Source organism: Sphingomonas japonica (assembly GCF_006346325.1).
Classification (GTDB): domain Bacteria; phylum Pseudomonadota; class Alphaproteobacteria; order Sphingomonadales; family Sphingomonadaceae; genus Sphingomonas; species Sphingomonas japonica.
In genome coordinates, this window is the sequence record NZ_VDYR01000001.1 from 1,693,195 (window position 1) to 1,919,493 (window position 226,299).

217 protein-coding genes, 1 tRNA gene, 1 pseudogene and 1 riboswitch (2 of these 220 cut by a window edge) are annotated in these 226,299 nt (G+C 65.7%); of the genes and pseudogenes, 105 read left to right on the forward strand and 114 right to left on the reverse strand.

The annotated features are described in order from the left end of the window. The 3 genes from aroQ to accC form a co-directional block, all read left to right on the forward strand. On the forward strand, positions 1 to 129 hold the 3' end of the coding sequence (gene aroQ / locus FHY50_RS08410; protein WP_140048023.1) for a type II 3-dehydroquinate dehydratase. 306 nt of this gene lie to the left of the window's left edge; only the last 129 of its 435 coding nucleotides appear in the window; its start codon lies beyond the left edge, outside the window; the stop codon is at positions 127 to 129. Positions 130 to 195: 66 nt separating this feature from the next. Beyond that, positions 196 to 657 carry an acetyl-CoA carboxylase biotin carboxyl carrier protein gene (gene accB, locus FHY50_RS08415; RefSeq protein ID WP_140231103.1) on the forward strand — a complete coding sequence of 154 codons (462 nt, stop codon included), beginning with the start codon at positions 196 to 198 and terminating at the stop codon, positions 655 to 657. A gap of 1 nt (position 658) precedes the next feature. Continuing rightward, on the forward strand, positions 659 to 2,005 hold the full coding sequence (gene accC / locus FHY50_RS08420) for an acetyl-CoA carboxylase biotin carboxylase subunit (RefSeq protein WP_140048024.1): 1,347 nt from the start codon (positions 659 to 661) through the stop codon (positions 2,003 to 2,005). Positions 2,006 to 2,057: 52 nt separating this feature from the next. Here the strand turns inward: accC and FHY50_RS08425 are convergent, their stop codons facing one another. Next, positions 2,058 to 2,834 carry a hypothetical protein gene (locus FHY50_RS08425; RefSeq protein WP_140048025.1) on the reverse strand — a complete coding sequence of 259 codons (777 nt, stop codon included), beginning with the start codon at positions 2,832 to 2,834 and terminating at the stop codon, positions 2,058 to 2,060. Next, positions 2,827 to 3,363, reverse strand: coding sequence for a hypothetical protein (locus tag FHY50_RS08430; protein WP_140048026.1), 537 nt, complete (start codon positions 3,361 to 3,363; stop codon positions 2,827 to 2,829). The genes FHY50_RS08425 and FHY50_RS08430 overlap by 8 nt, the downstream gene beginning before the upstream one ends. Before the next feature lie 685 nt (positions 3,364 to 4,048). Between FHY50_RS08430 and purL the strand changes: the two genes are divergently transcribed. Together purL and FHY50_RS08440 are read left to right on the forward strand one after the other, a co-directional pair. Further along, on the forward strand, positions 4,049 to 6,265 hold the full coding sequence (purL, locus tag FHY50_RS08435) for a phosphoribosylformylglycinamidine synthase subunit PurL (RefSeq protein ID WP_140048027.1): 2,217 nt from the start codon (positions 4,049 to 4,051) through the stop codon (positions 6,263 to 6,265). A 120-nt stretch (positions 6,266 to 6,385) separates the two neighbouring features. After that, a complete protein-coding gene (locus tag FHY50_RS08440; RefSeq protein WP_140048028.1) occupies positions 6,386 to 7,630 on the forward strand; it encodes a DUF418 domain-containing protein in 1,245 nt (414 codons plus the stop codon). Here the strand turns inward: FHY50_RS08440 and FHY50_RS08445 are convergent. Then, positions 7,627 to 8,460, reverse strand: coding sequence for a class I SAM-dependent methyltransferase (locus tag FHY50_RS08445; RefSeq protein ID WP_140048029.1), 834 nt, complete (start codon positions 8,458 to 8,460; stop codon positions 7,627 to 7,629). The genes FHY50_RS08440 and FHY50_RS08445 overlap by 4 nt on opposite strands. Before the next feature lie 163 nt (positions 8,461 to 8,623). Between FHY50_RS08445 and FHY50_RS08450 the strand changes: the two genes are divergently transcribed. Continuing rightward, positions 8,624 to 8,794, forward strand: a complete 171-nt coding sequence (locus FHY50_RS08450; RefSeq protein ID WP_140231104.1) for a (2Fe-2S)-binding protein — start codon at positions 8,624 to 8,626, stop codon at positions 8,792 to 8,794. A gap of 103 nt (positions 8,795 to 8,897) precedes the next feature. Beyond that, positions 8,898 to 9,389: a bacterioferritin gene (bfr, locus tag FHY50_RS08455; protein WP_140048030.1), complete on the forward strand. Its 492-nt coding sequence runs from the start codon at positions 8,898 to 8,900 to the stop codon at positions 9,387 to 9,389. A gap of 30 nt (positions 9,390 to 9,419) precedes the next feature. Here the strand turns inward: bfr and FHY50_RS08460 are convergent, their stop codons facing one another. The 6 genes from FHY50_RS08460 to panB form a co-directional block, all read right to left on the reverse strand. Next, positions 9,420 to 9,836 carry an Hpt domain-containing protein gene (locus FHY50_RS08460; protein ID WP_140048031.1) on the reverse strand — a complete coding sequence of 139 codons (417 nt, stop codon included), beginning with the start codon at positions 9,834 to 9,836 and terminating at the stop codon, positions 9,420 to 9,422. 70 nt (positions 9,837 to 9,906) lie between these two features. Continuing rightward, positions 9,907 to 10,107, reverse strand: a complete 201-nt coding sequence (locus FHY50_RS08465; RefSeq protein ID WP_140048032.1) for a sulfurtransferase TusA family protein — start codon at positions 10,105 to 10,107, stop codon at positions 9,907 to 9,909. A gap of 4 nt (positions 10,108 to 10,111) precedes the next feature. Next, positions 10,112 to 11,476, reverse strand: coding sequence for a ribosome biogenesis GTPase Der (gene der, locus FHY50_RS08470; protein WP_140048033.1), 1,365 nt, complete (start codon positions 11,474 to 11,476; stop codon positions 10,112 to 10,114). Between the two features lie 69 nt (positions 11,477 to 11,545). Beyond that, positions 11,546 to 12,862, reverse strand: a complete 1,317-nt coding sequence (locus FHY50_RS08475) for an outer membrane protein assembly factor BamB family protein (RefSeq protein WP_140048034.1) — start codon at positions 12,860 to 12,862, stop codon at positions 11,546 to 11,548. After that, positions 12,859 to 13,602 (reverse strand): tetratricopeptide repeat protein, encoded by a 744-nt coding sequence (locus FHY50_RS08480; RefSeq protein WP_140048035.1) that lies wholly within the window; start codon positions 13,600 to 13,602, stop codon positions 12,859 to 12,861. Before FHY50_RS08480 ends, FHY50_RS08475 begins: the two co-directional genes overlap by 4 nt. Before the next feature lie 72 nt (positions 13,603 to 13,674). Further along, a complete protein-coding gene (gene panB / locus FHY50_RS08485) occupies positions 13,675 to 14,550 on the reverse strand; it encodes a 3-methyl-2-oxobutanoate hydroxymethyltransferase (RefSeq protein ID WP_140048036.1) in 876 nt (291 codons plus the stop codon). Positions 14,551 to 14,674: 124 nt separating this feature from the next. Between panB and FHY50_RS08490 the strand changes: the two genes are divergently transcribed. Genes FHY50_RS08490 through FHY50_RS08500 form a run of 3 tightly spaced genes read left to right on the forward strand, consistent with a single transcriptional unit; the run spans position 14,675 to position 15,772 of the window. Further along, positions 14,675 to 15,103, forward strand: a complete 429-nt coding sequence (locus tag FHY50_RS08490) for a DUF2178 domain-containing protein (protein WP_166745406.1) — start codon at positions 14,675 to 14,677, stop codon at positions 15,101 to 15,103. Then, a complete protein-coding gene (locus tag FHY50_RS08495; protein WP_140048038.1) occupies positions 15,103 to 15,555 on the forward strand; it encodes a hypothetical protein in 453 nt (150 codons plus the stop codon). Before FHY50_RS08490 ends, FHY50_RS08495 begins: the two co-directional genes overlap by 1 nt. Position 15,556: 1 nt before the next feature. Further along, positions 15,557 to 15,772 (forward strand): helix-turn-helix transcriptional regulator, encoded by a 216-nt coding sequence (locus FHY50_RS08500; protein WP_140048039.1) that lies wholly within the window; start codon positions 15,557 to 15,559, stop codon positions 15,770 to 15,772. A 119-nt stretch (positions 15,773 to 15,891) separates the two neighbouring features. Here the strand turns inward: FHY50_RS08500 and FHY50_RS08505 are convergent, their stop codons facing one another. Together FHY50_RS08505 and FHY50_RS08510 are read right to left on the reverse strand one after the other, a co-directional pair. After that, the gene (locus tag FHY50_RS08505; RefSeq protein WP_140048040.1) at positions 15,892 to 16,332 is read right to left on the reverse strand and encodes a hypothetical protein; all 441 of its coding nucleotides are present in this window, start codon (positions 16,330 to 16,332) and stop codon (positions 15,892 to 15,894) included. A gap of 13 nt (positions 16,333 to 16,345) precedes the next feature. Continuing rightward, positions 16,346 to 16,690 carry an arsenate reductase gene (locus tag FHY50_RS08510; RefSeq protein WP_140048041.1) on the reverse strand — a complete coding sequence of 115 codons (345 nt, stop codon included), beginning with the start codon at positions 16,688 to 16,690 and terminating at the stop codon, positions 16,346 to 16,348. Positions 16,691 to 16,978: 288 nt separating this feature from the next. Here FHY50_RS08510 and rpoB point away from each other — a divergent pair, with 288 nt between their 5' ends. The 3 genes from rpoB (at position 16,979) to FHY50_RS08525 (ending at position 26,994) form a co-directional block, all read left to right on the forward strand. Then, the gene (gene rpoB, locus FHY50_RS08515) at positions 16,979 to 21,157 is read left to right on the forward strand and encodes a DNA-directed RNA polymerase subunit beta (protein ID WP_140048042.1); all 4,179 of its coding nucleotides are present in this window, start codon (positions 16,979 to 16,981) and stop codon (positions 21,155 to 21,157) included. A 157-nt stretch (positions 21,158 to 21,314) separates the two neighbouring features. Continuing rightward, positions 21,315 to 25,583, forward strand: a complete 4,269-nt coding sequence (gene rpoC / locus FHY50_RS08520) for a DNA-directed RNA polymerase subunit beta' (RefSeq protein ID WP_140048043.1) — start codon at positions 21,315 to 21,317, stop codon at positions 25,581 to 25,583. Positions 25,584 to 25,692: 109 nt separating this feature from the next. After that, positions 25,693 to 26,994: a c-type cytochrome gene (locus FHY50_RS08525; protein ID WP_140048044.1), complete on the forward strand. Its 1,302-nt coding sequence runs from the start codon at positions 25,693 to 25,695 to the stop codon at positions 26,992 to 26,994. Here FHY50_RS08525 and FHY50_RS08530 read toward each other — a convergent pair. The 9 genes from FHY50_RS08530 to lepA all read right to left on the reverse strand — a co-directional run bounded on the left by FHY50_RS08530 (position 26,989) and on the right by lepA (position 35,895). Continuing rightward, complete coding sequence (locus tag FHY50_RS08530; protein ID WP_140048045.1) at positions 26,989 to 27,606, reverse strand: ATP-binding cassette domain-containing protein; 618 nt, start codon at positions 27,604 to 27,606, stop codon at positions 26,989 to 26,991. The genes FHY50_RS08525 and FHY50_RS08530 overlap by 6 nt on opposite strands. Then, positions 27,596 to 28,300 (reverse strand): molybdate ABC transporter permease subunit, encoded by a 705-nt coding sequence (modB, locus tag FHY50_RS08535; RefSeq protein WP_140048046.1) that lies wholly within the window; start codon positions 28,298 to 28,300, stop codon positions 27,596 to 27,598. The genes FHY50_RS08530 and modB overlap by 11 nt, the downstream gene beginning before the upstream one ends. Further along, positions 28,297 to 29,055 (reverse strand): molybdate ABC transporter substrate-binding protein, encoded by a 759-nt coding sequence (gene modA / locus FHY50_RS08540; RefSeq protein ID WP_140048047.1) that lies wholly within the window; start codon positions 29,053 to 29,055, stop codon positions 28,297 to 28,299. The genes modB and modA overlap by 4 nt, the downstream gene beginning before the upstream one ends. Positions 29,056 to 29,110: 55 nt before the next feature. Further along, positions 29,111 to 29,491: a phasin family protein gene (locus tag FHY50_RS08545; RefSeq protein ID WP_243846603.1), complete on the reverse strand. Its 381-nt coding sequence runs from the start codon at positions 29,489 to 29,491 to the stop codon at positions 29,111 to 29,113. A 139-nt stretch (positions 29,492 to 29,630) separates the two neighbouring features. Next, positions 29,631 to 31,130, reverse strand: a complete 1,500-nt coding sequence (locus FHY50_RS08550; protein WP_140231106.1) for a SulP family inorganic anion transporter — start codon at positions 31,128 to 31,130, stop codon at positions 29,631 to 29,633. A 67-nt stretch (positions 31,131 to 31,197) separates the two neighbouring features. After that, positions 31,198 to 31,887 carry a carbonic anhydrase gene (locus tag FHY50_RS08555; RefSeq protein ID WP_140048048.1) on the reverse strand — a complete coding sequence of 230 codons (690 nt, stop codon included), beginning with the start codon at positions 31,885 to 31,887 and terminating at the stop codon, positions 31,198 to 31,200. Between the two features lie 72 nt (positions 31,888 to 31,959). Further along, positions 31,960 to 33,315, reverse strand: coding sequence for an ATP-binding protein (locus tag FHY50_RS08560; RefSeq protein WP_140048049.1), 1,356 nt, complete (start codon positions 33,313 to 33,315; stop codon positions 31,960 to 31,962). Beyond that, entirely contained in the window at positions 33,312 to 34,025 is a 714-nt protein-coding gene (locus tag FHY50_RS08565; protein ID WP_140048050.1) for a response regulator, read from the reverse strand. Before FHY50_RS08565 ends, FHY50_RS08560 begins: the two co-directional genes overlap by 4 nt. Before the next feature lie 73 nt (positions 34,026 to 34,098). Further along, positions 34,099 to 35,895, reverse strand: a complete 1,797-nt coding sequence (gene lepA / locus FHY50_RS08570) for a translation elongation factor 4 (RefSeq protein WP_140048051.1) — start codon at positions 35,893 to 35,895, stop codon at positions 34,099 to 34,101. 127 nt (positions 35,896 to 36,022) lie between these two features. Here lepA and FHY50_RS08575 point away from each other — a divergent pair, with 127 nt between their 5' ends. The 5 genes from FHY50_RS08575 to FHY50_RS08595 all read left to right on the forward strand — a co-directional run bounded on the left by FHY50_RS08575 (position 36,023) and on the right by FHY50_RS08595 (position 39,745). Then, a complete protein-coding gene (locus FHY50_RS08575; RefSeq protein ID WP_140048052.1) occupies positions 36,023 to 36,331 on the forward strand; it encodes a hypothetical protein in 309 nt (102 codons plus the stop codon). After that, positions 36,328 to 37,863: a methyl-accepting chemotaxis protein gene (locus FHY50_RS08580; protein ID WP_140048053.1), complete on the forward strand. Its 1,536-nt coding sequence runs from the start codon at positions 36,328 to 36,330 to the stop codon at positions 37,861 to 37,863. The genes FHY50_RS08575 and FHY50_RS08580 overlap by 4 nt, the downstream gene beginning before the upstream one ends. Before the next feature lie 107 nt (positions 37,864 to 37,970). Next, positions 37,971 to 38,047, forward strand: a tRNA-Pro gene (locus FHY50_RS08585). A 415-nt stretch (positions 38,048 to 38,462) separates the two neighbouring features. Then, entirely contained in the window at positions 38,463 to 39,089 is a 627-nt protein-coding gene (locus FHY50_RS08590; protein WP_140048054.1) for a DNA-processing protein DprA, read from the forward strand. Beyond that, positions 39,089 to 39,745: a phosphoribosyltransferase gene (locus tag FHY50_RS08595; protein ID WP_140048055.1), complete on the forward strand. Its 657-nt coding sequence runs from the start codon at positions 39,089 to 39,091 to the stop codon at positions 39,743 to 39,745. The genes FHY50_RS08590 and FHY50_RS08595 overlap by 1 nt, the downstream gene beginning before the upstream one ends. 52 nt (positions 39,746 to 39,797) lie before the next feature. On the opposite strand, the pseudogene FHY50_RS08600 reads toward FHY50_RS08595, so the two are convergent. From FHY50_RS08600 to FHY50_RS08610, 3 genes and pseudogenes are all read right to left on the reverse strand, one after another. Continuing rightward, positions 39,798 to 40,120 (reverse strand): annotated as a pseudogene (locus FHY50_RS08600) (integrase core domain-containing protein); the annotation flags it as partial. 182 nt (positions 40,121 to 40,302) lie between these two features. Further along, a complete protein-coding gene (locus FHY50_RS08605) occupies positions 40,303 to 41,289 on the reverse strand; it encodes a phospholipase D-like domain-containing protein (RefSeq protein ID WP_140048056.1) in 987 nt (328 codons plus the stop codon). A 62-nt stretch (positions 41,290 to 41,351) separates the two neighbouring features. Continuing rightward, positions 41,352 to 42,941, reverse strand: a complete 1,590-nt coding sequence (locus FHY50_RS08610; RefSeq protein WP_140048057.1) for a DNA methyltransferase — start codon at positions 42,939 to 42,941, stop codon at positions 41,352 to 41,354. A gap of 194 nt (positions 42,942 to 43,135) precedes the next feature. Here FHY50_RS08610 and FHY50_RS08615 point away from each other — a divergent pair, with 194 nt between their 5' ends. Then, positions 43,136 to 43,714, forward strand: coding sequence for a recombinase family protein (locus FHY50_RS08615; RefSeq protein ID WP_140048058.1), 579 nt, complete (start codon positions 43,136 to 43,138; stop codon positions 43,712 to 43,714). A gap of 30 nt (positions 43,715 to 43,744) precedes the next feature. On the opposite strand, the gene FHY50_RS08620 is transcribed toward FHY50_RS08615, so the two are convergent. Then, the gene (locus FHY50_RS08620) at positions 43,745 to 43,933 is read right to left on the reverse strand and encodes a DUF6771 family protein (protein ID WP_140048059.1); all 189 of its coding nucleotides are present in this window, start codon (positions 43,931 to 43,933) and stop codon (positions 43,745 to 43,747) included. Positions 43,934 to 44,239: 306 nt separating this feature from the next. Here FHY50_RS08620 and FHY50_RS08625 point away from each other — a divergent pair, with 306 nt between their 5' ends. After that, the gene (locus tag FHY50_RS08625; RefSeq protein WP_140048060.1) at positions 44,240 to 44,602 is read left to right on the forward strand and encodes a hypothetical protein; all 363 of its coding nucleotides are present in this window, start codon (positions 44,240 to 44,242) and stop codon (positions 44,600 to 44,602) included. Positions 44,603 to 44,774: 172 nt separating this feature from the next. On the opposite strand, the gene FHY50_RS08630 is transcribed toward FHY50_RS08625, so the two are convergent. Beyond that, on the reverse strand, positions 44,775 to 46,106 hold the full coding sequence (locus tag FHY50_RS08630) for a hypothetical protein (protein WP_140048061.1): 1,332 nt from the start codon (positions 46,104 to 46,106) through the stop codon (positions 44,775 to 44,777). 45 nt (positions 46,107 to 46,151) lie between these two features. Between FHY50_RS08630 and FHY50_RS08635 the strand changes: the two genes are divergently transcribed. Then, entirely contained in the window at positions 46,152 to 46,361 is a 210-nt protein-coding gene (locus FHY50_RS08635) for a hypothetical protein (RefSeq protein WP_140048062.1), read from the forward strand. 191 nt (positions 46,362 to 46,552) lie between these two features. Here the strand turns inward: FHY50_RS08635 and FHY50_RS08640 are convergent, their stop codons facing one another. The 7 genes from FHY50_RS08640 to FHY50_RS08670 all read right to left on the reverse strand — a co-directional run bounded on the left by FHY50_RS08640 (position 46,553) and on the right by FHY50_RS08670 (position 53,259). Beyond that, on the reverse strand, positions 46,553 to 48,304 hold the full coding sequence (locus FHY50_RS08640) for a site-specific integrase (protein ID WP_140048063.1): 1,752 nt from the start codon (positions 48,302 to 48,304) through the stop codon (positions 46,553 to 46,555). Between the two features lie 158 nt (positions 48,305 to 48,462). Beyond that, positions 48,463 to 48,831, reverse strand: a complete 369-nt coding sequence (locus FHY50_RS08645) for a hypothetical protein (protein WP_140048064.1) — start codon at positions 48,829 to 48,831, stop codon at positions 48,463 to 48,465. Further along, positions 48,828 to 49,364: a hypothetical protein gene (locus FHY50_RS08650; RefSeq protein WP_140048065.1), complete on the reverse strand. Its 537-nt coding sequence runs from the start codon at positions 49,362 to 49,364 to the stop codon at positions 48,828 to 48,830. Before FHY50_RS08650 ends, FHY50_RS08645 begins: the two co-directional genes overlap by 4 nt. After that, entirely contained in the window at positions 49,361 to 49,984 is a 624-nt protein-coding gene (locus tag FHY50_RS08655) for a hypothetical protein (RefSeq protein WP_140048066.1), read from the reverse strand. The genes FHY50_RS08650 and FHY50_RS08655 overlap by 4 nt, the downstream gene beginning before the upstream one ends. A gap of 61 nt (positions 49,985 to 50,045) precedes the next feature. Continuing rightward, positions 50,046 to 51,395, reverse strand: coding sequence for a hypothetical protein (locus FHY50_RS08660; RefSeq protein WP_166745407.1), 1,350 nt, complete (start codon positions 51,393 to 51,395; stop codon positions 50,046 to 50,048). A 350-nt stretch (positions 51,396 to 51,745) separates the two neighbouring features. Beyond that, positions 51,746 to 52,846 (reverse strand): CsgG/HfaB family protein, encoded by a 1,101-nt coding sequence (locus FHY50_RS08665; protein WP_140048068.1) that lies wholly within the window; start codon positions 52,844 to 52,846, stop codon positions 51,746 to 51,748. A 2-nt stretch (positions 52,847 to 52,848) separates the two neighbouring features. Then, on the reverse strand, positions 52,849 to 53,259 hold the full coding sequence (locus FHY50_RS08670) for a curli assembly protein CsgF (protein WP_244935362.1): 411 nt from the start codon (positions 53,257 to 53,259) through the stop codon (positions 52,849 to 52,851). A 489-nt stretch (positions 53,260 to 53,748) separates the two neighbouring features. Here FHY50_RS08670 and FHY50_RS08675 point away from each other — a divergent pair, with 489 nt between their 5' ends. The 3 genes from FHY50_RS08675 (at position 53,749) to FHY50_RS08685 (ending at position 61,291) form a co-directional block, all read left to right on the forward strand. Continuing rightward, the gene (locus tag FHY50_RS08675; RefSeq protein WP_166745408.1) at positions 53,749 to 55,596 is read left to right on the forward strand and encodes a PAS domain S-box protein; all 1,848 of its coding nucleotides are present in this window, start codon (positions 53,749 to 53,751) and stop codon (positions 55,594 to 55,596) included. Position 55,597: 1 nt separating this feature from the next. After that, positions 55,598 to 56,266 (forward strand): response regulator transcription factor, encoded by a 669-nt coding sequence (locus FHY50_RS08680; RefSeq protein WP_140048071.1) that lies wholly within the window; start codon positions 55,598 to 55,600, stop codon positions 56,264 to 56,266. A gap of 210 nt (positions 56,267 to 56,476) precedes the next feature. Next, positions 56,477 to 61,291, forward strand: coding sequence for an Ig-like domain-containing protein (locus FHY50_RS08685; protein ID WP_140048072.1), 4,815 nt, complete (start codon positions 56,477 to 56,479; stop codon positions 61,289 to 61,291). 42 nt (positions 61,292 to 61,333) lie between these two features. Here FHY50_RS08685 and FHY50_RS08690 read toward each other — a convergent pair whose 3' ends face one another. The 4 genes from FHY50_RS08690 to FHY50_RS08705 form a co-directional block, all read right to left on the reverse strand. Next, entirely contained in the window at positions 61,334 to 62,470 is a 1,137-nt protein-coding gene (locus tag FHY50_RS08690) for a glycoside hydrolase family 53 protein (RefSeq protein ID WP_243846605.1), read from the reverse strand. 73 nt (positions 62,471 to 62,543) lie between these two features. Further along, the gene (locus FHY50_RS08695) at positions 62,544 to 63,257 is read right to left on the reverse strand and encodes a GDSL-type esterase/lipase family protein (RefSeq protein ID WP_140048073.1); all 714 of its coding nucleotides are present in this window, start codon (positions 63,255 to 63,257) and stop codon (positions 62,544 to 62,546) included. Continuing rightward, positions 63,254 to 64,717: a carboxylesterase/lipase family protein gene (locus FHY50_RS08700; RefSeq protein WP_208402822.1), complete on the reverse strand. Its 1,464-nt coding sequence runs from the start codon at positions 64,715 to 64,717 to the stop codon at positions 63,254 to 63,256. The genes FHY50_RS08695 and FHY50_RS08700 overlap by 4 nt, the downstream gene beginning before the upstream one ends. Positions 64,718 to 64,722: 5 nt before the next feature. Then, positions 64,723 to 68,154 carry a glycosyl hydrolase 2 galactose-binding domain-containing protein gene (locus tag FHY50_RS08705; protein ID WP_244935315.1) on the reverse strand — a complete coding sequence of 1,144 codons (3,432 nt, stop codon included), beginning with the start codon at positions 68,152 to 68,154 and terminating at the stop codon, positions 64,723 to 64,725. Between the two features lie 247 nt (positions 68,155 to 68,401). Between FHY50_RS08705 and FHY50_RS08710 the strand changes: the two genes are divergently transcribed. Together FHY50_RS08710 and FHY50_RS08715 are read left to right on the forward strand one after the other, a co-directional pair. Further along, positions 68,402 to 70,897 carry a glycoside hydrolase family 3 protein gene (locus tag FHY50_RS08710; RefSeq protein WP_140048075.1) on the forward strand — a complete coding sequence of 832 codons (2,496 nt, stop codon included), beginning with the start codon at positions 68,402 to 68,404 and terminating at the stop codon, positions 70,895 to 70,897. An 89-nt stretch (positions 70,898 to 70,986) separates the two neighbouring features. Continuing rightward, the gene (locus tag FHY50_RS08715) at positions 70,987 to 72,333 is read left to right on the forward strand and encodes an MFS transporter (RefSeq protein WP_243846607.1); all 1,347 of its coding nucleotides are present in this window, start codon (positions 70,987 to 70,989) and stop codon (positions 72,331 to 72,333) included. 39 nt (positions 72,334 to 72,372) lie between these two features. Here the strand turns inward: FHY50_RS08715 and FHY50_RS08720 are convergent, their stop codons facing one another. The 3 genes from FHY50_RS08720 to FHY50_RS08730 all read right to left on the reverse strand — a co-directional run bounded on the left by FHY50_RS08720 (position 72,373) and on the right by FHY50_RS08730 (position 78,092). Beyond that, positions 72,373 to 73,323 (reverse strand): ROK family protein, encoded by a 951-nt coding sequence (locus FHY50_RS08720; RefSeq protein WP_140048076.1) that lies wholly within the window; start codon positions 73,321 to 73,323, stop codon positions 72,373 to 72,375. A 77-nt stretch (positions 73,324 to 73,400) separates the two neighbouring features. After that, positions 73,401 to 74,555 carry a glycoside hydrolase family 26 protein gene (locus FHY50_RS08725; protein ID WP_140048077.1) on the reverse strand — a complete coding sequence of 385 codons (1,155 nt, stop codon included), beginning with the start codon at positions 74,553 to 74,555 and terminating at the stop codon, positions 73,401 to 73,403. Between the two features lie 123 nt (positions 74,556 to 74,678). Further along, positions 74,679 to 78,092, reverse strand: a complete 3,414-nt coding sequence (locus FHY50_RS08730; protein ID WP_166745410.1) for a TonB-dependent receptor — start codon at positions 78,090 to 78,092, stop codon at positions 74,679 to 74,681. A 184-nt stretch (positions 78,093 to 78,276) separates the two neighbouring features. Between FHY50_RS08730 and FHY50_RS08735 the strand changes: the two genes are divergently transcribed. From FHY50_RS08735 to FHY50_RS08745, 3 genes are read left to right on the forward strand one after another with little or no spacing between them, the layout of a single operon-like run. Continuing rightward, the gene (locus FHY50_RS08735; RefSeq protein ID WP_140048079.1) at positions 78,277 to 79,797 is read left to right on the forward strand and encodes a tryptophan halogenase family protein; all 1,521 of its coding nucleotides are present in this window, start codon (positions 78,277 to 78,279) and stop codon (positions 79,795 to 79,797) included. Further along, positions 79,787 to 81,208: a tryptophan 7-halogenase gene (locus FHY50_RS08740; RefSeq protein ID WP_140048080.1), complete on the forward strand. Its 1,422-nt coding sequence runs from the start codon at positions 79,787 to 79,789 to the stop codon at positions 81,206 to 81,208. The genes FHY50_RS08735 and FHY50_RS08740 overlap by 11 nt, the downstream gene beginning before the upstream one ends. Beyond that, positions 81,205 to 82,761: a tryptophan halogenase family protein gene (locus tag FHY50_RS08745; RefSeq protein WP_140048081.1), complete on the forward strand. Its 1,557-nt coding sequence runs from the start codon at positions 81,205 to 81,207 to the stop codon at positions 82,759 to 82,761. The genes FHY50_RS08740 and FHY50_RS08745 overlap by 4 nt, the downstream gene beginning before the upstream one ends. Here FHY50_RS08745 and FHY50_RS08750 read toward each other — a convergent pair. After that, positions 82,736 to 83,767: a cupin-like domain-containing protein gene (locus tag FHY50_RS08750; RefSeq protein ID WP_140048082.1), complete on the reverse strand. Its 1,032-nt coding sequence runs from the start codon at positions 83,765 to 83,767 to the stop codon at positions 82,736 to 82,738. The two genes, FHY50_RS08745 and FHY50_RS08750, sit on opposite strands and share 26 nt — an antisense overlap. Next, positions 83,764 to 84,987: an ROK family transcriptional regulator gene (locus tag FHY50_RS08755; RefSeq protein ID WP_140048083.1), complete on the reverse strand. Its 1,224-nt coding sequence runs from the start codon at positions 84,985 to 84,987 to the stop codon at positions 83,764 to 83,766. The genes FHY50_RS08750 and FHY50_RS08755 overlap by 4 nt, the downstream gene beginning before the upstream one ends. Before the next feature lie 152 nt (positions 84,988 to 85,139). Here FHY50_RS08755 and FHY50_RS08760 point away from each other — a divergent pair, with 152 nt between their 5' ends. Next, a complete protein-coding gene (locus tag FHY50_RS08760) occupies positions 85,140 to 86,303 on the forward strand; it encodes a saccharopine dehydrogenase family protein (protein ID WP_140048084.1) in 1,164 nt (387 codons plus the stop codon). 12 nt (positions 86,304 to 86,315) lie between these two features. Here FHY50_RS08760 and FHY50_RS08765 read toward each other — a convergent pair whose 3' ends face one another. Continuing rightward, the gene (locus FHY50_RS08765; RefSeq protein ID WP_140048085.1) at positions 86,316 to 86,657 is read right to left on the reverse strand and encodes a hypothetical protein; all 342 of its coding nucleotides are present in this window, start codon (positions 86,655 to 86,657) and stop codon (positions 86,316 to 86,318) included. Continuing rightward, the gene (locus FHY50_RS08770; RefSeq protein ID WP_140048086.1) at positions 86,654 to 88,873 is read right to left on the reverse strand and encodes a ribonuclease R family protein; all 2,220 of its coding nucleotides are present in this window, start codon (positions 88,871 to 88,873) and stop codon (positions 86,654 to 86,656) included. The genes FHY50_RS08765 and FHY50_RS08770 overlap by 4 nt, the downstream gene beginning before the upstream one ends. A gap of 81 nt (positions 88,874 to 88,954) precedes the next feature. Between FHY50_RS08770 and glpD the strand changes: the two genes are divergently transcribed. Continuing rightward, positions 88,955 to 90,439, forward strand: coding sequence for a glycerol-3-phosphate dehydrogenase (gene glpD, locus FHY50_RS08775; protein WP_140048087.1), 1,485 nt, complete (start codon positions 88,955 to 88,957; stop codon positions 90,437 to 90,439). Here the strand turns inward: glpD and FHY50_RS08780 are convergent. The 3 genes from FHY50_RS08780 to proS are packed head-to-tail and all read right to left on the reverse strand — an operon-like array spanning position 90,392 to position 92,801. After that, entirely contained in the window at positions 90,392 to 90,862 is a 471-nt protein-coding gene (locus FHY50_RS08780; protein WP_208402823.1) for a DUF6644 family protein, read from the reverse strand. The genes glpD and FHY50_RS08780 overlap by 48 nt on opposite strands. Positions 90,863 to 90,865: 3 nt before the next feature. Further along, positions 90,866 to 91,213: a DUF6152 family protein gene (locus FHY50_RS08785; RefSeq protein ID WP_140048088.1), complete on the reverse strand. Its 348-nt coding sequence runs from the start codon at positions 91,211 to 91,213 to the stop codon at positions 90,866 to 90,868. A 58-nt stretch (positions 91,214 to 91,271) separates the two neighbouring features. Continuing rightward, positions 91,272 to 92,801 carry a proline--tRNA ligase gene (gene proS / locus FHY50_RS08790; protein ID WP_140048089.1) on the reverse strand — a complete coding sequence of 510 codons (1,530 nt, stop codon included), beginning with the start codon at positions 92,799 to 92,801 and terminating at the stop codon, positions 91,272 to 91,274. A 46-nt stretch (positions 92,802 to 92,847) separates the two neighbouring features. On the opposite strand from proS, the gene FHY50_RS08795 reads away from it, so the two are divergent. Continuing rightward, complete coding sequence (locus FHY50_RS08795; RefSeq protein WP_140048090.1) at positions 92,848 to 93,750, forward strand: DMT family transporter; 903 nt, start codon at positions 92,848 to 92,850, stop codon at positions 93,748 to 93,750. Here the strand turns inward: FHY50_RS08795 and FHY50_RS08800 are convergent. From FHY50_RS08800 to FHY50_RS08830, 7 genes are all read right to left on the reverse strand, one after another. Then, a complete protein-coding gene (locus FHY50_RS08800) occupies positions 93,730 to 94,362 on the reverse strand; it encodes a DUF938 domain-containing protein (protein WP_140048091.1) in 633 nt (210 codons plus the stop codon). The two genes, FHY50_RS08795 and FHY50_RS08800, sit on opposite strands and share 21 nt — an antisense overlap. Continuing rightward, positions 94,355 to 95,224 (reverse strand): formate/nitrite transporter family protein, encoded by an 870-nt coding sequence (locus tag FHY50_RS08805; protein ID WP_140048092.1) that lies wholly within the window; start codon positions 95,222 to 95,224, stop codon positions 94,355 to 94,357. Before FHY50_RS08805 ends, FHY50_RS08800 begins: the two co-directional genes overlap by 8 nt. 37 nt (positions 95,225 to 95,261) lie before the next feature. Beyond that, on the reverse strand, positions 95,262 to 96,800 hold the full coding sequence (gcvPB, locus tag FHY50_RS08810) for an aminomethyl-transferring glycine dehydrogenase subunit GcvPB (protein WP_243846792.1): 1,539 nt from the start codon (positions 96,798 to 96,800) through the stop codon (positions 95,262 to 95,264). A 32-nt stretch (positions 96,801 to 96,832) separates the two neighbouring features. Further along, a complete protein-coding gene (gene gcvPA / locus FHY50_RS08815; RefSeq protein WP_140048094.1) occupies positions 96,833 to 98,191 on the reverse strand; it encodes an aminomethyl-transferring glycine dehydrogenase subunit GcvPA in 1,359 nt (452 codons plus the stop codon). Positions 98,192 to 98,232: 41 nt separating this feature from the next. Further along, positions 98,233 to 98,604: a glycine cleavage system protein GcvH gene (gene gcvH, locus FHY50_RS08820; RefSeq protein ID WP_140048095.1), complete on the reverse strand. Its 372-nt coding sequence runs from the start codon at positions 98,602 to 98,604 to the stop codon at positions 98,233 to 98,235. Next, positions 98,601 to 99,770, reverse strand: a complete 1,170-nt coding sequence (gene gcvT / locus FHY50_RS08825) for a glycine cleavage system aminomethyltransferase GcvT (RefSeq protein ID WP_140048096.1) — start codon at positions 99,768 to 99,770, stop codon at positions 98,601 to 98,603. The genes gcvH and gcvT overlap by 4 nt, the downstream gene beginning before the upstream one ends. A gap of 164 nt (positions 99,771 to 99,934) precedes the next feature. Further along, positions 99,935 to 100,035: riboswitch (glycine riboswitch) on the reverse strand. A 64-nt stretch (positions 100,036 to 100,099) separates the two neighbouring features. Further along, entirely contained in the window at positions 100,100 to 100,735 is a 636-nt protein-coding gene (locus FHY50_RS08830; RefSeq protein ID WP_140048097.1) for a hypothetical protein, read from the reverse strand. A gap of 107 nt (positions 100,736 to 100,842) precedes the next feature. Between FHY50_RS08830 and ispH the strand changes: the two genes are divergently transcribed. The 3 genes from ispH to rnhA are packed head-to-tail and all read left to right on the forward strand — an operon-like array spanning position 100,843 to position 103,250. Further along, positions 100,843 to 101,811, forward strand: coding sequence for a 4-hydroxy-3-methylbut-2-enyl diphosphate reductase (gene ispH / locus FHY50_RS08835; protein WP_140048098.1), 969 nt, complete (start codon positions 100,843 to 100,845; stop codon positions 101,809 to 101,811). Positions 101,812 to 101,844: 33 nt separating this feature from the next. Next, the gene (gene thrB / locus FHY50_RS08840) at positions 101,845 to 102,810 is read left to right on the forward strand and encodes a homoserine kinase (protein ID WP_140048099.1); all 966 of its coding nucleotides are present in this window, start codon (positions 101,845 to 101,847) and stop codon (positions 102,808 to 102,810) included. After that, positions 102,807 to 103,250: a ribonuclease HI gene (gene rnhA, locus FHY50_RS08845; RefSeq protein WP_140048100.1), complete on the forward strand. Its 444-nt coding sequence runs from the start codon at positions 102,807 to 102,809 to the stop codon at positions 103,248 to 103,250. Before thrB ends, rnhA begins: the two co-directional genes overlap by 4 nt. A gap of 4 nt (positions 103,251 to 103,254) precedes the next feature. Here the strand turns inward: rnhA and mgrA are convergent, their stop codons facing one another. From mgrA to FHY50_RS08880, 7 genes are read right to left on the reverse strand one after another with little or no spacing between them, the layout of a single operon-like run. Then, positions 103,255 to 104,301 carry an L-glyceraldehyde 3-phosphate reductase gene (mgrA, locus tag FHY50_RS08850; protein WP_140048101.1) on the reverse strand — a complete coding sequence of 349 codons (1,047 nt, stop codon included), beginning with the start codon at positions 104,299 to 104,301 and terminating at the stop codon, positions 103,255 to 103,257. Positions 104,302 to 104,311: 10 nt separating this feature from the next. Next, the gene (gene glmS, locus FHY50_RS08855) at positions 104,312 to 106,135 is read right to left on the reverse strand and encodes a glutamine--fructose-6-phosphate transaminase (isomerizing) (protein WP_140048102.1); all 1,824 of its coding nucleotides are present in this window, start codon (positions 106,133 to 106,135) and stop codon (positions 104,312 to 104,314) included. Then, positions 106,136 to 107,485 carry a bifunctional UDP-N-acetylglucosamine diphosphorylase/glucosamine-1-phosphate N-acetyltransferase GlmU gene (glmU, locus tag FHY50_RS08860; RefSeq protein ID WP_140048103.1) on the reverse strand — a complete coding sequence of 450 codons (1,350 nt, stop codon included), beginning with the start codon at positions 107,483 to 107,485 and terminating at the stop codon, positions 106,136 to 106,138. Positions 107,486 to 107,543: 58 nt separating this feature from the next. Continuing rightward, positions 107,544 to 108,545, reverse strand: a complete 1,002-nt coding sequence (locus FHY50_RS08865; RefSeq protein ID WP_140048104.1) for a nucleotidyltransferase domain-containing protein — start codon at positions 108,543 to 108,545, stop codon at positions 107,544 to 107,546. After that, a complete protein-coding gene (locus FHY50_RS08870; RefSeq protein WP_140048105.1) occupies positions 108,542 to 109,405 on the reverse strand; it encodes an HprK-related kinase A in 864 nt (287 codons plus the stop codon). Before FHY50_RS08870 ends, FHY50_RS08865 begins: the two co-directional genes overlap by 4 nt. Beyond that, positions 109,402 to 109,668, reverse strand: a complete 267-nt coding sequence (locus FHY50_RS08875; protein ID WP_140048106.1) for an HPr-rel-A system PqqD family peptide chaperone — start codon at positions 109,666 to 109,668, stop codon at positions 109,402 to 109,404. Before FHY50_RS08875 ends, FHY50_RS08870 begins: the two co-directional genes overlap by 4 nt. A 9-nt stretch (positions 109,669 to 109,677) precedes the next feature. Then, positions 109,678 to 110,079 (reverse strand): hypothetical protein, encoded by a 402-nt coding sequence (locus tag FHY50_RS08880; protein ID WP_140048107.1) that lies wholly within the window; start codon positions 110,077 to 110,079, stop codon positions 109,678 to 109,680. A gap of 105 nt (positions 110,080 to 110,184) precedes the next feature. Here FHY50_RS08880 and FHY50_RS08885 point away from each other — a divergent pair, with 105 nt between their 5' ends. From FHY50_RS08885 to FHY50_RS08930, 10 genes are all read left to right on the forward strand, one after another. Beyond that, positions 110,185 to 111,429 carry an ATP-binding protein gene (locus FHY50_RS08885; protein WP_140048108.1) on the forward strand — a complete coding sequence of 415 codons (1,245 nt, stop codon included), beginning with the start codon at positions 110,185 to 110,187 and terminating at the stop codon, positions 111,427 to 111,429. 59 nt (positions 111,430 to 111,488) lie between these two features. Beyond that, on the forward strand, positions 111,489 to 112,526 hold the full coding sequence (locus FHY50_RS08890; RefSeq protein WP_140048109.1) for a substrate-binding domain-containing protein: 1,038 nt from the start codon (positions 111,489 to 111,491) through the stop codon (positions 112,524 to 112,526). Between the two features lie 49 nt (positions 112,527 to 112,575). Further along, positions 112,576 to 113,952 (forward strand): phosphate ABC transporter permease subunit PstC, encoded by a 1,377-nt coding sequence (pstC, locus tag FHY50_RS08895; RefSeq protein ID WP_140048110.1) that lies wholly within the window; start codon positions 112,576 to 112,578, stop codon positions 113,950 to 113,952. 91 nt (positions 113,953 to 114,043) lie between these two features. Beyond that, positions 114,044 to 115,258: a phosphate ABC transporter permease PstA gene (gene pstA / locus FHY50_RS08900; protein WP_140231111.1), complete on the forward strand. Its 1,215-nt coding sequence runs from the start codon at positions 114,044 to 114,046 to the stop codon at positions 115,256 to 115,258. Positions 115,259 to 115,332: 74 nt separating this feature from the next. Next, entirely contained in the window at positions 115,333 to 116,079 is a 747-nt protein-coding gene (gene pstB, locus FHY50_RS08905) for a phosphate ABC transporter ATP-binding protein PstB (protein ID WP_243846798.1), read from the forward strand. Between the two features lie 10 nt (positions 116,080 to 116,089). Beyond that, on the forward strand, positions 116,090 to 116,794 hold the full coding sequence (gene phoU, locus FHY50_RS08910) for a phosphate signaling complex protein PhoU (RefSeq protein ID WP_140048112.1): 705 nt from the start codon (positions 116,090 to 116,092) through the stop codon (positions 116,792 to 116,794). Between the two features lie 12 nt (positions 116,795 to 116,806). After that, positions 116,807 to 117,499: a phosphate regulon transcriptional regulator PhoB gene (gene phoB / locus FHY50_RS08915; RefSeq protein WP_140048113.1), complete on the forward strand. Its 693-nt coding sequence runs from the start codon at positions 116,807 to 116,809 to the stop codon at positions 117,497 to 117,499. 96 nt (positions 117,500 to 117,595) lie between these two features. Continuing rightward, positions 117,596 to 118,069, forward strand: coding sequence for a hypothetical protein (locus FHY50_RS08920; RefSeq protein WP_140048114.1), 474 nt, complete (start codon positions 117,596 to 117,598; stop codon positions 118,067 to 118,069). A gap of 88 nt (positions 118,070 to 118,157) precedes the next feature. Beyond that, a complete protein-coding gene (locus FHY50_RS08925; protein ID WP_140048115.1) occupies positions 118,158 to 119,054 on the forward strand; it encodes an SDR family NAD(P)-dependent oxidoreductase in 897 nt (298 codons plus the stop codon). Between the two features lie 80 nt (positions 119,055 to 119,134). Beyond that, a complete protein-coding gene (locus tag FHY50_RS08930; protein ID WP_140048116.1) occupies positions 119,135 to 120,163 on the forward strand; it encodes a hypothetical protein in 1,029 nt (342 codons plus the stop codon). 66 nt (positions 120,164 to 120,229) lie between these two features. On the opposite strand, the gene FHY50_RS08935 is transcribed toward FHY50_RS08930, so the two are convergent. Together FHY50_RS08935 and epsC are read right to left on the reverse strand one after the other, a co-directional pair. Next, positions 120,230 to 120,574 carry a DUF2794 domain-containing protein gene (locus FHY50_RS08935; protein ID WP_140048117.1) on the reverse strand — a complete coding sequence of 115 codons (345 nt, stop codon included), beginning with the start codon at positions 120,572 to 120,574 and terminating at the stop codon, positions 120,230 to 120,232. Then, positions 120,574 to 121,254 carry a serine O-acetyltransferase EpsC gene (gene epsC / locus FHY50_RS08940; protein ID WP_140048118.1) on the reverse strand — a complete coding sequence of 227 codons (681 nt, stop codon included), beginning with the start codon at positions 121,252 to 121,254 and terminating at the stop codon, positions 120,574 to 120,576. Before epsC ends, FHY50_RS08935 begins: the two co-directional genes overlap by 1 nt. A gap of 162 nt (positions 121,255 to 121,416) precedes the next feature. Between epsC and FHY50_RS08945 the strand changes: the two genes are divergently transcribed. The 3 genes from FHY50_RS08945 to FHY50_RS08955 all read left to right on the forward strand — a co-directional run bounded on the left by FHY50_RS08945 (position 121,417) and on the right by FHY50_RS08955 (position 123,932). After that, positions 121,417 to 122,190: a sulfite exporter TauE/SafE family protein gene (locus FHY50_RS08945; protein ID WP_140048119.1), complete on the forward strand. Its 774-nt coding sequence runs from the start codon at positions 121,417 to 121,419 to the stop codon at positions 122,188 to 122,190. A gap of 70 nt (positions 122,191 to 122,260) precedes the next feature. Further along, entirely contained in the window at positions 122,261 to 123,163 is a 903-nt protein-coding gene (locus FHY50_RS08950; RefSeq protein ID WP_140048120.1) for a hydrogen peroxide-inducible genes activator, read from the forward strand. A 100-nt stretch (positions 123,164 to 123,263) separates the two neighbouring features. Beyond that, positions 123,264 to 123,932 carry a fasciclin domain-containing protein gene (locus FHY50_RS08955; RefSeq protein WP_243846608.1) on the forward strand — a complete coding sequence of 223 codons (669 nt, stop codon included), beginning with the start codon at positions 123,264 to 123,266 and terminating at the stop codon, positions 123,930 to 123,932. A 12-nt stretch (positions 123,933 to 123,944) separates the two neighbouring features. Here the strand turns inward: FHY50_RS08955 and FHY50_RS08960 are convergent, their stop codons facing one another. The 3 genes from FHY50_RS08960 to pgsA are packed head-to-tail and all read right to left on the reverse strand — an operon-like array spanning position 123,945 to position 125,211. Next, a complete protein-coding gene (locus tag FHY50_RS08960) occupies positions 123,945 to 124,388 on the reverse strand; it encodes a molybdenum cofactor biosynthesis protein MoaE (RefSeq protein WP_140048121.1) in 444 nt (147 codons plus the stop codon). Then, positions 124,385 to 124,657, reverse strand: a complete 273-nt coding sequence (moaD, locus tag FHY50_RS08965; protein WP_140048122.1) for a molybdopterin converting factor subunit 1 — start codon at positions 124,655 to 124,657, stop codon at positions 124,385 to 124,387. Before moaD ends, FHY50_RS08960 begins: the two co-directional genes overlap by 4 nt. After that, the gene (gene pgsA, locus FHY50_RS08970; RefSeq protein WP_140048123.1) at positions 124,657 to 125,211 is read right to left on the reverse strand and encodes a CDP-diacylglycerol--glycerol-3-phosphate 3-phosphatidyltransferase; all 555 of its coding nucleotides are present in this window, start codon (positions 125,209 to 125,211) and stop codon (positions 124,657 to 124,659) included. Before pgsA ends, moaD begins: the two co-directional genes overlap by 1 nt. A 137-nt stretch (positions 125,212 to 125,348) precedes the next feature. Here pgsA and FHY50_RS08975 point away from each other — a divergent pair, with 137 nt between their 5' ends. From FHY50_RS08975 to FHY50_RS09000, 6 genes are all read left to right on the forward strand, one after another. After that, entirely contained in the window at positions 125,349 to 126,644 is a 1,296-nt protein-coding gene (locus tag FHY50_RS08975; protein WP_140048124.1) for an MFS transporter, read from the forward strand. 43 nt (positions 126,645 to 126,687) lie between these two features. Further along, positions 126,688 to 127,569: a TraB/GumN family protein gene (locus FHY50_RS08980; RefSeq protein ID WP_140048125.1), complete on the forward strand. Its 882-nt coding sequence runs from the start codon at positions 126,688 to 126,690 to the stop codon at positions 127,567 to 127,569. A 113-nt stretch (positions 127,570 to 127,682) separates the two neighbouring features. Further along, positions 127,683 to 128,408 (forward strand): 50S ribosomal protein L25/general stress protein Ctc, encoded by a 726-nt coding sequence (locus tag FHY50_RS08985; RefSeq protein WP_140048126.1) that lies wholly within the window; start codon positions 127,683 to 127,685, stop codon positions 128,406 to 128,408. An 81-nt stretch (positions 128,409 to 128,489) separates the two neighbouring features. After that, positions 128,490 to 129,059, forward strand: coding sequence for an aminoacyl-tRNA hydrolase (gene pth / locus FHY50_RS08990; protein ID WP_140231113.1), 570 nt, complete (start codon positions 128,490 to 128,492; stop codon positions 129,057 to 129,059). 76 nt (positions 129,060 to 129,135) lie between these two features. Beyond that, the gene (locus FHY50_RS08995; protein ID WP_140048127.1) at positions 129,136 to 129,840 is read left to right on the forward strand and encodes a Crp/Fnr family transcriptional regulator; all 705 of its coding nucleotides are present in this window, start codon (positions 129,136 to 129,138) and stop codon (positions 129,838 to 129,840) included. Next, positions 129,840 to 130,424: a TIGR02466 family protein gene (locus FHY50_RS09000; protein ID WP_140048128.1), complete on the forward strand. Its 585-nt coding sequence runs from the start codon at positions 129,840 to 129,842 to the stop codon at positions 130,422 to 130,424. Before FHY50_RS08995 ends, FHY50_RS09000 begins: the two co-directional genes overlap by 1 nt. Here the strand turns inward: FHY50_RS09000 and FHY50_RS09005 are convergent. Then, positions 130,408 to 131,010: a phosphatase PAP2 family protein gene (locus tag FHY50_RS09005; protein ID WP_140048129.1), complete on the reverse strand. Its 603-nt coding sequence runs from the start codon at positions 131,008 to 131,010 to the stop codon at positions 130,408 to 130,410. The genes FHY50_RS09000 and FHY50_RS09005 overlap by 17 nt on opposite strands. A 127-nt stretch (positions 131,011 to 131,137) precedes the next feature. Between FHY50_RS09005 and ychF the strand changes: the two genes are divergently transcribed. The 3 genes from ychF (at position 131,138) to FHY50_RS09020 (ending at position 134,154) form a co-directional block, all read left to right on the forward strand. Continuing rightward, positions 131,138 to 132,238, forward strand: a complete 1,101-nt coding sequence (gene ychF, locus FHY50_RS09010) for a redox-regulated ATPase YchF (RefSeq protein WP_140048130.1) — start codon at positions 131,138 to 131,140, stop codon at positions 132,236 to 132,238. A 195-nt stretch (positions 132,239 to 132,433) separates the two neighbouring features. Next, entirely contained in the window at positions 132,434 to 133,669 is a 1,236-nt protein-coding gene (locus FHY50_RS09015; RefSeq protein WP_140048131.1) for an alkaline phosphatase family protein, read from the forward strand. Positions 133,670 to 133,707: 38 nt separating this feature from the next. Next, the gene (locus FHY50_RS09020) at positions 133,708 to 134,154 is read left to right on the forward strand and encodes a MaoC family dehydratase (RefSeq protein WP_140048132.1); all 447 of its coding nucleotides are present in this window, start codon (positions 133,708 to 133,710) and stop codon (positions 134,152 to 134,154) included. Positions 134,155 to 134,204: 50 nt separating this feature from the next. On the opposite strand, the gene FHY50_RS09025 is transcribed toward FHY50_RS09020, so the two are convergent. The 5 genes from FHY50_RS09025 to petA form a co-directional block, all read right to left on the reverse strand. Next, on the reverse strand, positions 134,205 to 134,765 hold the full coding sequence (locus tag FHY50_RS09025; RefSeq protein ID WP_140048133.1) for a peptidase: 561 nt from the start codon (positions 134,763 to 134,765) through the stop codon (positions 134,205 to 134,207). A gap of 120 nt (positions 134,766 to 134,885) precedes the next feature. Continuing rightward, complete coding sequence (locus FHY50_RS09030; RefSeq protein ID WP_140048134.1) at positions 134,886 to 135,422, reverse strand: adenine phosphoribosyltransferase; 537 nt, start codon at positions 135,420 to 135,422, stop codon at positions 134,886 to 134,888. Between the two features lie 77 nt (positions 135,423 to 135,499). Then, complete coding sequence (locus FHY50_RS09035; protein ID WP_140048135.1) at positions 135,500 to 136,339, reverse strand: cytochrome c1; 840 nt, start codon at positions 136,337 to 136,339, stop codon at positions 135,500 to 135,502. Between the two features lie 15 nt (positions 136,340 to 136,354). Then, the gene (locus FHY50_RS09040) at positions 136,355 to 137,659 is read right to left on the reverse strand and encodes a cytochrome b (RefSeq protein ID WP_140048136.1); all 1,305 of its coding nucleotides are present in this window, start codon (positions 137,657 to 137,659) and stop codon (positions 136,355 to 136,357) included. Between the two features lie 11 nt (positions 137,660 to 137,670). Continuing rightward, on the reverse strand, positions 137,671 to 138,252 hold the full coding sequence (gene petA, locus FHY50_RS09045; RefSeq protein WP_140048137.1) for a ubiquinol-cytochrome c reductase iron-sulfur subunit: 582 nt from the start codon (positions 138,250 to 138,252) through the stop codon (positions 137,671 to 137,673). 189 nt (positions 138,253 to 138,441) lie between these two features. Here petA and FHY50_RS09050 point away from each other — a divergent pair, with 189 nt between their 5' ends. Genes FHY50_RS09050 through FHY50_RS09060 form a run of 3 tightly spaced genes read left to right on the forward strand, consistent with a single transcriptional unit; the run spans position 138,442 to position 140,407 of the window. Further along, a complete protein-coding gene (locus FHY50_RS09050; protein WP_140048138.1) occupies positions 138,442 to 138,906 on the forward strand; it encodes a tRNA (cytidine(34)-2'-O)-methyltransferase in 465 nt (154 codons plus the stop codon). A gap of 9 nt (positions 138,907 to 138,915) precedes the next feature. Beyond that, positions 138,916 to 139,758: an oxygen-dependent coproporphyrinogen oxidase gene (gene hemF / locus FHY50_RS09055; RefSeq protein ID WP_140048139.1), complete on the forward strand. Its 843-nt coding sequence runs from the start codon at positions 138,916 to 138,918 to the stop codon at positions 139,756 to 139,758. 16 nt (positions 139,759 to 139,774) lie between these two features. Continuing rightward, entirely contained in the window at positions 139,775 to 140,407 is a 633-nt protein-coding gene (locus tag FHY50_RS09060; RefSeq protein WP_140048140.1) for a GNAT family N-acetyltransferase, read from the forward strand. Here the strand turns inward: FHY50_RS09060 and FHY50_RS09065 are convergent. Both FHY50_RS09065 and FHY50_RS09070 read right to left on the reverse strand, forming a co-directional pair. Beyond that, positions 140,380 to 141,138: a hypothetical protein gene (locus FHY50_RS09065; protein ID WP_140048141.1), complete on the reverse strand. Its 759-nt coding sequence runs from the start codon at positions 141,136 to 141,138 to the stop codon at positions 140,380 to 140,382. The two genes, FHY50_RS09060 and FHY50_RS09065, sit on opposite strands and share 28 nt — an antisense overlap. Then, entirely contained in the window at positions 141,135 to 142,004 is an 870-nt protein-coding gene (locus FHY50_RS09070) for a glycerophosphoryl diester phosphodiesterase membrane domain-containing protein (protein WP_166745412.1), read from the reverse strand. The genes FHY50_RS09065 and FHY50_RS09070 overlap by 4 nt, the downstream gene beginning before the upstream one ends. 57 nt (positions 142,005 to 142,061) lie before the next feature. On the opposite strand from FHY50_RS09070, the gene lipB reads away from it, so the two are divergent. From lipB to FHY50_RS09085, 3 genes are all read left to right on the forward strand, one after another. Beyond that, on the forward strand, positions 142,062 to 142,742 hold the full coding sequence (gene lipB / locus FHY50_RS09075) for a lipoyl(octanoyl) transferase LipB (protein ID WP_243846609.1): 681 nt from the start codon (positions 142,062 to 142,064) through the stop codon (positions 142,740 to 142,742). A 103-nt stretch (positions 142,743 to 142,845) separates the two neighbouring features. Next, complete coding sequence (locus FHY50_RS09080; protein WP_140048144.1) at positions 142,846 to 143,130, forward strand: hypothetical protein; 285 nt, start codon at positions 142,846 to 142,848, stop codon at positions 143,128 to 143,130. Between the two features lie 210 nt (positions 143,131 to 143,340). Continuing rightward, positions 143,341 to 144,021, forward strand: a complete 681-nt coding sequence (locus tag FHY50_RS09085; RefSeq protein WP_140048145.1) for a hypothetical protein — start codon at positions 143,341 to 143,343, stop codon at positions 144,019 to 144,021. Positions 144,022 to 144,043: 22 nt separating this feature from the next. Here FHY50_RS09085 and queE read toward each other — a convergent pair whose 3' ends face one another. From queE to FHY50_RS09120, 7 genes are all read right to left on the reverse strand, one after another. Then, the gene (gene queE / locus FHY50_RS09090; protein WP_140048146.1) at positions 144,044 to 144,676 is read right to left on the reverse strand and encodes a 7-carboxy-7-deazaguanine synthase; all 633 of its coding nucleotides are present in this window, start codon (positions 144,674 to 144,676) and stop codon (positions 144,044 to 144,046) included. 4 nt (positions 144,677 to 144,680) lie between these two features. Further along, positions 144,681 to 145,376 (reverse strand): 7-cyano-7-deazaguanine synthase QueC, encoded by a 696-nt coding sequence (gene queC / locus FHY50_RS09095; protein WP_140048147.1) that lies wholly within the window; start codon positions 145,374 to 145,376, stop codon positions 144,681 to 144,683. A gap of 191 nt (positions 145,377 to 145,567) precedes the next feature. Beyond that, positions 145,568 to 145,972 carry a hypothetical protein gene (locus tag FHY50_RS09100; RefSeq protein WP_140048148.1) on the reverse strand — a complete coding sequence of 135 codons (405 nt, stop codon included), beginning with the start codon at positions 145,970 to 145,972 and terminating at the stop codon, positions 145,568 to 145,570. Between the two features lie 89 nt (positions 145,973 to 146,061). Continuing rightward, the gene (gene hslO, locus FHY50_RS09105) at positions 146,062 to 147,003 is read right to left on the reverse strand and encodes an Hsp33 family molecular chaperone HslO (RefSeq protein WP_140048149.1); all 942 of its coding nucleotides are present in this window, start codon (positions 147,001 to 147,003) and stop codon (positions 146,062 to 146,064) included. 153 nt (positions 147,004 to 147,156) lie between these two features. Then, positions 147,157 to 148,080 (reverse strand): ornithine carbamoyltransferase, encoded by a 924-nt coding sequence (gene argF / locus FHY50_RS09110; protein WP_180345103.1) that lies wholly within the window; start codon positions 148,078 to 148,080, stop codon positions 147,157 to 147,159. Positions 148,081 to 148,211: 131 nt separating this feature from the next. Continuing rightward, complete coding sequence (locus FHY50_RS09115; protein WP_140048150.1) at positions 148,212 to 149,402, reverse strand: aspartate aminotransferase family protein; 1,191 nt, start codon at positions 149,400 to 149,402, stop codon at positions 148,212 to 148,214. 110 nt (positions 149,403 to 149,512) lie between these two features. Then, the gene (locus FHY50_RS09120) at positions 149,513 to 150,343 is read right to left on the reverse strand and encodes an ABC transporter permease (RefSeq protein WP_243846610.1); all 831 of its coding nucleotides are present in this window, start codon (positions 150,341 to 150,343) and stop codon (positions 149,513 to 149,515) included. 70 nt (positions 150,344 to 150,413) lie between these two features. Between FHY50_RS09120 and FHY50_RS09125 the strand changes: the two genes are divergently transcribed. The 7 genes from FHY50_RS09125 (at position 150,414) to FHY50_RS09155 (ending at position 157,392) form a co-directional block, all read left to right on the forward strand. After that, positions 150,414 to 151,160 carry a GcrA family cell cycle regulator gene (locus tag FHY50_RS09125; RefSeq protein WP_140048151.1) on the forward strand — a complete coding sequence of 249 codons (747 nt, stop codon included), beginning with the start codon at positions 150,414 to 150,416 and terminating at the stop codon, positions 151,158 to 151,160. A gap of 137 nt (positions 151,161 to 151,297) precedes the next feature. Continuing rightward, complete coding sequence (locus FHY50_RS09130; protein WP_140048152.1) at positions 151,298 to 151,723, forward strand: TadE/TadG family type IV pilus assembly protein; 426 nt, start codon at positions 151,298 to 151,300, stop codon at positions 151,721 to 151,723. Then, a complete protein-coding gene (locus FHY50_RS09135) occupies positions 151,723 to 153,357 on the forward strand; it encodes a pilus assembly protein TadG-related protein (RefSeq protein ID WP_140048153.1) in 1,635 nt (544 codons plus the stop codon). The genes FHY50_RS09130 and FHY50_RS09135 overlap by 1 nt, the downstream gene beginning before the upstream one ends. A 224-nt stretch (positions 153,358 to 153,581) precedes the next feature. Then, the gene (locus FHY50_RS09140) at positions 153,582 to 154,589 is read left to right on the forward strand and encodes a PhoH family protein (RefSeq protein ID WP_140048154.1); all 1,008 of its coding nucleotides are present in this window, start codon (positions 153,582 to 153,584) and stop codon (positions 154,587 to 154,589) included. Then, positions 154,586 to 155,098 (forward strand): rRNA maturation RNase YbeY, encoded by a 513-nt coding sequence (gene ybeY, locus FHY50_RS09145; protein WP_140048155.1) that lies wholly within the window; start codon positions 154,586 to 154,588, stop codon positions 155,096 to 155,098. Before FHY50_RS09140 ends, ybeY begins: the two co-directional genes overlap by 4 nt. A gap of 9 nt (positions 155,099 to 155,107) precedes the next feature. Beyond that, positions 155,108 to 156,019 carry a hemolysin family protein gene (locus FHY50_RS09150; protein WP_140048156.1) on the forward strand — a complete coding sequence of 304 codons (912 nt, stop codon included), beginning with the start codon at positions 155,108 to 155,110 and terminating at the stop codon, positions 156,017 to 156,019. A 47-nt stretch (positions 156,020 to 156,066) separates the two neighbouring features. Continuing rightward, positions 156,067 to 157,392 carry a PQQ-dependent sugar dehydrogenase gene (locus FHY50_RS09155; protein ID WP_140048157.1) on the forward strand — a complete coding sequence of 442 codons (1,326 nt, stop codon included), beginning with the start codon at positions 156,067 to 156,069 and terminating at the stop codon, positions 157,390 to 157,392. On the opposite strand, the gene FHY50_RS09160 is transcribed toward FHY50_RS09155, so the two are convergent. The 3 genes from FHY50_RS09160 to FHY50_RS09170 form a co-directional block, all read right to left on the reverse strand. Continuing rightward, positions 157,376 to 157,834, reverse strand: a complete 459-nt coding sequence (locus FHY50_RS09160) for a PRC-barrel domain-containing protein (protein WP_140048158.1) — start codon at positions 157,832 to 157,834, stop codon at positions 157,376 to 157,378. The two genes, FHY50_RS09155 and FHY50_RS09160, sit on opposite strands and share 17 nt — an antisense overlap. A gap of 65 nt (positions 157,835 to 157,899) precedes the next feature. Next, positions 157,900 to 158,202, reverse strand: coding sequence for a polyhydroxyalkanoic acid system family protein (locus tag FHY50_RS09165; protein WP_140048159.1), 303 nt, complete (start codon positions 158,200 to 158,202; stop codon positions 157,900 to 157,902). After that, positions 158,199 to 158,630 (reverse strand): VOC family protein, encoded by a 432-nt coding sequence (locus tag FHY50_RS09170; RefSeq protein ID WP_140048160.1) that lies wholly within the window; start codon positions 158,628 to 158,630, stop codon positions 158,199 to 158,201. Before FHY50_RS09170 ends, FHY50_RS09165 begins: the two co-directional genes overlap by 4 nt. 80 nt (positions 158,631 to 158,710) lie before the next feature. Between FHY50_RS09170 and lnt the strand changes: the two genes are divergently transcribed. Then, complete coding sequence (gene lnt / locus FHY50_RS09175; RefSeq protein ID WP_140048161.1) at positions 158,711 to 160,297, forward strand: apolipoprotein N-acyltransferase; 1,587 nt, start codon at positions 158,711 to 158,713, stop codon at positions 160,295 to 160,297. Between the two features lie 69 nt (positions 160,298 to 160,366). Beyond that, positions 160,367 to 161,578, forward strand: a complete 1,212-nt coding sequence (metK, locus tag FHY50_RS09180) for a methionine adenosyltransferase (protein WP_140048162.1) — start codon at positions 160,367 to 160,369, stop codon at positions 161,576 to 161,578. Positions 161,579 to 161,623: 45 nt separating this feature from the next. Here metK and FHY50_RS09185 read toward each other — a convergent pair whose 3' ends face one another. Next, positions 161,624 to 161,911, reverse strand: a complete 288-nt coding sequence (locus FHY50_RS09185) for a UvrB/UvrC motif-containing protein (RefSeq protein ID WP_337250270.1) — start codon at positions 161,909 to 161,911, stop codon at positions 161,624 to 161,626. Next, positions 161,904 to 163,976, reverse strand: a complete 2,073-nt coding sequence (locus FHY50_RS09190) for a catalase (RefSeq protein WP_140048163.1) — start codon at positions 163,974 to 163,976, stop codon at positions 161,904 to 161,906. The genes FHY50_RS09185 and FHY50_RS09190 overlap by 8 nt, the downstream gene beginning before the upstream one ends. A gap of 97 nt (positions 163,977 to 164,073) precedes the next feature. Here FHY50_RS09190 and trmB point away from each other — a divergent pair, with 97 nt between their 5' ends. Beyond that, complete coding sequence (gene trmB / locus FHY50_RS09195; protein ID WP_140048164.1) at positions 164,074 to 164,754, forward strand: tRNA (guanine(46)-N(7))-methyltransferase TrmB; 681 nt, start codon at positions 164,074 to 164,076, stop codon at positions 164,752 to 164,754. A gap of 233 nt (positions 164,755 to 164,987) precedes the next feature. Here the strand turns inward: trmB and FHY50_RS09200 are convergent, their stop codons facing one another. The 5 genes from FHY50_RS09200 to FHY50_RS09220 all read right to left on the reverse strand — a co-directional run bounded on the left by FHY50_RS09200 (position 164,988) and on the right by FHY50_RS09220 (position 170,887). Then, complete coding sequence (locus FHY50_RS09200; RefSeq protein ID WP_140048165.1) at positions 164,988 to 165,773, reverse strand: Crp/Fnr family transcriptional regulator; 786 nt, start codon at positions 165,771 to 165,773, stop codon at positions 164,988 to 164,990. A 28-nt stretch (positions 165,774 to 165,801) separates the two neighbouring features. Next, positions 165,802 to 166,998 (reverse strand): glutathione-independent formaldehyde dehydrogenase, encoded by a 1,197-nt coding sequence (locus FHY50_RS09205; protein ID WP_244935317.1) that lies wholly within the window; start codon positions 166,996 to 166,998, stop codon positions 165,802 to 165,804. A gap of 151 nt (positions 166,999 to 167,149) precedes the next feature. Next, positions 167,150 to 168,031, reverse strand: coding sequence for an aldo/keto reductase (locus FHY50_RS09210; RefSeq protein WP_140048167.1), 882 nt, complete (start codon positions 168,029 to 168,031; stop codon positions 167,150 to 167,152). 109 nt (positions 168,032 to 168,140) lie between these two features. Then, positions 168,141 to 169,553, reverse strand: a complete 1,413-nt coding sequence (locus FHY50_RS09215; protein ID WP_166745413.1) for a putative bifunctional diguanylate cyclase/phosphodiesterase — start codon at positions 169,551 to 169,553, stop codon at positions 168,141 to 168,143. A gap of 338 nt (positions 169,554 to 169,891) precedes the next feature. Then, positions 169,892 to 170,887 carry a GlxA family transcriptional regulator gene (locus FHY50_RS09220; RefSeq protein ID WP_140048169.1) on the reverse strand — a complete coding sequence of 332 codons (996 nt, stop codon included), beginning with the start codon at positions 170,885 to 170,887 and terminating at the stop codon, positions 169,892 to 169,894. A 215-nt stretch (positions 170,888 to 171,102) separates the two neighbouring features. On the opposite strand from FHY50_RS09220, the gene FHY50_RS09225 reads away from it, so the two are divergent. Continuing rightward, entirely contained in the window at positions 171,103 to 172,851 is a 1,749-nt protein-coding gene (locus tag FHY50_RS09225; RefSeq protein ID WP_140048170.1) for an FAD-dependent oxidoreductase, read from the forward strand. 73 nt (positions 172,852 to 172,924) lie between these two features. Beyond that, positions 172,925 to 173,485: a DsbA family protein gene (locus FHY50_RS09230; protein ID WP_140048171.1), complete on the forward strand. Its 561-nt coding sequence runs from the start codon at positions 172,925 to 172,927 to the stop codon at positions 173,483 to 173,485. Positions 173,486 to 173,530: 45 nt separating this feature from the next. Here the strand turns inward: FHY50_RS09230 and FHY50_RS09235 are convergent, their stop codons facing one another. Beyond that, on the reverse strand, positions 173,531 to 174,385 hold the full coding sequence (locus tag FHY50_RS09235; protein ID WP_243846802.1) for an MEDS domain-containing protein: 855 nt from the start codon (positions 174,383 to 174,385) through the stop codon (positions 173,531 to 173,533). Positions 174,386 to 174,659: 274 nt separating this feature from the next. Here FHY50_RS09235 and FHY50_RS09240 point away from each other — a divergent pair, with 274 nt between their 5' ends. From FHY50_RS09240 to FHY50_RS09260, 5 genes are read left to right on the forward strand one after another with little or no spacing between them, the layout of a single operon-like run. Further along, positions 174,660 to 175,337 (forward strand): helix-turn-helix domain-containing protein, encoded by a 678-nt coding sequence (locus FHY50_RS09240; protein WP_140048173.1) that lies wholly within the window; start codon positions 174,660 to 174,662, stop codon positions 175,335 to 175,337. 51 nt (positions 175,338 to 175,388) lie between these two features. Then, positions 175,389 to 175,685: a putative quinol monooxygenase gene (locus FHY50_RS09245; protein ID WP_244935318.1), complete on the forward strand. Its 297-nt coding sequence runs from the start codon at positions 175,389 to 175,391 to the stop codon at positions 175,683 to 175,685. A 24-nt stretch (positions 175,686 to 175,709) separates the two neighbouring features. Then, positions 175,710 to 176,285, forward strand: coding sequence for a type 1 glutamine amidotransferase domain-containing protein (locus FHY50_RS09250; RefSeq protein ID WP_140048175.1), 576 nt, complete (start codon positions 175,710 to 175,712; stop codon positions 176,283 to 176,285). Next, positions 176,282 to 178,864, forward strand: a complete 2,583-nt coding sequence (locus FHY50_RS09255) for an excinuclease ABC subunit UvrA (RefSeq protein WP_140048176.1) — start codon at positions 176,282 to 176,284, stop codon at positions 178,862 to 178,864. Before FHY50_RS09250 ends, FHY50_RS09255 begins: the two co-directional genes overlap by 4 nt. Next, positions 178,864 to 179,745 (forward strand): hypothetical protein, encoded by an 882-nt coding sequence (locus tag FHY50_RS09260; RefSeq protein WP_140048177.1) that lies wholly within the window; start codon positions 178,864 to 178,866, stop codon positions 179,743 to 179,745. The genes FHY50_RS09255 and FHY50_RS09260 overlap by 1 nt, the downstream gene beginning before the upstream one ends. A 48-nt stretch (positions 179,746 to 179,793) precedes the next feature. On the opposite strand, the gene FHY50_RS09265 is transcribed toward FHY50_RS09260, so the two are convergent. The 10 genes from FHY50_RS09265 to FHY50_RS09310 form a co-directional block, all read right to left on the reverse strand. After that, positions 179,794 to 181,332 (reverse strand): dienelactone hydrolase, encoded by a 1,539-nt coding sequence (locus FHY50_RS09265; RefSeq protein WP_140048178.1) that lies wholly within the window; start codon positions 181,330 to 181,332, stop codon positions 179,794 to 179,796. Between the two features lie 144 nt (positions 181,333 to 181,476). Next, complete coding sequence (locus FHY50_RS09270; RefSeq protein ID WP_140048179.1) at positions 181,477 to 183,153, reverse strand: GMC family oxidoreductase; 1,677 nt, start codon at positions 183,151 to 183,153, stop codon at positions 181,477 to 181,479. A gap of 17 nt (positions 183,154 to 183,170) precedes the next feature. Beyond that, the gene (locus FHY50_RS09275) at positions 183,171 to 184,013 is read right to left on the reverse strand and encodes a sugar phosphate isomerase/epimerase family protein (protein WP_140048180.1); all 843 of its coding nucleotides are present in this window, start codon (positions 184,011 to 184,013) and stop codon (positions 183,171 to 183,173) included. After that, positions 184,010 to 184,579: a gluconate 2-dehydrogenase subunit 3 family protein gene (locus tag FHY50_RS09280; RefSeq protein WP_140048181.1), complete on the reverse strand. Its 570-nt coding sequence runs from the start codon at positions 184,577 to 184,579 to the stop codon at positions 184,010 to 184,012. The genes FHY50_RS09275 and FHY50_RS09280 overlap by 4 nt, the downstream gene beginning before the upstream one ends. Further along, complete coding sequence (locus FHY50_RS09285) at positions 184,576 to 185,400, reverse strand: 3-keto-disaccharide hydrolase (protein WP_243846611.1); 825 nt, start codon at positions 185,398 to 185,400, stop codon at positions 184,576 to 184,578. The genes FHY50_RS09280 and FHY50_RS09285 overlap by 4 nt, the downstream gene beginning before the upstream one ends. An 11-nt stretch (positions 185,401 to 185,411) precedes the next feature. Then, positions 185,412 to 186,323: a hydroxypyruvate isomerase family protein gene (locus tag FHY50_RS09290; RefSeq protein ID WP_140048182.1), complete on the reverse strand. Its 912-nt coding sequence runs from the start codon at positions 186,321 to 186,323 to the stop codon at positions 185,412 to 185,414. A gap of 13 nt (positions 186,324 to 186,336) precedes the next feature. Beyond that, positions 186,337 to 186,705, reverse strand: coding sequence for a c-type cytochrome (locus FHY50_RS09295; RefSeq protein ID WP_140231118.1), 369 nt, complete (start codon positions 186,703 to 186,705; stop codon positions 186,337 to 186,339). An 8-nt stretch (positions 186,706 to 186,713) separates the two neighbouring features. Then, on the reverse strand, positions 186,714 to 187,862 hold the full coding sequence (locus FHY50_RS09300) for a Gfo/Idh/MocA family protein (protein WP_140048183.1): 1,149 nt from the start codon (positions 187,860 to 187,862) through the stop codon (positions 186,714 to 186,716). Beyond that, the gene (locus tag FHY50_RS09305) at positions 187,859 to 188,932 is read right to left on the reverse strand and encodes a sugar phosphate isomerase/epimerase family protein (RefSeq protein ID WP_140048184.1); all 1,074 of its coding nucleotides are present in this window, start codon (positions 188,930 to 188,932) and stop codon (positions 187,859 to 187,861) included. The genes FHY50_RS09300 and FHY50_RS09305 overlap by 4 nt, the downstream gene beginning before the upstream one ends. After that, a complete protein-coding gene (locus FHY50_RS09310; RefSeq protein ID WP_166745414.1) occupies positions 188,929 to 190,128 on the reverse strand; it encodes an MFS transporter in 1,200 nt (399 codons plus the stop codon). The genes FHY50_RS09305 and FHY50_RS09310 overlap by 4 nt, the downstream gene beginning before the upstream one ends. 178 nt (positions 190,129 to 190,306) lie before the next feature. Between FHY50_RS09310 and FHY50_RS09315 the strand changes: the two genes are divergently transcribed. The 9 genes from FHY50_RS09315 (at position 190,307) to ftsH (ending at position 201,185) form a co-directional block, all read left to right on the forward strand. Further along, positions 190,307 to 191,317, forward strand: a complete 1,011-nt coding sequence (locus FHY50_RS09315; RefSeq protein WP_140048186.1) for a LacI family DNA-binding transcriptional regulator — start codon at positions 190,307 to 190,309, stop codon at positions 191,315 to 191,317. Positions 191,318 to 191,319: 2 nt separating this feature from the next. Next, a complete protein-coding gene (locus tag FHY50_RS09320; RefSeq protein WP_140048187.1) occupies positions 191,320 to 192,015 on the forward strand; it encodes a hypothetical protein in 696 nt (231 codons plus the stop codon). 52 nt (positions 192,016 to 192,067) lie between these two features. Then, the gene (locus FHY50_RS09325) at positions 192,068 to 193,102 is read left to right on the forward strand and encodes an NAD(P)H-dependent flavin oxidoreductase (protein ID WP_180345104.1); all 1,035 of its coding nucleotides are present in this window, start codon (positions 192,068 to 192,070) and stop codon (positions 193,100 to 193,102) included. A gap of 90 nt (positions 193,103 to 193,192) precedes the next feature. Further along, positions 193,193 to 193,939, forward strand: a complete 747-nt coding sequence (locus FHY50_RS09330; RefSeq protein WP_140048188.1) for a hypothetical protein — start codon at positions 193,193 to 193,195, stop codon at positions 193,937 to 193,939. Between the two features lie 60 nt (positions 193,940 to 193,999). Continuing rightward, positions 194,000 to 196,279, forward strand: a complete 2,280-nt coding sequence (ptsP, locus tag FHY50_RS09335) for a phosphoenolpyruvate--protein phosphotransferase (protein WP_140048189.1) — start codon at positions 194,000 to 194,002, stop codon at positions 196,277 to 196,279. A gap of 107 nt (positions 196,280 to 196,386) precedes the next feature. Next, positions 196,387 to 197,199 (forward strand): helix-turn-helix domain-containing protein, encoded by an 813-nt coding sequence (locus tag FHY50_RS09340; protein ID WP_140048190.1) that lies wholly within the window; start codon positions 196,387 to 196,389, stop codon positions 197,197 to 197,199. Between the two features lie 61 nt (positions 197,200 to 197,260). Then, on the forward strand, positions 197,261 to 198,157 hold the full coding sequence (locus tag FHY50_RS09345) for a YbgF trimerization domain-containing protein (RefSeq protein WP_140048191.1): 897 nt from the start codon (positions 197,261 to 197,263) through the stop codon (positions 198,155 to 198,157). Then, on the forward strand, positions 198,135 to 199,133 hold the full coding sequence (gene tilS, locus FHY50_RS09350; RefSeq protein WP_244935319.1) for a tRNA lysidine(34) synthetase TilS: 999 nt from the start codon (positions 198,135 to 198,137) through the stop codon (positions 199,131 to 199,133). The genes FHY50_RS09345 and tilS overlap by 23 nt, the downstream gene beginning before the upstream one ends. A gap of 78 nt (positions 199,134 to 199,211) precedes the next feature. Beyond that, the gene (gene ftsH / locus FHY50_RS09355; protein ID WP_140048193.1) at positions 199,212 to 201,185 is read left to right on the forward strand and encodes an ATP-dependent zinc metalloprotease FtsH; all 1,974 of its coding nucleotides are present in this window, start codon (positions 199,212 to 199,214) and stop codon (positions 201,183 to 201,185) included. Between the two features lie 260 nt (positions 201,186 to 201,445). Here ftsH and FHY50_RS09360 read toward each other — a convergent pair whose 3' ends face one another. Then, a complete protein-coding gene (locus FHY50_RS09360) occupies positions 201,446 to 202,699 on the reverse strand; it encodes an aspartate kinase (RefSeq protein ID WP_140048194.1) in 1,254 nt (417 codons plus the stop codon). A gap of 57 nt (positions 202,700 to 202,756) precedes the next feature. On the opposite strand from FHY50_RS09360, the gene ubiG reads away from it, so the two are divergent. Next, positions 202,757 to 203,518 carry a bifunctional 2-polyprenyl-6-hydroxyphenol methylase/3-demethylubiquinol 3-O-methyltransferase UbiG gene (gene ubiG, locus FHY50_RS09365; protein WP_140048195.1) on the forward strand — a complete coding sequence of 254 codons (762 nt, stop codon included), beginning with the start codon at positions 202,757 to 202,759 and terminating at the stop codon, positions 203,516 to 203,518. On the opposite strand, the gene FHY50_RS09370 is transcribed toward ubiG, so the two are convergent. The 3 genes from FHY50_RS09370 to FHY50_RS09380 form a co-directional block, all read right to left on the reverse strand. Further along, positions 203,519 to 204,076 (reverse strand): hypothetical protein, encoded by a 558-nt coding sequence (locus tag FHY50_RS09370; RefSeq protein ID WP_140048196.1) that lies wholly within the window; start codon positions 204,074 to 204,076, stop codon positions 203,519 to 203,521. A 141-nt stretch (positions 204,077 to 204,217) separates the two neighbouring features. Next, positions 204,218 to 204,472 carry a hypothetical protein gene (locus FHY50_RS09375; protein ID WP_140048197.1) on the reverse strand — a complete coding sequence of 85 codons (255 nt, stop codon included), beginning with the start codon at positions 204,470 to 204,472 and terminating at the stop codon, positions 204,218 to 204,220. A gap of 377 nt (positions 204,473 to 204,849) precedes the next feature. Further along, positions 204,850 to 205,476 carry a hypothetical protein gene (locus FHY50_RS09380; protein ID WP_140048198.1) on the reverse strand — a complete coding sequence of 209 codons (627 nt, stop codon included), beginning with the start codon at positions 205,474 to 205,476 and terminating at the stop codon, positions 204,850 to 204,852. 116 nt (positions 205,477 to 205,592) lie between these two features. Between FHY50_RS09380 and FHY50_RS09385 the strand changes: the two genes are divergently transcribed. Together FHY50_RS09385 and tldD are read left to right on the forward strand one after the other, a co-directional pair. Further along, complete coding sequence (locus FHY50_RS09385; RefSeq protein WP_140048199.1) at positions 205,593 to 205,820, forward strand: zinc-finger domain-containing protein; 228 nt, start codon at positions 205,593 to 205,595, stop codon at positions 205,818 to 205,820. 18 nt (positions 205,821 to 205,838) lie between these two features. Continuing rightward, positions 205,839 to 207,269 (forward strand): metalloprotease TldD, encoded by a 1,431-nt coding sequence (tldD, locus tag FHY50_RS09390; protein ID WP_140048200.1) that lies wholly within the window; start codon positions 205,839 to 205,841, stop codon positions 207,267 to 207,269. A gap of 4 nt (positions 207,270 to 207,273) precedes the next feature. Here tldD and FHY50_RS09395 read toward each other — a convergent pair whose 3' ends face one another. Together FHY50_RS09395 and FHY50_RS09400 are read right to left on the reverse strand one after the other, a co-directional pair. Continuing rightward, positions 207,274 to 207,570 carry a CcdB family protein gene (locus FHY50_RS09395; protein WP_140048201.1) on the reverse strand — a complete coding sequence of 99 codons (297 nt, stop codon included), beginning with the start codon at positions 207,568 to 207,570 and terminating at the stop codon, positions 207,274 to 207,276. Next, positions 207,570 to 207,815 (reverse strand): type II toxin-antitoxin system CcdA family antitoxin, encoded by a 246-nt coding sequence (locus tag FHY50_RS09400; RefSeq protein WP_140048202.1) that lies wholly within the window; start codon positions 207,813 to 207,815, stop codon positions 207,570 to 207,572. Before FHY50_RS09400 ends, FHY50_RS09395 begins: the two co-directional genes overlap by 1 nt. 49 nt (positions 207,816 to 207,864) lie before the next feature. Between FHY50_RS09400 and FHY50_RS09405 the strand changes: the two genes are divergently transcribed. The 5 genes from FHY50_RS09405 to FHY50_RS09425 all read left to right on the forward strand — a co-directional run bounded on the left by FHY50_RS09405 (position 207,865) and on the right by FHY50_RS09425 (position 211,611). Next, positions 207,865 to 208,416, forward strand: a complete 552-nt coding sequence (locus tag FHY50_RS09405; protein ID WP_420030880.1) for a pyridoxamine 5'-phosphate oxidase family protein — start codon at positions 207,865 to 207,867, stop codon at positions 208,414 to 208,416. 13 nt (positions 208,417 to 208,429) lie between these two features. Continuing rightward, on the forward strand, positions 208,430 to 208,639 hold the full coding sequence (locus tag FHY50_RS09410) for a putative signal transducing protein (RefSeq protein ID WP_140048204.1): 210 nt from the start codon (positions 208,430 to 208,432) through the stop codon (positions 208,637 to 208,639). A gap of 134 nt (positions 208,640 to 208,773) precedes the next feature. After that, positions 208,774 to 209,112, forward strand: a complete 339-nt coding sequence (locus tag FHY50_RS09415) for a P-II family nitrogen regulator (protein ID WP_140048205.1) — start codon at positions 208,774 to 208,776, stop codon at positions 209,110 to 209,112. Between the two features lie 14 nt (positions 209,113 to 209,126). After that, positions 209,127 to 210,482, forward strand: coding sequence for an ammonium transporter (locus FHY50_RS09420; RefSeq protein WP_140048206.1), 1,356 nt, complete (start codon positions 209,127 to 209,129; stop codon positions 210,480 to 210,482). Between the two features lie 205 nt (positions 210,483 to 210,687). Continuing rightward, the gene (locus tag FHY50_RS09425; RefSeq protein ID WP_140048207.1) at positions 210,688 to 211,611 is read left to right on the forward strand and encodes an ABC transporter ATP-binding protein; all 924 of its coding nucleotides are present in this window, start codon (positions 210,688 to 210,690) and stop codon (positions 211,609 to 211,611) included. A 1-nt stretch (position 211,612) separates the two neighbouring features. On the opposite strand, the gene FHY50_RS09430 is transcribed toward FHY50_RS09425, so the two are convergent. Beyond that, on the reverse strand, positions 211,613 to 211,909 hold the full coding sequence (locus tag FHY50_RS09430; RefSeq protein WP_140048208.1) for an SEL1-like repeat protein: 297 nt from the start codon (positions 211,907 to 211,909) through the stop codon (positions 211,613 to 211,615). Positions 211,910 to 211,981: 72 nt separating this feature from the next. Next, entirely contained in the window at positions 211,982 to 212,830 is an 849-nt protein-coding gene (panC, locus tag FHY50_RS09435) for a pantoate--beta-alanine ligase (protein WP_140048209.1), read from the reverse strand. 81 nt (positions 212,831 to 212,911) lie between these two features. Between panC and FHY50_RS09440 the strand changes: the two genes are divergently transcribed. Continuing rightward, complete coding sequence (locus FHY50_RS09440; RefSeq protein ID WP_140048210.1) at positions 212,912 to 213,709, forward strand: division plane positioning ATPase MipZ; 798 nt, start codon at positions 212,912 to 212,914, stop codon at positions 213,707 to 213,709. Continuing rightward, positions 213,706 to 213,996 (forward strand): DnaJ domain-containing protein, encoded by a 291-nt coding sequence (locus tag FHY50_RS09445; protein ID WP_140048211.1) that lies wholly within the window; start codon positions 213,706 to 213,708, stop codon positions 213,994 to 213,996. The genes FHY50_RS09440 and FHY50_RS09445 overlap by 4 nt, the downstream gene beginning before the upstream one ends. A 5-nt stretch (positions 213,997 to 214,001) precedes the next feature. On the opposite strand, the gene FHY50_RS09450 is transcribed toward FHY50_RS09445, so the two are convergent. Further along, positions 214,002 to 215,102 carry a Gfo/Idh/MocA family protein gene (locus FHY50_RS09450; protein WP_140048212.1) on the reverse strand — a complete coding sequence of 367 codons (1,101 nt, stop codon included), beginning with the start codon at positions 215,100 to 215,102 and terminating at the stop codon, positions 214,002 to 214,004. 143 nt (positions 215,103 to 215,245) lie between these two features. Here FHY50_RS09450 and pgmG point away from each other — a divergent pair, with 143 nt between their 5' ends. From pgmG to FHY50_RS09480, 6 genes are all read left to right on the forward strand, one after another. Beyond that, positions 215,246 to 216,634 carry a phosphoglucomutase/phosphomannomutase PgmG gene (gene pgmG / locus FHY50_RS09455; RefSeq protein ID WP_140048213.1) on the forward strand — a complete coding sequence of 463 codons (1,389 nt, stop codon included), beginning with the start codon at positions 215,246 to 215,248 and terminating at the stop codon, positions 216,632 to 216,634. Positions 216,635 to 216,680: 46 nt separating this feature from the next. Further along, the gene (locus tag FHY50_RS09460) at positions 216,681 to 217,442 is read left to right on the forward strand and encodes an exonuclease domain-containing protein (protein WP_140048214.1); all 762 of its coding nucleotides are present in this window, start codon (positions 216,681 to 216,683) and stop codon (positions 217,440 to 217,442) included. Positions 217,443 to 217,548: 106 nt separating this feature from the next. Next, the gene (locus FHY50_RS09465) at positions 217,549 to 218,670 is read left to right on the forward strand and encodes a glycoside hydrolase family 43 protein (RefSeq protein WP_420030881.1); all 1,122 of its coding nucleotides are present in this window, start codon (positions 217,549 to 217,551) and stop codon (positions 218,668 to 218,670) included. A gap of 5 nt (positions 218,671 to 218,675) precedes the next feature. Next, positions 218,676 to 220,124: a xylulokinase gene (gene xylB / locus FHY50_RS09470; protein ID WP_140048216.1), complete on the forward strand. Its 1,449-nt coding sequence runs from the start codon at positions 218,676 to 218,678 to the stop codon at positions 220,122 to 220,124. Then, on the forward strand, positions 220,124 to 221,434 hold the full coding sequence (gene xylA / locus FHY50_RS09475; protein ID WP_140048217.1) for a xylose isomerase: 1,311 nt from the start codon (positions 220,124 to 220,126) through the stop codon (positions 221,432 to 221,434). The genes xylB (FHY50_RS09470) and xylA overlap by 1 nt, the downstream gene beginning before the upstream one ends. A gap of 47 nt (positions 221,435 to 221,481) precedes the next feature. Beyond that, complete coding sequence (locus FHY50_RS09480; protein WP_244935320.1) at positions 221,482 to 223,083, forward strand: glycoside hydrolase family 43 protein; 1,602 nt, start codon at positions 221,482 to 221,484, stop codon at positions 223,081 to 223,083. 15 nt (positions 223,084 to 223,098) lie between these two features. On the opposite strand, the gene xylB (FHY50_RS09485) is transcribed toward FHY50_RS09480, so the two are convergent. The 4 genes from xylB (FHY50_RS09485) to FHY50_RS09500 all read right to left on the reverse strand — a co-directional run. After that, on the reverse strand, positions 223,099 to 223,908 hold the full coding sequence (gene xylB, locus FHY50_RS09485) for a D-xylose 1-dehydrogenase (RefSeq protein ID WP_140048219.1): 810 nt from the start codon (positions 223,906 to 223,908) through the stop codon (positions 223,099 to 223,101). 63 nt (positions 223,909 to 223,971) lie between these two features. After that, complete coding sequence (locus tag FHY50_RS09490) at positions 223,972 to 225,114, reverse strand: fumarylacetoacetate hydrolase family protein (RefSeq protein WP_420030882.1); 1,143 nt, start codon at positions 225,112 to 225,114, stop codon at positions 223,972 to 223,974. A 101-nt stretch (positions 225,115 to 225,215) separates the two neighbouring features. Further along, positions 225,216 to 226,241 carry a cupin-like domain-containing protein gene (locus FHY50_RS09495; protein WP_243846614.1) on the reverse strand — a complete coding sequence of 342 codons (1,026 nt, stop codon included), beginning with the start codon at positions 226,239 to 226,241 and terminating at the stop codon, positions 225,216 to 225,218. 28 nt (positions 226,242 to 226,269) lie between these two features. After that, on the reverse strand, positions 226,270 to 226,299 hold the final stretch of the coding sequence (locus FHY50_RS09500) for an aldehyde dehydrogenase (NADP(+)) (protein WP_140048220.1). 1,545 nt of this gene lie beyond the right edge of the window; the window shows 30 of its 1,575 coding nt (coding positions 1,546–1,575); its start codon lies beyond the right edge, outside the window; its stop codon occupies positions 226,270 to 226,272.

Genomic DNA, 226,299 nt, shown 5'->3' on the forward strand with positions numbered 1-226,299 from the left:
CTGTCCAATCCGCACGCGCGCGAGCCCTTTCGCCATGTCAGCCTGGTCGGGCAGGCGGCGAAGGGAACCATTGCCGGATTCGGCGGCATGTCGTACCTGCTCGCGCTTGAAGCGGCCGCGCGTCTCTGACAAGGGGAGCGCTTTTTTCGCCAAGGGATCGCAACATTGAGCGAACAACAGGATGAACCCGGCGCCATGCGGATCGACATCGACGTGGTCCGCCAGCTTGCCGCGGTGCTCGACGACACGCAGCTGACCGAGATCGAGGTCGAGGATGGCGACCGCCGTGTGCGCGTCGCGCGGCAGGTGAGCGCCGCCCCGGCGACGCACTATGCCCCTGCGCCGATGCAGGCCGCTGCGCCCGCGCTGACCCACGCCGCGCCCGCCCCGGCCGAAACCGGCGCTTCGGCCCCGGCCGCCGCCGCGAACGCGGTCAAGTCGCCGATGGTGGGCACCGTCTATCTGGCGGGCGAGCCGGGCGCCAAGGCGTTCGTCTCGGTCGGGCAGAGCGTCGCGGCGGGCGACACGCTGGTGATCGTCGAGGCGATGAAGGTGATGAACCCGATCCTCGCGCCGTCCGCGGGCACGGTGAAGGCGATCCTGGTCGACAACGGCCAGCCGGTGGAATTCGATCAGCCACTCGTCGTCGTAGAATAACATGGCGAAGATTTCGAAGCTGCTGATCGCCAATCGCGGCGAGATCGCGCTGCGCATCCACCGCGCCTGCCACGAAATGGGGATCAAGACGGTCGCGGTGCATTCGACCGCCGATGCCGACGCGATGCACGTCCGGCTGGCCGACGAAGCGGTCTGCATCGGGCCGCCCGCCGCGTCGGAAAGCTATCTCAACATCCCCAACATCATCTCGGCGGCCGAGATCACCGGCGCCGACGCGATCCATCCGGGCTATGGCTTCCTGTCCGAAAACGCCAAGTTCGCCGAGATTGTCGAGCTCCACAATCTGATGTTCGTGGGGCCCAAGCCCGAGCATATCCGCACCATGGGCGACAAGGTCGAGGCGAAGCGCACCGCGGGAGCGCTCGGCCTGCCGCTCGTCCCCGGCTCCGACGGCGCGATCAGCGATATCGGCGAGGCGAAGCGGATCGCCGCCGAGATCGGCTATCCGGTCATCATCAAGGCGGCGTCGGGCGGCGGCGGGCGCGGCATGAAGGTGTGCGCGTCCGAGGACCAGCTCGAAACGCTGATGCAACAGGCGGGCAGCGAGGCCAAGGCGGCGTTCGGCGACGCGACCGTCTATATGGAAAAATATCTCGGCAACCCGCGCCATATCGAGTTCCAGGTATTCGGCGACGGCAACGGGGGCGCCATCCATCTTGGCGAGCGCGACTGCTCGCTCCAGCGCCGCCACCAGAAGGTGCTGGAGGAAGCCCCCTCCCCCGTGCTCGGCGCCGAGGACCGCGCGCGGATGGGCGCGACCTGTGCCAAGGCGATGGCCGACATGGGCTATCGCGGCGCGGGCACGATCGAGTTCCTGTGGGAAAACGGCGAGTTCTACTTCATCGAGATGAACACCCGGCTGCAGGTCGAGCATCCGGTGACCGAGGCGATCACCGGCGTCGACCTGGTCCGCGAACAGATCCGCATCGCCGAAGGCCAGCCGCTGTCGATCACGCAGGACGAGATCGAGTTCAAGGGCCACGCGATCGAATGCCGCATCAATGCCGAGGACGCGCGCACCTTTGCCCCCTCACCCGGCAAGGTGACCTATTACCACGCCCCGGGCGGCCTCCACGTCCGCGTCGATAGCGGGCTCTACGCCGGCTATCGCATCCCGCCCTATTACGACTCGATGATCGCCAAGCTGATCGTCTACGGCCGCACCCGCGAAGGCTGCATCCGCCGGTTGCGCAGGGCGCTGGAGGAGTTCGTGGTCGAAGGCGTGAAGACGACGATCCCGCTCCACCAGGCGCTGCTGGACGACCCGGAGTTCCAGGCGGGGGATTATACGATCAAGTGGCTGGAGGAGTGGTTGGCGCGGGAGTGAGGGGGACGTTTTGGCGCCGTCCGGTTAGACGACACTGGTGACGCTTTTTCTGTCAACCCTGCCGTTGCTCACCGCTGCCGGATGCTTGAAGTGCCGTCTGAATTTCAGCCACAGCCGCTTGATGCCCGACCTGAGTAAGCCGATATCCGACCTTCCCGTCGCCATGCAGCAGCTTGGCGGTTCTCAGCTCGTCCAAGCGGTTCCTCACCGATCCGGCGCTGCGTGCGCTCATGGTCGCTAGAATTGACGGCACGAGGACGCGCTCGGGGAAGTGGCTGTGCAGCAGTATCAGGATTTCGCCGCGCACTGACGTGTCGGCATGGACCAGGCGAACCCCGTCGATCTCTTCAACGAGGGTGCCGACCGGGGCCTGAACCAACTCAATCAGGGCTCCCGCCTCGTGCATGGTGATGCCAGTGGCATGGCGCAGCAGTTCTGCCATGATCCATGCCGCGCCGTGGTGGGCAAGGCCCAGGTCGAAGCGGTTGGGATCGACAGGGTTCTTGTGGGCAATGTTCCGCTTGTTGCGGAAGGTGTAGATGGAGCGCGCGAGACGAGCGCCGCAGATGCGGAGGCCCTCCGGAAGCTGCGCTTCATTTTCGGCCTTTTTGCTCAGGTAGCCATCTACGTCCGGTTTGGCATCGTAGGTGCCAGTAGCGAGCTGCTGCAGGCACTGAACGAAGGTCTCTACGAACTTGCCCGGAGAGGCCCTTTCGAGCGTGCCGGTGGAACAGTCATGCCGAAGCTTGACGAAGTCTTGCACGAGCTCAGCTGCTAAGGTCGCGCCGAGATAGCCCTCCAAGGCGGCCGAGAGGCGACCTTCATCCACCGATCATCGCCTCGACCGCGCGGATACCGGCGACGGTGATCTTGTAAACCTTCCGAGCCTGCCGCGACTTGCCGCTCTTCTTTAGCTGCAGTGCTAATGCGGGCTTCTGAGCCTTCAGAGTGTCGATTGCCGAAGTGACATTAGGGAGCCCCTCGCCTAGGTGCTTGAGCTCCTTGTTTGCAGAGAAGCCGTCGAAGCTCTCGCTACCCTGACAAACTTGCAGCCAATACCCCGCCACCAAGGCCTTATCAGACGTGCCCTTGGGCTGTGCAGCGTCGAACAGCTCCGCAAGTGATCCGAATTTGGGAGCGGCTTCTTGCTCCTCGTCCAGAGCGGGATCGTCTTCGTCCACCTGCGGGCCGTCCTGTTGCTGCTGGGCTGGGGCCTTCGCAACAGGAGCAATGCCCAAACGGGAAGTAACGTATTCAAGGACGCGCACACGCGCGGCTTCATCAAGGTTGCTAAGTGCAGTATAAACCGTTTGCATCGCGTCAAACTCGACGTCTGGACTTGTGGATTCCTCCGTCATCGAATCGCCTCCCTGTTGCTGGCGATCCTGCGCTATGCGATTCGGTTATTCATTGCAAGATCATGATACAACACGATGTGGACAAGCGTCTTCATGAGCAACCCGTTCGCCTTTCTTTGCCTTGTGGTATCCGGAATATAAGACGAACATAGTAGCTACATTGGCGGTTCATTCGGCTAGTACTAGCATGTGCGAATGCCGGTCTCTCAAGGTATGGAGCGGTTGCAGCATGTATCCTCCGTCTACCTCTTGTCCTGATAAGATTTTTTAGCGTTTAATAGCAGTGATTTAGGCGGTCTAAGCAGTTTGCGCGGAGTATAGACGATTCATCACTCTCTTTCGTTTTGTATCCATGAGGATGCTGCTCCAAGTCGGCTATCGCAAGTTAGCCCAGTTCGAACGGGCTAAAGCCTTACGGCCCTACGTTCGCCGTGCGCTCGCCAGCACGCGACACCGCGGCAGCCGCGCTCACCCACTCCTAGCTCTGTCCTACAGCCACATCTCTGTGCAAAGGTGGCACCACGCCTGCTGCCCGCCCTTGCCCGTTGTCCTCGAAATTCTGGCCCTTTCCGCCCCCTCCGCGACAGCAATCGCATGTCTCAACTTCGTCAACTTCACCCCCCCGACTCACCCTCCCCCACATCCCTCGTGACGAATCCCGCCCGCCTCGCTAGAGGCTTCGGCTATGCCCCAGATCACGCCCGAGATCGTCGCCGAGCACGGCCTTTCCCCCGACGAATATGACCGCGTCCTCGCGGCGATGGGGCGCGAGCCGAACCTGACCGAACTCGGCATCTTTTCGGTGATGTGGTCGGAGCATTGCAGCTATAAATCCAGCCGCATTCACCTCAAGAAGCTGCCGACCGAGGCCCCGTGGGTGATCTGCGGCCCCGGCGAGAATGCCGGCGTCATCGACATCGGGGATGGTCAGGCCGCGATCTTCAAGATGGAGAGCCACAACCACCCCTCCTACATCGAACCCTATCAGGGTGCGGCGACGGGCGTGGGCGGCATCCTGCGCGACGTGTTCACGATGGGCGCGCGGCCGGTCGCCAATCTCAACGCGCTGCGCTTCGGGCGGCCCGATCATCCGAAGATGCGCCACCTGATCGCGGGCGTCGTCCACGGCATCGGCGGATACGGCAACTGCGTCGGGGTGCCGACCGTTGGCGGCGAGGTCAATTTCCACCCCGCCTATGACGGCAACATCCTGGTCAACGCGATGACGGTCGGCGTCGCCGATCAGGACAAGATCTTCTACAGCGCGGCCAGCGGCGTCGGCAATCCGATCGTCTATGTCGGGTCCAAGACCGGCCGCGACGGCATCCACGGCGCGACGATGGCCTCGGCCGATTTCGGCGACGATGCCGATGCCAAGCGCCCGACGGTGCAGGTCGGCGATCCCTTCACCGAAAAGCTGCTGATCGAGGCGTGCCTCGAACTGATGGCGTCCGACGCGATCGTCGCGATCCAGGACATGGGCGCCGCCGGGCTCACCTCCTCCTCGGTCGAGATGGCGAGCAAGGGCAGGGTCGGCATCGAACTGGTGATGGACGACGTGCCGCAGCGCGAAACCGGCATGACCCCGTACGAGATGATGCTGTCCGAAAGCCAGGAACGCATGCTGATGGTGCTGAAACCCGGCCGCGAGGCCGAGGCGGAGGCGATCTTCCGCAAATGGGAACTCGATTTCGCGGTGATCGGGCGCGTCACGGATACCGGGCGGATGGTGCTCAAATGGCAGGGCGATACCGTGGCCGACATCCCGCTCGGCCCGCTCGCCGACGATGCGCCGCTCTATGACCGGCCGCACGTCCCCACCCCCGCCCCGGCCGCGCTGGGAGAGGTGCCGGAGACCAGCGACGTCGCCGCCGACCTGCTGGCGCTGATGGGATCGCCCGACATCGCCTCGCGCCGCTGGATCTGGGAGCAGTATGACCACATGGTCGGCGCCGATACGGTCCAGCGGCCCGGAGGCGACGCGGCGGTGGTGCGGGTGCACGGCACGCAGAAGGGGCTGGCGATCACCACCGACTGCACCCCGCGCTATTGCCTCGCCGATCCGGTCGAGGGCGGGAAGCAGGCAGTGGCCGAGGCGTGGCGCAACCTGACCAGCGTCGGGGCGACGCCGCTGGCGATCACCAACTGCCTCAACTTCGCCAACCCGCAGCGGCCCGAGATCATGGGCCAGATCGTCGGCTGCCTGGAGGGGATGGCCGACGCCTGCCGCGCGCTCGACTTCCCGATCGTCAGCGGCAACGTGTCGCTCTACAATGAGAGCAAGGCGACCGGCGGCGGCAGCGCGATCCTGCCCACCCCCGCGATCGGCGGCGTCGGCCTGCTGACCGACTGGTCGAAATCGGTGACGATCGGGTTCAAGGGGCATGGCGACGCGATCCTCGCGATCGGCGAGCGCGAAGGACATCTCGGCCAGTCGATCTGGCTGCGCGAGGTGCATGGCCGCGAGGAAGGCCTGCCGCCGCCCGTCGACCTCAAGGCCGAGCGCCGCACCGGCGACTTCATCCGCGAGTGCATCTCCAAGGGCTGGATCAAGGCGTGCCACGACGTGTCCGACGGCGGCATCGCCGTGACGGTCGCGGAAATGGCGCTGGCGTCGAACATCGGCGCGCTGATCGACGAGGTGCTGCCGTTCGGCGTCGCCGAGACGCTGTTCGGCGAGGATCAGGGCGTGTACGTGGTGACGGTGTGCGACACCTGCCTCGCCGACTTCATGGAAGCGGCGTACAAGGCCGACGTCCCGGTCGATCCGCTGGGCCGCACGATCCGCGACCGGCTGGTGTTCGAGACCGAGGTCGGCGACTGGACGGTGACGCTCGATGCCCTGCGCGCGGCGCATGAAGGCTTTTTCCCGCGGCTGATGCGCGATGAAGTGGTGGGGTAAAGAACCGACCTCTCCCCGTTCGTTTCGAGCGAAGTCGAGAAACGTGATTGGGCACTGCGTGGCGGTTTCTCGACTTCGCTCGAAACGAACGGGGGGTGGGAGGTGCTCGTGGGGCTGGACATGACCGCAACCGGACCGAGCCGCATCCTCACCCTCGACGCCGTGCGCGGGATCGCGGTAATGGGCATCCTGCTGATGAACATTGTGTCGTTCGCGATGCCCGATGCGGCCTATGTCCATCCGCTCGCGCTGCCGCCGGTCAGCGACGGCGACCTTGTCGCATGGGGCATCAACCAGCTGCTGTTCGAAGGGCGGATGCGCGGGCTGTTCGCCTTGCTGTTCGGGGCGAGCACATTGCTGGTGATGGCGCGCGCCGATGCCGCGGGCGGATCGCCGGTCGCGACGCATCTGCGGCGAATGGCGGTGCTGGCGCTGTTCGGTGCCGCCCATTTCCTGCTGCTGTGGGAAGGCGACATCCTGCTGCACTACGCGATCCTCGGCATGGTGCTGTGGTTGGCGCGCGACTGGCCGGTCGACAAGCTGGTGCGCGCGGCGGTGATCGCGCTGTCGCTCCACAGCTTGTACTGGAGCTTCCAGATCGGCGGCGCGCTGATGTTCCAGGCGATGGCCACCGGCCCCGACGCGACGCCGCAGATGGTGGCGGGATATCGCACGATGCTCGCCGGTTTCCCCGGACCCGGCAGCCCGGCGATCGTACGCGACCTTGCAATCTACACCGGCGATTACGCCGGCATCGTCGAGCACCGCCTCTCCGACAAGCTGTGGACGCCGTGGGAGTTGCTCAAGGTGCTCGGCGGCGAATCGCTCGGCTATATGCTGATCGGCATGGCGCTGATGAAGAGCGGGCTGTTCACCGGCGAATGGCCACGCGCAGCAGTGCGGCGGGTGATGGTGGTGGCCTATGCCGTTTCGCTGCCGCTGCTGGCGCTGCTCACCTGTTGGACGGTCGCGAGCGGCTTCGACCGGATCGTGATCATGGGCAATTTCATCGCCTGGGCGGTGCCGCTGCGGGTGCTGTGCGCGCTGGGCCATGTCGCGCTGGCGGTGCTGCTGGTGCAGCGCTTCGCCGCAAGTGCGCTCGTCGCCCGGATCGCCGCGGCCGGGCGGATGGCATTCACCAACTATCTCGCCACCAGCGCGGTGATGACGACGATCTTCTATGGCTATGGCCTCGGCCTCTACGGCAGCGTCGGGCGCGCCGAACTCTACTGGTTCGTGGCGGCGATGTGGGCGGCGATGCTGCTCTGGTCGCGGCCCTGGCTCGATCGCTTTCGTTATGGCCCATTGGAATGGCTGTGGCGCAGCCTGGCACGCGGCCGGATCGAGGCGTTGCGGCGATCCTAGACGAACGCCTCCAGCTTCATGCTGGGATGCGGATATTCGAACCGGTTCATCGCCATCGGCAGCACCAGCCCCTCTGGCGCGTCGGGCTTGAAATAATTGCCCTGATAGGAGTTCGGGTGGGTCAGGCCGTCGTCGGCGGAATAGACCGTACCGATCGGGACATAGTTGAGGTCGTTGCCGAACACCGCCGCGATGGCGAGATCGACAAAATTCATCTCCTGCGGGGTCCCGCGTAAATGCGTATCCTGCGCAATGATCGCATGGATCTTGTCCTGGACGAACGACAGGGATGCCATGTCTTTTACCACCTGGTCGAAGGCGTGCGCGCCGTCGTGATGGATCACCGCGCGCATCCGCTTCCGGGTCATCACCTCGCGGACATATTGCGGAAGCGTGCCGTGGAATAGCCGCACCCGTCCAACGCTTTCTGGGAAAAGGCGGCGGATGCGCTCGTGGGTGAAGCGCAGGAAGTCGGGCGAGATATCGACCAGATCGAGATCGAAATCGAATCGCTCGATACAGCCGGCGAAGACACTCGACGAACCGCCCATATATACGCCGACCTCGACCACGCGGTCATATTCGCCGGCCATGTCGCGCAAGGTGGTGGTAAGGTCGTAATAATAGCGGGCGCTGCACTGATCCTCATAGGGGATGTCGAGTGCTTTCACCTTCCGCACGATCGCGTCGAAAATACGGTTCTGACCGCGCAGTGCGCGCGCGTGCCTGATCGCCTGGTAGCCCGAATAGATTGGCACGCCGAGCGCTTCGTGCGGCGCGTCCAGATCGGCCAAGGTCGTGTCAGGATCGATGAAGGTTCCGGGCCACATAATCGTCTCCGCGTGCCCGGCGTCGGGCCTCGGGCGAGGTTGTGACGTAGTTTGGTAAACGCATCGCTAACCCTGCGATCCGCCGCACTGCAAACGCCTCGCATTACCGCTTGCGAGTTGTTCGCATTAGCCCTAGGATGCAAGCAACGGAGCGAGGGTGCTGATGGTCGTTTGCGTCTGCAATGCAATCCGCGAGAAGGATGTCCGCGAAGCTGCCCGCTGCGGTGCGCGCAGTGCGTGTCAGGCCTATGCGACACTGGGGCGGCAGGCGAAATGCGGGCAATGTGTCCCGTTCGCGCGAGCCATTATCGATGCGGAGCGTGCTGCTGCGTAGCGCTCGCAAGCGCCAGGACCCGCCGAAATCTGCCGTTTTTTCCTAGCCAAGCACGTCTACGCGGCGTAGGATGGATGCCTGACATCACAAAAGGCGACGCGGCATGAAGGGCGACCCCAAGGTCATCGATTTTCTCAACGAGGCGCTCAAGAACGAGCTGACCGCGATCAACCAATATTGGTTGCACTATCGCCTTCTCGACCATTGGGGCGTGTACAAGCTCGCCCAGTTCGAGCGCAAGGAATCGATCGAGGAAATGGAGCATGCCGACTGGCTGTCGGAGCGCATCCTGTTCCTCGACGGCCTGCCCAATTTCCAGCTGCTCGGCCGTCTGCGCATCGGCGAAAGCGTCGAGGAAGTGCTCAAGGGCGACCTGGCGCTGGAGGAAGAAGCGATCCCGCTGCTGCGCGACGCGATCGAACATTGCGAAAGCGTGCGCGATTACGTCAGCCGCGACCTGTTCCGCCGCATCCTCGATAACGAGGAAGAGCATGTCGACACACTCGAACGCCAGTTCGAGATGATCGAACGGATGGGTATGGCGAACTATATCCAGCTCAACGCCAAGTCCGAGAACGACGTCGAGCACAAGTAACCGCACCACCGGCACGGCGCTTCGGGCGGTTCAGGCGCTGCGGCGTCCGAACTGTGCGGGGCGTCGTACCGCCAGCGGGTTGGCTTCGCGCTCGAGCTGCGTCAGCGTCTCGAGGAACAGCGGGCGCAGGGCGACGACATGCTCGAGCGCTTCGTCGGGCTGGTCGTGATTCTCGACGCAGGTGCGGGCGATCGTTTCGATCGTCTCGGCGAGGTCGGCCAGAATCTCCGCGCCGAACTGGCGCGACTCGCCCTTGAGCGTATGCGCCGGGATCACCAGGCCGGCCGCGATCCCGCCGCGCATCGCGGTCTCGATCGCACTGACCGACTTGATGCCGTCTTCGCGAAAATAGCCGAGAATGCGGACGAAATTGGCGCCAAGCTCCGCCCTGGCCTGCGCATAGGCGCTCCAGTCGATCAACGCTTCGCCATCCTTCGTCACCGGCATTCGCACACCCCACCTGTGTTGCAGGCAGCGGTGTAGCAGCCAACGGGTAAATAGCATGTTGACGCCGCGGCTATCGCTCGACCCTGAATCGCCCCGGTTCGACCACGGCGAGCCGGGCCGAATGCGCTGCGGCAACCGCGGCGATCTCGCGCGCCGCATTGGGGTCGTCGGCGACGATCTCGATCGCCAATGCCTTGGATTCGCGCAATATCCTCGCCAATCGCAACGCAGGCCAGGGGCATTGCAGGCCGCGCGCGTCGATCAGCTCCACGCCGTCACGCCTTGTCGTACGGATTGCTCGACGGACGCAGCATCAACCGCACCGGCACGGCACCGAATTCGAACTGCTTGCGCAGCCCGTTGATGAGGTAGCGCTTGTAGCTTTCGGGAAGCAGATCGACGCGCGTACCGAACATCGCGAAGGTCGGCGGACGGCTGTTCATCTGGGTGATGTAGCGCGGCTTGATGCGCTTGCCGCCGGGCGCCGGCGGCGGATTGGCCTCCATCGCGCGTTCGAACCAGCGGTTGAGCGCGCCGGTCGAGACGCGACGACCCCAGGCTTCGCGGGTTTCAAAGCCGACCTGAATCAGCGTGTCGAGCCCTTTGCCCGTCGCCGCCGAAACGGTCAGCAGCGGCACGCCCTTCAGTTGCGACAGTCCTTCGTCGAGCGCGGCCTTGACGCCGTTGAACAGGCTCGAGGCATTCTCGGCGACGTCCCATTTGTTGAGCGCGACGATCAGGGCGCGGCCCTCCTGCAACGTACGGTCGGCGATCTTGAGGTCCTGAACCTCGACCCCGCGCGTCGCGTCGAGCAGCAGCACGACCACTTCGGCGAAATCGACCGCGTGCAGCGCATCGGCAACGGCGAGCTTCTCGAGCTTGTCCTGGACCTTCGCGCGCTTGCGCATGCCGGCGGTGTCGATCAGCCGCACCGCGCGGTCGCGCCCCTCACCGTCGGTCCAGGTCCAGTCGATCGCGATCGAATCGCGCGTGATGCCGGCCTCGGGGCCGGTGATGAGGCGATCCTGATCGAGCAGCTTGTTGATCAGCGTCGATTTGCCCGCGTTCGGACGACCGACGATCGCCAGCTTGAGCGGAGCGTCGGGAGAATCGGGATCGATCTCGGGCTCGGCATCCCCCTCGCGCTCGATCAGCGGGCGCAGCGCGTCGAACAAATCGGCCATGCCCTCGCCATGTTCGGCCGACAGGCCGATCGGATCGCCCAGCCCGAGCGCCATCGCCTGGTAGAAGCCGCTTTCGCCGCCGCGCCCTTCCGCCTTGTTCGCGACCAGCACGATCGGCACCTGCGTCACGCGCAGCCAGCGGGCGATCTCCTCGTCGAGCGGCACGATCCCCGCGCGTGCATCGATCATGAACAGGGCGACGTCGGCATCGCGCACCGCCGCTTCGGTCTGGACGCGCATCCGGCCGGGCAGCGTGGCGGCGTCCTCATCCTCGAACCCGGCGGTGTCGATGATCTTGAACTCGAGGCCGATCAGGCTGGCCTCGCCTTCTCGCCGGTCGCGCGTCACTCCCGGCTGGTCGTCGACCAGCGCAAGGCGCTTGCCGACCAGTCGGTTGAACAGCGTCGATTTGCCGACATTGGGTCGGCCGATAATGGCAACGGTGGGAAGCGGCATCGCCCGCCGCTACCCGATTCGCGCGGCCGCGAACAGGGGGGGCTCGCGCGGCACCGCGCGGCGGTGGGATCAGCGATAGGCGGTAAGCCGACCGTCATCGGCGAGCAGGAACAGCGTGCCATTGGCGACCACCGGAGCGAGGGTGAAGGATTGCCTGGTATCGACGGTACTGCCGATGGTGCCGTCGGTCGGCGAGACCGACTGGATTTCGCCCAGGCTGTTGACCAGCAACAACTGGTTGCCCGCCAGCACCGGGCCGGTCCAGCTGATCGGTCCCTTCTTGTCGTCCTCGTCGCGGAAACGGCGCAGCTGGCTGATCCAGCGCACCCGGCCGCTGCCGCGCGACAACGCCATCAGACGGGCGTCGTCCGACACCAGGAAAATCCATTCGCCGACCACCCAGGGAGTCGAGATGCCGGAGATATTCTGTTCCCACAGCCGCTGGCCGGTAGCGATGTCGAGCGCGACCATGCGCCCGCCCTGCCCGACCGCATAGGTCCGGCCTTGGTCGATCACCGGTTCGGCGTCGATGTCGGCGAGGCTCGACACCGACGTCGAGATGCTGGTGCGCGACAGGCTGTCCGCCCACAAAGTGCGCCCATTCTCGTAACGATAGGCGTTGAGCTCGCCCGACGAGAAGCCGGCGACGACGGTCCCCTGCGCGACCGCGGGCGCGGCGACGCCGAACACGCCTTGCGTCTCGATCGAGCCCGATTGGGTCCAGACCTGCTTGCCGTCGGCGGCATCGAGCGCGAACAGCTGGTTGTCCTGCGTGATGACATAGACCTGGCCGAGCGCGACGGTCGGCGATCCGCGCAGCGGCGCGCCGGGCTTGGCCCGCCAGATTTCGGCGCCGTCGGCGGCATTGAGCGCGACGACGTCGCCTAGACCGTTGGTCGCATAAACGCGGCCGCCGTCGTAGCTGACGCCACCGCCGAACCGCGCACTGGCATTGCCGTCGCCCTTGGCGGTATCGACCTTCCACAGCGTTGCGCCAGTGTCGGCCGACAAGGCGTGGACCGCGCCTTCGGTATCGGCGACGAACAGCTTGCCATCGGCGACGACCGGGGGGGCAGCAAGGCGTACGCGGGTGTTGCCGCCGGGGATGGTCACCGACCATGCCTGGCCCAGGCCTTCGAGCGCGAGATGCCCCATCGACTTGGCGGCGTTGCCGCCGGGCTGCGCCCAATCGGCGTTGGCGACCGGAGCAGGCAGCAGGATCGACTGGCCGGCGAGCGTCGGATCGACGCTAACGTCGGTTTCGGACAGCAGGATCGGCTTGCGATCGCCGACCGTCGGCGTCGCCTTGCGCCCACCGAATATGCCGCAGGCGGAAAGCGCGGTCAGTGCGACCACCGCCACGGACAGCTTGAGCGTTTTCATCATCCGGCGTTCTTTTCCTCAGTCTGTGCAGCGGGGCGCGCGGGCGTTTGCGCGGCAGGATCGTCCTGCGCCACGGCGTCGACGCCCAATACCCCCGCCATCTGAACCGCACGTTGCCGGATCGTCTCCGGCACCCCGTCGGTCCGCGCGATCGTGCCGAACAGCTTGCCCGCCTCGGCGCGCTTGCCGAGCGCGAGGTACGACACCGCGACCATCTCGCCCGCGCTGCCCAGCCAGGGGCTATCGGGCGCGGCAAGGCCGCTCAGCCGCGCGATCACCGCATTGGGCTGGAGCGTGTCAAACTCGGCCTGGGTCTGGCGGATCAGGGCGAGGTCGCGGAACGGCTGTGGCAGCGCACTGTCCTGCGCGACTTCGGCGAACTTGGCAGCGGCACCCTTTAGATTGTCGGCCTGAAGCAGGATGTCCGCCTGGGTGAACTTGGCCATAGCGCGATAGCCCTCGACATCCGATCCGGCGAGTTCGGCAAGCGGCGCGGCAGCGGCCTTGGGCTGGTTCTTGCCCAGGCTGTCGAGCGCGGCCGACAATTGCTCGCCCTGCTTGGCGGCGGCCTGCGCCTGCGCATGCTGCCACCACTGCCAGCCGCCGAACGCGACCAGCGCCAGCACGATGAGGCCAAGGATCAGCAAGCCATAGCGCTTGCCGATGCTCGCCACCTGGTCGCGGCGCAGTTCCTCATCGACCTCGCGCGCGAAGGCGTCGTTATTCTGGGGGGTCAGCGCCAAGACGAACTCCATGTAACCAAAGGCGCGGACCTTAGCCGCGCGCAAACCGAAACGAAAGCGATCCTGTCGGGGTCAGCGCCGGGCCGGCGACGACGGTACATAGACCTGATCGGCGCCCGGAAAGGCCCGCGACCGGACGTCCGCCGCATAGGTTTCAACCGCGGCGGAAATGCGGCCGGCGATATCGTCGAACTTCTTGACGAAGCGCGGTGTGCGCTCGAACAGGCCGAGCATGTCCTCGGCCACCAGCACCTGGCCGTCGCACTGCGCCGATGCGCCGATGCCGATCGTCGGACATCCGACAAGCCGGGTAATGTCGATTGCGATCGGCTCGACCACGCCTTCGATGACCAGCGCGAATGCGCCAGCCTCCGCCACCGCGCAGGCATCGCCGACGATCTTGGCGGCTTCCGCCTCGCTACGCCCGCGCGCGCCATAGCCGCCGAGCGTATTGACCGCCTGAGGGGTCAGCCCGACATGCGCCATCACCGGGATGCCGCGCTCGGTCAGGAAGCGCACCGTCGGCGCCATCGCCTTGCCCCCTTCCAGCTTGACCGCCGCCGCGCCGGTTTCCTTGAGCAGGCGCGCGGCGCTGGCGAAGGCAAGCTCGGGCGAGGCTTCGTAGCTGCCGAACGGCATGTCGATGACGACCAGCGCATGATAGCTGCCGCGCACCACCGCCGCGCCGTGCGCGCACATCATCTCGAGCGTCACCGGCACCGTCGAAGGCAGGCCGTAGATCACCTGGCCCAGGCTGTCGCCGACCAGCAGCATGTCGCAATGCGGATCGAGCAACTGCGCCATCCGAACGGTGTAGGCGGTCAGCATCACCAGCGGATCGCCCTCCCCCTTGCGCGCGCGGATCGCCGGCACGGTCACGCGCTTCATCGGCGCGGGCGTCGGGTTGGCGCGGCTGGTCGAAGTGTCGATCGTATAGGTCGTGGACATGGGCAGTGCCTGTAGGCGGTCGGCGGCTATGCGCCAAGCGGCGGTCGGATGCGAGTTCATCTCTATTGACGTGATGTTCGTTATTGTTTACATGATGTCGTTGAGTATGGACATGGAGTCGAAGATGGCATTCAGGGAGAAGCTGGCTTGGGCGCTGCTCGCGACGACGATCGGCGGCTATGTGGTATATTGGAGCGCGGTGCGCGCGATCACCGGCGATGCGGGCTGGGACGCCCCGATATGGATGCTGGTCCCGCCCCTGATCGGATTGTGCGTGCTGACGACGCTGCTGGCGATCGTCGGCGCGGGCGCGGCGGCGCTGTCGGCACCCAAAGAAAGCTATGCCCCCGCCGACGAACGCGATCGCGACATCGCGCGCGGTGCCTCGGCACGGGCGTACAGCGTGGTCACGATCGGGCTGGGCGCAGTCATCGTGCTGACCTTTGCCAATCTGAGCCTGTTGCAGCTGGTCCATGCGCTGGTCAGCCTGCTGATCCTGTCCGAAGGCGTGCGCTATGCCAGCGAGGCATGGTCATATCGGCGGGGGTCGTGATGGAGCGCGCAGCAGCAGAGGTGGCAATGATGGGCTTTCGCGAAAGGCGCGCCTGGGCGGAACTGGCGGCATGGGCAGTGCCGTTTGCGATCTATTTCGCCCTGGCGCCCGGCGGCGAGCCGACCGATATCACGGCAATGCTGCGTCGCCTCGCGGGGTTCGCTGCGGCGACGATCGGCTATGGCATTCTATTGGGTGCCGGAACGCTGTGGAGCATGCGGGGTGCGCCGCGACACGAACGCAGCAAGCCCGACGAGCGCGAGCGGGCGATCGAATGGCGCGCCACCAGCTATGGCTACGGTGTTATGATGGCGGGGATGATCTTGGTCGGAATCGTCCTGCCGTTCGAGCGCAGCGGCTGGGCAATCACCAATGCCGCATTGGCCGCGATCGTGGTGTCGGAAATGGTCCGCCTGACAGCGGTGGCCGTTCTCTACCGGCGGGGTGGATGACGTGGCGGGGGTTCCGATCGCCAACGACATCCGCACTTTGCGCTTCCTCGCGGGCGAGATGACGCAAGCCGATCTGGGCGAACGCGTCGGCGTGACACGCCAGACGATCGCAGCGATCGAGCAGGGCAAATACGCACCCTCGCTCGAAGCGGCGTTCAGGATAGCGCGGGTATTCGACAAGCCGCTGGAGGAGGTGTTCCGGTGGGAGGGGGGCTAGCGGTTTCCACTTGCGCGAAAGCGGCACCGGCCCGCTCCCCCACCCGGCCACCCACAGGATCATGCTGGATGGGTGGCCGGGTGGGGGAGCGGGCCGGTGCCGCTTAGATGAAACAGGCGCTAGGCGATCCAGCCGCGCTGTCGCGCTCGCCCGGCGAGCCACAGCTGGAATATCGCGATGGCGATGATCAGGATCGGGAACGGCAGCGTCTCGCCCGCCCCCTTGACCGCGATCAGGTCGGTCACGGCGAAGATATATCCGAACATCGCGACGCTCGCGATCAGTGAGACGATATAGAGCGGATATGCCCAGGCGCGGCGGGCGATCAGCGCGATCGATCCCAGCAGACCCGACCAGGTGGCGATGCCGTAGAGATAGATGAACCATGCCGGGCGCGACGCCAGCAATTGCCGGTCATAGTCGGACAGCGCGGCGCGGGCCGCGTCGCTCATGCTTATGTCGCTATAGAAGGCGAACACGCCCATCGCGCCCCACAGCACCAGCGCGGCAGCGACCGCGTAGAACCACCCCGCCGGGCGCTGTCGTCCATATCCTGCCATCCCAAGCCCCTAGTCAGCGTTGCAGATCGTCATAGTCGCCGGGTTTGAACCCGACGCGGATTGCTTCGCCCGTGTCGAGCACCGGGCGCTTGATCATCGATGGCTGCGCGACCATCAGCGCGATCGCGGTGTCGCGGTCGAGCTCCGCCTTTTCGGCATCGGGCAGCCTGCGAAAGGTCAGCCCACTCTTGTTCAGCAGCGTTTCCCAGCCAACCGCATCGGCCCACGCGTCAAGCCTGGCCGCGGTGATCCCCGATTTCTTGTAGTCGTGAAAGGCATAGGCGATCCCGCGGGCATCGAGCGCGGCGCGCGCCTTCTTCATCGTGTCGCAATTGGGAATGCCGTAAAGGGTGATCACGCGGGCATCCTACAAGGTCGTTTCGTCGGCAGTATGAACGCGATGGCCGGTCCGGTCCACACCCTTCCCGCCCCCCGATTGACACGGTGCATCCGGCTTCCTAGATAGCGCCTTCGCCTCACGATCGGGAAAGACCGCGCCGTCGCGCAGCGCGTTCACGAATAGGTCGCATTGAGGTTTAGCCAGACGCCCTGCAACGCTGCGGTTCCCGCCATGGGAGCACGCGGCTTTTGTCGTCTGACCACCCCAGCGCTGCGACATTTCTGAGCTGAGAGGCACACAGCACCCATGGCGACCAAAGCAATCGAACCGATCGCACCGAAGCGCGCGAGCGATAACGGCACCCTGAAGCGCCGGATTCGCAAGGTGTTCGGCGACAATCACGAAGTTGTGCAGATGCCGAACCTGATCGAGGTGCAGCGCGAATCGTACGAGCAGTTCCTGCGCTCCGACCCGTCGATCGGCTATGTCTCAGGCCTCGAAAAGACGCTGCGCTCGGTGTTTCCGATCCGCGACTTCGCCGGCACCGCCGAGCTCGATTTCGTCAATTACGAGCTCGAGCCGCCCAAGTTCGATACCGAGGAATGCCGCCAGCGCGGTATCACCTATGCCGCGCCGATGCGCGTGACGCTGCGCCTGATCGTGTTCGAGGTCGATGCCGACACCGAGGCGCGCAGCGTGCTCGATATCAAGGAGCAGGACGTCTACATGGGCGACATGCCCCTGATGACGGGCAACGGCACCTTCATCGTCAACGGCACCGAGCGCGTGATCGTCAGCCAGATGCACCGCTCGCCGGGCGTGCTGTTCGACCATGACCGCGGCAAGACGCATGCGTCGGGCAAGTATCTGTTCGCCGCGCGCGTCATCCCCTATCGCGGATCGTGGCTCGATTTCGAGTTCGACGCCAAGGATATCGTCAACGTCCGTATCGACCGCAAGCGCAAGCTGCCGGTGACGACGCTGCTCTATGCGCTGGGGCTGTCGAGCGAGGAGATCCTCAACCATTTCTACAACCGCGTGACCTATGTCCGCGGGCCGAACGGCTGGCAGATCCCGTTCGCCGCCGAAAATTGGCGCGGGCAGAAGCCGATGTTCGACATCGTCGATGCCAAGTCGGGCGAAGTGATGTTCCCGGCGGGCCAGAAGATCAGCCCGCGTGCCGCCAACAAGGCGGCCAAGGACGGGCTGGCGACGCTGCTCATCCCGACCGAGGAAATCTTTGGTCGCTATTCGGCATATGATCTGGTCAACGAGACCACCGGCGAGATCTATATCGAGGCGGGCGACGAGGTGTCGGCCGAGAATCTCGAGAAGCTCGACGCCGCCGGCATCGACCGGCTCGAACTGCTCGACATCGACCATGTCTCGACCGGGCCGTGGATCCGCAACACGCTCAAGGTCGACAAGGCCGAGGAGCGCGACCAGGCGCTGTCCGACATCTATCGCGTGATGCGCCCAGGCGAGCCGCCGACGCTGGAGACCGCCGAATCGCTGTTCGCCGGGCTGTTCTTCGATCCCGACCGCTACGATCTGTCGGCCGTGGGCCGCGTCAAGCTCAACATGCGCCTCGACCTCGATGTCGAGGACACGGTGACGACGCTGCGCACCGATGACATCCTTGCGGTGGTCAAGACGCTGGTCGATCTGAAGGACGGCAAGGGCGAAGTCGACGATATCGACAATCTCGGCAACCGCCGCGTGCGTTCGGTCGGCGAACTGCTCGAGAACCAGTATCGCGTCGGGCTGCTGCGCATGGAGCGCGCGGTCAAGGAGCGGATGTCGTCGGTCGATGTGTCGACGGTGATGCCCAACGACCTGATCAACGCCAAGCCCGCGGTCGCCGCGGTGCGCGAATTCTTCGGCTCGTCGCAGCTGTCGCAGTTCATGGATCAGACCAATCCGCTGTCGGAAGTCACCCACAAGCGCCGCGTGTCGGCGCTCGGGCCGGGCGGTCTGACGCGCGAGCGCGCGGGCTTCGAAGTCCGCGACGTTCACCCGACGCATTATGGCCGCATCTGTCCGATCGAGACGCCGGAAGGCCCGAACATCGGCCTGATCAACAGCCTCGCCACGTTCAGCCGGGTCAATAAATACGGCTTCATCGAGACGCCGTACCGCAAGATCATCGACGGCAAGGTGACCAACGACGTCGTCTATCTGTCGGCGATGGAAGAGCAGAAGCACACCGTCGCGCAGGCTTCGGCCGCGCTCAACGGCGACAACAGCTTCTCCGAAGACCTAGTGTCGGCGCGACAGGCGGGCGAGTTCCTGATGGCGATCCCCGATACGGTGACGCTGATGGACGTTTCGCCCAAGCAGCTGGTTTCGGTCGCGGCGTCGCTCATTCCGTTCCTCGAAAACGATGACGCCAACCGCGCGTTGATGGGTTCGAACATGCAGCGCCAGGCGGTGCCGCTGGTCCAGGCCGAGGCACCGTTCGTCGGTACCGGCATGGAAGAGACGGTGGCACGCGATTCGGGTGCGGCGATCTCTGCGCGGCGCGCGGGCATCGTCGATCAGGTCGACGCGGCACGTATCGTGATCCGCGCGACCGGCGAGGTCGAGGCGACCGAGAGCGGCGTCGACATCTACACGCTGATGAAGTTCCAGCGGTCGAACCAGAACACCTGCATCAACCAGCGCCCGCTGGTGAAGGTAGGCGACGTCATCAACGCCGGCGACGTGCTGGCCGACGGTCCGTCGACCGAGTTCGGCGAACTGGCGCTCGGCCGCAACGCGCTGGTCGCGTTCATGCCGTGGAACGGGTACAACTACGAGGATTCGATCCTCATCAGCGAGCGCATCGTCAAGGACGACGTCTTCACCTCGATCCATATCGAGGAATTCGAAGTCATGGCGCGCGATACCAAGCTCGGACCGGAGGACATCACCCGCGATATCCCGAACGTCGGCGAGGAGGCTCTGCGCAACCTCGACGAGGCGGGCATCGTGTACATCGGTGCCGAGGTCGAGCCGGGCGATATCCTCGCCGGCAAGATCACGCCGAAGGGCGAATCGCCGATGACGCCGGAGGAGAAGCTGCTCCGCGCTATCTTTGGCGAGAAGGCTTCGGACGTGCGCGATACGTCGCTGCGGCTGCCGCCGGGCGTTGCCGGCACGGTCGTCGAGGTCCGGGTGTTCAACCGCCACGGCATCGACAAGGACGAGCGCGCGATGGCGATCGAGCGCGAGGAGATCGAGCGGCTCAAGAAGGACAGCGATGACGAGCGCGGCATCCTCAACCGTGCGACCTGGTCGCGCTTGAAGGACATGCTGATCGGTCAGGTCGCGACCGCGGCGCCCAAGGGCGTCAAGAAGGGATCGACGATCGACGAGGACCTGCTGGCGCAGGCCGAACGCCACGAATGGTGGAAGTTCGCGGTCGCTGACGACGCGATGCAGTCGAACCTCGAAGCGGTGAAGGCGCAGTATGACGAGGCGGTGAAGAAGATCACCGACAAGTTCCACGATCGCCGCGACAAGCTGGAACGCGGCGACGAGCTGCCGCCGGGCGTGCTCAAGATGGTCAAGGTGTTCGTCGCGGTGAAGCGCAAGCTGCAGCCGGGCGACAAGATGGCCGGGCGTCACGGCAACAAGGGTGTGATCTCGCGTATCCTGCCGCAGGAGGACATGCCGTTCCTCGAGGACGGGACGCCGGTTGATCTGGTGCTCAACCCGCTGGGCGTGCCTTCGCGGATGAACGTCGGGCAAATCTTCGAGACGCATCTCGGCTGGGCGGCGCGCGGCCTGGGTCGGCAGGTGACGCAGGCGCTCGAGGAATGGCGGGAGGCCAACCCGAACCCGCAGCCGGGCGCGATGCCCGACGCGGTCAAGGAACGGCTCAAGACCATCTATGGCGAGAAGTATCACAGCGAGATCGACGCGCGGTCCTCGGACCAGATCATCGAGCTGGCGCAGAACCTGAAGAACGGCGTGCCGATGGCGACGCCGGTGTTCGACGGCGCGCGCGAGGCCGATGTGTCGGCGATGCTGGAGCTGGCCGGGCTCGACACGTCGGGTCAGGTGACGCTGTTCGACGGGCGGACGGGCGATTCGTTCGATCGCAAGGTGACGGTCGGGTATATCTACATGCTCAAGCTGCATCACCTCGTGGACGACAAGATCCACGCGCGCTCGATCGGGCCGTACTCGCTGGTCACGCAGCAGCCGCTGGGCGGCAAGGCGCAGTTCGGCGGCCAGCGTTTCGGCGAGATGGAAGTCTGGGCGCTGCAGGCGTACGGCGCTGCCTATACGCTGCAGGAGATGCTGACGGTGAAGTCCGACGACGTGGTCGGCCGCACCAAGGTCTATGAGGCGATCGTCAAGGGCGACGACACGTTCGAGGCCGGCATTCCCGAGAGCTTCAACGTGCTCGTCAAGGAGATGCGCTCGCTGGGCCTGAACGTCGAATTGAAGAGCCACGAGCTCGACGAGGACGGCGTTGCGGTGATCCCGGCGGAGTGATCCGATAGAACCGTTCGTCCTGAGTGGCCGCTGAGCGAAGTCGACGCGGCGTATCGAAGGACCGAGTGGCGAATGACCCATCGATACGGGCCTTCGCTTTGCTCAGTCCCTGCTCAGGACGAACGGATTAGGTTTCCCCTCCCAGTGAGGAACTGACATGAACGAACTGACCAATTTCGCGAACCCGGTGGCCAAGCCGGAGACCTTCGACCAGATCCAGATCGGCATCGCGTCCCCGGACCGCATCCGTTCTTGGTCGTTCGGCGAGATCAAGAAGCCCGAGACGATCAACTATCGCACGTTCAAGCCCGAGCGTGACGGCCTGTTCTGCGCGCGCATCTTCGGTCCGATCAAGGATTACGAGTGCCTGTGCGGCAAGTACAAGCGCATGAAATACAAGGGAATCGTCTGCGAGAAGTGCGGCGTCGAGGTCACCGTGTCCAAGGTCCGCCGCGAGCGGATGGGGCATATCGAGCTCGCCGCGCCGGTCGCGCACATCTGGTTCCTCAAGTCGCTGCCGAGCCGCATCGGCCTGCTGCTCGACATGCAGCTCAAGCAGCTCGAGCGCGTGCTGTATTTCGAGAGCTATATCGTCACTGAGCCTGGCCTGACGCCGCTGGAGAAGTTCCAGCTGATGACCGAGGACGAGCTGCTCGAAGCGCAGGACGAGTATGGCGAGGACGCGTTCTCGGCCGGGATCGGCGCTGAGGCGGTCAAGTTCATGCTGATGGAGCTCGACCTCGAGGGTGAACGCAAGGACCTGCTCGAAGAGCTGGCGGTCACCAAGTCGGAACTGAAGCCCAAGAAGATCATCAAGCGGCTCAAGGTCGTCGAGAGCTTCATCGATTCGGGCAACCGCCCGGAGTGGATGATCCTCGACGTCGTTCCGGTCATCCCGCCCGAACTGCGCCCGCTGGTGCCGCTGGACGGCGGCCGCTTCGCGACGTCGGACCTCAACGACCTGTATCGCCGCGTCATCAACCGCAACAATCGCCTAAAGCGGCTTATGGAGCTGCGCGCGCCGGACATCATCGTCCGCAACGAAAAGCGCATGCTGCAGGAAGCCGTCGACGCGCTGTTCGACAACGGCCGCCGCGGGCGGACGATCACGGGCGCTAACAAGCGTCCGCTCAAGTCGCTGTCCGACATGCTCAAGGGCAAGCAGGGCCGTTTCCGCCAGAACCTGCTCGGCAAGCGCGTCGATTATTCGGGGCGTTCGGTCATCGTCACGGGTCCCGAGCTCAAGCTGCACCAGTGCGGCCTGCCCAAGAAGATGGCGCTCGAGTTGTTCAAGCCGTTCATCTACGCGCGGCTCGACGCCAAGGGTCTGTCGATGACCCTGAAGCAGGCCAAGAAGTGGGTCGAAAAGGAACGCAAGGAAGTCTGGGACATCCTCGACGAGGTGATCCGCGAGCACCCGGTGATGCTCAACCGCGCGCCGACGCTTCACCGCCTGGGCATTCAGGCGTTCGAGCCGGTGCTGATCGAGGGCAAGGCGATCCAGCTGCATCCGCTGGTCTGCTCGGCGTTCAACGCCGACTTCGATGGCGACCAGATGGCCGTGCACGTTCCGCTGAGCCTCGAGGCGCAGCTGGAAGCGCGCGTCCTGATGATGTCGACCAACAACATCCTGTCGCCCGCCAACGGCAAGCCGATCATCGTTCCGTCGCAGGACATGGTGCTGGGGCTGTATTACCTGTCGATGGAGAAGCAGGGCGAGCCGGGCGAAGGCATGCTGCTCGGCGACATGACCGAGGTGCATCAGGCGCTGAACGCCGGAGCCGTCACGCTGCATTCCAAGATCGTCAGCCGCATCGCGCAGACCGACGAGAATGGCGACGTGTACATGAAGCGTTTCGAGACCACGCCGGGCCGCATGCTGCTGGGCGAATGCCTGCCGCAGAGCCACAAGGTGCCGTTCGACACCGTCAACCGCCTGCTGACTAAGAAGGATGTCGGCGACGTCATCGACGAGGTCTATCGCCACACCGGCCAGAAGGAGACCGTGCTGTTCGCCGACGCGATCATGTCGCTGGGCTTCCGCCACGCATTCCGCGCCGGCATCAGCTTCGGCAAGGACGACATGATCATTCCCGACGCCAAGGTCGGGCTGGTCGACGAGACCCGCACGCTGGTGAAGGATTACGAGCAGCAATATCAGGACGGCCTGATCACGCAGCAGGAGAAGTACAACAAGGTGATCGACGCCTGGAGCCGCTGCGGCGACCAGGTGGCATCGGCGATGATGGACGAGATCAAGGCGGTCAAGAAGCTGCCCAACGGTCGCGAGCAGGACATCAACTCGATCTACATGATGGCGCATTCGGGTGCGCGTGGTTCGCAGGCGCAGATCAAGCAGCTTGCGGGTATGCGTGGCCTGATGGCCAAGCCGTCGGGCGAGATCATCGAGACGCCGATCATCTCGAACTTCAAGGAAGGCCTGACCGTCCTTGAATATTTCAACTCGACCCATGGCGCGCGCAAGGGCCTTGCCGACACCGCGCTCAAGACCGCGAACTCGGGCTACCTCACCCGCCGCCTCGTCGACGTGTCGCAGGACTGCGTCATCATCGAGGAGGATTGCGGGACCGAGCGCGCGCTGGAGATGAAGGCGATCGTGCAAGGGGGCTCGACGATCGCATCGCTTGGCGAGCGCATCCTGGGCCGCACCACGGCCGAGGATGTGGTCGATGCCAAGACCAACGACGTTATGATCCCGGCGGGCACGTTGCTCGACGAGGCGCACATCACGCAGATCGAGGCGATCGGGCTGCAGGGCATGAAGATCCGCTCGCCACTGGTGTGCGAATCGAAGGTCGGCGTGTGCGGCAAATGCTATGGCCGTGATCTCGCGCGCGGTACCCCGGTCAACATCGGCGAAGCGGTCGGCGTGATCGCGGCGCAGTCGATCGGCGAGCCGGGCACGCAGCTGACGATGCGGACCTTCCACATCGGCGGTGCGGCACAGCTCAACGAGCAGTCGAACCTCGAAGCCACCACCGACGGCAAGGTCGAGTTCCGCGACGTCCGCATGATCATGGACCAGCGCGGCCGCCGCGTCGTGCTGTCGCGCTCGGCGGAGCTGGCGATCCTCGACATGGATGGCCGCGAAAAGGCGGTGCATCGCATTCCGTACGGGTCGTACGTGATGTTCGACGACGGGCACATCGTGTCGGCGGGCGACCGCATGGCCGAATGGGACCCGTTCACCATGCCGGTCATCACCGAGAATCCGGGTGTGGTGAAGTATGTCGACCTGATCGACGGCAAGACGCTGACCGAGGCGGCTGACGAAGCGACGGGCATCACCCAGCGCGTCGTCACCGAGTATCGCGGCAAGGCGAAGGAGGATCTCCGCCCACGCCTGACGCTGACCGGCGAAAGCGATGCCGAGGCCGGACGCTACATGCTCTCTCCGGGAGCGACGCTCTCGGTCGAGGACGGCGCCGAGGTCAAGGCGGGCGACGTGCTTGCCCGTGTCAGCCGCGAAGCTGCCAAGACGCGCGACATCACCGGCGGTCTGCCGCGCGTTGCCGAGCTGTTCGAAGCGCGCAAGCCCAAGGAGAATGCGATCATCGCCAAGGTTTCCGGCCGGGTCGTGTTCGGCAAGGACTACAAGGCGAAGCGCAAGATCGGCATCCAGCCCGAGGATGGCGGCGAAGTCGTTGAGTATCTGGTGCCGAAGTCGAAGGTGATCGACGTCCAGGAAGGCGATTACGTCAAGCGCGGCGACAATTTGATCGGTGGCGCGCCCGATCCGCACGATATTCTCGAAGTGCTCGGGATCGAGCCGCTTTCGGAATATATGGTCGCGGAGATCCAGGAGGTCTATCGCCTCCAGGGCGTGAAGATCAACGACAAGCACATCGAGGTGATCGTTCGCCAGATGCTGCAAAAGGTCGAGATCACCGACGGCGGCGACACCACGCTGCTGGCCGGCGAACAGGTCGATCGCGAGGAAATGGACGCGATCAACGCCAAGCTGGAGAAGAACCAGGCGCGGGCGTCGGGCAAGCCGATCCTGCTGGGCATCACCAAGGCCAGCCTGCAGACCCGCAGCTTCATCTCGGCGGCATCGTTCCAGGAGACGACCCGCGTGCTGACCGAAGCGTCGGTGCAGGGCAAGATTGACTCGCTGAACGGGCTCAAGGAGAATGTCATCGTCGGTCGCCTGATCCCGGCGGGTACCGGTGCGGGCATGAACCGCCTGCGCGTGGCGGCATCGTCGCGCGACGCGGCACTACGCGTCCAGCAGAAGAAGCTGCAGGAAGCGCTGATCGCGCCAAACAGCGCGGCCGAGGAGCATGACGCCGAACTCAAGCGCACCGCGCGCGATGCGGCGGGCACCGGTGACGACCCGCTGGCATCGGTGGTGCCGAGCGGCACCGGCACCGATGCGGATGCCGGCGAGTATCTGAACGACTGAGGCAATTCTCGGTCGCTTCCGTATAAAAATGCGCCGCCCGGGCAACCGGGCGGCGTTTTTTTGTGTTTAGGACGCAGGGGCAAGCCCGCCGCATCACGGAGAATTAACCTTGTCCGATCCGCGCTTCAGCCTTCGCCGCATGCTGTTTCCCGCCAAGCCGGCGCAGTGGCTGGGGGCGATCGGGGTTGCAGGCGCCATCGCGGCCGCGCTGGTCTTCGCGGCGGTGGTGATCGGCCTGCCCAATCTGGCCGCGGCGACGCCACATCCGCTGGGCTGGGCCAAGCTGCTTCATTTCACTTTCGAGCGGTCGACCGCCTATCGCGCGGCGAGTGTCACCCCACCCCCCGAACTCAACAGCAAAGCGTTGATCGAAAAGGCAGCGACGCATTATGATCGCGTTTGCGCCAATTGCCATGGTGCGCCGGAACTGGGGCAGAACCCGATCGCGCTGTCGATGCGGCCGCAGCCGCAATATCTGATGACGTCGCTCGACCAGTTCACCCCGTCCGAGCTGTTCGTGATCCTGAAAGGCGGCGTGAAGTACAGCGCCATGCCCGCCTGGCCCGCGGGCGACCGCGACGACGAGATCTGGGCGATGGTGTCGTTCCTGCGCGCCATGTCCAAGATGGATTACGCGCAATACCGCGCAGTGACGCAGGGGCCCGCACTTGCTGCCACGGGCCGTCCGCCCGCGCTGCCGCCCGGCCCGTTCCGGTCGCAGCCCTATGTCATCGGCGGAACGCAGACCGCCGAGCTCGAAGTCAATTTCGCGGTCCCGGCACTGGGCTTCGGCCATACCGCCAATATGGAGGACGTCGCACGCAGCTGTGTCGCGTGCCACGGCTCAGACGGCCGCGCGCGCGCCAGCGGCGGCATTCCCAACATCGCGCTGCTCAGCCGCGAGCAGATTGCCGAACAGCTGGAGCATTATCGGATCGGCACGCGCCAGAGCGGGATCATGCAGAATGTTGCGGTCCAGCTGACACCCCAGCAGATCGATTCGCTGGCCGCCTATTATGCGGCCAAGCCAAAGCGCCAGTCGCTGGTGATCCGCGCGACCCCGGCCGTGCTGGTGACGGGCGAGCGTATCGCCATCCGCGGCATCCCCGACCGCCGGGTCGCTGCCTGTGCCAGCTGTCATGACGTGACGCGCGCCGCCGCCAAGGCCTATCCAGGGCTCGACGGTCAATATCCCCGGTACCTGCGCGATCAGCTGCGCCTGTACCGGTCCGGAGTGCGCGGCGGGGATATGCCCGGCAATCCGATGCCCGCCGCGGTCGCCGGGATGAGCGATGCCGAGATCAATGCCGTCGCGCTCTATTACGCGGCGCGGTCGCCGTCCGCGCCGCCCGACCGCGCGGCGCCGTTTCAGCCGCAGCGCGAATCGCCGGTGCGGCGACCGTCGCTATAGCTCGACGATCCGGCTTCCCAGCCGTTCGGCCTCGGCGATGTCGTGGCTGACCATCAGCATCGGCAGCCGAACCGCGTCGCGCAGCCGCTCGAGCACCTGCATAATCTCCTCGCGCCGGGCACGGTCCAGCGACGACAGAGGCTCGTCGAGCAGCAGGAATGCCGGATCGGAAAGCAGCGCGCGGCCGATCGCGACGCGGCGCGCCTCGCCGCCGGACAGGGTACGCGGCCAGCGGGCGAGCAGGTGCCCCAGGCCGAGCAGCGCGATCGCGTCGGCGCGCTCGATGAGGCCGGTCCCGCGGCGCCGGCGCGCGCCATAGTCGAGATTGTCGGCGACGCGCAGATGCGGGAACAGCCGGGCGTCCTGGAACACATAGCCGCAGCGCCGCGCGGCCGGGGGAAGGTCGATCGCGGCATCGGTATCGAACAACAGCGCGTCGCCGACCCGGATGCGGCCGTGATCGGGACGCAAGAGACCGGCGATCATGTTGAGCACGCTGGTCTTGCCGACGCCCGACGGACCGACCAGCGCCGTCAGGCCGTCGGCCGCGACCAGATCGCATGCGATGCGCACGTCGCCGAGGCGGCGCGTGACCGATATGTCAATGTGCATGGACGACCAGACCGGTACCGCGCCCTGCCCGCCGCGCGATCCATTCAGACGCGATCAGCGCAGCGACTGCGAGCACGACCGAAATGCTCGCGAGACGCACGACGGTCGCCTCCCCATCCGGCAGCTGGAGGGCGGAGTAGATCGCGATCGGCAAGGTGCGCGTTTCCCCGGGTACGTTCGAGACGAAGGTGATCGTCGCGCCGAACTCGCCCAACGCGCGCGCGAAGCCGAGCACGCATCCCGCAAGGATGCCGGGCAGGCTGAGCGGCAGGGTGATCGTCGCGAATACCCGCGCCCTGCCCGCCCCCAGCGTCCGCGCCGCTTCCTCCATCCGGCGATCGACCGCCTCGATCGACAGGCGCATCGCGCGGACCATCAGCGGCAGCGCCATCACCCCGGACGCGATCGCCGCGCCGGTCCAACGGAACAGCACGGTGGCGCCGAACCACGCCTCCAGCCAACGCCCGAGCGGTCCGGCAGGCGCGAAGGCGAGCAGCAGCAGCCAGCCGGTCACGACCGGAGGCAGCACCAGCGGCAGATGAACGAGCGCGTCGAGGACGACCTTTCCCACAAACCGCCCGCGCGCGAGCAGCCACGCCAGCGCAAAGGCGACCGGCAGCGTCGCCGCCATCGCCACACCGCCGACGCGCAGCGACAACAGGACGATCTGCCACTCCTCCGCCGACAGCGTCATCGCGGCGTGGTGAACCCGTATCGGCGGAAAATGGCCAGTCCGCGATCGCTCAGCAGGAAACGGCGAAAGGCCTCGGCATCGGCGCTGCGTGATCGCTCGAGCCGGGCGATCGGATAGACGATCGCCGGGTGGCTTGCCGCGGGGAAGATCCCGACGATCTGCACCCTGTCGGATGCTCTGGCATCGGTCGCATAGACGATCCCGAACGGCGCCGCGCCGCGCTCGACCAGCGCCAGCGCCGCGCGGACATTCTCCGCCGCGACGATCCGCGGCGTGATCGCGTGCCAAAGCCCGAGCCGCTGCAGCGCGGCCTTGCCATAGCGGCCGGCCGGGACGCCGGCCGGGTCGGCCATCGCCAACCGCCCCCGCCCGAGCAATGCAGGAAGATCGCGCCACCGCGGGCTTGTCTCGAGCTGCGACGCGAGCGGAGCGATCAGCACCAGGCGATTTGCCAGCAGCGGTCGCCGCGTGCCGGCCGAGAGCAGACCGCGTCGTTCGAGCGCATCCATCCACGGTTCATCCGCCGACAGGAACAGATCGGCCGGTGCGCCCGCTGCAATCTGGCGCGCGAGCGCCGACGAGGCGGCAAAAGAGAGCGTCGGGCGCCGATGGCCGGCGGCCGCCCAGCGGTCTGCAGCAGCGCTCAACGATTCCTGCAGGCTGGCAGCGGCGAGCACGACGGGCGCGCGCCGCTGTTGCGGAGCGGCGGCGCCCAGCGTGATCGGCAGCAACAGCACAAGCAGGAATCTGAGCATGCGCCGTCCTAGCCGATCGGACCGGCGTTCCAAAGCCTGCGCAAGCGCAGAAGCGTCAGCGCCGTCCGGTCATCTGGCCGATCGTCATCCGGCCGAATTCGGCGATCATCTCGCCGATCTCGCGCGCCTGGGTGACCGAGCGGCTGCCCTGATCGCGAAGATATTCGCTCTGCACACGCATCACTTCGGCCAGGTCGTTTGCCTGCGCAGCGGCGCGCATCGCCTTGAACGCTTCGCTGGTGTTCATCTCGGCCTGTTCGAGCACCTTCATGCCCAGCTTCGATCCGGTGTCGGTCATCGCCCCGGTCGCCGCCTGCATCCGCTCGCCCGCGTCTCGCATCTGCTCGCTGGCGCGGGCCATGCCCTCGCTGGCGGCAGCGCTCGCCTTGCCGGTGGCGTCCTTCATCGCGTCGGTCGCGTCGTTCTTTCCTGCCATGTCGCTCTCCTTGCCAATCGGAATTCCGCGCGTGTCGCCGACGCGCAACCGCGACATCGGTTCCCAGTAAAAAGCCCGGCTCCGCGGCAGGAACGCGGAGCCGGGCGGCATTCCGGGGGGAGGAACCCGGAATGTTGCGTCAGGCGACGGCGGCGGCCAGCTTGGCATGCCGGTTGGGCCCGTCGCCTTCGAGGCGAACGTCGAGGCCCGAGCGCTTCTTGCGCTGCAACGCCTCGGTGATCAGCTCGCTGACGGTATGATCGACGAACTCCAGCTTCGACACGTCGAGCTTGAGACGGCCGCGCGCCGGCAGCCGGTCGAGCAACTGCGTGACACGATTGACCTGAAGCACGGTCGCCTTGCCCTGCAACGTGACGGCATGATCCGCCTCGCCATGCCCCTGCTCCTCGATCTTGAGGCGCATGCGGCGGAAATGCGGGATCAGCTCGATCATCGACAGCGCCAGCCCGACGATCACGCCGGTCAGCAGGTCGACCGTCACGACCAGAACGAAAGTGGCCGCCCAGATTAGCGCCGGAAGAATGCCGTAGTTGTTGAACAGGTGCCGGACATCCTTGAACTTGATGAGCTTCCAGCCGGTCACCACCAGAACGCCGGCCAGCGCGGCAGTCGGGACCAGCGCCAGCACCGCCGGCAGCAGTGCGACGAACGCCAGCAGCCACATGCCGTGCATGATGGTCGATGCACGCGTGTCGGCGCCCGCCTGGACATTGGCCGAAGAGCGCACGATCACCCCGGTCATCGGCAGCGCACCGAGTACGCCGCAGATGAAGTTGCCGACGCCCTGCGCGCCGAGCTCGCGGTTATACTGGGTCTGGACCTTGTCCTGCATACGATCGACCGCTGCCGCCGACAGCAGGGTTTCCGCACTGGCGATGAAGGCGATGGCGATGGCCAGGCCGATGATCGTGGGGTCGGCGATCGTGCCGAACGTGTCCATCCCGGGCAACGAGACGCCCGCGAAGATGTTCGAAGGCAGATCGATCCGCTTGACGCCCAGCCCGCCGGCAGTAGCGGTGAGGATGCCGAGAATGACGCCCACCAGCGCCCCGGGCACCAGCCGCAGCGACGCCGGCTTGAACTTCTCCCAGCCGACCATGCCGAGGATCGTGACGACACCGACGATGGCGGCCTGAAGCGCCGCGCCGTCGCTGGTCAGACCTAGGAACTGTCCGGGGATCGCGGCCATGTTCTGAAGCCCGGTGCCGAGCGGCGAGTCGTCGACCAGCACGTGGAATTGCTGCAGCACGATCAGCGCGCCGATGCCCGCCAGCATGCCGTGGACGACCGCGGGCGAAACGCCGCGGAACCAGCCGCCCCAGCGCAGCAGACCCGCGCCCAGCTGAAGGACGCCGGCCAGCATCAGCACTGGACCAAGCGTTTCGAGGCCATGCTTGGTGATGAGGTCGTACACGATCACGGCCAGCCCGGCGGCGGGACCGCTGACCTGCAGCGGCGATCCGGCGAGGAAGCCGACGACGATGCCGCCGACGATGCCAGTGATCAGGCCCAGTTCGGGCGGCGCACCCGATGCGATCGCGATGCCAAGGCACAGCGGCAGCGCGACGAGGAACACCACGAACGAAGCCGCGACGTCCTTGACCGACGGCAAGGACATGCGATGCCGTGCGGTGGTCGGCGGATCGGTTGGCGGTGCCGCCAGATCGGTTTCGATCGTGCTCATGTCACGCCACCTCGCGCATCGGTTCGGCGACGCGGCGCTTGCGCGCTGGCATAGCCACCGGGATCGGCTTGTCGGTCTCGATCGGCTTGAACGTGTTGCTCTCGCCATCGAGGGCGAGGATGCGGCCGGTCTCAATCTCGAAGAACCAGCCGTGCAGGCTGAGCTTCCCCGCCGCGAGTCCGGCGGCGACCGACGGATGGTTCTGGAGATGTGTCAGCTGCATCGAGACGTTCTCGAGGCTGAGCGCACGGACCTGACCGTTGGTGTCGAGCTCGTGATAGCAGGTCTTGACGACTTCCCATGCCGGCTCGGCATGCGCCAGCCAGGCCTTGACGTTCGGCATGGTATCGAGCGCGTCGGGATTGAAGAACGCCTTCATCGCGCCGCAGTCCGAATGACCGCAGACCACGATGTCGCTGACGCCCAGTGCCATCACGGCATATTCGACCGCTGACGAAACGCCGCCATTCTTCTGGCTGAACGGTGGGACGATGTTGCCGGCGTTGCGGCATACGAACAGCTCGCCGGGGTTCGCCTGGGTGATGAGTTCGGGGACCACGCGCGAATCGGCGCAGCTGATCATCAGCGTCTTGGGGCTTTGGCCATCACGCGCGAGCAGCTCGAACAGCGCCTGCTGCTGGGGAAACACGTCACCCTGGAACCGGGCTACTCCGCCAAGGATTTCCATCATCTGCGCATCTCCTGTTGAATTTTCACAGAGAGGCATATGGCGGCGTCAGGTTGCTGCAATGCAGCGGGGGCGTTACAAAGTGTGTCCGCTCGCCGCTGTCGGATCGATCGTCGCGGGAAAGCGGATTTCCGCGTTCAGGCCGTGGGGCTTGCGGTTGGAAAGCAGCAACATCCCGCCATGCATACGTGCCGCCTGGTCGGCGATCGCAAGCCCCAGCCCCAACCCCTTGGTGTCGCGCTGGCGGGCGTCGTCGCCGCGGAAAAACGCTTCCGCGGCATGGGACAGGCTCTCGGCCGGCATGCCCGGCCCCTCGTCGCGGACCGTGATGACAATCGTGTCGCCGTGCCGCGCGAGATCGATCTGGGCGCCGCCGGCATGCCGCCGGGCATTGTCGACGAGATTGGTGACAGCACGGCGCAGCGTCAGCGCGCGGATCATTCCGGGCATGTGGCCTGGCCCGACATAAACGATGTCGCCGCCAAGATCGGCGGCATCGTCGGCAATCGCCTGCAACAGGCTGGCGATATCGGTCCGCTTGGGCGCCTCGGCCTCGCCGCCGCGCATGAAGTCGAGCAGCGAATCGAGCATCGCTTCCATCTCCTCGACATCGCTGCGCATCGCGCCGACATCGGCCTGCTCCGGCGGGGCGGCGAGGCGCAGCCTCAATCGGGCGAGCGGCGTGCGCAGATCGTGGCTGACCGCGGTCAGCGCCTGGGTACGGCTGTCGAGCAGCTGGCGGATGCGCGCCTGCATCGCGTTGAGCGCGTCGGCGAGCGTGCGCAGCTCGCGCGGGCCACTGGCCCGAACCTCGACCTTGTGGCCAAAGCCGATCTCTCCCGCCGCGTCGGCCAGCGCGCGCAGGGGCGCGCCGAGCGTACGCACCAGCGCAGCCGCAAGCACCAGCACGACCAGCGCGAACACCGTCACCGACATCAGCGTCTCGAGCGCGGTCGCCCACGGCGTCAGCGGCTCGTTCGAACGGAAGCTGAGCCAGCTGGAATCGTCGAGCCGCAGCGCGCCGGCGAGATGCGTGTCGCCCTCGTCCCCGGCATGCTGCCGCGTCGTGCCGATGATCAGCTCGCGTTTGATCAGTTCGGGTTCCCACAGGAAGATCTCGCTCGCCACCCCGCTGGCCTTCGCATTGGCCTGTTCGACCTGCGGCGGTTCGCCCCCCCAGCCGAAGGTGACGTGGCGCGTCGACAGGTTGCCGGCGGTAGCAGGACGTTCGCCGGCCGGTACGCTGCGGATCACCCGCTCGGCGACAACGAGTTGCTCGGCAATACGCTGCGACTGCTCGTTGCGCAGCAGCAGCCGTTCGGATTCGCCGAACACGATCACGGTGCCGAGGAATTCGATCAGGATCGCTGCGAGCAGCACCAGCGTGACGCGCCCGGTCAACCCCGACGGCCACAGATGGACGCGTTTCATCGCCTCTCGACGGCCGACATGAACATATAGCCCGCACCCCGCACCGTCTTGATCAGCTCCTTGCCGCCGTCATAGCCGCCGAGCTTCGAGCGCAGGCGGCTTATCAGGACGTCGATGCTGCGGTCCGAAACCCCCGCCAGCCGCTCGCGCGACTGTTCGAGCAGATAGTCGCGGCTGACCACGCGCTGCGCGGTATCGACCAGCGTCATCAGCAGATCATATTCCGCGCCCGACAGGATGACCTGCGTCCCGTCGGGTGCGAACAGCTCGCGCCGCGCAGTATCGAGGCACCAGCCGTCGAAACGGATTTCCTTGGGCGCGGATCCCGGGGTGACGGTGCCGCTCGCACGGCGCAGCACCGCGCGGATGCGTGCGATCAGCTCGGCCGGGCCGAACGGCTTCGACAGATAGTCGTCCGCGCCGATCTCCAGCCCGACGATGCGGTCGCTTTCCTGCCCGCGCGCGGAGATGATGATGATCGGCACATCGGTGCGGGTCCGGATCCAGCGGGTGATGTCGAGCCCGTTGGTGCCGGGCAGCATGATGTCGAGTACGATCAGCTGGAACCCGCCATCGTCGAGCAATGGCCGCATCTCGGCCGCGGTCCCCACCCCGACCGGCGTATAACCGTAATCGCTGAGCGCCCGCGCGATCAGCAGCCTGAGCGGGGCGTCGTCCTCGACGATCAGGATCTTGCCGGGCGTATGCATGCGTTCGCCAAGCGGTTACGGGTTGCGGCGAGTTTCGTCCAGAGCGGGCAACTGCCGCACATGCAACTTCCGCTTACCCCTCATCCCCCATCCGCAGCGCGGCGATGAAGGCTTCCTGCGGGATGCTGACCGACCCGTATTCGCGCATCTTGGCCTTGCCCTTCTTCTGCTTGTCGAGCAGCTTGCGCTTGCGCGTGGCGTCGCCGCCATAGCATTTCGCGGTCACGTCCTTGCGCATCGCGCTGATCGTCTCGCGCGCGATCACCTTGCCGCCGATCGCCGCCTGGATCGGGATTTTGAACAGATGGCGTGGGATCAGTTCCTTGAGCCGCTCGACCATGCCGCGGCCGCGCACTTCGGCGGTGGAGCGGTGGACGATCATGCTCAAGGCATCGACCGGCTCCTCGTTGACCAGGATGCCCATCTTGACCAGATCGCCCTCGCGATAGCCGATCTGGTGATAGTCGAAGCTGGCATAGCCCTTCGAAAGCGACTTCAGCCGGTCGTAGAAATCGAACACGACCTCGTTGAGCGGCAGCTCATACGTCGCCTGCGCACGTCCGCCGACATAGGTCAGGTTCTTCTGAATGCCGCGACGGTCCTGGCACAGCTTGAGGATGCTCCCCAGATATTCGTCGGGAACATAGATCGTCGCATTGATCCACGGTTCGCTGATCGTCTCGATCTTGTTCGGCTCGGGCATGTCGGCGGGGTTGTGCAGGTCGATATGCCCGCCGCCATGCGTCAGCTCGATCTGGTACACCACCGACGGCGCGGTGGTGATGAGGTCGAGATCATATTCGCGCGTCAGCCGTTCCTGGATGATCTCCAGGTGCAGCAGCCCCAGGAATCCGCAGCGATAGCCGAAGCCCAATGCCGCCGACGTCTCCATCTCGAAGCTGAACGAGGCGTCGTTGAGGCGCAGCTTACTGATCGACTCGCGCAGCTTTTCGAAGTCGTTGGCATCGACCGGGAACAGCCCGCAAAACACCACCGGCTGAACCTCCTTGAACCCCGGCAGCGCTTCGGCCGCGGGGCGCTTGGCGTCGGTCAGCGTGTCCCCCACCCGCGCTTGCGCCACGTCCTTGATCTGCGCGGTGATGAAGCCGATCTCGCCGACGCCAAGGTCGTTCAGCTGCTCGATCTTGGGCCGGAAGCACCCCACCCGGTCGATCAGATGCGTCGTCCCGGCCTGCATGAACTTGATCTGCTGGCCCTTTTTCAGCGTGCCCGCCATGACGCGCACCAGGATCACGACGCCGAGATACGGGTCGTACCAGCTGTCGACCAGCATCGCCTTCAGCGGCGCGTCGGCATCGCCGGTGGGCGCCGGAATCCGCTCGACGATCGCGTCGAGGATCTCGTCGATGCCGATCCCGGATTTGGCGCTAGCGAGCACGGCCTGGCTAGCGTCGATGCCGATGACGTCCTCGATCTCGGCGCGGACCTTCTCGGGTTCGGCGGCGGGCAGGTCGATCTTGTTGATGACCGGCACGATCTCGTGATCATGCTCGATCGACTGGTAGACGTTGGCCAGCGTCTGCGCCTCGACCCCTTGCGCGGCATCGACCACCAGCAATGCGCCTTCGCACGCGGCCAGCGATCGCGACACCTCATAGGCAAAGTCGACATGGCCCGGCGTGTCCATCAGATTGAGGACATGGCCTTTCCAATCCAGGCGCACCGTCTGCGCCTTGATGGTGATGCCGCGTTCCTTCTCGATCTCCATATTGTCGAGCACCTGCGCCGACATCTCGCGCTCGGCGAGGCCGCCGGTGCGCTGGATCAGCCGGTCGGCCAGCGTCGATTTGCCGTGGTCGATATGCGCGATGATCGAGAAGTTGCGGATCTTGGAAAGTTCGGTTGCCATATGCCGCGCGCGTTAGCAGGCGGCGCGGGTCCGCGCTACTGGAACGCGCCGCGGCGTGCGATCCGCGAGGAAAGCTCCGCAACGGAGTTAATGCGATCGCAACCAGTTTTGTCGCAAAAGTCCGGGCATGACGTCGCTTTCGTATCGATCCCTGTCCGGCCTGATCGCGTTCGGCTGCGCAATTTGCGTAACGCCGGTCGCAATCGCCGCCATCCCGCCCCAACACGGCACGCTGCTGCTGGTGTCGCTGCGCGGTGAACCGGGCGCCGCAATGGCGAAATGGGCGACGGGTGAAGGGCTGGCGCTGGTCGCGCGCGGCCCGATTTCTGCTTCCTACATCGTCTACGGCGCCGCGTCGGTCGCGCGTCCGCTTGCTGCGGCGCATGGCGCGGTCGTGATCCGCGCTCCGCAGGCTGGATGCGGGTTCTGGGCATGAACGATTTCGACCGGAGCGTCGCAGCGCTGCGCGCGAATGGCACCAAAATTCTGGTTGGATTGCTGTGGGGCACGGTGCCCGCGCTGGCGATCCTGGGGCTAGTGGCGGGCTCGGCCGGACTGCTGGTAACCCTGATCGCCGCAAGTGCCGCGCTCGCGCTGCCGACCTGGTGGGTCCATCGCGGCAAGACCACGCAAGCTGCCCGCATCGCGCTGGGCATGGCGAGCACCGTCGCGCCGATGCTGGCGGTGCTGATGCTGCGCGGCCATCCGTGGCAGATGGACATGCACATGGCGTTCTTCGTGACGCTGGCGATGCTGGTCCTCCTATGCGATTGGCGCCCGATCGTGGCGGCAGCCGCGATCATCGTCGTCCATCATCTCGGCCTGCTCTACATCCTGCCCGAATGGGTGTTTCCCGGATCGGGCAGCCTTGGCCGCGTGCTGCTGCACGGGCTGCTGGTGATCGCCGAATGCGCCGTGCTGATCGCCACGGTCGGCGAAATCGGGCGATTGACCGTCGCCCTGATGGAAAGGCAGCAGGAGACCCTGGCTGCGCAGACCGATGCCGAAGCCGCGCGCGATGCGGCGGTAGCCGCGCTGGCGGAGCGCGAGGCCGCGCAGCGCGCCGCCGACGCCGCCCGCGGCGCGATCGCGGCGACGCGGCGCACCGCCGAAAGCGAAGCCCGCCAGCGCCGCCTCGCCACCGCCGACTCGATCGATGCCGCCCTCGGCGCGATCGCGCGCGACCTGCGCAGTGCGGCGATGACCTTGTCGGGACGCGGCGCCGAATTGTCCGGAGTCGCCGATACGCTGGTTCACGAAGCACGCGACCTGCGCCAGGTGGCGCAGACGGCGCTCCTTTCGGTGGGGATGGTCGCCGACCGTTCCGAGGAGCTTGCCGACACGATCGGCGCGGTCGGCACCAGCGCCGGCGAAGTCCACCGGGTTGCCGACGATACTTCCACCGCGATTGCCACGCTCGGCCCGCGCCTTGCCGCGCTGACGCAGGAAACCGGCGCCGCACGCGCCATCCTCGATCTGGTCGTGGCGATTTCCGAACAGAGCAACCTACTCGCGATCAACGCGACGATCGAAGCCGCGCGCAGCGGCGAATCGGGACGAGGGTTCGCCGTCGTCGCCAACGAGATGAAGGCGATGGCGCGCCAGACAAGCAGCGCCGCGACGGAAATCGCCTATAAGCTCGAAGCGATCGACGGCGCAGCGACGGCATTCGTCGATGCGATCGCCACCGCGACGGCAAGCGTCGATACCATCCATCATGCCACGTCGGGCATCGCCGCGGCGGTGCAGCAACAGGGCGCCACGACCCGGCTGATCGCCGACAGCGCCGATTCGGTCCGGCTGGAAATCATCAGCACCGACCGGCTGAGCGCGACGATCGGCGATGCCGCCGACACCAACCGCACCGTCGCCGACAACGCGCTGTCTCTGGCGCTGGCGCTCGATCACCATGCCGCACAGCTGGCCGACAGGGTCGAGACCCTGCTGGTCGACCTTCGCGCCGCGTAACTCAGGCCGCGCGTCAACCGCACCGACTTGCACCGCACCGAGCGGCCCGGTATAGGCGCGCTTCCAAGCATTCGGTACGCGCCGCTGGCGCCGTCGCCGCACTCCGTCGGGGAGTAGCTCAGCCTGGTAGAGCACTGCCTTCGGGAGGCAGGGGCCGGAGGTTCGAATCCTCTCTTCCCGACCATTTCCAAAAAATGGCGCATTCGCGGGGTTTGAGATCGTGAATGAGATGAACAGCGTAGCATAGCGACGTAGCATTTGAACAGACGCTTATCGGGGCTGGCGTAACCTTGCAGCGTCGTGCGAACCTGGGAACGGGTGCACCAGCACTACCGAACCAAACCTTGCGACCGTTCGTTCTTGTCCCAGTTTACCGACTGGCAACAAGGCAGTGATGATAGTTGATGATTGGGACACACTCTCTAGGATCGTCCGACCCGAATCGTCAGGTCGGAGGAGTCATGGGCGCTTGCGTAATGGGTAGGGAGACACCGGCTAGAACACGCGGCCCCCGCTATCACGCGCCCCACGAGGTTGCGCAGACTGATCTACGCTCGATCCTAGGACGCTCCGATCGGGGGCGGCTAGAACCGAAGCAAATGAGCTTCCTGGATCGTGGCAAGGGTGCAGACGCGACGCCCTTGCCCATATGGTATTCTGGCAATCTGGCCCTTGCTGACCGCCGCGCCATCGCGGTCATAGGCACGCGCGACGTGAGTGAAATCGGTCGAAAGCGCGCTAGCAAATTTGCACGCGAATTGGTGGAACAGGAAATTGTTGTCGTGTCCGGCTTGGCTGCAGGGGTGGACGCCATGGCGCTACAATCAGCGATTCAAAACGGTGGCCAAGTCATCGCAGTAATTGGAACACCGATTGACAAAGCGTACCCGGCGCAGAACGCGCCCCTGCAAGAAGAAATCTACCGCAATCACCTGCTAGTATCGCAATTTGCCATTGGTGAACGGACATTCCCGTCCAGCTTTCCCGCGCGAAATCGAACAATGGCTGCCTTGACTGACGCCAGTGTAATTATCGAAGCTTCTGAGACTTCCGGTACTTTGCACCAAGCGTCTGAGTGTGTGAGACTTGGTCGATGGCTAGGCATATCCAAAAGTGTTGCCGAAAACCCCCGCTTGGAATGGCCTTCTAAGTTTCGAAGCTATGAAAAGTGCATAATACTTGAAGATACTGGCGAGTTTGTAGATCGGGTATATAGAGGTTTGTAATGCACCTTCATGGTCTCTGCTACTACCGCAGCAAAAGCGACACCTGGACCGATAAGTGGCGCAGTGTAGACTTTGCCGCCCGCAATCTCGTCAAAGCAATTAAGCATGAAGACTTTAAAGGCTATGCGCAAATTACTGCCGGAAGCTCCAGCATTCGTATTGATAACACGGCACATGGTCGCAATAGAGCACTTGTCGCTGTAGCGGGCGCGTTAGCCGATAAGATTAATCAGGCTGGCTATCAGAATGCGGCGGTGGTGCCTATCCCATCATCATCGCATATCGATCCGAACGCCACGTTTACCGGCCGTCGGATAGCAGAAGCCATTCAGGCTAAGAACGCGGCCTTTGTTTCTACGCCAATCCTCTATTTCAACGAACCTTTGCCGAAAAGCGCGGGCGGCGGCGGCACCCGGAACGCTCATGTAATCCAAAAGCACCTTCGACTTTCTGATTGTCAGCTTCCCGGAAGCATTGTGCTTCTGGACGACGTTTGCACAACTGGCGGCCATTTGAAGGCTGCGGCTCGCTTCCTAGCGCAACACGGCATTCAAGTGAATGACGCATTCGTTATCGGTCGGACGGTGTGGGAACAGCCCGGTCATATGTTCAACGTTACGACTGAACATATCCCAACAAACGAACTTTTTGACTGAATAATCGTGTCTATATGTCAATTGAACATCGATTGTGGCGTGTTCCTCGTTTTTAGGCCGCTGATAACTTAGCTTCGGGGTCCGTATGCCCCTGGTGGGGGCGGTTCGTAAGCTGGGCGGGTGCCAACCCGCCAAAGCTGCTTTGCGGACGCATGGTTTTGTAGTCCGTCCGCCATGCCTCGATGATCCGTCTCGCAGCAGTCAGCGATGGGAACAGGTGTTCGTTCAGCACTCGTCGCGTAAGCGACCATTAAAGCTTTCCACGAAGCCGCTCTGCTGCGGCCTCCCCCGCGCGATGGAATGCCAATGGACCCCGGTGTCTTGGCGCCACGCGAGCACCGCGTGGCTGGTCAACTCGGTTCCGTTGTCGCTGATCCCGTACTTCCGGCACAGATCGGCCATCTTCACGCCTGCCCCATGCTGACGCAGCACGCCTATGATCCGATCTTCGGTAATCGCTTCACCGGATCGCTCGTCTTCATCTGGCGAGCTATCGTACCAATGGTATGATTTCTAGGGAGCAGGTCACCCGGCTACAATAGGTCGTAGTTTTTCGGTCAATACCAACCATAAAGCCGGGTTGGCGTTTTCCCCCATGTCCCCAGTAAAAAGGATTTGCCCGCAGTTTCTCTGACAAAATTCTGATCGGCCGATACACGTATGTGCATTGGCGAGTTTGCATCGCCAGTTCCTTCAATCAGTGCAATTCCATTGCGGTTTATTCGCGCTGCCGGAATGCCTGGGACGTCGTTAGGTATGTTGAGCCGAAACATGCCGTTGTGAGGGTAATATGCATATTTCATGGGCCTATCGATTCCATCGTCACACTTTACCGTCACCTTAGGCGTTTGACCGGTTGCAGTCACAATTCGACGCAAAACATCACCAGCATCGCGTGGAAATTCAAGTTGAAACGTGTAATCTCCGGTAAAAGACTGCAATCCTGCCCAAGCCGCTTTTGCGACTGAAGATTTCATACTCGGCTGTGCTGCAGGAGATTGACGCATGACGCCAACGTTTACTAATTTGGATTCGTCCGAGACGCCCAGCGCTACCAAGTCTATCGACGAACGATTTGCATTGCGATCGCGAAACCGGACCGCGTAATCGGCCAGCATATTGGCAGTAAGATCGGTACCAAAGCCCCAAAGGCGCGAAAAGATCTTTGGGGCGGCAGCAAATTCCGTCTGCTTTCGCAACGTGAGACCGCATTCGACATTGGATAAAAGGCCGCCTTTGGATAGGTTGCCTGAACCAACAATGATCGCGCGAGCATCAATCGGTATCCCGTTTTGTTGTCCTAGGCTACCGATCAAGATTTTTGGATGAAACGTCCCTTGCGGACGATTGACTACTCTTACCGACCAGCCTTTGTCTAAGCCAAATTGCAAAGCTTGTGGATGGGTAATGCAATCTCTGATATCACTTATTAGGCTTACGCCAAGGATGTTTCGCTGTTGTACTACATCATGCAAATGGTATACACCATAGATCGAGGAATATGCAAACGCCGCCGATATATACCTGCTTTCGGTCAATTTCAAAGACCGGTTTATTATCGATCGAAGGTCGCCGGTACTACCTCCCGTGGTATATAGATCGGTCTTCACAGTAGCCTATCCTGAGATGATACAGTCTCTCGCGTTGCCTTCTTGAACGTGGACATGTCCACGTAAGGGATATCGGGACGCTTACCTTCAAACAAATCTTTGATCTGTATAATTTGAAGCCGAGGATATGATTTGCCCGTTAACTCCGATTGGAAACGACCTACAGCTGCAGCCTCCCGCTCCATTACACTAGTGGGACTTGCAAGCGTAATGAACACGCCCATTGGCGCTCTTTCTCTTTCCATTGTCGAGTGCAAATCGCGAATCATTTGAACTCCGACGTTTGCGCCACCCTTGACTGAAATCAGCGCTTTCTCCGTGCGCTTCCCGTCAGGTTTGAAATATATGATCCCGTCGATACCGCCATCGGCCCCTTTCTTTTTACCACCGAATGGCATTGCCCCAACCATTGATACTGCCCACCACTGAAACTGATACTTGTCGCGCGCCGCCAGATCGCGCGCGCCTGCCAAATCTTTAGGGGTGCCTTCAACAGTGAACTTCGCCAAAGGAAAGGCGTCTCCAATGCGCTTTTCTATTAGAGCGATTGCTAGGTGGGTAATATCGATCCCAATCCATTTTCGACCGAGTTTCTGTGCGGCGTGCACTGCCGTCCCGCAGCCGCAAAATGGATCGAGAACCAAATCACCTTCGTTAGATGAAGCGGAGATGATTCTTTCTAACAGTGAGACCGGCTTCTGAGTGGGGTAGCCCAAGGCCTCATTGCCAGAAATAGGTGGTATGTCGTCCCAGTCGTTAGATATTGTGCGTCCGGCAGAATCATCGAGATACTTTTTGTACTGCGGAACTGCTCCCGGTTTTAGCTGCACGACCAGTCCGTCTTCGTATGATTGCTGCATTCGCTCCTTAGTCCAGCGCCAAACTCGGGTTACACCAAGAAACTCGTAAGTTAAATTAGGCCTGTTATCGTTGGGATTTAAGAGGGGCAACAAGCGGTAAGGCCGCCCAGAGTCGTCTCGATATTTATACGCAGATTTCACGTATTCGGGATTGTGCTCCCCAAATATTGGATTAAAAACAGACTCATTAGTTTTAGTATACCGAAAAATGGTATCACGACAGTTAGCGAAGTTGCGACTTGAAAGACTCTTTGGATTCGAACGCTTCCAGGATATTTCATTACCATATCGGTCTGGACCAAATACGGCATCAAGTAGAAGCTTAAGATAATGACTGGCCGTAGGGTCACAGTGTAAATATAGGGTGCCGGTCTTCTTCAAAACTCTGTGCAATTCTATTAGGCGGACTGCCATCATTGACAAATAAGCCATCATATCGTTTTCGCCGAGAAACGCGCGCATTGCGTTCAGGAGGTCAAACGTGCTGGTTCGGCCGCTGCGGGCGACCTGATCGAAAGCCTCCTCGGCATGATTGTTCCAATGCCACGTGTCGCCGAACGCCTCGATTTGAGCGTCCGACGATACCCCTGATGGCGAGCTAAAAAGGATATTATAGCTAGCGTTCGAATTGAAGGGCGGATCAAGGTAGACAAGGTCGACACTCTCGTCACTGACATGCTCGCGCAGCACGTCTAGATTGTCGCCATAAAAAAGCTGGTTGGTCATACGCGTGAGAATGCCCGCGCTGGGTCAGCAGGTCTACCCCGAGGTTCGCCATTGCGCGGATCGCCCTCGCTAGCTTTGCGTCACGAAACCGGTCGATTCCGATACATGCAGTAAGACTGTATCGTAAATGAGCTTGACCGAATTAAGATACACCGCCAGTATCGATACACTGATTCGATACAAGGAAGCGCTCGATGGCTCGTACATTCGCGTATTGCCGCGTTAGCACTGCTGACCAGACAACAGACAATCAGGTTCGGGAAATCGTCAGCGCCGGTTTCAATGTCGATTCAAAGCGGATTGTTGTCGAAACGGTATCGGGGTCCGTCGCGGCGATGGAGCGGACTGGTTTCGCCAAGCTGGTTGACCGGCTAGAGGCGGACGACGTCTTGATCGTTACGAAGCTGGACCGTCTGGGCCGAAACGCGATGGACGTTCGCGCGACGGTCGAGCGATTGGCAGCGGACGGCGTACGCGTCCATTGTCTGGCCCTTGGAGGGGTCGATCTGACAAGTGCGGCAGGAAAAATGACTATGGGCGTTATCGCCGCCGTCGCAGAGTTTGAGCGCGACCTTTTGATCGAGCGAACTCACGCTGGGTTGAGGCGAGCGAAGGCGTCTGGGAAGGCGCTAGGAAGGCCTCAAAGGCTTAAGACCAGCGAACAGCAGGAAATCATGGCAGCACGCGCGCGGGGCGCTTCCCTGGGCATACTAGCCAAACAGTACGGCGTTTCCCGCGCCGCTATTCAACGGGTTGAGAAGCGAGCGGCCTAGCGCGCGAGGGCGTTGCCTGCGTAATCGATATTATAGAGGCAGCACCATCTGGTTTGGATCGGCGGGCGCCGGGCTAGTCAGCGCCACATAAACATGACGCGCCAGTTCACGTTGCCCATCCTCACGTAGACGGGGTGACGGAACGGTGAGCGCCAGTTTCGCCCAAGCTGGGGCGTTGTCGATCGCTAAAGCAATCAATTCGCGGGTGTCTGTCATCATCGAATCTCCCGCATTGCGCGCTAGAACATATGGGGAACACTGGGCAAGGGGGAAGAAGGGCTTATTTGCCGAAAGCGAGTATCGCTAGACAGTATTGATGCTCAATCATAAGGAATGAGCGTCGCTCCAACTTTGAACGGAAGGGGCGGCCCGCATATGGCGGCGAACACAGGCACTCGATCACATCGGTCGGGCGGCCTGCGGAATATAAAACCTTCGGGAAATACGCGGGAGGCGTGTTCCTGTGTTCGCGTCGTTCAACCGTCCCGACTGGCGGGATGGAGCGGTCGAATACAAGGAACTTTAATGCGCACTCTGCTTGCGGCGGCGATGGCCGTAACCTTTCCAACCTGTGCACTCGCGCAAACGTCTCCGTTGGCCGTGGCAGAAAAGGCCATGGCCACCCGGGATGCCTGCTTCAATGAAGCAACGAAAAGGGCAACTTTGAAGCAGGTAAGTCCGGAAACATTCAAGCTGGTGATCGAGGGCGCCTGCCAAGAAGAAGTGGCTGCTGCACGAGTCGCTTTTTCCGCAGCCTTAGATGCGTCCGTACCGTCTGGCCTTAGTTTCGATGCGTTGCCCTCCAAGATTCCTTATATGCGTGATTTCGACGCCGCGCTGACTGAGTTGAAGGCGAAACTGATTAGCGATTTTGCTTTGAAGGACTAGACAGGCAACAATACTTTGTTGCGGCTCAGTCTCGCTTGCCCGGGTGGAGGGGCATATCTTAGACATTGTCGAAGACAATCTTACCCCTCCTTACTGAGCTATGTCATCCCATCAACGTAAGCTCACACTTGAAGAATCTGTATATATTCTTCGCACTGGCGCGGGGAGCAAGCTAAGCCGCTAAACGGCGTATTTCGCCATATTCCTTAAGTTTTAGCTTAGGTTTGACTCCAATATGTCGCTCGAATTCGGCGGATAGCACGCGCATCGCGAGGCCGGATTTAGATACCGGCACAAGGATCGCATCGTGAAGGGGAAGCGAGGGAATGGCGTGCTCGAAGGCGAGACTTTCTATCGTCGCGAGCACTACCTCGCTTTCAGCATAGTGCAGGTCGCCCCACGCGCAGCCGCTATCGCCCAAGTCCGCCAGGAGGGGAAACTTGTTCGTCACAGCCGTCCTTACCCGTCCTACCGGGTAGTTTTTCCGCACGTCAGGGATGGGTTGAACGTCCCGGCCCTGGGGGTTCTCCAGCTGGTCAACGACCTCTGACGGCCATCTGGAATGAACCTTCCCCAGTCCAAAAGCCGCATTGATATATGCTTTCGCGATAGCCCTAGGGGGCCATGCCATGGCGTACAGGTCAGCGACGCTGGTATCCAGCGGGCGGTGCATGAGGCTATGATAAATTGTAAGAAAGCTGGCGCCGATATCAACTTCAACGACCAGCTCGCCGTTGAAGCGGATATGCCGACGTCCCTTCTTTTTTCCGTTTTGGAACGGAGAGTAGATGCGTCCGCCAAAGCGCCCATACCTCTCTGGCTTGCCGTTGTCGCAATAGACGCGCTGGAGGGTCCAGCGTTTGATGCCAGTGACTGCCACGCCCGCCATGAAGGTGTTGAGTCGGTTGATCCTAGCTCCGCTTGAAACGATGTCGGGATGGCTGGTGTCGAGCTTCAACTTTGCGCCCCTATGCCGCCCCTTCGCATCCGTTCTCGAAGGAGCCCGCATGACTACAGGTTCCTTGATCGTGGCCGGGAGTGGAGCAGTGCCGAAATGCTCGCCCAGCCGGTCAAGTGCGATCCCGAACCGAAGTGCCAATGCGATCAACTTACCAGTAGCGCGCATTCGCGTTGCGGTTCCGAAGCCACCTTCGCCTCCTTTTTTGCCGGGAAAGCTCTCGATGAAACCGTTGGCAACAAGGGCATCAAATGCGTCCCTGAAAGCGCGATATCCGATGGGCTCATCAGCAAACGAGTTGCATCCTACAGAGCGATAACGAAAGGCTAAGGGGTTTTCTGCTGCGCATGCCAGAAGATCAGCGGTTAACGCTCCCGTAGCCCCCTTCAGTCGCTTCGAGGGAGATTTAATCCCTCCAACCTCCTTAACAACTAAATTAGACAATTCTTGAATTAAGTTAGAAGAAGATAAAGAATTACACATTCCTGTCAGGTCTAGATATTGCTCACTGTTAATATAAGGTTCTTTGAGTTTGTAGATTAGCATAATTGATTCCTATAGTTATATAGATATAGATATTGAAGGTATAGAATGGCTATCGCCATTCCATACTTGTTACGTTTGACAATTTGGTACGTTACTGAATTGCAGCTCAGCTGGACTTGGACGCTGAGTCTGCGCCTCAACGCCAAGAGCGGCAATTATGCAGCAGCTGGAAAGATGTTCAACCGTTCTTACTGGCTGTTAAGCCATGTTTATGTATGTTTAGGAATTGTGCCTAATTTCGATTTATTTGCCTAGGGAAGGCGTTAAAAAAGACTGCTCAATAAACATTGTTCAGAATACTATGACACAATGCTAGAGGAGTATGGTCCGTTGGGAGCGGTCTATAAGGCTCCTGACGAACAAGGTCGTCAAGAAAAGCGCAAAGCTCACGCTTCGACGTTCGAAGCGCAGCAAAGCCGGTTCAGTTTCCGCGCTAGGTCGTTTGATTATGTCGGCGCGGGCACAAGGTGCTCGAATGAGACACCCGCAAAAACAACGGCTTCAATCATGCTTGAAAGACGAGCGACGGTGCCTTGCCGCACCTGTCCATAACCGGCTGTTACTGACACTTGGTTGTGACCCAAGGCCACCTCGATCTCATCATCTAGGTATCCGGCAGTGCGAAGCTGGTCCGCAAGTCCATGCCGAAACGAGTGCGATCCATACCCGTCGCGCCCGCTCTTGATCCCCAGCCGGATCAAGTAGGTTCGCCAAAATCGCGATGGAGTCCAGCTTATCTGCCCCCGCATATTTGGTTCTAGCTCGGGGAAGAGTCTGCCGTCGCCATCCTTTTCAGCCCGGGCACGCTGCCTTGCGACGTAGCTAAGCCAGCCTAGCTTTCGAAGCATGCTGTGGATCGGAGCGGGTCGACAATGCCCCGATTTCGTCCGTTGTCCGGTCGCCTCGTCATCCTTGATCCACAGGTAAGTTACTCCATCCTGCTCACGTACGTCATCTGCCCTTAGCTGAGCAATTTCGCCGATCCGGGCACCCGTGAATAGGCATACTAGGGGTATCCAATAGCGCCAGTCGTCAGCGCGACATGTACCGGGCTCCCACTCCTTACCGTCGCGCAGAAAGCCGGTGAAGAGAGGTGACGCGAGGATCGTGTTTAACTGCTCGGTAGTAAACGGCGGACGACGGTTCTTCCCGCTCTTCTTACCCTTCTGCAGGTCGTAAAATAGGCCATCGCAGGGATTGCGTTCGACGTAGCCTTCCTGTCGCGCCCAATCGAAAAGGGGCGACAATGTGCTAAGATACCTATTCACCGTATTAGCAGCCATCGGACTTGCCCCGGTGCGCTGCGCCTTTTCAGAAGCCTCCTGCAACGTGAGGCCAGCGTTTTCCTTACGCTTACGGAAAGCAGGGGGTAATGTGGTGATAAGATTGCGCCATTCCCGAACCTCCGCTTGCGTGATCGATGCAAGGCTCCGATGGGCGCCGACGAAGCCCGTAAAGAGTGAGATGACCTTCCGGCCCTGATCTACTGTATCTTGGCGCTGACGGCCTTCTGAGAGCCGCTGAGAGGCATATCGTTCGAACAGCTCGGAAATGCTTTGTCCCTGCCGTGCGCGGCTTTCCCGGCGCTTGCGTGCAGACTGCACAAATTGCGACGGCGCGAAATTACTCTCTGATCCATCTGCCAGAGCTTTAGCGAAGGCGAGCGTGTCCGAACCAGCCGCCGCCAAGTAGTCTACTAGTGTCGCAAAAGCAGGGTCCGTCTCGGCAAGCGTCCAGCCGCGTTCAATAACGAGTTTCCGTGCTCGTTCGATCCAGTAGCTATGGTCACCGGCTCGACGCCTTCGAACCGCCTCTCGATATCGACGCTCGAATTCCGGCGATAGCATCGCAAAGGCGGCTGGTCCTAGCTTCGCCTTTCTTGCGACAAGGTCCGCTGCACGCACGCTCGCACGCTCAAAACCAACCTCCAACGCGATTTCTTCGAGTTCAAAGGCGTCTGGCACCGATGTCTCTTGCAGGGGCCCGACCGATGCAGATGCCAGCGCTACTGCAATTTGCGCTTTCCAGTCAGCAAGATGCGCGTGAGATAAGTCGACGGCGCGGCGGCGATCGGCAACGCCAAGCGACTTGGTAAACTCGTGCCGTCCTAGAATTGGGCGTGCAGCCTTTGGCACCATCAGCCGAAGCTGCCAGTGCTGCGAATTGTTGCGTTTGTGAAGGTGCGGGGCGGCGTTCATCGGGCGCCCCTTCCGGTTTGGTTACGTAGCATATGCGCGTAGCAATAGCCCAACACAGGGCCAACAAAAATGGCTTCTTTCCGTGCTATTAGCCACTTAGCGAGCATCTTACCGGACCTCCAAACTCATCCTCTCTTCCCGACCATTTCCAGCAACGGTCAGTCTTCGGTGCAGGCGCCGTCGTCGCTGGTGCAGCGAATCGTATAGGGCCGATCGTCGCCTTCGGTCGCGTCGAACCGCACTTGCCAGGGCGCCTGATCCGCGAAACGCACGACTGACAGCGTCTGGCTTTCTGGCCCGACCGCGCTGCGTCCGGCATGGCGGGTCGTCGACCGGCCCGACACGTCGATGGTGTAGTGGACGGCCAGACGCTGGGCGCTGCGGCCGGTCAGCGTGATGACGACCTGTCCCGCACGGCGCGAAACATCGAGCGAGAGGGCGTGCGGCGATTTGGGCATGGCAGTTCCAGACACGGCTAGCGTTGCGGCGATGCCGATGAGCCCGAGCTGAAGGCGGCGCGCGGTCATTTGTCGCTCGGCGGCGTCGATGGCGGCGGCGGCGGCACCGGGATCAGATCGGAATCGACGCCGAACATGTTTGCGGCGGCCGGAAAGTCCGACAGGAAGCGGGCCAGATTTTCTGGTCCGATCTCCCGCGCGATCAAATCCGGAGTCGGTTGCTGGCCGCGCTTGCGGATCATTTCCCAGACTGCGGCGACCTCTTCGTAAAGGTTCAGACGCGGCGATCGCGGCAGACCCTCCGCCAGCGCCTGTTCCGGGCTTTCCGCAGACGGTGCGACTTCGGCATCTGGCGGCAGTTGCAGTATCTCGGTCGATGCTCGATTGTTCGGACGGATCTGCTGGACGGTGCCTGGAGGAGGTTTTGGGGCCGCGGGAGCTGCCGTCGGCGCGATCTGTTCCGCAGTGGTCCGGTCACTGCCGGCGGAGGGCGTCCCGGACACGGTCTGCGCCGCTGCCGAAACCGCGCAGAAGCCGAGCGTCGCAAGCGCCACGCTTCGCAGTATCGCCGGAGCCGGTCGATATTCCATACCCGTCTTCATGGTCCCATCTGGGTGATGGCGACGCTGGCGCCGCCGAACTGGGTGATGGCGAGGACCAAGGCCGTGCCCGACTGGGTCAGGGCCGCGGTGTTGGCATCGCCATTCTGCACGAGATCGAGCAGGTTGCCCGAGCCATATTGCGCCAGCGACGCGACATTGTCGCTGCCGAACTGGCTTACCCGGATTTCATTGGCGGCGCCGCTTGCGGCAATCTGTTCGATCGCGGCCTGATTGGCGGACCCGTCCTGCGTCACCAGCGCGATATTCTCGCCCCCCGCCAAACCGCTCTGCATGCTGTCGAGGCTGTTTCCGAACCCTGTGATCGATCCCGTCAGCGTGGCGGTCGCGGCACCGGCCTGCCCCGCCGTGAGCGCGAGGTCTGAGCCGACGAGTTCCGCCTGCAGCATCTTGTCCGGCCCCGATTGTTCGACATGCGCCGTGGTGTTCGAACCGATCTGGCCGATCGTGGCGCGGCTGTCGGTGGCGCCCTGCTGATCCACCACCGCCACATTGCCACTGCCGTTCTGGGCGATTTCAGTGAGTGATTGCGCTGCGCTAGGAACTGCCAAGGTGATGCCGAATACGGCACAGCAGCATCGCTCGAATTTGGTGCGCACCATCGCAGCCTCCGCATCGCAAGAAGAAAGTCCGGGAACGCCGAAGCGCTCCCGGACCAAGGCGTTACTGGCTTACGGTAGCCGTGTTGAACGACCCCGACTGCGTCACGAACGACATGTTGCCGTCGGTGAACTGCTGGACCGTCGCGGTGTTGTTGTTGCCGCTCTGATCGACGTCGGACATGTTGCCGTCGCCATACTGACCGACGAACGCGTAGTTGAACGATCCGGTCTGCAGGATGTCCGACAGATTGCCGTCGCCCGACTGATCGTTGACGGCATAATGGTTGTCGCCATCCTGGTCGATCACCGATCCGTTGTTGTCACCGGTCTGATAGATCGCGGCGGACATGTTCTCGGTCGGCGGGCTGTCTTCCTGCTGAGTGATGCTGGCGGTATTGTTGCTGCCAGTCTGATAGGCGAACGCGTCGCTGTCCTCGGCGCGCTGGGTGATCGTGGCGCTGTTGTTGTCACCAGCCAGCTGCCAGACATAGGCGACCGAGCGGTTGCCGTAGTTCTGGACCAGCGCATCGCTGTTGGTGCCCCACTGGAGCACTTCGGCATAGCCCTGATTGGCGCGCTGGAACACCTGCGAGTCGTTGCTGTCGCCCGCCTGATCGACGTACACCTGCGAGTTGATCGGGCGCACACCGCCGGGCGAGGTCTGATCGACCAGGCTGGTATTCCCGTTCCCGGACTGGTTGACGTCCGCGGTGACGTCCTCGCCGTCCTGGATCACGTCGGACAGGTTGCCGTCGCCGCTTTGATCGACGAACGCGTCATCATTGGTGCCGGTCTGCGCGACGCTCGAGCTGTTGAATGCGCCGCTCTGGTTGACATAGGCTTCGCCGGCATCTCCGGTCTGATCGACCGAACTGTCGTTGAGCAAGCCCGGCTGATTGACCTGCGCGATATGGCCGCCCGAGCCTGCCTGATTGATCGTGCTGGAGTTGCCCCAGCTATCGTCCGACAGCGCGGCGGTAGCATCGCCTTGGTTGACTGTTGCCGAGTTGCCGTCGCTCGACTGGCTGACGCTCGAGGTCTGGCCGTCATCGAGTTGGGTGACACTGGCGGTGTTGCCGTTTCCGGACTGGTCGATCAGCGAGTTGCTCTGCAGCGCAAAGGTGCTCGTATCCTGATTGACCGTCGCCGAGTTGCTGTCGCCGGACTGGAGCACGTCCGACACGTTCTGCGGCGTCGCGCCGCTGCCATCGTCGGCCTGGGTGACGGTGGCAGTGTTGCTTGCGCCGCTCTGATCGACCAGCGAGTCGCCGCCCGACAGCGATCCGGTCTGGTCGACCGTCGCACCGTTGCCGGTATTGGTCTGATTGACCACGCTGATCGACTGCGCGAACGCAGGCGCTGCAAACGACAGGGCCAGCACCGAGGCTGCGCCAAGAAGTACGTTCTTCATTTCTATTCTCCCATTCGATGCGGGGACGGCAGGATCGCCGCCCCCGGGTCGGTCGCGGGAATGCCCCCGCTCTGTACCGCCGGACGATATTCGAACGGCGCGGCCGGCCCCGCGCCAATCGACGGGAAAAAGAGATCGGAGACAGGAACCCGGCGGTGGGCCTTGGGGGTGCGGCCACCGGATCCACTTGCGCAGGACGGCCCGGAAGCGCATCCTGTAGGGGTGAGCATGTCTCGCAATCCGGCTCGGGTCCCGTACCCTTGCCGATCGGGCCCATCAGCGGCATGACTCCAATCGTGGCCGCTGGTGGGTTCGCCTGCGTCCGGCCAGGCCGGGCGCGTATCGCTGCATCATCCTCCTTTCGCGGACGCCGGCGACGCCGTGCGCTGGGGCTGAACGGAAACCTGGGGCGCCGGACCGAGTAGCGGCGGCACGGTCAATGTCGGAGCGGCGGGCTGCGGCCGCGTCGCTTGGACCGGCGCAGCAGCAGGCGCACGGACTGCGACCCTGGGACGCGGCTGCGCAGCCATGCGCGGCGGGCATGCGCCGCTTACCAGGGTTCCATCGACCTGATGGGCCAGCGCCACGCTCGACTCGGCTATATTGTCGCGCTGCGCATAATAGCTGCGCAGCATCGCTTCGCTCGCGGCCGGGGTGCTCGACAAACACCACAGCCCCATCGATGCGCCTTCCAGCACCAGGCCATAGACGGCGGCTTCGATCGCCTGCTGCAGCGCCAGCGCGTCGGGCTCGTTGAAGGCGACGCCCGCCTCGAGTTCGAGCAGGTCCTTGAACGCGACATAGCGGAACGAATTGGCGTCCACCCCGATCGAGGCGATCGACTTGCGGACGCTGACATTGGTCAGCACCTCGCCGGTCTTGACGCTGACCGCGCGCAGATAGACCGTCACCGTATCCTCGCGATACTGCGTCGACGCGCCGATGCCGAGGAATCGTGCGCCCAGCCCGCCCGACTTGGTATTCGCGTCATAGCCGATGATTCCGCCCTCCAGCAGGATCCCGGCGAACAACAGGGGCGGCAGCGCCTGGGGATTGAGCGTCTTTTCGCCGAGATAGGAGGAGCGCATGTCGCGGATCACGGCGCGCTCGCGCAGCAGGTTGTCGAGTCGCTCGCGCTCGATCACCGTGAACCAGCGGCGATTGCCCGCCGCCTGCAGCGCCTTGACGAGGATCGAGGTCGCGCCTTGCGTCACCGCGCGAGACAGCGTCTGGACGCCGTCGGTCGGCTTGAACTGTCCGGTCTGGTCGGTGAAATTATAGACGGCGACGGCGATCAGGTCGCCCGCGGGGGGCAATTGCTGCAACGTCGAGGTCATCGGCGTCGGCCGCGTCGCCTGCGCCTGTGACCAGCTTGCCTCGTTATGCGCCGCGCAGGCACCTAGCGACAGCGCCGCCATCCCCGCCCCCGCGCGCCTCGCCCACGGCGTCATGGCTAGAGCCCGAGCCCGAGGGAGCTGCCGTCCTGCAGCAGCGGGACGACGATCTCCGTGACGGTCCCATCGGCATTGTTGGTGATCGTCAGCGTCACCGAATCGATCCCGCGGACGAACGAAATCTCCTGGTCGCCGAACTGGATCAGTCCGCTGTCCTGCGCATTCTCGCCAAAGATGATCTCGTTGATCTGAGTCGCCAGCGACGACAGCAGCCGGCTTTGCAGCGTGCGGAGGAACTGCGATCCGGGATCGGCCGAGCTGATCGCGGTCGGGTCCTTGTACTTGCTTTGCGCCGAAGCGATGCCGAGCAGGTGCGCTGAATTGAAGGGATTGCCGCCGAACGAGGGATTGATCGGCGTGTAGACGATGTCCGACGCAAGGCTCGGCGCAGGTACCGACAGTGTTCCCACCAACGATATCGCCGCAAGCGATTGTACCCAAGGTTTGAAAGTAAACATCCGGCCCTCCCCGAGTGCAGATCGATCAGCGCTCCACCAGGAATCGCGAGGGCGATCCCGAGCGAAAATGCCAATGCCCAAGTCTGTTTTCACAAACTCGATTCAGTCATGTCGATGCGACCAGGAAGTGGCTCAATGCGCTCAAGACATCTACACTTGTCTTGACGAAACCACTGTTGATACCGCCGAGCGCTGTCCTCTCTGTTGGAGGCGACTCGATCGCTACTGGAGATGTGCTACAATCGATCGGTGAGATCGACCATCCGTAACGATACGGATGGTATTTGACCGACCACCGGGTGTAGGACGGTCGCACAGAAGGCACCCGGCGAGGGGCCCGTTTGCGTCGCGCTCGATTCAGGGGGATGCCAAACGATGCCCAGCGACTATCTGTCCCGACCGATATCGCTCCACTGGCTCAGGATGCCGGCTGGAGATTCATTGGGCCATTGGCGTCAGTCCCTGCACGCCAAGCCCTATGTTGGCGCGATGTGCGCGGTAGCGGTTGCTACCGCGCTGCGCGGACTGGTCGAGCCCATCCTCGACCATCGCATGCCGTACACCCTTTATCTGCCGGCGATCATCGTCGCGGCGGCGTTCTGCGGCGCTGGTCCTGCAATATTCGCGGTACTGGCCAGCGCGACGATCGCCATCGTCACGTTCCAGCCGTTCGTGCCCGATGCGATTCATTTCACCGCGCTGGGCGTGTTTCTTGCGACGTCCGGCGGGATCATCGCGCTGACCGGGCGGCTGGTGCTGTGGCGAGACACCGCGCTACGCGAACACGCCCTAGCCGATCGCCGAACCGTCGAGGCGCGCATGCTCGCCGAAGAAATGTCGCTGCTGGTCGATGCCGCTGCCGACCATGCGATCTACTTTCTGGATACCGATGGGCACGTCAGCCTGTGGAGCCCGAACGCGATGCGGATCAGCGGCTGGACGCAGAGCGAAGCGATCGGAAGAGGCTTCGATCTGTTCTATTGCGCGGACGATCGCGCCGCGGGAGTGCCCCAACGCGCCCTCGCCGAAGCGCGTGCGCACGGAAAGCTGCGCAGCCGCGGCCGGCGCTGCCGCAAGGATGGCAGTAGCTTCATTGCCGACGTCACGCTGACCGCGCTGTATGATGACGACGGCCGGCTGCGCGGCTTCGGCAAGGTGATGCGCGACGTCACCGAAGAGGCGACGGCCGCGCACGAAATAGAGATCCGCGAACGCCAGTTGAGTTCGATTCTCGCGACCGCGCCCGAAGCGACCGTGGTGACCGATTGCGACGGCCGGATCACCGCGTTCAATCACGCGGCGCAGGCGCTGTTCGGCTATGACCGGGCCGACATCATCGGTTGCGAGGACAAGATCCTGTCGCTGGAACTCGCCGCCCTGCCGGACGAGCCCGCCCGGTTCGATCGGCTCGCCGTGGCGACACCGCATCGCGGGCGCGCACGCCGCGCGGACGGCACGCTGGTGCCTGTCGAAGTAACGGTCGGGCGCGCCGCGATCGGCGACAAGCCGCTGTTCACCGCCTTCATCCGCGACCTGTCCGACGAAATCGCGACGCGCAACCGGCTCGACAAGGTCCAGTCGCAATTGCTGCATCTGTCTCGCATCAACGCGATGGGCACGATGGCATCGACCCTGGCGCACGAACTGAACCAGCCGCTGACCGCGGCCGAAAGCTATGTCGGCGCCGCGCGCTCGATGCTGGCGACGGGGGGTGCCGAAAAGACCGATCAAGCGTCGCGCGCGCTGGAGGCAGCCTCGGCACAGGTGCTGCGCGCAGGCTCGATCATCCGGCGGACGCGCGAGATGCTGGCACAGCGCGACACCAGCTATGTCCACGAAGATCTGGAGGAACTGGTCCGCGACGCCGCGGCGCTGGCGTTACTTGGCATCCGGGACAGCGGCATCGCCACCGACATCCGCATTGCGCCGAATATCGGTACGGTGCTGGTCGATCGCGTCCAGATCCAGCAGGTCATCCACAATTTGCTGCGCAACGCGATCGACGCAGTCCAGCATTGCCCGGTGCGGACGATCCGTCTGGCAGTCACGGGCGGTGATCCCGATTTCGCGACCGTCACGGTGAGCGACACCGGCATCGGCCTGACCGAGGATGAGCATCTTCGCCTGTTCACCGCATTCTACAGCACCAAGAAGAGCGGAATGGGGGTCGGCCTGTCGATCTGTCGCACGATCGTCGAGGCGCATGGCGGGCGGATCTGGGCATCACGGCGGGAGGGCGGCGGGGCAGAGTTCCGCTTCACCCTCCGCCGCACCGATTGGGGGCAGTGACATGACAGTCAGCAGTCCCGCCACCGGCACCGTCCATATCGTCGACGACGATGCCGCCATTCGCGAGAGCCTGTCGCTGGTTCTGGCTACCGCAGGCCACCGTGTCCATTGCTGGGAAGATGGGTGCGGCTTCCTTGCCGCCGCAGCAGCGCTGGGTCCGGCCTGTGCGATCCTCGACGTGCGCATGCCGCTGATCGACGGCCTGGCGGTGCAGCGCGAAGTAGTGGCTTTGCGGCTGCCGATCGCGGTGATCATCCTGACCGGCCATGCCGATGTGCCGTCGGCCGTGCGGACCCTGCGCGCGGGCGCGGTCAATTTTCTGGAAAAGCCGGTCGAAACGTCGGCACTGCTCCAGGCGGTGACCGACGCGCTGGCCACGATCGATCCCGGCGGCGGCAGCGATCATGCCGAGGCGCAGGCGCGGCGCAAGCTGGCGCTGCTGTCGCCGCGCGAACTCGAGGTGCTGCGGGGGCTGGCAGCGGGCAAGCAGAACAAGTCGATCGCAATCGACCTCGGCATCAGCCACCGCACCGTCGAGGTGTACCGCGCGAACATCATGGAAAAGCTCGACGCCGCCAGCCTTTCCGAGGTGCTGTACGTCGCGTTCGCAGGCCATGTCCTGAGCACAGCGTCGCCCCTGCGAAGCGAGCACCGGCTGCTCTGCCATTGACCGTCCCGCGCGGGGACATTCGGGCCTAGGCACAGCCGCGTTAACGATTTCATCGAACTGTAACGCGATCCGCATCGAACCTTCACAAAGCCTCCCTAGCGACGCACCATCACGCCGGGCGATCGCCCGCCGAATCATCGCAGCAGCGCGCCAGCAGGCATCATCGCGATGTCGGTAGGCCGATCATCATCGACTTGGGGAAGTTGACACATGGCACAGCAATATTTCGCGCTCGCAGCGGGCGATCTCCTGCAGGATTGGTCGGATACCGGGCTGCTCTCGGCGGATGACTGGAGCCGGGTGCCCAGCATCGTCGGCTATCGCGGCGACGGGCTGACCAGCGGCACCGGCGTCGATCCCCGCACCGTGCTGGGGTCGAGCGACGTCGTCGATGTCAACGTCAACCTTGCCAATCCCGACAGCTACACCACGGGCGGCGTCGCCGAGTTCGACGGCATCGCCAATCCTGTCGTCGCGCTGCAGGGTTCGGGTACCGCCCGCGCGCCGTATCTGGTGATCCACCTCGACACCACCGGGCGCGAGGACGTGGTGTTCGGGGCGCTGCTGCGCGACATCGACGCGGGCACCAGCGCGGTCCAGCCGGTCGCGATCCAGTACCGCGTCGGCGAAACCGGCGACTGGATCAATATCGATGGCGGTTATGTCGCCAATGCCAATATCGGCAGCGATACGCCGGTCAGCGTGACGCTTCCCGCCGACGCCAACGACCAGGCGCAGGTGCAGGTCCGCGTCCTCACCACCGATGCGGTCGGATCGGACGCATTCATCGGTGTCGATGACATCACAGTCACCAGCGCGCCGATCGCGGCGGCCGAGCCGGTGTTGCCGTGGATCAACGAATTCCATTACGACAATGACGGCGCCGATGCCGGCGAGGCGGTCGAGATTGCCGGGACCGCGGGCACCGACCTGACCGGCTGGTCGCTGGTGCTCTACAATGGTTCGAACAACGCGCCCTATGGCACGATCGCCTTGTCGGGCGTCATCGCCGATCAGGCCGATGGATACGGCACGCTGTCGTTCGCGGCAGTCGGGCTGCAGAACGGATCGCCCGACGGCTTCGCGCTGGTCGATGCCGGCGGCGCGGTCGTCCAGTTCCTGTCGTATGAAGGCACGATCACCGCCGCGAGCGGCGCGGCGGCCGGTCTGACCAGCACCGATGTCGGCGTGGCCGAAGCAGCGTCCTCGCCGCTCGGCTTCTCGCTGCAGCTCAAGGGCAGCGGCGCGAGCTATGGCGATTTCACCTGGGCCGAGGCCAGCGACGACAGTTTCGGCGACGTCAATGACAGCCAGAGCTTTGGCGACGGCCCGCCTCCGCCAGTCGCCGGCGCGCTGTCGGTCGCCGATGCGTCGGTCGTCGAGGGCGACAGCGGCACCGCGGACCTGGTGTTCACGGTGACGCGCAGCGGTGGCAGCACCGGCGCGGTTTCGGCAACTTGGACCGTCACACTCGGCAGCGCGAGCGCAGGCGATCTTGCGACCTCAACGCTGACCGGCACGGTGAACTTCGCCGACGGCGCGACCAGCGCGACGATCGTCGTACCGGTACTGGGCGACACCGACGTCGAAGGTGACGAAGACCTCACGCTCACCCTGTCGAACGCCACCGGCGGCGCGACGATCGCCGATGGCGAGGCGACCGGAACCATCGTCAACGACGATGCCGGCACTCCACCGCCTGCGGGCAGCGTGTTCATCAACGAAATCCATTACGATGACGAATCGACTGACACCGGCGAGGGCATCGAGGTCGCCGGGCTTGCCGGTACCGACCTGACCGGCTGGTCGCTGGTGCTCTACAATGGCAATGGCGGTGCCAGCTATGGCACGATCGCGCTGTCGGGCGTGATCGCCGATCAGTCTAACGGCTATGGCACCGTGGCGGTCCCCGCGGTCGGCCTTCAGAACGGGTCGCCGGACGGCATCGCGCTGATCGATGCCAGCGGCAACGTCGTCCAGTTCCTGTCGTACGAAGGCACGATGGTTGCCAGCAACGGCCCCGCCGCCGGCCTGACCAGCACCGATATCGGCGTCGCGGAGGAACCCGCCCCGGGCGACGGCTTCTCGCTCCAGCTCAAGGGTGTCGGCGCCACCGCCGCAGACTTCGTGTGGACCGCACCGAGCGACGACAGCTTCGGCGACGTCAATGACGGCCAGAGCTTCATCGCCCCCGACGGCACCGGCCAGATATCGATCCGCGACGCGCAGTTCGACGAAGGTGATGCCGGTACCACCGATTTCAGCTTCGTCGTCCGCCGCGCCGGCGGCAGCGCCAGCGAGGCGTCGGTAGACTATACCGTCACGCTCGACGGCAGCGCCGACGCTGCCGACTTCGGACCGGACGCCGCGTTCACCGGGACGGTGACCTTTGGCGCGGGTCAGAGCGAAGCGACGATCACCCTGCCCGTCGCCGGCGACCTGGTCGGCGAGTCCAATGAGACGTTCAGCGTCACGTTGTTGAACCCGAAGGGCGACATCGTCATTGCCGATGCCGACGCAATCGGCACCATCCTCAACGACGATCTGGTGACGCTGGCGATCGGGACGATCCAGGGGCTCGGCCATGTTTCCGACTATGTCGGCCAGACGGTGCACACGAGCGGCATCGTCACGGCGGTCGATTCGAACGGCTATTATCTGCAGGATGCAGTCGGCGACGGTGACGCGGCGACATCGGACGGCATCTTCGTGTTCACCGGATCAGCCCCGACCGTTACGGTCGGCGATGCGCTAGAGGTAACCGGCAACGTCTCGGAGTTCCAGGGCGGACCGGCGGGCCTGTCGGTCACGCAGATCGACACCGCGACCGCCACCGTGGTCAGCAGCGGCAACGCGCTGCCGACCGCAGTCGTGATCGGCCAAGGCGGCGTCCTGCCGCCGAGCATGGTGATCGACGACGATGGCCTCACCAGCTACGATCCAAGCAGCGACGGCATCGATTTCTACGAATCGCTCGAAGGCATGCTGGTGACGATCGACGCGCCGATGGCGGTCGCCAGCACCAATAATTTCGGCGAGACGTTCGTGGTCGCGTCGGGCGGCGAGGGTGCGACCGGCGTCAACGATCGCGGCGGCATCACGCTGTCGCCGGGCGACTATAATCCGGAAAAGATCCAGATCGACGACGATGCCGCGATCTTTGCAGGCTTCACCCCCGGCTATTCGACCGGCGACGTGCTCAGCGACGTGACCGGTGTCGTCAACTATGCCTTCGACTCTTACGAAGTGCTGGTCACCGAAGCGGTCACGGTCACACAGGACGTCACGCTTCCGCGCGAGATCGCCGATTTCGCCAGCGATGCCGACAGCCTGTCGATCGCGACCTACAATGTCGAAAATCTCGACCCGACCGACACCAAGTTCGATCTGCTGGCCAACGACATCGTCTATAATCTGCGTGCTCCCGACATCATCGCGGTTCAGGAAATCCAGGACGCCGACGGCGCGGGCAATGGCGGCAATCTGTCGGGCACCGTCACGGCGCAATTGCTGATCGACGCGATCGCGGCGGAGGGCGGCCCGCGCTATGCCTATGTCGAGGTGGCGCCCGATGCGCCGAACAGCACCGGCGGTGAGCCCGGCGGCAACATCCGCAACGGCTATTTCTACAATATCGACCGCGTCGACTACGTCACCGGCAGCGCGCAGCTGATTGAAGGTCCGGCCTATGAGGGCACGCGCCGTCCGCTGGTCGCCGAGTTCATGTTCAATGGCGAAGCGGTGACGACGGTCAACGTCCACTTCACCTCGCGCGGCGGCAGCGATCCACTGTTCGGCAACACCCAGCCGCCGGTCGACGCCGGCGAGGCGGCGCGCGAAAACCAGGCCGCCGGCATCCGCGCCTATGTCAACGAAGCGCTGGCAGGCGATCCGGCCAAGAACATCGCGGTGCTCGGCGACTTCAACGGTTTCTACTTCGAGGACGCGCAGCAGATCCTGACCGGCGACGGCGTGCTGACCAACGTCGCCACACTGCTGCCGGAAGAGGAACGCTACAGCTATCTGTTCGACGGCAACAGCCAGCTGCTCGACAACATCCTCGTCACCGGCGGGCTGTTCGCCGGGGCCAGTTATGACGCGGTCCACATCAATGCGGAGTTCGGCGGCGAGCGCGCCACCGACCATGACCCGCAGGTGGCGCTGTTCGATTTCGCCACACCGAATGTCGCCCCCGTCGCCGTCGATGACGCGGTCACGGTCGCCGAGGATGCGACGACGGACGACCTGACGGCACTGCTGCTGGGCAATGATATCGATGACGGCGCGCTGCGGATCGACAGCGTCGATACCAGCGCGACCCAGGGTAGCGTGGTGTTCGATGCCGAAACCCAGACGCTGCGCTACGTCGCCGATGCCGACGCATTCGATGCGCTGGCTCCAGGCGAGACGGCCACCGACAGCTTCGATTACACGGTGGTCGATGCTCAAGGCCTGACCAGCACGGCGACCGTCACCGTGACGATCACGGGCGAGGCCGACGGCGTCGTGATTACGGGGACGGTGTTCGGCGACATGCTGGTCGGCACCGGCGGCGAGGATAGCATCGACGGTCGCAACGGCAACGACACGCTGCTCGGCCTCGGCGGCAACGACGTGCTCACCGGTGGCAACGGCAACGATCATCTCGAAGGTGGCATGGGCGCCGACATGCTGCTGGGCGATGCCGGCAATGACGACATGCTCGGCGGCGCGGGCGACGACATCCTGATCGGCGGGCGCGGCAACGACACGCTGACCGGGGATGCCGGTGCGGACCTGTTCGTGTTCGACCGGCAGAGCGGTGCGGATGTGATCGGCGATTACGAGATCGGCAGCGACGTGCTGCTGTTCGACAATCTCGACATCATCCGCACGCGCGTGACCGACACCGACCGCGACGGCACGCTCGACCTGACCATCGCCTTTCGCCAGGGCGGCGGCGTCACCCTGCTCGGCATCGACGATCTGGCGAGCGTGACGATCGAATATGGCGATGCGCCGATGCCCGGCGAAACGATACTCTGACGCTGGTTGGCCCCTCCCCTTGCGGGAGGGGCCAATCCGGCCCTAGCGGGCGCGCCGATAGTCGTGCCGGAGGAAGTCGAACACCGGCAGAGCCTCGGTCGTCTCATAATCGAACCAGGCGGCATTTTCCCAGTCGGAGCCCTTGCCCCAGCGCGTACCGCATCGCGTCGAGACCCAGTTGGGTTCCCAATAGACCACGCCGACCCCGCCGGCATCGACCGTCAGCTGGGTGACGGCGATCATGAAATCGCGCTGCCCTTGCGGCGTTGCTGCATAGCCCGGCACCAGCCCGTCCTCGCCGAGCAGGTTGGTGGCGGTGTCCTTCGCGGCCAGCGTGAAGGGATATCCCGTCTCGACGACGATCACGTCCTTTCCGTATCGCCCCCGTGACGCGGCGATGGTCTTCTCGAGCTGATCGAGCGAGTATTTCGACCATTTCTTGTAATAGCTGATTCCGATCAGGTCGTAGTCGGTGACGCCTGCCCGGGTCGCGGCGTCGAACCACGGCAGGACGTGCTCGGGCTGGGCGATGTGCAGCATCACTCGCGGGTTGGTCGACGCGGTCCGCCCGACCTCGCGAACCGCCGCGATGCCGGCGTTGAACAGCTTGGCATTGCGCGCCCAGTCGATCGCCACCGTCTCCTTGCCGCCGAGCAGCTCGGGATTGGTCTCGTTGCCGACCTGGACCAGTTCGGGCATCGCCCCGTCGCGGTCGAGCCGGGTGAGGATGTCGACGGTATAATCGTGCAGCGCCTGCGCCTGCTGGTCGGTGGTCAGCCCTTCCCACGCCTTGGGCGTCAGCTGTTTGCCGCCATCGGCCCAGTCGTCGGAGTAATGAAAGTCGAGCAGCACCTGCATTCCCGCCGCCTTGGCGCGCCGGATCGTCTTGAGCACGTCGTCATAGTCGCTGTACCGCGTCCAGGTCGCGTCGTTCCAGATGCGTACCCGCACGACGTTGCCACCCTGTGCCGCGAGCAGCGCGAAGGGATCGACCGGCTTGCCGTCCTTGCGATAGACCGCGCCGCAATCCTCCATTTCGTTGACGTAGGACAGGTCGCCGCCAAGATAGAGCCCGCCCGGCGGTGGCGGCGCGAACCGCGCTGTCGATGGTTGCGTGGTGGCGGCACAGCCTGCCAGCATCGCCATCGCCGACACCATCCAGATCGATGTTGCTCGCAACCGCCTTCTCCCGCTTGCCGCCACACGTCGACCGGCGAGACGAGCCTCGCTCAATTCTGGGGCGGAGGCGAGATCAAACTTGCATGCGGCGCAGGATCGGATCGACGACCTTTTCCATCTCGGAATAGCCCGCAGCTTCGGGATGAACGCCGTCATTGGCCAGCCCCGCCCGAATCGCACCCTTGCCGTCGCCCAGCGCAGGTCCGTAATCGACCCAAATAGCGCCCGCCTCATCCGCGAATGCTTCGATCCAGGCATTGATCTCGGCGATCGGCGCGATCGTCTCAAGACCGGGCCGCCACGGGAAGGAGGCGGCAGGCGGCACGCTGGCGAGGATCACGTCCAAACCATTGGCCTGCGCGATCTGCGTCATCGCGGTGAGGTTGTCGTAGGTCTGCTGGCGCGTCATCGGGCCGGTATTGCCGGCGATGTCGTTGGTCCCGGCCATGATGTGCACGGCGCGGGGGCGGAGCGCGACGACATCGGCCATCATCCGCAGCAGCATCTGCGGCGTCGTCTGTCCGCCGATGCCGCGGCAGACACGTCCGTTGGCGAAGAAGCCGGGCCGCTTGTCGCGCCAGCCTTCGGTGATCGAGTCGCCCATGAAGACGATGCCGACCGCCTCACCCGACGCCTTCAAGCGGGCATTGTCCGATGCGTAGCGGCCAAGCCACGCCCAATCCTCGCGCAACCGTTTTTCGGCGGCGTCGTCCTGGGCATGGGCCGCGAGCGGAAGCAGCGACAGCCCGGCGGAAGCGGCGAAGAAGGAGCGGCGATCGAGCGTCATAAGGCCTCCGTCAGCGAGCAGATGTCGGCGCGCAGCATGGCAGCCACACCTGCGCCCTGGTTGGTGAAGACGATGTGGCGCCGGCTGCGCATGTCGTAGCGGGGCCATTGCGGCAGCCCCGGACCGTTGGGATCGCCGGTGCGAGCGAAGTTGGCCCAATAGTCCTGGAGATGCAGGCCCCCTGCGCGGTCTTCACCCCAGATATAGCTGATGTCGAGCGCGTGCGCCGTCATGCGCCCGTCACGCGCGGCGTCGAGTTCGTAGCGCCACACCGGCGCGCCGCGCTCGGCCACGGCATCCGCCATCCGGCCGGCAGGGCAGCGGAACGTTGCATCGGTTGCAATCTGCTGGTCGATCGTGCCCATCCGGGGGTCGGGCGCGGCATCGCGGCCGCCAAGCACGTAGAACCGCCGCGCCGCTCCTTCTTGCCCGGCAAAGCTCAGGGCCACGAACGCGTCGCGCGCGGGGCGTCCGCCGGGCAGATCGAGCTCGAACCGGTTCGATCCGATCAGCACCGGTCGCGACTGCGCGCGCCGCATCAGCGCGATCGGGTCGGCTGGGATGACCTTGCCATCGACCGTTGTGCGTAGCCACAGATAGTCATCGGCGGTAAGCACCGCGTCGTGAAGCTTTAGGTCCGCCGCCAGCAGCGACGCCGCCGATGCCGATCGCAGCCGCGCGATGTCGCCGCCGGTGCCGAGCAGCGCGTCGGCCTGATCGCCGATGCGCAGCGCCTGTTCGAGTGGGCGTACCGGCAGCCCGAAATTGGGCGTGCCCGATTGCAGTACCGCCTTGGCGAACGAGCCGCGCGCCTGCGGACTGGCGACGAGCAGGCCGACATCCTGCGCACCCGCGCTTTCGCCGGCGATCGTGACATTGGCAGGATCGCCGCCGAAGCTGGCGATGTTGTCTTGTACCCAGCGGAGCGCGGCGATCTGGTCCATCAGCCCGTAATTGCCCGCAGCACCATCCACGACGGCGCCGCGGTGCGCGAGGAAACCAAAGATGCCGAGCCGGTACTGGATCGACACGACAACGACATCCTTGCCGACCATCGAACTCGACGCCATCCCGCCGCCCGATCCGGCGCGGTTGCTGCCGCCGTGGATCCATACGAACACCGGGCGCTTGCCGGTGAGCGCAGGCGTGCCGACCGCCAGCGTCAGGCAATCCTCGCTGGCATAGACGTGATCGGCGCGGTTCCAGCCATAGTCGTTCTGGAGGCAGGCCGGCGCCTGCCGCGTGGCGTCGGCGACGCCCTGCCACGCCGTCACCGGGCGCGGTGCTCGCCAGCGATTGTCGGCAAGCGGCGGTGCGGCGAAGCGGATGCCCTGGAACAGCAGGCGGTCCGGCTGCTGCTCTCCCCGGACCGCTCCGCCTGTGACTTGCACGACCGGCGGGTCGGCGGCGGCAGTGACCGTGAACAGCGCAAGGGCCAGAAGCGCCGTCCCGATGCGCATCGCCGTCACGACCCGATCTGCGCCTGCGTCACATTCCATCCCCGCAGCGTGAACCGTGGCGTGGCGGTGACGCGCGCCGGGTAACGCACGCTGATGGTGCGCGTCTCTCCGGGCAGCAACGCAACATAGTTGTCGGAATAGAAGGCCGGCAGGATGCGTTCGCCGACGTCGTCGATAAGCGTCAGCTTGGCATTGAGCGCGGGCGTTGCGGTCGGGTTGGTCAGCGTCACCGTCACCGCCTTGTCCTCCCCTGCTGCCACCGGTGCCGCCGCGCTTGCAGTCAGCGTGACCGGCGCGAGATCGTTGAGCGCCTGGTACGACGCTTCGTCGCGCCCGCGCCAATAGAAATTGTCGGACACCACCGTGCCGTCCCGGTCGATCAGCTGCAGGCTGACCAGCAGCATCGGGTTGGCCTCGAACAGTTCGGCGAGCGGAAGCGCCGCCAGCCGCGTCGCGCGGTTGGCGAGCGCATCGAGGCGATCCTCGCGCGCGAACAGCTCGGAATTGTCGAGCCCGACGACGCGCGACCGCACCCGCAGCCCCTTGGCATCGCCCTGAGTGGTGTTGAGCACGACCAGCGCGTTGTCGGGCAGGTTGAGCTGGACGTGGAGCGGCTCGGTCGCCTTCTTGGCCCCGTAATAGGCCGCGTGGGTGTCGTAATCCCACGAATAGATCTGCCACGCATTCGACGGCCATGCCGGATGCGTCATCCAAAGCAGCCGCCCGCTGTTCTTGGTCCACAGATGGCCCAGGAACCCCTCATACATGGCCTTGTGCGTCTCGAGGTTCATCATCTGCGCCTTGCGCTCGAAATCCTCCAAGCTGGTCGCTTGCCCGAACATCGTGGCGAGCGTCGTCATGAACGTCCTGGTGTCGCCGTTCCCGGCAAAATGCCAGTCGTGATAGGCCAGCGTGTCGGACAGCGGCCAGCGATCCTGCGCGGGGACATAGCTGCGCACCGATTCCAGCGTCGACAGCGATGGCGTGCCGGTTTCGACCGAAAAACCGCTGGCGAGATCGGTGAAATATCCGGCGGGCGGACGGTAATTATATGGCCCCGACCCTTGCAGATTGACGACGTTCGACGATCCGGTGAACCAGCGCGTGCCGTCGAGATCGAATACCGCGTCGTCCAGTCCCTCGTTGAGGATCGGTTGGGGCACACCTTCGTTGCGGCCGAACCACAGGATGATCGACGGGTGGTTGCGATAGCGCGCGATGGTGTCGCGGGCGTTGGCGAGGAACAGCTGCGGGTCCTGCGGCTCGACCTGAAAATTCTGTGTCGATGCCCAGAAATCGTTCATCACCATCATGCCGTGCTCGTCGGCGAGGTCGTAGAACTCTTCCTCGGTATTGTTGCCCATCCAGTTGCGGATGATGTTCATGTGCGCCTCTTTCTGGAGGCGGAAATACGGCTTGAGCCAATCGTAGCTGACGCGCTTCATCGCGTCGTCCATGCCCCAGTTGCCGCCGCGCGCGGCGATGCGCACGCCGTTGACGCGGATCGTCAGATGCGGTTCGGGCAACGTCTCGTCGATCGCGGTCACCGCCTTGGACGCTTCCCCCGCCGCGGTCAGCGATTCAGCCCAGCCGCGCGGGCTCTGCTTGATCTCCTCATGACGCACGTCGATCAGCTTGCTGCCCGCCAGCTTGCCGTTGGTGGTCTGGACATTGACGCGGCGCAGCTTGCCCGCGGTATCGAACAGCGACAGGTCGTAGCTGACCTCGCGGATGCCGAAGCGATCGGTCTTGCGATCCGAGGGCTTGCCGTCGGCGCTCACCTCGAACGCGATATCGTACAGCTCGGGCGCGCCATAGCCGTTGGGCCACCACAGCCGGGGCTTGGCGACGGTCAGTTGCTTGAACTCGGACGGCGCGAAGCGAACCTGAGTGATGCCGGGTGCAGCCTGAACCGTCTTTTCGACGCTGATCCCGCCAAAGCTCGCCTTCACCACCACCGTCTTGATCGACACGGTCGGGTTGCGCACCGGCACGGTGATATAGACATCGGCGACATCGGTGCGCGGCAGCGGCAGGTCGGTGACGATCTGCGGGTCGAGGATGCGGACGTCGCCATGCGCCAGCAGCTCGACATTGCGCCACATGCCGGTGTTGCGGTCGCGGATGCCGGGGATCCAGTCCCAGCCCTCCGTGGCGACAAACGTCGGACCATCGATCGCCATCTGCCCGCCATTCTCGCCGACGCCGCCGGCGATCGACTGTTCGTGCGGGATACCGGGATGCGGCGGCGGCGAGACGCGCACCGCGATGACATTCTCGCCCGCGACCGGGACATAGTCGAACTGCCCGCGGATGAACGCGCCCGTGGTGTCGCCCAGCCGCCGCCCGTTCGCCCACATCTCGGCGGCATAGTTGATGCCGCCGAACACCAGCGTCAGCTTCCTGCCCGCCGCCTCCGCCGGGACGGTGAAGCTGGTACGGTACCAGTACTCCTGCCGCGCCAGCTTTTCGGGAATCTTGAGGTTGTTGAGCCCGAAATAGGGATCGGGATAGACGCCGCGATCGACCAGGGTCTGAAGCACCGTTCCCGGCACGGTAGCTACATGCCATTTCCCGGTCGCAGCGCCCGGCCGCGACAGCGCCGCACCGTTCGCCGTGACATCGGGCGCGGCAGCGAGCTGCCAGCCGTTGATCTGCCAGCGGCCGGGCTCGAGTTGCTGCATGGCGGGTGCGCTCGGTAGCGGCGTGGCAACAGGATCGCTGTAGGCGGTGTCGCTTTGCGGCAGCGTCCACGGATCCTGCTGTTTCCACAGCCCGGTATTGGCCTTGTTTTGCCATTCCCAACCGACGCCGACCCGCCACAGCTGGACGAGATCGAAATTGGGGCGCTGCGCGACCATCGCGGCGACCTGCTCGGTCGGCAGCGCGCGCGGCGTCACTTGCGCGCCGACCAGCGTGCCGCCGAAATGCCGGTCGGTGACCGGCGCGATGCCGATCTGCGGAGATACGCCTGCCGCAGGGGCGTTCGTCTCGCGAACGCGCTTGCCATCGACATACAGCGTCAGGCGCCGGCCATCCGAACTTGCCGTGATGTGCGTCCAGCGGCCAGCCGCGATCGCCCCCCCGGCGGAAACGCTCGCCGTGCCGTCGATCGCCACCGGCCGACCGTCGCGCAGCACGAGGCAGCGGCAGGCGCCGCCGGGCGTCCCGAGCGCGATCAGCACTACCGCGCCCGTCTGCCGCGCGGTCGGGCGCACCCAGGTGGACAACGTATAGGGTGCGTCCGCGGCCGTCAGCGCGTCGGCATTGGCAACAGGCCGATCGATGCCGATCGATCCTTCGAGGAAGCTGGCATTGTAAGGACCCAGATTGGTCGCGGCGGGTGCTTCCATCGCCGCCGCCGGCAGGATGTCCTGTCCCTGCGCCGACGTTGCGGCGCCTGCGAGCATGGTCGCTGCCAGCCAGATCGAGCGCATCCGAATCCCCTTTTTGCTTTTCGTCATCGCAATAATGACATCGTTTTTACGATTGGTGGCGTTGTGCGAAACAGTGGTTGTGAAATCAAGCCTGTTCCTATTCCGCAAGACCGGCGGCAAACGGGCCCGTCAATTCATAAAATGATTTTTGCTATTCCCCCGCCGTCCGGATGTGGCATGACACGCGCCAACCGGAGCGCGCCCGACACGCGGCGTGCCCGCCTATTGACGGAGGGGTTTCGACACGATGTTTGCTCGCACCACCAGCTTGATCGCGCTGCTTGCGCTTTCGTCCACCGCGCTGGCGCAGACCGCCCCCCCCGTACCGCCACAAACTGCGGTCGATCCGTCGATCTGGCCGGCGCCGAAATGGCCCTATGCCACCAATCCGCAGCATGAGGCGCGCATCGCCGACATGCTCAAGAAGATGTCGCTCGAGGAAAAGGTCGGCCAGGTGCTGCAGGCCGATATCGCCAGCGTCACCCCCGACGACGTCCGCAAATATCACCTCGGGTCGGTCCTGAACGGCGGCAATTCCGCGCCCGACAATGACGAGTTCGCGCCGCCCGAAAAATGGCTGGCGCTCGCCGATCGCTTCTACGACGCATCGATGGACCGCAGCGACGGCAAGCTGCCCATCCCGATCTTCTGGGGCACAGACGCAGTCCACGGCCATTCGAATATCGTCGGGGCGACGCTGTTCCCGCACAATATCGGCCTGGGCGCGGCGCGCGATCCCGATTTGATCGAGCGGATCGGCGCCGCCACCGCGCTCGAAGTCCGCGCCACCGGACAGGAATGGACCTTCGCGCCGACCATCACCGTGCCGCAGGACTATCGCTGGGGCCGTGCCTATGAAGGCTATTCGTCCGATCCGAAGCTGGTCGCCAGCTATGTCGGCCGGATGATCAAGGGGCTGCAGGGCGAACCCGGCGGCGAAAGCGTCATGGCCGGACCGCACGTCATCGCCTCGACCAAGCACTACCTCGCCGACGGCGGCACCACCGACGGCCGCGACCAGGGTGATGCGCAGATTTCCGAAACCGAGCTGCGCGATACCCACGGCATCCCCTATGTTCCTGCGATCGAAGCCGGGGTCGAAACGGTGATGACCAGCTTTTCGAGCTGGAACGGCACCAAGATCGCCGGCCATAAGGGGCTGGTCACCAACATCCTCAAGGAACGGATGAACTTCGGCGGGCTGGTCGTCACCGACTGGAACGCGCACGGCCAGGTGGCGGGTTGCACCAATGCCAGCTGTCCGCAGGCGCTGCTCGCCGGGATCGACATGTACATGGCGCCCGACAGCTGGCGCGATCTCTATGGCACGCTGCTGAAGCAGGTGAAGGACGGCACCGTGCCGATGACGCGGCTCGACGACGCCGTCGCCCGCATTCTGCGCGTCAAGCTGCGCATGGGACTGTTCGATGTCGGCAAGCCTTCGGCGCGGCCGCATTCGGGCGACTGGAAGATGCTCGGCGCGCCCGAGCACCGCGCGATCGCGCGCGAGGCGGTGCGCAAGTCACTTGTCCTGCTCAAGCATCAGGGCAGCGTGCTGCCGATCCGCGCCGGTGCCAAGGTACTGGTCGCAGGCGACGGTGCCGACGATATCGGGCGCCAGTCGGGCGGCTGGACGCTGACCTGGCAGGGTACGGGGCTCGACAACAGCCGCTTCCCCGGCGCTACGTCGATCTACAAGGGCCTGTCGGACGCGATCACCGCGACGGGTGGCACCGCGACGCTGTCGCCCGACGGCAGCTTTAGCGCCAAGCCCGATGTCGCGGTCGTCGTGTTCGGGGAGACGCCCTATGCCGAATTCCAGGGCGATCGCAAGACGCTGCAGCTGAGCGACGAGCTCAGCCAGCCATTCGCGACGATGAAGAAGCTCAAGGCCGCCGGCATTCCCGTCGTCGCGGTGATGATCACCGGCAGGCCGCTGTTCGTGAACCCCGCGCTCAACACCGCGGACGCCTTCGTCGTCGCATGGTTGCCGGGGTCGGAAGGCGCCGGACTGGCCGACGTCCTCGTCCAGCGCAGGGATCGCCGCGCGCCGTACGACTTCACCGGCAAATTGCCGACGCCGTGGCCCGCCACCGCCGATGCCAAGGGTGCGGCGCTCTATCCGTTCGGCTATGGCCTCACGATCGCGGGTGCGGCGCAGCCATGGAAGCCGCTGTCCGAAGATCCGGGCGTCGCGGACGCGGCGACGCAGGGCGTGTTCCTCGAGCGCGGCCTGCCGGCACCGTCCTGGTCGTTCTACGTCAGCGACCAGCCTGCCGACCAGACGCGCATCACCACGGTGCCGCTCGAAGCGCTGGGCGGACGCGCGAGCGTGACTGCGACCGACCATATCGTCCAGGAAGGCGCACGCCGCTTCGACATCAAGTCCGGCTCGGCGATGATCTCGCTCGCGACGCAGGCGCCCATCGACCTGACGCGCGAAACCAATGGCGACGTGCTGCTGGTGACGACGATCCGGCGCGACGGCGCGATCGGTGGACCGGTGACGATCGGCCAGCGCACCGGCCCCGGCGGCGCCACCGTTCCCGCCGACCTGATCGCCAAACTGCCACAGGGGCAATGGACCCGCGTCGGGATTCCGCTGAAATGCTTCGCTGGCGCAGGCGCCAACATGGCGAGCATCGACGAACCCTTCCAGCTGCGCCTTGCCGGTGGCGGCAGCTTGTCGCTGGCGCGCGTGGCGCTCGGCACTGACGCGGATCAGCGAATTTCCTGCCCCTGAGCGCATCGTAACCGGTTTCATTTCGCACGCCGGACGCTAATCCGGACGTGCGACCGGGCCGCTCGCGGCCGAGTGAGGGAGAGTTTGGGATGACGACACGCGCGCGCGGAACGATGGGGGCCTTTGCCGCCGTCACCACCTTGTTCTTCGCCTGGGGGTTCATCACCTCGCTGATCGACCCGCTGGTCGCAGCGGTGAAGGGCGTGTTCAGCCTGTCGGACATCGAGGCGCAGCTCTCCGCCTCGGCATTCTTCATCGCGTACGGCGTGGTGTCGCTGCCCGCCGCGGTGCTGGTCGCGCGGCGGCGGGCCGTGCCGTCGATCCTGATCGCGCTCGGTACGATGATCGCGGGCTGCGTCGTGATGCTGATTGCCGCCAACCTCGCGCTCTATCCGCTGGTGCTGCTGGGGCTGTTCATCCTGGCGAGCGGCATCACCATCCTGCAGGTCGCGGCCAACCCGCTGGCGGCCGCGCTGGGTGACCCCAAATTCAGCCATTTCCGACTTACCTTCAGCCAGGCGTTCAATTCGGTCGGCACCTTCATCGGGCCGTATATCGGCGCGGTGCTGTTCCTCGACGGACTCGAGGTCAAGGAGGGCGTCGCCGTCACCGACGCGGTGCGGGCCAGCGCATTGATCGGCATCGACCGAGCCTATTTCTGGCTCGCCGGGCTGATCGCCGTGCTGCTGGTCTTCTTCGTGTTCGCGCGGCGCACCGTCGAGGCCGCCGCCCCTGCTACCGCGCCGCACGCATCGGGCATCGCCGAAACGCTCAGGGAAGCGCTCTCCTCGCGCTGGGCGGTTCTGGGCGGCGCCGCGATCTTCCTCTATGTCGGCGCCGAAGTCGCGATCGGTACCCAGATGGCGCTGTTCCTTAATTCGAACGCGGTGTGGGGACTGTCCGACGCGCCCGCCGCCGTCGGGCCGCTCGCGCGTTTCATGGCGCTCGACAGCGATCCCGGCGTGTCGCTGCAGGAAGCGGCCAAGGCGGTCTCGCTCTATTGGGGCGGCGCAATGGTGGGACGGATCATCGGATCGGCGCTGCTTGCCCGCGTCAACGCCAGCGTGCTGCTGGCGATCTTCACCGCCGCGGCCGCGGCGATGTGCGGCTATGTCTTCGCGATCGGCGGGGTCGGTGCCGGCTATGTCGCGCTGTCGATCGGGCTATTCAACTCGATCATGTTCCCGACCATCTTTACGCTGACGCTTGAACGCTCGACCGCCAGCCAGGAGGCGACGTCGGGATTCCTGTGCACCGCGATCGTCGGCGGCGCGTTCATCCCGCCGCTGGTCGGCAGCGTGTCGCAGGCGACCGGCTATGCCGCTGCGTTCGTGGTGCCGATGCTGTGCTATCTCGCGTTGTGCGGCTTCGCGCTGCTGTCGCGCGGGGCGGGCGTAGTGCTGCGCGACGAACCCGCCGCCGCGAGCATCCATTGACGGCAATGGCCGGGTAGCGCGCGCTACCCGGCTGCCGCTTCATTCGGCAACAGCGTTCGTTTCAAGCAGTGCGATCGCCATCGCTATCGGTCCCAGCGGTCCGGCTTGCCCGCCCAGTTCCGGCGCCACTACATATGGTCCCGCCGGAACATTGACGTAGCCCGCAATATTGTCGCGCATCCGGGCCTCGATGCGTGGCAGCAGGTGCGGCTGCCCATTGGCGACCCCACCGCCGATCAGGATGCGGCAGGCGCCCACTCCCATGGCCAGCACCTGGCAAAGCTGCGCCAGGGCATCGACCACGCTGTCCCAGATCGGCGCGTCTTGGGCGATCGAACCGACATGCTCGCTGCCCAATCGGGCCTTGATCGCGGTGCCAGAAGCCAGCCCTTCGACACACGCGGCGTGGAAAGGACAGCTTCCCGGCCAGTCATCGCCCGCCAGGCGCGGCACACGGATGTGGCCAAGCTCGCAATGTCCGAAGCCGCGCGTCGGCTTGCCGTGCACGATCAACCCGACGCCGACGCCGGTCCCCAGCGTGATATAGGCGAAGTCGTCGATCCCCCGCGCTGCGCCCCATGTCCGCTCGGCGATCGCAGCACCGTTGACGTCGGTGTCGAACGCCATCGGCACGCCGAAGCGCCGCGACAGCCGCATCCCGACATCGCTATGCGACCAGTTCGGCTTCGATGTCGCAGTGACATAGCCATAGGTCGCCGACCGGGGATCGAGGTCGAGCGGCCCGAACGAAGCGATGCCCATCGCATCGAACCCGGTCGCCCTCCACCATCGGTCGAGCACCGCGTCGATCGCCGCCAGCGTTGCTTCGGGCGAACTCGTCGGCACCGTGACCTGCTCGATGCTTTCTCCTTCGATGGTCGCAAGCACGCATACGCATTTAGTTCCGCCGAGCTCCACGCCGGCGATTAAACCGGTTCCATTGTTGCGATAACGATCGGCGGCGGACGGTATGGAATCGGTTACAGTCATGATCACCATCTAGAAGCACGCGCCGGACGAAATGAACTAGATCACTTCGGGGCCGTGGTGGAACAGGGATTTAGTGCTTACTGATTTCCCCGAGCATAAAGGTCGGGAAGCTCGCATTCGAGCAGGATCGAAGGGTCGTCGGCAAACGTCTTGAAGTCGGCGGCGCTCGCTTGGCCGGGGTATGGCGCGTAGAAGTGCTCCCTGCCCTCGACTGCGACGGTGGCGTTGCGCCACACCAGCGCCCAGGCGATGCCGCGCGTCTCGGCATCGGCGTTGATCCCGGCGAGCAGCACGCTGGTCCACCAGTCGGGATCGGGGATCGCCTCCAGCCCGGTCTCGGTCAGCGCGGCGATCTTGCCGCGCTCGCGCGCCATGCCGACCAGCAGGCGCAGGCGGTTGCGGAACACGTCCGTCGTCTCTGCCGATTTGATGCTGTGATAATCGTCGAACCCCAGTACGTCGATGACGTCGTCGCCGGGATAACGCTCGAGATATTCGGCCTCGCTGTCGAACACGTCGGTCGAATAGGAGTAGAGGACGTTGCGCAGTCCCCGCCGGTCCCGCAGATGCTCGACCGTCATTCGCCACAGCCCCTTGAACTCGGCGGGAGTGGCGTGGTCCCTGCCCCACCAGAACCAGCTTCCGGTATGTTCGTGATACGGACGAAACACTACCGGAATCGGCGTGCCGTCCGCAGCCTCGAGACCGGCGATGAAATCTGCGGCGACGTCCAGCCGCGCCATGTATTTGGAGTGGAGATCGCCGCCAGGCAGGATGCGCGCAACCGCGGGCAGATCGACATTCCACGCATCGCCGTCATTGGCGGGATTGCCCTGATGCCATGACAAGGTGATCACGCCGCCGCGCGCGAAGCCCTGGCGGATATAGTCGCGAAGCCGCTGCGCTCCGGCCGGATCGACCTGCATCGCGCCGTTGCGAGCGAAAATGTCCATCAGGTCCCAGCCATAGACGGCCGGGAAACACCCCGCGACGTCCTTGACGTCGGAGCGGTCGGGTTCGCCGCGCCAGCGATAGCCATAGGCCAGCGTGTTCTGATGGCCGAACATCGTCGCGGTCGGGGCTAGCGCCGCCATCGAATGCAGCAGCGCCCTGGTCTCCACCGTCGCCTGCCGGTCCACCGGATCGGGGCTGGACCGAGCCGTAGCGACCGGCGGCAGGGCAGCGCATCCTGCCAGGCTGGCGCAGGCCACCAACAGCGGGAACTTCGACATCGCATCCTCCGGGGAAAACGTCACGCCCCCGGACGAAGGGGCCGTGCGCCCCGCCCGACCCCCTTTCCGTCGGACGGGACGCGCGCCGGGCTTTCCTGATGGAAATGCCCGGCTCGGTCTGGGTCAAAGCGTCAGGCGAACGCTCAACTGGACTTGGCGATCGCTCTTGAAGAACGAGCGCGGCGCTTCGAGCCCATCGCCATTGAGCTGGAACGTGGTCCTGATCTTGTAATCAAACAGGTTGTTGACCTGGACGCCGATCTTGAACTGTTCGTTGACGGTGTAGAATAGCGACGCATCGGCCGAGTCCGTCGCAAGACTGTACACAGGCAGGAACGGGAAGCAGCAGTCGCGATTGCTCAGGAGGAATTTCGACCGCCAGTTATACGCAAGTCGCGCATAGATGCCGTATTTGTCGAAGAATACCGACGTGTTGACGTTGTGTTTGGACAGCTGCGGCAGCGGGATGTTGTCGTACAGCCCCTGGATGTCCTGCGGCGGCTGGTTGCCATCGCCTTCGTTCGGCGTCGGATCGGTCGAAGGCCGAAAATCGGGCGGCGAGACGATGATCCGGCCGGCGTCGATATACGTATACGCCGCCTGTAGCCCCAGGCCGCTGAGCGGGCCCGGCAGGAAGTCGTACGTCTGCTGGTACGCCAACTCCACACCCTTGATATCGCTCGACCCCAGCGCATTGGCGGGACCCGTCAACTGCAGGTCGTAGCTCGAACCGCCATTCTCGAACGTACGGTTGAACCCGCTATTCTGGACGATGACGTCGGTCAGCTTCTTGTAGAAGCCGGTCGCGGTCAGCGAGCCGACACGAGCGAAATACCATTCGGCGCTGAGATCGAACTGATCGGCCTTGATCGGCTTAAGGAACGGGTTGCTCGACCGTGCTTCGAACACGCCGGTATTGCCATTGAAGCCGAGCGAAACGAAGTTCCGCAGATCGCCGAAGTTGGGGCGGTTGATCGCCTTCGACGCAGCGAAGCGGAACGTCAGCTTGTCCGACGCGTCGAAGCGGACGTTGAGGCTAGGCAGCCAGTTGTCGAACGTCTGTTCCGCCACCTGTGGAAGCGACGCGCCGTTGGCAAAGGCCAGTGCCGCCGCCTGCTGCTCCGCCGTCACGCCCGTGCGGCACAATGCCGGCAGCTGCGATTGCGAAGGCGATTCGCCGGTAATGGGATCGACTTCGGTCTGTTCCGCGCAATAGGCGGCAAAGTCCGCGAAGCCGTCTGGCAGTACCTGATTACGCTGCGGGAAATTGATCGCCCCTGCCGCTTCGTTGGTGGTCTGGACCCAGCGGACACCGATATTGCCCGACAACCGCATACCGCTGTCGAAATCCGTGCCGAAATCCAGCCGAGCGTACGCCGCCTTCGTTTCCTCGGAATTGTCGTAGACTTCGTTCGGCTGAAAATAACCCTCGATGAGTTCATCGACGCCGTTCGGCGTACGATCTTCGAGGGGCGTGTAGCTGAACTGACCAGAGGGGTCTTTCGCCCGCCGCAGCAATTCGGTCAGCGCATCGTGATCGCTCAGAATGTCGGCGCGGATCGACGGAACGCTCGGCACATTGGCCTCGCCGCGGAAGAAGTTCTCGTAGTTATACTGGTTGATCGCATCGGGCGTCACGCTGACGAAGCGCGGTCCCTGATCGACCCAGGTCGCCGACAGCGACCCCCAATTATTGTAGTCGTTGGTGCGTACAGTCTGCTGCCGCTTCGAATAGCGGCCGCCGAAGCGCAGCTTGCGCAGGAAGCCGTCTTCCGAAACGTCGAACTCGCCATCGGCGCGGAAGGCATATTCGTCGCCGTCGTTGATCGAGCGGTTGTTGAACGCGTTGTTGTAGAACCAGCTTCCCTGGTTGGCGAAGTAGCTGGTGGTATCGAAGCCCGGCGTCACGAACGACACGTTGGGGATGTCGTTCTGCAGATCGATCGTAACGTTCGAGAAGGTATAGATATCGACGATGTCGTCGGTGCCTTCCGCCTCGGACTTGGCATATTGCGCGTCAAAGTTGAAGCGCAGCCGGTCGCTCGCCTGCCACTTGATGTTGAGCGACGCGTCCTGATTGACCGACTTGCTGGAGAAATAACGATTGGTCGAGGCGGTGTTGATCCCGCCCGGATTTACGAATTGGTCGTACGGGCAATAGGTAATCGGCGCGGTATTGGCAGGCGGATCGTAAAAGCCACAATTAGCGCCACCGGGTAGATTCCGCGCCTGGAGGTTGCCGCGGCGAACAATGGTGCCGCCGGTGAAAACGCCATCGTCGTTGAACGTGTAATTGGCGTTGGGATCGTAGGGGAAACCGTCCTGCTGAATATATCCGGCCGGATAGGTGTTGCCGATATCGTTGTAATAGATGTTCGGCTCGACCGTGCGATCGACCCAGCTTTCGATCGATTCGGCACGCAGATACTGCGCGGTGATCAACAGGCTCTCGTCGGCAGTCTCGAACTGGCCAGCGGCGGCTATGCTGTTGCGCTTGGTATTGAAGCTCTGTTGGCGAAAGCCCGCGCCGCTGGGGGTGTAGACCGTGTCAAACCCTTCAGGAGTCGGAAAATTGTCGCAGACGCGCAGCTGATACGGCGTGCCTTCATTGATCAGGCGACCTTCGTTGGGATTGTTGCCGTCGCAGGTGACGCCGTCGAACTGCGAGCCCTGATAATCGACACCGTCGGGCGCATAGCCATCGACGCCGTCATCGGGCGCGTTGAAGCGCGGCAGGAACGACGAGAGGAAGATCGAATCGGCGCGGCTGCGCTGCTGGAAATAGCTGCCGCCGACGAGCAGTCCGACGCGGTGGCCATCGCCGACCTCCCACTGGTTGCTGTAGAGACCCGCGAACGAACCTTCGGCCTGCTGTGCCAGATCGCCGTAGCTGACGCCGCCCGAGAGGTAGAGGATGCGATCGTTGCTGTCGAACGGCTTGCGCGTGTTGATGCTGACCGTGCCGGCGATGCCGCCTTCGATCAGATCGGCGGTCAGGTTCTTAAACACCTCGACCGACCCGGCGAGTTCGGCAGGAATGTCGTTATAGCCGATGTCGCGTCCGGCGCTGACCGAGAAGGTGTCGCGGCCGTTGAACTCGCCGCGGGTATAGGTGAGGCCGCGGATCTGGACGCCCGATCCCTCGACCGAGAAATGCTGCGAGTCGTTGGGCGCCGCAAAGCGATCGATCGAGACGCCAGGAATGCGCTGCAGCGCCTCGTTGATCGAACGGTCGGGAAGCGCGCCGATGTCCTCGGCAGTGATCGCATCGACCACCGTGTCGGCACGCCGCTTGATCTCCTGCGCATTGGCAAGGCTGGCGCGGATGCCGGTGACGACGATATCGCCGACTGCGGCGTCTTCGTCGGCAAGGTCGGTCTGCTCGAGCGGCGGCGGCGCCTGGTCGGTCTCCTGAACCGGATCATTCTGCGTAGTCTGCGCAAAGGCGCTTTGCGCGCTACCGATCAGTGCGAGCGCCGAAACTCCGGCAATCAAATGTGTGAATTGGCGTCCATGACGCAGGTGACGCGTGGCCATCCCTATTTCCCCCAGCATGCTCTCCCCACGCCTGCCGCTACTGCGGTTCGGCGGCCTCGCTCGATTCATCGATCGTTGGCGATGCATAGTCTGGATATTGCGCTACCATGCGCGTGGCAAGCACAAAAACAAAATTGATTTATTTAAATATTGCGCGACATATCCGGGGCGGGGAGAGCGGGCGATGACGGGCGCGCCAAAGCGGATGCGGACGGTGATACTGGGAGGCGGCACGGCGGGTTGGATGACCGCCGCGGCGCTGGCTCGCCTGCTGCCGGCCGCGACCGACGTGCATCTGGTCGAATCGGCGGAGATCGGCATCGTCGGCGTCGGCGAAGCGACGCTGCCGCACCTGCGCGCGTTCATCGAGCGGCTGGGCATCGACGAAGCCGAGTTCATCACTGCGACCGAAGCGACCTTCAAGCTCGGCATCGACTTTCGCGATTTCGGCAGCATCGGCAGCGCCTACATCCACCCGTTCGGCAGTTTCGGGGCGTCGATCGGCGATGTTGGATTCCATCACTACTGGCTGCGCGCACACCAGGGGGGGCACGGCGCGCCGATCGAGGCGTACAGCCTGCCATGCCGCGCCGCCCGCGCCGCGCGCTTCGAGCGCCCCGATCCCGGTAGCGATGCCGCGCATGCCGGTTATGGCTATGCCTATCAATTCGACGCCACCCGTTTCGCTCCGTTCCTGCGCGCGCTTGCCGAAGCGAGTGGCGCACGGCGAAGCGAGGGCCGGGTGGCGTCGGTCGAACGCGATCCGGAAAGCGGCGATGTCCGGGCGCTGATGCTGGAAGACGGCCGCCGCGTCGAAGGGGATCTGTTCATCGACTGCTCGGGCTTTCGGAGCCTGTTGCTCGGCGATGCGATGGGCGCGGCATGGCAGGACTGGTCGCACTGGCTGCCGTGCGACCGCGCGGTCGCCCTGCCCTGCGCCTCCCCCGATGGCCCGATCGCGCCGTTCACGACCGCGCAGGCGATGGCGGCGGGCTGGCGCTGGCGCATCCCGCTGCAGCACCGCGTCGGCAACGGCTATGTCTATTCGAGCGCGCACCTCGGCGACGATGCCGCCGCCGACGCGCTGCTCGCCGCGGTCGAGGGGCAGCCGCTGGCCGATCCGCGCCAGTTGCGGTTCAAGGCGGGGCGCCGCACGCAAAGCTGGGTAGGCAATGTCGTGGCGGTGGGTCTGGCGAGCGGCTTTCTCGAACCGCTCGAATCGACCAGCATCTATCTGGCGCAGGCGGCGATCACCCAGTTGATCGAGCTGTTCCCCGACGGTGACACGATCGATCCGCGCGATCGCACCGAGTTCAGCCGGCTCGTCGACCTCGAATATGATCGCATCCGCGATTTCCTGATCCTCCACTATCATGCCACCGCGCGCGACGATTCCGACTTTTGGAACCATGTCCGCACGATGGCGGTGCCCGATACATTGGGCGAGAAGCTCGAATTGTGGCGCCGCGCGGCGCGCGTCGAACATTATGAGTATGGGCTGTTCCTCGAACCGAGCTGGATCGCCGTCTATCTGGGCCAGGGGGTGCTGCCCGATCGCATCGACCCGCGCGCGGCAGCGGTCGATCCGGCGCGGCTGGGTGGCGCGATGGCGGCGCTCGACCGCGATATCGCCGCGCGGGTAGCGGCGATGCCCGATCACCGCGCGGCGCTGGCCAGACTGCCCCGGACCGCGCATGCCGCCTGACGCAGGGTTGCCCGCGCGGATCGTCGTTGCCGGCAGCGGGATTGTCGCGTTATCGGCCGCGCTGATGCTGCGGCGGATCGTGCCGGGGGCCGCGATCCTGCTGATCGAGACACCATTCGACCCGGATGCGCTGACCGATCGCACCTCCCGGCTGTGGCCGATCGCCGATTCGTTTCACACGCGCATCGGTCTCGATCCGGCGGCGCTGCCGCGCGATACCGCTGCCAGCGTCCATTCCGCCGATCGCTTCGAACGCTGGGGATCCGACCCGGCATGGTTGCTGCCGACCGATGCTCAGGCGATCGACGGCACGCTGTTCCAGCACTGGCTGCGCGCCGGGGCCGGGCCGCTGGCGGCGCTGGCGCCCGAGGCAGCGCTTGCGCAAAGCGACCTGGTGGTCCGCACGCTGCCGCATCTGCGGATCGATCCGGCCAGCTATCGGGCGTTGCTGTCGCGCGGCATCGACGGCGCGCGGATCGCGCGACGTGCGCTGGCAGACTTCGGTGTCGAGCGCGCGGCCAGCGGCAGCGTTGCCGCAGTAATCGGCGGCGGCGACCGCATCGAAGCCGACTGGTTCGTCGATGCGACCGGTGCAGCCGCGCGTATCGCCGGCCTCGTCGCGCCTGCTCATGCTACCGTGCCGACCGCCTGCGACCTCATCGCCTATGGCCGCGACGAAGCCCCGCGCGGGTCTGCGATCGACCGCTGGAGCGGAACTCCCGGCGGATGGATCGCGCGCATCCCGGGCCCGCGGGCATCGACGACCATGATGGGCTTTGCATCGGCGCTGACCGACCCGGCCGACGCCGCGCGCCGGTTTCGCACCGAAACCGGCGCCGCCCCGCAGCATGTTGCCAGCTTCACCATGACCCGCCGCGACAGCTGGAGCGGCAATGTCCTGGCGCTTGGCGAAGCTGCGGTCGGGATCGACGTGATCGGCGGGCTCGGGCTGGCGCTGACCCATAGCGCGATGGTGCACCTCGCCGAACTGCTCCCCGGCCGGGTGCCCGCACCGATCGAAACCGCCGAGTTCAATCGCCGCACGCGCGCCGAGTTCGATGCGGCCGCAGACTATGTCGCGCTGCACTACCGGGCGCCGCGCGACGGATCGTTCTGGGAGCGGGCGCGCACGCTGCCGGTGTCGGACGATCTCGACCGCCTGCTCGACCAGTTCGCACGGCATGCTCGCATTCCCCACCGCGACGACAATCCGGTGCCCGATGCCACGTGGCGCGTGCTCCTCGCCGGGATCGGCGTCCTGCCGCGGCACGCCGACGCCATCACCCGGTCGCAGCCGCTCGTCCGGTCGCAGCACGTCCTTGCCCAGGCACAGCAGCGCGTCGATCTCGCCAGACGCGATGCGACCCCCTATCGCGCCTGGCACGACCTTCAGCTCGGGAGATCAGCATGACCGCCGACCACGCGCCGATCCGCGACGTCGTCATCGTCGGCGGCGGCACCGCCGGCTGGATGCTTGCCGCCGCCGCATCGCGCTATCTCAACGACGGCCAACGGCGCATCACGCTGATCGAATCGGAGGCGATCGGCACGATCGGCGTAGGCGAGGCAACGATCCCGCCGATCCTCAACTTCAACGAATTTCTCGGCATCGACGAGGCCGAGTTCGTCGCCGCCACTGGCGCGAGCTTCAAGCTCGGCATCGAATTCGTCGGCTGGGGCGGCGAAGACGAACGCTATCTGCATCCGTTCGGCAGGCTGGGCCGCGACCTGCACGGCGTCGACTTCCACCATTTCTGGCGCAAGTTCCGGGACCACCCGGACACCGGCGCGATCACCGACTATTCGATGTCGGCCGCCGCGGCCGCGGCCAACCGCTTCGCCCCGCCCGCGGCCGACCCCCGCAATCCGCTGGCACACCTTGCCTATGCCTATCATTTCGACGCCGGTCGCTATGCCCGGTTCCTGCGCGACTATGCCGAGGCGCGCGGCGTGGTGCGGGTCGAGGGCCGCATCGCCGCGGTCGATCGCGACACCCCGCGCGGCCATGTCGCCGCCGTCACCCTCGACGACGGACGCAGGATCGACGGCGAGCTGTTCGTCGATTGCTCGGGCTTTCGCAGCATGCTGCTCGGCGATGCGATGGGGTCCGCATTCACCGACTGGTCGCACTGGCTGCCCTGCGACCGCGCATGGGCGGTGCCGTGCGCGCGCACCGCGCCGCTGGTTCCCTATACCCGCTCGACCGCGCGGCCCGCGGGATGGCAATGGCGCATTCCGCTGCAGCACCGCACCGGAAACGGCCATGTCTATGCATCGGCATTCATGGACGATCAGGCCGCGCTCGACCTGCTACTCGCCAATCTCGACGCGCCCGCCGACGCCGAACCACGCCAGGTCAGCTTCAAGGCGGGTCGCCGCGAGGAATTGTGGCGCGGCAACGTCGTTGGGCTGGGCTTGGCGGGAGGGTTTCTCGAACCGCTCGAATCGACGAGCATCCACCTCATCCAGCATGGCATCCAGCTGTTGTTCGCGTTGTTCCCCGACCGCAGCTTCGCCGATATCGAGCGCCGCGAATATAACCGGTTGATGACCTCGCAGTTCGATGCGATCCGCGATTTCATCATCCTGCACTACCATGCCACGCAGCGCAGCGGCGAGCCGTTCTGGGACCATGTCCGCACGATGGACATACCCGACACGCTTGCGAACAAGATCGCGCTGTTCCGCGAGAAGGGCCGCGTTTTTCGCTATGATGACGAGCTGTTCGCAGTCCCCAGCTGGGTGGCCGTGCTGATCGGCCAGGGCATCGTTCCGCGCGGATACGATCCCGTGGCGGATTCGCTCGCCGACGATCGCGTGCTCGACATGATGGCGCAGCATCGCCGCGCTTATGCCGATATGGCAGCGCAGCTTCCCGACCACGCCGCCTATATCGAGCGATTGATCGCGCCATCGCCGCCGCGCGACGGCAGAATCGTCAGCGCAGTCCGAGCGCGCGGCTGAGATAGCCCTTGAGCGTCGCAGTTCGCCCGGCTCCCGGCGCGCCGATCACGCCGCGGGCATGTTCGGGAAGGTGCGCGCCTGCCTGCGGTGCGGTGTCAGCGAACACGTAATGATCGAACCAAGCGCGCCACGCGGTGCGTTCGCCCGGGGGCAGGTCGCGGATGCTCAGCAATCCGTGGACCAGCGCCGAGAAGGGCGATTCAGTCGGGTCCGCGCCGAACCAATAGTTGACCAGGATATTGAGCGGTCCGCTCGATCGCACCTGATGCCACCAGAGCGACGGGATGAAGATTGCGTCGCCGGGCTTGAGCACCGCCACCTGCGCATGCGCAAGCGCTTCGGCATAGAGCGGGAAGCGTTCGAGGTCGGGCGCGTCGGGATCGACCATGCTGACCGGCTGGCCGGCGATGGTGTTCTCGAGCGGCCCGACATAGAGGTTGGAGAGCTGCTCGGGAGGGAACAGCAGGAAGCGCCGCTCGCCCGCCGCGACGCAGGCGAGATTGGGCGCGACGTCGTAATGCGTCGAGACGACGCTGGCATTCCCAATCCATACCCGCGGCGTCGGATCGGGCACCGGCAGGTCGAGGCGGTTGGCGTCGGTCCATCCAGGAAGATGATCGGCGGCAGCGGCGGCCCCGGCATAATATGCCGGCGGATTGGGATGGCTCGACAGCCGGACCAGCTCGACCGCAAGTTCCGCCATCGTCGTCTGCTCGCGCCGGAAATTGAACCCGGCCATGTCGTCGGAATAGAAAAACCTTCCGCCGATTTGGGGTGCTCCGATCAGCACGCCGGTCGGCTTCGTCAGCCCGAAACTGGCGACGTAATGCGCGGTTTCGATCAGGCCGGCGCGTCCTGCTCCCACCGCCGGCCAATCCGCGACCTGTCCGCGCAGCACCACCGGGCGATAGGCCGCGACGACCTCGGCAAATTGCTCAGGCGCGATGCGGTCGCGCTCCGCGATGGGCGGCAGCGCGTCGATCGCGAAGGGCGTGACCGCATTCATGCCGCCGGCTCCAGGCGCACCTGCGACAATGCCGCGCGGCGAGTCGCGCCCGCGTCCGACGGGAGCAGCAGATCGCCGAACGGCAGCAGCGCCGCGCCCACCGCCGCCGCATCCTCCGCCATCGCCGCCGGCTGGACCGGCGCCAGCACCGGCGCATTGCGGCCGTGCAGGCGCACCAGCGCATTGGTGCGCTGCGCCAGCTGCTCGACGACGGCGACCGGGAGGCGCCCGCCGATCAGCACCGTTTCCGGATCGATCAGGCAATTGACCGCGATCAGCGGCTGCACCAGCGCGCGGGCCGACACCTCGACCCAGTCCTGCACCTCGCGCGCGACCGCGGGATTGGTGAGATCGGGCGATCGCACGCTGGCGTCCTTGATCCCCGCCGCCTCGAACCGCCGCGCCAGACCGGCAAGCGACACCAGATTCTGCAACTGGGTCGAACCGCCCGCGCCGTCATCGACCATTAGGAACCCGATCTCCCCCGAGCGGCCATTGGCGCCCCGATCATAGAGCGAATTGACGACCAGCCCGCCGCCCAGCGCATAGGTGACGAGCAGGTAGAAGAAGCTGGCATAGCGCTGTCCGAGGCCGAACTGCATCTCGCCGATGGCGGCCGCCGCCGCGTCGTTCTCGACGGTGACGTCGGCGCGAAACGGGCCGTCGAACAGCTCGCCGACATCGGTGGTCGCCCAGCGGCCATATCCGGCCGGACGCCCCGGCAGATCGACCTCTCCGATCTGGTCCGGCAGCGCCACGCCGATCCCGGCGAGCTGGTCCGACGCGATCCCCGCGGTGGCGAGCAACCCGGCGACCTCCCGACCGTAGAACGAGCGGACATCCTCGGGCATTGGAAAGTGCATGTCGTGACTGACGCGCGCGCGCACCGCACCCGCAAAATCGACCGCCACCAGCGTCAGGTGATCGCGATCGACGTTGACCCCGATCGAGAACGCTCCGGCCGGGTTGATCGTCAGCCGCGTCGCCGGCTGCCCCCTGCCCCCGCGCCGCTGCCCGGCGCGGTCGAGCAGTCCGGTATCGAGCAGGCGGTTGGTGATGTTGGTGACCGTGGCGTGGGTCAAGCCGGTCACCCCGGCGATGTCGGCACGGGTGACGGTGCCGTTGACGCGGATCGCGTGCAGGACGACGCGCTGGTTATGCTGACCCGCATGCTCGATATTGGCGCCTGCGAGCAACGAGGACTTGTCGCGCCAGCTCATTCCTGATCCCGATCGATGCCCATGCGGAGCAGCCTAGCCTTTGCGCAATCGCATTGGCAAAATATTCCGTGCAGCGATGCGGTCGCGGGCGCTTGCAACCCGGCGCAGGGTGCGCGACCACATGTGCCTGATCCTTGCGGGAGAACGCAGCCATGTCCGAATTCGACATCGTCGTGTACGGAGCGACCGGCTTCACCGGACGCCTGGTCGCCGAGTATCTCGCGCGCAGCCATGGCGACGGATCGCTGTCCTGGGCGATGGCAGGCCGCTCGCTATCGAAGCTGGAGGAGGTGCGCGACCAGATCGGCGCGCCTGGCGATATCGCGCTTCTCACCGCCAATGCCGACGACCCGGCATCGCTGCGCGCAATGGCCGCGCGAACCCGCGTCGTGCTGACTACGGTCGGCCCGTATCAGCTATACGGTCCCGACCTCGTGGCGGCATGCGTCGCGACCGGCACCGGCTATGTCGATCTGTGCGGCGAGCCGGCATGGATGCGCCAGATGATCGACGCGCATCACGAAGCCGCAAGGGCCAGTGGTGCGCGCATCGTGTTTTCGTGCGGGTTCGATTCGATCCCCTTCGACCTCGGCGTATGGAGCCTGCAACAGGCCGCACGCGAGAAATACGGGCGTGCGGCGCAGCGCGTGAAGGGACGCGTGCGAAAGATGCAGGGCGGCTTTTCCGGTGGCACCGCCGCCAGCCTGAAGGCGACGCTGGCGGCCGCCGCGCGCGATCCCTCGCTGATCAAGCTGCTGACCAACCCCTTCGCATTGACCCCCGGGTTCGAAGGGCCGTCGCAGCCCAGCGGCATGCTACCCGAATACGACGCAGCGATCGGCGCCTGGGTCGCGCCGTTCATCATGGCGCCGATCAATACCAAGAATGTCCACCGCACCAACGCGCTGACCGGCCATGCCTATGGCACGGACTTCGTCTATGACGAGATGATGGTCGCCCCCGGCATCGGCGACATGGGAAGAGTGGCGGCCGAAGCGATCGCCAAGATCAATCCGCTGGCCAGCGACAAGGGCCCAAAGCCGGGCGAAGGGCCGAGCAAGGAAGAACGCGACAGCGGCTTCTACGACCTGCTGTTCGTCGGCGAGATGCCCGGCGGCGAGCGCATCGACTGCGTCGTCACCGGCGATCGCGATCCGGGCTATGGCTCGACCAGCAAGATGATCGCCGAGGCCGCGATCTGCCTGGTCCGCGATGTCGAGGGCACGGGCGGAATATGGACGCCGGGCGCGCTGATGGCGGCGCCGCTGCGCGACCGGCTGACGGCGCATGCCGGACTGACGTTCACCGCCGGGTGACCGCCGCTCGCGCTACAACCCCCATACCACCAACAACAGCGCCAGCACGAACAACAGCGTGGCGCCGAATGCCAGCGGCCAGTTGCGCTTGCGCACCGCTTCCTCATGCGCGTCGAGCCGCGACAGGTCGATCCAGTAATGCCCCGGCGCGGCGGCGCGGACGATGCCGCGTTCGAGCAGCTTGTCGAACTGCTTGCGCTCAAGCTTACCGGGCGGCGCATATTCGATCGCATCGCCGGGCTCGAGCGCGTGCAGCGCCATGAAATGCGCCTGGACACGGTAGCGCGCCGTCGCTGCCGCCGCGACGATGGCGGGATCGGGCGCCTGACGGCCATTGTCGTGCACCAGCCTCACCGCTTCCTCCCCTGATGCCGGATGTTGGCGGGTCGCCCGCGATGCTTGATCACCCGCTTGCCGCGATCCTTGGGCGGTCCGCTGCCCGAACCCTTGCCCTCGGGCAGTTCGAAGCGCAGCCCGCCCGACACCGGATTGGCCTCGACCAGCCGCAGCTGCAGCGTCTGTCCGGACGAATAGGTCTCGCCGGTATCCTCGCCGACCAGCGTCCGGCTGGCTTCGTCGAAGCGGAAATATTCGCGGCCGAGATCGCGCGCAGGCACCAGACCGTCGCCGCCGATCCCGTCGACCGTGGCGAAGAACCCGAAATTGGTCACGCCGGTGATGCGCGCATCCATCACGTCGCCGACGCGTTCGGACAGATATGCCGCGACATAGCGATCGACGGTATCGCGCTCGGCCTCCATCGCCCGGCGCTCCAGCGCGGAAATGACTTCGCCGACACGCTCCATGCTGGCGAAATCATCGTCGGACAGCCCGCCCTCGCCCAGATCGAAGGCACGCACCAGCGAGCGATGCACGACGAGGTCGGCATAGCGCCGGATCGGCGAGGTGAAATGCGCGTACGACCCTAGCGCCAGCCCGAAATGGCCGTGATTGGCGGGACCGTAATAGGCCTGGGTCTGGGTGCGCAGCACCTGCTCCATCACTTGCGGCCGGAAATCGGCATCGCCGACGCGGTCGAGGATGTGATTGAAGGTGCGCGGCTGGATCACCTGGCCCAGCGCGAATTCGACCTCGAACGTCTTGAGATAGTCCTTGAGCGCAGCGAGCTTCTCGCGCGAAGGCGGCTCGTGGATGCGGTACATCACCGGCGCCTTTTTCTTTTCGAGCGCCTTGGCCGCGGCGACATTGGCCGCGATCATATATTCCTCGATCAGCTTGTGCGCGTCGAGCCGCTCGCGTGGGGCGACCGACAGAATGCGGCCCTTCTCGTCGAGCACGATGCGGCGTTCGGGCAGGTCGAGGTCGAGCGGAGCGCGCCGCTCGCGCGCCTTGTACAGCGCGTTCCAGCACTCCCACAGCGGCAGCAGCGCGGTTTCGCGCAGCGGATGATCCTGCGCCCCATCCACCGCCGCTTGCGCGTCCTCATAGGCGATGTTCGCCGCGATCCGCACCAGCCCGCGCGCGAAGCGCCAATCCTTGAGCTCGCCGTCCGCGCCGACGCGCAAGTGACACACCAGCGCCGCCCGATCGACTCCCTGCTTGAGCGAACACACGTCCGCCGACAGTATCTCGGGCAGCATCGGCACGACCCGGTCGGGGAAATAGACCGAGTTTCCGCGCTTGCGCGCTTCCTTGTCGAGCAGCGATCCGGGGCGGACATAGAAGGACACGTCGGCGATCGCGACGATCGCCTTCCACCCGCCCGCGTTCGACGGATCGTCGTCGGGTGTCGCCCATACCGCATCGTCATGGTCGCGGGCATCGGCCGGATCGATCGCGACGATCGGCAGATGGCGCAGATCCTCGCGCTTGCCGAGATCGCGCCGGGCCGACCGTTCCGCTTCCTCGATCAATTCGGGCGAAAACACGTTGGGAATGCCGTGCTTGTGGATCGCGATCAGCGAGAAGCTGCGCGGCGCGAACGGGTCGCCGAGCCGCTCGACGACGCGCGCGGTGATGCGCGGCGGGCGTCCCGCTTTTTCGGCGAGCACCAGGTCACCGACCCCCGCCCCGCCGGTATCGGACACCGGCAGGTCGCGGCGCTCCTTCTTCTCCAGCCCCTTGAGCCAGAACGCGCCGCCTTCCTGATGCAGCACGCCGAGCATCAGTTCCTCGCCGCGCGCGAGCTGTTTCATCGGATGCGCGATCCACCCGCTCCCCGCCTCTTCGGTGCGCGCGAGGATGCGGTCGCCAACGCCCAGCGCCCGCCCCTTGCCGCGCTCGCGCACGCGAAGTCGCGGCTCGAGCACGCCGTCGGCTTCCCAGCGTTCGGGCACCGCCCAGACCGTCCCGTCCTCGACATCGACGATGCGCAGCACCGTGACTTTTGGCACCCCGCCCATCTTGTGGAACGCGCGGCCCGGCGCGCTGTCGATCAATCCTTCATCCGCCATGTCGCGCAGCAACGCTTTCAGCGCGATCTTGTCCTGCGCCGACAGCCCGAAGGCCTTGGCGATCTCGCGCTTGCCGGCCGGCGTCGGCGATGTCGCGATGAAATCGAGGATCTGCTGGCGGGTGGGGAGCCCGGCGGGCGCTTTGGTTCTTGGCATGTGGGGCAAGAGATAGTCCGAGTCCGCCTGCGCACCAACCATTCTCGACTTTGCCAGAACCGAACGGGTAAGGCTGGCCGAGTGCACGACCTTCTGATCATCGGCGGCGGGATCAATGGCTGCGCGATCGCGCGTGAGGCGGCGCTGAACGGGCTTGACGTCCGGCTGGTCGAGCGCGACGACCTTGCCGGCCATACCTCGTCGGCGTCGACCGGGCTGATCCACGGCGGCCTGCGCTATCTCGAGCAGTTCGAATTCAGACTGGTGGCACATGCGCTTGCCGAGCGCGAACGCCTGATCGCCGCCGCGCCGCATCTGATCCACCCGATGCGCTTTGTCCTGCCACATGCCCATGCAATGCGCCCCTGGTGGATCGTGCGGATCGGGCTGCATCTCTACGACTGGATCGGCGGAGGCACGCGGATGCTGCGATCGCGCGGCCTGCGCGCAAGCGACATCGGCTATCGTGCGCCGCTCAGCCAGCCGGGTAAGGGCTTCGTCTATTCGGACGCATGGGTCGACGATGCGCGGCTGACGCTCGCCAACGCACTCGACGCCGCGCGGCACGGTGCGGTGATCTCGACCCAAACCGAGCTGACCGGCGCGTGCCGCGAGGGCGATTGCTGGGTCGCGGCGTTATCCGACGGCGCCACGGTGATGACACGCGCGATCGTCAACGCGGCGGGGCCGTGGGTCGCGTCGCTGCTCGACCGGCTGGAGGTGAATACGGCAAGCGGAGTCCGGCTGGTCAAGGGCAGCCATATCGTCGTCCCCCGGCTATATGACGGCGACCACGCCTATATGCTGCAGCAGCCCGACCGCCGCATCGTCTTCGCCATTCCCTATCAGGACGACTTCACCGAGATCGGCACCACCGACGTTACGGTAAAGGCTCCCGAGGACGCGGTCATCGACGATGCCGAAATCGCCTATCTGTGCGCAGCGGTGAACCGATATTTCTCACGTCAGACGGAACCGGACGACATCGTATCGACCTGGTCGGGTATCCGACCGCTTTACGACGATGGCGCGGCAACGGCGTCGCAGGTCACCCGCGACTATGTGCTCGACCTCGACGATCACGGCCCGGCATTGCTGAACGTGTTCGGCGGCAAGATCACGACTGCCCGGCATCTGGCCGAGGAGGCCATCGAGAGGCTTGCCCCGACCTTGGGCCTGAACGCACATCCGGTGACGCGGGCCCGCGTCCTGCCGGGCGGCGCGATCCCCGAATACCATCGCTTCGTCGATCAGGTGCGGGCGGCCTATCCGTTTCTCGGGGACGCGCGCGCGGTGCGGATGGCGCGCGCCTATGGCAGCGACCTGCACGTCATGCTTGATGGCATAGCCGATGCGCAGGCAATGGGCGCGGACCTCGGCGCAGGCCTGACCCAGATCGAGCTGCGCTGGATGGTCGATCGCGAATGGGCCACGACCGTCGACGACGTGTTGTGGCGGCGTTCGAAACTCGGGCTGCGCGTCACCGATGCCGAACGCACTGCAATCGCCGCGACGCTGTCAGCTATACGCGATCCAGCGGCCATAGGCAGCGATCGTCAGCCATAGGCCGACCGACGCCGCCGCCATCGCGCGCGCAAGGAGTGGAAACGTCGAGCGGCCCTGCCACAGCAGTCGAAACAATCCGGCATTGGCGAGCGCCAGCGCGATCAGCACCAGCTTGACTTGAAACGTCGCCGACTTGGCCAGCGCGGTGCCGTCGGCAGCGAACAGCACCGCGCCGCTCGGCACCATGAGCGCCAGCCCGATTGCCGCGACCGGCGTCAGCGCGCGTGCCAGCGGCGTGACCGGGATCGAACGCCACAGCCCGGCGATCCGCAGATCGACGACGCCAATGCCACCGACCAGCATCACCAGACCAAGCAGGTGCAGAATATTGGCAACTGGATAGACGCTCGAACTGCCGCGAGCCCATGGACCGACCCCGATGCCATCGAGCCAGCCGGCCAGGATTGCCAGCGACTGCTCCAACGATCAGCGCAGCTCGACCGTCTTGCCGCCGACCATCACCCGCTCGATCCGCATTTCGGGAGCGCCGTCGCGGCGCGCATAGCCGGTAATGCTGACTCGCTTGCCCGGCGCGATCTCTGCCTCGGTCAACCCGCGCGCTTGCATGCGAGAGGTCGGCGCAAGCACGATACCCCACTGCTTGCCCTGCCAGCGCGTCGTCGCGGTGCCGTGCGGGTTGCCCCAGGTCACCGTCTGGAACGATCCGGTCAGCGTGATCGGCTTGCTCTCGTCATACGAGCTCCAGCCGTGATGCGCGACCGCAGCGGCGGGAACGGCGGCGAGTGCGGCGGCGATGGTCAGGCGTTTGAACATGGTCCTTCTCCTACCCAATAGTCACCAACATACGCATGGCGCCGGGGATCGCTCCGGATCAATAGGCCCGCGCCACCAGGATCCGCTCGACCGCCGGCTTGCCTGTGAAGATGCACGCGCCATCTGCTGCCTCCGCCTCGCCGGGCACGTTGCGCACGGTCAGCTTGAGCGCTTTCAACCGCTCGACCACGGCATCGAGTTCGGCCCCGGTCGGCTTGGACCACTGCACCTCGACCCAGCCGGGATATCTGCCGTCGAACGCGCGCTCCATCGCGGCAAAGTCGGTGACGTCGCGGGTGATGTTGGCGTCGAGCCGCGCCCGCGCTTCGGAATGAAGGCTGGACTGGACGTCCTCCAGCATCGCCCCGATGCCGGCCACGAAATCGCCCTGCGCCACGACGACGCTGTCGAGCTTGCCGTCCGCGCGGTACAGCCGGTCGCGGCGGATCACCGAGACGTTGCCGCCCGCCATGTCGCGCCCGCCGACCTCGACCACGATCGGTGCGCCCTTCTTGACCCAGCCCCAGCGCTTGGTCGCCGCCTTGGCGGGTTTGAGGTCGAGCAATGCCCGCACCGGCTCGCCCAGCGCCGATTGCTTTGCCAGATCGGTCTGCAGTGCCTTGCAATAGTCGATCAGCGCCGCGTCCTCGTCGGTGTCGCGCAGCATAGGCACGATCACCACCTGCCACGGCGCGATGCGCGGCGGCACGCGCAGTCCATCGTCGTCGCCATGGACCATGATGACCCCGCCGATCATCCGCGTCGATACCCCCCAGCTGGTCGTCTGCGCGAGTTCGAGCTGGCCTTCGGCGTTCTGGAAGCGGATGTTCTGCGCCGACGAAAAGGTCGTGCCGAGGAAATGCGAGGTGCCCGCCTGCAGCGCCTTGCCGTCCTGCATCATCGCCTCGATCGAATAGGTCGCGACTGCGCCGGGGAAGCGCTCATTCTCGGGCTTCTCGCCCGCGACCACCGGCATCGCCAGGCAATCTTCCGCGAACGAACGGTACACTTCGAGCATTTTGAGCGTCTCGTCGCGCGCCTCGGCCTCGGTCGCGTGCGCGGTATGCCCTTCCTGCCACAGGAACTCCGACGTGCGCAGGAACATCCGCGTACGCATTTCCCAGCGCACGACGTTGGCCCATTGGTTGATCAGCACCGGCAGGTCGCGCCATGACTGCACCCAGCGGCTGAACGCGGCGCCGATCACCGTCTCCGACGTCGGGCGCACGACCAGCGGCTCTTCCAGCTTTGCGTCGGGATCGACCACCAGCCTGCCGGCACCGTCGGACTTCAGCCGGTGGTGCGTGACGACCGCCATCTCCTTGGCGAAGCCCTCGACATGCTCGGCTTCCTTCTCGAAATAGGATAGCGGGATGAACAGCGGGAAGTAGCAATTCTCGTGCCCGGTCGCCTTGATGCGATCGTCGAGCAGGCGCTGGATGCGCTCCCAGATGCCATATCCCCATGGCCGGATCACCATGCATCCGCGCACGCCCGATTCCTCGGCCAGGTCGGCCTCGGCGATGACCGCCTGATACCATGCCGAGAAATCCGCCTCGCGGGTGACGTTCAATGCGCGCTTGATCATGGCCGGGCGGATAGCGCCAAATCATTCTGGGGGCTAGGCACCGACGATGGCCGCCGCACTCAATCGTCCGCTCGCAGGAATCGGTCTGCGCCTGCTCGCCGCGCTGGCGCTGTCGGTGATGTTCGCGACTGCCAAGCTCGCCGACGAGCGCGGGGCGCATCTGGTCGAAATCGTGTTCTGGCGGCAGGCATTCGTGTTGCCGATCGTGCTGGCGGTCGTCTTCGCCAGCGGCCAGGGGATCGCTTCGCTGCGCACCGCCAAGCCCAGGGCGCATCTGTGGCGGATGATCGTGGGGCTGTCGGGCATGTGCTTCAACTTCTGGGCGGTGACGCTGCTGCCGCTTGCCGAATCGACGACGTTCGGTTTCACCGTGCCGATCTTCGCGACGATCCTGTCGGCACTGGTGCTGGGCGAAGCGACCGGGCGGCATCGCTGGGCGGCGGTGATCGCAGGGTTTGTCGGCGTGCTGATCGTGCTTCAGCCGGGCGACGGGCACGTTCCGCTGGCAGGAGCGCTGGTCGCGCTGACCGGGGCGGTGCTGACCGCCAGCGTGACGATCCTGATCCGGCAGCTGGGCGCGACCGAGCGCGCGACCACCACCGTCTTCTGGTTCTCGGCATCGTCGCTGGTGCCGATGGGGATCGCGCTGCCGTTCTTCACCAGCCAGCACGATGGGGCGACCTGGGGACTGCTGCTGGCAACCGGCATCGCGGGCGGGATCGCACAACTGGCGCTTACCGGGGCGCTGCGACTGGCGCCGGTCGCGGTGGTGCTGCCGATGGATTATTCCAGCCTGATCTGGGCGACGGCGCTCGGCTGGCTGCTGTTCGGGGTGCTGCCTGCGCCGCTGACGTGGCTGGGGGCGCCGATCATCATCGCCAGCGGGCTGTATATCGTCTGGCGCGAGCACCGGCTGCGCCGCGCCGCGTCACTGGCGCCGATAGACTAGCATCAGGTTGTTGGCCGGCATCTCGATCAACTGGTCGAGCGCCAGCCCGTGCGCCAGCGCGGCCGCGCTCACCGCCTCGACCGACCGCAATCCCCAGCGCCGATCGCGGCTCTTGAGCGAGGCGTCGAACGCGAGGTTCGAGGCAGCGGTCGGCACGCCGGAGCGCGTGAAGGGGCCGTACAGGATCAGCGGCGCATCCGGCCCAAGCACGCGCCCGCTGCCGCGCATCAGTCCCTCGCATGCTTCCCACGGGCTGATATGCACCATGTTGACACACAGCGCCGCGTCCGCGCGCGCGATCGGCCAATCGGGCGATGCAGCGTCGAGATCGAGCGGCGGCGCGACATTTATCATTCCCGCGCACCACGCCGCGATCGACATGCGTGCAGCGGGTTCGGGGTCGGACGGCTGCCAATCGATCGCCGCAAAGCGTTCGGCGAAATGCGCGGCATGCTCGCCGCTGCCGCTGGCGATTTCGAGCACGGTGCCCGAGCGCGGCAGGATACCGGCCAGCAGTTCGGCGATCGCGCCGCGGTTGCGCAGCGTGGCAGGCGCGTGCTTGCGCACCTCGCCGGTGTCCTCGGCGGCAATCCAGGGCGTCGGGTCAGCCATGCCCGTCCGATTGTTCGATCTCGGAATGGACCTGCGCATGCGCGAGCAGCGCGAACAGCGCGCTGCCACCGACGATGTTGCCCAGCAGCGCCGGCATGAAAAAGCTGCCTAGCGCCTGCCCGGCCCTCATCTCGCCGACCATCAGCAGGATCCACATCTCCGCGGAACCGGCGATGACATGCGTAAAACCCGCTAGGTCGATCAGCCCGGTCAGCACGACGATCAGCGTCAGCTTCTGCCCCTCCGCGCTCGGCAGCGTCCATACCACCGTAGCCAGCAGCAGCCCCGCCGGTATCGCACCGAGAAATGCCGCCTTGCCGAAATGATCGAGCAGCACGCGGCTGACGTCGATCAACGCGAGCGTCTTTTCCGGTCCGAAACCTCCCGCCGCGACGAAGGCGGCGAAGGCGAACGTGCCGACGAGGTTCGCCGCCAGCACTAGGCTCCACAACCGCAGCGTCCGGAGCAGGTTGCGGCGGGTAAATTGCGTCGCCAGCGGCAACACTGCCGACAGCGTGCTCTCGGTAAACAGCTGCAGTCGCCCGAGGATGATGACCAGGAATCCGATCGAATACCCTGCCGCCTGCAACAACGGCGTCCATGACCCGTCGGGCAGCGCGGTGGCCGCGGTGGCCTTGCCGACCAGCGACAGGCCGATGACGATCCCGGCGGCGATGCCCGACCAGATCAGCGAGGCGGCCGGCCGCTCGAGTTCCTCGATCCCCTGTCGCCGCACCACTTCGTGGACGACCAGCGCGGTCGCGGCGCGGCGGTCCTCGACGACCGCCTCGTCCTCGACATCGAGCGCGACCGTGTCTTCTTCCGCTTCGATCGCGGCGTCGTGCCTGGTCGTGTCGTCCATGGAACGACCGAACCCGCGGCGGTGTTGCCGGTTCCCGCTATTCCGCCGCCTGCGCCAGCTGCGGATCCTTCCACGCCAGTACCGGCTTGCGCGCCGCCAGCGTTTCGTCGAGGCGGCGGCGCGGGGCGAAGTGCGGCGCCGACTTGAGCGCGGCGTCGCCCGCCTTCGCACGCTCGGCGACCGATCGCAGTGCGCCGATGAACTGGTCGAGCGCGGCCTTGCTTTCGGTCTCGGTCGGCTCGACGAGCATCGCGCCGTGGACGACCAGCGGGAAATACACCGTCATCGGGTGATATCCCTCGTCGATCAGCCCCTTGGCAACGTCGAGCGTGGAGAAACCGTCGGCGAGGTTGTCGTCGCTGAACAGCGCCTCGTGCATGCACGGGCCCGAAGCGCCGAAGGGCGCGTCGAGCACGCTGTTGAGGCTGCGCAGTACGTAATTGGCGTTGAGCACCGCGTCCTCGGCGACCTGCCGCAGCCCGTCGGCACCGTGGCTGAGGATATAGCTGAGTGCGCGGGTGAACATCCCCATCTGGCCGTGGAACGCGACCATCCGGCCAAATGCGCTGGCGTGGTGATCCTGCGCGGTTTCCTCTTCGACGAGCACATAGTGGTCGCCCGATTTCTCGACGAACGGCAGCGGCGCGAAGGGGGTCAGCGCCTTCGAGAACACTACCGGTCCCGACCCCGGACCACCGCCGCCATGCGGGGTGGAAAAGGTCTTGTGCAGGTTGATGTGCATCGCATCGACGCCCAGATCACCCGGCCGCACCCGCCCGACGATCGCGTTGAAGTTTGCGCCGTCGCAATAGACGAACCCGCCCGCTGCGTGGACTGCGTCGGAGATTTCGCACAGGTCGCGCTCGAACAGACCGCAAGTGTTGGGATTGGTGATCATCACCCCGGCGACATCCGGGCCGAGCCGCGCCTTAAGCGCCTCGAGATTGACGCGCCCCTCCTCGGTCGCGGGAATATCCTCGACCCTGTAGCCTGCGAACGCCGCGGTCGCCGGATTGGTGCCGTGCGCGCTTTCGGGCACCAGGATCACCTGCCGCACATCGCCGCGCGCCTCGAGCGCCGCGCGGATCGCGAGGATGCCGCACAATTCGCCATGGGCGCCCGCCTTGGGCGACATCGCCACCGAATCCATGCCGGTCAGCGTCACCAGCCAATGCTGGAGCTGATGGATCAGCGCGAGCGCACCCTGCACGGTGTCGATCGGCTGGAGCGGGTGGATGTCGGCAAAGCCGGGCAGCCGCGCCATGCGCTCGTTGAGCCGCGGATTATGCTTCATCGTGCAACTGCCGAGCGGGAACAGCCCGAGGTCGATCGCATAATTCTGGCGGCTGAGACGGGTGTAATGGCGCACGGTCTCGGGCTCGGACAGCCCCGGCAGGCCGATCGGCGCCGAGCGTGCGAGATTGCCCAGCCGATCATCGCTGGTCGGCGCGGCACTATCCGCAAAATCGACTCCGGTGGTCTCGGTCGATCCGATCTCGAAAATCAGCGCCTCGTCGAGCATCAGCGCGCGATTGCCGGTGAAGGTCGCCGCTCCACCCGGCTCGCCGCTGCCCATTTCGGGCTTCCATCCGCTCGAATTGATCGCGTTCATGCCAGCACCTCGCCCAGCGCGCTTGCCAGCGCCTCGATGTCCTCGTCGGTCACGGTCTCGGTCACTGCGACCACCAGCCCGTTCGCCAGCGCCGCCTCGGCCGGGTACAGCCGCCCCAGCGACACGCCGGCCAGCACTCCCCGTTCCGCCAGCGTACGCACCACCGGCCGCGCCTCGACCGGCAGGGTCACCGTGAATTCGTTGAAGAACGCGCCGTTGACGATCGCAACGCCCGGAACCTGCGCCAGCCGGTCCGCCGCCTGCACGGCGCGGCGGTGATTGAGTGCAGCAAGCCGGCGCAACCCCGCCTCGCCGAGCAGCGTCATGTGGATCGAGAAGGCCAGCGCGCACAGCCCGCTATTGGTGCAGATGTTCGACGTCGCCTTTTCGCGCCGGATATGCTGTTCGCGCGTCGACAGCGTCAGCACGAAGCCGCGCTTGCTCTCGGCATCGACGGTCTCGCCGCACAGCCGCCCGGGCATCTGCCGGACATATTTCTCCTTGCACCCGAACAGGCCGACATACGGCCCTCCGAATTGCAGACCGACCCCGATCGACTGGCCTTCGCCGACGACGATATCGGCGCCCATCTCGCCCGGGGACTTGATCGCGCCGAGCGCGACCGGTTCGGTCACGACCGCGATCAGCAGCGCCTTGTGCGCCTGGCACGCCACCGCAAGATCGGACAGGTCAGCGATACGGCCGAGGATATCGGGATACTGAACGACGACGCACGACGTGTCGGCGTCGATCCGCTCGATCAGCGACGCAGTGTCGGGACCGGGCGCCAGATCGGGAACCGCGGTCTCGAGCGCATCGCCGGTGAACTTCGCCATGGTCGTCGCGACCGAGACGTAATGCGGGTGCAGCCCGGCGGACAGGATCGCCTTGCCCTTGCGCGTGATCCGCCGCGCCATCGTGATCGCTTCCCAGCACGCGGTCGATCCGTCGTACATCGATGCATTGGCGACGTCGGTGCCGAGCAGCCGCGCGACTTGCGTCTGGAACTCGAACAGCATCTGCAGCGTGCCCTGCGCGATCTCGGGCTGGTATGGGGTATAGGCGGTCAGGAACTCGCCGCGCTGGATCAGGTGATCGACGCTGGCGGGGACATGGTGCCGATACGCGCCGCAGCCCAGGAAGAACGGAACATCGCCTGCGACGGTGTTCTGTCGCGCCAGCGCGGACAGATGCCGTTCGACCGCCATCTCGCTGGCATGGCCGGGCAGCTCGCGGATCGCGCCGTCGAGGCGCGCCGCCTCGGGCACGTCGACGAACAGGTCGTCGATCGAAGCGGCGCCGATCACGTCGAGCATCGCATCGCGGTCGGACTGGGTAAGGGGCAAATAGCGCATCGATTTCTCCGACCCCGGCCATGCGGCGGGGCGTTGCGAGCTTACAGACCGGCGACGAATTCCTTGTACGTATCCTCGTCCATCAGGCCTTCTAGCTCGGACGGATGCGTCAGGCGGATCTTGAAGAACCAGCCGGCGCCTTCGGGATCGCTGTTGGCCAGGCTGGGATCCTCGGCGAGCGCCTCGTTGCCCTCGACGACCGTCCCGGAGACCGGCGAATAGACATCGGATGCCGCCTTGACCGATTCGACCACGGCCGCCTCGTCGCCCTTGGCAAAGGTACGGCCCTGCTCGGGCACCTCGACGAACACGACGTCGCCGAGCTGGCTTTGCGCATAGTCGGTGATGCCGACGGTCGCGCCGTCGCCATCGACCTCGATCCATTCATGGTCCTGCGTGAAATGACGGCTCATTGGACAGCTCCCTTGCGAACGTAACGATGGGGGACGAACGGCATCGCCGTGACCTGGGCGGAATGCGTCTTGCCGCGCTGCGTCAGCAGCACGCGCGTGCCGATGGCGGCGGAAGCGGCCGGGACATAGGCCATCGCAATCGGGCCGCCGACGCTGGGTGCGAAGCCGCCGGACGTGACGCGCCCGACTTCGCTGCCGTCGGCATCGATGACGATCGCGCCTTCGCGCACCGGCTGGCGTCCCTCGACGATCAGGCCGACGCGCTTCATCGGCGCGCCCGCGGCGTGCTCGGCAAGGATGCGTTCCGCCCCCGGAAACTTGCCCTCCTCACGCCGCCGCTTCGACAACGCGAAGCCGAGATCGGCGGCGACCGGCGTGGTATCTTCGTCCAGATCGTGCCCATAGAGCGGCAGGCCTGCCTCCAGCCGCAGCGAATCGCGCGCGCCAAGCCCGATCGGCTTGACCTCCGGATCGGCGCACAGCGCCTCGGCGAACCCTTCGGCGGCATCGGACGGCAGCGAGATTTCGAACCCGTCCTCGCCGGTATAGCCTGACCGGCTGATCCATAGCGCATGGCCCTGCCAGTCGAATGCGCCTGCCGTCATGAAGACCAGCGCGGCGACGCCCGGCACCAGCCGCTCGAGCGCCGTCACCGCTTCTGGCCCCTGCAGCGCCAGCAACGCGCGCTCGTCCAGGTGATTGATGGTGATGCCGTCGTCGAGATGCTCGCGCAGATGGCCGAGATCGTCCCATTTGGTCGCGCCGTTGACCACCATGTACAGCTCGGCGCCGTCGAACGGGTGCGCCTCCGGCAGCCGCGTCACCATCAGGTCGTCGAGGATACCGCCTTCCTGCGACAACAGCAGCGAATAGCGCAGCCGCCCCGGCTTGAGCGCCTGGATATCACCGGGCAGCAGCGTCTCCAGCGCCTGGTCGACGCCCGCGCCGGCAAAGCTCAGCTGGCCCATATGGCTGACGTCGAACAGTCCTGCATGCTCGCGCGTCCAAAGATGCTCGGCCATGATGCCTTCGTACTGGATCGGCATTTCGTACCCGGCGAATTCCACCATGCGGCCGCCCCGCGCGCGGTGCCAGGCGTCCAGCGGCAGCTGCTCGACCGGCGGGGTTTCTGCGGTGGGATGTTCGTGGACGGTCGCGTCGCTCACAATCGGTCTCCGGCATCGAGGGATCGGCAACCAGGATCGGCGCCGCTGCACCGCCCTTGTCCACCGCCCCCTCTGTCACGGAACCTGAGAGCTTTGACCCGGTTCCCCGGGCTTACCCCTTCGGTGGCCGCGGCCCGTCTGGCCGAAGCGCTTTCCAGAGTGTCGTGGCGCGCGCGGTCCGGTTGCCTGAGAGATTCCGGGGCGGTTGCTCCTTCGGCGGCCGCACTGTCCCTTCGGGACCGCGACGCTCTCCCGCGCATGCCATGGCCGGTTGCCCGGCCGCGACGCGATTGCAGTGTCGCGCCCGCCGCGGCGAGTCAATCGGGAAGTTAGCGCGTCGCGTTATACTTGAGCTGATCGGCGGTGAGCTGAAATCCGACGATCGTCTCGAACGTGGAATTGAGCACCTGCGCGCGAATTTCGGGATCGGCCAGCGGATCGACCGCGGCATCCTCGTCGCCGGGGCGGCGGCGCCGCGTCAGCCGTTCGCGTACCGCCTCGGGCAGCGTCGCCGCGGCGGTGTTGACGCTCGACGTGACCTGGCCCGAGGTCTGCGCCCGCCCCTCGCCCGCGGCGAACTGGACGGCGACATTGCCGACGCGCTTGGCAGTGACCTGCGATCCGCCGCGCAGCACCGCGACATAATAGGGCAAGGTCACCGAGCGGGCAGCGTCGGTGCGGGTGCGCCGGGCGAGCACGTCGAACGTCACCGTCGTGACGATCTCGGTCGGCCCCTCGGCACATGTCGACCGCACGTTGGTCAGCGTCGCGGTGACGTCGATCGCGCTGGCATCGCGGCTGGTGACGGGATCGAATAGCGTGATGTCGCCGGTCTGCGCCGCCACCGCCACCGACGGACAGGCCGACCGCACGGCGGAAATGCCGCCGGTGACGAGCTCGCCGCGGCGCGAGCAGCCCCCGACCAGTGCCAGGACGAGGATCGGGACGGCGAGCTTGCGGAACATCACGGGCGAACACACCTATCGCAAAGGGGACCGGGAACGCCCGGTGAAAGCGCGCCTTCATAGGAAGCGGCTTTCGCGCACGCAAGCAATCGCGTAGAGCCGCCGACATGCTGCAAGGAACGACCAAGCCGATGCCCAAGCCGCTGATCGAGCTTTTGATCGCCGCGCCGCGCGGCTTTTGCGCAGGTGTCGATCGCGCGATCCAGATCGTCGAGCTGGCGATCCAGCGCTATGGCGCACCGGTCTATGTCCGGCACGAGATCGTCCACAACAAATATGTCGTCGATACGCTCAAGGCGCAGGGCGCGATCTTCGTCGACGAGCTCGACGAAGTGCCCGACGACGTGCCGGTAGTGTTCTCGGCGCACGGTGTGCCCAAGGCAGTTCCCGCCAAGGCTGCCGAGCGCGGGCTTTCCTATCTGGATGCCACCTGCCCATTGGTGTCGAAGGTGCATCGCCAGGCCGAGCGACTGGTCGCCGCCAATCACCACATTCTGTTCATCGGCCATGCCGGCCATCCCGAAGTGATCGGCACGTTCGGGCAGGTTCCCGAAGGCACGATGACCTTGCTCGAAACGGTCGAGGATGCCGAGGCTTTCGCTACCGACCAGCCCGACAATCTCGCATTCCTTACCCAGACCACGCTGTCGGTCGATGACACCGCCGCGGTGCTTGCGGTGCTCAACCGGCGCTTTCCCAGCATCGTCGCGCCCAAGGCCGACGACATCTGCTACGCGACGTCAAACCGCCAGGCCGCGGTCAAGGCGATCGCGCATGCCTGCGATCTCGTGCTGGTGATCGGTGCCCCCAATTCGTCGAACTCGTTGCGGCTGGTCGAAGTCGCCGAGCGCGAGGGCACCAGCGCGAAGCTGATCCAGCGCGCCGCCGAACTCGACTTTTCGTGGCTCGACGGCGTCGGCACGCTCGGCATCACTGCCGGTGCGTCGGCGCCTGAAATCCTGGTCCGCGAAGTCGTCGATCGTATCGCCAGCCACTTCGACGTGGTCGAGCGCGAGGTCGAGACAACCCGCGAGACGATCGCATTCAAGCTGCCCAAGGGGCTCGAGGCGGCGTGAACGCGCGGCCAAAGACTGCACCCGGTCACTGACGTGGCCGTCTACACCCACGTCTCCGCCGAAGCGCTCGGCGGCTTCCTCGCGCGGTTCGATGTCGGCGAGCTCGTCTCCGCCAAGGGCATCGCCGAGGGAGTCGAGAATTCCAACTATCTGGTCGATACCACGCGCGGCCGCTACATCCTGACGCTCTATGAAAAGCGCGTTTCGGCCGACGACCTCCCGTTCTTCATGGCGTTGCTCGACCATCTCGATGGCAAGGGGCTGGCAGTGCCGCCGGCCATTCCAGACCGCGACGGCCGCGAGATCCACGAACTCGAAGGGCGCCCCGCCTGCCTCATCAAGTTCCTCCCCGGCGTGTCGCTGTCGCACCCCAGCCCGGCACAAGCGCTGGCCGCGGGCGAGGCGATGGGGCGGATGCACCGCGCCGTCGCCGACTTTCCCGCAACGCGCGCCAATTCGATGGGCCAGCCGAGCTGGGCAGCGCTGCATGCACGATGCGGACGCAGCCTCGATGACATCGCGCCGGGGCTGCACGACGATCTCGATCTCGCGCTTGCCGGCCTTTCCGCGACCTGGCCTGCATCGCTCGACACCTGCGCGATCCACGCCGACCTGTTTCCCGACAATGTGCTGATGCGCGGCGACGCGGTCAGCGGGCTGATCGACTTCTACTTCGCCTGTACCGACATCCGCCTCTACGATCTGGCGGTGATGCACGCCGCCTGGTCGTTCGACGCGACCGGGCGCGACCACGATGCCGCGGTCGGCGAGGCGCTGATCGCGGGCTATTCGCGGCACTTCGCAATGAGCGACGCAGAGCGCGCGGCGTTTGCCACGCTGGCGGTCGGAGCGTGCGTCCGGTTCACGCTGTCGCGGGCATGGGACTGGCTCAACACCCCTGCCGACGCTTTGGTGACGCGCAAGGATCCGCTGGCGTTCTGGAGGCGCGCCGCCGTCTATGATCCCGCACTCGTCCAGCGCTGCGCGACGCTGCGATGAGCGAACTGCCGCATGTCGAGATCGCCACCGACGGCGCGTGCAAGGGCAACCCCGGGCGCGGCGGCTGGGGAGCACTCATTCGTTATGGCACGACCGAAAAGGAGATGTCGGGCGGCGAGGCGCACACCACCAACAACCGCATGGAGTTGATGGCGGCGATCGAGGGGCTGAACGCGCTTACCCGCCCCTGCCGCGTCACGCTCTCGACCGACAGCCGCTATGTGATGGACGGCCTGACCAAATGGATCCACGGCTGGCAGAAGAACGGTTGGAAGACCGCCGACCGCAAGCCGGTCAAGAATGCCGAGCTGTGGCAGGCGTTGCTGGCGGCCGCGAAACCGCACCGGGTCGAATGGAAATGGGTCAAGGGCCATGCCGGCCACCCCGACAACGAGCGCGCCGACCGGCTGGCAAGCGACGCAGCGCTGGCGCAGCGCTGAAGCTTCAGGTCAGCTCGCTCGACACCTTCCACTTGTCGACCCCGCCCTCGGTCGCGAAGCGGTCGATCTCGGCCAGTTCCGCGTCGGTGAAGTCGAGCCGCTTCACCGCGTCGAGCGAATCGTCGAGCTGCTCGACCGTCCGCGCACCCACCAGCGCCGACGTGACCCGGGGGTCGCGCAGCACCCACGCGATCGCCATCTGTGCCAGCGTCTGCCCGCGCGCTTCGGCGATAGCGTTCAGCGCGCGCAGCCGCTCGATATTGGCGTCGCTGAGCATGTCGTCGCTCATCGACACGCCGCGCTTCAACCGCGAATCGCCGGGCACGCCGCCCAGATACTTCGAGGTCAGCATTCCCTGCGCCAGCGGCGAGAACGCAATGCAGCCGACGCCGAGGTCGCCCAGCGTGCCCAGCAGTTCGTCCTCAATCCAGCGGTTGAGCATCGAATAGCTCGGCTGATGGATCAGCAGCGGCACCTTGTGCTCGGCCAGGATCGCCTGAGCCTTGCGGGTGAGTTCGGGCGAGTGCGACGAGATGCCGACATACAGCGCCTTGCCCTGCGCGTGCAGCTGCGCAAGCGCGCCCATCGTCTCTTCCAGCGGCGTGTCGGGATCGACGCGATGCGAATAGAAGATGTCGACATAATCGACCCCCATCCGCTTGAGGCTCTGGTCGCAGCTGGCGATCAGGTATTTCCTCGAGCCGCCGACATCGCCGTACGGCCCCGGCCACATGTCCCACCCGGCCTTGGTCGAGATCACCAGCTCGTCGCGGTGGCCGGCAAAGTCCTTGGCAAGGACGCGCCCGAAATTCTCTTCCGCCGAGCCGTAGGGCGGGCCATAATTGTTGGCGAGGTCGAAATGGGTGACGCCCCGATCGAACGCGCGGCGCAGGATCGCGCGCCCCGTCTCGAACACGTCGGCGCCGCCGAAATTCTGCCATAGTCCCAGCGAGATCGCCGGCAGCACCAGCCCCGACCGTCCGGTGCGGCGGTACGGCATGCGACCGTCGTAGCGGGCGGGATCGGCGGTGTAAGGCAGTGCGTAGGGCATGGGCTCTCGCTTATTCGACCGTGACGGATTTCGCCAGATTGCGCGGCTGATCGACGTCGGTCCCTTTTGCCACCGCCACGTGATAGGCCAGCAGCTGCACAGGCACCGCATAGACGATCGGCGCGATCAAAGGGTGCACGGCAGGCATCTCGATCGTCGCGACGGCATCGTCGCCCGCCGCCGCCAGCCCTTGTGCGTCGGAGATCAGCACGACCTGGGCACCGCGCGCCTGCGCTTCGTGCATATTCGACACGGTCTTGTCGAACAGCGGCCCCGACGGAGCGATCACGATCAGGGGGACATGCTCGTCGATCAGCGCTATCGGGCCGTGCTTCATCTCGCCCGAGGCATAGCCCTCGGCATGGATGTAGCTGATTTCCTTGAGCTTGAGCGCACCTTCCAGCGCCAGCGGATAGTCCGGCCCGCGCCCCAGATAGAGGACGTCGCGCGCGCTCGCGATCGTTCCGGCCATCGCCTCGATCTCGGCGTCGTGCGCCAGCGCGGCGTTGATCGCGGCGGGCACTTCGGTGAGGTGGCGTACGATATCTCGCTCCTCGTCGGGATCGAGCCTGCCCTTGGCGCGCGCCAGATTCACCGCGAGCGCCGCCATCACCGCCAGCTGGCAAGTGAACGCCTTGGTCGAGGCGACGCCGATCTCCGGCCCGGCATGGGTCGGCATCAGCAAGTCGACCTCGCGCGCCATCGAACTGGTCGGAACGTTGATGATCCCGGCGGTCGTCACCCCGCTGGCCTTCATGTGGCGCAGCGCCGCAAGCGTGTCGGCGGTCTCGCCCGACTGGCTGACAACGACGCCGAGCGTGTTCGCCAGCAGCACCGGATCGCGATAGCGGAACTCCGACGCGAAATCGACTTCGACGGGCAAGCGGGCAAAGCGCTCGATCCAGTATTTGCCGATCATTCCGACATAATAGGCGGTGCCGCAGGCGACGATCGTGACCCGCTCGACCGATGACAGGTCGAACTCCATGTCGGGCAGCGCCACCTTTTCCTCAAGCGGACGCAGGTACGACCGCAGCGTCTGCGCCACCACTACCGGCTGCTCGTAGATCTCCTTGAGCATGAAGTGGCGATGATTGCCCTTGTCGATCAGCGCGCCGGTGACGCCGCTGATCGTGATTGGGCGGTGGGCCGGCTGGTTGTCCTTGTCGAAGACCTGCGCGCCCTCGCGGGTGATGACCACCCAGTCGCCTTCCTCGAGATAGGCGATGCGCTGCGTCAGTGGCGCGAGCGCCAGCGCGTCGGACCCCAGATAGGTTTCGCCCTCGCCATAGCCGACCACCAGCGGCGAACCCAATCGCGCGCCGATGAGGAGGTCGGGATGCTGGCGGAATAGGATCGCCAGCGCGAACGCGCCGTGCAGACGCGGCAGGATTTCAGCAACCGCGTCGGCCGGGGCCATCCCCGCTTCCACCTTTTCGGAGATCAGATGCGCGACGACCTCGCTGTCGGTCTGGCTGTCGAAATGGCGGCCGCGCGCCACCAGTTCCTCGCGCAGCGGCTTAAAATTCTCGATGATGCCATTGTGGACCAGCGCGACTTCGCGCGTGGCGTGCGGATGCGCGTTCACGGTGTTGGGCGCGCCGTGCGTGGCCCAGCGGGTATGGGCAATGCCGATCCGCCCGGGCAGCGGTTCATCGCGCAGTTCGCGCACCAGATTGGCAAGCTTGCCCTCCGCGCGCCGCCGTTCGAGCGCGGCGTCGTGGATGGTGCAGACGCCCGCCGAATCATAGCCGCGATATTCGAGGCGCTTTAGCCCGTCGACCAGTTGATCGACCACATCGCCCTTGCCGACGATTCCGACGATTCCACACATCTATTTCGCGCCCTTTCTGGCCGTCATGCTCGTCCGGAACCGCGCCGCCCAGCCCGGACGCGCCTGCTGCGTGCCACGCGCCACGACCAGGGCATCGGCCTCGACGTCGCGCACCACCACCGATCCGGCGCCGACGATCGCGCCCGCACCGATCGCCACCGGGGCGACCAGCGCGCTGTTCGACCCGACGAACGCACCCGCGCCGATCGACGTCCGGTATTTGAAGAAGCCGTCATAATTGCAGGTGATCGTCCCGGCGCCGATATTCGCCGCCGCGCCGACATCGGCATCGCCGATATAGCTCAGATGGTTGACCTTTGCCCCTGCGCCGAGCACGGCCTTCTTCACCTCGACGAAATTGCCGACCTTCGCCTTCGCACCCAGCACCGCGCCTGGGCGCAGCCGGGCATAGGGGCCGACCTCCGCACCGTCGCCGATCGCCGCGCCCTCGATATGGCTGAATGCGCGGATCGTCGCGCCGTCGCCGACCGTGACGCCGGCACCGAACCACACATCGGGCTCGATCGTCACGTCGCGCCCGATCCGGGTGTCGTGCGCGAACCAGACCGTCTCCGGCGCGATCAATGAAGCGCCCTCGTCCATCGCGCGCGCGCGCCTCGCCGTCTGCCAGCGGCCCTCGGCATAGGCGAGGTCGGCGCGGCTGTTGATGCCAATCACTTCGTCGGGGTCGGTCTCGACCACCACCGCGCCGTCGCCGTCGGCCAGCGCCAGCATGACGATGTCGGGCAGATAATATTCGCCCGCGGCATTGGCGTTGCCGACCCGGTCGAGCAACGGCCACAGGTCGGCGGCGCGTACCGCGGTCACGCCCGAATTGCACAGCCGCACCGCGCGCTCGGCGGCATCGGCGTCCTTGTATTCGACCATGCGTGCGATGCGGTCGCCGCCGTCGAGGACGATTCGGCCATAGGCCTTGGCATCGTCCGGAATGAAGCCGAGCACCGCCACCCTGGGCGCATCGGGCGCGCCCAGCCGGGCGACCAGCCGCGCTATGGTCGCGGCCGACAGAAACGGCGTGTCGCCAAAGCAGACCAGCACGATCCCATCGAAGTCGGCAAGCGCCGCGTTCGCCATCCGCGCGGCGTGCGCCGTGCCGAGTTGCTCGGCCTGGACGGCGATGTCGGCACGCCCCTCGACCGCGCGTTCGACCTGCGCGCGTTCGGCGCCGACCACCACCACCTGGCGCGTCGCTCCGGCCTGGGTGAGGCTGTCGAGCAGGTGCAGCAGCATCGGCTTGCCCGCGATCGGGTGGAGCACCTTGTGCAGGTCGGACTTCATCCGCGTTCCCTTGCCCGCGGCAAGGACGATCGCGGCGATCGGCGTGGTCATAAAGGCCCTCCTGCGCGTGCCCCTGCCATGCGCGCGGCAGCGAATCCAGCCGCTTCGCTCAGATCGGGGTGTAGCCCTTGCGCCACTTGGTCCACAAATGCCGCGCCAGCATCGCAGGCGGCATGCGCAGCAAGTGGCCGCGCAGATAGAAGGCAAGCTCGCTGCCCTTGCGCCGCTGCACGCCCCAGCCGTCGCGCCCGGTCAGGCGGCGCACGAACAGGCGATCGACGGGACTGAGCGTCGCCCCCGGTCCGTACATCGCATCGACAAGCCGGATCGCCCTTGCCATCGCGCTTTGCAGGCCGTGCTGGTTCGCACGCGCCATCAGCGCTTCGCGAAAGCCGTTCGCGGCAAATTCGCACAGCAGGCAGTGAATGTCCCACAGATTGCGGATACCGCCCGACAGGTCGCCGTCCGCGAACAGATGCGCCGCGGCGTGGCACAGCATGTCCCGGCGGTTGAGGATGCGCAGCCCGCCGTCCAGTTCCTCGCTATCGGCGATCAACGCGGCGGCATCGGGCGTGATCCGCGCGGTCAGCGGCAGGATCGTGTGGTGGACGTCGATCATGCGGTCGCGCTCGACATGGATCAGCGGCGGCAGTTCGTGCATCCAACGGCGGTAATAGGCGTCGTCATAGGGATCGGGCTTGACCCATTCCCATCCGGCCGCGAGCAGAGCCGCCTCGACCGAGGCGATCCGGTCGCGCGGAACCAGGATGTCGAGATCGCCGATCGATCGCCCGACCCCGGCCGAAAGTCCGGCAGCGACGAATGCCGTGCCCTTGAGCAGCACCACTGGCACCCCCAGTGGCGCAAGTGCGCGGCGCGCCATCTCGGCCTCCCATAGCGCCGCGATCCGCCCTTGCTCGGCCGAAGCCCGCGCGTCGGCGAGGATGCGGGACACCGCATCCGGCATCGCCAGGCCGCCGAGCCGATGCGCAAGGCTGCCGATGATCTGCTCCGCCCGCGCCGCGCCGATCAGTGCGGTCCAGCCGGCAGCGTCGAGCGATGCCGTCCGCGCCGGATCGCGCAGGACATCGACCAGCAGCGCCGCGCTCACGCCGCCGCCTCCCACGCCCGCTCGACCATCGCGACCGCGGTTTCCGTATCGGGATAGTCGATCGCGCGCGCCGGGATATTCGTCACCAACCGCGTCAACGCGTCGAAGCCGCGTTCGCCTAGCGCGACATAGTTGGTCGATGCCTGGGTCAGCCGCACGAACGTCTCGCTCGGCAACACGCCGCGTTCCTCGGCGACGAAACCGAAGCTTGGGAACAGGATGACCGCCGCTCGCGCAGGTTCGCCCATCGCCGCGATCGCGCGGGCATCGGGGACCAGGTGGCGAATGTCGCCCTTCGGCGTCGCCGCCTGGAGCGGACCGAAGCGCGCCTCCGGCAACGCCGCCTCGATCACGCCGATCGCTGCATTCTTGAGGCTGACGAGCCGGGGGAAGCCGTGGATCAGCCCCGTCTGGGGATCGAGCAGCGCGAATTCATCGCCCATCAGCCGCCAGCCGCGCGCCATCAGCAGCGCGGCGAGCGTCGATTTGCCCGCGCCCGACACCCCCGTCATCACCACGCAGCGCCCGTCGCGCTCGACGCAAGATGCGTGCAGCAGCAGATAGCGGCGCTGCGCCAGCGCCATCTGCAGGTTCATTCCCATTTCCGCCGCAAGCAGCCCCAGCCGCAGCGGCAGCGGCGCAGCGTCGGGGAGGATATAGTCGCCGCCGATCATCACGCTCGGCCGCACGAAGCGCCGCCACGGCCGCGCCGCGAACAGTCGCACGCTGAAATCGGGAATGCCGTCCTCGGGCTCGGGATAGTCGCGGTAGAGGTCGGCAAGCGTCGTGATCGGTTCGCGCCAGTCGCTACCGACGCGAAACCCGACCGGGCCGATGCGAAGCGAAAAGACGTGCCTCAACAGCGCTCGACCAAGCCGCTGGCCGCCAGTTCGTCAAGCCGCGCCTGCAGACCGCCGCGATCGGCATCGACCAGGTCGAAGCGCTCGCCCAGCGCGGCCAGCAGCGCGTCGAGGCTCAGCGGTTCGGCGAGACAATCGAGGATTTCGGGCACCGGCGACGCCACCAGATGGGTCTGGCCGGAGGCACGGTGGTAGATCGCCGCCATCGCATCGAGGTCGCTACGGCGCAGGGTCGCGGGCGCGGCGCTGCGATAGACGATCATTGCCGCGGCTCAGCCGCGCGGCATCTGCAGCGAAGCGAAGCAGGTAAAGCCGCTGGTGCCCGACTGGAGCCTGCGGATATAGTTGGTATAGGCGCGGCTCTGTTCGCCGGTGGTGCCGGGCAGCTGCCCGCCATTGAGCGCCCGCTTGATGTCCTCGCCCTTGAACGGCGTCGGTGATGCCGGGAATGCGCCCGGCGTGCCAGGCGCGACCAGCGATCCGTCGGCGGCGACATGACTGCCGGCGCGGCCGGGATCGGGCACCTGGATCTGGCACGTCGCCAGCGACACCTGCGTCTGCGCGAGCGCCGGTCGGATCGACACGATCGCCGATGCGCCGACCGCGCCGATCATCAGCGCGCGGCGGCCAGGCTGGGGCACATCATTGGCAGGATCGGGCGTGGGCTTAGTCATGTTGCCCTATGTCCTGCCACATCAGGCGTTAGGCAATGGTGAATCGGGGTTAATCGCGCGGCGCTCCTCTCGCAATCGTCCCGAAATCGGATAAGGCTTGCGGCCATGTGGGAAGGAATCGGCATTCGTCCGCTGGTGGCGATCGCGGTCGCCGCGATCGGCATCGTCGCGGGCGCACTGCTCGGCGCGCCGATCGAGGCGGTGGCGTTGGCGCTGGTCGCCGCGATAGCCGGCATCCTGATCGCGCTCGGCACAACCCCGGTGCGCGGCCGCGCCAGCCCGCCCGCGCCGCCCGTGACGGCGGTCGGGATCGAGGAAGTGCTCGATGCCATGGTCGAACCGGTGCTGATCGTCTCCGCCAATCGCGTCCGCTTCGCCAACCCGGCGGCGCAGGCGCTGCTCGGCGGGCATATTCTGGGCGAGGACGTGCGCATGGCGATCCGCCACCCGGCCGCCGCCGAACGGCTGACCAGCCCGATTGAACCGCACCACGACCATGCCGTGCATCTGGTCGGACTTGGCGCGCGCGAGCAACGCTGGGAAATGCATGTCCGCGCCGCGGCGGACGGGCAGCGCATCGTCCATCTGATCGACCGGACCGGCAGCTATGCCACCGACCGCATCCGCGTCGATTTCGTCGCCAATGCCAGCCACGAGCTTCGCACCCCGCTCGCCTCGATCCTGGGCTTCGTCGAGACGCTGCGCGACGAGGCCGGCGACGAGCCCGCGATCCGCGATCGGTTCCTAAAGGTCATGTTCGACGAAGCGTCGCGGATGCGGCGGCTGGTCGACGACCTGATGTCGCTGTCGCGCATCGAGGCGGAAAAATATCGCGCGCCCGATCGCTCGGTCGATCTGGAAGCCCTGGTCGAGGAAGTGCGCAGCGAGATCGTATCGACGCACAATGGCCGCGCCAGCGACCTTATCGTCGAGATCGGGGAGCTTCCCCCCGTCACCGGCGATCGCGCACAGCTGTCGCAACTGCTCCACAACGTCGTCGGCAACGCCATGAAATACGGACGGCCGGGGACGCCTGTGACGCTGGCGGTGCGCTACGAAGCCGGGCCGATGGTGCGGATCACGGTCAGTGACGAGGGTGAAGGGATCGCGCCCGAACATCTGCCGCGGCTGACCGAGCGGTTCTATCGTGTCGATTCGGGACGCAGCCGTGCGATGGGAGGCACTGGCCTCGGCCTCGCGATCGTCAAGCACATCGTCGAGCGGCATCGCGGGCGCTTCGATATCGCCAGCACGCCCGGGGTCGGATCGACGGTGACGATCCTGCTGCCGCGAGAGGCGCTGTCATCAAAGCGTAACGTCCTTGCAACACAGGCGGCGGTGGACGGGTGATAGCCCGCGGCGGTGTTTGACAGACCGAAGCAGTTCGGCCGAACGGCAGGGACGATTTCATGACGATGCGATTCGGGTTCGTGGCGCTGGCGGCGTTCACGCTTGCCAGCTGCGGCGGCGGCAGCGGCGCGGCGCGCGACCAGATCAAGATCGTCGGGTCGTCGACGGTCTATCCCTTCACCACCAAGGTCGCCGAGCAGTTCGTCAACAAGAACCCCAATCTCAAGGCGCCGGTGATCGAATCGGTCGGCAGCGGCGCGGGTATCCAGCTGTTCTGCGCAGGCGTCGGGCCGCAGCACCCCGATATCGCCAACGCATCGCGCCGAATGAAGCCGTCCGAATTCGACCTGTGCGCGCGCAACGGCGTGCAGGGCATTCTGGAAATCCAGGTCGGCTCGGACGGCGTCGTGCTGGCGGAAGCCACCAACGGCCCCAAGCTGTCGCTGAGCGATCGCGACCTGTACCTTGCGCTAGCCGCCAATCCGCGCGGTCGGCCCAATGCCGCGCGCGCCTGGTCGGACGTCAATCCGGCGCTGCCGAACATTCCAATCCAGGTGCTCGGCCCGCCTTCGACCAGCGGCACGCGCGACGCGTTCGTCGAACTGGTGATGGTGCCGGGCTGTAAGGAGGTCGATCCGCAGGCCGAGGCGCTCGAGGAAAGCGATCCCGACGCCTTTGCCGCGCGGTGTCAGGAAATCCGTTCGGACCAGGCCTATGTCGACAAGGGCGAGAACGACAACCTGATCGTCCAGGGGCTGTCGACCAATCCCAATGCGATCGGCATCTTCGGCTATTCCTACCTCGAAGAGAATGGCAGCCGACTGCGCGGCATCCCGCTCGACGGCATTACGCCGACCTATGAGACGATCTCGAACAGAACCTATCCCGGCGCGCGCCCGCTGTTCATCTATGTCAAGAAACAGCATCTTCGCCCCGTTCCCGGCATGCAGACCTTTCTTGCCGAATATCAATCGTCCTGGGCACCCGGCGGGTCGCTGGCGCGGATCGGCATGATCGCCGCGTCGGCGCAGGAACGCGCGAAATCGGCGCGGACGATCGCGCAGGGCATCGACCTCACCAAGGCAGAGCTCGAATGATCCCTGCCCCTGACGTCATTCCCTACTTCGACAGCATCGCGACCGCATCGTGAACCCGTATGCGCTGCTGTTCATCATCGTCGGCCTCGGCCTGATCGGCTGGCTGATGGCACGTGCGCGCGCCTCGCGCTTCAGTCCGGGAAAGGCGCGGCGGCTGCATTCGCTGCCCAGCCAGCATGGCTGGTATGTCGCCGCCTGGACCGCATTGCCGGCCTTGCTGTTCGTGGCGATCTGGTCGAGCGTCAGTCCCGGGCTGATCGCCGATCAGGTGCTGCAGCATCCGCTCGCCGCCCAATTGCCCGCCTTCGGGTTCGAGCGTGCCTCGATTCTCGACGAGGCCCGGCGGGTCGCCGCGAACCCCGAATATGGCGCGTTCAATCCGCTCGCCGAGACGCTGGCGCCGATCTACGGCGCCGCCGCAGCGCGCTATGCCTGGATCGGCTCGGCGCTGGCGTTGCTGCTGGCATTCGCCGGCGGTGCGTTCGCCTTCCTGCGCATTCGTCCCGATTTCCGTGCGCGCACCCAGGTCGAGCGCACGGTGATGCTGATCCTGCTGGTCGCGTCGCTGATCGCGATCCTCACCACACTCGGCATCTTCGCGTCGCTGCTGTTCGAAAGCGCCCGCTTCTTCGGCCAGGTTCCGATCAGCGATTTCCTGTTCGGCACCAACTGGAATCCGCAGGTGATCAGCGCCTCCGATCCAGGCGCGACGCTGGGGGCGGTGCCGCTGTTCTGGGGCACCTTCTTCATCGGCGCGGTGATCGCGATGATCGTCGCGATTCCGTTCGGGCTGATGAGCGCGATCTATCTCACCCAATATGCGCGCCCCGTCGTGCGCCGCTGGATGAAACCCATCCTCGAGATCCTCGCGGGTGTCCCCACGGTGGTCTACGGCTATTTCGCCGCGCTGACTGTTGCACCGGCGATCCGCGACCTCGCGGTCAGCCTGGGGTTCACTTATGCCAGCTCGGAAAGCGCGCTCGCCGCTGGCCTCGTGATGGGGGTGATGATCATCCCGTTCGTGTCGTCGATGGCCGATGATTCGATCGCCGCGGTCCCGACCGCGATGCGCGACGGATCGCTGGCGATGGGTGCGACCACCAGCGAAACGATCAAGAAGGTGCTGCTTCCCGCCGCGCTGCCCGGCGTCGTAGCGGGCATCCTGCTCGCGGTCAGCCGCGCGATTGGCGAAACGATGATCGTGGTGATGGCAGCATCGGGCGCAGCCACGATCACGCTCAACCCCTTCGAAAGCGCGACCACCGTCACCAAGCAGATCGTCGACCTGCTGACCGGCGAGACCGCGTTCGACAGCCCCAAGACGCTGGCCGCGTTCGCGCTCGGGCTGACCCTGTTCGTCATCACGTTCCTGCTCAACATCGTCGCCTTGAGCGTCGTCAAACGATATCGCGAAGCCTATGACTGACAGTGCGCACCCCGCGAGCATCGTCTCCACCGTGCCGGCAGGCAGCCACGAACCGGCGCAGCGCACGCCGACCGACTGGAAGACCGGGTCGATGCAGACGCGCATCCAGCGGCGTTACGCCGCGGAACGGCGCTTCCGCTGGCTGGGCCTTTCGGCGGTCGTGGTGTCGGCCGGGTTCCTGGTGTTCCTGCTCATCACGATGGCATCCAACGGCGCCGCCGGCTTTCTGCGCAGCAATGTCGCGCTGCCAGTCGATTTCGCCAATGCCGGGCTGGAAGTGACGCCGGCACAGCTGAACAGCGCCGGTGCCGACCTGGCGCTGGCGTCGGCGGGGATCGAGGATGCCACCGCCAACGCCGCTACCGCCGCCTATGGCCCGGCGGGAATCGACTATATCGCCGAGACGGCATGGCTGCACGTGCGCGACGCGCTCAAGGACGACCCGTCGCTGCTCGGAAAGCGCGCAGTTGTCGAGGTGCCGGCTTCGGCGATGATCGACGTCGCGTCGCGCGGACAGGGCGAACCCGAAGCCGAAGCCGCGGTGGCCCGGCTGCAAGCGGCGGGGGCGCTGTCGCGCGGCTTCAACAGTGCTTTTCTGACCGGCGCCGATGCGACCGATCCGAGCGCGGTGGGCATCTGGGGCGCACTCAAAGGCTCGCTGCTGACGATGCTGATCACGCTGATCCTGGCGTTTCCGATCGGCACCTTGTCGGCGCTCTATCTCGAGGAATATGCACCCAAGAACCGGTTCACCGACCTGATCGAGGTGTCGATCAACAATCTCGCCGCGGTGCCTTCGATCATCTTCGGCCTGCTCGGGCTCGCGGTATTCCTCAACTTCATGCAGTTGCCGCGATCGGCCCCGATCGTCGGGGGGCTGACGCTGGCGCTGATGATCATGCCGGTGATCGTCATTGCCGGTCGCAACGCGATAAAGTCCGTGCCGCCCTCGATCCGCGACGCCGCGCTGGGCATCGGTGCCAGCCGGGTTCAGGTGGTGTTCCATCATGTCCTGCCGCTCGCGCTGCCCGGCATCCTGACCGGCACGATCATCGGCATGGCCCGCGCGCTGGGGGAGACCGCGCCGCTGTTGATGATCGGCATGCGGGCGTTCATCGCTACCCCGCCCGAGGGCATCAACGATCCCGCCACGGTGCTGCCGGTGCAGATCTTCCTGTGGTCCGACCAGGTCAGTCAAGGCTTCGTCGAAAAGACCAGCGCGGCGATCATCGTGCTGCTGGTGTTCCTCCTCGCGATGAATGCACTCGCCATCTATCTCCGCAACCGATTCGAGACCCGCTGGTAATGAACGATACTCCGATCCCGCAGGCTGCGCTCGACCGTGCGATCCAAGACGCGACGCACGACACGCCGACCAAGATGTCGGCGCGCGACGTCAACGTCTTCTATGGCGCCACCCATGCCATCAAGAACGTGTCGATCGACATCGACATGGACAAGGTCGTCGCATTCATCGGCCCGTCGGGCTGCGGCAAATCTACCTTCCTGCGCACGCTCAACCGCATGAACGACACCATCCCGATCGCGCGGACCGAAGGGCGCATCACGCTCGACGGCGAGGACATCTATTCGTCCGACATGGACGTCGTCCAGCTTCGCGCCCGCGTCGGGATGGTGTTCCAGAAGCCCAATCCGTTCCCCAAGTCGATCTATGAGAACGTGGCCTATGGCCCCCGCATCCACGGACTAGCGGCGTCGAAGGCGGACATGGACACCATCGTCGAACAGTCGCTGACCCGCGCCGGCCTGTGGGGCGAGGTCAAGGACCGGTTGCAGGATTCGGGCACGGCACTGTCGGGGGGGCAGCAGCAGCGATTGTGCATCGCCCGCGCGATCGCCGTCGATCCGGAAGTCATCCTGATGGACGAGCCCTGCTCCGCGCTCGATCCGATCGCGACCGCCAAGATCGAGGAGCTGATCGGCGAACTGCGCGGCCGCTATGCGATCGTCATCGTCACCCACAACATGCAACAGGCGGCACGCGTGTCGCAGCGCACCGCATTCTTCCACCTCGGCAACCTGGTCGAATACGGAGTGACGTCCGATATCTTCACCAATCCTCGGCAGAACCGCACCAAGGATTACATCACCGGCCGCTACGGATAGGATTGCGAACATGGCAACCGGGCACGAACATACCGTCAAGGCGTTCGACAACGATATCGGCGTGCTGCGCGCGCTGATCTCCCAGATGGGCGGGCTGGCGGAGGAAGCGATCGCCAACGCGATGCTAGCGCTTCAGCGCAACGATCAGGTGCTGGCGAAGCAGGTTCGCAAGAACGACAAGAGGATCGATGCGCTCGAGGCGGAGATCGAACGGCTCGCCGTGCAGATCATCGCACTGCGCGCGCCGATGGCCGACGACCTTCGCGAAGTCGTCGCGGCGCTCAAGATCGCCGCGGTGGTCGAGCGCATCGGCGACTATGCCAAGAATATCGCCAAGCGCATTCCGATGATCTACGGCGAGCGCAACGACACCCGGATCGAGGCGATCTCGGTACTGCCGGCGATGGCGCAGGTCGCCAGCGAAATGGTCCACGACGTGCTCAACGCGTTTTCGGCGCGCGATCCGGACATGGCGATCCTGGTGCACGAGCGCGACAAGGCACTCGACGATTTCTACAATTCGATCTTTCGCGTGCTCGTCACCTTCATGGTCGAGAATCCCAAGACGATCAGCCAGGTCGCGCACCTGTTGTTCGTCGCCAAGAATATCGAACGCATCGGCGACCATGCGACCAACGTCGCCGAGATGGTCCATTATGCCGCGACCGGTCGGTACATGAACGACCGCGAGAGCGACGAACCCTTCGGCATGTAAGGAACGCCTGCGATGGCCCGTGTGAAGATGCTGCTGGTCGAAGACGATGCCGCGCTCGCCGAATTGCTGACCTGGCATTTCAAGCGCGAGGATTTCGAGGTCGTCCAGACCCCCGACGGCGAGGAAGCGCTGCTGCTCGCCAAGGAGGCGACTCCCGACATCGTCCTGCTCGACTGGATGGTAGAGGGGCTTTCGGGGATCGAGGTGTGCCGCCGCCTGCGCCGCATGACCGAGACCGCCAATGTTCCGATTATCATGCTGACCGCGCGTGGAGAGGAAGAGGATCGCGTACGCGGCCTCGAAACCGGCGCCGACGATTATGTGACCAAGCCGTTCTCGCCGCGCGAGCTGGTCGCAAGGGTCGGCGCGGTGCTGCGCCGCGTGCGTCCTGCGCTGGCGGGCGAAGCGCTGATCTACGCCGACATCGAGATGGACACGGTCGGCCACAAGGTGCGGCGCGCAGGCGAAGTCGTGCCGCTCGGCCCCACCGAGTTCCGCCTGCTCAAGCATTTCCTTGAGCATCCCGGCTGGGTATTCTCGCGCGAACGGCTGCTCGACGCGGTATGGGGACATGATTCGGACATCGAGTCGCGCACCGTCGATGTCCATATCCGGCGGCTGCGCAAGGCGATCAATCGCGGCGACCGGCCTGACATCATCCGCACCGTGCGGTCCGCCGGATATGCGCTCGATTCGGGCAGCTGAACGAATCGCGGTCGAAACGAAGGAAAGATTCGGACAGTTGGGCGTTCCACCGGTCGGCGCGCGCAGATTGCGCGCATGAAATCGAAGGAGCTACCGATGAAGTATCTCGCACTCGCCACCGCGCTCGCCCTGAGCGGCACCGCGATCGCCCAGACGACGACTACGCCGCCGCCGGCAACCCAGGACGGCATGGCGCAGGACAGCATGACGCAGACCCAGGACGGCATGGCGCAAGACGACATGGACAGCATGTCGACGACGCCGCCGATGACGCAGGACAACACCGTCCCGCCCGCGACCAACATGCCGCCATCGACCCCGCCGACCGGTACGCCGCCGTCGAGCACGATGCCGATGAACCAGCCGATGACGTCGATGTCGGGTGACGATCCCGCAGGCGGCTACATGCCGTCGCAGCCTGCGCTGAGCGGCCCGGCGACTGCCGGTGCGACCGTGCGCTTCCAGCCGAGCCCTTCGCCCGATCAGGCGTTCCCCGCCCCCGCGCCGCTCGCCGAATATCCGGTTTGCAAGGCCGGCCAGACCGACGGCTGCCGCAACCGCGGCGAATAACGCGACGGGGCTGAACTGCCTCGATCGCTTGGCGCGGCGAGGCTTCGGCGATACGACCCTCCCCAACTTGGTTGGGGAGGGTTTTTTCATGTCCATTCGCTTCGACGGCCGCGTAGCCATCGTCACCGGTGCGGGCGGTGGCCTGGGACGAGCCTATGCGCTCGACCTCGCGCAGCGCGGCGCCAAAGTCGTCGTCAACGATCTCGGCGGCGCGCGCGACGGTACCGGCCAATCCGACGCTGCGCTCCGCGTGGTCGAGGAGATCGCGGCGTCAGGCGGCGAAGCGATGGCCGATGGCGGCAGCGTCACCGACCCCGCGCAGATGGCGGAGATGGTCGCTCGCGCGAAAGAGCGCTGGGGCGGCGTCCATATCCTCATCAACAACGCCGGCGTGCTGCGCGACAAGAGCTTCGCCAAGATGGAACCGGAGGATTTTGCCTTCGTGGTCGATGTCCATCTGAACGGCTCGGCCAATGCCACCAAGGCGGTGTGGGAGACGATGCGCGAGCAGGCCTATGGCCGTATCCTGATGACGGCGTCGTCGACCGGGCTGTTCGGCAATTTCGGCCAGGCCAATTACGGTGCCGCCAAGCTGGGACTCGCCGGCTTGGCCAAGACGCTCCACCTCGAAGGCGCCAAATACGGTATCCGCGTCAACACCCTCGCACCGACCGCGGGGACGCGCATGACCGAGGACATCTTTCCCCAGGCCGCGTTCGACCTGTTCAAGCCCGAGGCTGTCGCCCCGGCGGCGCTGTTCCTGGTCAGCGAGGATGCTCCCAGCAACGCCATTGTCGGCGCAGGCGCCGGGGTGTTCCAAGCGAGCTATGTCACCCTGACCCGTGGGCTGCGCCTGCAGGGCGACGATCTGTCGCCCGAGGGCGTCGCGGCGCATTGGTCTGAAATCACCGACCGCACTGACGAAATCGTCCCGCAATCGGGCGGGGAGCAGGCGCAGAGCATCTTCAGCCTGCTCCAGCGCTGAAGGCTTTGGTCGCTACCGCACGAAGTGTATTGCTATACTAAGTCACCTGCGATAGTCTGATCGCACAGGGAGGTATGGTGATGTACAGCGAGAGTGATCTCAATCAGGCGGTCGAGGCGGGCGTTCTCGCGCCCGAAGCCGCGGCGGCATTTCGCGACCATGTCGCGCTCGGCCGGTCGGCGCCGGCGGTGGACGAGGAATCGTTCCGGCTGCTCACCGGTTTCAACGACATTTTCGTATCGATCGCGCTGACGTTGCTGTTGGTCGCAATCGGACAGATCGGCGAGCGCATCGCCGAACCGGTCGCGGGCATCGGCGTCGCCGTTGCGGCGTGGCTGCTCGCCGAATATTTCACCCGCGCACGCCGGATGGCGCTGCCCAGCATTCTGCTGCTGCTCGCCTTTGTCGGCGGCGTCGCGGCGTCGCTGGTCGGGGTGATGGTGCGGATCAATCCCGATCTTTCCGACCAGCAGAATGCCGCGATCCTGGCCGGAATCGCCGCGGTGTCGGCCGGCGCCGCCTATCTGCACTGGCGGCGGTTCATGGTGCCGATCACCGTCGCCGCCGGTGCGGTTGCAGCGGTCGGCGTCGTCATCGGCCTCATCTTCGCGGTGATCCCGATGGACGAGGACGCGCTCTACCCGATCGCGCTCGTCGCCGGGCTCGCCGTGTTCGGCCTGGCGATGCGCTGGGACATGTCCGATCGCGAGCGCCGGACGCGGCGGTCCGACGTTGCCTTCTGGCTCCACCTCGCCGCCGCACCGCTGATCGCACATCCGATCTTCCAGATGCTGGGCGTGTTCGGCAGCGACATCACCCCGGCGACCGGGGTCGTCGTGATGCTGCTCTATGTCGGCTTCGGCTTCGTCGCGCTCGCAGTCGATCGCCGGGCGCTACTGGTGTCGTCACTGGTGTACGTGCTTTACGCGATGTACGCGCTGTTCGCGAAGGCGGGCGCGCTCGAACTGAGCGCAGCGCTCACCGCGCTGGTGATCGGATCGGCGCTGCTGACGCTGTCGGCTTTCTGGCACTCGATGCGCGGGTTCGTGGTGGCGATGCTCGGCAGCCTGCAACATCGCCTGCCGCCGGTGGCGCTGCGCGCAGCGTGAGGATCCTCGCCGGTTCCTGACCCAAGCAAAGCAGAGCGGCGTCCGACGACGGGCGCCGCTCCGCCCTCAGTCCTCGACGATCTTCATCAGGCGGCGCTCGACCGGGGCCAGCACCGGACCCAGCTCGGCGCCGCGCTTGACGATCTGCCCCGCCTCGCCGACCAGCGCCCACATTCCCTGCTTGTTGCGGAGCGCCGGGCGCTTTTCGATCCGGAATTCGGGACGTTCGGCGGCGCGCCGGAATGCCGCGAACACCGCGGCGTCGCGTCCCAGTTCGATCGCGTAATCGCGCCAATGCCCCGCGGCGACCATCCGGCCATATAGATCGAGGATGCGCGTCAGTTCGATACGTTCGAACCCGATCTGGCTGGGCGCCGATCGCGCGAGGGGAAACGGGCTGACGGTCCCCATCAGGCGCGATCGCGCCTTTCTTCCTGCTCGGCGAGCGCAGCGTCGAGCCGCTTGCGCATCGCTTCGAGTTCACAGCGCAATATCTCGATCTTCTGCGTCGACGGATCGAACATCTCGGTGCACGGCGTGCCATAGGGCATGAAGCCGCGCTGGTAATTTTCCGCCTCGATCAGCGTCGAGCGCGCCGGGATACCGACCATCGTCGCCCCTTCGGGCACGTCGCGCGTCACCACAGCATTGGCCCCGATCCGCGCGCGCGATCCTACCGTGATCGGCCCCAGCACCTGAGCTCCCGAGCCGACGATCGCCCCGGCCAGCAGGGTCGGATGCCGCTTGCCGCGCACGCCATTGTCGGGGCTGGTGCCGCCCAGCGTGACGCACTGATAGATGGTGACGTCGTCGCCGATCTCCGCCGTCTCACCGATCACCGTGAAGCCGTGATCGATGAACAGGTTGCGGCCGATGGTGGCGCCGGGATGGATGTCGATCGCGGTCAGCCAGCGCGACCAGTGATTGACCAGCCGCGCGAGGAAGAAAGCCCGCCTGCGGAACAGCGCGTGCGCGACGCGATGATATCCGACCGCCCAGACGCCGGGATAGAGCAGGATTTCGGCACGTGATCGCGGGGCAGGATCGCGCGCGCGGATCGAATCCAGGTAGATAGTCAGCGCGCGCAGCATGCAGTCCCTTTCGCTCGCTGCGATGTAGGACACGGCGCGGCGAGTTTCCAGTTCCACCGCGGCACCGTTGCCCGGCGAAAGCCTATCTATCTTGTGGAGATTAGTTTTGGCGGGCATGAGTGTGCGGCGCGTCCCGCGCCCCGGGCAACTACAAGGAGCACCATGTTCGAAGGCATCACCCTGATCGAACTCCTGCCCTATATCGGCGTGGGACTGGCGGCACAGATCATCGATGGCGCGCTGGGCATGGCGTTCGGCGTGATTTCGAGCACGTTGCTGGTAAGCGTGCTCGGCGTCACCCCGGCGACAGCCTCGACCGGAGTGCATCTGGTCGAATGCTTCACCACCGGCGTATCGGGGATCAGCCACGCGCTCCACCGCAACGTCAACTGGCGGCTGTTCGCCCGGCTCGTCGTTCCCGGCGTGATCGGCGGCGTACTCGGCGCCTATGTGCTGACATCGCTCGACGCGGCGGTGACGCGGCCGTTTGTGATGGGCTATCTAGCGCTGATCGGCCTCTACCTCATCTATCGCGGCTGGGGATTTCCGCCGACCCAGCGCGAGCCCAAGATCGTCGAGCCGCTCGGGCTCGCTGGAGGCTTCCTCGACGCCGCGGGCGGCGGCGGCTGGGGTCCGGTGGTGACGTCGAATCTGCTCGTCCAGGGGGCAGCGCCGCGTACCACCATCGGCACCGTCAATACCGCGGAATTCGTGCTGACACTGTCGATCTCGATCACCTTCCTGATCGGCATCGGCACGCAGGGTCTGACGCGCGAATTCTGGGTTCCGGTGCTCGGCCTGCTCATCGGCGGCGTCATCGCCGCGCCGTTCGGAGCGATGGTGGCCAAGCGTGTTCCCACCAAGATCCTGCTGATCCTGGTCGGCATCGTTCTGAGCATCACCAGCGCGTTCAGCATCGTCAGCGCGCTTCGCTGAGGCCAGCCCCTTATATCCGCGCCGGGTGACGCTACATGCTGATCGACCGAAGCGATTACGGGGAGCCGGCGTGACCACCTATCTGCCCACTCTCAAGCAGCTCCAATATCTGGTGGCGTTGCGTGAGGCGGGGCATTTCGGAAGGGCGGCCGAAAGCTGTTTCGTTACCCAATCGACGCTGTCGGCCGGAATTCGCGAGCTTGAGACGCTGATCGGCGTGACGCTGGTCGAGCGGACACGGCGGGTGGTGCGCTTCACCCCGCTCGGCGAGCGCATCGTCGCCAAGGCCCGCACGGTGCTTCGCGAAGCCGACGAACTCGGCGACATCGCCCGCGCCGCCGGACGTCCGCTGACCGGCGAAATGCGGATGAGCGTCATTCCGACGATCGCGCCGTTCATCCTGCCCCGCGTGCTGCCAAAGCTGCGCGCACAATATCCCGAGCTCACCTTGTATCTTCGCGAGGAGCCGAGCGGCCCTGCCTGCGACAGCCTCCAGCACGGCCGCGCCGATTGCGTGCTGCTGGCGCTGCCTTATGCCTGCGGCGACGTCGAAATCGCGCCGCTGTTCGATGACCGCCTGTTCGTCGCCTTTCCCGGCAGCGACAGCGACGCGACGTCGGGGCCGATCGTTGCGGAGGACATCGATCCGGCGAGGATGCTGCTGCTCGAGGATGGTCACTGCCTCAAGGATCACGCGCTGGCCGCGTGCAACCATCCCGAACTGCGCGGGCAGGCGGCGATGCTGGGGACGTCGCTGCACACCATCGTCCAGATGGTCGACAACGGGCTGGGCGTCACCATGCTGCCCGAGATGGCGCTCGACGCCGGCATCCTCGACCATACCGGTATCGTCGCGCGTCCGATCGCATCGGACCGCGCATCCCGCTCGATCGCGTTGGTCTGGCGCAAGGCCAGCCCGCGCGAGCGCGACTTTCGGCTGCTTGCCGACGTCCTCGCTGACAGTGACGCCTAATCTCGATCAAGCTTCCCGCATCGATCGCGAAACCATTTCGGGTGCGGACCGTATGGGACAGGTGCGCATAACCGCACCCCATAGCAATGATGGAGAGTTTATGCCCCGGATCCAATTGATGGCGCTGATCGGCGCCAGCGCCCTCGCGCTCGCTGCCTGCACCACCGCTGCCGAAGATACCGACATGGCGACCGCATCGACGCAGACGACCACCACTACCACCACCACGCAGCCAGCGACCACCCCCGCCCCGGCTCCGACCCCCGCACCGGCCCCCGCCGCCGCCGTAATGGTCGGCGGTGCCGAGATGCTGCCGACCGCGACCATCGTCGAGAATGCATCGAAGGCGAGCAACCTGACCACGTTGGTCCAGGCCGTTACTGCCGCCGACCTCGCGACGACGCTGTCGGGCGCCGGGCCGTTCACGGTCTTCGCGCCGACCAACGACGCCTTCGCGCGGCTTGCTCCCGGCACGGTCGAGAACCTGCTCAAGCCCGAGAACAAGGCGACGCTGACCAAGTTGCTGACCTATCACGTCGTTGCGGGCAAGTTCGACGCCGAAGCGCTCAAGGCACAGATCCAGGCCGGCGGCGGCAAGGCGACGCTGACAACGGTAGCGGGCGATCCGCTGACCGCCACGCTGGAGAACAATGCGCTGGTGCTGACCGATGCCAGCGGCAACAAGAGCTACGTCACGCAATATGACGTCGAGCAATCGAACGGCATCGTCCACGTCGTCAACGGCGTGGTCGTCCCCAAGCTGACCTGATCAACCCCCGGGTCAGCCATCGTCCCAGCGCGTCGCCGCGGCATCGTCGGCGGCGCGCGGTTCGACCCAGCGTACCGCGTCGCCGCGCTGTTCGCGCTTCCAGAACGGCGCGCCGGTCTTGAGCCGGTCGATCGCGAAGGCGCATGCTGCGAGCGCCGGTTCTCGATGCGCAGCGGCGGCGGCGACGAATACGATCCGGTCGCCCGGATACATCGTGCCGACGCGGTGAATGATGGTGATCGCCAGCAGATTCCAGCGCCCCTGCGCCTCGCGCGCGACGGCTTTCAGCGCCGCCTCGGTCATGCCCGGATAATGTTCCAGCGTCAGCGCAGAGACCCCGTCGTCGTTGCGCACGATCCCGGTGAACGACGCTACGCCCCCCGCGCCGCTGGCTTCGACACCGGCCAGCGCATCGGCCAGATCGATCGGTTCGGCCTGGACGAAAGCGCGGATCATCCGCCGGTGACCGGGGGGAAGATCGCGATCTCGCGTGCGCCGCCGATCGGCGCATCCGGCTCCACCATCACCTGGTCGATCGCGATCCGCAGCCGCGACCGATCCGCAAAGGCGGTGGCATGTCCGGCGCTGCGCTGCGCCAGCCAGTCGATCAGCGCCGCCGCGGTATCGACGTCCGGCGGCAGGGCCACCTGTTCCTCGCCGCGGCCGATCGCCTCGCGCACCCAGGCGAAATACAGCATCGTCACCACAGGGTTCGTCGTCGCCATCAGCTATCCATATGGTTGAGGCCGACCCGCAGATAGTCCCAGCCGGTCACCAGCGTCAGCGCAGCGGCGCCCCACAAGGCTGCAAGGCTGACGGTCTTGATCCAGAGCAAGTCGGGCAGCGCCCCGCCGAGTATCAGCCCACCGAGCGCTACCAGTTGCAGCGTCGTCTTCCATTTGGCGAGCCGCGACACCGGCACCGACACCGACAGCGCGCCGAGAAACTCGCGCAGCCCCGACACCATGATCTCGCGCAGCAGGATGACCAGCGCGGCGATGACGTGGATGCCGGCGATATCGCGCGTTCCCACCAGCATCAGGATCACCGCGGCAACCATGATCTTGTCGGCGATCGGATCGAGGAAGACTCCCAGCCGCGACACGGTTCCCTGCGCGCGGGCGAGATAGCCGTCGAGATAATCGGTGAAGCCGATGATGCAGTAGAGCACGAAGGCGATGCCGTAGCCCAGTTCCCATCGCGGCCACCACAACAGCGCGACGAGCAGCGGAACCGCGAAGATTCGCGACAGCGTCAACAGGTTGGGAAGCGTCAGCATGACGCTGCCTAGCATCCCCTGTCCCGGCGCGGGAGGGGGCTTGCCGCAATCGCGCAAAAGGCTTTAGCGATTGTCGCGCCCGCAATGGCTGCGCTATGCCGCCCCGGTTCCATCGCCACCATTCGGGGCCGATCTCAATGCACAATGCGCTCGGACTGCTCAGGGAGCGCCGGTTTCTGCCCCTGTTCGTCACGCAATTTCTGGGGGCGTTCAACGACAATCTGTTCAAAACCGCGATGGTGCTGTTCGCGACCTACCAGATCTTCAACGATGCCGCGGTCGAGGCCAATTTCAACGCGCTGGCGACCGGTCTGTCGATCCTGCCCTTCTTCCTGCTGTCGGCGCTGTCGGGCCAGCTCGCGGATACCCATGACAAGTCGCGCATCATCCGCATCGTCAAGACCGCGGAGATCGGCATCATGGTGTTCGGCGCGGCGGGCATGCTGATTGCGCAGATTGGCTACACGACCACCGGCATCGTCATGATGCTGGGCGCGGTGCTGATGCTCGGCGCGCATTCGACGTTCTTCGGTCCGATCAAATACGCCATCCTGCCGCAGCATCTTGAGGATCACGAGGTGCTGGGCGGGACCGGACTGGTCGAAGCCGCGACCTATTTGTCGATCCTGCTCGGCACGGTCGTCGCGGGCTTTCTGGTCGACAGCATCGAGCTTGCTGCGGCGCTGGTGATCGTCATCGCGCTGATCGGGTGGTGGACCGGGCGCCACGTGCCGCCTGCACCCCGCGTCGGACCGAAGCTGGAGATCAACTACAACCCGTTCACCGCATCGTGGCGGCTGATCGCGGCGACAATGCACATTCGCCGGCTGTTCCTGGCGATCTGCGCCATCAGCTTTTTCTGGACGATCGGGTCGGTGCTGATCGTGATCTTCCCGCCGCTGGTCAAGAATGTGCTGACGGCCGACGAACGCACCGCCAGCATGACGATTGCGATCTTCTCGGTCGGCGTCGCGATCGGCTCGGTCGTCATCAACTCGATGCTCAAGGGCAAGATTTCGGCGAAATATTCGCCCATATCGGTGATCGCGATGGCGGTGTTCGTGGTGCTGTTCTCGTTCGAGACGCGGTTGTGGACGCCGGCCCCGAATGGCGGGCTCTACGGGATCGTGGAGTTTCTGTCGCATCCGCAGGCGTGGATGGTGCTGCTGACCCTTCTCGCCATCGCCATTACCGGCGGCATGTTCGTGGTGCCGCTCTATGCCTTTCTCACCACCACCGTCACCAAGGATCAGACCGCGCGCACCGTCGCTGCCAACAACGTCGTCAATGCCGGCGCGATGACGATCGGCGCGATCGCGGTGATCGCCATCACCTCGTTCGGGGTTGGGCCGGCCGACATGCTGTTGCTGGTCGCCGCGATGTGCCTGGTATCGGCGTGGATCGCGCAGAAGCTGCACCGCGCCTGTGACTGATCGCCGGCTTCACCCGCCAGCGCCCCGCGCCTAGGCCGGTCCAGTGCCGCTGCGCTACCTTCTCGCCATCGCCGCGCTCGCGCTCGCCGGTCCTGCGCTCGACCGCCCGGTCGTCGATGCCGACCCGCCGCTCTGGGTCGCGCGCGACGGCGACACCACCGTCTATCTGTTCGGCTCGGTGCACTGGCTCAAGCAGGGCACCGGCTGGTTCGACGAGGCCGTCAAGACAGCATTCGATGCCAGCGACACGCTGGTCCTCGAAAGCGTCGCGCCGCCGCGCGCGGAGGCCGAGGCCGAAATGAATGAACTCGGCACCATCGCCGACGGCCCGTCGCTTCCGGAGCGCCTGCCTTCCGACGCGCGGCCCAGGCTCGCCGCCGCGCTGCGCTCGGTCGGCTATGCGCCGGATGCCTTCGACCACGTCGAGCCCTGGCTCGCCGCAACCTCGCTGTCGGTGCTGCCGCTGCAAAAGGCAGGCTATTCCGCCAGCTACGGCGTCGAGGCGGTGCTGACAGCGGCGGCGCGCGATGCCGGAAAGCCGATCGTCGCGCTCGAGAGCACGCGTACCCAGCTTGGCTATTTCGATACCATGCCGCAGGCCGACCAGGTTGCGATGCTGCTGCGCGTGCTCGGCAGCATCGACGCGGTCGTCGACAGCAACGATCGCACCGTCGCCGCTTGGGCCAGGGGTGACGTCGCGGGCCTGCGCGCTATCGTCGCCGACGATCTGCGGCAGTCGTCGCAATCCTTTGCCGATGCCATCGTCGATCGGCGCAATGCGCGCTGGGCCGACTGGCTGGCAGGCCGGATGGCGACGCCTGGCACCGTGTTCGTCGCGGTCGGCAGCGCGCACCTGGTCGGGCCTGGCGACCTGCTGACCCGGCTGCGCGAACGCGGCGTCGAGGTGCGGCGCATCGACTATTGACGCCGCGCGCTTGCCCCCTGCGGCCCTTTACGCTATGCGCCCGCCTTCCGCGGCAGGGTCATCCCTGGAGGCCTGCCCGGTAGCGTATTCAACAAGCATTTCGGAGACCCGACATGAGCGATCAGCTTACCCTGTCGGCCGAGACGCGCGAGCGGGTTGGCAAGGGAGCCTCCCGCGCGCTTCGTCGTGAAGGCCGCGTCCCCGCCGTGATCTACGGCAACAAGCAGGAACCCCTTGGCATCCATGTCGAGGAAAAGGCGCTGATGAAGGCGCTGATGACCGGCCATTTCATGAACTCGGTCGTGATGATCGACGGCGCGGACAAGGCCGCGATCCGCACCCTGCCCAAGGACGTCGCGTTCGATCCGGTCAGCGACCGTCCGATCCATGTCGATTTCCTGCGCATCGCCAAGAACGCGTCGGTCACCGTCAACGTGCCCGTCAATTTCATCGACGAGGACGACGCTCCCGGCATCAAGAAGGGCGGCGTGCTCAACGTCGTGCGTCACGAACTCGAACTGGTCGTCGATGCCGACAAGATTCCCGAGGCGATCGACGTGTCGCTCAAGGGTCTGGAAGTAGGCGATTCGATCCACATCTCGAATGTGACGCTGCCGACCGGCGCGGAACCGACGATCGACGATCGCGACTTCACGATCGCCACCGTCATCGCACCGTCGGCCATGAAGTCGGACGTCCAGGAAGCGCTGGCCGAGGACGCCGCGCTGGCCGAGGAAGCCGCTGCCGACCAGCAGGCCGAAACGACCGAGGAAGCGGACGCGACGCCGAACGACGACGACAATGACGACGACAAGACGACCGAGCAGCCCAAGGACTGATTTCCTTGCTCGTGCGATCCGACCGGGCGGGGCAGCGTACGCGTTGCTCCGCCCTTCGCGTTTTGGGATGGGAATATGGCGATGCAACTCTGGGTCGGCCTCGGCAATCCTGGCCCGCAATATGCGATGCACCGGCATAATATCGGCTTCATGGCGGCCGATGCCATTGCCGAGATTCACGGCTTTTCCGCTCCGTCCAAGAAATTTCACGGCTGGGTGCAGGAAGGCCGCGTCGGCAACCACAAGCTGATCCTGCTCAAGCCTGCGACGTTCATGAACGATGCCGGGCGCGCGGTGCGTGCCGCACTCGATTTCTACAAGCTCGCGACCGAAGACGTCACCGTATTCTATGACGAGCTCGACCTCGCTCCGTTCAAGCTCAAGGTAAAACGCGGCGGCGGCGCGGCCGGGCATAACGGCATCCGCTCGATGATCGCGCATATCGGCGACGGCTTTCGCCGTGTCCGGCTGGGCATCGGCCATCCTGGCCACAAGGACCGGGTGACCGGTCATGTGCTTGGCAATTTTGCCAAAACAGAGATCGACCCGCTCGCCGATCTGCTCGGCGCGGTGGCAGCGGAAGCCGACCGGCTGGCCGATGGCGACGATGTCCGCTTCCTCAACGACGTCGCGCTGCGCCTGCAAGACTGAGGAACGTACCGGAAACACTAGACGACTTCGTTCGCAGCGCGTAACGCAAGGGCCGATGGTTTCGCACTTTCCTCCGATGACGGCCCTTGCCCGGCGGCTCGATACGCCGGATCGACTCGAACCTGCCGACGATACGATTCTGGCTGCGCTGCCGCACATCCGCCGCGAGCTGGAGCCTGGGCAGTATCTGGTCCGCGACCAGGGCCATCCCAAATATTGCTGCTTCCTGCTGTCGGGGTTCACGATCCGGCACAAGTTCGTCGGGGACGGCGCGCGCCAGATCGTCGCCATCAACCTGCCCGGTGACTTCGTCGATCTGCAACATGTCCTGCTGGAGACCGCCGACCACAATGTCGAGGCACTGACGGCATGCTCGGTCGCGCTGATCGACGCCGCCGCGCTGGTCGATGGAGCGTTTGCAAGTCCGGCGATCGGCAAGGCATTGTGGCGCCATTCGCTGGTAGAGGCCTCCATCTTTCGCGAATGGATGGCCAATATCGGCCGCCGCGACGGCCGCGCGCGCACCGCGCACCTGCTCTGCGAAGTCGGAGTCCGGCGCGAGACTGCTGGGCTTGGCGCACGCGCGCAATTCGAACTGCCGATGACGCAGGAACAATTGGGCGACGCGCTGGGGCTGACCGCGGTCCACGTCAACCGCAGCCTGCGCGGGCTGGAAGCCGAGGGATTGATCGCGCGAACGCGCCGATCGGTAACGGTGCTCGACTGGAACGGCCTTGCCGCCGCCGCCGATTTCGACCCGGCCTATCTCCACCATCGCTGATGCCTGTCCGCTCGCTGTTTCCGACCATCTTCTACGAAGATGCGCTGGGCGATGCCGCGCTGCTGGACGAGCTTAGGCACGCCTGCCGCGACATCGCCGCTGCCGATCGCGCCGGGCAGTCCTGGTCGCGGGCGCACGGCTATCGCGGCTATACCAGCTATGCCTCGCTGAACGACCTGCCACAGCGCGATCCGCGCATTGCCGACCTCGTTCGCCACCTCAACCGCCATGCCGCCGCCTTCGCCGCGGAATGCGCGTTCGATCTTGCCGGAAAACGGCTCAAGCTCGACAGCCTGTGGGTCAACATCCTCAAGCCCGGTGGCATCCATTCGGGGCATCTTCATCCGCACAGCGTCGTCTCGGGTACGCTTTACGTGGACGTCCCGCCAGGCTCGGGCGCGCTCAGGCTCGAGGACCCGCGCCTGCCGATGCTGATGGCTGCCCCCGCGCGCCCCGACAGCTTCGTCTATGTCGAGCCGGGTGCGGGCAGCATCTTCCTGTGGGAAAGCTGGTTGCGCCACGAAGTCATGCCGAACGCCGCCAAGAGCGAGCGCATCAGCATCAGCTTTAACTATCGCTGGTAGCGCGCCGGTCGATCGCGTCGATTGCCACGCCAGCGATGCGCGCACCCAGCCAGCCGATCGCCGCGCCGGCGAGCACGTCACCGACATAATGCTTGGCGCGCGGCACCTGGATGATCGAGGCGCTGGCGGCAAGCAACCGCACCGGCAATGCGATGACCGGCGCCTCACGCGCGATCGCCTCGGCGATGGCGACGGCCCCGGCACTGTGTCCGGACGGAAAGGACGACAGATGGTGGCGGTCGCTCGATCCGCTATCCAGCCGATATCCATGGGCCAGCGCATGATCGGGCCGGCTGCGGTCAATCGATCGCTTGAGGGTGGTCTTGAGCGCGGTCGCCAGCGTATGTGCCGCGAGCATGCGCGCGCCTGTCCGGGCTATGCCGGGGCTGCGCAGCAACAGCCCGCCTGCCAGCACCGCCAGCGACAGAGCGATCAGCGGCGGCTGATCCGATATTTCGCTGACCGCCCCTGCGCCCCGAATCGCTGGATTGTCGCGCCGACCGGCAAGGGCGTGGGTCACCGCGATGTCGGCGCTCTCGACTGCCCGAGCTACGGTTTTGGCGAGATGCTTGGGGCGGATGTTCATGATCGGGGTTCCATCGCCCTGCAACGCATGGACGCCGCGTGCGTGCCGGGGGCCGCGCACGATACTTGGCAAGCGCCCCCGACCCACGTATCGCGCACGCTTTCCCGATCACAGGACTGGTTGCATCATGGGTTTTCGCTGCGGCATCGTCGGCTTGCCGAACGTCGGCAAATCGACGCTCTTCAACGCGCTTACGCAGACCGCGGCGGCGCAGGCGGCGAACTATCCGTTCTGCACGATCGAACCCAATGTCGGCAACGTCGCGGTCCCCGACGACCGGCTCGACACGCTGGCGGCGATCGCCGGCTCGGCCAAGATCATCGAAACGCAGCTCGGGTTCGTCGACATCGCCGGACTGGTGCGCGGTGCCAGCAAGGGCGAAGGACTGGGCAATCAGTTCCTCGGCAACATCCGCGAAGTCGATGCGATCGTCCATGTCCTGCGTTGCTTCGAGAATGACGACATCCAGCATGTCGACATGCGCGTCGATCCGATCGCCGATGCCGAGACGGTCGAGACCGAGCTGATGCTGTCCGATCTCGACAGCCTCGAGAAGCGCGTCCCCAACCTGGCGAAGAAGGGAACGCAGGGCGACAAGGAGGCCAAGGCTGCGGCGGTGGTGCTGGGCCGCGCGCTCGACCTGCTGCGCGAGGGCAAGCCTGCACGGTTGACCCAGGTCGGCGACGCCGAGGAAGCGCGTCTGCTCGATCAGGCGCAACTGCTCACTGCCAAGCCGGTGCTCTACGTGTGCAACGTCAACGAGGAGCATGCTGCCGACGGCAATGAATATTCGGCGCGCGTGTTCGAAAAGGCCGCCGCCGAAGGCGCCGAGGCAGTCGTAGTTTCGGCGGCGATCGAAGCCGAGATCGCGACGATGCCTGCCGAGGATCGCGGCGAATTCCTCGCCGAACTCGGCCTTACCGAAACCGGCCTCGCCCGCGTCATCCGCGCCGGGTACAAATTGCTCCACCTGCTGACCTTCTTCACCGTGGGCCCGAAGGAAGCACGTGCGTGGACCGTCGAGGTGGGCGCCAAGGCACCGCAGGCGGCGGGCGAAATCCACACCGATTTCGAACGCGGCTTCATCCGCGCCGAAACCATCGCCTATGACGACTATGTCGCCCTGAAGGGTGAGTCCGGCGCGCGCGACAACGGCAAATTGCGTTCCGAAGGCAAGGAATATGTCGTCCAGGACGGCGATGTGCTGCTGTTCCGGTTCAACGTCTAGGCCGACAGGTTTTTGCTCCTCGGAGCGTCGAGTGCGTTTCTGAAGCGTCCCGCGTGGATGGAGACGCCTTGGGAGGCGCCGGCATCGGGGAGGCTGTTCGCAAAGCCGACGCTGGGCGGTGAACGAGGCTTAGCTACCGCCGCGCCGCGGTCGGGTGTCTTGTATCCGTCATCATCGCCGGGCAAGCGCAAGGCCATGCACTGGACCAATCGATTGCTCGCCGCCGTGATCCCGATCCTGCTTCAGGCATGTGCCGCCGGGCCGCTGGCGACGCATCCGCCGACGGCCACGGCCGCGATGGAGGCACGCGGACCGGTCACGATCCTGATCGGCATCGACGGCTTTCGCCCCGACTATCTCGATCGCGGGATCACCCCAGTGCTCTCGGGCCTGGCGGCAAAGGGCGTGCGCGCGGCGATGACGCCGAGCTTTCCGACCAAGACCTTTCCCAATCATTATACGCTCGTCACCGGCCTGCACCCCGATCGCAACGGCATCGTCGCCAATCGCTTCGAGGATCCGGCGCACCCGGACGAGGTCTTCACGATGGCCAGCCTCGATCCCTATTGGTGGGATCAGGCCGAACCGATCTGGGTCGCTGCCGAAAAGGCTGGCATCCGCACCGCGACGATGTTCTGGCCGGGATCGAATGCCGAAGTGCGCGGCACCTATCCGTCGGCGTGGCAGCAATTCAATCAGAAGGTTACCGGCGCGCAGCGCGTCGATGCCGTGATCGACTGGATGCGCCGCCCCGCCGCAACCCGGCCGCGGCTCGTGACGTTGTACTTCGACACGGTCGACACCGCCGGGCACCGCTTCGGGCCCGACAGTGCGGAGGCGAACGCCGCGATCGCCGATGTCGACGCGCTGATCGGCCGACTGACGCGCGACCTCACCGCGCTCGGCCAGCCTGCCAACCTCGTGATCGTCGCCGACCACGGCATGGCAGCGATCGACGACAGCCGAACGATCGCGCTCGACACCCTCGTCGCGCCAGCGGATGTTCGCGTGGTCGAGGATGGCCCCTATCTGTCGCTGCACGCGCTCCCCGGTCGCGAGGCCGCAGTCGCAGCCGCGCTGGCCGAATCTCATCCGCATGTTCGGTGCTGGGATAAGGCGACGATCCCCGTGCGGCTTGCCTACGGCCGCAATCCCCGCGTGCCGCCATTCCTCTGCGTCGCGGAGGAAGGGTGGATGATTCTCGCAAAGCCGCCCGAATATCCGGTCCGGGGCGGCGCGCACGGCTATGACAATCAGGACCCGAGCATGCAGGCACTGTTCGTGGCGTCTGGCCCCGCTTTCGCTTCGGGCGAAACGGTCACCGGCGTCGATTCGGTCGATATCGAGCCGCTGCTGCGCCGGCTGGTCGGACTTCCTGCCGCCGCGGGCCGCGACGGCGACGCTGCGGCGTTCGAGACATTGCTGAATTAGCGGTTGCGCTGAACCAGTTTCGGATCGAAACTCGGACCATGCGCTATTTTGAGGATCTCACCGTCGGCGAAACCGAAGCGTTCGGCAGTTATGCCGTCACGCGCGAAGAGGTGATCGACTTCGCGACCCGATACGACCCGCAGCCCTTCCACCTTGACGATGCCGCGGCGGCCGCCACACATTTTGGGCGACTGGCGGCCAGTGGCTGGCACACCTGTTCGATGACGATGGCGATGCTGGTCGCCCAGATGCAGGCCAACCCCCAGGCCTCGCTTGGCGCGGCGGGGATCGACGAGCTGCGCTGGCTGCGCCCGGTGTTTCCCGGAGATACGCTGCGCTGCGAAACCGAGTTGCTCGAAAAGACGCCATCGCGCAGCCGTCCGGACATGGGCAGCACCCGCAGCAAGATGACGGTGTTCAACCAGGACGATCAGCCGGTGCTGACGTTCGTCGCGCGCGCGCTGGTCGGGCGGCGCCCGGTGTGACACGAAAAAGGGCCGCGCGGCAAGCGCGGCCCTTTCGAAGTCAAACGCGCCTAGTCGCGACGGTCGCGCCGGTTGGCCCGGCGTAGCTGACGCGTATCGCGACGGGCATCGCTTCGAAATGCGCGCCGATCCTGACGCCGCTCGGCACGAAATTCCGGCCGCGTCACCTGTCCCTGTCGGAGCGCACGCCGATCGCCGCGGCGATCCTGACGGAAATTGCGCGTGTCGACGCGCCGCTCTTGCCGATAATCCCGCCAGTTCGCGCGGACCTCGCGCCGGTCGCCGCGCCAACTGTTGCGGCGGCCTTGCCAATAGCGCTGCTGAGCGCCGTTCCAGCGCACGGCCCGGCGATTGCGGTCATAGACGTAGACGCCGGTGCCGGGATAATAATAATCGCCCTGCCAGCCCCAATAGGGGCTGCCGAAATTACCGGCATAGCCGGCGCCGTAATATCCACCGCCATAGCCATAGCCGTCATAATAGGGGTCGCCATAATAGCCGCCCCCGCCATAGCCGAGATTGACACCGCTATAGCCATAGCCGTCAGTGCAGGCGGCAAGACCTAAGCCTGCTGCGAGCACCAGGCCCGCGGTACGAATGCGTGAAAACATGGGAACCCTCCTCCAATGTACGCGGAGTACGGCCCAGTTAGACATCAGCGCACTGAATGCGTCGTGAACCGTCAATAGGTTGCAAACCAACGATGGATCGCGATGGTTCCGCCGAGCCTGTCAGTGCCCGGCAAATGCCACGAGTGACGATACGGCGATACCATCGCCGCGCAGCGCGGCGGCGCCCCCCAGATCGGGCAGATCGATGACGAACGCTGCCTGGGTGACATGCGCCCCCGCCTTGCGCAGCAGCCGCACCGCTGCGCGCGCCGTTCCGCCGGTGGCGATCAGATCATCGACGAGGAGCACGCGCGCTCCCGGCGCACAGGCATCGGCATGCATGGCGATGCGATCGGTCCCGTATTCGAGCGCATAATCCTCGGCGATCGTCGCTCCGGGCAGCTTGCCGTCCTTGCGGATCAGCAGCACCCCCGCCCCCAGTTTCAGCGCAAGCGCCGGGGCGAAGACAAAGCCGCGCGCCTCGATCCCGGCGACGAGGTCGAACGGCCCTGTGAGCTGCCCCGCCATGGTGTCCACCGCCAGGCGCAGCCCCTCGGCATCGAGCAGCAGCGTGGTGATGTCGCGAAAATGGATTCCGGGCTTGGGAAAGTCCGGGATCGTGCGGATCAGGCCGCGCAGGCGGTCGGATGCGGTCATGGTCCAGGCCTTCCAACGAAAAACAGCCGGAACACGGTGGCTCCGGCTGTTCAGGGTTCGGGTCTAGCGAAGCTCGATCAATGCTTAACGCCGCGCCAGATGTTGCGATAGGCGCCGAACGCCAATCCGGTGAAGATCAGGATGAAGATGATCGCGGCCAGCCCGCCCTGATGCCGTGCTTCCAGCTTGGGTTCCGCCGTCCACACCAGGAACGCGGCAATGTCCTTCGCCATCTGATCGATCGTGGCCGGGGTACCGTCGGCGTAGGTCACCTGATTGTCGGCGACCAGCGGCGGTGCCATCGCCAGGTTCAGCGTCGGGAAGTACGGATTATAGTGCAGTCCCGGCGGCGTCACTGCATTCGGAAACTTCTGAAGCAGTTCGGCAGGCTGCGCCTGATAGCCGGTCAGCAGCGAATAGATGTACGACGGACCTTCCTCGCGCGCCTTGGTCATCAGCGACAGATCGGGCGGAATGGCGTTGTTGTTGGCCGCGCGCGCGGCGACCTCGTTCGGGTAGATCAGCGGGAAGCGGTCAGCGGGCAGACCGTCGCGCGTTGCCGTTTCCCCGGTTTCGGGATTGATCGACGGCACCTGGAAGCCCTTGGCGAACCCGGCGACTTCGGCCTCGGTATAGCCAAGATCGGCAAGGTTGCGGAACGACACCAGCTTGAGCGAATGGCACGCCGAGCAGACTTCCTTGTAGACCTGCAGCCCGCGCTGGAGCTGCGCGCGGTCGAACTTGCCCATCAAGCCGTTCGACGCGATGTCGAGATGGCGCGGTTCCTTGTGGAATTCATGTTCCACCGTTTCGGCGGCGGGCTCGGTGACGGCCGAATAGACGGTCGTGCCGAGGCTCAGCAGCAGCACGAAGACGAAGCCCAGTCCGATGATCGGACCGATCAGTTTGCGAAGCATAGCCTTGTGCGTCCCTTACTCGGCCGGAACCATATTGCCCTCGACCGCCGACTTGGTCGGAGCGGTGCCGCCCTTGCCCTTCAGCACCGCCTCGGTGATCGAGTTGGGCAGCGGACGCGGACGTTCCATCGCCGACACGATCGGCAGGATGACGAGGAAGTGGAGGAAATAATAGGTAGTGGCGATCTGACCTAGGATCACGTTGCGGGCCGTCGCTTCCGCGCCGCCGACATAGCCGAGCAGGAACACGTCGGCGAGCAGCACGATCAGGAACCAGCGATAGACCGGGCGGTAGTTGGACGAGCGCACCGGCGAACTGTCGAGCCACGGCAGGAAGAACAGCAGCAGGATCGACCCGAACATCGCGAGCACGCCCCACAACTTGGCGGTGAGGATGAAGTCGAAGGTGAACGACTTGAGGATCGCGTAGAAGGGCAGGAAATACCATTCGGGAACGATATGCGCCGGGGTCGAGAGCGGGTTGGCCTGGATGTAGTTGTCCGGGTGCCCCAGCAGGTTCGGCGAGAAGAAGATCAGCGCTGCGAACACCAGCAGGAAGATGCCCAGCCCGAAGCCGTCCTTGGCCGTGTAATAGGGGTGGAACGGAACCGTGTCCTGCGGCCCCTTCACATCGACGCCGGTCGGGTTGTTCGACCCGGGAATGTGCAGCGCCCAGATATGCAGGATGATCGCGCCGGCGATCACGAACGGCAGCAGATAGTGGAGCGAGAAGAAGCGGTTGAGCGTGGCGGCGTCGGGCGCATAGCCGCCGAGCAGCCAGATGCGGATGCTGTCGCCGACCACCGGGATCGCCGAGAAGAAGCCGGTGATGACCTGCGCGCCCCAGAAGCTCATCTGTCCCCAAGGCAGGACATAGCCCATGAACGCCGTCGCCATCATCAACAGAAAGATGACGACGCCGAGCAGCCAGATCATCTCACGCGGGGCTTTGTACGACCCGTAATAGAGACCGCGGCAGATATGGATATAGACGACGATGAAGAACATCGACGCGCCATTGGCGTGGGCATAGCGCAGGAACCAGCCGCCGTTCACGTCGCGCATGATATGCTCGACCGAGGTGAATGCGGTCGCCGCGTCGCTGGAGAAATGCATCGCCAGCACGATGCCGGTGACGATCTGGCACACCAGGGCGACCCCGGCGAGCACGCCGAAGTTCCAGAAATAGTTGAGGTTGCGCGGCACCGGATACCCAGCGCCGACCGCATTGTAGACGAACCGCGGCAGCGGCAGACGGCTATCGAGCCACTGCATCGTCGGATGCTTCGGCTCATACTGCTTTGCCCAGGGGAAGCTCATGTCGCTATTCCTCAGCCTACCGTGATCGCGGTGTCGGATGTGAATTCATATTCGGGCACCGCCAGGTTGAGCGGTGCGGGGCCGGAACGGATGCGCCCGGCAGTGTCGTAGGCCGAACCGTGGCACGGGCAGAAATACCCGCCGAACGGCCCCTTGTTCTCGCCTTCGCCCGCGCCCAGCGGCACGCAGCCGAGATGCGTGCAAACCCCCAGCGTCACCAGCCAGTTGGTCTTGCCCGCCTTGGTGCGCTCCTCCAGCGTCTGCGGATCGCGCAAACTGTCGGCTGGCACCGCACCGGCGGCGGCGATTTCCGCCGGAGTCAGGTTACGCACGAACAACGGCTGCTTGCGGAACTCGGCCTTGATCGACTGGCCCGGCTGGATTGCCGAGAGATCGACCTGCGTCGATGACAGCGCCAGCACGTCGGCCGAAGGGTTCATCGAATTGATCAGCGGCAGCGCGATCACGCCCGCACCGATGCCGGCGAACGCGACCGCGCCGATCTGCATATAGTCGCGGCGGCGCGGATCGGCGACGACGTCGTCTGCCGAATGCGGCGCGCCGGCCGGAAGCGTTGTATCAGCGGTAGCCATGCAATCTGCCCTTGCACATCGAAACGGTGGCGTGAAAGCCCTGAGGGGAACGGCACGGCAACGCCACGCCGCACCAAGCCGGACGGGGGATGCCCGCGGCTTCACCCCCGATACCGTCGAAGCGTGGCAGTTGCCAGCCCAAATTTCCGGGTTGCGGGATCGCCGCCCCGCTGGCTACGCCGCTCACCGATGCGCATTGCCCTGTTCCAGCCTGATATCGCCGGGAACGTCGGCACCATGCTTCGCACTGCCGCATGCCTTGGCATCGGCGTCGACCTGATCGAACCGATGGGCTTTGCGTGGAGCGACCGCGCGCTGGCGCGAGCGGGGATGGATTATGCCGGGTCCGCCGAGGTCGTGCGGCACGTCGATTGGGACGCGTTTCGCAACGCCATTCCGGGACGGCTGGTGCTGCTGACCACCACCGGCGCGACCCGGATCGACGCGATGACGTTCGCACGCGGCGATACGCTGCTGCTCGGTTCCGAAGGTGCGGGCGTCCCGCCCGAAGTCCACGCCGCCGCCGACGCCCGCGTGGTGATCCCGATGCGGCCCGGCATGCGCTCGCTCAACGTCGCGGTGGCAGGCGCAATCGTGCTTGGCGAAGCGCTGCGCCAGATTGGGGGCTGGCCAACTGCGCCGACTTCGTGCTGAAGATACGCCATGCCCCCCCTCGACCCGCAACAATCCGCCGCGCGCGCCTGGTTCGAACAACTCCGCGACCTGATCTGCGCCGAATTCGAGGCGATCGAGCGTGAGGCAGGGTCCGATGCGACGTTCGATTATACCGCATGGGATCGTACTGATCCCTCAGGCGAACCTGGTGGCGGCGGAGTTCGCGGGGTGATGAAGGGGCGTGTGTTCGAAAAGGTCGGCGTCAATGTCTCGACCGTCGGCGGCAGCTTCGAAGGTGACTTCGCCAAATCAATCCACGGCGCGGGCGAGGACCCCAGCTTCTTTGCGACCGGCATCAGCCTGGTCGCGCATCTCGCCAACCCGCATGCCCCGGCCGTGCACATGAACTGCCGTTTCCTGAACACCACCAAGCGCTGGTTCGGCGGCGGCGCCGACCTCAATCCGCCGCTGCCCTATCCGGACGACACCGCCGCCTTCCATGCCGAGATGCAGGCGGCGTGCGATGCGCATGGCGACGACTATTACGACCGGTTCAAGGCATGGGCCGACGAATATTTTTTCATCCCGCACCGCGGTGTCCATCGCGGCGTCGGCGGCATCTTTTACGACCATCTGGAAGGCGATTTCGACGCCAACCTCGCCTTCACCCAGGATGTCGGGCGCGCCTTCCTCGCCGCCTATCCGGCGATCGTGCGCAAGCGCATGAACACGCCCTTCGACGACGCCGACCGTGCGGCGATGCTCGAATGGCGCGGGCGCTATGCCGAATTCAACCTGGTGTACGATCGCGGCACGCTGTTCGGCCTCAAGACCGGCGGCAACATCGACGCCATCCTGATGAGCCTGCCGCCGCTGGCAACGTGGAACTGAGGAAAAGAGGCTCGGCATGGCGCTGATCCCGGTCACCGACGATCATGTCGCGGCGGTGGTGACGACGCTCGAGATGCACGCGCGTCCCCGCCCCGCCCCGCTTCCCGACGCGCCGCTGCGGCTGGTGCGGTGGGATGCGCCCGATCCCGCCCGCTATCGCGCCCTATTCGAGCGTGTCGGCAGTCCGTGGCTGTGGTATTCGCGGTTGGCGATGGACGATGCGCAGCTGATCGCGGCGACGCATCGGACACAGACGCAAGTCCACGCCGTGCTCGATCGCGGCGGGATCGAGGTCGGGCTGCTCGAACTCAGCCATCCCGAGCCCGACTGGTGCGCACTCGATTTCTTCGGACTGGTGCCGGAGCTTACCGGCCGCGGCTACGGCCGGTGGTTGATGGCACTGGCGATGGCACTCGCCTGGCGGCCCGGTGTCGGCTTCGTCCGTGTAAACACCTGTTCGCTCGATCACCCCGCCGCGCTGGGCTTCTACGTCCGAGCGGGCTTTACCGCGACCAAGCGCACGCTCGAGACCTTCCCCGATCCGCGAGCGATCGGCGTGCTGCCGCCGGAAACCGCGCCTCAGGTCCCTTTATTGGGGAAGGTGGCAACCGCGCAGGCGGATCAGACCAGAACCGGCAAGCGCCGGTAAGCCGCTACTCCCAACAGCGCCGACGCCAGCGACGCGGCGGTCATCGCCAGCGCGGCGATCCCCGAAATCGCGGCCATCGCCACCGGTGACGCGGCGATCGGCTCGGCGATCCGCATCACCGCGCCCGCCACTGCCTGCCCGCCGACGATCGCGACCGCCAGCACGCTTGCCAGCATCAGGCCGCGACCCTTGGTCCGGCGCCAGCTGAGCGTAATCGCCTTGACCGCGCCGACCGGTCGCTCGGCGACGATGATGCTGGCGATCAGCATGGTGCGCGCCAGCAGCCAGACGACGACCATGCCCAGCAGCAGCGATCCGGCCGGCAGCGCCAGCGCCGGTCCGACCAGCAGGCTGGCGGGCAGCACGACCAGCAGGCTGGCGAGGAAATAGCGCAGCACCAGCCCGCCGGCATGGAGCATCGCCTGTCCGACCGTGGCCGCGCGGCGATCGACCTCGATCGCGACGATCGCGAGCGTGCCGAACAGCGCCAGCGCAAACCCCGCGACGAACCACAGCCCGTGCGCACCGATCCATGCCGTGAACGCAGCGGTGAATGCCTCCATCGCTGCCGCGTCGACCGTCTCTGGCGCCGACGGCGCGGAGGGAACCAGCATCAGCAGCCCCCATTGCGGAACGAACTGGAACAGCCCGGCCAGCGGCAGGATCGCGGCGCGGTCGCGCTGCCACAGCGCCCAGGCGTCGCGGTACAGGTCTCGAAAGCCGAAGGTCATGGCAGGTCGGACGAGTCTTCCGGCACGGCATGCGCGGCGGGCACCGCGCCCACCGCCGCGATATAGAATTGCGCGACGAATACCGCCTGCAGCACCGTGAACGCCGTCGTCACCAGCGACACGACCACCGCCGTCAGTACCTTGGCGAGGCTCAGTTCGCCGCCATCGCCGCTGCCCGCGGTGAGCGCAAAGATCGCGCCGAACAGGCTCTGCGCCGCCAGCGTCGCGACCAGCACCACGATCCCGTACAGCAGGATTACGCCGATCAGCTTCCAGGTCGTGCCGCGCGTCAGTTGGAACGAGCGCTTGAGCGCCGACAGGCCGCGCCGTTCGGCGACGATGGCCGGCGTCGCGACGAACAGCCGTGCAGTCACCCACATGACGACCGCGATCAACGCGATCGCATAGAGCAGGATCGGCCCCGCCGCCCCTTCCGGCATTCCCGACATCGACATCGCCGCCGGATCCGACGGCAGCACCGCACCATAGACGAAGGCGATGCCGACGATCGGCAGCGCCAACGCCAACATGCCGAGCAATACTACCAGGAACACGCCGAACGCCGGCAACAGCCGCGCCAGCCCGCGACCAATCGCGCCCATGCCCGCCGCCGGGTCGAGCACCAGCGCGGTCAGGGCGAGCTGGCCCAGCAGCGACACGATCATCAATGCGAGCCCCGCAAGCGATACCACCCACGCCAGATGCGTCGGCGTCGCCACGCTTTCGAGCGCCCCGCCCAGCGAGCTGGGCACGAAGATCGTCAGCAGCGCGATCGGGACGATGGCGGCGAGATGGTCGGCGACGAAGGCGGTGGTGCGGTCCCACACCGTGCCGATCGAGACGCGCGCGCCCCCGGTCTTGACCATTGCTCGTGCCACCCTCAATTGCCTCGAGTGACGTGCGTTAGCCCAATCGACCGCGACTTGCCACCGCATGTGCAGCATGGCGATCCGCTGCTAGTGCCCGGCGAGGTCGAATGGCGCATCGAGCCGGGCCTGACCGACTATGCCGACGCGGTTGCGGCGATGGAGAAGCGCGCTGCCGCGATCGCAAAAGGCACCGCGAGCGAGCTGGTCTGGCTAATCGAGCATCCGCCGCTCTACACGGCAGGCACCAGCGCCGATCCGCGCGAACTCGTCGATCCGCGCTTCCCCGTCCATGCCACCGGCCGCGGCGGCCGCTATACCTATCACGGGCCGGGACAGCGCGTCGGCTATCTGATGCTCGACCTCGGCCGGCGCGGACGCGACGTGCGCGCGTTCGTCCACGCCCTCGAAGACTGGTTGATCGCGTCGCTGTCCCGCGTCGGGATTTGCGCCTTTGCCGTCCCGGGCCGCGTCGGCATCTGGACCGATGCGGACGGCCGCGAAGCCAAGATCGGCGCGATCGGAGTGCGGGTAAAGCGCTGGGTGACGCTGCACGGCTTTGCGATCAATATCGCCCCAAATCTATCGGACTTTGGCGGAATCGTGCCGTGCGGGCTTGCGGACTTTCCGGTAGCGAGCGCCAAATCGCTGGGAAAAAGCATCGCCATGGAAACTTTCGATGCTGCACTTGCGTTTGGTTTCCCTGCGTTCCTGGGTTCGCTCGCCCCCAAGCGATGAATCGAGGCTTGAGGGGCGTGCGCGAACCGACTAATGTCCACCGCGGTTTGGGTATTAAACGGCGAGTATGCCGCTCAACACCATTTATCTAGGGAGCTTTCCAATGCGTGCACTTATTTCCAAGGTCGTGACCGGTTCGATGATCGCCAGCGCCGCGCTGCTGGTGTCGGCTTGCGGTGAAACCACCGAGACTGCCACCGACAACACGGTCGTCACCGATCTGAACTCGACCGACATGATGATGGACGGCACGATGACCGACAACATGACCGCCGTCGACGGCGCCATGGGCAATGACATGATGATGGCGAACGACATGATGATGTCGAACGACATGATGATGTCGAACGACATGATGGCGAACGACACCATGGCGAACGCTATGTAATCAGACCCGCGACAGCAGGTTTGATGCGGAGGGGCCGTCCGGGCGACCGGGCGGCCCCTTTTTTTGCGCCCACCCGGGCGGGCATGTGACAGCAGCCGTGGATATCGGCCGTCGTTTCCGAAAAAGCTGTTGGGACCGCGCGAAAATGTGCTTAATCAGCGCATCAAACCCCAGCGCTTTGGAAACCGAAGTGCCGGTCGAGAGGATAGGATGATCGTGTTGCGTACCTTGCTAGCTGCCGCCCTGTGCATGACGGGGGCGCTGGCCGCGTCGCCTGCACAGGCACAATTCTTCTTCAAGTCGCCGGATCTGCGGGGGCCGCGCGCCACCGGGACGGAACCGGGCATTGTCGGTCAGACGCTGCCTGACGCGAAGCCGGAGGAATTGCGCGCCGCGATGGTGTGGAACGTGCGCGCCGCGCTGAACGTCGCGGCGCTGCAATGCGGGTTCGCGCCGACGTTGTTGACGCTCGACAATTACAACTCGGCGCTGCTCGATCACCGCGATGAACTCAAGGCGAGCTACGACACGCTGACCGGGTATTTCAAGCGGGTAAACAAGACCACCAAGGAAGCGCAAGGTGCGCTCGACCAGTATAGCACGCGCGTCTATCAAAGCTATTCGGCGGTGGCTGCGCAGCTGACCTTTTGCCAGACCGCGGCATCAGTGGGGCAACAGGTGGTGTTCGCTCCGCGCGGCACCTTCGGCGACGTCGCCGCACAGCGCCTGCGTGAATTGCGCAACTCGCTTGTGCTGGCCGGCGAACAGCAATTTCCGGGCGGCGTCTATATCGCGCCCAAGCGCCCGCTGCCCGCCAATTTCGCCGATCCCAAATGCTGGAAGCGCAACGTCTGGCAGAACCGCCGCTGCGGCGCGTTCGCTTACTATTGAGCCGGCCGATGCGCGCCGCGCGCTAGCGCAGCCCGAGCAGCTTGTGGGTCTGGAGCGACAGCCGCCACCGCGGCCGCTCCATCGCAAATGCGATCGCTGCGGCGCGGTTGTGCTCGTAATCGGGATCGTCGAGCGGCTGGACGAGGCGATGCGCGAAGTCCCAGCGCTCGCATTCGTCGGGATCGGACCCGGCCTGCGGCCAGACCAGCTTGAGTTCGTCGCCCGAGCGCTGGACGACGTGACTCCCCGCCTTGGGGCTCACGCAGACCCAGTCGATACCGGGATGGACAGGCAAGGTGCCGTTGGTCTCGATTGCGATCTCGAACCCCCGGTCATGCAGCGCATCGACGAGCGCGTCGTCGATCTGCAGCATCGGCTCGCCCCCGGTCAGCACGGCGAAGCGCCGGTCGCGATCGGGTCCCCAGGCGGACGCTGCCGCGTCGGCCAGTACCGCACCATCGGCGAACCTGCCCCCGCCCGGCCCGTCGATGCCGACGAAATCGGTGTCGCAGAATTTGCAGACCGCCCGCGCGCGGTCGCGCTCGAGGCCCGACCACAAATTGCATCCGGCAAAGCGCACGAACACCGCGCGCCGCCCGGCATGGACGCCTTCGCCCTGGAGCGTGAGGAACAGTTCCTTGACCGCATAGCTCATGGCATCAGCCGATCGCGGGCGTCGTCGCATAGGCGGTGGGATCGGGCAGGCCCGCCTCGGCGAACCCCTTGGCGCGCAGCCTGCAGCTGTCGCACGCTCCGCAATGCAGGCTGCCCGGCGCTGGATCGTAGCACGACCACGACATCCCGGCATCGATACCAAGCCGGTCGGCCTCGCGCGCGATATCGGCCTTGGTCATGTGCTGAAGCGGCGCGTGGATACGAAACCGGTCGCCTTCCACCCCGGCCTTGGTCGCAAGGTCGGCAAGCGCTTCGAACGCGGCGATGAACTCGGGGCGGCAGTCGGGATAGCCCGAATAGTCGAGCGCATTGACACCGATGAACAGATCGCGAGCACCCGCCGCCTCGCCCCAGCCCAGTGCGAGGCTGAGGAAAATGGTGTTGCGCGCGGGCACATAGGTAACGGGGATATCGGTCCCTACCCCGGTCTTTGGAACGGCGATGTCGGCGGTAAGCGCCGATCCGCCGAATGCCGACAGGTCGATCGGCAGCACAACATGACGCTCCGCCCCGAGCAATGCCGCGATCCGCCGCGCCGCCGCCAGTTCCACCTGATGCCGCTGGTTATAGTCGATCGACAGCGCCAGCAGCCGATAGCCCGCCTCGCGAGCCAAGGCCGCCGACACCATCGAATCGAGACCGCCCGAGATCAGCGCGACCGCCAGTTTGCCATTTGTCATGATCGGCCCGCGTTAAGCCGATGCCGCGCCGAGCGCAATCGGCAGGCCGCGGACAGAAAACGGGCCGCCCGGTCAAGGGCGGCCCAGGATGCCGTATCGGGAGAAAATCCGAACGGGGGAGGATACGGCTCCTCAACCCCTTGCCGCCATCCTGAGCGCGGCACATAAATATCCCGCTAACGTAGAGCGGATCAGCAGCCGCCCTGCCGGCGTGCCTCGTAGCGCGCGTCGAACGGCAGGCCACCGGCCAGCCCCTGCGTCTGGATGTCGATCAGCCCGGGCGCCTCGACCTTGAGCGTGCTGCGACCGTGCCCGGCGCCGGGGCAGGTATAATGAACGGTAGCCAGATTCGGCGTGTCATCGATGACGAACCGGGCGCAGCGCTGGCCGGGGTGCCGCATCTGCAATAGGCGCTGCGGATCGCGCACGCACACCGCGCGGTCCCGCCCCTTCGTCCCGATCTCGTGGATCTGCCAGCGACCGGTCTCGACCGACTTGAGCGCGGCCAGCGACGGCGCCCGCGCTTCCTGCGCACCCGCAGCGGTGGCGAGCATTGCCGCGATGCCGATCGCAATCCCCCGGGTTCGTCGCGTCATCTGCCTGCCCTCCGGCGTGCGCGAAGCCAACCTGCCCCCGCGTCCGCGCGCTATCAGATGGGAGCACCGCGGACGCGTTACAATATCAGTCAGCCCCGTTCAGAAATAGATTCGGCATCGGGTACCGATCCCGCCGCGACCGGGAACTTGCGCGCGCAAAATGCGCAATCCACCTGGATCATCCCCTGCGCATCCGCCATTTCCGCGCGATCCTCGGGCGTGAACTTGGCGAGGACCGATGCGATATAGTCGGCGTCGCAGCGGCACCCGCGCACGAATTCCACTCCCGACAGCAGCCGCACCTCGCGCTCCTCGTTGAACAGCCGCCAGATCAGGTTCTCGAGCGGCAGCGCGGGGTCGGCGAGTTCGTCGGCAGCCATCGTCGATCCCAGCGCCGCGACGGTTTCCCATTCGGGGTGGTCGAGCCGGGTATGCAGCCGTTCGCGCCCGTCCTCGCCTTCGGGAAGATGCTGCAGGAACAGGCCGCCAGCGATGACCTGTCCGTCCTTGTCGCGGCCCAGCCCGATGCGCACCAGGCTGGGAATCTGTTCGGACTGGAGAAAATATTGCTCCGCTGCCTCTGCGATCGATTCGCTGTCGAGCGGGACGATGCCCTGATAGCGCTCGCCGGTCGCCGCTTGATCGAAGGTCACGGCCATGTGGCCCTGGTTGAACAGCGCGTAGAGCGAAGGGTTCTTGCCGAGCTGGGCCAGACGCTCGGCATCGAACTGGACATAGCCGCGCAGCTCGCCCCCGCGGAAATCGCAGACCATCAGCGATACGATCCCGCCTTGCGTCTGCGCCTGTAGCGTTAGCTGCCCGCCCGCATCCTTGAGCGTCGATCCAAGCAATGCGGTCAGCGTCAGCGATTCGGCGAGCAACCGCTCGATTACCGGCGGATAGGCGTGCGCAGACAGGATTTCGTCGAGCACCGGCCCCAGCCGCGCCACGCGGCCGCGGGCATGACGCTCGGGAATGGTGAATCCGACCGCGCGGTCGAGGTCGTGGGGGCGAGTGGCGGGGGTCGTCAACGTACTTCTCCGCCGTTCGTGTCGAGCGAAGCTCGGTCGAGCCAAGTCGAGACATCGAGACACGCTGATGCGGCGAAGGCTTCTCGACTTCGCTCGAAGCGAACGGTTGTTAGGGGTTTACGGCGATATAAGACGCTGGACGACCCAAACAACTCACCCCAATTGCCCGAAGCACCAGCGCAGGATCGACTTTTGCGCATGCAGCCGGTTTTCGGCCTCGGGCCAGATCAGCGATTGCGGGCCGTCGATGACTTCCGCCGTCACTTCCTCGCCGCGATGCGCGGGCAAGCAGTGAAGGAACTTCGCATCGGGTTTCGCCCGCGCCATCAACGCCGCGTCGACCTGATAGGGCGCGAGCGCGGCGAGCTTGGTCTCGGCATGCTCCTGCCCCATCGAAATCCAGGTGTCGGTGACGACGATATCGGCGCCCTCGATCGCTTCCCGAGGCGAAGCCACGCATCGCGCCCGCCCCTGCCCGCGTGCCAGCATCGCATCGTGGGGACCGAACCCCTGTGCACACGCCGCGACGACGTCGAACTGCATCAGCGCGCCTGCCTCGAAGATCGATGCGAGCACGTTGTTGGCATCGCCCATCCACGCGACCTTGAGGCCGGGCAGCGATTTCCCGCTTTCAACGATCGTCAGCAGGTCGGCGACGATCTGGCATGGATGGCTGTCGTCGGTCAGCCCGTTGATGACCGGAACGCTGGCATGCTCTGCCATCTCCAGCAGCTTGGTGTGATCGTCGGTCCGCACCATGATCGCGTCGCAATAGCCCGACAGCACGCGCGCGGTGTCGGCGACCGTCTCGCCGCGACCGAGCTGGGTGGTCGCCGAATCGAGCACGACGCTGCTCCCGCCCAGCTGCCGGATCGCCATGTCGAAGCTGACGCGCGTGCGGGTCGAGCTCTTTTCGAACACCATCGCCAGCGTGTGGCCCGCCAATGGCGCATCGGCATCGGCCCGCCCCTTGGGCCAGCCCTTGCGCGCCGCCTTGCGATCGATCGCATCGGCCAGCATCGCCGCGATCGCGTCAGGGCCGGCGGAGGAAAGGTCGAGGAAATGGCGGATGGTCATGAGTACGCGTCCCCTATCCCGTTCGTGTCGAGCGAAGTCGAGACACATTGCCGAGCGAGGCCGAGGCCCGCGTGGCGGTTCTCGCTACGCTCGAACGCGTCTCTCGACTTCGCTCAAGACGAACGGGTATTTTAGTCGTCAGCTTCCGGCACATACACCCGGGCGGCATCGCTCAATTTTTCGATCGCTTCGGCGACGTGCTCCTCGCCGATCACCAGCGGCGGTAGGATGCGCACGACATTCTCGCCCGCTGCGACCAGCAGCAAGCCGTGGTTGTCGCGGCAATGCGCGACGAACCGCCGACTGTCGCTCTTGAGCTTGAGCCCCAGCATCAGCCCCATGCCGCGCACTTCCTCGAACAGATGGTCGAAATTGGGGATCATCTGCTCCAGGCTCGACCGCAGCCGGTCGCCCATCGCCTTCACATTATCGAAGAATCCGTCCTCGAGCATCACGTCGAGCACCGCCTCGCCCGCCGCCATCGCCAGCGGATTCCCGCCATAGGTGGAGCCGTGGGTGCCGAACACCATGCCCTTGGCCGCGTCTTCGGTCGCGAGACACGCGCCGAGCGGGAAACCACCGGCAATGCCCTTGGCCGACGCGACGATGTCGGGGCGCACGCCATATTGCTCGTGCGCGAACAACGTGCCGGTCCGGCCATAGCCGCACTGCACCTCGTCGAGCACCAGCAGCAGGCCGTGCTCGTCGCATGCCTTGCGCAGGCCCTGGAGAAACTCCTGCGACGCGACGCGGATACCGCCTTCGCCCTGTACCGGCTCGACAAGGAACCCGGCGGTGTGATCGCCGATCAGCGCGAGCGCGCCCTCCAGATCGTTGAAGGTCGCATATTCGAACCCGGGCAGGAGCGGCTCGAAGCCGTCGCGCATCTTGGCCTGGTTGGTCGCCGAGATCGCACCGAGCGTGCGCCCGTGGAACGCCATGTTGAACGTGATCAGCGTGTTGCGCTGCGGATTGCCATTGGCGAAGTGATAGCGGCGCGCGGTCTTGATCGCGCACTCAACCGCCTCGGCACCCGAGTTGGTGAAAAACACCGTGTCGGCGAAACTGTTGGCGACGATCCGCTGCGCAAGTGCCTCGCCCTGCGGGCTGCCGTACAGGTTCGACACGTGCATCAGCGTCGCCGCCTGCTGCTGGATCGCTTGCGTCAGGTGGGGATGGCCGTGACCAAGGCAGTTGACCGCGATCCCGGCCGCGAAGTCGAGATAGCGCTCGCCCTGCTCGCCGATCAGATACACCCCCTCACCGCGCACCGGACGCACCTCGCACCGCGGATAGACGGGCATCAGCGCTGGCATCGACATCGGGAAACTCCTGTGGCTTGAACGACGGCTCCGGGAAACGCGAAAGGGCGACCCCCCGGTCGCCCTGCGGCCTTTAGTACGGGCGCAGGGCGTGGAGGGTCAAGCGCCGGTCAGTTCTTGAGCTTCCACCCGCGCTTGAGCAGCACGTAGCACAGCAGCCCCAGCGCGACATTCAGCGCCAGCAGGATCGCGCCGCCCAGCGTCACGTCCGAATCCGCACGTTCGAAGAAGCCGTAGCGGAAGCCGGAGATGATGTAGAAAAACGGGTTGAAATGGCTGATGGTGCGGAACGTCGGGGCGAGGCTCTCGACCGAATAGAAGGTCCCCGACAGCAGCGACAGCGGCGCGACCACGAAGTTGGTCACCGCCGCGGCATGGTCGAACTTTTCCGCCCAGATCGACGTCAGCACGCCGAGCAGCGCGAGGAACAACGACCCGAGCAGCCCGAACCATAGGATCGCCAGCGGATGCCGCGGCACCACGTCCAGCCCGTACAGCGCCATCGCCAGCCACACCGCCCCGCCGACGCACAGCGCCCGCGTCACCGCCCCGCCCGCCAGCGCCGCGAGCAGTTCGGCGACCGAGAGCGGCGGCATCAGATAATCGACGATCGTGCCCTGGATCTTGCCGACCAGCAGCGAGAAGCTGGCATTGGCGAACGCGTTCTGCAGCATGCCCATGATGATGAGGCCGGGCGCGATGAAATCAGCGAACGGCACGCCCAGCACCTGCCGGTCGCGGCCGCCCAGCGCGACGGTGAAGATCACCAGGAACAGCAATGTCGTGATCGCCGGTGCCCACACCGTCTGCAGCTGCACCTTGAAGAAGCGGCGCACCTCCTTCACATAGAGCGTCTTCAATCCCGCCCAGTTGACGCTTCGAATCGTCGGGACGCCAAAGGCGGGCATCGCATTTTCGCCGGTATCGGGCTGATCGGTCATCAGGGGCTCGCCTAGTCGCTGCCGACCGCCGTCGCAACCCGCCCGGCACGACAGGGACGCCACTGCCACCATGAGCTGGACCGAAGAACGTATCGCGACGCTGACCCGGATGTGGGAATCGGGCAGCACCGCCAGCCAGATCGCCGAGGATCTGGGCGGGATCAGCCGCAACGCCGTGATCGGCAAGGCCCATCGCCTCGGCCTCAAGCCGCGCCCGTCGCCGGTCAAGGCCGGGACGGCGGCAGCCCCGGCGCCGGCTGCGGCGCCTGCCACCAAGCCGAAGGCTGCGCCTGCCCCGCCCAAAAAGCCGGTTGCTGCCGCCGCTCCGAAACCCGAACAGGCTGCGCCGTTCGATCCTGCCCCTACCCCGCCTGCGCCTCGCCCCGCCAGTGCCGCGGTGCGCGCGTCGGCTCCGGTCGCCGACGATATCGACGCCGAACCGGCAGGTGAGGTGGCGGACGCCAAGCCCGCCGCACCTGCACCGGTGCTGCGTTCGGTCGGTCCGGGCGGCTTTCTTCGCCAGAATCCCGGTGAACAGGCCCCGCCGACGACTCCGGCCCCGCCGCGGCGGCTGGTGCCGGCGCGCCCGTCCGATGCGGTGGCCGGCAAGACGTCGCTGCTCGATCTCAACGACCGCATCTGCAAATGGCCGATCGGTCATCCCGGCGAGCCTGATTTCCATTTCTGCGGCGACAAGGTGAATCCCGGCTTCCCCTATTGCGTCGATCATTGCGGCCATGCCTATCAGGCGCAGCTGCCGCGCCGCGATCGCCGCCCGCCGCCGCCGCTGCCATATGGTGGCCCGCGCGTTCGATAGCTTTACGCAAGTTGCGGGATATCGCCCCGTTTTCGAGCGAATCGCGCGCTTCGCCGGCTTGGAGATGACGTGAATTACGCAAGTGGCGGCCGTGGTCGGCTAGCCGGTTGGTGAACCATGCCCGCTAGCCTTGCAAAATGGCTATTCGAACCTTTCGCACCGCCGCCTTTGGCGACCGCCGCGCCGCCGCGCTGATCGAATTCGCAATCGCCGCGCCGGTGCTGGTGCTGCTGTTGCTCGGCATAGTCGGTTATGGCCAGTATTTCCTGCTCGCGCATAGTGCGCAGCAGCTTGCCAACGACGCCGCCCGCGTCGCGATCGCCGGGGTCACCGCGCAGGAACGCGAAGCGATCGCCACCGCTGCAGTCGACGACGGCGGCGCCGCGCTGGGCATCGTCGATGCCGAAAACCTGACCAGTGTCGTGCGCGAACAGTCCGGGCGCATCGAAGTCGATGTCGCGGTCGATGCCTCGGACGGGGCGATGTTCTCGGTCCCGATCGTCCCGATGCCGCCGAGCACGATCGTGCGCCGCGCCGCTGCGCGCATTGGCGAGGCATCGTGATGCGGCGGCTTCGCCTCGGGCGGCGCGGCGGGATCGGCCCGATCTTCGCGTGCGGCCTGCCGATGCTGATCGGCTCGGCGGCGCTGGCGGTCGATCTCGGCGCGGCGCAGCTGGAATCGCGGCGGCTGCAGGGCATCGCCGACGCTGCTGCGCTGGCGGCTGCGGGCAATCCGGCCAGGGCGCAGGCTACCGCAGAAGCCGTGGTCGCCGAATCGGGATGGACCGGCTCGGTCACCACCGAGGCGACACGCGGCCGGTATCGCCGCGATGCCGCCATCCCCGTCGCCGACCGGTTCGATGCCACCGGCGCGGTCAATGCGGTGCGCGTGCGGCTGGAGGGCGGGGCCCCGACCTATTTCGCCCGGATCTTCGGCGCGCGGCATGTCGCTGTGGCGCGCACCGGCACTGCAATGCGCAGCGACTATGCCGCCTTCTCGATCGGCAGCCGCCTCGCCGCGGTCGATGGCGGACTGCTCAACGGGCTGCTCGGCGCGCTGACGGGAAGCAGCGTGTCGCTCAGCGTGATGGACTATAACGCGCTGATCGGCACCGATATCGACTTGCTGGCGTTTCTGGGTGCGCTCCGCACCACCGCCTCGCTCGGTGCTGTCAGCTATGACGACGTTCTTGCGGCGCAGGTGACGCGATCGCAACTGCTCGACGCGATGGCGGCGGTGGTCGGCGACGCGACCGCGCGGAACGCGCTGGCGGGGCTGGCCGACGCCGCGGGCGGCGGCACCGTCGCGCTGGCACCCTTGTTCGATCTCGGCCCGATCGGCGATCTCGACCGCGGCGAGGCCGGGCTGGTCCGGGTCAATGCGATGGCGATGCTGAGCACGCTGCTCCAGCACGGCTCGGGCGTGCGACAGGTCGATCTCGACCTGGGCGCGACCGTTCCCGGTCTGGCGCGGACCCGGGTGCGCGTGGCAATCGGCGAGCGCCCGCAAGGATCGCCGTGGATCTCGATCACCGAACTCGGCACGCCGATCCTGCGTACCGCGCAGGCGCGGATCTATGTCGAGGCGAAGCTCGGCGGGATCGCGCTGGGCGGTCTCGGCACGATCGCCGGGATCGAACTGCCGCTGTTCGTCGAACTGGCCAGCGCCGAAGCGCGGCTGACGGACATTTCCTGCGCCACCCGCGCCACGCGATCGGTTTCGATCGAGGCACGCACCGGCCCCGGCAAGGCGGCCATCGCCCGCATCGATACCGGCAAGCTCGATGATTTCTCGACGCCCATGACCTTCGCCAAGGCGCGCCTCGTCGATACCTTGCTGGTCGATATCGACGGAAAGTCGGTCGTCGATCTCGGCAGCGTCGAACCCTGGCAGCAATTGCGGTTCAGCGGCACCGAAGTCGATGCGGCGAGCGTGCGGACGATCTCGTCGTCGCATGCGCTCGAAGGGGTCGCAGTCAGCCTATTGCGCACCATCGAATTGACGCCGGTGGTAGGCGGCTTCCTGCCGTTGCCGGTCGGGCCGATCGTCAACGCGCTCGGCGCCGCGCTCATCCCGCTCGGCCCCGCGCTCGACAGTCTCGTCAACGTCGCGACCGGCGCGATCGGGCTGCGCTATGGCCAGGCCGATGTGCGCGTCACCGGGATGCGCTGCGGCAGGCCGGTGCTGGTCGCATAAGCCACCGGGAATGTTGCCATAATGCCACGCTGACCCGAGCAAAACGGCGAAACCGCGAAACCGCTGTCCTAGATCGCGCTGCTCTGCCACACTCGCCTTTGCATGCAGCCCGATCGCTCCGCGTCCGCCCTGTCGCCATTCCAGTGCCACCGTTCGCCGACCGCCCGATCCCGCCGGATCGACCCGGGACATGCCCTCGCCTTCCGCCTGCCCGAAAGGATCGCATGAGCCGCAAGCCTGTCCCCGCACAGTCGGGGGATCGCAGCCGAGTCGAGGTCAATTTCGACCGGCCCCAGTTGCTGCCACGGCTGTTTGGCGAATTTGACAGCAACATCCTCGCGCTCGAGGAACGGCTCGGGGTCTACATCCACGCCCGCGGCCAGCGCGTGCTGATCGAGGGGTCGGCCGAAGCGGTCGCGCATGCCCGCGAGGTGCTCCAGGAGCTCCATGCCCGGGTGATTCGCGGCGAGGATGTCGATACCGGCCTGATCGATGCTGTGATCGCGATGGCCAGCGAGCCGACGCTGCGCGGCATCATTCGCGCCGATGGCGGCGGGACCGGCGGCAACCCGTCGATTATGATCCGCACGCGCAAGAAGACGATCGTACCGCGCTCGGTCGCGCAGACGCATTACATGCGCCAGCTGATATCGAACGACATCATCTTCGCGCTGGGGCCGGCGGGCACCGGCAAGACCTATATCGCGGTGGCGCAAGCCGTCGCGCAGCTTATCACCGGCAGCGTCCAGCGCCTGATTCTGTCGCGTCCCGCGGTCGAGGCGGGCGAAAAGCTCGGCTTCCTGCCCGGCGACATGAAGGACAAGGTCGATCCGTATCTGCGGCCTTTGTACGATGCGCTCAACGACTGCCTTCCCGCCGAGCAGGTCGAGCGGCGCATCGCATCGGGAGAGATCGAGATCGCGCCGATCGCGTTCATGCGCGGGCGCACGCTGGCCGACGCCTTCGTGATCCTCGACGAGGCGCAGAACACCACGCCGATGCAGATGAAGATGTTCCTCACCCGCTTCGGCCAGAACAGCCGGATGGTGGTGTGCGGCGATCCCAACCAGACCGACCTGCCCGGCGGGACGCGCTCCTCTGGCCTCAACGATGCAGTCGAACGGCTCGAGGGCGTCGAGGGAATGGCGTTCTGCCGTTTCACCTCGGCCGATGTCGTGCGCCACCCGATCGTCGGGCGCATCGTCGATGCCTATGAAGGGCCTGGTGCATGATCGACGTCGCCGTGCTGCGCGAAGAGGGCTGGTCGGCCGATATCGACTGGGACGCGCATGCCGAGGCCGCAATCGCCGCCGCGATCGCGCGCACGCCCTACGCCGAATGGATCGCGCATCCGGTGCTGATCGAGGTCGCGGTGCGGCTGACGTCGAACGACGAGGTGCAGACGCTCAACCGGCAGTACCGGCAGAAGGACCGGCCGACCAACGTACTGTCGTTTCCGATGGTGCAGCCCGATCTGCTCGATGCGGTTACCCTCAACAGCGACGATGGCGAGGTGCTGCTCGGCGACATCGTGCTGGCGCGCGGCGTATGCGCCGACGAGGCGGAAGAGCGCGGGATCGCGCTTGCCGATCATGCCGCCCACTTGATAGTGCATGGCTGCCTGCATCTGCTGGGCTATGACCATCAGGGAGACGCCGATGCCGAGGCGATGGAGCAGATCGAGCGGATCACGCTCGAGAGCCTCGGACTGCACGACCCCTATCCGGTTCGCGAGGATTGAACGAAGCTGATGTCGGAAGACGCAACTGGCAGCGAAGGCGGGCAATCCGGCAGCGAAGGCGGCATATGGCGCGGCCTGCGCGCGATGCTGTTCGGCACCGAACAGGGCGAGACGCTGCGCGACCAGATCGAGGAGATCATCGCCGAGCATGAGGCCGAAGGGGGACGCCCGGTCGCGGGCGACCTTGCCCCGCTCGAACTGCAGATGATCCGCAACCTGCTGCATTTCGGCGAGCGCGACGCCGGCGACATGGGCGTGCCGCGTGCCGACATCATCGCGGTAGAGGAAACCACCAGCTTCGCGGAAGTCGTCGCGCTGTTCGCCGATGCCGGTCACAGCCGCTTGCCGGTCTATCGCGGCAACCTCGATACAGTTGTCGGCATGGTGCACATCAAGGACGTGTTCAATATCCTCGCGACCGATGCGCCGCATCCCGAAACGATCCGCGAGCTGGTCCGCCAGCCGCTTTATGTCCCGCAGTCGATGGGCGCGCTCGACCTGCTAACGCGGATGCAGGGCGGGCGCGTCCACCTGGCAGTGGTGCTCGATGAGTATTCGGGAACCGAAGGCCTCATCACCATCGAGGATCTGGTCGAGGAGATCGTCGGCGAGATCGAGGACGAGCATGACGACGCGCCCATCAACCTGCTGATCCCGCTCGATGACGGCGGCTGGGAAGCCGATGCCCGCGCCGAGCTCGAGGACGTGGCAGAGGCGATCGATCCCCGGCTGGGCGAGATTGACGAGGACGTCGAGACGCTGGCGGGGCTCGCGTTCGTCCTGGCCGGCCGCGTTCCCCAAGCGGGCGAATGCCTGCGCCATGAAAGCGGCTGGACGCTAGAAGTGCTCGAAGCCGATTCACGCCGCGTCTCGCGCGTGCGTCTCCATCCCCCAGCAACGGAACCCTCGGCCGACAGCTGATCCGAAGCCGCTTGGCCCCGGCCGCACCACGCACTATCTGAGGGCCAATGCGCAAACACATCCTGATCGTCGTCGGCATCTTCGTAGTGATCGGCGCAGCCGTCCTGATCTATCTGCTCCAGCCCGATCGTGCCAGGCTCGCGGTTGCCGCGGTCACCGGCCGGACGCCGCAGATCGCTGCGGCGCGCACGCAGGTGCTGCCGACGGTCAACATCGCGGACCCGATCGGGTGGAACGGCGCCGCGCCGACCGCCGCGGCCGGGCTGCGTGTTCAGCCGTTCGCCAGCGGGCTCGATCATCCGCGCTGGATGCTCACCCTTGCCAATGGCGACGTGCTGGTTGCGGAGACCAACTCGCCCCCGCGCGAGGGCGGCGGCATCACCGGCACGGTGATGAACTGGCTGATGGGCCGCGCCGGGGCCGGGGTGCCTTCGGCGAACCGTATCACCCTGCTGCGCGACGCGAATGGCGACGGCGTGGCGGAGGCGCGGTCGGTACTGCTGACCGGGCTCAATTCCCCGTTCGGCATGGCCGTTGTTGGACCCTGGCTGTACGTTGCCAATACCGATGCGCTGGTGCGCTTCCCGTTCACGGTCGGTCAGACCAGGATCACGGCGGCGCCGGAAAAGATCATCGACCTTCCCGGTGGCGGCAATCACTGGACGCGCAACGTCGTCGCCAATCCGGACGGCGACACACTGTTCGTCAGCGTCGGATCGGCCACGAACATCGCCGATAACGGCATCGCCGCTGAGGAGGGTCGCGCCCTGATCCTGGAGGTTAACCCGGCGACGAAGACGTCGCGCATCTTTGCGGCGGGGCTGCGCAATCCGGTGGGGATGGCGATCAATCCCGACACCCGCCGCCTGTGGACCGTCGTCAACGAACGCGACATGCTGGGATCGGATACGCCGCCCGACTATATGACGCAGGTCGAATTCGGCGGTTTCTACGGCTGGCCGTACAGCTATTGGGGTGGCTATGTCGATCCACGGGTGGAGACCGAACGTCCCGACCTGCTCGAATACACCGCCCGTCCCGACTATGCGCTGGGACCGCATACCGCCTCGCTGGGGCTCAGCTTCGCTGGCGAAGCAAAGCTCGGTCCGCGGTTCGCCAGGGGAGCGTTCGTCGGCCAGCATGGCTCGTGGAACCGCGTGCCCGCATCGGGATACAAGGTCGTCTACGTGCCGTTCGCGCCGAACGGCTTCCCCGTGCCCGGTGCCAAGCCGGTCGACGTGCTCACCGGTTTCCTTAACGACGAGGGGGATGCGCGCGGACGTCCGGTCGGGGTCATCGCCGACCGTTCGGGCGCACTGCTCGTCGCCGACGATGTCGGCAACGTCATCTGGCGCGTCAGCGCCGCACCGTGACCCCGGCGGCAAGCGGCGCGTCTTCGTTGGGCAGCGCCAGCAACTGCTCGGCGGTCATCGTCGTGACCAGGTCCCAGTCGCCGCCGCGCTTGACGGCGCGCAGTCCGGTCAGCGGTACCTGAACATCGCGATCGGTCTCGCCGATCTCGGCGATGAGGCCGACCACTGCGCCGTCGGCGCCGATCAACAGATGCTCGATCTCGCCAAGTTCGGCATCGCTGCCATCGACCAGTTCGGCATCGTCGATCTGGTCAGCGGTCAGGCCGAACGCCGTGCCCGGGCCGGTCGCGGTAGCATCGGCGACATCGCTCGCGGTGGCTGCGTCTTCCGCCATCACCACGCCGTTGCGGACGATCTCGGTGCCGTCCGGTGCGGGTGGCCCGTCGCTGCACGCCGCGGCGAAGATCGCCATTCCGCTCACCCAGAACATCTCGCGGACCATCGCCAACACCCCTTTAATCTACATCAGGTTCGACAACCCCTGCCAGTCGCCGCGGTTCCGGCGGGTCAGCGCAGCAGGGTCGGCCCCACCTTGGCGAGCTTTTCGCGGATCTTGGCGGCAAACAAGCCCAGAAACGGGGGAAGGTCGATTGCGGCATGGACATTGGTGTCGGCGACATCGAGGCGACATGCCACCCGCTGCCCCATCGCGGCCACGGTGAAATGCATCGTGTCGCCTTCCCAGCGGTGATCGACCGCGGCGCCGCCGGGGAACATCCCCGCCAGCTTGCCGATTCCGCCGCCAATGCGGTCGCGGGCGGCGTCGCGGCCGAGCTTGTGGGGAATGTCGATTTCAACCGGCTGGGTCATGTCGGGTCCTTGGCAAACAGCATCGCATCGTCGGCAAACGCCTTGAACTCGAGCGCGTTGCCGCTCGGGTCGCAAAAGAACATCGTCGCCTGCTCGCCGATTTCGCCCTTGAAGCGGATATGCGGATAGATGCCGAACGCTATGCCCACGGCCTCTACGCGCCTCGCCAGTGCCTGCCAGTCGGCCATGGTCAGGACCACGCCGAAATGCGGGACGGGTACGGCGTGGCCGTCGACTGGGTTGCTCGCCGCCAATCTGGTCGCTGTCTCGGCGAGATGCGCGACGATCTGATGGCCGAACAGGTCGAAGTCGATCCAGCGCGCCGAGGACCGGCCCTCGGCGCAGCCCAGCACGCCACCGTAAAAGGCACGCGCGGCGGAAAGGTCGTGGACCGGAAAGGCGAGGTGGAACGGGCGCAGTGTCGACATCGCCCATCGCTATCGCAGGAATGCCCGGCGGCAAAGCCCGCGCTTGCGCAAGCCCGGCGGCGCGGCGATAGCACGCACCCATGCAGCCGCCGCACAATCGCCCGTCCAGCCGCCCGTCCGGCCGCGTCGCCAATCTCGTCTGCCTGGTCGCAGGGGCCGCGGCCGCGACGGGGTTCGCACCGCTCGACCTGTGGCCGCTGACCCTGCTGGGAATCGCGACAGTGCTGTGGCTGACGCACGAAGCGCCAAGCCTCAAATCGGCGCTGCTGCGTGGATGGCTGTTCGGCGTTGGCCACTTCACGGTGAACAACAACTGGATTCAGCACGCCTTCGATTTCCAGGATAAGATGCCGCCGACGCTCGGCTATGGCGCGGTCGTCCTGCTGGCGCTCTATCTCGCCGTCTATCCGATGCTGGCGATGGGGCTGGCGTGGCGGCTGGCGAGTCCGCGCGCGGTGCGGGACGCGGCAACGCCGCCGGGGGGGGCGTTCGTATTGGTCGCGGGCGCAGCCTGGATCGCCACCGAATGGCTGCGCGCCACCCTGTTCACCGGCTATGCCTGGAACCCGATCGGCGTCGTCTGGCTGCCGGTGCAGGGCGTGGCGGAGATCGCGCGGCTGACCGGTACGTACGGCCTGTCGGGGATCACCATCGTCGCGGCCGGCGCGCTGCTGCTGATCCAGCAGCGCCGATTTGGGCTGGCGGGCGCCGCGTTCGGCGCGCTGGGCGCGGCGGCGCTGTTCGGCATCGGTGCGGCGCCCCCGCCCCCCGCCGCCGCCACGCTGCGCGTGGTCCAGCCCAATATCGGGCAGCAGGCGGCGCTCGACGATCCCGACTACAACGCCGCGATCCTGCGCAAGATGATCGCTCTCAGCATCAGCGACACCCCCGGGCCGCGGCTGGTGGTGTGGCCCGAGGGCGCGGTGAACTATTATCTGGAGTCGGGCTATCCCGACGCCTGGTATGCGCGCGGCCGTCCCGAAGCTGTGCGCGCCAGCATCGCCCGCATACTCGACGCCGACGACATCGCGCTGGTCGGGTCGACGGCACTCAACCTGGCGCCCGACGGCTCGCTCGCGGGCGCGGGCAACTCGATCTATGTCGTCGGGCCGGACGGCAGGCTCGGCGGGCGCTACGACAAGGCGCATCTGGTGCCTTATGGCGAATATCTGCCGATGCGGCCGATCCTCGGCGAGCTTGGCCTCGCCCGGCTGGTGCAGGGCGACATCGATTTCCTCGAAGGGCCGGGGCCGCGGACGCTGGACGTACCGGGCTTTGGCCGGGTCGGCATGCAGATCTGCTACGAGATCATTTTCTCAGGCGAAGTCGTCGATCGCGGCAACCGTCCCGACCTGCTGTTCAATCCGTCGAACGACGGGTGGTTCGGGCGCTGGGGTCCGCCCCAGCATCTGGCGCAGGCACGAATGCGCGCGCTGGAGGAAGGCGTGCCGATCGTACGGTCGACGCCGACCGGCATCTCCGCGGTGATCGATGCCGACGGCCGCATCGTCGCGTCGATCCCGCACGAGACCAGCGGTGCGGTCGAAGCGCGCATTCCCCGCCCGCTGCCCCCAACGCCCTTTTCGCGCATCGGCAACTGGGCTGCAGCGATTGTCGCTGCCTTGCTGCTGGCCGGCGCCGTTGCCATCCGTCGCCGCGGTCGCTAGGGCAGATATAACGATAGCTTTATATCTTGAAGTCCGGCCGTGGCCGGGCTCCGCATCACGAGGAAATCCATGCGCACCAACTATCTCTTCACGTCCGAATCGGTGTCCGAAGGCCATCCCGACAAGGTCGCGGACCAGATCTCGGACGCGATCGTCGATCTGTTCCTCGGCAAGGATCCCGAAGCACGGATCGCCTGCGAAACCATGACGACGACTCAGCTCGTCGTGCTGGCTGGCGAAATCCGCTGCAAGGGCGTGTTCGAGAATGGCGAATGGGCGGCCGGCGCGCTGGAGGAAATCGAGCGGACCGTCCGCCACACCGTCAAGGAAATTGGCTACGAACAGGCCGGCTTCCATTGGGAGACGCTGCGCTTCGAGAACAATCTGCACGCGCAGTCGGCACACATCGCGCAGGGCGTCGATGCCAGCGGCAACAAGGACGAAGGTGCAGGCGATCAGGGCATCATGTTCGGCTATGCCGCCGACGACACGCCCGACCTGATGCCGGCGACGCTCTATTACAGCCACAAGATCCTCGAGCAGATGTCCGCCGACCGCCATTCGAAGAAGGCGCCGTTCCTCGAGCCCGATGCCAAGAGCCAGGTGACGCTGCGCTATGACGGCAGCAAGCCGGTCGCATGCACCGCGGTCGTCGTGTCCACCCAGCATGCGCCGGGATACGATACCGGCGACAAGGAAGCCGCGCTTCATGCTTATGTGAAGTCGGTCGTTGCCGACGTCATTCCCGCGGAGTTGCTGTCGGACGATACCGTCTATCACATCAACCCGACCGGCAGCTTCGAGATCGGCGGGCCCGATGGCGACGCGGGGCTGACCGGGCGCAAGATCATCGTCGACACCTATGGCGGCGCGGCACCACACGGCGGCGGCGCGTTCAGCGGCAAGGATCCGACCAAGGTCGATCGCTCCGCCGCATACATCACGCGCTATCTGGCGAAGAACATCGTCGCGGCCGGGCTCGCCCAGCGCTGCACCATCCAGCTGGCCTATGCGATCGGCGTATCGAAGCCGCTGTCGCTTTATGTCGACACGCACGGCACCGGCAGCGTCGGCGACGACGTTCTGGAGGCCGCGATCGGCCGGATCGACAAGCTCGGCGGTCTCACCCCGCGCGGCATTCGCACGCATCTCGGCCTCAACAAGCCGATCTATCGCAAGACCGCCGCCTATGGCCATTTCGGGCGTACGCCCGAAGGCGACAGCTTCCCTTGGGAACGCACTGATCTGATCGACGATCTCAAGGCTGCGCTCGCGGACTGAGCGAGGACGGGACCGCCGCCGACGGCGACGGTCCTGCCGCTTCGATCAGCGGCTGCGGCCGCGCGTCATCGGGTCGGGTTTGGCGGGCCGCTTCCAGTCGCGGGGCGTGGCTGGCTTGGGGTGTTGCGATCCGATCCCCATCGCGCCCGGCTGCTGACGTTGAAGCCCGGCAAAATCGCCGCCGGCACTGCCCTGCCCCGCTTGCCGCAATAGAATCAGCCGGTTGCGCAGTGCTGCTGCGCGCTCGAAATCCTGCGCTTCTGCCGCTTCGCGCATCGCAGCATCGAGGCCGGCCTCGTCAAGACCGGCCCCGATATCACCGTCGTCAGGCAAGCGTGCGCACCTTCGGCTCCCGGTCATAGTAACGATGCTTGGCGGCATCGACGAACCCGCCGAGGTCGGTGACACCGCCGTCCGGCTCGACGCCCGCCTTATCGAGCAACGGCCTGGCCGCAGCGGACGCGCCGATCGCCTTTAGGTGACCGAACGCATCCATCACAAACTGCACCGCAGCGCCTTCTTTCAAGAGTGCCTTGCAACCCTCTTCGCCAAGGACGATCGCAACCGCGTCGAAAATCTGCGACGGCGACCCGGCAAGCTGGCCGTCCGCCTTGCGCACGCTGCCGTCGGACAGTTTCGCGCCGCCAACCTTGGGCGCGACCAGTACCGCCTTGCCCTTCGCGCTCTCGACCGCCGCGACCAGCGCGTCGATCTCACCCGCATCGCTGCCGTCGGCGATGAGGATGCCGACCGCGCGGCCTTCGAGTGTCGCCTTCATGTTCTTGTGGATCGACAGCGCGTCCGACGGGTCCATATCGACCGGCTCGCGCGCCGCGTCGTTCCTTTCGGGCAAGTCGATCCCCAGCCCATCGGCAACCCGCTTGGCAAGCTCCTCGTCGACATTGCGCAGGTTGCCGACCATGCGCGGCGGCACCTGATCGAGCAGCCCGACCTTGGACAGCTCGAACACAAACGACGAGGCGATATGCGCCTGCTCATGCGCGTCCTGCGACCGGTAGAACAGCCGCGCCTGGCTGTAGTGATCGGCAAAGAGTTCGGCTCGCACGCGCAGCTTTTCGCCCTGCTCGTCTGGCCCCGTCGCGGCGTTGGTCGTGACGAAGCCGCGCTCGGCGCTTTCGCGCGGACCACCTTCCTCGCCATGTGCGGCGAGGCTGTTGGGCTCGTAATTGGCGCGACCCTTGGGCACCTGCGTCTGCATCTTGCCGTCGCGCTGAAAATTGCCGAACGGGCAGCGCGGGGCGTTGATCGGGATCTGGTGGAAGTTGGTGGTGCCCAGCCGGGAGTTCTGCGTGTCGAGATAGCTGAACAGCCGTCCCTGCAGCAGCGGGTCGTTCGAGAAATCGATCCCCGGCACGATGTTGCTCGGCAGGAATGCGACCTGCTCGGTCTCGGCGAAGAAATTGTCAGGATTGCGGTTGAGCGTCAGCGTGCCGATGATCCGCACCGGCACGTCGTCCTCCGGGATCAATTTGGTCGCGTCGAGCACGTCATAGGGCTGCGCTTCGGCGAAGGCTTCGTCGAAAACCTGGATGCCGAGGTCCCATTGCGGAAAATCGCCGGTGTCGATCGCTTCCCACAAGTCGCGGCGCTGATAGTCGTTGTCCGCCGCCTGCAGCTTCAACGCCTCGTCCCAGATCGTCGATTGCAGTCCGAGCCTCGGCTTCCAGTGGAACTTGACGAACGACGCCTTGCCTTGCGCATTGACCAGCTTGAACGTGTGGACGCCAAACCCTTCCATCATCCGAAACGAACGCGGCAGGGTGCGATCGGACATCGCCCACATCAGCATGTGCGTCGTCTCGGGCATCAGGCTCGCCCAGTCCCAGAAGGTATCGTGCGCGCTGCCGGCCTGGGGATAGGCGCGGTCGGCCTCCATCTTCACCGAATGGACGAGGTCGGGAAACTTGAGCGCGTCCTGGATGAAGAACACCGGGATGTTGTTGCCGACCAGATCCCAATTGCCTTCGCGGGTGTAAAATTTGACGGCGAACCCGCGCACGTCACGCGGCGTGTCGACCGACCCCGCGCCGCCCGCGACGGTCGAGAAGCGCACGAACACCTCGGTTTTCGCGCCCTTGGTGAACACCGCGGCCCGCGACAGGTCGGAAATATCGTCGGTCGCCTCGAACACGCCATGCGCACCCGATCCGCGGGCATGGACGATACGCTCGGGAATCCGTTCGTGATCGAAATGGAAGATCTTCTCGCGCAGCACGAAATCCTCAAGCAGCGTCGGCCCGCGCGCGCCCGATTTCAGGCTGTTCTGGTTGTCGAAGATCGGTACGCCGTGATTGGTCGTCAGCACCGCGGCATCGCCCTGCGCCTGCTGGTGCGTCTCACCGCCATGTCCTTGATTCGTCTTGAAAGCTTCGGTCATCAAAAATGCTCCTGGGTTCGGACAGTGAACCATCGGCACGCGCATCGGGGTCCGACAGGATTTGAACCTTTCTCGATCGCTGCCTATGGGGCGCTCGATGAACGATCCCACCACCATCCGCCGGCTCTATGGCCGCCGCCAGGGTCACAAGCTGCGCCACGGCCAGGCCGCGCTGGTCGAGGAGTTGCTGCCGCGCGTGGCGATTCCCGACAACGGCCCGCTCGACGCAGCGACGCTGTTCGGCGGCGACCGCCCTATGGAGTTCGAGATCGGCTTTGGCGCCGGCGAGCACCTCGCCGCGCAGGCAGCGGCGCGGCCGGGCACCGGGTTCATCGGTTGCGAACCGTTTCTCAACGGCGTGGTCGGTGCGTTGTCGCACATCCGCGATGGCCGGCTCGACAATGTCCGGCTCTATATGGGCGACGCGCTGCAGGCGCTCGAACGGGTGCCCGACGCCAACCTCGACCGGCTCTACCTTCTCCACCCCGATCCCTGGCGCAAAGCGCGGCACGCCAAGCGGCGCATGGTCAACCACGGTCCGCTCGACCTCATCGCCGCCAAGCTGAAGCCCGGCGGCGAGTTCCGTCTTGGCACCGACGATCCGACCTATTGCCGCTGGTCGATGATGGTGATGACGGCGCGGCGCGATTTCGACTGGCTGGCAGGGAGTGCGCAGGACTTCCTGACCCGGCCCGACGACTGGCCGGAGACGCGCTACGAACGCAAGGCGCGGCGGCAGGGCCACGAGGTGTGGTACATGACCTACCGCCGCCGTTGACGCGCAAGCGAGCGATATCGCCGTCGTCCGCACTCTATCGCACCATGATATCTGGCATCTTTTCTGCGATGTCGTGATTAGCTTCGCCTCGCCGGGATACCGCGTACACGTTGCCTTGCGACCGTTCGGCACACAGCCGAGACAGTGCAAGATGGGAATGACGGGCGCAGACATGCGTCGCGCGTTGCGCGCAAGCATATTCCTCGCGAGCTCGCATGCGGTAATATTCCCGGTCAGAGCGGGTCATAGCCGCTCGCTTCGCCATATTCCTCATCTTCTGCATCGAAACCTGCAGCGGCGCGAAGGCGACCGATATCCGGGATGAAAGCGCTCCGTCTGCTGAGCGTCAGCAGTCCCTCGCTTCTGAGCTTCTGAAGCGTGCGATTGACGTGAACGGGCGTCAGCCCGAGAACATCGGCGACCTGCTCCTGTGTGAGGGGACATGCGAAAGTATCGCCCGCTACGCGTCCTGATCGATCGAGACGCGCGTGGAGTTCGGCGAAAAGATGCGCGATCCTCGTCCGAGCGTCGCGGCGCCCCAGACTCACCAGACGGGCGCGCAGCATACGCAGTTCGGCCTCACGCGCGCGTGCCTTCATGTGTTGAAGGGCCTTTGCGGCATATCCCTGCAGACAACCCTCGCTGAGGATCATCACGCGCGCCGCGCCGCATGCGATGGTCTCCCGACGCGCGAACATGGCTGCCGGGATGAGATCGCCGGGGACCAGCACGTCCGTGATCTGGCGGGCACCGTTGCGAAGGATGTGCTCGCGATAGGCCCAACCATCGGCGAGGCGGCAGAGATACTCGGCCGGCCGTGGGCCGACCGCGATAGGTTGCCGATCGCCGAAGGTCACCATTTCGACGATCATGTCGGCTGCCGCGCCGGGCAAGATGTCCCGGTCGATGCCACCGGCGCTTACCGACCGCGACGATGCGATCGGTAAAGCAGCGGAGTGAAGGCCCCCCAGGCGGGCGGGGCGCACGATGTGAGCGTTCATCGCTTCGTCCTCGGTCATGGAATCAGGGGTTCGATTGCCGGGAAGCTCAGCCGGCGGACTGCGAACGATCGCCGGTCCCCACCAGCCCGGTCATGCCGTGCGGATCGATCACGAACTTCTTGGGCGATCCGTCCCGGAAGACCTCATAGGCGTCGACCGCGTCGTCCAGCGATATGACCTCGGTGTTCAGAAGCGGCGTCAGATAGGGCATGCGGTCCCACAGGATCGCCATCATCAGCTCGCGATTATAGCGCATCACGGGGCACTGGCCGGCGGTAAAGCTCGGCGACTTCACCCAGGCGCCGGGAAATCCCAGCGCCATCAGCCCCTGCTTGTTGAGATCGGTGGGCGCGCCGGGGTCCTGATCGGTGTAGACGCCCGGAATGCCCATTGCGCCAGCGGGCCGGATCACCTCCATCATCGTGTTGATGACGGCTTCCTCGACATTGTGCGAGCAGCCGTTCGGCCCGTTGCCATGGCATTCGAGCCCGACGCAATCGACCGCCGCATCGACCCACCGCGAGCCGGTGCCCAGGATCGCCTCGATCTGGTCGGCGACGGGCGTGGCGCTTGACGGGTCGACCACTTCGTACCCTGCCTGCGTAACCAGTTCGCGCCGTGCCGGATTGGAATCGCCGACGATGATGCACGATGCGCCGAGCAGTTGCGCGCTGGCGGCGGCGCATCGCCCCACCGGCCCGGCGCCCGCGATATAGACGGTGGAGCCGGTGCCTACTCGCGCCTCGACACAGCCATGATAGCCGGTGGGCAGAATGTCGGAGAGCAGGGTGAGGTCTCGGATCTTCTCCATCGCCTGATCGCGATCCAGAAATCGCAGCAGCTGGAAGTCGGCCCAGGGCACCAGCATATATTCGGCCTGGCCGCCCTGCCAGCCGCCCAGATTGAAGCCGTAGGCGCCGCAAAAGCCCAGTTCCTCGTTGGCGTTGAGGCAGACCTCGGTATGTCGTTCCCGGCAGTTGCGGCACGTGCCGCAGGCGACGTTGAAGGGCACCGAACAGATATCGCCGACCTTGACCCGTTCGACATGCGCGCCGACTTCAACCACCTCGCCGGTATTCTCATGGCCCATCAGCATGCCTCCAGGGGCTGCAAAGCGGCCATTGTAGATGTGCAGATCGCTGCCGCAGATGTTCGTCGTCACGATCTTGAGGATGACGCCGTGTTCGATCTTCCTACCCTGCGGGTCCTGGAGTTTTGGATAGTCCTGGTTCTGCAGCGCCATCTTGTGGGGCTCCAAGAACGTGATGGCGCGATTGCCTGCTGGCATGACTTGACTCCTCGATCTGGCACGATGCCCCGCTTTGATCGAGAGTAAGCTGTCGGAATCGCCGCGCCTTGACGGTCGTCAATCGGGAAACAGAACCATGGCACCGTCACAGCATCGGCAGGCTGCGGGGGCGTGGACCGCGCGGGAACGCGGCGTCGATGCGGTCGATCTCGGCCGGCGACAGTGCGATGGCGGCTGCCCCGGCATTCTCCTCGACATGCGCGATCGTCGAAGCTTTGGGAATCGCGAACACCGCGGGGCGACTGAGCAGAAACGCCAGCGCGATCTGGCGTGCGGTGGCGTCGTGCGCCTCGGCGATCTCGGCAAGCAGGCGGCCGCCCGACGTGGCCGGTCCGGGAAAGTCGCCATGCCCGAACGGGCTGTAGGCGGTGACGGCCAGGCCGTGCTGCTCGCACCACGGCAACACGCGATGTTCGACCGCGCGTTCCTGCAGATGGTAGAGCACCTGGTTGCAGACGAGTTCCGATCCGCCGGCGATCCGCCATGCCTCCGCTAGGTCCGGCGCGTCGAAGTTGCTGACGCCGTAGGAGAGGATCTTGCCCGCATCACGCAGCGCCTCGAACGCCGCGAAGGTTTCTTCCAACGGGTATAATCCGCGCCAGTGCAGCAAATAGCAATCCAGCCGGTCGGTCTTGAGGCGCGCGAGCGAGCGCTCGCAGGCGATCATCGTTCCCCTGCGGGAGGCGTTCTGCGGCAGCACCTTGGAAACCAGGAACAGTTCGTCGCGCCTGCCCGCAATGGCGTCGCCGACCAGCGTCTCGGCAGCGCCGGCGCCGTACATCTCGGCCGTATCGATATGGTTCATTCCCAGGTCGATGCCGCGTCGCAATGCCGCGATCACGGCGGTCGGGTCGCCGTCCTCGATATACCAGGTGCCTTGCCCGATGGTGCCGATGTTCCGCTGCAGCGGACCAAATGGCCGTTGCGGGACGCCCGACTCGGCGCGGCGCGGAGTTTCATGCGGCATGGCAGCCTCCGTTGCGGCGCAGGATGCGCGCATGGTCACGCCATGATACCGGCTGTCGCGATCTTTACGAATTGATCCCCGTCAATGCGATGGCAACACGCGGTCGACGCTAGGCGCAGTTCCCGTCGAGCTGGGTCAGCAAGCGCCGCGCACTCCATCCCTCGCGCAGGATCAGGCCGCGGTCGAGCAGAGTGTGGAACTCGGATTCGTCCATTGGCTGGGCAAAGAGATAGCCCTGGCCGATCGAGCAGCCGAGGGTGCGCATGATTGCGCGCTCGGTCTCGGTTTCGATCCCCTCCGCGACGACACGGATGTCCAGCGCCGCCCCGAGCTTGACGATGGTTTCCACGATGACCCGCTTGGCGGCGCTATGCGCGACGCCGTGCACGAAGCTGCGATCGATCTTGATCTCGCTCATCGGGAAATTCTCGAGATAGCGCAGGTTGGAATAGCCGGTCCCGAAGTCGTCGATCGAAAGCCCGACGCCGAGGAAGCGGAGCTCTGCGAACGCTGCGCGAATGTGCGCGGGTTCATCGATCATGAGATTTTCGGTGAGCTCCAAGGTCAGCCAATCGGCTCGGCACCCGGTTTCGTCGATGATCTGGGCGACAAAGCGCGCCATGTCGCGTTGCGTGAACTCCAGCACCGATGCGTTGAAGGCGAAACGGATCGGCACGCGGCGGTCGCAATTGATCCGTGCCGCGAGCGTCGCCAGCGTTCGCAGGCCCCAGGCGCCGATGTCGAGGATGATGCCGGTTTCCTCGGCGATGCCGATGAACCGGCTTGGCGGCTGCAGGCCGAACGTCGGGTGGTTCCACCGCAACAGCCCCTCCGCGCCGACCAGATCGCCGGTGCCGAGATCGAATTGCGGCTGATAGTGAAAGAGGAGTTCCTGGTTCGAGATGGCGGTCTGCAATTCGCCGGCAAGGCGCAGGCGGTTGCGGGCTTCGCGTTCGTCCGCCGCCGCAAAGGCGCGCGGCTCGTGGCACGCGGTTCCCTTCGATCGCTGAAGCGCCGCGCCAGCCTGCCGGACGAGCTGGAGTGGATCGCCGCTGACGCAATCGGTCGCGAAGCCGGCGGCGAACTGCACCGTCAACGACGCCCCGGGAAGCAGGAAGCGCGGCTTCATCAGATCCACGACATTGTCGACCATTGCGCCGGCGAAGCTCGGATCGTCGATCTCGAAGGCGAGCGCGAAGACGTTGCCGTCGGTCCGCGCCACGGCGAGCGCGGGCAGCGTCGACAGCCGCGCGGCGGCCGCGCACAGCAGGGCATCGCCGATATCATAGCCGAAGCCGCTGTTCACGTCGTTGAAGCGAAGGATATCGACCTTGACGATCAGCAGCGTCGTCGCCGTCAGGCGATCGATCGCCGCCAGCCGATCAAGCAGTCCATAACGGTCGAGCAGGCCGGTCAGGCGATCGACGCTTGCGAGGGACGGCGCTTCCGGGATCAGGACCGCGGAAGCGATCGCAGGGAGCGCGGTTTGCGTCGCGCGCTTGCCATGCAACGACGACCGCATCGGTTTGCACACCGTGCGCGGACTTGGATACCGACCGCCACGCATTATCGCCCTCCGGCCCCTGCGGTGTGACGTCGGGCCCGGCCACCAGGCGGCGCGTCGCCGATCCGGCATTTATCCCCATATATCGTCGGCATCTCGTGCTCGGCCTTCCGATGGCTTCCGGCCGCGGGCGGGTGTCGCTACCCTGTGCAGCGCACCTTGGCGTGCCGGCGCAGCGGCCGTGCCCGATCAAAGCTCGCTTCTCGACCCGTGGCAGGAGCAGATTAGATGATGTCGCCTCCGGTCCGGATGATGGAACTTGGGCGCACCCGCTTCAACGCCGACAGCGCGACACTTCAGGACAAAGCGGCGTCACTTTCATCATGCCTGGCGCCCATGCCGGTCGTCTGGAACCGCCGGCGATAGTCGAGCGGCGTGAGGTTCAGCCTGCGCAGGAAGGCGCGCCTCAGCGTCGCGGTCGATCCGAAGCCCGCGGCATGGGCGATCATCTTCAGGGGAGCGGCGCCGTCTTCGAGCAGATGGCGGGCGATGTCGATCCGGGTAAGCTCGACATAATCGGCCGGGCGCAGGCCCAGATCGGCGTGGAACAGCCGCGACAAATGGCGCGGACTGACGCGGGCCGCCCCCGCCAGCGCCGCCAGGCCGAGGTCGGCGCCAGGGTGTTCGAGGATATGCAGCCTGACCCGGTCGATCGGGCTGCTTCCCGCCGCTTGCGCCGTCAGCGCCGTACTGAACTGCGACTGTCCGCCGGGCCGCTTCAGAAACACCACCAGCCGACGGGCCACCCAAAGCGCCAGATCGCGCCCGTGATCCTCCTCGATCAGTGAAAAGGCGAGGTCGATCGCCGCGGTTACCCCGGCCGAACTGAACACCGGCCCGTCGCGGACGAAGATGCGGTCGGGTTCGACGAGGATATCGGGATGCTCGGCGGCGAGGCGCTCGGCATATTGCCAGTGGGTGGTGACGCGCCGCCCCGCCAACAGCCCGGCGCGCGCCACGAGGAAAGCGCCCGTGCAGGTCGAGCCGTAGCGCCGCGCCTGCGCCGCCTGTTCGCGCAGCCACCGGTTCACGTCGTCGCTCTGCTGCGCCGGCTCGCCATAGGGACCGGCGACGATCAGCGTGTCAGCGGGCTCGCTCGCGTCGTGTATGCCGACATCGGGAACGAATCGCACGCCCGACGCCGCCGCGGCGACGGTTCCATGTTCGGTCACTAGTTGGACGCGGTACGGCGACCCGGGGCGCATCTTGCAGTTCGCCTCGAACAGCGCATCGCACACGCCGGCGATCTCGAGCAGATGAACATTGTCAGGGACAAAGATCGTCACCAGCATGATACGCCCTCCGCTTCATCCCCTATGGTAATCCTCTCTCCTGCGGATTGCTGGAAAATCCGTTAGCCTCGGCCGTCAGGTGTCTGCCGTTCCCCGGGTTGGCTCGGCAGGTGTCGTCGCACCTCCATCCTGTCGCGGCTCGCCGCTCCCCGCCTTGACGACCGTCATTCCGTGCGCCGCGAGAGCGGCGCATGATGTCCGGCGGGAGACGTGCGATGGCGGCGCCGGCAACGAAGATGATCGAGAACCGGCGCGAGCAGATCCTGCCCGTCCTTTCACAAAGCGAGCGCGAGCGGCTCAAGCGCTTCGGCGACATCGCGCATTTCGCCAAGGGGCAGTACCTCGCGACCACTGGCGAAAACGTGCCCGGCATGTACGTGATCCTGTCCGGCCACGTCGTGGTGCGCGAGCGGCACGGCGTCGCGGACAGCGATCTCACCCGGCTCGATCCGGGTATGTTCCTTGCCGACATGGCGCAGCTGGCGGGTCAACCGTCGCTGGTCGATGCGATCGCGGAAGAAGCCGTCGAGGCCATTTTGGTGCCGAGTCACCGCTTGCGCGCGCTCGTCGTCACCGATGCCGCTCTAGGGGAAACGATCATGCGCGCGCTGATCCTGCGCCGCGCGCTGCTGCTAGATCTCGGCGCCGGCGGGCTCGTGCTGGTCGGGCGTCGCAGTTTGGGCAGGATCGTGCGGTTGCAGAACTTCCTGCTGCGCAACGCCTTTCCGCACCAGCTCCTCGATCCGGAAGAGCATGGCGAGGCAGACGACATGCTCCACCGATTCAACATCACCCCCGACAAGCTGCCGGTGGTGATCTGCCCGTCGGGCGAAGTGCTGATCGATCCCGACGAAGCGGCTGTCGCGCGCTGCATCGGCTTGCTGCACGATATCGATCCGGCGCAGATCTATGATCTGGCGATCGTCGGTGCAGGTCCGTCCGGCCTCGCGGCGGCGCTCTACGCGTCGTCGGAAGGGCTGCGCGTGCTGCTGCTGGAAAGCAGCGTGTTCGGCGGGCAGGCGGGAGCATCCGCTAGGATCGAGAATTACCTGGGCTTTCCGACCGGCATCTCGGGCCGGGCGCTGGCCGGCCGCGCCTATGCCCAGGCGCAGAAGTTCGGGGCGGAGATGCTGCTGGCGGCCCGTGCCGCCGGGCTGGAGGGCTACGACGCCGCGCGCCTCCGACTGACAGTCGCCGACAACCAGCCGGCCACCGCGCGCGCGATCGCCATCGCTACCGGCGCGCGCTACCGCCGGCCGGCGATCCCCGGCATCGAGCGGTTCGAGGGGTCGTGCCTGCATTACTGGGCGACGCCGGTCGAGGCCCGGCTGTGCCACGGCGAAGAGATCGTGCTCGTCGGCGGCGGCAACTCCGCCGGGCAGGCCGCAGTCTATCTCTCCGGGCAGGTACGATGCGTGCGCATGCTGGTCCGCGGCAAGAGTCTCGCGGAATCGATGTCGCGCTACCTGATCGATCGGATCGAGGCCATTCCCAACATCGACCTGCGGTTGCAGGCGACCGTCACCGGCCTGAAGGGAAGCGCAGGGCAGCTGCGCGAAGTCACGTGGCACGAGGAAGCGACCGGGCGCGACCTGAGACGCCCCATCCGCCACCTGTTCGTGTTCATCGGCGCGGATCCGGGCACGGAATGGCTGCAAGGATCGGGCGTCCGGCTCGACAATCGCGGCTTCATCATGACCGGGGACCAGCTCGCCGAAGGCCGCCGTCAGTTCGAGACCAGCCTCGACGGCGTGTTCGCGATCGGCGACGTGCGTTCGGGGTCGACCAAGCGCGTCGCCGCGGCGGTTGGCGAGGGCGCGCAGCTGGTGCAGATCATCCACGGATATCTGGAGGAGGGGGCGGCCCGGGATCGTGAAGAGTCGGTGTCGCGGCGCGCGATAGGACCGCCGGCGCCTGCCGAAGCAGGACGAGGACCGCGCCTGTCGCCAAGCCGCCGGAAGTGACGACGGTCAAGGCTTAACGCGGAATCGACGCCCAAGGTACTGGACGCAAATTCGCTCGGGAGGAGTCCAGCTCATGCAGACGATTCTGCCGCCGCTATCGATCGAGGATCATGTTCGGGGTGACCCGAATGCCACCGTCACGCTGATCGAATATGGCGACTATCAATGTCCGTATAGCGCCTTGGCCGAACCGGTGATCACCCAGATCCTGCGGCGGCATGCCGGCGTGCGGCAAGCCTTCCGTCATTTTCCGCTGGTGAGTATTCACGACCTGGCGAAACTTGCCGCCGAAACGGCGGAGTTTGCCGCACATCGTGGCGGTTTCTGGCCGATGCACAAGGCGCTCATGGCGCAATCCGCAAGGCTCAGCATCCCGTTGCTCCTGCGCCTCGCCAGCGAACGGGGGCTTTCGCCGGACGCGCTGCAGGACGCGCTGTTCAGCGGCAGGTTCGCGGCAAAGGTCGGGCATGATTTCGCGCGTGGCATGCTGAAAAGCGTCGATGGCACGCCGACGCTCTTCATCAACGGCAAACGCTATGTCGGGCCGATGACGATTGGCGCCTTGGGCGCAGCGGTCGATGCCGCGCGTGGTTCGACAATCCCGGTGAAGCCGCGATTGCGTGTCGTGGCTTGACACCTTGTCGGTCTCCAGCGTCGCCGGGAGCCGAGAGTTTCGTTGCTAATGGTTTGCAGCGCGAAGGCCGCCGGGGGTATGCCGCTTGACGGCCATCAGTGGCGCCGCGGGCAATGCAAGCGTCAGCAGCCTTATCGCTTCGACCATGGTGCGCACGCCCAGGCGCCTTACGGCACGCTCGCGGTGGACCTCGATCGTGCGGACGCTGAGGCCGAGTTCGAAGGCAATGCTTTTGGTCGCAACGCCGTCGGCGACCATCGAAAGGACCTGCTGTTCGCGCGGAGACAGCGATGCGACGCGGCTGGCGCCATCGAGCGCATCGGGGCTGTCATTGGTCAGGTGGGTCTCGATCACCGACCATCGGTCGTTTTGCCTTGCCAGCGCAACTTCATGTGCGCGAACGACGTCGAGAATGTCCCCCGCCTTGCACGCGGAAAGCGGGTAGGTGCACAAAAGCGAGATCGGCTTGTCCGCGATCACCTCGTTCAAATAATTCTCATATTCCATGAACGCCTGCCAATCGCGCTGCTGCAGCCAGCAGGTGTGACCGCTGGCGGACAAGCCGGCATGATTATGGGCCAGGGCCTCAGCCAGTTTCTCGTGCCATAGCGCCACCATCGACCCGCCTTCGAAGCCGTCGCCTTGCAGATACATGTCGGTGGCGGAATGCAGTTCGACGCCCTGGCGCGCAAGCGGATCGGCATTCATGCCGTCGGGCTTGACCCACAGGCACTGGTCGCCTCGCCGCGCACCGGCGGCGCAGAACTGGCTGACCAGGTCTAGCAGGTCGTCCTCGGTCTCATAAAAGGCGCAAATGTGCGTCCCGTGGCAGATGGCCGCCAACACCGCATCATAGGGCGGCTCTGCCCCAACGGGCTTCGGCTCTTTGCTCTGCGGCATCAAGGGGCAACCAATGCGCTGGTGTCGCGATTTCGCGACGGACTTTACGGTATCAGTCTTTAGGGGGGCTGGCGCGTGATATCTTCACGAGCGGCCAAGTATTTCTCGAAACCGTTCCGACGACCGTGCGTGATGCCCCCGGGCAGGCTAGCGACGCCCCTTCGTGGTCTCACGCATCGCGGTCCGGTGTGAAAATCCATGTAGTGGAATCCACAAATGGCTGCAGGCACGTTCGTCGTGCAACGTGTTCCTGACACATCGCAGCGAGGGACCTATGCAAGACACGATCGAATGCGCATCGCTCTTCGCATCCCAGCAGCGCCCGAACCAGCCGCAAAGCGAGGCCGGCGCGGCGATGATGGCAGCCGGACGCGCGTCCCGATGGCGGCGCAACCAAGCGTGCGACGCCGTGATCGCGCGGGGTGCCGTGGCCTGCATCGGCACGGGCGCGGTCCGCAAGTTCGCGCTGCGTCCCAACGGTCAACGGCAGATCATCGATCTTGCGCTTGCCGGGGACTATGTGGGATTCGCGCCGGCGGATCCGGGTTTCTTTTTTGAGGCGGTCTCCAATGACACGGTAATCCTGTCGTTCACGCGCGAACAGATCGACGGGCTTGTCGCGCGGTTCCCGGCAATTGCCGCGCTGATGCAGCGCTGCACCGCCGACGCGATCCGCCGGCTCGAACATCACCTGCTGGTCCAGAACCGCATGACGGCACGGGAGAAGGTGAGCGCGTATCTGGCGGAGATGTCGCACCGTATCGAACGCCGCGGCACCAACGCGATCGTGCTGCCGATCACCCGCTATGATATCGCCGACCATCTCGGGATCGCCGTGGAGACTGTGAGCCGCACGATGACGGTGCTGTGCCAGCGCGGATCGATCACGCTCAGGACCCCGCGCGTCGTCGAAATCCGCGATCCGTCGATGCTCTCCGAAACCGAGTGCTGACGACCGTCGATAGACCAATGAGCAGAGGAGAGTCCCAAGATGACAACCGAAGTGAGCAAAGCGCTTTTCGTGCGGCTCGAGGCGCTCCCCGGCAAGGCGGACGACCTGCGCAGTTTCTTGAACAAGGGGCTGTCGATCGTCGAGGGGGAGCCGAAGACCGTCAGGTGGTTCGCGATCCAGTTCGGACCGTCAACCTTCGGCATCTTCGACGCCTTCCCCGACGAGGACGGGCGCCAGGCGCACCTGTCCGGTGATGTCGGGAAAGCGCTTGGTGAGAACACCGGTGTACTCTTCGAACCGCCGACGATCGAATATGTCGATGTCGTCGCGGAGAAGCAGCCCGCTTAGGCCAGCAATTATGGGAGACCGAAGATGGCGAACGAGACTCTGGACGGCCTGAAGGTCGCAATCCTGGTGACCGACGGCTTCGAGCAGGTCGAGATGACCGAGCCACGCAAGGCACTCGATGAGGCGGGCGCCAAGACCCGGCTCGTGTCGCCCAAGGACGGCAATGTGAAGGCCTGGGACTTCACCGATTGGGGCGAGACATTCCCGGTGGACTTGGCGCTCGGCGAAGCTCGCCCGGAAGATTTCGACGCGCTGTTGCTGCCGGGCGGCGTCATCAATCCCGACACGCTGCGGACGCTGCCCGACGCGATCGCCTTCGTGAAGGCGTTCTTCGACGCGGGGAAGCCGGTCGCCTCGATCTGCCACGGACCCTGGACCATCATCGAGGCGGGCGCCGCGCGCGGTCGGCGCATGACGTCGTGGCCGTCGCTGAAGACCGACCTGCAGAATGCGGGCGCGACATGGCTCGACGAGGAAGTCGTCGTCGATGGCGGTCTGGTCACCAGCCGCAAGCCCGCCGACATCCCGGCGTACAATCGGGCGGTCCTCGAGCTGTTTGGGAGCGCCCGCGCCGAACCGCGTGAGGCCACGGCCGAGTGACGTCGGAAGCGGGGCCGGCGTTCAAGGCCTCCGGCTTCGTCCGGGTCCGCGGTGCGCGCGAGCACAACCTCAAGAATGTCGATGTCGATATCCCGCGCGACGCGCTGGTCGTGTTCACCGGCGTGTCGGGATCGGGCAAGTCGTCGCTTGCCTTCTCCACCCTCTATGCCGAGGCGCAGCGGCGCTATCTGGAATCGGTCTCGCCCTACGCGCGCCGCCTGTTCCACCAGATGGAGGTGCCCGAGGTCGACGAGATCGAGGGCCTGCCGCCGGCGGTAGCGCTCCAGCAGCAGCGCGGATCGCCGACCACGCGCTCGTCGGTCGGGAGCGTCACCACGCTCTCCAACCTACTGCGCATGCTCTATTCGCGCGCCGGCGACTATCCGCCGGGCCAGCCGCTGCTGTACGCGGACAGCTTTTCGCCCAATACGCCCGACGGTGCGTGCCCGCGCTGTCACGGCCTCGGCCGGATTCACGAGGTCACCGAAGCCTCGATGGTGCCCGACCCGTCCAAGACGATCCGCGAGCGCGCGGTCGCCGCCTGGCCGATGGCGTGGGGCGGGCAGAACCTGCGTGACATCCTCATAAGCCTCGGCATCGACGTCGATATGCCGTGGCGCGACCTGCCCAGGAAGGTGCGCGACTGGATCCTGTTCACCGAGGAGCAGCCGCAGGTTCCGGTCTATCCCGGCTGGAGCCATGACGAGATCCAGCGTGCGATCCGCCGCAAGATCGAGCCCGCCTATATGGGCACCTTCTCGAGCGCGAAGCGGCACGTCACCCACAGCTATGCGACCACGCAGAGCGCGATGATGAAGAAGCGCGCCGCGCGCTTCATGATCGCGCGGGCCTGCCCGGTGTGCCACGGTAAGAGGCTGCGCAAGGAGGCCTTGTCAGTCCGGTTCGAGGGCCTCGACTTCGCCGAGATGAGTGGCCTGCCGATGGCGCACTTTTCGAAAATCTTCGCGCCTTATGCCGAGGCGAAGGCCGGCAAGCTCGACGCGCTGCGCAAGACCCATCCGGAAAAGGCGTTGGTGGTCGAGCGCATCGCCGGCGATCTGTGCCGCCGGCTGTCGGTGCTGCTTGATCTCGGGCTCGGCTATCTGACGCTCGAACGCAGCACGCCGACGCTGTCGCCGGGCGAACTGCAGCGGCTGCGGCTCGCGACGCAGGTCGTCTCCAACCTGTTCGGCGTCGTCTATGTCCTGGACGAGCCCTCGGCCGGGCTTCATCCCGCCGATACCGAGGCGCTGCTCCGCGCGCTCGACGGATTGAAGGCGGTCGGCAATTCGCTGTTCGTCGTCGAGCATGAGATGGACGTCGTTCGCCGCGCCGACTGGATCGTCGATGTCGGCCCCGCCGCCGGCGAACAGGGCGGCGAGATCCTCTACAGCGGCCCGACCGAGGGACTGCGCAAGGTCGCCGCATCGGAAACGCGGCGCCACCTGTTCGACGAAGGCGGCGGGATGCCGAGCCGGCAGCGCGAGCCCATCGGCTGGCTGCGGCTGGAGGGTGTTTCGCGCAACAATCTGCGGGCGATCGATTGCGCGATCCCGCTCGGCGTGATGACCACCGTCACCGGGATCTCCGGTTCGGGAAAATCGAGCCTGGTCAGCCAGGCGCTGGTCGAGCTGGTCGCCGGCGCGCTCGGCAGCCCCGTCGCGGCGGCGGAGGACCCCGATGCCGAAGCTGCACTCGAGGATCGCCCCGCGGACGTGACCGAGGGGAGGATCGTCGGCGGCCTCGACGGGATCAGGCGGCTGATCGAGGTCGATCAGAAGCCGATCGGCCGCACGCCGCGCTCCAACCTCGCGACCTATACCGGGCTGCTCGATCATGTCCGCGCATTGTTCGCGGCGACCCCCGAGGCCAGGAAGCGCCGCTACGACGCCGGCCGCTTCTCGTTCAACGTTGCCAAGGGCCGTTGCCCGCGCTGCGAGGGCGAGGGCTTCGTGATGGTCGAGCTGCTGTTCCTGCCGAGCGTCTATGCGCCGTGCCCGGTCTGCCACGGCAGCCGCTACAACCCCAAGACGCTCGAAATCCGATATCGCGGCAAGACGATCGCCGACGTGCTCGCGCTCACCGTCGAAGGCGCGTGGGAGTTCTTCGGCGATGCGCCGAACGTCTGCCGATCGCTCAAGGTGCTGCGCGAGGTCGGTCTCAATTACCTCCGCCTAGGCCAGCCGGCGACCGAATTTTCCGGCGGCGAGGCCCAGCGGGTGAAGCTCGCCACCGAATTGCAGCGGGCGCAGCGCGGCGGTGCGCTCTACGTGCTCGACGAGCCGACCACCGGCCTCCACCCGACCGACGTCGAACGCCTGCTCGGCCAGCTGAATGCGCTGGTCGATGCCGGCAACAGCGTGGTATTGGTGGATCACGACATGAAGGTCGCGGCGGCGAGCGACTGGGTGATCGATATCGGCCCCGGCGCCGGCGCCGAGGGCGGCCGGATCGTCGCGAGCGGCCCGCCGTCCAAGGTCGCCGCCAGCCGGGCGAGCCGGACCGCGCCCTATCTCGATCGCGCACTCGGCGGGGACGCTACTACTCCGACGAATCGACCCGCACGGGAGAGACTGTGATGACCGCACCGATCCGCATCTTGTTGCAGACCACCATCCCGACGATCGAGGATGACTGGCATATCGGCCGCTTCTCGATGCTGCGCGACTTGCTCGCCGCGCTCCGCGATGAGAATGGCGCGCCCATGATCCAGGTGACCGCGCGCGATCGCGACACTGCGACGGGCCCCGACGCCTTGCTCTCGACCATCGACCGGTCCGATTATGACGAGCTCTGGCTGTTCGCCGTCGACACCGGCGAGGGGCTCGACGCCGAGGACTGCGCGGCCATCGGGCGGTTCCGCCAGCGCGGCGGCGGGCTGATGGTCACGCGCGACCATGCCGATCTCGGATCGTCGGTCTGCACCTTGGGCGGTGTCGGGGCGGCGCATTATTTCCATTCCCGCAACCCCGAACCCGATCCCGATCGTCGGCAGATCGACGACGACGGGACCCCAACGATTTCCTGGCCCAACTATCACTCGGGATCGAACGGCGATTTCCAGCGGATCGAGATCGTCGGCGACCTTCATCCCGTCTTTGCGGACCCCGATGCGGCAGGCGGCGCGCTGCGTTACCTGCCCGCCCATCCGCACGAAGGCGCCGTGGGCGCTCCGGCCGACGATCCGAGCGCGCGGGTGATAGCCACCGGTAACAGCGCGCTGACCGGCCGCAAATTCAATATAGCGGTCGCGTTCGAGCCGTCCGAGGCGGGCGGCCCGGCGATCGCGCAGTCAACCTTCCACCATTTCGCCGACTATAACTGGGATCCGGCGGCAGGCGCCCCCAGCTTCGTCAGCGAGCCGCCGGGCGATGCGCTGCCCCGCACGCCCGAGGCGCGCCGATCGACCGAGCGCTACGTGCGCAACCTCGCCCTCTGGCTGGCCGGGCGAAGTGCCTGACGCGGCATCGCGGCATGCGGCCCCGGATCGGGGTGCGCACACGCAGCTTCAGGGCTTGCCCTGCATCGCCTTGATCCGTTCGGCGGCATTCTGGTTCCCAGGATTTAGGTCCAGCGACTTGCGATAATTGGCGATGGCCAGCTGCTTGTTGCCATCGCTTTGATAGGCCTCGCCCAGGCTGTCGAAGGCGTTGAAACTCTTCGGGTAGAGCGTCGTGGCAAGCTTGAGCACCGCGATCGCCGCCTTGTCGTCTCCGCGCTCCAGCAGTTGGTAACCCCAGATATTTAGGTCTTCCTCGGAAAGCTCGAAACTCGCGTCGCGCGTCCGCATTTCGGCATAAACCTCGGGGATGGCATCGAAGCCCCGGACCGCGAGCTGCGCTGCAAGAGCCTCTCGCGTCGGCGGAACTCCCGTCGATTTGCGGCTGGTGACTTCAAGCAGGTGGCGCGGCACGCCGTTGCTCTCGGGGTCCGCCGCCAGGAATGCCGCGCCGGTAGCATCCGCTTTCAGATAGGCGTCGAGAAAGCGCAGAACATACCGCGCGCTCCATCCATAGGATTGCTCGACTTCGCTCCGGCTGAAGTCGGAAAAGTTGGTGTCGGGCGAAAAGGCGACCTGACGCGAAGCCATATTCCCATGCACCATCTGGTTCATGGTGACGCGGTGGAAATCGGAATAGGTCAGCTTGTTGAGAAAGCTGGCCGAGCTGTCCAAGCCGGCAAGCTGGAGTTCCTCGATCGCCTGGGGCTTTGCCGCCACGAACAGAAACGGTGCTGTCACGCGCGCCGGTGTCACATATTTCGCCGATTCGACCAGGCCAGGAAAATAACGCACCGAACCGTCCAGGCTCACCAGCGCGTCGATGCGGCTATCCACGGCCGCGGCGAACACGTTCGAAAGGCCGCCCCAGCTGAAGCCCGCCACGGCGAGATGGTCGAGGTCCGCCTGGGGCAGCGAATGGGCGAAGGCGATCAGGAAGCCGATATCGCCGGCCTGCGCCGAAATCCCTTCGACGTCGAAGGTCATGCTGCGGCTGCGTGCGCCCATACTGGGGCTGGCGATCACGACGTACCCCTGGCTCGCGAGATATTCGGCGAGGTCCGCATTTTCATAAGCCGGCGCGCCGAAGCTGGGAGCGTAGATCACGACCGGGAACTTGCCCGGTGCAGAGGCGGCATCGCGGACCGCCCACATCGTCCGCCCGGTTTCCGCCTTGATACGATCCGGCGACAAGGCCGGGCCGGCAGATCGCAGAAAGGCCGCCGTCGCCGCCGCGATCTCGGCGTCGCTCCGGCCGAACACCTCCTCGGTGGCGGAGAGGCGGAGATAGTCGCTGTAGCGGAGCGGCGTGCCGCCCTTGGTCGCGGGATACCATATCAGTGTCTGGATCGGGCGCGCCTTCACGCCGGCCACCGCCTCGCCGGTCACCGGATCGTTGGCGCCGCGATAGCTGCGTGAAAGATCATATTGCTCGACGACGCGAAGGCCGACGCCATGCGGACCGGGGGCATTGGCAAAAGCGAAGCCGGCTTGCGCATGCGCCGAAGGCGCGAACAGCAACAAAGCCAACGCCATCAGGTACCGCATGGAACCGCCCCCGAATTTTGCCCAGACCGATTGCTAGAAACAAGTAACGCCAGTGTCCACGGCGTTCTGAAACAATAGTCGGGACGATACGACTAGGAAGAGATTGCGCTCCCCGGCGGTGGGCAGGACCGCCGATGCGACGGGCTACGCCTGCCGCATCTGCTTGACGGCGTGGTCGGCGGCGCGGGCGGTCAGTGCCATGAAGGTCAGTGACGGATTGACGCACGACACCGACGCCATCTGCGCACCATCGGTGACGTAGAGGTTGGCGGCGGCATGCGCCTGGCTCCAGCTGTTGAGCACCGATGAACGGGGATCCGTGCCCATGCGAGCGCCACCCATTTCGTGGATCGCGTCGCCGGGGACATGCTCATTCTCCCAGCTTATGACGTTGGTCAGCCCCGCCGCCTTGAGCATCGCTTCGCCCTGGACGCGGGCATCCGCCATCATCTTGAGCTCGTTGTTGCGGAACCGGACGTCGAAGCGCATCAGCGGCACCCCGAACCGGTCGACCTTGCTGGGGTGCAGCGACACGCGATTGTCCTTGTACGGCAGGCATTCGCCGAACGCGCCCATGCTGAACTTCCACGGCCCGTATTTGCGCATGCCCTGCTTCATCGACGCGCCGAACCCGACCGGCGCAGCCGGGTCGCGCCGCGCGCCGCCCTGATAGCCATAGCCGCGGGAGAAGCCGACGCCCTCGTCGCCGCCGATGTTGCGAAAGCGCGGGATATAGACGCCGCCAGGGCGGCGGCCATATTCGATATATTCCTGCATTCCCGGGATTTCGCCCTCGGCACCGACGCGGAAGATATGGTCCATCACGTAGCCGCCGAGCGTGCCGCTCTCGTCGAAATAGCTGCGTTCGCTGCCGGGTGCGCGTGAATTCATCAACAGCTGGACCGATGCCATCGCCGACGCGCACAGGAAGACGAGATCGGCCTCGACGGTCTGTGCCTGGCCGGTCTTGGCATCGATGTAGCGCACGCCGGTGACGCGCTTGGTTGCGGGATCGTAATCGAGGTTGGTGACCACCGCGTCCGACTGCAGCGTCAGCCGACCGGTGGCGCGCGCGGCAGGCAACGTCACCGCCTGGGTCGAGAAATAGGCGCCGAACGAGCAGCCATTGCCGCACTGGTTGCGGACCTGGCAGCGGGTGCGGCCTTGCTCCGGCTTGTCTTCGGTCAGATTCGACAACCGGGTGTTGATCAGCTTGCGCCCGGGAAACTGGGTCTCGAGCCGCTGCTTCAGCCACTTCTCGGCGACGTTCATCGGCATCGGCGGCTGGAATTCGCTGTCGGGCAGATAGGGCAGATTCTCGCGCGAACCCGACACACCGATATATTTCTCGATATAGCTGTACCACGGCGCGACGTCGTCATAGCCGATCGGCCATTCGCCATCGATGCCGTCGCGCTTGTTCGCGGCGAAGTCCTCGGGCGCCCAGCGAAAGCTCCAGCGTCCCCAGATCAGCGATTTGCCGCCGACCGCGCCGGGACGGATCCAGTAGAATTTGCTGCCCTCGTCGTACGCATAGGGATTGAGCCGGTCGTCATTGTAGAAGCGCCGGTTACTCGGCGCGACATAGCCGTGCTGCGAGATGAAATAATCGTTTTCGACCAGCGATTTGGGCATCATGTTGCGCGCCGGTATCTCGTAGGCGGGCTTGCCGTCATAGGGATAGCCCTCGCCATGCTCGACCATCACGCCGCGGTCGAGCATCAGCACGCGCAGTCCTTTTTCGGTAAGCTCCTTGGCGGCGAAGCCCCCGCTCACGCCCGAGCCGATGACGATCGCGTCGAACCTGTTGGTCGAAGTCATGCTATTTCCCCGGTGGATCAGAAGCGCAGCGCGCGGAGTGTCGTGAAGCTGGTGGCGATGTCGGGGAGATAGGGCGCAGGCGCCTCGTCATTCTCGACATAGAAATGGCGCACGCCGCTACCGCCCTTGCGCTTGAACAACGCGGCGAAGTCGGTGTCGCCCTGCCCCACCGCGGTCATGCTGCGATCAGCGCGCATGTCCTTGACGTGATAGGCATAAAGGCGATTGCCGAGCCTGTCGATCATCGCCCCGACATCCTCGCCGGCAAAGGCCGCCCAGTACAGGTCGAGCTCGATCTTCACGAGTTCGGGATCGGTTTCGCTCAGCAGGCTGTCGAACAGGCTGATTCCGCCCGGCTTGGTCGTGAACTCGAAATCATGGTTGTGATAGGCAAAGCCGAGCCCGGCTTTTTTCAGCCCGGCACCGAAGCGGCTGAAATTGGGCAGGGCGGCTCGCCAGCCCTCGGCGGTACGGTGCTCCTCGCCCATATAGGGCAGGACGACGGTATCCGCCCCCAGCGTCTTGGCCATCGCCACCGATGCGTCGAACTGGCCGAGCAGCGCGTCATAGCCGATATGGACCGACGGCGCGCGCAGGCCGAGGCGATCGGTCGTGCGGCGCAGCATCGCGTGGTCCATCGTATCGAAGCCACCGCCGCCATATTCGACTTCGCGATACCCGATCCGAGCGATCTGTTCGAGGGTGGCGACCGGGTCCTTCTGAAAGATTTCGCGCACCGTATAGAGCTGCAGCCCGATCGGGCCGAGCTCCGCCGCCGCGGCGGTCGGGACGAGGCGGTCGGCGACGGCGACCGCGGCGAGGGTGCCGGCTCCGGCGAGCCAGCTACGGCGGCTGATCATGAGCTATAGACCTTGTTGACCTGAGAATATGGAAATGCGCCGTCATATTCGCCGGGCACCGGAAGATATTCGCGCTCCTGGGTGATGCCGATCTCCGACGTGTAGTAGCCGGTGATGACGAGCTGACGGAACTCGTCGAAGAACACCGCTCCCGACGCGATCTTGTCGTCCATCGCCAGCGTCAGCAGCGCGTCCTGCTGCGCGGGCGTCGCCTTCGCGGCGGAGCGCTTATAATCCGCAAGGCTGCGCGCCTCGATCGCGTCGAGCCCGGCGACGATCGATACGCGATCCTCGGGCGCCGCCCAGTCGGCAAGCAGCTTTTCGATGAACTCGGGTACCTGCGCCTCGATCGCGCCGGGGGTGTCCGTGGCAGGGATCATGCGGTCGCTCAGCGCAGTCATCACGGCACGCTGCGTCGGGGTGAACACCGCGACGCTGGGCGGGCCTTCGCTGATCACCGGTATCTTCGCCGCCTGGGCAGCGCCCGCGGCGCGCGCGATGGGCGCAAACAATCCGGCCCCGAACATCGTCACGATCCCGGCCAGCGCGGTTCTGCGGTCGATCACTTGGCTACTCCTTCAAGGTCCTGCGCGATCGCCGCCGCGGGCAGCGGACGCACCCAGATGTTGCGGAACGACACCGGCGAATCATGATCCTGCAATTGCAGCGGCGCGGCATCGGCATGGGCTTGGTACTTCGCGATCTGCCGCCAGGCGGTGGTGCCGAGCATCGCCTGATGATTCTGTACCAGCACCCCGTTGAGGAATGCGGTGACATAGGCAGGGCGCACGAGCGACCCGTCGGCAGCAAAGCGCGGCCGTTCGAAGACCACATCGTAGCTCTGCCATTCGCCCGGGCGCCGCGACGCGTTGGCGAGCGGGGGTTTCCAGCCATAGACCGCACCGACCGTACCGTCGGCATATGTCGGGTTCTGATAGCCGTCGAGGATCTGCAGCTCGTACCGCTCCATGAACCAGATGCCGCTGTTGCCGCGGTCCTGCGAGCTCTTGGTCGGAGGATTGGGCGAACGGAATTCCAGGTGCAGCTGCACGTCGCCGAAGCTCTGCTTCGAGACCAGATTATTCTCGCCGCCGCTCGCGGTGCGCGGCGGCGGCGTCATCGCCCCGCCCTCGAGAGTCCACGGCATGGCCTGAGCGGTCCAGGCATCGAGCGACGTTCCGTCGAACAGCACGACCGCATCGGACGGCGCGCCGCCGGCCACGGCGGCGGGCGTCACCACCTGCGGATAGGGGCGGTCGGGGTCGTGGACATGGAACGACCCGCCGGGCAGGATCGGCGTATCCTTGAACCCCGGCCGGTCCTGCGCGGCGGCGGGCATGATGGCTACCATGCCGACTGCCAGCCCTGCGATCATGCGGACGATCATTCGCTTCCTTCCTATTGCGCGTCGATGGCGCGATATGCAGCGACCAGTCGGTCCTCGCCGGCGCGGCCGTCGATCGAATTGCCGTGTTCCATGCCGATCACCCCCGTATAGCGCCGCGCACGCAGCCATTTGACGATGTTGGCATAATTGACCTCGCCGGTGCCCGGCTCGTCGCGACCGGGATTGTCGCCGAACTGGAGATAGGCGATCTCGCTCCAGCACATGTCGAGCACCGGGATCAGATTCCCCGACTGGATCTGCTCATGATAGAGGTCGGCAAGCACCTTGACCCCTGGGCTGTTCGCACCGCGCGCGACCGCGAAGCCCTGCGCGATGCTCTGCATATAGACGCCGGGATGATCGGTGCGGGTGTTGAGCGGCTCCATCACCATCGCCAACCCGTGCGGCGCGACGATGTCGCCGGCACGGCGCATGACGTCGATCACGCGCGCGGTCTGGACATCGAGCGGCACCTTGGGATCGCGAAAGCCTGTGACGACCGTCATGCACTTCGCACCGAGCCGCTTGGCGACATCGACTGAACTGCGGATGTCGGCCAGGAACGCCTCGCGCTCGGCGTCGTCGTTGGCGCCGAGCAGCGGCCGCGACTGCGCCCATTTCGGCATGCTGGCGACGAACACGCCCATCGTCATGCCGCGATCCGACAGCGCCTTGGCCATCTGCGCCTGCTGCGCCACCGGACGCGCGCGCGCTTCATTATCCTCCCATGCGGTGAAGCCCTGGTCGGCGGCAAAGGCGATCTGCTCGATCAGCCCGCCGCGGCTCGCGAAGCTGCCTTCGTGCGGCGCGAAGCCTAGCGAGAAGCGCGCCGCATTCGACTGCGCCGCCCGGCCGGGCGCGAGCCCGGCCGCGAGCGGCGCTACGGCGCCGGCGGCCAGCAGCGTGCGGCGTGAGATGCTCATGCCGACCGGGCCGTCACTTGCCGGCCTGCGCCTTGAGATAGGCGATGATCGCCGCGCGCTTCTTGGCATCCGCCATGCCGATCGGCATGCGCGTGCCCGGCACCTTCTTTGACGGCGATGCCAGGAACTGGTCGAGCGTCGCCGCGTCCCAGCGCAGCTTCGATGCCTTGAGCGCCGGCGAATAATTGAACCCCGGCACTGCCGCGGCCGGCCGTCCGACCACGCCGTACAGATTGGGGCCAACGCCATTCTTTCCGCCCTTGTCGACGGTATGGCAGGCCTTGCAGGCGGCAAAGGCGGGCGGAGCCGCGGTCTGCGCCGCGATCGGCGGCGCAACGACCAGCAGGCCCAGCGGCGCTGCGGTCCCGAGAATCAGGCACATGATACGCTTCATCCATTCTCTCCGGTTTCGATACTGGACCATTTCTGGTCCGATGCGGCATTGGATACCACTGCTTCGATGAACGCCATCGTACGCAATCCGTCGCGCAGCCCCGGTGCCCAGCCGGCATCCTCGCCGCGGATCGTCGCGGCGAAGGCGCGGTACAGATTTGCGAAGGCCTCGATATAGCCCGCCGGATGCCCCGCCGGCGTGCGCAGCAGCCGTGTCGTGCGGGCATCAAGCCCCGGGCCGCCGGCGCGGATCACCTCGACCGGGCGATCGAGCCAGCGCAGGATCAGCGTGTCGGGCTCCATCTGCGACCATTCGAGGCCGCCGCGCTCGCCATGGATACGCAGCCGCAGTCCATTCTCCTCGCCTGCGGCGACCTGGCTCGCCTTGAGTGTCCCGCGCGCGCCGCCCTCGAAGCGCAACAGCGCGCTGACGTCGTCGTCGAGGCGGCGGCCGGGAACATGCGCGGTGAGGTCGGCGCACAGCGCATCGGCGCGCAGCCCGGAGACATGCTCGGCGAGCTGGAAGGCGTGCGTGCCGATGTCGCCCAGGCACCCGCCCTGCCCCGCGCGCGCCGGATCGGTGCGCCATTCGGCCTGTTTGTCGCCGGCGGCATCGATCGGTTCGCTCAACCAACCCTGCAGATACTCGACCTGCACCAGCCGGATGGCGCCGAGATCGCCGCGCGCCACGCGCACCCGCGCCTCCTCGACCAGCGCATAGCCGCTATAGGTGAAGGCGAGCGCGAACTGCCGCCCGCTCGCCTTGGCCGCGGCGGCGATCGCCTGCGCTTCGGCAAGGTCCATCGCCATCGGCTTTTCGCAGAAGACGTGGATGCCCGCCTCCAGCGCGGCGATCGCCATCGGCGCGTGGAGGTGGTTGGGCGTGACGATCGCCAGCGCATCGATCCGCTCGCCCTCGGGCAGCGCGCGCTCGGCGGCCATCATCGCCTCGAGCGAGGCATGGACGCGCTGCGGGTCGAGCCCGAGCGCGTCGCCGGTGCGCGCATTGCGCCCGGCGTCGGTGCTGAACGCACCCGCCGTCAGCCGCCAGTCGCCGTCGAGCGCCGCGGCCATGCGGTGCACCGCGCCGATGAACGCGCCCTCCCCGCCGCCCGCCATGCCGAGCCGAAGCGGTTGCCGGCTCATGCGCTCGTGCCCTTCGCATCCGAAAGCCCCATCAGCGCGCGAATCGCCTGGCGATCGATGCCGCTAGCGGCGAAATCGTCGAAGGCGTGATCGGTGACGCGGATGATATGGTCGCGAATGAACGGGGCTCCCTCGCGCGCGCCGTCCTCGCCGCGCTTGAGCGCGCATTCCCATTCGAGCACCGCCCAGCCGGAATAGCCATATTGCGCCAGCTTGCTGAAGATCGCGCCAAATGCGACGTCGCCGTCGCCGGTCGAACGGAAGCGCCCGGCGCGCTCGGTCCAGCCCTCATACCCGCCATAGACGCCCGAGCGGCCGGTCGGGTTGAACTCGGCATCCTTGACGTGGAAGCACGAGATCCGGTCGTGATAGCGGTCGATGAAATCGAGATAGTCGAGCTGCTGCAGCACCGAATGCGACGGATCGAACAGGATGCGCGCGCGCGGATGCCCGCCGACCGCTTCGAGGAAGCGCTCCCAGGTCGCGCCGTCGTGAATATCCTCGCCAGGGTGGATTTCGAACGCGCAATCGACGCCGACCTCCTCGAACACGTCGAGGATCGGGAGCCACCGCCGCGCCAGTTCGGCAAACGCTTCCTCGACCAGCCCGGCCGGGCGCTGCGGCCAGGGATAGACATAGGGCCAGGCGAGCGCCCCCGAAAAGGTCGCATGCGCCGAAAGCCCCAGCCGGGCGCTGGCGCGCGCGGCAAGCTTGACCTGATCGACCGCCCAGGCTTGGCGCTCGGCCGGCTTGCCGTGCAGCGCGGCGGGCGCGAAGCCGTCGAACAACGTGTCATAGGCGGGATGGACCGCGACCAATTGCCCTTGAAGATGCGTCGACAGCTCCGTCGGTTCGATTCCGAACTTCGCAAGGCGCGCGCGCATATCGTCGCAATAATCCTGGCTCTGCGCAGCCTGTTCGAGGTCGATCAGCCGCGGGTCGCACGGAATTTGGACGCCGACATAGCCCAGCCCCGCCGCCCATTCGGCGAGGTGGTCGAGCGTGTCGTAGGGCGCGCTATCGCCCATGAACTGCGCCAGGAAGATGCCCGGCCCCTTCATCGCGGTCATGGCTGCGTCTCCGTCCGGCTGTCGTCGCGAAAGGTCAGCTGGAACAGGATCGCGATCAGCGCCGCGGCGATCGCGGGATACCACCACATCGCCTGCCAGTCGGCGATCGTCGCCGCCTCCGGCATCTGCGCATAAAGCAGCGCGCCGATCTGCGAACCGACCAGCATTCCGACGCCATAGGTGAACAATGTCAGCATCCCCTGCGCCTGTGCGTTGACCCCCTTGGGCGTGGCGATCGTGCCGACATAGATTGCGCCGGCGACGAAGAAGAAGTCGTAGCAGATGCCGTGCAGCGCCACCCCAACATAGATCGCCCACAATCCGGACCCGCCATCGCCGATCGCGAACAGCGCATAGCGCAACGCCCAAGCCGCCATGCCGACCAGCAGCAACGGCTTCACACCGAAGCGGCGATAGAGCAGCGGCATCGAGAACATGAAGGCGAGTTCGGACATCTGCCCGATCGCCAGCGTCCCGCCGACGTTGGAGATGCCGGCCGCACCGACATAGGGCGAGGCATAGGCGTAATACATCGCCAGCGGGATCGAGATCAGCGTCGCGCAGACGATGAAGATCAGGAACGATCGCTGCCGCATCAGCCCGAATGCCTCGGTGCACAATACCTGACGGATGATGCTTTCGTCGCGCGGGGCATCGGCCTCGACGCTCGGCAGGGTCAGGCTGTAGAGGCCGAGCGCAACCGACACGACCGCGGCGACGGTGAAGATCTGCGGGCTTGCCGAAAGGCCCGCCCAGCCGATGATCAGTCCGGCGGCGATCCAGCCAAGCGTGCCGAACGCGCGCACGAACGGAAACCGGTCGACCCGCTCGCCGAAGCTCTTGAGCGCGATGGTGTTGGCGAGCCCGACCGTGGGCATGTAGAGCATCATGTACGCGAACAGCAGCCATACGAAGGTGGCGCCGCGTTCAGGCGTGATCAGCGACGGCAGCACGAACAGGATCGCGCCGCCGACCAGATGCAGGACCACCATCAGCGTCTTGGGACTGAAATAGCGCGCGGCCGCCATGCCGAGCAGGAACGATCCGGCAATCGACGCGATCGGCCCGACCGAAAAGGCGTTGCCGATCAGCGCCCCGATCCCGACCGTCTGCATGACCAGGCCGAGCGTCACCGTCCACGCGCCCCACACGAAGAACTGCATGAACATCAGCGCGCTGAGGCGCCCCGTGAGCATTCCCGGCGCCGCCTGCACGGAATTCGGCAGCACATTTCCAGCAGCGACCATGCGCCTATCCCCTCCGCCTGCAGTTGCCCTGCACGTGATTTGTCAGACTATGAAGACCCAGCCGCGATGTAAAGGATTACATCGAAACCTGTCGACTCGATCCGCCGCACGCGACAAGAATAGAGCGATGCCGACGATCATCCAAGTCGCCGCACAGGCGGGCGTGTCGACCGCGACGGTATCGCGAGTGCTCAGCCAGCCCGACCGGGTTGCCTTGCAAACGCGCGAGCGCGTCATGGCGATCGTCGATGCGCTCGGCTATCGGCCGAATATCGCCGCGCGCAGCCTGCGCACGCTGCGCGCCGGCAAGATCCTGCTGACCGTTCCCGACATTTCCAACCCGTTCTTCGCCAGCGTGATTCGCGGTGCCGAGGAAGCGGCGCGCGATGCCGGCTACGCGGTGGTGGTCGGCGACACCGCCCATGATCCCGACGTCGAGGATCGCTATGCCGAAATGCTGTCGCGCCACGAAGTCGACGGATTGATCTTTCTGGGACACCGCCTGCCGGGCAGTCTCGCGCCGCTGCTGGCACGCCAGGGGAGTTTCGCGCCGATCGTCAATGGCTGCGAATACAGCCCGGGCATCGGCGTGCCCAGCGTCCACATCGACAATGCCGCCGCCAGCGCCGATGCCGTCGAGCATCTGGTCGCGCTGGGACACCGCGAGATCGGCGTCATCACCGGCCCCGCGATCAGCCCGATCAGCCGCGATCGCCTTGCAGGTGCGCGGCGCGCGGCGGCGGGGCACGCGCTCGAGGATCGCCTGCACGTGCGCGTCGGAGATTATTCGGCGCGCTCTGCCTATGATGCGACCGACGAGCTGCTGCGACACGGAGCGACCGCGATCTTCTGTTTCAACGACGAGATGGCGGTCGGGGCGATGGCGGCGGTCAGCGCGGCGGGACTCGATTGTCCGGGCGATTTGTCCGTGGTCGGCTTCGACGACCTTCCGCTTGCGCGCTATTTCCATCCCCCGCTGACGACGATCGCCCAGCCCAAGGGCATGATCGGGCGCCGCACCGTCGAGCTGCTCGTCGCCATTCTGAGCGGGACCGAAAATTCGGTCCGGCAAGTCACGCTGCGCCACGAGCTCGTCGTCCGCGGCAGCACCGGCCCCGCGCGACTGCGCAAGATCTGAACATGCGCGGCATCGACATCAGTTCGTGGCAGGGATTGCTGGCGACGGTGCTCGGGCTCGCGCTGGTGACGCTGATCGGTGTCGGCATCCGATTGCTGGTGATGGTCACCATCCAGCAGCGCCGCGAACGCATGAACCGCCAGATCAACGAGCGGCTGCGCACCTTGATGGGGGCGTATCGGACGCTGGGCGGCTCGTTCACCGGCGATCTTGCGGTCGATCCGTCGCATCTGCGCGATCTTCGCCGCCGCGGCGATGCCGAAGTTGCGCCCGATGCCGGGCTCGACCTGTCGGCGGCGAGCGGGTCGGACCGCACCCGCCGCATCCGCGACGCGGTCGAGGCGGCCTTGTCCGACATCCTGCTGCTCGGCACCGAGGCGCATGTCCGGCTCGCCGAAAGCGCGGCGCGCGAACTGGTCGCCGGGCATCCGGTCCATACGCACGAGTTGGTCGTGTCGCTGCGCGATTTCATCCGCGAAGCGCTCGATCTCGATCCGATCCCGGCCGAGCTCGAAATCCCGATGCAGGGGCCGACGCGGCCGTCGGGGTCGGGCGGGCGCGGTGGCGGTGGCGACAAGGCGGGATCCGGCCGAGGCGGTGGCGGTGGCGGAGGCGGCGGCGGCATGGGCGGCATGGCCGGCGGCGGGATGGGCATGGGCATGACGGGCACCGCGGACGACCCACAGCGCCCGACCTGACCGCGCGCATCGGGGCTGGCAGATCGCGGTGCGGCCAACTAGGGCTGGTGCGATGAACCAGTCCTCCTCGATCGGCGCCGAGCGCCTGCAGCGGCGCATGACGCGCGGCGCTTCCTTCCTTGGCAGCGAAGTCGCGATCCTGTGCGGGGCGATGTCGTGGGTGTCCGAACGCAATCTCGTCGCGGCGATTTCGAACGCGGGCGGGTTCGGGGTGATCGCGTGCGGGGCGATGACGCCCGAACTGCTCGATGCCGAGATTGCCGCAACGAAGGCGCGCACCGACAAGCCGTTCGGCGTCAACCTCATCACCATGCACCCGGCGCTGTTCGATCTGATCGAAGTGTGCCGCAGGCACGCAGTGGGCCATGTCGTGCTTGCGGGGGGATTGCCGCCCACCGGCAGCCTCGACGCGATCAAGGCCGACGGGGCCAGAGTGATCTGCTTCGCCCCCGCGCTGAGTCTTGCAAAGAAACTGATCCGCTCGGGGGTCGATGCGCTGGTGATCGAGGGGATGGAGGCGGGCGGCCATATCGGTCCGGTCTCGACCAGCGTGCTGGCGCAGGAGATGCTGCCCGAGATCGCCGACGCGCTGCCGGTGTTCGTCGCGGGCGGAATCGGCCGCGGCGAGGCGATCGCCGGCTATCTCGACATGGGTGCCGCCGGCGTACAGCTCGGCACACGCTTCGTGTGCGCGACCGAATCGATCGCGCACCCCGCATTCAAGAAAGCGTTCCTGCGCGCATCGGCGCGCGACGCGGTCGCGAGCGTCCAGGTCGATCCGCGGCTGCCGGTGATCCCGGTGCGCGCGCTCAAGAACGCCGGGTCGGAGCTGTTCACCGCCAAGCAGCGCGAAGTCGCCGCCAGCCTGGATGAAGGAAAGGCTGCAATGGCCGAAGCGCAGCTTCAGATCGAACATTATTGGGCCGGCGCGCTGCGCCGCGCGGTGATCGACGGCGACGTCGAGCATGGCTCGCTGATGGCGGGGCAGTCGGTCGGCATGGTCACCAGGGAAGAGCCGGTCGCCGACATCATCGCGACCTTGCTGGCCGAAGCCGCGCAGGCACTGGAGAAACGCGCCGCGGCCTGATCTCGCCGAGGAGACGCTCCTTAACGCGATCTTCACCACCCCGCACGACAGTGAGTCGGACCGGGCCGGGGGGAAAGAGGATCGAGAATCATGGTACGCGTTCGCATCTTCGCCTTGCCGCTGTTGGCCTTACTGCCCGTATTGAACGGATGCGCGCACAAGGAAGTCGCGGTCGCACCGCCGCCTCCCCCACCGCCCGCGCCGGCAGTCGCCGTCGCGATGCCCCGACCGCCTTTGGGTGCCGCGCCGAACCTCACCTTGCCGATACCTGCCGCCGACGGAACGATCGCCACGCCCAACACCCGCCTCAGCCAACCGGCGACGCTGTGGCATTTGCGCGCCGCGCTCAACGTCGCGGCGCTTCAGTGCGGCAAGGCAGGCGATCCGGTCGAGACGTCGTACAACGCGTTTCTCCAGGCGCATAAGGCCGCGTTGACCGCGGCGCATGCCTCGGTCGCGAAGGAATACAAGGCGGCGCACGGCAAGGATGCGCAGGATGCGTTCGACGACGCGATGACCCGCCTCTACAATTTCTACGCGCAGCCGCCGGTCCGCACCGGCTTTTGCGACGCGGCGCTGCCGCTGGTCGCCAAAGCGCAGTCGACGACCGACCTCGCCGGGTTCGCTCCGCGCGCACTGGCGTCGCTCGACGCGCCATTCATCGGCTTTTATCGCGCCTATGCGCAGTACCGCACCGACCTTGCCGAATGGCAGGCCGGCAAGCGCACGATGCTTGCCAGCGCAGCCGCCACCCCCCGCCTGGAAGTTGACCGCTCGGTCCTGATGGCAGGGACCGATGTTACCATGCGCGGGGTCGTCCGCACCGCCGCGCGCTGATCGCAGCGTTTGGAACGCAACGCCTTGGCGCGGGCCGCCGGTATCTGATAGCGGTGGCCCATGCCCGTTTCGGCCGCCGCCTCCGCCCGCGAAATTCTCGTCCGCCTCCACGATGTGATGGCGTCGCGCAGCGCTGCGCAGGCCAAACTCAATTCGGTCGTCGCGATCATCGGCGAGGCGCTCGATAGCGAGGTCTGCTCGATCTATCTGCTGCGCGAAGGCGTGCTCGAACTGTTCGCCACGCGCGGCCTTGCCGAGGAAGCGGTCCACGTCACCCGGCTGGCAATGGGCGAAGGACTGGTCGGCACGATCGCCGCCAATGTCGAAACACTCAATCTCGACGAAGCCGCCGCGCATCCCGATTTCGCCTATCGCCCCGAAACCGGCGAGGACAAGTTCCACAGCTTTGCCGGCGTGCCGATCATCCGCCGTGAGCGCGCCGTCGGCGTGCTCGCCATCCAGCATGCCGATCCCCGGCGCTATGCCGATATCGAGATCGAGGCGCTGCAGACCGTAGCGATGGTGCTGTCCGAACTGATCGCCAATGCCGGACTGGTCGACGGCGTCGCCGGCAGCGATACCGGCAAGCCGCAATCGACCGCGCCGGTGCGCATCGCCGGCTTCAAGCTGGTCGAGGGCATGGCTGCGGGCTGCGCGGTGTTCCACCAGCCGCGCATCACCATCGAGCATACCGTGGCGGAGGATACTGAGGCCGAGCGCCACCGCGTCTATGCCGCGTTCGACAAGATGCGCGACCAGATCGAGCGCATGTCGAACCAGGCCGAATTCGGTGTCGGCGGCGAGCATGACGAGGTGCTCGCGACATACAAGATGTTCGCGTACGACGAAGGCTGGAGCCGCCGCATCAACGAAGCGATCGACAGCGGCCTGACCGCCGAGGCCGCGATCGAGCGGGTCCAGCAGCGCACCCGGATGCGCATGCGCGAGATCGCCGACCCGCTGCTGCGCGATCGCATGCACGACCTGGAGGATTTGTCGAACCGGCTGCTGCGTACCGTGTCGGGCCAGTTGGGCACTGCGGCGCAGCTGGGGCTGAGGCAGGATTCGATCCTGATCGCGCGCAACCTGGGCCCTGCCGAGCTGCTCGAATATGACCGCCGCCGGTTGAAGGGCGTGGTGCTCGAGGAAGGATCGCTGACCGCGCACGTCACCATCGTCGCGCGCGCGATGGGGGTGCCGGTGCTCGGCCGGGTCCGCGACGTCCGCCGCCTCATCGCCGAGGGCGACAAGTTGCTGCTCGATGTTGCGGCGGAAAGCCTGGTGGTGCGCCCGACGCCGCTGATGGAGGAGGCGTTCGAGGGCAAGCTGCTGCTCAGCCAGAAGCGCCGCGCCTCCTTTGCCGCGCTCAAGTCGGTGGCGCCGACGACAAGGGACGGCCACCGCGTCACGGTGATGGTCAATGCCGGGCTGCGCGATGACGTCGCCGCGCTCGACCTGACCGGTGCCGACGGTATCGGCCTGTTCCGCACCGAGTTCCAGTTCCTGGTGTCGGCGACCTTGCCGCAGCGCGAGCGCCAGCAGCGGCTGTACAAGGACGTGCTCGACGCCGCCGGCGACCGTCCCGTCATCTTCCGCACCGTCGATATCGGCGGCGACAAGGCGCTGCCCTATCTCGATCACGACGACGGCCATGACGAGGAGAACCCGGCGATGGGCTGGCGCGCGCTGCGTCTCGCGCTCGACCGCCAGGGGCTGATGAAGGCGCAGGCGCGCGCGTTGCTCGAGGCAGCGGGCGGGCGCAGCCTCAACGTGATGTTCCCGATGGTGTCCGAGCCGTGGGAGTTCGACGAGGCCAAGGCATTGTTCGAAGCGCAGCGCGCCTGGCTGGTCTCGCGCGGCCGCAAGCAGCCGACCGAAATCCGCTACGGCGCGATGCTCGAGGTGCCGGCGCTTGCCGAAGTGCTCGACATCCTGCTGCCCAAGATCGATTTCCTGTCGATCGGCACCAACGACCTTACCCAGTTCCTGTTCGCCGCCGATCGTGCGCACCCCAAGCTGGCGATGCGCTACGACTGGCTGAGCCCGGCGATCCTGCGCTTCCTCAGGCGCGTCATCGAACCGGCGCGAGCGGCGGGCATCCCCGTGGCGGTGTGCGGCGAGATGGGCGGGCGCCCGCTCGAGGCGATGGCACTGATCGGGCTCGGCATCGATCGCCTGTCGATCACTCCGGCGGCGGTCGGCCCGATCAAGGCGATGCTGGCGACGCTCGACCGCGGCAGGCTGATGACCGACACCGCAGCCTGGCTGACGAATCCGCCCCCGGACATGCGCGCCGCGTTTGCGCAATGGGCAAGCGACAATGCGGTCGATCTGGCCTGATATGCGCCGAAATGGCGTGCCGGTTCCGTTGACAGCGCAATGGGGCTAATAGAAACCGCACGATAGCGGGAGAAACCGGGGTCGCACCCTTCCGCACGGAGATCCGGATGACCGATAGCGAAGCCGACGATGCGCAGGCTCGGGGGCCGCAAAGCGTCGGCGAACGATTGCTGGCAGCGCGCGAGGAACAGAAGCTCGATCTGGCCGATATTGCCCAGCGCACGCGCATTCCGCTGCGCCACCTGCAGGCGATCGAGCAGTCCGATTACACGGATCTGCCCTCGATCACCTATGCGATGGGCTTCGCGCGGGCCTATGCTCGCGCGGTCGGCGTCGACGAGACCGCCGTCGCGCACGACCTTCGCGCCGAACTCGGTAACGAGTTCGAACGTCCCGACCCGCGGCCGAGCTACGATCCCAGCGATCCGGCCCGGGTTCCGCCCAGCGGCCTGGCGATCGCGGGCGTGGTCGTCGCGCTGCTGATCGTGATCGGCATCGGCATCTGGTACGGAAGCGGCATGTTCGGCGGCGATCAAGAGCCAGCCGTCGCGGTCGCAGAAAACAGCGCTCCGGCGCCCGCGGTACAGAGTGCAGCGGCACCGCCGCCGGCCGAGGGCGGACAGGTCACGCTGACCGCCAACGACGAGGTGTGGGTGCGCATCTACGACGCCGACGATCAGACGCTGCTGCTCAAGACGATGGCGCCGGGGGAACGCTATGACGTGCCGCCGGGGGCCAACAATCCGATGATCAATGTCGGAAGGCCCGACCAGCTGACCGTGACGATCAACGGATCGAACGTCGCGCCGCTCGGCGACGGCAGCCGCGCGATCCTTGACGTACCGGTCAGCGCCGCCGCCTTGCGCGCCCGCGGATCGGGCGATGGCGCCGACGCGGCTGCGCCATCGCCCGCCGCTTAAGGCTGGAGACATATCGATGGTGTTAGCTATACCGGGAATGATTTCACCGGGGGGTGTCCTGATGCGTACCATGTTTTGCCTGATGCTGTTGTCCGCCGCCGCGATCCCTGTCAGCGCCGGGGCGCAGACGGTCGAGGGCCGCGTCGATCGCCTGGAGCGCGAAATGCGCGCGGTGCAGCGTTCGGTATTCCCGAACGGCGCCGGGCTGATCGAGCCGCAGATCACCGCGCCGCAATCGCCGATGCAGGCGCCCGGCAGCCCGTCGAACAGCGCAGTGGTCGATCTGACCGCGCGGGTCAGCGCGCTCGAATCGCAGCTGACGGCCATGACCGGGCAGATCGAGCAGTCGCAATATCGCCTGCGCCAGTTCGAGGATCAGTTTGCCGAATATCGCAAGGCGACCGATGCCCGGCTGGCGGCGATGGCACCTGCCGCTCCGACCACCGACAGCATCGAGGAAGTGCCCGCGACCGCCGGGGCCGGCGGGCCGACCGAGGCCCCGCCGGTACGCCCGACCCGCCCGGCCAATGCCGCGGCTGCCGCATCGGTCGAGCGCCCCGACACCGGCGACGCGGCCGAGGACAGCTATGTCTATGGCTATCGCCTGTGGAACGCCAAACTCTATCCGGAAGCGATCGCCGAACTGAAGACGGTCGTCGCAAAATATCCCGCCCATCGGCGCGCCAGCTTTGCGCAGAACCTGATCGGGCGCGCCTATCTCGACGACGGCAAGCCCTCGCTGGCCTCGATCGCCTTCTATGACAGCTACAAGAAGCTGCCCGACGGCGAACGCGCGCCCGACAGCCTGCTGTATCTCGGCACCGCGCTGACCGAGCTCAAGAAGCCGAAGGACGCGTGCAAGGTCTACGCCGAGCTCGAAGACGTCTATGGCGACAAGCTGTCCGCGGCGATGCGCGCCGATCTGGCGAGCGGGCGTGCCACCGCCAAGTGCACCTGAACTGCTGACGCCGCGCAGCGACCAGGTCGCGCGGTTCGAAGGCGATCTCGCCCGGTTGATCGACGTCGCGGCCGATCGCGTGCTGGTAGCGGTGTCGGGCGGTCCCGACAGCGTCGCGCTGCTGTTGCTGGCCCATGAAGTGCTGGGCGATCGCTGCCATGCCGCCACGGTCGACCACGGCATCCGCGCCGCCGCCGCCGCCGAAGCGGCCTTCGTGGCACGGCTGTGCGACGAGCGCGGGATCGCGCATCGCATCCTGACCGGCCCCATGCCGCCCAGGGCCGGGCGCACCGCGAACCTGTCTGCGCGCGCACGGGCGATGCGCTATGCGCTGCTCGAACGACACCTTGCCGAGTGCGGCGGCGGCTGGCTGGCGACCGGGCATCATGCCGACGATCAGCTAGAGACGCTGGTGATGCGACTCAATCGCGGCGCCGGCGTGGCCGGGCTGTCGGGGGTTCGCGTGCGCGGCGGTCGCATCGTGCGCCCACTGCTCGGTTGGCGGCGCGCGGAGCTGGTCGCGCTCGTCGCGCAATGCGGCATCAAACCGGTGAGCGACCCGAGCAACGCCGACGACCGCTTCGATCGCGCGCGCCTGCGCAAGGAACTCGCCGGAGCCGGCTGGCTCGATGCCGGTGGCTGGGCCGCCAGCGCGGCGGCTCTGGCGGATGCCGAGGAAGCGCTCGACTTTGCCACCGACCTGCTGATGCAGGAGCATTGCGATATCGACGACGTCGGCGTCGGCTTCGTTGCGGAGGGCCTACCGTTCGAGCTGCGCCGCCGCCTGACGGCGCGCTGCCTCGATCATGTCCAGCCGCACATCGATCCGCGCGGCGATGCGCTGGTGCGTCTGGTGCGTACGCTCGACGCGGGCGGGATCGCGACGCTGGGCGGAGTGCGCGCCCGGGCCGGAAAAACCGCGCACGGCCGCCCCTATTGGCGCTTTGCCGCTGCCCCGCCGCGACGATCAGGCTGATCGACGCGATACCCGGCTTGTTCCATTGCCATTAACGTCCCTGCGCCTATCTTGGGAGTTCGAAAGGTACATGCGCCAATGAACGACAACGACAAGCAGCCCGGCCCCGGTCCCAATGGCGGCGGGGGCAACAATCCCTGGATGAAGAGCCTGCTGATCTGGGTCGGCATCCTGGTCGCGCTGGCGCTGTTCGTGGGGATGATCGGCGAGCGCGGGACGCCGGGCGGCGGTACCACGATCGCCTATTCGCAATTCCTCGACAAGGTCGACGAAGGTTCGGTTCGCGACGTCAACGTCGCCGAGGGCGTCATCACCGGCACCTTTTCGAACGATGCGAAATTCCGCACCTATACGGTCGACGATCCGCAACTGACCCAGCGTCTGCGCGACCGCGGCGTCGAGATCAACGCGCGGCCGGAAGAACGCACGTCGATCTGGATGGTGCTGCTCTATCAGTCGCTGCCGTTCCTGCTGTTCCTCGGCATCGCATTCTTCGTGCTGCGCCAGATGCAGAAGAATTCGGGCGCGGGCGGCGCGATGGGATTCGGCAAGAGCCGCGCGAAGATGCTGACGCAGAAGGAAGGCAAGGTCACCTTCGACGACGTCGCCGGCATCGACGAGGCGCGCGAGGAGCTCGAGGAGATCGTCGAGTTCCTCAAGGACCCGACCAAGTTCGCGCGGCTGGGCGGTAAGATTCCCAAGGGTGCGCTGCTGGTCGGTTCGCCCGGCACCGGCAAGACGCTGCTCGCGCGCGCGATCGCGGGCGAAGCGGGCGTGCCGTTCTTCACCATCTCCGGCTCGGACTTCGTCGAGATGTTCGTCGGTGTCGGTGCGAGCCGCGTGCGCGACATGTTCGAACAGGCCAAGAAGTCGGCGCCGTGCATCGTTTTCATCGACGAGATCGACGCCGTCGGTCGCCATCGCGGCGCGGGGCTCGGCAACGGCAATGACGAGCGCGAACAGACGCTCAACCAGCTGCTGGTCGAGATGGACGGCTTCGAGGCGAACGAAGGCATCATCATCATCGCCGCGACCAACCGCCCCGACGTGCTCGATCCCGCCCTGCTGCGCCCGGGTCGCTTCGACCGCCAGGTCGTCGTGCCGCGTCCCGACATCGAAGGCCGCGTCAAGATCCTTCAGGTGCACATGAAGAAGACGCCGCTTGCCCCCGACGTCGATGCGCGGGTCATCGCGCGCGGCACCCCGGGCTTCTCGGGCGCCGACCTCGCCAATCTCGTCAACGAGGCGGCACTGCTCGCCGCGCGCAAGGCCAAGCGGCTGGTGGCGATGCTCGAGTTCGAGGAAGCCAAGGACAAGGTCATGATGGGCGCCGAGCGGCGGTCGATGGTCATGACCGAGGACGAGAAGCGCATGACCGCCTATCACGAGGCGGGACACGCGATCGTGTCGATCCACGAACCGGCATCCGACCCGATCCACAAGGCGACGATCATCCCGCGCGGGCGCGCGCTGGGCATGGTAATGCGCCTCCCCGAGCGCGACTCGTACAGCTATCACCGCGACAAGATGTACGCCAATCTGGCGGTTTCGATGGGCGGCCGCATCGCCGAAGAGATCATCTTCGGCTATGACAAGGTGTCGTCGGGCGCGTCTGGCGATATCCAGTACGCCACCGGTCTGGCGCGCGACATGGTCACCAAATGGGGCATGTCGGACAAGGTCGGTCCGGTCGAATATGCCCAGCCTGAAGGCGAGAGCTTCCTTGGCTATTCATCGAGCCAGCCGGTGCGGATGTCGAACGCGACTGCGCAGCTGATCGACGACGAGATCAAGTCGATCGTCGAGGGCGGGCTGGCCCGCGCCAAGCAGTTGCTGACCGACCATGTTGATCAGTTGCACACGCTGGCGAGCGCATTGCTGGAATATGAGACACTGTCGGGTGACGAGATCAAGCGCGTGCTGGCGGGCGAAGACATCGACCGCGGCGATCCGAGCGCGAGGACGTCGTCAGTCGTTGCGGCAGGCACCTCGATCCCCAAGACACGCCGTCCCAAGGGACCGTTTGGAAATCCCGCTCCGCAGGGGGCGTGATCAAGGTGGGATTGGCGCGGTTGAATAGGCGCGCATAGCCCGGGACTGAGCGATCCCCGACTGTTCGTGTCGAATGAAGTCGAGAAATCTCGCGCAACGTGCGCGAAAAGTTCCTCGATTTCATTTGGGACGAATGGACTAGGGTAAGTCTAGCCGCGACGGAACATATGTCTCCCCCGCGCCGGCGTGAGGGCCTGTTGATAAGCGGCCCATTCAACAGCTCGGGGCTGCCGCGCTCGCACGAACCCGATTGCGTAAGATCAATCGACCTCTTCGGCGTCCAGGCCATAGGCGGTGTGCAGCACGCGGACCGCAAGCTCGGTATAATCCTCTTCGATCAGCACGCTGACCTTGATCTCCGAGGTGGTGATCGCCTGCACGTTGATGCCGCGGTCGCCCAGCGTCTGGAACATCGTCGCGGCGACACCGGCATGGCTGCGCATGCCGACGCCGACCACAGAGATCTTGGCGATGCGCGGGTCGTGGACCAGCCGGTTGAAGCCGATCGCCGCCTTTTCGCGTTCGAGGATGTCGAGCGCTCGGGCGAGATCGGCCTTGGGCACGGTAAAGGTCACGTCGGTCGAGCCCGACGAATGCGCGACGTTCTGGACGATCATGTCGACATTGATACCGCCGGTCGCGAGCGGGCCGAAGATCGCGCCGACCGCGCCTGGGCGATCGGGCACTTCGGTCAGCGTGACCTTGGCTTCGTTCTTGTCATGCGCGATGCCGGTGATGAGCTGGCGTTCCATGGTGTCGATTTCCTCTTCGCCGACGATCAGCGTTCCGCGATATCCGTCCGCATTGTGCGCGTCGTCGAACGACGACAGTACGCGCACGCGCACGCCTTCCTTCATCGCCAGCCCGACCGAGCGCGTCTGCAGCACCTTGGCCCCGACGCTGGCGAGTTCGAGCATCTCTTCATAGGTTACGCGCTTCAATTTGCGCGCGCGCGGCACGATACGCGGATCGGTAGTGTAGACCCCGTCGACATCGGTGTAGATGTCGCAGCGGTCGGCCTTCATCGCCGCGGCCATCGCCACCGCCGACGTGTCCGACCCGCCGCGCCCCAGCGTCGTCACGCGCTCGCCGGGGGCGACGCCCTGGAAGCCCGGGATCACTGCGACTTCGCGATTGGCGAGGCTGGCGTTGAGCGCCGCGGTGTCGATGTCGCCGATCCGCGCCGACGCATGCCCGTCCGATGTGCGGATCGGCAATTGCCAGCCGAGCCACGACCGAGCCGGGACGCCCGCCGCCTGCAACGCGATCGCCAGCAAGCCGCTGGTGATCTGTTCGCCGGCCGAGACGACGACGTCATATTCCTTGGGATCATAGAGCGACGAGGCTTCGCGGCAGAAATTGACCAGGCGGTCGGTCTCTCCCGCCATCGCCGATACCACCACCGCGACGTCGTGACCCTCGGCCCACTCACGCCGAACGCGCTCGGCGACCGTGCGGATGCGCTCGATCCCCGCCATCGACGTGCCGCCGAACTTCATCACGATGCGTGCCATGGAATGGGTGCCCGAAATCCGCTTGGGGTGGATGGGGCGTCCTGATAGGAAGCCGCCATGCCAAACGCAAGCGATCCCGCCGCCCCCCTGCCCGCGCCGACCGCGTCGTCGATCGTCGCGCGCGAGGCCGAGCATTTCGGCGCGATGGCGGCGGACTGGTGGGATCCGAAAGGCTCGTCGGCGATGCTTCACCGGTTGAATCCGGTGCGCCTGAAATTCCTTCGCGAGGCGATCGACGATCATTGGTCGGGCGATGCGGCGGCATTCGCGCCGCTGGCGGGAAAGCGCGCACTCGACATCGGTTGCGGCGCCGGGCTGCTTACCGAGCCGCTGGCACGATTGGGAGCAGAGGTGACGGGCATCGACGCAGCGCCCGAGAACATCACGGTCGCCGCGGCGCATGCCCGCGCCGCGGGGCTGACGATCGACTATCGCACCGGCGATCTGGCAGCAGTCGCCGAGGCGAACTTCGACCTGGTCACCGCGCTCGAAGTCGTCGAGCATGTCGCCGACCCCGAAGCCTTTGTCGCCGCGATCGCGCAGGTGCTGGCGCCGGGCGGCATGGTGATCCTGTCCACGCCAAATCGTACTGCCCTGTCGCGGGTCGCGATGATCGGCATTGCCGAGGGAATGGGCGCGATCCCGCGCGGGACGCACGACTGGCAACGCTTCATCGCGGCCGACGAGATGGTCGCCATGCTCGCGCGGCACGGGTTGGTCGTCGTCGCGCGGCGCGGGATCGGCTGGTCGCCGACGAGCGGCTTTGCGCTCACCCCGGATGAGAGGCTCAACTATATCCTCGCAGCAGTGCGCGGCTGATCACTGGCCGAGGTCGAGGACGAACACCGGACCCAGATCGATGACTTGCACCGCGCTTCCGAAATGCATCGACGCGGCGAGCGCACCGGCGGCGTAGTCGGCGTCGGCGACACCCGCGACCTGCTGCATCTGCCATTCGGGGCCGACTTCGAACGGCTTTCCGAACAGTCCGGTATAGGGATCGGCGGCATGTTGAATCTGGACGTTGGCGAGCTTGCCGGGCGCCCCGCCCTCGGTCTTCTCGGCGCGCGCCCAGAACGCCAGGACCAGCTTGTCGCCCTTCTTGACCGGTTTCGACAGCGGCACGTTGAGGCCGACGTTCCGTGGCTGCGCGGGATTGGCGGTGGCGACCGCGATCCGCATCGCCTTGCCGAACTGGACCTTGGCGTCCTTGATCACCTTGGGCTTGACGCCATAGGGCGCGAACGCATCGGGGCGCGGGTTATTGACGATCTGATCCTCGATCGCCGGAGCGGCCGACTGCGCCGCCTCCTGCGCCATGCCATAGCCCCCGACCAGCATCGCCCCGAGCGCAAGCGCCACCGCCAATCGCTTCATCTTCCCCCCCTGCAGCATCGTTGTGCAGGACGGAGGCTAGGGCGGCACGCACCCGCGATCAACATGGTAAACGCGTTGCCGAATAGTTGGCGGTTTGGGCGGCAATCGCTGCGAAGAGGCGCGATTGCCGCAAAGTTTAGATCAGGGACGGATGCATGGACGATCGAAATCGTTACATTCTTCGGGCGTGTTGCAGCTGTTCAAATCCTGGAAGAGGATGTTGTAGTAATTCCATTCCGGCGTGTTCCTCGGGGCTCCTGTTTCCCGATCAGCGTATTTCCAGGCTTCGCTAACGCAATAAGTGGGCGCTGCCTTTGCATCGTCCTGGCTTGCGACGATGCCCGTTCCGGCGATCAGCGCGAATGCCCCTACGTTCAACAGTGTCTTGCGACCCATCGTACCTTCTCCTCATCTGGCGCGCCTTCCAAGGGGCGCTTCCAAAGTCTAGCGGGGCGCTGCCGGGATGCGAGTTACAACGCTGTTATTTGAGCTGAACGACGTTGGATCGGCAACTATCGATCGCGCCTCCGTCGCTCATCGCCCATACCGCGAAGATGCCCTTCCGACTCCGCAAGACCATGTCCGCGCGTCCACTTCTGCGTGCTTTCCAGCGGGTCCGCGGAAACCGGCCCGACCCAGACGCCATGACTGATCTCAGCGATGTCCAGCACAAGGACCTCGACCTCTCGATCCGCCTCGGTGCGATTTTGGCGTTCGATGCGCTGGCGATCGGCAGGGTGATCAAGGGCTGAACCGGCCCGCGCGCATCCGGCTCAGCGAAAGTTGCAACTGGTCCCGGCCCACATATTGGTGATCGTCGCCGCCTTTCCAGCGCCGTCGAGGATGCCGTGCAGATCACCTGCAGCGAATTCCTGGCCGAGCGTGGTCTCCTCGACGGTCGCGGAATAGGCCGCGTCCAGTTCGGCACGCGTGCTGCCGATCCCGATCCCGCTCATCGTCGTCACCGCGCCTTCGCCGCGACCGTCGAGCGCCCAGCCGACGAGATCACCGTCTTGAAATTGTAGCGTCAGTCCGTCGGGCCAGCTCGCATAGTCCAGCGGTCCGGCGCCGCATTCGGTATTGGTGCCGGTGCCCGGCGGTCCGCGAAACGCCAGCATTTGCAGCACCGCCTTGCGATCCGTTCCGAACACGATCGGCACGGTGCGCCCGGTATCGGCGAGGACCATCCGCATCCCTTCGCCATCGATCGCCAGCGACGGAGCGGCGTCGATCGGTTCGGCAGCGGGTGGCGGAGCGGCAGGAGGTGCTACGGAGGCGGCGTCGGGCGACGGAACCGCAGCGTCGACTGGAGGCTGCTCGGTCGGTGTCGGACTGCACGCCGCGGCTGTCAGCGCAACCAGCGCCGACAGCACGTTTGCATGTCCGGGAAATCGCAGCATCGCCGTCATCCTGTTGATCGTGGTCACCATATGGCCCGTTGACAACCGAACCCCCTCTCCCGTGTTCCGCGTCACATGCGATTGCAGCGGCAAAATCGCTCTGCTAGGCGGCGGCGATGATCCCGCCGCCCGAAATCCTCCGCGTCACTAGCCTGCGCGTCGCCTGCGACGGTGCCGGCGATATCGAGCCTGCGCTTGGCCATCCCCGCGTTTGGCTGCAGATCGACGAAAGCGGCTATGTCGATTGCGGCTATTGCGACCGACGCTTCGTTCTGGCGGGCGGCGCTGCCGACGGCGCGGACCAGTCGGCGCTTCCCGACCACGGGGATGGTGCCGGGCGCTGACCGTCCTATATCGGCGCGATGACCAGTCCCGTTGATCCGCGCGCGTTCCTGTATGACGAGCATCTCGATCCCGACGCTGCGCTGAGGCTGACCGCCGACGCGCTCGGCAATGCCGAGGACGGTGAACTTTACCTCGAATATCGCAAGTCCGAAGCGTTCGGATTCGATGACGGGCGGCTCAAGACGGCGTCCTACGACACTCAAAGCGGCTTCGGGCTGCGCGCGGTATCGGGCGAGACGACCGCCTTCGCGCACGCCAACGAGCTGTCGGCAGGGGCCATCCGCCGCGCCGCCGCGACGATGGCGCTGATCGATCCGGCCAAGGGGGCCAGAGCCGCACCTCCGCGCGGAAACAACCGCCATCTCTACACCGCCGCCGACCCGATCGACGCGATTGCGTTCGCCGACAAGGTCGCCTTGTGCCAGACGATCGACGCCGCCGCGCGCGCACGCGACCCGCGCGTGGTGCAGGTCTCGGTCAGCCTGCTTGGCAGCTGGGGCGTGGTCGAAATCGTGCGCCCGGACGGCTTCGTCGCCACCGACATCCGGCCGCTGACCCGCCTCAACGTGTCGATCGTGGTCGAGGCCAACGGCCGCCGTGAGACGGGCAGCTTCGGCACCGGCGGGCGGGCGCTCTACGACCGGCTGATGCAGCCCGAAACCTGGAACCGCGCGATCGACGAGGCATTGGCGCAGGCGCTCGCCAATCTCGAATCGGTCGCCGCGCCTGCGGGCGAGATGACGGTGCTGCTCGGGCCGGGCTGGCCGGGCATCCTGTTGCACGAGGCGATCGGGCACGGGCTGGAGGGCGATTTCAATCGCAAGGGCACCAGCGCGTTTTCGGGGCGGATCGGGCAGCGCGTCGCGGCGCCCGGCGTGACCGTGGTCGACGACGGATCGATCGCCGACCGGCGCGGGTCGCTGTCGATCGACGACGAGGGTACGCCGACGCAGGAGAATATCCTGATCGAGGACGGCATCCTCAAAGGGTATATGCAGGATCGCATGAATGCGCGGCTGATGGGCGTCGCCCCGACCGGCAACGGCCGCCGCCAGAGCTTTGCTCATGCGCCGATGCCGCGCATGACCAATACATTCATGCGCGCCGGACGCGACGATCCCGCGGAACTGCTGAGCCGGGTAAAGCGCGGCATTTTCGCCAAGAGCTTCGGCGGCGGTCAGGTGGACATCGTGTCGGGCAAGTTCGTGTTCTCGTGCACCGAAGCCTACAGGATCGAGGACGGCCGCATCGGAGCGCCGATCAAGGGCGCGACACTTATCGGCGACGGCCCGACCGCGCTGACCCGCGTGCTCGGCATAGGGGACGACTTCGCGCTGGACGAAGGCATCGGCATGTGCGGCAAGGGCGGCCAGGGCGTGCCCGCTGGCGTAGGACAGCCGACGCTGCTGATGGAAGGGCTGACGGTCGGCGGGACCGCGGCGGGGTAGCTGATCAACCGGCCCCGATCAGTACATCGAGAGCACCCACGATTTCAATATGCGCATGATCAAGCGACCCGACCTTGGTGCGTAGTTCGGACGTGCGGATGGACGTGGCGAACTGCGTCACCATGACGACCGGCTCTTCGCCAATGTCGAAGCGCGGATTGAGGCGGGGATTGGGAGGCGGGCCCTCGCCCGGCGGAACTAGCGGCACGACGAAGCGGGTAGCAATGTCGTCGAGAAAATCCGCCTGACAGTCGAGTACGAGCGCGCCGTCACCAAGGCGATAGACGTCAAACCGAGCCATCAGAACAGCCGATATTTTTCGAGCGGCAGCTCATTTGTTTCTACCCAACGACGGTGTGCCGCGATCCAGTCACGATTTTCCTGTTTCCATCGGCGATCGCGTTCTTGTCTCGCAGCTTCGCGAAGCGCGGCTTCGCTGACCTGCGACAGATTGATGCCGACCGCGCGCGCAGCCTCGACAACCCCGGTATCTATCGACAGGTTGATTGGTTTACGCTTGCCCGAGATGACCGATTCATGATTCATGCGTATAATGTATGCGCATCATCTATACGCGTCAATGAAAGCGAGCGGCGTGCAATTTTTCGACAGCCTTGATGACGATCACCGTTCCTTCATCGCACGCCAGCCGGTGTTTTTTGTCGCGACGGCGGCGGCGGGGGCCCGGATCAACCTCAGTCCCAAGGGGATCGACAGTTTTCGCACACTGGGCGATCGGCAGGTGGGCTATCTCGACCTGGGCGGATCGGGCAATGAAACGCATGCACATCTCGCCGCCGACGGGCGCATCACGATCATGTTCTGCGCGTTCGACAATCCGGCACTGATCCTCAGGCTCTACGGCCGGGGCACCGCGGTCCTGCCGCAAGATCCGACATTCGCGACGCTGGCCGAAGCCTTTCCGAGGCTGCCGGGCACGCGCCAGATCTTCGTGATCGACCTCGACAGCGTCCAGACCAGCTGCGGTTGGGGGGTGCCGCACATGACGCTAGAAGCGGAGCGCACGACATTGGTGAAATATCACGCGCAGCAGGACCCGGCGGCCCGGCTGGCCAAGGCAGCCGAACGCTCCACCAGCATCGACGGCTTGCCGATCCGCCCCCAGACCGTCATGCCCGACTGGTAATGAGCCCGATCGCATGCCCCTGACAGAACTCGGCCGCTTTGCGCGGGTCGAAGCGCATATCCTGGTCGGCCGCCTCGAGTCCGAGGGCATTCCCGCAGTCGCGTTCGATGCCGAGGCGAGCATCGCCGACGGCAGCGCGTTCCTGATCCCGGTGCGGGTAATGGTCGATGACGACGACCTGACCGCCGCCTGCGCGATCCTGTCCGCACTGCCCGAAAACTAGGCACACCTTCGCAACTGCACAATATTTTACCGCTTGGTAATAGTTGATTGCGCCATTCCGCGCTGCAGCACGTCATTTCGTGTCTGGCACGCCGCTTGCTGAGAGCTCTTTCGGGACATCGCAAAGGGGGCGGCATGAAACTAGTCATCGCCATTATCAAACCGTTCAAGCTTGACGAGGTGCGCGAAGCGCTCACCGAGATCGGCGTGGCGGGGATGACCGTGACCGAGGTCAAGGGGTTCGGGCGGCAGAAGGGCCAGACCGAAATCTATCGCGGCGCGGAATACAGCACCAACATGGTGCCCAAGATCAAGCTCGAGATCGCCTGCGGCACCGATCTTGCCCCGCGCGTGGTCGAAGCGATCCAAACGTCTGCCAACACCGGTGCGATCGGCGACGGCAAGATCTTCGTGCTCGACCTTGGCCAGGCGGTGCGCATCCGCACCGGCGAAACCGACCAGACCGCGCTGTGAGAAGGGGGGAATCGATGAAGCGACTATTGGCACCCATTGCCGCTGCGGGAGCGACGCTGTTCGCCGCACTTCCCTCCTGGGCGCAGGAAGCCGGATTGCAGGCTCCGGCGGCGGTCGAAGAAGTCACCGCTACCGTGAACAAGGGCGACACCGCCTGGATGATCGTCGCGACCGTGCTGGTCATGGCGATGATCGTTCCCGGCCTCGCGCTCTTCTATGGCGGGCTGGTCCGGACCAAGAACATGCTGTCGGTGCTGACCCAGATCCTCGCGGTCGCCAGCTTCGCGATGATCATCTGGGTCATCTATGGCTATACCATGGCCTTCGGCGACGGCGGCAACGCGTATATCGCGGGCTTCGGAAAACTGTTTCTAGCCGGCATCACTGCCGATTCCACCGTTGCCACCTTTACCGATGGCGTGGAAATCCCCGAATTCGTGTTCATCGCGTTCCAGATGACGTTTGCCGCGATCACGGTCAGCCTCGTCGTCGGCGGGCTGGTCGAGCGGCTGAAGTTCAGCGCACTGATGGTATTCGCGCTGATCTGGCTGACGATCGTCTATTTCCCGATCGCGCACATGGTCTGGGCGGGCAACGGACTGCTGTTCAACTGGACCCCGGCTGCGCTCGATTTTGCCGGCGGCACCGTCGTGCACATCAATGCCGGCGTCTCGGCGCTGGTCGGCGCACTGATCCTCGGGCCGCGGCTGGGCTACAAGAAGGAGATCATGGCTCCGCATTCGCTGACCATGACGCTGATCGGCACCGGGCTGCTGTGGGTGGGCTGGTTCGGCTTCAACGCCGGTTCCGCGCTCGAAGCGAACGGATCGGCGGGGCTCGCCCTCCTCAACACCTTCGTCGCGACCGCTGCCGGCGTGCTGTTCTGGATGCTCGCCGAGCGCATGATGGGGCACAAGAGCTCGCTGCTCGGCGCCTGTTCAGGGGCGATTGCGGGACTGGTCGCGGTGACGCCCGCGGCGGGCAATTCGGGACCGTTCGGCGCAATCCTGCTTGGCGCGATCGCCGCGATGATCTGTGCGTTCTTCGTGGTGTCGATAAAGCCTAAGCTCAATCTCGACGACTCGCTCGACGCATTCGGCATCCATGGCATCGGCGGCATCATCGGTTCGATCGGAACCGCGTTCACCATGCTGCCCGGTCTGGGCGGGCCGGCCGGCGACGATTATGCGCTGGGCGCACAGCTCGGCACGCAGGTCATCGCGGTCGTCATCGCGGTGCTGTGGGCCGGTGTCGGATCGGCGATCGCCTTTTATGTCGCCAAGGCGCTGACCGGATTGCGCGTCACCGAGGAGGTCGAGCGCGAGGGGCTCGACCTCGGGGAGCATGGCGAGCGCGCGTATAATTACTGAGTGCGGGGTGGGCCGGGAAACCGGGCCCACCCGCCAGAGATCGGGCGGACCGCTTCGGCCAGTCAGCTGAAGCGCCCCGCCAACCGAAGTTCCTCCTGCGGACGACTGGGCCGGTGCGGCAACGCATCGGCCCATTTTTTCGGTCGCGGCATCGGCTTGCGGCTGCTCGCTTTCGCGCGACCGCAAAACCCCCTAGATCGCGGTGATGACCCAGAGCGCGATCGCAATCGATTCCCTGTCCAAGACCTATGCCGGCGGAAAGCTGGCGCTCGACCAGGTATCGTTCGACGTACCGCGCGGGCAGATCTTCGGCCTGCTCGGCCCCAACGGCGCCGGCAAGTCGACGCTGATCAATATCCTGGCAGGTCTGGTCAACAAGACCGGGGGAAGCGCGTCGATCTGGGGCTTCGACATCGATGCCCATCCCCGCAATGCCAAGGCGGCAATCGGCATCGTCAATCAGGAAATCCTGTTCGATCCTTTCTTCACGCCGTCCGAAACGCTCGAGATCCAGGCCGGTCTCTACGGTGTCCCCAAGCGCGATCGCCGCACCGGCGAATTGCTCGCGGCGATGGGGCTGGCCGACAAGGCGAACGCCTATGCGCGCACGCTGTCGGGCGGGATGAAGCGGCGGTTGATGGTGGCAAAGGCGATGGTCCACGCGCCGCCGGTGCTGGTGCTCGACGAACCGACCGCCGGCGTCGATATCGAGTTGCGGCAGCAATTGTGGAACTATGTCCGCGCGCTCAACCGCGCGGGGACGACGGTGGTGCTGACCACGCATTACCTGGAGGAGGCCGAGGAACTGTGCGATCGCATCGCGATCATCAACCACGGCCGCCTGATCGCCAATGAACCCACCCGCGACCTGGTCGGCAAGGCGCAGGAAAAGCAGGTCGTCGTCACCGTCGATCGCGACATCGCCGCGACGCCCGACAATGTTTGCTTTCAGAAAGTCGAAGCGAGCGGCGCCCGCACGCTGGCGATCACCTATGCCAAGGACCGGGTCAACGCCGGGGAAGTACTCGCGGCGGTCCAGCGCGACGGATACGGCATCGTCGACGTCACGACCCGCGAAGCGGATCTCGAAGACGTTTTCCTGAGCCTTACCCGCGCTGCGAACGCGTAGATCAGGCGGCGCGTGCGCTCGTCATCTGAAGCCAGGCACGTGCCTGCTTCTGCGCCAGCGCGATCTCCTGCGCGGACATTTCCTCGGCGATCTCGGCGCGGCATTCCTGCGCGCGTTCGTCGCCCTTGAGCGCCGCCAGATTGAACCATTTATGCGCTTCGATCAAATCGACCGCCTGCCCCTGCGCACCGCTCGAATAGACCATTCCCAGGTCGAGACAGGCCTGAACATTACCGCAAGCCGCGTCGTTCAGCCGACTGTCGATCAGAAATTGCGCGGTTTTGAGACTGCTTCCCATTTTCCACCCCCATTTACCGGTTTCGGCAAGCGGCAGGTTTGGCGAATGGATTTCAACAAATGGTTAACGCGATTAACCCTGTTGCAGCGGTTCGACCGCGACATTGTCGATCAGCCGAGTAGCGCCCATCCGCGCCGCCGCCAGCAGCCGCCCGGGCCGCGCAGGATCGAACGTCTCCAGCGTCCCGGCATCGACCAGTTCGACGTAATCGATCGCGAACCCGGCAGCGGTCAGGGTTTCGCGCGCCGCCCCGAGCGCCGCTTCGGGCGGATCGCCGCGCTCGATCGCGCGTGCAGCCACGCCGAGCGCACGCGGCAATGCCACGGCGCGTACGCGTTCGTCGTCGTCGAGATAGATGTTGCGCGACGACAGCGCGAGCCCGTCATCGTCGCGCTGGGTCGTCACGCCGCGGATCGTCACGTCGATGTCGAGGTCGGCGACCATCCGGCGCACGACGCACAATTGCTGATAGTCCTTCTCGCCGAACAGCGCGGTATCGGGCCGAACCTGATGGAGCAGCTTGGCCACCACCGTCGCCACACCGTCGAAATGCCCCGGCCGATGCGCGCCGTCGAGCACGCTGCTGACCCCCGACACCGCGATCCGCGTGGCATGGCCCGGCGGATACATCACCTCGGTCGGCGGCATCCACAGAATCGCGACGTCGGCATCGGCGAGCATGCGCGAATCGGCCGCCTCGCGCCGGGGATAGCGCTCGAAATCCTCGCCCGGCGCGAACTGGGTCGGATTGACGAATATCGACACCACGACCTGATCGGCGACGCGTCTGGCTTCCTCGACCAGCGCCAGATGGCCGGCATGCAGCGCGCCCATCGTCGGCACCAGCGCGATCCGCGCACCCTCGCCGCGCAGCGCGGCAACACCCTGCCGAAGCATGTCGAGCTGACGGAAGGTTTGCACGCGATACGACCCTTGCACTACAGGATGGGAGCGGCCTTCTATGGGGGGCGGCCGCTGTGATCAACATGGGGTTTTGGCAAGTTGCGCGAGCGTAGGGACCGGCCGCACGTCATCGTGTTCGCCAACGAAAAGGGCGGCACCGGCAAATCGACGACCGCGGTACATGCTGCGATCGCGCTTGCGGCGAAGGGCGCGCGCGTCGCCGCGTTCGATCTCGATCACCGCCAGCGCACGCTGGGCCGATATCTGGACAATCGCGCCGCGACGATCCGGCGCACCGGCCGCGACCTGCCGATGCCCGTCCATGCCACGCATGACGGCGAAAGCCTCGATTTCTATAACGCCACGCTGGCGCACCTGAGCGAACAGGCCGATTTCCTGGTCATCGACACCCCCGGCCGCGACGATCCGTTCGCGCGGCTGGCGGTGACCAACGCCGACACGCTGGTTACGCCGATGAACGACAGCTTCGTCGATTTCGACCTGATCGGGCAGGTCGATCCCGATACCTTCAAGGTGACGCGGCCGAGCTTCTATTCCGAACTGATCTGGGAATCACGCAAGCGCCGGGCGAAGGCCGACGGATCGACGATCGATTGGATCGTGCTGCGCAATCGCCTGCAGCACATCGAGGCGCGCAACATGCGCCGAGTCTCCGAAGCGATCGACCAGCTGTCGAAGCGCGTCGGTTTTCGCGTCATCCCCGGCCTGTCCGAACGCGTCATCTATCGCGAGTTGTTTCCGCAAGGGCTGACCATGCTCGATTCGAAGGAATTCGGATCGATGGGGCTGGCGCATGTCGCGGCCCGGCAGGAACTGCGTGAGATGATGGCGGGGATGGCGCTTCCCGAAGCGGCGCTGCCGACAGTCGCGGCATGAGCAAATTGCTGGTCGCGGTCGCGATCTTCGCGGCAGTGATCTGGTTATGGAAATCGGCGAAAGCAACGCGCAGCGCGCGCAGAACCGCGCCGACGCCGCGGATCGGCCTCGACGAACGCGAAGCGCGGGCCATTCTGGGAGTCGCGCCGGACGCCGATGCCGATGCGATCCGCGCCGCGCATCGCCGTCTGGTCGGGGCGCTGCATCCCGACAAGGGCGGGTCAGCGGAACTGACCTCGCGGATCAACGCCGCACGCGACCGATTGCTGAAAGCGCCGCCGCGCTGAGGCCGCTACAGCGTCACTTGCCGCCGCTCGCGCGCCGAGCGGTAGATCGCCTCGATCACCCTCAGATCGGCCAGCCCTTCCTCGCCCGGCACGATCGGCTGGCGGTCGTCGATGATGCATTGCGACAGATGGTCGAGCTGGCCGACGAACTGGTCATAGTCTTGCGGGGGCGGCGTAATGTCACTGGTCTTGCCGTCGCGGCGGACGCGCATCTGCTGACCGCCATAGGGCGTCGCCGGTTCGAGCTCGATCCACCCTTTGGTCCCCGTGACGCGATAGCCATTGTGGTTCGAAGAATAGCTCGAAACGCAGCTGGCAAGCACTCCCGATGGAAAGCGCAGTATAAAATCGATGCGGTCCTCGACACTGGCGAAGCGCGGATCGCTGCGATCGGTCGCTTCGACCGCACTGACCGCGACCGGCTCCTCGCCCGTCAGATAGCGCGCGGCGTTGAGGCTGTAGATACCGATGTCCATCAGCGATCCGCCTCCGGACATCGCCTTGTCGAGTCGCCACTGGTTCGGCTGCGCATCGAAGCCATGCTCGGCGGTGATGATCCGCGTCGGCCCGAACTCGGCGCCGCGCGCCAGCTTGATCGCCAGCTTGTTGTGCGGCTCGAAGCGGCTGCGATAGCCGATCATCAGCTTGCGTCCCGCACGCTTCGACGCGGCAATCATCGCCTCGCATTCGGCCACGGACACCGCCATCGGCTTTTCGCACAGCACATGCTTGCCCGCCTGCGCGGCGCGGATCGTGTATTCGGCGTGCATCGAATTTGGCAGGACGACATAGACGATGTCGATGTCGGGATTGTCGCGCATCCGGTCGTAGTTCGCGTAGCTGTAGCGATGCGTCGCCGGGATGCCGTATTCGCGGCCATAGCGTTCGAGTTTTTCAGGCGTCCCGCTGACCAGCGCGACAAGCTTCGAATTGCGACACTCGGCCAGCTTGGGCATGATCTGCTGCGTCGCATAATAGCCCAGCCCGACCACCGCATAGCCCAGCTTGCGGTCCTGCGGCCGCCGCGCCATCGCCGATCCCGCCAGGTTCACCGCCAGGCCGGCGCCGATTCCGCCCAGAACGGTCCGGCGCGTGGTATCGCTCATCGTCATCGCATGCTCCCGGCCGATCAACCACCATGTCGTTTGTTGGTTGCGCCGTCGGCTGGTCCGGCCAGGTCGCAAAGCCCGGTATTGAACTTTGCCCCCTGCTCGCGAATTGAGCCGACGACACCGTATCGGGAGGCACCATGACACATCGTTTCGACCCAACTTCGCTGCGCGAATATGACATTCGCGGCATCGTCGGAAAAACGCTCGGCCCCGCCGACGCCGACGCCATCGGCCGCGGTTTCGCGACACTGCTGCGCCGGGCGGGCGGCACGCGCGTCGCGGTCGGCCGCGACGGCCGCGCATCCTCGCCCGCGCTCGAGGCGGCGCTGGTCGAGGGGCTGGCGGCATGCGGGATCGACGTCGTGCGCGTCGGTCTGGGCCCGACGCCGATGCTCTATTATGCCGAAGCGACGCTAGAAGTAGACGGCGGCATCCAGATAACGGGCAGCCACAATCCCGCAGAATATAACGGCTTCAAGATGGTGTTTCAGCACCGTCCGTTTTTCGGCGATGATATCCAGACGCTGGGGACAATGGCGGCGGAAGGCGACTGGGACATTGCGGACGCGCCCGGCACCGTCACCGACGCGGATATCGAGGACGATTATGTCGGGCGGCTGATGGCCGGTTATGCCGGCGGCGCGTACCGGATCGGCTGGGACGCCGGCAACGGCGCGTCGGGCCCGGTGATCGAGAAGCTCGTCAAGCTGCTGCCGGGTGAGCATCACCTGTTGTTCACCGATGTCGACGGCAATTTCCCCAACCATCATCCCGATCCTACCGAAGAGAAGAATCTCGCCGATCTCAAGGCGCTCGTCGCGGAAAAGCAGCTCGATTTCGGACTGGCCTTCGACGGCGATGGCGACCGGATCGGCGCGATCGACGGCCAAGGCCGCGTGATCTGGGGCGATCAGCTTTTGTCCATATTGGCCGAACCTGTGCTCAAGGAGCATCCCGGCGCGACGATCATCGCCGATGTGAAGGCGAGCCAGGCGCTCTACGACCGCATCGCTCAACTGGGCGGCGAGCCGCTGATGTGGAAGACCGGCCACAGCCTCATCAAGACCAAGATGAAGGAGACGGGCGCCCCGCTGGCAGGCGAGATGTCGGGGCACATCTTCTTCGCGCACGACTATTACGGGTTCGACGATGCGCAATATGCCGCGGTCCGGCTGATCCGCGCAGTGCACATGATCGGCAAGTCGATGACGCAATTGCGCAGCGACATGCCGGCGATGGTCAACACACCGGAAATGCGCTTCCAGGTCGATGAAAGCCGCAAGTTCGCCGTCATCGACGAGGTGCTCGATCGGCTCGAGGCGGAGGGCGCCGACGTCAATCGCACCGACGGCGCGCGGGTCAACACCGCCGATGGCTGGTGGCTGCTGCGGGCGTCGAACACGCAGGACGTGCTGGTCGCGCGCGCCGAAGCCAGGGATCAGGCCGGGCTGGACCGACTGATGGCGATGATCGACGCCCAACTCGCCGCCAGCCGGCTCGAACGGGGGCCGCAAGCGGGCCATTGACGAATTGGGGGTGGTCGCGCGCGGCCACCTCCTCCAAATAGGGGCGATGCCTGTGCCGCCCCCTCAGATCATCCGCGTCATCGACCTCGAAACCACCGGCAGCGCCCCGCCTGCGCACGGCGTGTGCGAGATCGGCTGGCAGGACGTGAAACAGGGCCCCGACGGCCGCTGGGAGCTGGATGGCGAGGGTGGCGCGATGTTCGTCAACCCGGGGCGTCCAATCCCGCCGGTGACGCAGGCGGTGCACCATATCCTGGAGGAACAGGTCGCCGACGCTCCCTGGTGGCATGACGTCGCGCGCCGCGTGCTCGACCCGTGGCCGCGCCGCGTCGCGCTTGCCGCGCATCATTCCAGCTTCGAACAGCAATTCTGCACAGCGGCGCTGACCCATGGAGCCGACTGGATCTGCACCTGGAAATGCGCGATGCGGCTGTGGCCGGACAGTCCGGGCTTCTCCAACCAGATCCTTCGCTATTGGCGCAAGCCCGAGGGGATGATCCACGAGCGCGGCCTGCCGATCCACCGCGCCTTTCCCGACAGCTATGTCACCGCCTTTACCCTGCGTGACCAGCTTAACGCGGTCGGCGCACAACAGCTGATCGAATGGACGCGGCTGCCCGGTCTGCTGCCGCGCGTGCGCTACGGTCCCGATCGCGGCAAGGAGTGGAGCGAGCTCGATGCACACAAGCTCGCCGGCTATCTCCACGACCGCGACGAGGACGTTCGCTACTCCGTCGAGCACGAGATCGCCCGGCGGCAGGGCGCCGATCCCGGCGCGCGCAGCCGCGACGACTGGCTCCTGCTCTAGGCGCCGGATCGTGTGATCCATCGCTGTCCGGGATTGGCAGCACTGCATGTTAGCGCTATCGCTGGTGAAACGGGAATCAACCCGGGTCGGATCATAGGGGATGAGGATGGCGCAGCGTCGGTGCAATTTGGCTTGGCTCGCGTTGGCGGCGACCACGGCATTGGCGGCATGTTCGGGCGCTCCCGGCAACGGCGCGCAGCAGCAAGCCGCTCCCAACGCCGCCGAACCCCGCGCTCCTGATGGCCGGCGCTACCTGTCGCAGCCGCTGGTGACCGAGATCTACACCGCCGACCCCTCCGCGCATGTCTGGGGCGACGGCAAGCTCTATGTCTATGGTAGCCACGACATCGATGGCGATGCGCAGGAAGACGATCTGGGCGGGCATTTCGAAATGCGCGACTATCGCATCCTTAGCATGGACAAGCCCGGCGGCCCCGTCACCGTGCATCCGGTCGCGCTCGATGTCGATGACGTGCCTTGGGCAGAAAAGCAGATGTGGGCCCCCGATGCGGCCTATAAGGACGGCACTTATTATCTCTATTTTCCTGCCAAAGACCGGCAGGGCGCATTCCGCATCGGCGTCGCCACCTCGAAATCGCCGGTCGGCCCGTTCAAGCCCAACCCGCAGCCGATCAAGGGCAGCTTCTCGATCGATCCGGCGGTATTCACCGACGACGACGGCGCCAGCTACATGTATTTCGGTGGCATCTGGGGCGGTCAGCTGCAGCGCAATACCACCGGCACCTACGACGCGAACGGGTCGAAGACCGACCTCGAGCAACCGACCCAGCCGGCGCTGGCACCCAAGATCGCGCGGCTGGCGCCTGGCATGACCGAGTTCGCGGAGACACCGCGCGACGTCCAGATCCTCGATCCGCAGGGCAAGCCGATCCTGGGCGGCGACACCGATCGGCGCTTTTTCGAAGCGGCGTGGATGCACAAATATAACGGTCAATATTATCTCAGCTATTCGACCGGCGACACGCATTACCTAGTCTATGCCACCGGCACCTCGCCCTATGGCCCGTTCACCTATCGCGGCCGCATCCTCGAGCCGGTCAATGGCTGGACGTCGCATCATTCGATCGCGCAGTGGGACGGCAAGTGGTGGCTGTTCTACCACGATGTCCAGCTGTCGGGGCAGACGCGGCTGCGCAACGTCAAGATGACGCCGCTGACCCACAATCCAGACGGCACCATCCAGACCATCGATCCGTTCGTACCGTAACGCCGATGTTCCTCGGCATCGACATCGGCACTTCGGGGGTCAAGGCGGTCGCGCTCGACGAGCGTGGCGGCGTGGTCGCGCAGGGGACCGCCGCGCTGACCGTCCAGCGCCCCCACCCACTTTGGTCCGAACAGGATCCGGGCGCATGGTGGGCAGCGACGCAGGCAGCCGTGCGCGCGATCGACCCGGCCGTACGTCGGTCAGTGCGCGGCATCGGCATCGCCGGACAGATGCACGGCGCCACCCTGCTCGGCGCCGACGACCGGCCGCTGCGCCCCGCGATCCTGTGGAACGACGGTCGCAGCCACGCTGAATGTGCCGAGCTGGAGACCAAGGCTCCCGAACTGCACGCGATCGCCGGCAATCTCGCGATGCCCGGCTTCACCGCGCCCAAGCTGCTGTGGGTCGCGCATCACGAGCCGGAGGTATTTGCCGCCACGCGCACGGTGCTGCTGCCCAAGGACCATGTCCGGTTGGCGATGACCGGCGAGAAGGCATCGGACCTGTCCGACGCGGCGGGGACGTTGTGGCTCGACGTCGCCGCGCGCGACTGGAGCGACGATCTGCTTGCCGCGACCGGGTTGACCCGCGATCACATGCCGCGGCTGGTCGAGGGCACTGCGCAGACCGGCCAGCTCCGCGCCGAAGTGGCCGAGGCGTGGGGAATGGACCGGGTGCCGGTCGCAGGCGGCGGCGGCGACAATGCCGCGGGCGCGGCGGGCGTCGGCGTGGTGCGCGATGGCGACGCGCTACTCTCGCTCGGCACGTCGGGCGTGATCTTCGTCGCGACCGCCGATTTCCGGCCCAACCCGGCGCGCGCGGTCCATGCCTTTTGCCACTGCTTGCCCGGCATGTGGCACCAGATGTCGGTCCACCTGTCGGCGGCGGCGTGCATCGACTGGGTCGCGCGGCTGACCGGCACCACCGGCGCGGCCGAGCTGTTCGCGCGTGCCGAAATCGCCGGGGCAGGCAACGGCCCCGAAATCTTTCTCCCCTATCTCTCGGGCGAACGCACGCCGCACAACGATGCCGAAGTGCGGGGCGGGTTCCTCGGGCTCGATCACGACACCACCCCCGAACGGCTGGCCCAGGCGGTGCTCGAAGGCGTCGCCTTCGCGCTGGCCGACGGCGTCGCCGTGCTGCGCGAGGCGGGCTCGCAGCTGTCGCAGCTGACCGTGATCGGCGGCGGCGCGCGCTCGCGCTATTGGGGCGAAACGCTCGCGGCGGCGCTCGGCGTCGAACTCGTCTATGCGCAGGGCGGCGAAGTCGGTCCGGCCCTCGGCGCCGCGCGGCTCGCCCAGCTTGCCGTCGATGGCGGCGACCCCGCCGACATCTGCACGCCGCTGCCGGTCAGCCACCGCATCGCGCCTGATCCCGTCCTTGCCGAGCAGCTCGCTCCAAAGCTTGCCCGTTTCCGCGAAGCCTATCCCCGCATCACGCCCAGGAGCACATGATGGCCACCGACTTTTTCACCGACTTCCCGACGATCGCCTATGCCGGCCCCGACAGCGACGACGAACTCGCCTATCGCTTCTACGACAAGGACCGCGTCGTCCTTGGCAAGCGCATGGAAGACCATCTGCGCTTTGCGATCTGCTTCTGGCATAGCTTCTGCTGGCCCGGGAGCGACGTGTTCGGCGGCGGCACCTTCGGTCGCCCCTGGCACCAGGGCGCCAACGACAGCGCGGCGGCAGCCAGCAAGCGCGAGGCGGCATTCGATTTCTTCACCAAGCTCGACGTGCCCTATTACTGCTTTCACGACGTGGACGTGATGGCCGATGCCGACAATGTCGCCGATCATCGCCGCTTCATGGCCGAAGCGATCGATCACCTCGAACAGCTGCAAGCGGGCAGCGGCCGCAAGCTGCTGTGGGGCACCGCCAACCTGTTCAGCCATCCTCGTTTCGCCGCCGGCGCGGCGACCAGTCCCGATCCCGAAGTCTACGCATTCGCAGCGATGCAGGTACGCGACGCGATCGAGGCGACGCATCGCCTGGGCGGCGAGAATTACGTGCTGTGGGGCGGACGCGAGGGCTATGAGACGCTGCTCAACACCGACATGAAGCGGGAGCTCGACAATTTCGGTCGGTTCCTCAGCCTCGTCGTCGAGCACAAGCACAAGATCGGGTTCAAGGGCACGATCCTGATCGAGCCCAAGCCGCACGAGCCGACCAAGCACCAATACGACTTCGACACCGCGACGGTGTACGGTTTCCTGAAGCGGTATGGCCTGGAGAACGAGGTAAAGGTCAATATCGAGGCGAACCATGCGACGCTGTCGGGGCACAGCTTTGAGCATGAAATTGCCACCGCCGCGGCGTTCGGTATCTTCGGCTCGATCGACGCCAATCGCGGCGATCCGCAGAATGGCTGGGACACCGACCAGTTCCCCAATTCGGTCGAGGAACTGACGCTGGCGATGCTCGAAATCCTGCGCGCGGGCGGATTCACCACCGGCGGGTTCAATTTCGATGCCAAGGTGCGCCGCCAGTCGATGGACCCGGTCGATCTGTTCCACGGCCATGTCGGCGGCATCGACACGGTGGCAAAGGGGCTGCTCAACGCCGCCGCGATCATCGAGGACGGCCGGCTCGACGGGTTCCGCAGTGAGCGTTATGCCGGCTGGACCAGCGGCATCGGCAGCCAGATTTCCGGCCTCGATCTGGCGGGTATAGCCGATCTCGCCATCGATCGCGGCGTCGCGCCGAAACCACGTTCGGGCCGTCAGGAGCGCCTCGAAAACCTGATCAATCGGTTTATCTGATGCGGATCGCCTCGCTCGGGATAATGGCGTCGTTGCTGGCGCCGATCATGATTCCTGCCGACGCACTGGCGCAGGAAGCACGCTTCGAACGCTTCAGCTATCAGGGCCGCTCGCAGGAACGGGTCGAGGCCGGGCCGGGCGAATTCCGCAATCCGATCCTGTCGGGCTATTATCCCGATCCGTCCGTGACTCGCGTCGGCGACGATTATTATTTGGTGCTGTCGTCGTTCACCCATTTCCCCGGCCTGCCGATCTTCCAGTCAAAGGATCTGGTCAGCTGGCGGCAGATCGGCAACGCGATCGACCGGCCGGGGCAGCTCGACTTCTCGGGCCTCGCTGTGTCGCGCGGGGTGTTCGCGCCCGATATCTCGTTCCACGACGGCACCTTCTACATCATCAACACCTGCGTCGATTGTCGCGGCAATTTCGTGATCACCGCAAGGGATCCGGCGGGGCCGTGGTCCGACCCGGTCTGGCTGTCGTTCGAGGGGATCGACCCGTCGATCTATTGGGAAGGCGACCGCGCCTTCATCGTCAATAACCGCGCGCCCGACGAACCGCCGCTCTACGACGGGCACCGCGCAATCTGGATCCAGGAATATGACTGGCGCGCCGGCAAGATGGTCGGGGAGAGTACGCAGCTCGTCAACGGCGGGGTCGATCGCTCGACCAAGCCGGTATGGATCGAAGGGCCGCATATCTACAAGAAGGACGGCTGGTATTACATGACCGCTGCCGAGGGCGGCACCAGCGTAAACCATTCGCAAGTCGTGCTGAGGTCCAAGGAGCTGCGCGGGCCCTATGTGCCCTTTGCCGGCAACCCGATCCTGACGCAGCGCGACCTTGATCCGGCGCGCGCCGATCCGGTCACCTCGGCGGGCCATGCCAAGCTGGTACAGACGCAAAAGGGCGACTGGTGGGCGACCTTTCTCGCCACGCGGCCCTATGGCGACGATCTCTACAATATCGGGCGCGAGACATTCCTGCTGCCGGTGACATGGCGCGAGGGCTGGCCGATCATTCTCGACAAGGGCAAGCCGATCCCGTTCGTGCTGCCGCGGCCGAACCTGCCTGCCCAGCCCGCACCCGCCCTGCCGACCAGCGGTGATTTCGGCTATGTCGACGAATTCGACGGTGATCGCCTGGCGATGCAGTGGATCGGCGTGCGCACGCCGAAGACGTCTTTTCATCGCGTCATAGGGGGCGAGCTGCTGCTCGAAGCGGGCAGCCCGCTCGGCACCACCGATGGCGTCCCCGGCTTTGTCGGGCGCAGGCAGCAGCATCATGTCGCGACGGTTGCGACCACGGTTCGCTTCACCCCCGAGCGCGATGGCGATCGCGCAGGGCTCGCGGCGATGCAGAGCGATGAGGCCAATCTGTTCTTCGGCATCACGCGCATTGGCGGAAAGCGCAGCATCGCGCTCTATACCCGTGCAAAGGGAACGGAACGGCTTGTCGCATCTGCGCCGCTCGCCGACAGCGCAGCATTGACCCTCACGATCCGTGCCGATGCCGGACGCATGGCGTTCGACTATACCGGCAATGGCGAAACCCGGACGCTGGCCGACAATGTCGATGTCCGCTTCCTCAGCACGCGCGAGGCGGGCGGGTTCGTCGGGACGGTGATCGGGCCCTATGTCGGCCGCTGACGCGTAGCGCCTGCGTCAGCGCCAGCCGGCGTCGACGAAATAGCTGTGGCCGGTGATCAGCCGCGCGTCGTCGGACGCCAGAAACATCACCATCGCAGCGATGTCGTGCGGCAACAGCCGACCCTTGAGGCACTGCGCGGCGACGATCTCCGCCTCGCCCTCCGGCGTGTACCATTTCTGCTGGCGCGGCGTGCGGACATTGCCGGGAATGACGCATGTCGCGCGGATGCCGTCATGGCCAAGGTCGCGCGCCAGACTGCGCGTCAGTCCCTCGATCGCAGCCTTGCACGTCTGGTAGAGTGTCAGGTCGCTGAGCCCGAGATGCCACGAGATCGAGCCGAGATTGACGATCGCGCCGCCCCCCGCCGCGCGCATCGCCGGGATCACCGCCTGGGTGCAAAAGAACATGTGCTTGAGATTGACCGCGAAGCGATCGTCCCAATAGCTTTCGGAGATCTCGTCGATCGAATGGCGGTCGTCGTTCGCGGCGTTATTGACCAGCACGTCGAACGCGCCGTGCCGCTCGATCGACTGCGCGACGATCGCCTGCAGGTCGGCGATCCGGGTCAGGTCGACGCATTCGAAGCGTACCGGTGCCGGGGCCAGCCGCTCGACCAGCGCCGCCGAATCTTCGCGGGCGATGTCAAGGAAGGTGACGTCGGCGCCCTGCGCGACAAACCCCTCGACGATGCCGGCGCCGATGCCCGATCCCCCGCCGGTGACGAGCACGCGCTTGCCGGCCAGGCTGGGATAGACGGCGCGCGGCGCCGCCTGCTGCGACGGTTCCGCGCCCGAACGCGCGACATTGGGGTCAGCTTCTGCCATGATACCTTCGTTATGCACGCGGCCGGGGCGGTCGGTCGCGGGGGCGGTGCGGTCCGCCATCGCTCACGATACCGCGGATTGACGTTTAGCGATGCCGCGCATGAACGTGCGAATGCCGACGTCCCACGGCGCAGCGTCTTTCGACGTCGTCACGCGGTTGGTCAACGTGCCGAATCGCGGTGACGCGATCGATACCGTATCGCCGATTTTATGCGTGAAGCCGCGGCCCGCTTCGTCGCGATCCTGGACCGGCGCGAACAACGTACCCAGGAACAGCACGAAGCCGTCGGGATATTGATGCTCGCTCAGCGTCTGGCGAACCAGCTCGTCGGGATCGCGGCTGATCTCGCGCATCGAGCTGTGGCCGCTCAGCACATAGCCGTCGGTACCGGTGATGGTCATGTCGAGCTCCGCCGAGCGCACATCGTCCATCGTGAACCCGGCGTCGAACAGCCGGACGAACGGTCCCAGCGCCGCCGACGCATTATTGTCCTTGGCCTTGCCGAGCAACAGCGCGCTGCGGCCCTCGAAATCGCGCAGGTTGACGTCGTTGCCCAGCGTCGCGCCGACTGTGCGCCCGGCGGAATTGACGACCACCACGATTTCAGGCTCGGGATTGTTCCATGTCGAATCCGAGCGGATGCCGATCTCCGCTCCCCAGCCGATCGCCGACAATACCGGCGCCTTGGTGAACACTTCCGCATCCGGGCCGATCGCAACTTCGAGATATTGCGACCACATTCCCGCGTCGATCAGCGCCGCCTTGAGCCGCTGCGCCGGCGCGCTGCCTGGAACGACCGAACGGATGCCGTTGCCGACATGCTCCTCCAGCTCGGCGCGGATCGTCGCCGCAGCCTGCGCGTCGCCCCGTGCGCGCTCCTCGATCACCCGTTCGATCGCCGACACCGCGAAGGTGACGCCGGCGGCCTTGATGCATTGCAGATCGATCGGCGCGAGAAGCTGGAACGTGGCATCCGACCCGACCTGGCCGAGCTCGTCGAGCGGGCACAGTTCGGTGCCTGTCAGCGATGCGGCATCGTCGCGATCAAACAGGTCGGCGGTGGTCGGGCACTGCGCAAACACCGAATGCACCATGCCATCGCGTACCAGCACCGGCACCGGACCGTCGGGGGTACGCACCCGGCCGCACAGCACCGCATCGGCATGATCGACCGGCAACGCCGCGGATAGCCGACTGCTGCTCACCCTTACACCCCCTCACCATTTATCGCACTTATTATGATACCGCTATCAGCGTTGGGAATGCTGCGCAATAGTCGCCGTTCGGCGGCAATTGCGGACGGGCATCAGGACAGGGCATTGCGCAGGAACGCCCTGAGCCGATCGTCGCGCGCGGCACTCGGACTTCCGAGCACGCTGCGCGCGAATTCCGGGAGGTGGTCGGCGACGTGCGGCGCTGCATCGTCGAACACGTAATGGCCGAACCATCCGCGCCACGCATCGCGCTCGCCCGCCGGCAATTCCCGGATCGCCAGCAGCGCGTGCGCCAGCGCCGCCAGCGGCGAGGCTTGCGCGGCGGCGTCCCACCAATAATTGACCAGCACGTTGAGCGTCCCGCGCGCGCGGACATGATGCCACCACAAGGCCGGCATGAAGATCGCATCGCCAGGCCCGAGTTCGGCGACACGCGCATGCGCCATCGCCTCGGCAAAGCGCGGATAGCGATCGAGGTCGGGCGCGTCGGGATCGACCATGCTCGCCGGCTGCCCGGCCATCGTCACATCGATCGGACCGATATGGAGGTTGCTGATCTGGTCGGGCGGAAACATCAGGAAGCGGCGCGTGCCCGCGACGACGCAGGCAAGGTTGGGCGACGTGTCGAAATGCGTCGATACGCACGTCGCATTGCCGATCCAAACGCGCGGCGTGGCCCCCTCGACCGGCAAATCGATCGCATTGGCCGCCGTCCATCCCGGCAGGTGCGCGCCCGCCGCCGCCGCGCCGGCATACAGCGCGGGCGGCGCCGGATCCCCGGCGAGCCGCAGCAACTCCTGGAGCAGGACGCCGACCGGCACCTGCTCGCGGTGGAAATTGAAGCCACGCATATCGTCGCGATAGAAGAAGCGGCCCCCGATCTCGGGCGCGCCGATCATCACCTCGACCGGATTGCCGCGATCGAACGCGGCGATGTGCTCCGCCATGGCGCGATCGCCTTCCCTGGCCGCGGCAACCGCGGGCCAGTGGGCGACCTGGCCGCGCAGCACCACCGGCTCGTACACGTCGAACACTTCGCTGGCGAAGCGATCGGCAGCGATTGCCGGGCGCTCGGCAATCGGCACGGGGGCGGGGAGGTCGTGCATAGCCTCGCTCATCCCCTTCCCCTCCTTGCGCCAAGCCGCCCTAGAGCGTCCAGCTGCCGTCGATGCGCGC

Bases quoted from the DNA above. Each gene is read 5' to 3' on its own strand.
- FHY50_RS08590 (WP_140048054.1), top strand. From the start codon at position 38,463: ATGAGCTTCCTGGATCGTGGCAAGGGTGCAGACGCGACGCCCTTGCCC.
- xylA (WP_140048217.1), top strand. From the start codon at position 220,124: ATGGCCACCGACTTTTTCACCGACTTCCCGACGATCGCCTATGCCGGC.
- FHY50_RS09420 (WP_140048206.1), top strand. From the start codon at position 209,127: ATGAAGCGACTATTGGCACCCATTGCCGCTGCGGGAGCGACGCTGTTC.
- FHY50_RS09315 (WP_140048186.1), top strand. From the start codon at position 190,307: ATGCCGACGATCATCCAAGTCGCCGCACAGGCGGGCGTGTCGACCGCG.
- FHY50_RS09445 (WP_140048211.1), top strand. From the start codon at position 213,706: ATGAGCAAATTGCTGGTCGCGGTCGCGATCTTCGCGGCAGTGATCTGG.
- FHY50_RS09020 (WP_140048132.1), top strand. From the start codon at position 133,708: ATGCGCTATTTTGAGGATCTCACCGTCGGCGAAACCGAAGCGTTCGGC.
- FHY50_RS08885 (WP_140048108.1), top strand. From the start codon at position 110,185: ATGTGGGAAGGAATCGGCATTCGTCCGCTGGTGGCGATCGCGGTCGCC.
- FHY50_RS08960 (WP_140048121.1), bottom strand. From the start codon at position 124,388: ATGATCCGCGCTTTCGTCCAGGCCGAACCGATCGATCTGGCCGATGCG.
- ybeY (WP_140048155.1), top strand. From the start codon at position 154,586: ATGATCGACGTCGCCGTGCTGCGCGAAGAGGGCTGGTCGGCCGATATC.
- FHY50_RS09460 (WP_140048214.1), top strand. From the start codon at position 216,681: ATGCCTGTGCCGCCCCCTCAGATCATCCGCGTCATCGACCTCGAAACC.
- modB (WP_140048046.1), bottom strand. From the start codon at position 28,300: ATGACGCTGTCGGCGGAGGAGTGGCAGATCGTCCTGTTGTCGCTGCGC.
- FHY50_RS09125 (WP_140048151.1), top strand. From the start codon at position 150,414: ATGAGCTGGACCGAAGAACGTATCGCGACGCTGACCCGGATGTGGGAA.
- proS (WP_140048089.1), bottom strand. From the start codon at position 92,801: ATGATCAAGCGCGCATTGAACGTCACCCGCGAGGCGGATTTCTCGGCA.
- FHY50_RS09310 (WP_166745414.1), bottom strand. From the start codon at position 190,128: ATGCTCACGGGGCGCCTCAGCGCGCTGATGTTCATGCAGTTCTTCGTG.
- FHY50_RS09325 (WP_180345104.1), top strand. From the start codon at position 192,068: ATGAACCAGTCCTCCTCGATCGGCGCCGAGCGCCTGCAGCGGCGCATG.
- FHY50_RS08805 (WP_140048092.1), bottom strand. From the start codon at position 95,224: ATGGACGACACGACCAGGCACGACGCCGCGATCGAAGCGGAAGAAGAC.
- FHY50_RS08565 (WP_140048050.1), bottom strand. From the start codon at position 34,025: ATGCATACGCCCGGCAAGATCCTGATCGTCGAGGACGACGCCCCGCTC.
- FHY50_RS08645 (WP_140048064.1), bottom strand. From the start codon at position 48,831: ATGACCGCGCGCCGCCTTCAGCTCGGGCTCATCGGCATCGCCGCAACG.
- argF (WP_180345103.1), bottom strand. From the start codon at position 148,080: ATGACCATCCGCCATTTCCTCGACCTTTCCTCCGCCGGCCCTGACGCG.
- FHY50_RS08755 (WP_140048083.1), bottom strand. From the start codon at position 84,987: ATGAGCTGGCGCGACAAGTCCTCGTTGCTCGCAGGCGCCAATATCGAG.
- FHY50_RS09425 (WP_140048207.1), top strand. From the start codon at position 210,688: ATGACCCAGAGCGCGATCGCAATCGATTCCCTGTCCAAGACCTATGCC.
- FHY50_RS09295 (WP_140231118.1), bottom strand. From the start codon at position 186,705: ATGTGCCTGATTCTCGGGACCGCAGCGCCGCTGGGCCTGCTGGTCGTT.
- FHY50_RS08460 (WP_140048031.1), bottom strand. From the start codon at position 9,836: ATGCCGGTGACGAAGGATGGCGAAGCGTTGATCGACTGGAGCGCCTAT.
- pgmG (WP_140048213.1), top strand. From the start codon at position 215,246: ATGACACATCGTTTCGACCCAACTTCGCTGCGCGAATATGACATTCGC.
- FHY50_RS09480 (WP_244935320.1), top strand. From the start codon at position 221,482: ATGATTCCTGCCGACGCACTGGCGCAGGAAGCACGCTTCGAACGCTTC.
- FHY50_RS09285 (WP_243846611.1), bottom strand. From the start codon at position 185,400: ATGATCGTCCGCATGATCGCAGGGCTGGCAGTCGGCATGGTAGCCATC.
- FHY50_RS08955 (WP_243846608.1), top strand. From the start codon at position 123,264: ATGCCCCGGATCCAATTGATGGCGCTGATCGGCGCCAGCGCCCTCGCG.
- FHY50_RS09165 (WP_140048159.1), bottom strand. From the start codon at position 158,202: ATGACCCAGCCGGTTGAAATCGACATTCCCCACAAGCTCGGCCGCGAC.
- FHY50_RS08440 (WP_140048028.1), top strand. From the start codon at position 6,386: ATGACCGCAACCGGACCGAGCCGCATCCTCACCCTCGACGCCGTGCGC.
- FHY50_RS08750 (WP_140048082.1), bottom strand. From the start codon at position 83,767: ATGAATGCGGTCACGCCCTTCGCGATCGACGCGCTGCCGCCCATCGCG.
- FHY50_RS08575 (WP_140048052.1), top strand. From the start codon at position 36,023: ATGACGTCGCTTTCGTATCGATCCCTGTCCGGCCTGATCGCGTTCGGC.
- accC (WP_140048024.1), top strand. From the start codon at position 659: ATGGCGAAGATTTCGAAGCTGCTGATCGCCAATCGCGGCGAGATCGCG.
- glmU (WP_140048103.1), bottom strand. From the start codon at position 107,485: ATGACCACGCCGATCGCCGCGATCGTCCTTGCCGCGGGCAAGGGAACG.
- FHY50_RS08665 (WP_140048068.1), bottom strand. From the start codon at position 52,846: ATGACGCCGTGGGCGAGGCGCGCGGGGGCGGGGATGGCGGCGCTGTCG.
- phoB (WP_140048113.1), top strand. From the start codon at position 116,807: ATGGCCCGTGTGAAGATGCTGCTGGTCGAAGACGATGCCGCGCTCGCC.
- der (WP_140048033.1), bottom strand. From the start codon at position 11,476: ATGCCGCTTCCCACCGTTGCCATTATCGGCCGACCCAATGTCGGCAAA.
- FHY50_RS08880 (WP_140048107.1), bottom strand. From the start codon at position 110,079: ATGACTAAGCCCACGCCCGATCCTGCCAATGATGTGCCCCAGCCTGGC.
- FHY50_RS08930 (WP_140048116.1), top strand. From the start codon at position 119,135: ATGTACAGCGAGAGTGATCTCAATCAGGCGGTCGAGGCGGGCGTTCTC.
- FHY50_RS08550 (WP_140231106.1), bottom strand. From the start codon at position 31,130: ATGTCCTTGCCGTCGGTCAAGGACGTCGCGGCTTCGTTCGTGGTGTTC.
- lepA (WP_140048051.1), bottom strand. From the start codon at position 35,895: ATGGCAACCGAACTTTCCAAGATCCGCAACTTCTCGATCATCGCGCAT.
- FHY50_RS09450 (WP_140048212.1), bottom strand. From the start codon at position 215,102: ATGAGCGATACCACGCGCCGGACCGTTCTGGGCGGAATCGGCGCCGGC.
- FHY50_RS08450 (WP_140231104.1), top strand. From the start codon at position 8,624: ATGGTCGTTTGCGTCTGCAATGCAATCCGCGAGAAGGATGTCCGCGAA.
- petA (WP_140048137.1), bottom strand. From the start codon at position 138,252: ATGGCTACCGCTGATACAACGCTTCCGGCCGGCGCGCCGCATTCGGCA.
- pstA (WP_140231111.1), top strand. From the start codon at position 114,044: ATGCAGACGCGCATCCAGCGGCGTTACGCCGCGGAACGGCGCTTCCGC.
- FHY50_RS08635 (WP_140048062.1), top strand. From the start codon at position 46,152: ATGGCTATCGCCATTCCATACTTGTTACGTTTGACAATTTGGTACGTT.
- FHY50_RS09060 (WP_140048140.1), top strand. From the start codon at position 139,775: ATGGCGCTGATCCCGGTCACCGACGATCATGTCGCGGCGGTGGTGACG.
- xylB (WP_140048219.1), bottom strand. From the start codon at position 223,908: ATGGCAGAAGCTGACCCCAATGTCGCGCGTTCGGGCGCGGAACCGTCG.
- FHY50_RS09430 (WP_140048208.1), bottom strand. From the start codon at position 211,909: ATGGGAAGCAGTCTCAAAACCGCGCAATTTCTGATCGACAGTCGGCTG.
- FHY50_RS09000 (WP_140048128.1), top strand. From the start codon at position 129,840: ATGCCTGTCCGCTCGCTGTTTCCGACCATCTTCTACGAAGATGCGCTG.
- glmS (WP_140048102.1), bottom strand. From the start codon at position 106,135: ATGTGTGGAATCGTCGGAATCGTCGGCAAGGGCGATGTGGTCGATCAA.
- FHY50_RS08795 (WP_140048090.1), top strand. From the start codon at position 92,848: ATGGCCGCCGCACTCAATCGTCCGCTCGCAGGAATCGGTCTGCGCCTG.
- FHY50_RS09290 (WP_140048182.1), bottom strand. From the start codon at position 186,323: ATGAGCATCTCACGCCGCACGCTGCTGGCCGCCGGCGCCGTAGCGCCG.
- gcvH (WP_140048095.1), bottom strand. From the start codon at position 98,604: ATGAGCCGTCATTTCACGCAGGACCATGAATGGATCGAGGTCGATGGC.
- FHY50_RS08660 (WP_166745407.1), bottom strand. From the start codon at position 51,395: ATGAAGAACGTACTTCTTGGCGCAGCCTCGGTGCTGGCCCTGTCGTTT.
- FHY50_RS09035 (WP_140048135.1), bottom strand. From the start codon at position 136,339: ATGCTTCGCAAACTGATCGGTCCGATCATCGGACTGGGCTTCGTCTTC.
- FHY50_RS09215 (WP_166745413.1), bottom strand. From the start codon at position 169,553: ATGCGGTCGTCGTTGCATGGCAAGCGCGCGACGCAAACCGCGCTCCCT.
- FHY50_RS09305 (WP_140048184.1), bottom strand. From the start codon at position 188,932: ATGACCGCGATGAAGGGGCCGGGCATCTTCCTGGCGCAGTTCATGGGC.
- metK (WP_140048162.1), top strand. From the start codon at position 160,367: ATGCGCACCAACTATCTCTTCACGTCCGAATCGGTGTCCGAAGGCCAT.
- rpoB (WP_140048042.1), top strand. From the start codon at position 16,979: ATGGCGACCAAAGCAATCGAACCGATCGCACCGAAGCGCGCGAGCGAT.
- FHY50_RS09260 (WP_140048177.1), top strand. From the start codon at position 178,864: ATGACCGCACCGATCCGCATCTTGTTGCAGACCACCATCCCGACGATC.
- rnhA (WP_140048100.1), top strand. From the start codon at position 102,807: ATGAGCGAACTGCCGCATGTCGAGATCGCCACCGACGGCGCGTGCAAG.
- bfr (WP_140048030.1), top strand. From the start codon at position 8,898: ATGAAGGGCGACCCCAAGGTCATCGATTTTCTCAACGAGGCGCTCAAG.
- purL (WP_140048027.1), top strand. From the start codon at position 4,049: ATGCCCCAGATCACGCCCGAGATCGTCGCCGAGCACGGCCTTTCCCCC.
- FHY50_RS08985 (WP_140048126.1), top strand. From the start codon at position 127,683: ATGAGCGATCAGCTTACCCTGTCGGCCGAGACGCGCGAGCGGGTTGGC.
- gcvPA (WP_140048094.1), bottom strand. From the start codon at position 98,191: ATGCGCTATTTGCCCCTTACCCAGTCCGACCGCGATGCGATGCTCGAC.
- FHY50_RS08505 (WP_140048040.1), bottom strand. From the start codon at position 16,332: ATGGCAGGATATGGACGACAGCGCCCGGCGGGGTGGTTCTACGCGGTC.
- FHY50_RS08490 (WP_166745406.1), top strand. From the start codon at position 14,675: ATGGCATTCAGGGAGAAGCTGGCTTGGGCGCTGCTCGCGACGACGATC.
- FHY50_RS09225 (WP_140048170.1), top strand. From the start codon at position 171,103: ATGGCGGCGCCGGCAACGAAGATGATCGAGAACCGGCGCGAGCAGATC.
- FHY50_RS09170 (WP_140048160.1), bottom strand. From the start codon at position 158,630: ATGTCGACACTGCGCCCGTTCCACCTCGCCTTTCCGGTCCACGACCTT.
- FHY50_RS09380 (WP_140048198.1), bottom strand. From the start codon at position 205,476: ATGCTGCGATTTCCCGGACATGCAAACGTGCTGTCGGCGCTGGTTGCG.
- FHY50_RS09400 (WP_140048202.1), bottom strand. From the start codon at position 207,815: ATGAATCATGAATCGGTCATCTCGGGCAAGCGTAAACCAATCAACCTG.
- FHY50_RS09240 (WP_140048173.1), top strand. From the start codon at position 174,660: ATGCAAGACACGATCGAATGCGCATCGCTCTTCGCATCCCAGCAGCGC.
- FHY50_RS09375 (WP_140048197.1), bottom strand. From the start codon at position 204,472: ATGGGTCGCAAGACACTGTTGAACGTAGGGGCATTCGCGCTGATCGCC.
- modA (WP_140048047.1), bottom strand. From the start codon at position 29,055: ATGCTCAGATTCCTGCTTGTGCTGTTGCTGCCGATCACGCTGGGCGCC.
- queE (WP_140048146.1), bottom strand. From the start codon at position 144,676: ATGAGCTATGCGGTCAAGGAACTGTTCCTCACGCTCCAGGGCGAAGGC.
- FHY50_RS09160 (WP_140048158.1), bottom strand. From the start codon at position 157,834: ATGGTCCGCGAGATGTTCTGGGTGAGCGGAATGGCGATCTTCGCCGCG.
- FHY50_RS08875 (WP_140048106.1), bottom strand. From the start codon at position 109,668: ATGATCGTCTATCGCAGCGCCGCGCCCGCGACCCTGCGCCGTAGCGAC.
- epsC (WP_140048118.1), bottom strand. From the start codon at position 121,254: ATGCTGCGCGCGCTGACTATCTACCTGGATTCGATCCGCGCGCGCGAT.
- FHY50_RS08640 (WP_140048063.1), bottom strand. From the start codon at position 48,304: ATGAACGCCGCCCCGCACCTTCACAAACGCAACAATTCGCAGCACTGG.
- FHY50_RS09330 (WP_140048188.1), top strand. From the start codon at position 193,193: ATGGTACGCGTTCGCATCTTCGCCTTGCCGCTGTTGGCCTTACTGCCC.
- FHY50_RS08680 (WP_140048071.1), top strand. From the start codon at position 55,598: ATGACAGTCAGCAGTCCCGCCACCGGCACCGTCCATATCGTCGACGAC.
- pth (WP_140231113.1), top strand. From the start codon at position 128,490: ATGCAACTCTGGGTCGGCCTCGGCAATCCTGGCCCGCAATATGCGATG.
- mgrA (WP_140048101.1), bottom strand. From the start codon at position 104,301: ATGCCCTACGCACTGCCTTACACCGCCGATCCCGCCCGCTACGACGGT.
- FHY50_RS09495 (WP_243846614.1), bottom strand. From the start codon at position 226,241: ATGAGCGAGGCTATGCACGACCTCCCCGCCCCCGTGCCGATTGCCGAG.
- FHY50_RS09340 (WP_140048190.1), top strand. From the start codon at position 196,387: ATGACCGATAGCGAAGCCGACGATGCGCAGGCTCGGGGGCCGCAAAGC.
- FHY50_RS08830 (WP_140048097.1), bottom strand. From the start codon at position 100,735: ATGTTCCGCAAGCTCGCCGTCCCGATCCTCGTCCTGGCACTGGTCGGG.
- FHY50_RS08705 (WP_244935315.1), bottom strand. From the start codon at position 68,154: ATGCGCTCGATCTGGCTGGCAGCGACCATGCTCGCAGGCGCCGCAACG.
- accB (WP_140231103.1), top strand. From the start codon at position 196: ATGCGGATCGACATCGACGTGGTCCGCCAGCTTGCCGCGGTGCTCGAC.
- FHY50_RS08580 (WP_140048053.1), top strand. From the start codon at position 36,328: ATGAACGATTTCGACCGGAGCGTCGCAGCGCTGCGCGCGAATGGCACC.
- FHY50_RS09345 (WP_140048191.1), top strand. From the start codon at position 197,261: ATGCGTACCATGTTTTGCCTGATGCTGTTGTCCGCCGCCGCGATCCCT.
- FHY50_RS09040 (WP_140048136.1), bottom strand. From the start codon at position 137,659: ATGAGCTTCCCCTGGGCAAAGCAGTATGAGCCGAAGCATCCGACGATG.
- FHY50_RS09120 (WP_243846610.1), bottom strand. From the start codon at position 150,343: ATGACCGATCAGCCCGATACCGGCGAAAATGCGATGCCCGCCTTTGGC.
- FHY50_RS09140 (WP_140048154.1), top strand. From the start codon at position 153,582: ATGAGCCGCAAGCCTGTCCCCGCACAGTCGGGGGATCGCAGCCGAGTC.
- panB (WP_140048036.1), bottom strand. From the start codon at position 14,550: ATGTCCACGACCTATACGATCGACACTTCGACCAGCCGCGCCAACCCG.
- FHY50_RS09235 (WP_243846802.1), bottom strand. From the start codon at position 174,385: ATGCCGCAGAGCAAAGAGCCGAAGCCCGTTGGGGCAGAGCCGCCCTAT.
- FHY50_RS08625 (WP_140048060.1), top strand. From the start codon at position 44,240: ATGCGCACTCTGCTTGCGGCGGCGATGGCCGTAACCTTTCCAACCTGT.
- ptsP (WP_140048189.1), top strand. From the start codon at position 194,000: ATGCCCGTTTCGGCCGCCGCCTCCGCCCGCGAAATTCTCGTCCGCCTC.
- FHY50_RS08710 (WP_140048075.1), top strand. From the start codon at position 68,402: ATGTTTGCTCGCACCACCAGCTTGATCGCGCTGCTTGCGCTTTCGTCC.
- xylB (WP_140048216.1), top strand. From the start codon at position 218,676: ATGTTCCTCGGCATCGACATCGGCACTTCGGGGGTCAAGGCGGTCGCG.
- FHY50_RS09250 (WP_140048175.1), top strand. From the start codon at position 175,710: ATGGCGAACGAGACTCTGGACGGCCTGAAGGTCGCAATCCTGGTGACC.
- trmB (WP_140048164.1), top strand. From the start codon at position 164,074: ATGAACGATCCCACCACCATCCGCCGGCTCTATGGCCGCCGCCAGGGT.
- rpoC (WP_140048043.1), top strand. From the start codon at position 21,315: ATGAACGAACTGACCAATTTCGCGAACCCGGTGGCCAAGCCGGAGACC.
- FHY50_RS08545 (WP_243846603.1), bottom strand. From the start codon at position 29,491: ATGGCAGGAAAGAACGACGCGACCGACGCGATGAAGGACGCCACCGGC.
- FHY50_RS08495 (WP_140048038.1), top strand. From the start codon at position 15,103: ATGGAGCGCGCAGCAGCAGAGGTGGCAATGATGGGCTTTCGCGAAAGG.
- FHY50_RS08745 (WP_140048081.1), top strand. From the start codon at position 81,205: ATGACCGCCGACCACGCGCCGATCCGCGACGTCGTCATCGTCGGCGGC.
- FHY50_RS08715 (WP_243846607.1), top strand. From the start codon at position 70,987: ATGACGACACGCGCGCGCGGAACGATGGGGGCCTTTGCCGCCGTCACC.
- FHY50_RS08760 (WP_140048084.1), top strand. From the start codon at position 85,140: ATGTCCGAATTCGACATCGTCGTGTACGGAGCGACCGGCTTCACCGGA.
- FHY50_RS09155 (WP_140048157.1), top strand. From the start codon at position 156,067: ATGCGCAAACACATCCTGATCGTCGTCGGCATCTTCGTAGTGATCGGC.
- FHY50_RS08890 (WP_140048109.1), top strand. From the start codon at position 111,489: ATGACGATGCGATTCGGGTTCGTGGCGCTGGCGGCGTTCACGCTTGCC.
- pstB (WP_243846798.1), top strand. From the start codon at position 115,333: ATGTCGGCGCGCGACGTCAACGTCTTCTATGGCGCCACCCATGCCATC.
- FHY50_RS09270 (WP_140048179.1), bottom strand. From the start codon at position 183,153: ATGACTTCGACCAACAGGTTCGACGCGATCGTCATCGGCTCGGGCGTG.
- FHY50_RS08430 (WP_140048026.1), bottom strand. From the start codon at position 3,363: ATGACGGAGGAATCCACAAGTCCAGACGTCGAGTTTGACGCGATGCAA.
- queC (WP_140048147.1), bottom strand. From the start codon at position 145,376: ATGACAAATGGCAAACTGGCGGTCGCGCTGATCTCGGGCGGTCTCGAT.
- ftsH (WP_140048193.1), top strand. From the start codon at position 199,212: ATGAACGACAACGACAAGCAGCCCGGCCCCGGTCCCAATGGCGGCGGG.
- FHY50_RS09415 (WP_140048205.1), top strand. From the start codon at position 208,774: ATGAAACTAGTCATCGCCATTATCAAACCGTTCAAGCTTGACGAGGTG.
- FHY50_RS09210 (WP_140048167.1), bottom strand. From the start codon at position 168,031: ATGCCGCATGAAACTCCGCGCCGCGCCGAGTCGGGCGTCCCGCAACGG.
- FHY50_RS08475 (WP_140048034.1), bottom strand. From the start codon at position 12,862: ATGATGAAAACGCTCAAGCTGTCCGTGGCGGTGGTCGCACTGACCGCG.
- FHY50_RS08730 (WP_166745410.1), bottom strand. From the start codon at position 78,092: ATGGCCACGCGTCACCTGCGTCATGGACGCCAATTCACACATTTGATT.
- hemF (WP_140048139.1), top strand. From the start codon at position 138,916: ATGCCCCCCCTCGACCCGCAACAATCCGCCGCGCGCGCCTGGTTCGAA.
- FHY50_RS09205 (WP_244935317.1), bottom strand. From the start codon at position 166,998: ATGGCGCTGCAGAACCAGGACTATCCAAAACTCCAGGACCCGCAGGGT.
- FHY50_RS08685 (WP_140048072.1), top strand. From the start codon at position 56,477: ATGGCACAGCAATATTTCGCGCTCGCAGCGGGCGATCTCCTGCAGGAT.
- FHY50_RS09080 (WP_140048144.1), top strand. From the start codon at position 142,846: ATGCGTGCACTTATTTCCAAGGTCGTGACCGGTTCGATGATCGCCAGC.
- FHY50_RS08445 (WP_140048029.1), bottom strand. From the start codon at position 8,460: ATGTGGCCCGGAACCTTCATCGATCCTGACACGACCTTGGCCGATCTG.
- FHY50_RS09395 (WP_140048201.1), bottom strand. From the start codon at position 207,570: ATGGCTCGGTTTGACGTCTATCGCCTTGGTGACGGCGCGCTCGTACTC.
- FHY50_RS09220 (WP_140048169.1), bottom strand. From the start codon at position 170,887: ATGCTGGTGACGATCTTTGTCCCTGACAATGTTCATCTGCTCGAGATC.
- FHY50_RS09135 (WP_140048153.1), top strand. From the start codon at position 151,723: ATGCGGCGGCTTCGCCTCGGGCGGCGCGGCGGGATCGGCCCGATCTTC.
- FHY50_RS09385 (WP_140048199.1), top strand. From the start codon at position 205,593: ATGATCCCGCCGCCCGAAATCCTCCGCGTCACTAGCCTGCGCGTCGCC.
- FHY50_RS08740 (WP_140048080.1), top strand. From the start codon at position 79,787: ATGCCGCCTGACGCAGGGTTGCCCGCGCGGATCGTCGTTGCCGGCAGC.
- FHY50_RS08650 (WP_140048065.1), bottom strand. From the start codon at position 49,364: ATGAAGACGGGTATGGAATATCGACCGGCTCCGGCGATACTGCGAAGC.
- FHY50_RS08720 (WP_140048076.1), bottom strand. From the start codon at position 73,323: ATGACTGTAACCGATTCCATACCGTCCGCCGCCGATCGTTATCGCAAC.
- phoU (WP_140048112.1), top strand. From the start codon at position 116,090: ATGGCAACCGGGCACGAACATACCGTCAAGGCGTTCGACAACGATATC.
- FHY50_RS08920 (WP_140048114.1), top strand. From the start codon at position 117,596: ATGAAGTATCTCGCACTCGCCACCGCGCTCGCCCTGAGCGGCACCGCG.
- FHY50_RS08620 (WP_140048059.1), bottom strand. From the start codon at position 43,933: ATGATGACAGACACCCGCGAATTGATTGCTTTAGCGATCGACAACGCC.
- FHY50_RS09230 (WP_140048171.1), top strand. From the start codon at position 172,925: ATGCAGACGATTCTGCCGCCGCTATCGATCGAGGATCATGTTCGGGGT.
- FHY50_RS08630 (WP_140048061.1), bottom strand. From the start codon at position 46,106: ATGCTAATCTACAAACTCAAAGAACCTTATATTAACAGTGAGCAATAT.
- FHY50_RS09115 (WP_140048150.1), bottom strand. From the start codon at position 149,402: ATGTCGATGCCAGCGCTGATGCCCGTCTATCCGCGGTGCGAGGTGCGT.
- FHY50_RS08530 (WP_140048045.1), bottom strand. From the start codon at position 27,606: ATGCACATTGACATATCGGTCACGCGCCGCCTCGGCGACGTGCGCATC.
- FHY50_RS08995 (WP_140048127.1), top strand. From the start codon at position 129,136: ATGACGGCCCTTGCCCGGCGGCTCGATACGCCGGATCGACTCGAACCT.
- FHY50_RS09150 (WP_140048156.1), top strand. From the start codon at position 155,108: ATGTCGGAAGACGCAACTGGCAGCGAAGGCGGGCAATCCGGCAGCGAA.
- FHY50_RS09200 (WP_140048165.1), bottom strand. From the start codon at position 165,773: ATGACCGAGGACGAAGCGATGAACGCTCACATCGTGCGCCCCGCCCGC.
- FHY50_RS08735 (WP_140048079.1), top strand. From the start codon at position 78,277: ATGACGGGCGCGCCAAAGCGGATGCGGACGGTGATACTGGGAGGCGGC.
- FHY50_RS08610 (WP_140048057.1), bottom strand. From the start codon at position 42,941: ATGACCAACCAGCTTTTTTATGGCGACAATCTAGACGTGCTGCGCGAG.
- FHY50_RS09320 (WP_140048187.1), top strand. From the start codon at position 191,320: ATGCGCGGCATCGACATCAGTTCGTGGCAGGGATTGCTGGCGACGGTG.
- FHY50_RS09465 (WP_420030881.1), top strand. From the start codon at position 217,549: ATGGCGCAGCGTCGGTGCAATTTGGCTTGGCTCGCGTTGGCGGCGACC.
- gcvPB (WP_243846792.1), bottom strand. From the start codon at position 96,800: ATGGGCAGCGGCGAGCCGGGTGGAGCGGCGACCTTCACCGGCAATCGC.
- FHY50_RS08935 (WP_140048117.1), bottom strand. From the start codon at position 120,574: ATGGGGACCGTCAGCCCGTTTCCCCTCGCGCGATCGGCGCCCAGCCAG.
- FHY50_RS09050 (WP_140048138.1), top strand. From the start codon at position 138,442: ATGCGCATTGCCCTGTTCCAGCCTGATATCGCCGGGAACGTCGGCACC.
- FHY50_RS08560 (WP_140048049.1), bottom strand. From the start codon at position 33,315: ATGAAACGCGTCCATCTGTGGCCGTCGGGGTTGACCGGGCGCGTCACG.
- FHY50_RS09005 (WP_140048129.1), bottom strand. From the start codon at position 131,010: ATGAACATCCGCCCCAAGCATCTCGCCAAAACCGTAGCTCGGGCAGTC.
- FHY50_RS08700 (WP_208402822.1), bottom strand. From the start codon at position 64,717: ATGCGCATCGGGACGGCGCTTCTGGCCCTTGCGCTGTTCACGGTCACT.
- FHY50_RS09030 (WP_140048134.1), bottom strand. From the start codon at position 135,422: ATGACCGCATCCGACCGCCTGCGCGGCCTGATCCGCACGATCCCGGAC.
- FHY50_RS09130 (WP_140048152.1), top strand. From the start codon at position 151,298: ATGGCTATTCGAACCTTTCGCACCGCCGCCTTTGGCGACCGCCGCGCC.
- moaD (WP_140048122.1), bottom strand. From the start codon at position 124,657: ATGGCGACGACGAACCCTGTGGTGACGATGCTGTATTTCGCCTGGGTG.
- FHY50_RS09100 (WP_140048148.1), bottom strand. From the start codon at position 145,972: ATGACGCGACGAACCCGGGGGATTGCGATCGGCATCGCGGCAATGCTC.
- ubiG (WP_140048195.1), top strand. From the start codon at position 202,757: ATGCCAAACGCAAGCGATCCCGCCGCCCCCCTGCCCGCGCCGACCGCG.
- FHY50_RS08595 (WP_140048055.1), top strand. From the start codon at position 39,089: ATGCACCTTCATGGTCTCTGCTACTACCGCAGCAAAAGCGACACCTGG.
- FHY50_RS09190 (WP_140048163.1), bottom strand. From the start codon at position 163,976: ATGACCGAAGCTTTCAAGACGAATCAAGGACATGGCGGTGAGACGCAC.
- FHY50_RS08615 (WP_140048058.1), top strand. From the start codon at position 43,136: ATGGCTCGTACATTCGCGTATTGCCGCGTTAGCACTGCTGACCAGACA.
- tldD (WP_140048200.1), top strand. From the start codon at position 205,839: ATGACCAGTCCCGTTGATCCGCGCGCGTTCCTGTATGACGAGCATCTC.
- FHY50_RS08975 (WP_140048124.1), top strand. From the start codon at position 125,349: ATGCACAATGCGCTCGGACTGCTCAGGGAGCGCCGGTTTCTGCCCCTG.
- FHY50_RS08770 (WP_140048086.1), bottom strand. From the start codon at position 88,873: ATGCCAAGAACCAAAGCGCCCGCCGGGCTCCCCACCCGCCAGCAGATC.
- FHY50_RS09015 (WP_140048131.1), top strand. From the start codon at position 132,434: ATGCACTGGACCAATCGATTGCTCGCCGCCGTGATCCCGATCCTGCTT.
- ychF (WP_140048130.1), top strand. From the start codon at position 131,138: ATGGGTTTTCGCTGCGGCATCGTCGGCTTGCCGAACGTCGGCAAATCG.
- FHY50_RS08725 (WP_140048077.1), bottom strand. From the start codon at position 74,555: ATGTCGAAGTTCCCGCTGTTGGTGGCCTGCGCCAGCCTGGCAGGATGC.
- FHY50_RS08695 (WP_140048073.1), bottom strand. From the start codon at position 63,257: ATGACGCTCGATCGCCGCTCCTTCTTCGCCGCTTCCGCCGGGCTGTCG.
- FHY50_RS08800 (WP_140048091.1), bottom strand. From the start codon at position 94,362: ATGGCTGACCCGACGCCCTGGATTGCCGCCGAGGACACCGGCGAGGTG.
- FHY50_RS09265 (WP_140048178.1), bottom strand. From the start codon at position 181,332: ATGCGGTACCTGATGGCGTTGGCTTTGTTGCTGTTCGCGCCTTCGGCG.
- FHY50_RS08925 (WP_140048115.1), top strand. From the start codon at position 118,158: ATGTCCATTCGCTTCGACGGCCGCGTAGCCATCGTCACCGGTGCGGGC.
- FHY50_RS08945 (WP_140048119.1), top strand. From the start codon at position 121,417: ATGTTCGAAGGCATCACCCTGATCGAACTCCTGCCCTATATCGGCGTG.
- FHY50_RS09410 (WP_140048204.1), top strand. From the start codon at position 208,430: ATGCCCCTGACAGAACTCGGCCGCTTTGCGCGGGTCGAAGCGCATATC.
- FHY50_RS09070 (WP_166745412.1), bottom strand. From the start codon at position 142,004: ATGGTCAAGACCGGGGGCGCGCGCGTCTCGATCGGCACGGTGTGGGAC.
- ispH (WP_140048098.1), top strand. From the start codon at position 100,843: ATGCTGCAAGGAACGACCAAGCCGATGCCCAAGCCGCTGATCGAGCTT.
- FHY50_RS09300 (WP_140048183.1), bottom strand. From the start codon at position 187,862: ATGAGCCGGCAACCGCTTCGGCTCGGCATGGCGGGCGGCGGGGAGGGC.
- FHY50_RS08655 (WP_140048066.1), bottom strand. From the start codon at position 49,984: ATGGTGCGCACCAAATTCGAGCGATGCTGCTGTGCCGTATTCGGCATC.
- FHY50_RS09065 (WP_140048141.1), bottom strand. From the start codon at position 141,138: ATGACCTTCGGCTTTCGAGACCTGTACCGCGACGCCTGGGCGCTGTGG.
- lnt (WP_140048161.1), top strand. From the start codon at position 158,711: ATGCAGCCGCCGCACAATCGCCCGTCCAGCCGCCCGTCCGGCCGCGTC.
- FHY50_RS09025 (WP_140048133.1), bottom strand. From the start codon at position 134,765: ATGTTTTCACGCATTCGTACCGCGGGCCTGGTGCTCGCAGCAGGCTTA.
- pgsA (WP_140048123.1), bottom strand. From the start codon at position 125,211: ATGCTGACGCTTCCCAACCTGTTGACGCTGTCGCGAATCTTCGCGGTT.
- FHY50_RS09370 (WP_140048196.1), bottom strand. From the start codon at position 204,076: ATGAAGCGATTGGCGGTGGCGCTTGCGCTCGGGGCGATGCTGGTCGGG.
- FHY50_RS09360 (WP_140048194.1), bottom strand. From the start codon at position 202,699: ATGGCACGCATCGTGATGAAGTTCGGCGGCACGTCGATGGCGGGGATC.
- FHY50_RS08785 (WP_140048088.1), bottom strand. From the start codon at position 91,213: ATGTTCAAACGCCTGACCATCGCCGCCGCACTCGCCGCCGTTCCCGCC.
- FHY50_RS08555 (WP_140048048.1), bottom strand. From the start codon at position 31,887: ATGATGGAAATCCTTGGCGGAGTAGCCCGGTTCCAGGGTGACGTGTTT.
- FHY50_RS09275 (WP_140048180.1), bottom strand. From the start codon at position 184,013: ATGATCAGCCGCCGTAGCTGGCTCGCCGGAGCCGGCACCCTCGCCGCG.
- FHY50_RS09085 (WP_140048145.1), top strand. From the start codon at position 143,341: ATGATCGTGTTGCGTACCTTGCTAGCTGCCGCCCTGTGCATGACGGGG.